The 206,016-nt window shown below is 68.9% G+C and carries 197 protein-coding genes, 13 pseudogenes and 1 riboswitch (1 of these 211 cut by a window edge); of the genes and pseudogenes, 109 read left to right on the forward strand and 101 right to left on the reverse strand.

From position 1 onward, the window contains the following. Positions 1 to 303, reverse strand: partial view of a ferredoxin reductase gene (locus tag ACWFRJ_RS33525; protein WP_453539541.1) — the 5' end (the start) only. 753 nt of this gene lie to the left of the window's left edge; the window shows 303 of its 1,056 coding nt (coding positions 1-303); its start codon is at positions 301 to 303; its stop codon lies beyond the left edge, outside the window. A gap of 86 nt (positions 304 to 389) precedes the next feature. Here ACWFRJ_RS33525 and ACWFRJ_RS33530 point away from each other — a divergent pair, with 86 nt between their 5' ends. Further along, the gene (locus tag ACWFRJ_RS33530) at positions 390 to 1,529 is read left to right on the forward strand and encodes a PucR family transcriptional regulator (protein ID WP_453539544.1); all 1,140 of its coding nucleotides are present in this window, start codon (positions 390 to 392) and stop codon (positions 1,527 to 1,529) included. A 484-nt stretch (positions 1,530 to 2,013) separates the two neighbouring features. Next, entirely contained in the window at positions 2,014 to 2,352 is a 339-nt protein-coding gene (locus tag ACWFRJ_RS33535; RefSeq protein WP_453539547.1) for a thioredoxin family protein, read from the forward strand. A gap of 327 nt (positions 2,353 to 2,679) precedes the next feature. On the opposite strand, the gene ACWFRJ_RS33540 is transcribed toward ACWFRJ_RS33535, so the two are convergent. Together ACWFRJ_RS33540 and ACWFRJ_RS33545 are read right to left on the reverse strand one after the other, a co-directional pair. After that, complete coding sequence (locus ACWFRJ_RS33540; protein ID WP_453539550.1) at positions 2,680 to 4,173, reverse strand: HEAT repeat domain-containing protein; 1,494 nt, start codon at positions 4,171 to 4,173, stop codon at positions 2,680 to 2,682. A gap of 123 nt (positions 4,174 to 4,296) precedes the next feature. Then, positions 4,297 to 4,511 (reverse strand): annotated as a pseudogene (locus ACWFRJ_RS33545) (IS701 family transposase); the annotation flags it as partial. Between the two features lie 940 nt (positions 4,512 to 5,451). Here ACWFRJ_RS33545 and ACWFRJ_RS33550 point away from each other — a divergent pair. Then, on the forward strand, positions 5,452 to 6,129 hold the full coding sequence (locus ACWFRJ_RS33550) for a leucine-rich repeat domain-containing protein (protein ID WP_453539553.1): 678 nt from the start codon (positions 5,452 to 5,454) through the stop codon (positions 6,127 to 6,129). A 76-nt stretch (positions 6,130 to 6,205) separates the two neighbouring features. Then, positions 6,206 to 6,790, forward strand: coding sequence for a DinB family protein (locus ACWFRJ_RS33555; RefSeq protein WP_453539556.1), 585 nt, complete (start codon positions 6,206 to 6,208; stop codon positions 6,788 to 6,790). Positions 6,791 to 6,902: 112 nt separating this feature from the next. Here ACWFRJ_RS33555 and ACWFRJ_RS33560 read toward each other — a convergent pair whose 3' ends face one another. Next, a complete protein-coding gene (locus ACWFRJ_RS33560) occupies positions 6,903 to 7,535 on the reverse strand; it encodes a histidine phosphatase family protein (protein ID WP_453539559.1) in 633 nt (210 codons plus the stop codon). Positions 7,536 to 7,604: 69 nt separating this feature from the next. Then, positions 7,605 to 8,003 (reverse strand): transposase, encoded by a 399-nt coding sequence (locus ACWFRJ_RS33565; protein WP_453539562.1) that lies wholly within the window; start codon positions 8,001 to 8,003, stop codon positions 7,605 to 7,607. 53 nt (positions 8,004 to 8,056) lie between these two features. On the opposite strand from ACWFRJ_RS33565, the gene ACWFRJ_RS33570 reads away from it, so the two are divergent. Both ACWFRJ_RS33570 and ACWFRJ_RS33575 read left to right on the forward strand, forming a co-directional pair. Further along, entirely contained in the window at positions 8,057 to 8,689 is a 633-nt protein-coding gene (locus tag ACWFRJ_RS33570; protein ID WP_453539565.1) for a hypothetical protein, read from the forward strand. Between the two features lie 85 nt (positions 8,690 to 8,774). Next, a pseudogene (locus ACWFRJ_RS33575) lies at positions 8,775 to 8,960 on the forward strand (transposase); the annotation flags it as partial. A 309-nt stretch (positions 8,961 to 9,269) separates the two neighbouring features. Here the strand turns inward: ACWFRJ_RS33575 and ACWFRJ_RS33580 are convergent. From ACWFRJ_RS33580 to ACWFRJ_RS33610, 7 genes are all read right to left on the reverse strand, one after another. Beyond that, complete coding sequence (locus ACWFRJ_RS33580) at positions 9,270 to 9,557, reverse strand: STAS domain-containing protein (RefSeq protein WP_453539568.1); 288 nt, start codon at positions 9,555 to 9,557, stop codon at positions 9,270 to 9,272. Between the two features lie 67 nt (positions 9,558 to 9,624). Next, positions 9,625 to 9,783, reverse strand: coding sequence for a hypothetical protein (locus ACWFRJ_RS33585; RefSeq protein WP_453540271.1), 159 nt, complete (start codon positions 9,781 to 9,783; stop codon positions 9,625 to 9,627). 230 nt (positions 9,784 to 10,013) lie between these two features. Further along, positions 10,014 to 10,529, reverse strand: a complete 516-nt coding sequence (locus ACWFRJ_RS33590; protein ID WP_453540243.1) for a competence protein CoiA family protein — start codon at positions 10,527 to 10,529, stop codon at positions 10,014 to 10,016. A gap of 266 nt (positions 10,530 to 10,795) precedes the next feature. Next, positions 10,796 to 11,503 (reverse strand): TMEM175 family protein, encoded by a 708-nt coding sequence (locus tag ACWFRJ_RS33595; protein ID WP_453539571.1) that lies wholly within the window; start codon positions 11,501 to 11,503, stop codon positions 10,796 to 10,798. Positions 11,504 to 12,009: 506 nt separating this feature from the next. Further along, on the reverse strand, positions 12,010 to 12,183 hold the full coding sequence (locus tag ACWFRJ_RS33600; protein WP_453539574.1) for a hypothetical protein: 174 nt from the start codon (positions 12,181 to 12,183) through the stop codon (positions 12,010 to 12,012). Between the two features lie 256 nt (positions 12,184 to 12,439). After that, positions 12,440 to 13,225 carry a hypothetical protein gene (locus ACWFRJ_RS33605; RefSeq protein ID WP_453539577.1) on the reverse strand — a complete coding sequence of 262 codons (786 nt, stop codon included), beginning with the start codon at positions 13,223 to 13,225 and terminating at the stop codon, positions 12,440 to 12,442. A 578-nt stretch (positions 13,226 to 13,803) separates the two neighbouring features. Then, positions 13,804 to 14,712: an alpha/beta hydrolase gene (locus ACWFRJ_RS33610; RefSeq protein WP_453539580.1), complete on the reverse strand. Its 909-nt coding sequence runs from the start codon at positions 14,710 to 14,712 to the stop codon at positions 13,804 to 13,806. Between the two features lie 424 nt (positions 14,713 to 15,136). Between ACWFRJ_RS33610 and ACWFRJ_RS33615 the strand changes: the two genes are divergently transcribed. After that, the gene (locus ACWFRJ_RS33615) at positions 15,137 to 15,742 is read left to right on the forward strand and encodes a SigE family RNA polymerase sigma factor (protein WP_453539582.1); all 606 of its coding nucleotides are present in this window, start codon (positions 15,137 to 15,139) and stop codon (positions 15,740 to 15,742) included. 272 nt (positions 15,743 to 16,014) lie between these two features. On the opposite strand, the gene ACWFRJ_RS33620 is transcribed toward ACWFRJ_RS33615, so the two are convergent. After that, positions 16,015 to 16,203 (reverse strand): DUF6192 family protein, encoded by a 189-nt coding sequence (locus tag ACWFRJ_RS33620; RefSeq protein ID WP_453539585.1) that lies wholly within the window; start codon positions 16,201 to 16,203, stop codon positions 16,015 to 16,017. Positions 16,204 to 16,382: 179 nt separating this feature from the next. Beyond that, positions 16,383 to 17,021: a nucleotidyltransferase domain-containing protein gene (locus ACWFRJ_RS33625; RefSeq protein ID WP_453539588.1), complete on the reverse strand. Its 639-nt coding sequence runs from the start codon at positions 17,019 to 17,021 to the stop codon at positions 16,383 to 16,385. A gap of 725 nt (positions 17,022 to 17,746) precedes the next feature. Between ACWFRJ_RS33625 and ACWFRJ_RS33630 the strand changes: the two genes are divergently transcribed. From ACWFRJ_RS33630 to ACWFRJ_RS33660, 7 genes and pseudogenes are all read left to right on the forward strand, one after another. Next, complete coding sequence (locus tag ACWFRJ_RS33630) at positions 17,747 to 19,855, forward strand: ATP-binding protein (protein WP_453539591.1); 2,109 nt, start codon at positions 17,747 to 17,749, stop codon at positions 19,853 to 19,855. A 39-nt stretch (positions 19,856 to 19,894) separates the two neighbouring features. Further along, positions 19,895 to 20,348, forward strand: a pseudogene (locus ACWFRJ_RS33635) (transposase); the annotation flags it as partial. Between the two features lie 49 nt (positions 20,349 to 20,397). Further along, positions 20,398 to 20,508 (forward strand): annotated as a pseudogene (locus tag ACWFRJ_RS33640) (type 1 glutamine amidotransferase domain-containing protein); the annotation flags it as partial. 362 nt (positions 20,509 to 20,870) lie between these two features. Beyond that, positions 20,871 to 21,290, forward strand: a complete 420-nt coding sequence (locus tag ACWFRJ_RS33645) for an FKBP-type peptidyl-prolyl cis-trans isomerase (RefSeq protein ID WP_453539594.1) — start codon at positions 20,871 to 20,873, stop codon at positions 21,288 to 21,290. A 336-nt stretch (positions 21,291 to 21,626) separates the two neighbouring features. Then, positions 21,627 to 21,930, forward strand: a pseudogene (locus tag ACWFRJ_RS33650) (MmyB family transcriptional regulator); the annotation flags it as partial. A gap of 123 nt (positions 21,931 to 22,053) precedes the next feature. Then, on the forward strand, positions 22,054 to 22,293 hold the full coding sequence (locus tag ACWFRJ_RS33655) for a hypothetical protein (RefSeq protein WP_453539597.1): 240 nt from the start codon (positions 22,054 to 22,056) through the stop codon (positions 22,291 to 22,293). Between the two features lie 249 nt (positions 22,294 to 22,542). Next, positions 22,543 to 22,965: a hypothetical protein gene (locus ACWFRJ_RS33660; protein WP_453539600.1), complete on the forward strand. Its 423-nt coding sequence runs from the start codon at positions 22,543 to 22,545 to the stop codon at positions 22,963 to 22,965. Positions 22,966 to 23,006: 41 nt separating this feature from the next. Here ACWFRJ_RS33660 and ACWFRJ_RS33665 read toward each other — a convergent pair whose 3' ends face one another. Then, entirely contained in the window at positions 23,007 to 23,597 is a 591-nt protein-coding gene (locus ACWFRJ_RS33665; protein WP_453539603.1) for a TetR/AcrR family transcriptional regulator, read from the reverse strand. A gap of 136 nt (positions 23,598 to 23,733) precedes the next feature. On the opposite strand from ACWFRJ_RS33665, the gene ACWFRJ_RS33670 reads away from it, so the two are divergent. Beyond that, positions 23,734 to 24,465 carry an SDR family oxidoreductase gene (locus ACWFRJ_RS33670; protein ID WP_453539606.1) on the forward strand — a complete coding sequence of 244 codons (732 nt, stop codon included), beginning with the start codon at positions 23,734 to 23,736 and terminating at the stop codon, positions 24,463 to 24,465. A gap of 621 nt (positions 24,466 to 25,086) precedes the next feature. On the opposite strand, the gene ACWFRJ_RS33675 is transcribed toward ACWFRJ_RS33670, so the two are convergent. The 4 genes from ACWFRJ_RS33675 to ACWFRJ_RS33690 form a co-directional block, all read right to left on the reverse strand. Beyond that, a complete protein-coding gene (locus ACWFRJ_RS33675) occupies positions 25,087 to 25,725 on the reverse strand; it encodes a hypothetical protein (RefSeq protein WP_453539609.1) in 639 nt (212 codons plus the stop codon). A gap of 518 nt (positions 25,726 to 26,243) precedes the next feature. Continuing rightward, a complete protein-coding gene (locus ACWFRJ_RS33680) occupies positions 26,244 to 27,059 on the reverse strand; it encodes an SAM-dependent methyltransferase (protein WP_453539612.1) in 816 nt (271 codons plus the stop codon). Between the two features lie 81 nt (positions 27,060 to 27,140). Further along, positions 27,141 to 27,359, reverse strand: a complete 219-nt coding sequence (locus ACWFRJ_RS33685) for a DUF397 domain-containing protein (protein WP_453540246.1) — start codon at positions 27,357 to 27,359, stop codon at positions 27,141 to 27,143. Positions 27,360 to 27,388: 29 nt separating this feature from the next. Next, on the reverse strand, positions 27,389 to 28,255 hold the full coding sequence (locus ACWFRJ_RS33690; protein ID WP_453539615.1) for a helix-turn-helix domain-containing protein: 867 nt from the start codon (positions 28,253 to 28,255) through the stop codon (positions 27,389 to 27,391). Between the two features lie 307 nt (positions 28,256 to 28,562). Between ACWFRJ_RS33690 and ACWFRJ_RS33695 the strand changes: the two genes are divergently transcribed. Continuing rightward, positions 28,563 to 29,021 (forward strand): ATP-binding protein, encoded by a 459-nt coding sequence (locus tag ACWFRJ_RS33695; protein ID WP_453539618.1) that lies wholly within the window; start codon positions 28,563 to 28,565, stop codon positions 29,019 to 29,021. Positions 29,022 to 29,256: 235 nt separating this feature from the next. Beyond that, positions 29,257 to 29,598 (forward strand): hypothetical protein, encoded by a 342-nt coding sequence (locus ACWFRJ_RS33700; RefSeq protein ID WP_453539621.1) that lies wholly within the window; start codon positions 29,257 to 29,259, stop codon positions 29,596 to 29,598. A gap of 369 nt (positions 29,599 to 29,967) precedes the next feature. Here the strand turns inward: ACWFRJ_RS33700 and ACWFRJ_RS33705 are convergent, their stop codons facing one another. The 3 genes from ACWFRJ_RS33705 to ACWFRJ_RS33715 form a co-directional block, all read right to left on the reverse strand. Beyond that, positions 29,968 to 31,221, reverse strand: coding sequence for an MFS transporter (locus ACWFRJ_RS33705; protein ID WP_453539624.1), 1,254 nt, complete (start codon positions 31,219 to 31,221; stop codon positions 29,968 to 29,970). A gap of 1,030 nt (positions 31,222 to 32,251) precedes the next feature. Further along, positions 32,252 to 32,947, reverse strand: a complete 696-nt coding sequence (locus ACWFRJ_RS33710; RefSeq protein WP_453539627.1) for a L,D-transpeptidase — start codon at positions 32,945 to 32,947, stop codon at positions 32,252 to 32,254. A 281-nt stretch (positions 32,948 to 33,228) separates the two neighbouring features. Further along, positions 33,229 to 34,407, reverse strand: coding sequence for an acyl-CoA dehydrogenase family protein (locus ACWFRJ_RS33715; RefSeq protein WP_453539630.1), 1,179 nt, complete (start codon positions 34,405 to 34,407; stop codon positions 33,229 to 33,231). Between the two features lie 350 nt (positions 34,408 to 34,757). On the opposite strand from ACWFRJ_RS33715, the gene ACWFRJ_RS33720 reads away from it, so the two are divergent. Continuing rightward, positions 34,758 to 36,227: a NucA/NucB deoxyribonuclease domain-containing protein gene (locus tag ACWFRJ_RS33720; protein WP_453539633.1), complete on the forward strand. Its 1,470-nt coding sequence runs from the start codon at positions 34,758 to 34,760 to the stop codon at positions 36,225 to 36,227. 93 nt (positions 36,228 to 36,320) lie between these two features. On the opposite strand, the gene ACWFRJ_RS33725 is transcribed toward ACWFRJ_RS33720, so the two are convergent. Continuing rightward, positions 36,321 to 36,767, reverse strand: a complete 447-nt coding sequence (locus ACWFRJ_RS33725) for a hypothetical protein (RefSeq protein WP_453539636.1) — start codon at positions 36,765 to 36,767, stop codon at positions 36,321 to 36,323. Positions 36,768 to 37,076: 309 nt separating this feature from the next. On the opposite strand from ACWFRJ_RS33725, the gene ACWFRJ_RS33730 reads away from it, so the two are divergent. Further along, the gene (locus ACWFRJ_RS33730; RefSeq protein WP_453539639.1) at positions 37,077 to 38,192 is read left to right on the forward strand and encodes a hypothetical protein; all 1,116 of its coding nucleotides are present in this window, start codon (positions 37,077 to 37,079) and stop codon (positions 38,190 to 38,192) included. A 376-nt stretch (positions 38,193 to 38,568) separates the two neighbouring features. Beyond that, on the forward strand, positions 38,569 to 39,306 hold the full coding sequence (locus ACWFRJ_RS33735) for a D-Ala-D-Ala carboxypeptidase family metallohydrolase (protein ID WP_453539641.1): 738 nt from the start codon (positions 38,569 to 38,571) through the stop codon (positions 39,304 to 39,306). Between the two features lie 134 nt (positions 39,307 to 39,440). Here the strand turns inward: ACWFRJ_RS33735 and ACWFRJ_RS33740 are convergent, their stop codons facing one another. Continuing rightward, complete coding sequence (locus ACWFRJ_RS33740; RefSeq protein ID WP_453539644.1) at positions 39,441 to 40,379, reverse strand: alpha/beta fold hydrolase; 939 nt, start codon at positions 40,377 to 40,379, stop codon at positions 39,441 to 39,443. After that, positions 40,372 to 41,016 carry a hypothetical protein gene (locus ACWFRJ_RS33745; protein WP_453539647.1) on the reverse strand — a complete coding sequence of 215 codons (645 nt, stop codon included), beginning with the start codon at positions 41,014 to 41,016 and terminating at the stop codon, positions 40,372 to 40,374. Before ACWFRJ_RS33745 ends, ACWFRJ_RS33740 begins: the two co-directional genes overlap by 8 nt. Before the next feature lie 108 nt (positions 41,017 to 41,124). On the opposite strand from ACWFRJ_RS33745, the gene ACWFRJ_RS33750 reads away from it, so the two are divergent. The 6 genes and pseudogenes from ACWFRJ_RS33750 (at position 41,125) to ACWFRJ_RS33775 (ending at position 45,375) form a co-directional block, all read left to right on the forward strand. After that, positions 41,125 to 41,721, forward strand: coding sequence for a TetR/AcrR family transcriptional regulator (locus ACWFRJ_RS33750; protein WP_453539650.1), 597 nt, complete (start codon positions 41,125 to 41,127; stop codon positions 41,719 to 41,721). A 481-nt stretch (positions 41,722 to 42,202) separates the two neighbouring features. Then, positions 42,203 to 43,039 (forward strand): helix-turn-helix domain-containing protein, encoded by an 837-nt coding sequence (locus ACWFRJ_RS33755; RefSeq protein WP_453539653.1) that lies wholly within the window; start codon positions 42,203 to 42,205, stop codon positions 43,037 to 43,039. Positions 43,040 to 43,140: 101 nt separating this feature from the next. Beyond that, entirely contained in the window at positions 43,141 to 43,608 is a 468-nt protein-coding gene (locus tag ACWFRJ_RS33760; protein WP_453539656.1) for a cupin domain-containing protein, read from the forward strand. Beyond that, on the forward strand, positions 43,605 to 44,324 hold the full coding sequence (locus tag ACWFRJ_RS33765) for an SGNH/GDSL hydrolase family protein (protein ID WP_453539659.1): 720 nt from the start codon (positions 43,605 to 43,607) through the stop codon (positions 44,322 to 44,324). Before ACWFRJ_RS33760 ends, ACWFRJ_RS33765 begins: the two co-directional genes overlap by 4 nt. An 89-nt stretch (positions 44,325 to 44,413) precedes the next feature. After that, positions 44,414 to 44,611: pseudogene (locus ACWFRJ_RS33770) on the forward strand (ATP-binding protein); the annotation flags it as partial. Between the two features lie 278 nt (positions 44,612 to 44,889). Next, positions 44,890 to 45,375, forward strand: a complete 486-nt coding sequence (locus ACWFRJ_RS33775) for a phospholipase (RefSeq protein WP_453539661.1) — start codon at positions 44,890 to 44,892, stop codon at positions 45,373 to 45,375. A gap of 296 nt (positions 45,376 to 45,671) precedes the next feature. On the opposite strand, the pseudogene ACWFRJ_RS33780 reads toward ACWFRJ_RS33775, so the two are convergent. Beyond that, positions 45,672 to 46,149 (reverse strand): annotated as a pseudogene (locus ACWFRJ_RS33780) (nitroreductase family deazaflavin-dependent oxidoreductase). A gap of 564 nt (positions 46,150 to 46,713) precedes the next feature. On the opposite strand from ACWFRJ_RS33780, the gene ACWFRJ_RS33785 reads away from it, so the two are divergent. Further along, entirely contained in the window at positions 46,714 to 47,511 is a 798-nt protein-coding gene (locus tag ACWFRJ_RS33785; protein WP_453539664.1) for an SAM-dependent methyltransferase, read from the forward strand. 764 nt (positions 47,512 to 48,275) lie between these two features. Here the strand turns inward: ACWFRJ_RS33785 and ACWFRJ_RS33790 are convergent. Beyond that, positions 48,276 to 48,662 (reverse strand): annotated as a pseudogene (locus ACWFRJ_RS33790) (fasciclin domain-containing protein); the annotation flags it as partial. A 173-nt stretch (positions 48,663 to 48,835) separates the two neighbouring features. Between ACWFRJ_RS33790 and ACWFRJ_RS33795 the strand changes: the two are divergent. Further along, on the forward strand, positions 48,836 to 49,297 hold the full coding sequence (locus ACWFRJ_RS33795) for a helix-turn-helix domain-containing protein (protein WP_453539667.1): 462 nt from the start codon (positions 48,836 to 48,838) through the stop codon (positions 49,295 to 49,297). A 276-nt stretch (positions 49,298 to 49,573) separates the two neighbouring features. Further along, the gene (locus tag ACWFRJ_RS33800) at positions 49,574 to 49,768 is read left to right on the forward strand and encodes a hypothetical protein (RefSeq protein WP_453539670.1); all 195 of its coding nucleotides are present in this window, start codon (positions 49,574 to 49,576) and stop codon (positions 49,766 to 49,768) included. 861 nt (positions 49,769 to 50,629) lie between these two features. Here the strand turns inward: ACWFRJ_RS33800 and ACWFRJ_RS33805 are convergent. Beyond that, the gene (locus ACWFRJ_RS33805; RefSeq protein ID WP_453539673.1) at positions 50,630 to 52,123 is read right to left on the reverse strand and encodes a glycosyltransferase; all 1,494 of its coding nucleotides are present in this window, start codon (positions 52,121 to 52,123) and stop codon (positions 50,630 to 50,632) included. A 440-nt stretch (positions 52,124 to 52,563) separates the two neighbouring features. Here ACWFRJ_RS33805 and ACWFRJ_RS33810 point away from each other — a divergent pair, with 440 nt between their 5' ends. Together ACWFRJ_RS33810 and nadE are read left to right on the forward strand one after the other, a co-directional pair. After that, positions 52,564 to 53,889, forward strand: coding sequence for a DUF6056 family protein (locus ACWFRJ_RS33810; protein ID WP_453539676.1), 1,326 nt, complete (start codon positions 52,564 to 52,566; stop codon positions 53,887 to 53,889). 689 nt (positions 53,890 to 54,578) lie between these two features. Further along, positions 54,579 to 55,409 carry an ammonia-dependent NAD(+) synthetase gene (nadE, locus tag ACWFRJ_RS33815; RefSeq protein ID WP_453539679.1) on the forward strand — a complete coding sequence of 277 codons (831 nt, stop codon included), beginning with the start codon at positions 54,579 to 54,581 and terminating at the stop codon, positions 55,407 to 55,409. Here the strand turns inward: nadE and ACWFRJ_RS33820 are convergent. Continuing rightward, positions 55,406 to 55,944, reverse strand: a pseudogene (locus ACWFRJ_RS33820) (transposase); the annotation flags it as partial. The gene nadE and the pseudogene ACWFRJ_RS33820 overlap by 4 nt on opposite strands. Before the next feature lie 344 nt (positions 55,945 to 56,288). Further along, positions 56,289 to 56,930, reverse strand: a complete 642-nt coding sequence (locus ACWFRJ_RS33825) for a hypothetical protein (protein ID WP_453539682.1) — start codon at positions 56,928 to 56,930, stop codon at positions 56,289 to 56,291. A gap of 243 nt (positions 56,931 to 57,173) precedes the next feature. On the opposite strand from ACWFRJ_RS33825, the gene ACWFRJ_RS33830 reads away from it, so the two are divergent. Further along, positions 57,174 to 57,578 (forward strand): hypothetical protein, encoded by a 405-nt coding sequence (locus ACWFRJ_RS33830; RefSeq protein WP_453539685.1) that lies wholly within the window; start codon positions 57,174 to 57,176, stop codon positions 57,576 to 57,578. Between the two features lie 17 nt (positions 57,579 to 57,595). Here ACWFRJ_RS33830 and ACWFRJ_RS33835 read toward each other — a convergent pair. The 3 genes and pseudogenes from ACWFRJ_RS33835 to ACWFRJ_RS33845 all read right to left on the reverse strand — a co-directional run. Next, positions 57,596 to 57,889, reverse strand: a pseudogene (locus tag ACWFRJ_RS33835) (ISKra4 family transposase); the annotation flags it as partial. Between the two features lie 46 nt (positions 57,890 to 57,935). After that, positions 57,936 to 58,253, reverse strand: coding sequence for an SHOCT domain-containing protein (locus ACWFRJ_RS33840; RefSeq protein WP_453539688.1), 318 nt, complete (start codon positions 58,251 to 58,253; stop codon positions 57,936 to 57,938). Continuing rightward, on the reverse strand, positions 58,253 to 58,399 hold the full coding sequence (locus ACWFRJ_RS33845) for a hypothetical protein (RefSeq protein WP_453539691.1): 147 nt from the start codon (positions 58,397 to 58,399) through the stop codon (positions 58,253 to 58,255). Before ACWFRJ_RS33845 ends, ACWFRJ_RS33840 begins: the two co-directional genes overlap by 1 nt. Positions 58,400 to 58,943: 544 nt before the next feature. Between ACWFRJ_RS33845 and ACWFRJ_RS33850 the strand changes: the two genes are divergently transcribed. The 7 genes from ACWFRJ_RS33850 (at position 58,944) to ACWFRJ_RS33880 (ending at position 66,776) form a co-directional block, all read left to right on the forward strand. Beyond that, positions 58,944 to 60,440, forward strand: coding sequence for an MFS transporter (locus ACWFRJ_RS33850; protein WP_453539694.1), 1,497 nt, complete (start codon positions 58,944 to 58,946; stop codon positions 60,438 to 60,440). Between the two features lie 92 nt (positions 60,441 to 60,532). Then, complete coding sequence (locus ACWFRJ_RS33855) at positions 60,533 to 61,747, forward strand: FAD-dependent monooxygenase (protein ID WP_453539697.1); 1,215 nt, start codon at positions 60,533 to 60,535, stop codon at positions 61,745 to 61,747. 57 nt (positions 61,748 to 61,804) lie between these two features. Continuing rightward, entirely contained in the window at positions 61,805 to 62,275 is a 471-nt protein-coding gene (locus ACWFRJ_RS33860; RefSeq protein WP_453539700.1) for a MarR family winged helix-turn-helix transcriptional regulator, read from the forward strand. Positions 62,276 to 62,826: 551 nt separating this feature from the next. Continuing rightward, positions 62,827 to 63,351, forward strand: a complete 525-nt coding sequence (locus ACWFRJ_RS33865) for an ATP-binding protein (RefSeq protein ID WP_453539703.1) — start codon at positions 62,827 to 62,829, stop codon at positions 63,349 to 63,351. 255 nt (positions 63,352 to 63,606) lie between these two features. Further along, on the forward strand, positions 63,607 to 64,173 hold the full coding sequence (locus ACWFRJ_RS33870) for a hypothetical protein (protein WP_453539706.1): 567 nt from the start codon (positions 63,607 to 63,609) through the stop codon (positions 64,171 to 64,173). Beyond that, complete coding sequence (locus ACWFRJ_RS33875; protein WP_453539709.1) at positions 64,170 to 65,084, forward strand: hypothetical protein; 915 nt, start codon at positions 64,170 to 64,172, stop codon at positions 65,082 to 65,084. Before ACWFRJ_RS33870 ends, ACWFRJ_RS33875 begins: the two co-directional genes overlap by 4 nt. 447 nt (positions 65,085 to 65,531) lie before the next feature. Then, positions 65,532 to 66,776 carry an ROK family protein gene (locus ACWFRJ_RS33880; RefSeq protein ID WP_453539712.1) on the forward strand — a complete coding sequence of 415 codons (1,245 nt, stop codon included), beginning with the start codon at positions 65,532 to 65,534 and terminating at the stop codon, positions 66,774 to 66,776. Positions 66,777 to 66,834: 58 nt separating this feature from the next. On the opposite strand, the gene ACWFRJ_RS33885 is transcribed toward ACWFRJ_RS33880, so the two are convergent. From ACWFRJ_RS33885 to ACWFRJ_RS33910, 6 genes and pseudogenes are all read right to left on the reverse strand, one after another. After that, a complete protein-coding gene (locus ACWFRJ_RS33885; RefSeq protein WP_453539715.1) occupies positions 66,835 to 68,214 on the reverse strand; it encodes a GH1 family beta-glucosidase in 1,380 nt (459 codons plus the stop codon). Positions 68,215 to 68,241: 27 nt separating this feature from the next. Further along, positions 68,242 to 69,114, reverse strand: a complete 873-nt coding sequence (locus ACWFRJ_RS33890) for a carbohydrate ABC transporter permease (protein WP_453539718.1) — start codon at positions 69,112 to 69,114, stop codon at positions 68,242 to 68,244. Positions 69,115 to 69,119: 5 nt separating this feature from the next. After that, a complete protein-coding gene (locus ACWFRJ_RS33895) occupies positions 69,120 to 70,079 on the reverse strand; it encodes a carbohydrate ABC transporter permease (protein WP_453539721.1) in 960 nt (319 codons plus the stop codon). 10 nt (positions 70,080 to 70,089) lie between these two features. Next, positions 70,090 to 71,355: an ABC transporter substrate-binding protein gene (locus ACWFRJ_RS33900; RefSeq protein WP_453539724.1), complete on the reverse strand. Its 1,266-nt coding sequence runs from the start codon at positions 71,353 to 71,355 to the stop codon at positions 70,090 to 70,092. A gap of 125 nt (positions 71,356 to 71,480) precedes the next feature. After that, a complete protein-coding gene (locus ACWFRJ_RS33905; RefSeq protein WP_453539727.1) occupies positions 71,481 to 71,747 on the reverse strand; it encodes a hypothetical protein in 267 nt (88 codons plus the stop codon). A 26-nt stretch (positions 71,748 to 71,773) separates the two neighbouring features. Beyond that, a pseudogene (locus ACWFRJ_RS33910) lies at positions 71,774 to 71,905 on the reverse strand (xylose isomerase); the annotation flags it as partial. Positions 71,906 to 72,314: 409 nt separating this feature from the next. Between ACWFRJ_RS33910 and yicI the strand changes: the two are divergent. Next, positions 72,315 to 74,561 (forward strand): alpha-xylosidase, encoded by a 2,247-nt coding sequence (gene yicI / locus ACWFRJ_RS33915; RefSeq protein WP_453539730.1) that lies wholly within the window; start codon positions 72,315 to 72,317, stop codon positions 74,559 to 74,561. Between the two features lie 99 nt (positions 74,562 to 74,660). Here the strand turns inward: yicI and ACWFRJ_RS33920 are convergent, their stop codons facing one another. Further along, complete coding sequence (locus ACWFRJ_RS33920) at positions 74,661 to 75,239, reverse strand: TetR/AcrR family transcriptional regulator (RefSeq protein WP_453539733.1); 579 nt, start codon at positions 75,237 to 75,239, stop codon at positions 74,661 to 74,663. Between the two features lie 165 nt (positions 75,240 to 75,404). Between ACWFRJ_RS33920 and ACWFRJ_RS33925 the strand changes: the two genes are divergently transcribed. After that, complete coding sequence (locus ACWFRJ_RS33925; protein ID WP_453539736.1) at positions 75,405 to 76,145, forward strand: SDR family oxidoreductase; 741 nt, start codon at positions 75,405 to 75,407, stop codon at positions 76,143 to 76,145. A gap of 29 nt (positions 76,146 to 76,174) precedes the next feature. Further along, the gene (locus ACWFRJ_RS33930; protein ID WP_453539739.1) at positions 76,175 to 77,365 is read left to right on the forward strand and encodes a low temperature requirement protein A; all 1,191 of its coding nucleotides are present in this window, start codon (positions 76,175 to 76,177) and stop codon (positions 77,363 to 77,365) included. A gap of 343 nt (positions 77,366 to 77,708) precedes the next feature. Here the strand turns inward: ACWFRJ_RS33930 and ACWFRJ_RS33935 are convergent, their stop codons facing one another. Beyond that, complete coding sequence (locus tag ACWFRJ_RS33935) at positions 77,709 to 78,017, reverse strand: ArsR/SmtB family transcription factor (RefSeq protein ID WP_453539742.1); 309 nt, start codon at positions 78,015 to 78,017, stop codon at positions 77,709 to 77,711. A gap of 61 nt (positions 78,018 to 78,078) precedes the next feature. On the opposite strand from ACWFRJ_RS33935, the gene ACWFRJ_RS33940 reads away from it, so the two are divergent. Together ACWFRJ_RS33940 and ACWFRJ_RS33945 are read left to right on the forward strand one after the other, a co-directional pair. Further along, positions 78,079 to 79,098: a zinc-binding dehydrogenase gene (locus tag ACWFRJ_RS33940; RefSeq protein WP_453539745.1), complete on the forward strand. Its 1,020-nt coding sequence runs from the start codon at positions 78,079 to 78,081 to the stop codon at positions 79,096 to 79,098. Between the two features lie 201 nt (positions 79,099 to 79,299). Further along, positions 79,300 to 79,659, forward strand: coding sequence for a DUF4190 domain-containing protein (locus ACWFRJ_RS33945; RefSeq protein WP_453539748.1), 360 nt, complete (start codon positions 79,300 to 79,302; stop codon positions 79,657 to 79,659). Positions 79,660 to 79,935: 276 nt separating this feature from the next. Here ACWFRJ_RS33945 and ACWFRJ_RS33950 read toward each other — a convergent pair whose 3' ends face one another. Continuing rightward, on the reverse strand, positions 79,936 to 80,475 hold the full coding sequence (locus ACWFRJ_RS33950) for a GNAT family N-acetyltransferase (protein WP_453539751.1): 540 nt from the start codon (positions 80,473 to 80,475) through the stop codon (positions 79,936 to 79,938). 141 nt (positions 80,476 to 80,616) lie between these two features. On the opposite strand from ACWFRJ_RS33950, the gene ACWFRJ_RS33955 reads away from it, so the two are divergent. Then, the gene (locus tag ACWFRJ_RS33955; RefSeq protein ID WP_453539754.1) at positions 80,617 to 80,988 is read left to right on the forward strand and encodes a VOC family protein; all 372 of its coding nucleotides are present in this window, start codon (positions 80,617 to 80,619) and stop codon (positions 80,986 to 80,988) included. 311 nt (positions 80,989 to 81,299) lie between these two features. Here the strand turns inward: ACWFRJ_RS33955 and ACWFRJ_RS33960 are convergent, their stop codons facing one another. Next, complete coding sequence (locus tag ACWFRJ_RS33960; RefSeq protein WP_453539757.1) at positions 81,300 to 83,018, reverse strand: adenine deaminase C-terminal domain-containing protein; 1,719 nt, start codon at positions 83,016 to 83,018, stop codon at positions 81,300 to 81,302. Between the two features lie 88 nt (positions 83,019 to 83,106). After that, positions 83,107 to 84,471 carry an NCS2 family permease gene (locus ACWFRJ_RS33965; RefSeq protein WP_453539760.1) on the reverse strand — a complete coding sequence of 455 codons (1,365 nt, stop codon included), beginning with the start codon at positions 84,469 to 84,471 and terminating at the stop codon, positions 83,107 to 83,109. 201 nt (positions 84,472 to 84,672) lie between these two features. Here ACWFRJ_RS33965 and ACWFRJ_RS33970 point away from each other — a divergent pair, with 201 nt between their 5' ends. After that, on the forward strand, positions 84,673 to 85,674 hold the full coding sequence (locus tag ACWFRJ_RS33970) for a LacI family DNA-binding transcriptional regulator (RefSeq protein ID WP_453539763.1): 1,002 nt from the start codon (positions 84,673 to 84,675) through the stop codon (positions 85,672 to 85,674). Positions 85,675 to 85,701: 27 nt separating this feature from the next. Here the strand turns inward: ACWFRJ_RS33970 and ACWFRJ_RS33975 are convergent, their stop codons facing one another. Beyond that, positions 85,702 to 86,655: a threonine/serine dehydratase gene (locus ACWFRJ_RS33975; protein WP_453539766.1), complete on the reverse strand. Its 954-nt coding sequence runs from the start codon at positions 86,653 to 86,655 to the stop codon at positions 85,702 to 85,704. A gap of 610 nt (positions 86,656 to 87,265) precedes the next feature. Here ACWFRJ_RS33975 and ACWFRJ_RS33980 point away from each other — a divergent pair. Continuing rightward, on the forward strand, positions 87,266 to 87,631 hold the full coding sequence (locus tag ACWFRJ_RS33980) for a hypothetical protein (protein ID WP_453539769.1): 366 nt from the start codon (positions 87,266 to 87,268) through the stop codon (positions 87,629 to 87,631). Positions 87,632 to 87,762: 131 nt separating this feature from the next. Here the strand turns inward: ACWFRJ_RS33980 and ACWFRJ_RS33985 are convergent, their stop codons facing one another. Further along, positions 87,763 to 88,272: a hypothetical protein gene (locus ACWFRJ_RS33985; RefSeq protein WP_453539772.1), complete on the reverse strand. Its 510-nt coding sequence runs from the start codon at positions 88,270 to 88,272 to the stop codon at positions 87,763 to 87,765. Positions 88,273 to 89,096: 824 nt separating this feature from the next. Beyond that, a riboswitch (cyclic di-AMP (ydaO/yuaA leader) is annotated at positions 89,097 to 89,254 on the forward strand. Positions 89,255 to 89,256: 2 nt separating this feature from the next. Here ACWFRJ_RS33985 and ACWFRJ_RS33990 point away from each other — a divergent pair. After that, positions 89,257 to 89,982 (forward strand): LysM peptidoglycan-binding domain-containing protein, encoded by a 726-nt coding sequence (locus ACWFRJ_RS33990; RefSeq protein ID WP_453539775.1) that lies wholly within the window; start codon positions 89,257 to 89,259, stop codon positions 89,980 to 89,982. 26 nt (positions 89,983 to 90,008) lie between these two features. Here the strand turns inward: ACWFRJ_RS33990 and ACWFRJ_RS33995 are convergent, their stop codons facing one another. After that, positions 90,009 to 91,418, reverse strand: coding sequence for an NAD-dependent epimerase/dehydratase family protein (locus tag ACWFRJ_RS33995; RefSeq protein ID WP_453539778.1), 1,410 nt, complete (start codon positions 91,416 to 91,418; stop codon positions 90,009 to 90,011). Positions 91,419 to 91,991: 573 nt separating this feature from the next. On the opposite strand from ACWFRJ_RS33995, the gene ACWFRJ_RS34000 reads away from it, so the two are divergent. Together ACWFRJ_RS34000 and ACWFRJ_RS34005 are read left to right on the forward strand one after the other, a co-directional pair. Next, positions 91,992 to 92,678, forward strand: coding sequence for a DUF4232 domain-containing protein (locus tag ACWFRJ_RS34000; RefSeq protein WP_453539781.1), 687 nt, complete (start codon positions 91,992 to 91,994; stop codon positions 92,676 to 92,678). Positions 92,679 to 92,902: 224 nt separating this feature from the next. Further along, the gene (locus tag ACWFRJ_RS34005; protein ID WP_453539783.1) at positions 92,903 to 93,037 is read left to right on the forward strand and encodes a hypothetical protein; all 135 of its coding nucleotides are present in this window, start codon (positions 92,903 to 92,905) and stop codon (positions 93,035 to 93,037) included. Between the two features lie 174 nt (positions 93,038 to 93,211). Here ACWFRJ_RS34005 and ACWFRJ_RS34010 read toward each other — a convergent pair whose 3' ends face one another. Then, entirely contained in the window at positions 93,212 to 94,735 is a 1,524-nt protein-coding gene (locus tag ACWFRJ_RS34010; protein WP_453539786.1) for a hypothetical protein, read from the reverse strand. Between the two features lie 276 nt (positions 94,736 to 95,011). Between ACWFRJ_RS34010 and thpR the strand changes: the two genes are divergently transcribed. Further along, a complete protein-coding gene (gene thpR / locus ACWFRJ_RS34015) occupies positions 95,012 to 95,617 on the forward strand; it encodes an RNA 2',3'-cyclic phosphodiesterase (protein WP_453539789.1) in 606 nt (201 codons plus the stop codon). 40 nt (positions 95,618 to 95,657) lie between these two features. On the opposite strand, the gene ACWFRJ_RS34020 is transcribed toward thpR, so the two are convergent. The 7 genes from ACWFRJ_RS34020 to ACWFRJ_RS34050 form a co-directional block, all read right to left on the reverse strand. Then, positions 95,658 to 96,125: an NUDIX hydrolase gene (locus ACWFRJ_RS34020; protein WP_453539792.1), complete on the reverse strand. Its 468-nt coding sequence runs from the start codon at positions 96,123 to 96,125 to the stop codon at positions 95,658 to 95,660. A 42-nt stretch (positions 96,126 to 96,167) separates the two neighbouring features. Further along, entirely contained in the window at positions 96,168 to 97,097 is a 930-nt protein-coding gene (locus ACWFRJ_RS34025) for an ADP-ribosylglycohydrolase family protein (RefSeq protein WP_453539795.1), read from the reverse strand. A gap of 38 nt (positions 97,098 to 97,135) precedes the next feature. After that, positions 97,136 to 98,347, reverse strand: a complete 1,212-nt coding sequence (locus tag ACWFRJ_RS34030; protein WP_453539798.1) for an SMI1/KNR4 family protein — start codon at positions 98,345 to 98,347, stop codon at positions 97,136 to 97,138. A gap of 97 nt (positions 98,348 to 98,444) precedes the next feature. Next, positions 98,445 to 99,419 carry a PDR/VanB family oxidoreductase gene (locus tag ACWFRJ_RS34035; protein ID WP_453539801.1) on the reverse strand — a complete coding sequence of 325 codons (975 nt, stop codon included), beginning with the start codon at positions 99,417 to 99,419 and terminating at the stop codon, positions 98,445 to 98,447. Continuing rightward, the gene (locus ACWFRJ_RS34040; RefSeq protein WP_453539804.1) at positions 99,416 to 99,655 is read right to left on the reverse strand and encodes a hypothetical protein; all 240 of its coding nucleotides are present in this window, start codon (positions 99,653 to 99,655) and stop codon (positions 99,416 to 99,418) included. Before ACWFRJ_RS34040 ends, ACWFRJ_RS34035 begins: the two co-directional genes overlap by 4 nt. After that, positions 99,652 to 100,728, reverse strand: coding sequence for a Rieske 2Fe-2S domain-containing protein (locus tag ACWFRJ_RS34045; RefSeq protein WP_453539807.1), 1,077 nt, complete (start codon positions 100,726 to 100,728; stop codon positions 99,652 to 99,654). Before ACWFRJ_RS34045 ends, ACWFRJ_RS34040 begins: the two co-directional genes overlap by 4 nt. 240 nt (positions 100,729 to 100,968) lie before the next feature. Beyond that, positions 100,969 to 101,733 (reverse strand): IclR family transcriptional regulator, encoded by a 765-nt coding sequence (locus tag ACWFRJ_RS34050; RefSeq protein WP_453539810.1) that lies wholly within the window; start codon positions 101,731 to 101,733, stop codon positions 100,969 to 100,971. A gap of 398 nt (positions 101,734 to 102,131) precedes the next feature. Here ACWFRJ_RS34050 and ACWFRJ_RS34055 point away from each other — a divergent pair, with 398 nt between their 5' ends. Beyond that, complete coding sequence (locus ACWFRJ_RS34055) at positions 102,132 to 102,821, forward strand: DUF899 domain-containing protein (RefSeq protein ID WP_453539813.1); 690 nt, start codon at positions 102,132 to 102,134, stop codon at positions 102,819 to 102,821. Between the two features lie 9 nt (positions 102,822 to 102,830). Here the strand turns inward: ACWFRJ_RS34055 and ACWFRJ_RS34060 are convergent, their stop codons facing one another. Continuing rightward, positions 102,831 to 104,087: a glycosyltransferase gene (locus ACWFRJ_RS34060; RefSeq protein ID WP_453539816.1), complete on the reverse strand. Its 1,257-nt coding sequence runs from the start codon at positions 104,085 to 104,087 to the stop codon at positions 102,831 to 102,833. Positions 104,088 to 104,409: 322 nt separating this feature from the next. Between ACWFRJ_RS34060 and ACWFRJ_RS34065 the strand changes: the two genes are divergently transcribed. Next, the gene (locus tag ACWFRJ_RS34065) at positions 104,410 to 105,654 is read left to right on the forward strand and encodes an acyltransferase family protein (RefSeq protein ID WP_453539820.1); all 1,245 of its coding nucleotides are present in this window, start codon (positions 104,410 to 104,412) and stop codon (positions 105,652 to 105,654) included. Between the two features lie 21 nt (positions 105,655 to 105,675). On the opposite strand, the gene ACWFRJ_RS34070 is transcribed toward ACWFRJ_RS34065, so the two are convergent. Continuing rightward, on the reverse strand, positions 105,676 to 106,908 hold the full coding sequence (locus ACWFRJ_RS34070; RefSeq protein WP_453539823.1) for a glutathione synthetase: 1,233 nt from the start codon (positions 106,906 to 106,908) through the stop codon (positions 105,676 to 105,678). A gap of 300 nt (positions 106,909 to 107,208) precedes the next feature. Then, complete coding sequence (locus ACWFRJ_RS34075) at positions 107,209 to 107,937, reverse strand: hypothetical protein (protein ID WP_453539826.1); 729 nt, start codon at positions 107,935 to 107,937, stop codon at positions 107,209 to 107,211. 410 nt (positions 107,938 to 108,347) lie between these two features. Between ACWFRJ_RS34075 and ACWFRJ_RS34080 the strand changes: the two genes are divergently transcribed. Further along, positions 108,348 to 109,571, forward strand: a complete 1,224-nt coding sequence (locus ACWFRJ_RS34080; protein ID WP_453539829.1) for a cytochrome P450 family protein — start codon at positions 108,348 to 108,350, stop codon at positions 109,569 to 109,571. Between the two features lie 574 nt (positions 109,572 to 110,145). Here the strand turns inward: ACWFRJ_RS34080 and ACWFRJ_RS34085 are convergent. After that, complete coding sequence (locus ACWFRJ_RS34085; protein ID WP_453539832.1) at positions 110,146 to 110,286, reverse strand: hypothetical protein; 141 nt, start codon at positions 110,284 to 110,286, stop codon at positions 110,146 to 110,148. 159 nt (positions 110,287 to 110,445) lie between these two features. Here ACWFRJ_RS34085 and ACWFRJ_RS34090 point away from each other — a divergent pair, with 159 nt between their 5' ends. From ACWFRJ_RS34090 to ACWFRJ_RS34100, 3 genes are all read left to right on the forward strand, one after another. Then, positions 110,446 to 111,387, forward strand: a complete 942-nt coding sequence (locus ACWFRJ_RS34090; protein ID WP_453539835.1) for an endonuclease/exonuclease/phosphatase family protein — start codon at positions 110,446 to 110,448, stop codon at positions 111,385 to 111,387. Between the two features lie 357 nt (positions 111,388 to 111,744). Next, positions 111,745 to 112,248 carry a hypothetical protein gene (locus ACWFRJ_RS34095; protein WP_453539838.1) on the forward strand — a complete coding sequence of 168 codons (504 nt, stop codon included), beginning with the start codon at positions 111,745 to 111,747 and terminating at the stop codon, positions 112,246 to 112,248. Beyond that, positions 112,248 to 113,483 (forward strand): DUF6545 domain-containing protein, encoded by a 1,236-nt coding sequence (locus tag ACWFRJ_RS34100; RefSeq protein ID WP_453539841.1) that lies wholly within the window; start codon positions 112,248 to 112,250, stop codon positions 113,481 to 113,483. Before ACWFRJ_RS34095 ends, ACWFRJ_RS34100 begins: the two co-directional genes overlap by 1 nt. Positions 113,484 to 113,493: 10 nt before the next feature. Here the strand turns inward: ACWFRJ_RS34100 and ACWFRJ_RS34105 are convergent, their stop codons facing one another. Beyond that, positions 113,494 to 114,705 (reverse strand): helix-turn-helix domain-containing protein, encoded by a 1,212-nt coding sequence (locus tag ACWFRJ_RS34105; RefSeq protein WP_453539844.1) that lies wholly within the window; start codon positions 114,703 to 114,705, stop codon positions 113,494 to 113,496. A gap of 408 nt (positions 114,706 to 115,113) precedes the next feature. On the opposite strand from ACWFRJ_RS34105, the gene ACWFRJ_RS34110 reads away from it, so the two are divergent. Both ACWFRJ_RS34110 and ACWFRJ_RS34115 read left to right on the forward strand, forming a co-directional pair. Next, on the forward strand, positions 115,114 to 118,125 hold the full coding sequence (locus ACWFRJ_RS34110) for a family 16 glycoside hydrolase (RefSeq protein ID WP_453540248.1): 3,012 nt from the start codon (positions 115,114 to 115,116) through the stop codon (positions 118,123 to 118,125). 184 nt (positions 118,126 to 118,309) lie between these two features. After that, entirely contained in the window at positions 118,310 to 118,738 is a 429-nt protein-coding gene (locus ACWFRJ_RS34115; RefSeq protein ID WP_453539847.1) for a peptidase inhibitor family I36 protein, read from the forward strand. Positions 118,739 to 118,761: 23 nt separating this feature from the next. Here ACWFRJ_RS34115 and ACWFRJ_RS34120 read toward each other — a convergent pair whose 3' ends face one another. Then, positions 118,762 to 119,346 carry an MSMEG_1061 family FMN-dependent PPOX-type flavoprotein gene (locus ACWFRJ_RS34120; RefSeq protein WP_453539850.1) on the reverse strand — a complete coding sequence of 195 codons (585 nt, stop codon included), beginning with the start codon at positions 119,344 to 119,346 and terminating at the stop codon, positions 118,762 to 118,764. A 196-nt stretch (positions 119,347 to 119,542) separates the two neighbouring features. Between ACWFRJ_RS34120 and ACWFRJ_RS34125 the strand changes: the two genes are divergently transcribed. The 7 genes from ACWFRJ_RS34125 (at position 119,543) to ACWFRJ_RS34155 (ending at position 126,660) form a co-directional block, all read left to right on the forward strand. After that, positions 119,543 to 120,625, forward strand: coding sequence for a FecCD family ABC transporter permease (locus ACWFRJ_RS34125; protein ID WP_453539853.1), 1,083 nt, complete (start codon positions 119,543 to 119,545; stop codon positions 120,623 to 120,625). A 28-nt stretch (positions 120,626 to 120,653) separates the two neighbouring features. After that, positions 120,654 to 121,736, forward strand: a complete 1,083-nt coding sequence (locus ACWFRJ_RS34130; protein ID WP_453540251.1) for a FecCD family ABC transporter permease — start codon at positions 120,654 to 120,656, stop codon at positions 121,734 to 121,736. Positions 121,737 to 121,765: 29 nt separating this feature from the next. After that, a complete protein-coding gene (locus tag ACWFRJ_RS34135; RefSeq protein WP_453540254.1) occupies positions 121,766 to 122,569 on the forward strand; it encodes an ABC transporter ATP-binding protein in 804 nt (267 codons plus the stop codon). Positions 122,570 to 122,636: 67 nt separating this feature from the next. Next, positions 122,637 to 123,689, forward strand: a complete 1,053-nt coding sequence (locus tag ACWFRJ_RS34140; RefSeq protein WP_453539856.1) for an iron-siderophore ABC transporter substrate-binding protein — start codon at positions 122,637 to 122,639, stop codon at positions 123,687 to 123,689. 97 nt (positions 123,690 to 123,786) lie between these two features. Then, entirely contained in the window at positions 123,787 to 125,013 is a 1,227-nt protein-coding gene (locus ACWFRJ_RS34145; protein ID WP_453539859.1) for a MalY/PatB family protein, read from the forward strand. 201 nt (positions 125,014 to 125,214) lie between these two features. After that, the gene (locus ACWFRJ_RS34150; RefSeq protein ID WP_453539862.1) at positions 125,215 to 125,925 is read left to right on the forward strand and encodes a hypothetical protein; all 711 of its coding nucleotides are present in this window, start codon (positions 125,215 to 125,217) and stop codon (positions 125,923 to 125,925) included. 126 nt (positions 125,926 to 126,051) lie between these two features. After that, positions 126,052 to 126,660 carry a chemotaxis protein CheB gene (locus ACWFRJ_RS34155; RefSeq protein WP_453539865.1) on the forward strand — a complete coding sequence of 203 codons (609 nt, stop codon included), beginning with the start codon at positions 126,052 to 126,054 and terminating at the stop codon, positions 126,658 to 126,660. 141 nt (positions 126,661 to 126,801) lie between these two features. On the opposite strand, the gene ACWFRJ_RS34160 is transcribed toward ACWFRJ_RS34155, so the two are convergent. Together ACWFRJ_RS34160 and ACWFRJ_RS34165 are read right to left on the reverse strand one after the other, a co-directional pair. Next, positions 126,802 to 127,950, reverse strand: coding sequence for an RNA polymerase sigma factor (locus ACWFRJ_RS34160; RefSeq protein ID WP_453539867.1), 1,149 nt, complete (start codon positions 127,948 to 127,950; stop codon positions 126,802 to 126,804). Between the two features lie 13 nt (positions 127,951 to 127,963). Then, positions 127,964 to 128,368 (reverse strand): annotated as a pseudogene (locus tag ACWFRJ_RS34165) (YciI family protein); the annotation flags it as partial. A gap of 166 nt (positions 128,369 to 128,534) precedes the next feature. Here ACWFRJ_RS34165 and ACWFRJ_RS34170 point away from each other — a divergent pair. Continuing rightward, complete coding sequence (locus ACWFRJ_RS34170) at positions 128,535 to 129,161, forward strand: maleylpyruvate isomerase family mycothiol-dependent enzyme (RefSeq protein WP_453539870.1); 627 nt, start codon at positions 128,535 to 128,537, stop codon at positions 129,159 to 129,161. Between the two features lie 23 nt (positions 129,162 to 129,184). On the opposite strand, the gene ACWFRJ_RS34175 is transcribed toward ACWFRJ_RS34170, so the two are convergent. The 8 genes and pseudogenes from ACWFRJ_RS34175 to ACWFRJ_RS34210 all read right to left on the reverse strand — a co-directional run bounded on the left by ACWFRJ_RS34175 (position 129,185) and on the right by ACWFRJ_RS34210 (position 138,736). After that, positions 129,185 to 130,051, reverse strand: coding sequence for an LLM class flavin-dependent oxidoreductase (locus ACWFRJ_RS34175; RefSeq protein WP_453539873.1), 867 nt, complete (start codon positions 130,049 to 130,051; stop codon positions 129,185 to 129,187). Between the two features lie 60 nt (positions 130,052 to 130,111). Then, positions 130,112 to 130,571 (reverse strand): annotated as a pseudogene (locus ACWFRJ_RS34180) (UbiD family decarboxylase domain-containing protein); the annotation flags it as partial. 101 nt (positions 130,572 to 130,672) lie between these two features. After that, entirely contained in the window at positions 130,673 to 131,479 is an 807-nt protein-coding gene (locus ACWFRJ_RS34185; RefSeq protein WP_453539875.1) for a trypsin-like peptidase domain-containing protein, read from the reverse strand. 47 nt (positions 131,480 to 131,526) lie between these two features. After that, positions 131,527 to 133,326: an Hsp70 family protein gene (locus ACWFRJ_RS34190; protein ID WP_453539878.1), complete on the reverse strand. Its 1,800-nt coding sequence runs from the start codon at positions 133,324 to 133,326 to the stop codon at positions 131,527 to 131,529. Continuing rightward, a complete protein-coding gene (locus ACWFRJ_RS34195) occupies positions 133,316 to 134,608 on the reverse strand; it encodes a KAP family P-loop NTPase fold protein (protein ID WP_453539881.1) in 1,293 nt (430 codons plus the stop codon). Before ACWFRJ_RS34195 ends, ACWFRJ_RS34190 begins: the two co-directional genes overlap by 11 nt. A 188-nt stretch (positions 134,609 to 134,796) precedes the next feature. After that, positions 134,797 to 135,642 carry an LLM class flavin-dependent oxidoreductase gene (locus ACWFRJ_RS34200; protein ID WP_453539884.1) on the reverse strand — a complete coding sequence of 282 codons (846 nt, stop codon included), beginning with the start codon at positions 135,640 to 135,642 and terminating at the stop codon, positions 134,797 to 134,799. Positions 135,643 to 135,818: 176 nt separating this feature from the next. Beyond that, entirely contained in the window at positions 135,819 to 137,441 is a 1,623-nt protein-coding gene (locus ACWFRJ_RS34205) for an AbgT family transporter (RefSeq protein WP_453539887.1), read from the reverse strand. Continuing rightward, positions 137,438 to 138,736, reverse strand: a complete 1,299-nt coding sequence (locus tag ACWFRJ_RS34210) for an amidohydrolase family protein (protein ID WP_453539890.1) — start codon at positions 138,734 to 138,736, stop codon at positions 137,438 to 137,440. Before ACWFRJ_RS34210 ends, ACWFRJ_RS34205 begins: the two co-directional genes overlap by 4 nt. 92 nt (positions 138,737 to 138,828) lie before the next feature. Here ACWFRJ_RS34210 and ACWFRJ_RS34215 point away from each other — a divergent pair, with 92 nt between their 5' ends. Beyond that, on the forward strand, positions 138,829 to 139,851 hold the full coding sequence (locus ACWFRJ_RS34215; RefSeq protein WP_453539893.1) for an Lrp/AsnC family transcriptional regulator: 1,023 nt from the start codon (positions 138,829 to 138,831) through the stop codon (positions 139,849 to 139,851). 217 nt (positions 139,852 to 140,068) lie between these two features. Beyond that, on the forward strand, positions 140,069 to 141,997 hold the full coding sequence (locus ACWFRJ_RS34220) for an SMI1/KNR4 family protein (RefSeq protein WP_453539896.1): 1,929 nt from the start codon (positions 140,069 to 140,071) through the stop codon (positions 141,995 to 141,997). Positions 141,998 to 142,052: 55 nt separating this feature from the next. On the opposite strand, the gene ACWFRJ_RS34225 is transcribed toward ACWFRJ_RS34220, so the two are convergent. Next, complete coding sequence (locus ACWFRJ_RS34225; RefSeq protein WP_453539899.1) at positions 142,053 to 142,904, reverse strand: SDR family oxidoreductase; 852 nt, start codon at positions 142,902 to 142,904, stop codon at positions 142,053 to 142,055. A 102-nt stretch (positions 142,905 to 143,006) separates the two neighbouring features. Here ACWFRJ_RS34225 and ACWFRJ_RS34230 point away from each other — a divergent pair, with 102 nt between their 5' ends. Continuing rightward, positions 143,007 to 143,591, forward strand: a complete 585-nt coding sequence (locus tag ACWFRJ_RS34230) for a TetR/AcrR family transcriptional regulator (protein WP_453539902.1) — start codon at positions 143,007 to 143,009, stop codon at positions 143,589 to 143,591. On the opposite strand, the gene ACWFRJ_RS34235 is transcribed toward ACWFRJ_RS34230, so the two are convergent. Continuing rightward, on the reverse strand, positions 143,578 to 144,246 hold the full coding sequence (locus tag ACWFRJ_RS34235) for a DNA-binding response regulator (protein ID WP_453539905.1): 669 nt from the start codon (positions 144,244 to 144,246) through the stop codon (positions 143,578 to 143,580). The two genes, ACWFRJ_RS34230 and ACWFRJ_RS34235, sit on opposite strands and share 14 nt — an antisense overlap. Before the next feature lie 79 nt (positions 144,247 to 144,325). Between ACWFRJ_RS34235 and ACWFRJ_RS34240 the strand changes: the two genes are divergently transcribed. Continuing rightward, positions 144,326 to 145,201, forward strand: a complete 876-nt coding sequence (locus ACWFRJ_RS34240; protein WP_453539908.1) for an oxidoreductase — start codon at positions 144,326 to 144,328, stop codon at positions 145,199 to 145,201. 182 nt (positions 145,202 to 145,383) lie between these two features. Here ACWFRJ_RS34240 and ACWFRJ_RS34245 read toward each other — a convergent pair whose 3' ends face one another. Then, positions 145,384 to 145,743, reverse strand: coding sequence for an ANTAR domain-containing protein (locus ACWFRJ_RS34245; RefSeq protein ID WP_453539911.1), 360 nt, complete (start codon positions 145,741 to 145,743; stop codon positions 145,384 to 145,386). 438 nt (positions 145,744 to 146,181) lie between these two features. Here ACWFRJ_RS34245 and ACWFRJ_RS34250 point away from each other — a divergent pair, with 438 nt between their 5' ends. From ACWFRJ_RS34250 to ACWFRJ_RS34260, 3 genes are all read left to right on the forward strand, one after another. Then, entirely contained in the window at positions 146,182 to 146,691 is a 510-nt protein-coding gene (locus tag ACWFRJ_RS34250) for a DUF6417 family protein (RefSeq protein ID WP_453539914.1), read from the forward strand. A gap of 68 nt (positions 146,692 to 146,759) precedes the next feature. Further along, positions 146,760 to 147,269: a MarR family winged helix-turn-helix transcriptional regulator gene (locus ACWFRJ_RS34255; protein ID WP_453539917.1), complete on the forward strand. Its 510-nt coding sequence runs from the start codon at positions 146,760 to 146,762 to the stop codon at positions 147,267 to 147,269. Positions 147,270 to 147,385: 116 nt separating this feature from the next. Next, the gene (locus ACWFRJ_RS34260) at positions 147,386 to 149,497 is read left to right on the forward strand and encodes an MMPL family transporter (RefSeq protein ID WP_453539920.1); all 2,112 of its coding nucleotides are present in this window, start codon (positions 147,386 to 147,388) and stop codon (positions 149,495 to 149,497) included. A gap of 3 nt (positions 149,498 to 149,500) precedes the next feature. Here ACWFRJ_RS34260 and ACWFRJ_RS34265 read toward each other — a convergent pair whose 3' ends face one another. The 3 genes from ACWFRJ_RS34265 to ACWFRJ_RS34275 all read right to left on the reverse strand — a co-directional run bounded on the left by ACWFRJ_RS34265 (position 149,501) and on the right by ACWFRJ_RS34275 (position 152,451). Beyond that, a complete protein-coding gene (locus ACWFRJ_RS34265) occupies positions 149,501 to 150,655 on the reverse strand; it encodes an LCP family protein (RefSeq protein ID WP_453539923.1) in 1,155 nt (384 codons plus the stop codon). Between the two features lie 52 nt (positions 150,656 to 150,707). Continuing rightward, the gene (locus ACWFRJ_RS34270) at positions 150,708 to 151,226 is read right to left on the reverse strand and encodes a transglycosylase SLT domain-containing protein (protein ID WP_453539926.1); all 519 of its coding nucleotides are present in this window, start codon (positions 151,224 to 151,226) and stop codon (positions 150,708 to 150,710) included. 442 nt (positions 151,227 to 151,668) lie between these two features. After that, entirely contained in the window at positions 151,669 to 152,451 is a 783-nt protein-coding gene (locus ACWFRJ_RS34275; protein WP_453539929.1) for a helix-turn-helix domain-containing protein, read from the reverse strand. 95 nt (positions 152,452 to 152,546) lie between these two features. Between ACWFRJ_RS34275 and ACWFRJ_RS34280 the strand changes: the two genes are divergently transcribed. Further along, complete coding sequence (locus ACWFRJ_RS34280; protein WP_453539932.1) at positions 152,547 to 153,350, forward strand: sulfite exporter TauE/SafE family protein; 804 nt, start codon at positions 152,547 to 152,549, stop codon at positions 153,348 to 153,350. A gap of 70 nt (positions 153,351 to 153,420) precedes the next feature. Here the strand turns inward: ACWFRJ_RS34280 and ACWFRJ_RS34285 are convergent, their stop codons facing one another. Then, positions 153,421 to 154,161: an SDR family oxidoreductase gene (locus ACWFRJ_RS34285; RefSeq protein WP_453539935.1), complete on the reverse strand. Its 741-nt coding sequence runs from the start codon at positions 154,159 to 154,161 to the stop codon at positions 153,421 to 153,423. 106 nt (positions 154,162 to 154,267) lie between these two features. Here ACWFRJ_RS34285 and ACWFRJ_RS34290 point away from each other — a divergent pair, with 106 nt between their 5' ends. From ACWFRJ_RS34290 to map, 4 genes are all read left to right on the forward strand, one after another. Next, positions 154,268 to 154,759 carry an RrF2 family transcriptional regulator gene (locus tag ACWFRJ_RS34290; RefSeq protein ID WP_453539938.1) on the forward strand — a complete coding sequence of 164 codons (492 nt, stop codon included), beginning with the start codon at positions 154,268 to 154,270 and terminating at the stop codon, positions 154,757 to 154,759. 200 nt (positions 154,760 to 154,959) lie between these two features. Beyond that, positions 154,960 to 155,589: a hypothetical protein gene (locus ACWFRJ_RS34295; protein WP_453539941.1), complete on the forward strand. Its 630-nt coding sequence runs from the start codon at positions 154,960 to 154,962 to the stop codon at positions 155,587 to 155,589. Between the two features lie 68 nt (positions 155,590 to 155,657). Beyond that, the gene (locus ACWFRJ_RS34300) at positions 155,658 to 156,218 is read left to right on the forward strand and encodes a S1 RNA-binding domain-containing protein (RefSeq protein ID WP_453539944.1); all 561 of its coding nucleotides are present in this window, start codon (positions 155,658 to 155,660) and stop codon (positions 156,216 to 156,218) included. Positions 156,219 to 156,282: 64 nt separating this feature from the next. After that, positions 156,283 to 157,065 (forward strand): type I methionyl aminopeptidase, encoded by a 783-nt coding sequence (gene map / locus ACWFRJ_RS34305; RefSeq protein WP_453539947.1) that lies wholly within the window; start codon positions 156,283 to 156,285, stop codon positions 157,063 to 157,065. A 91-nt stretch (positions 157,066 to 157,156) separates the two neighbouring features. Here map and ACWFRJ_RS34310 read toward each other — a convergent pair whose 3' ends face one another. Further along, a complete protein-coding gene (locus tag ACWFRJ_RS34310; RefSeq protein WP_453540257.1) occupies positions 157,157 to 157,552 on the reverse strand; it encodes a RidA family protein in 396 nt (131 codons plus the stop codon). Positions 157,553 to 157,688: 136 nt separating this feature from the next. On the opposite strand from ACWFRJ_RS34310, the gene ACWFRJ_RS34315 reads away from it, so the two are divergent. Then, positions 157,689 to 158,663: a helix-turn-helix transcriptional regulator gene (locus ACWFRJ_RS34315; protein WP_453539950.1), complete on the forward strand. Its 975-nt coding sequence runs from the start codon at positions 157,689 to 157,691 to the stop codon at positions 158,661 to 158,663. A gap of 46 nt (positions 158,664 to 158,709) precedes the next feature. Here ACWFRJ_RS34315 and ACWFRJ_RS34320 read toward each other — a convergent pair whose 3' ends face one another. Continuing rightward, on the reverse strand, positions 158,710 to 159,537 hold the full coding sequence (locus tag ACWFRJ_RS34320; RefSeq protein WP_453539953.1) for a phosphotransferase family protein: 828 nt from the start codon (positions 159,535 to 159,537) through the stop codon (positions 158,710 to 158,712). 108 nt (positions 159,538 to 159,645) lie between these two features. On the opposite strand from ACWFRJ_RS34320, the gene ACWFRJ_RS34325 reads away from it, so the two are divergent. Continuing rightward, positions 159,646 to 160,074, forward strand: coding sequence for a TetR/AcrR family transcriptional regulator (locus ACWFRJ_RS34325; RefSeq protein WP_453539956.1), 429 nt, complete (start codon positions 159,646 to 159,648; stop codon positions 160,072 to 160,074). Between the two features lie 153 nt (positions 160,075 to 160,227). On the opposite strand, the gene ACWFRJ_RS34330 is transcribed toward ACWFRJ_RS34325, so the two are convergent. Continuing rightward, entirely contained in the window at positions 160,228 to 161,559 is a 1,332-nt protein-coding gene (locus ACWFRJ_RS34330; protein WP_453539959.1) for an MFS transporter, read from the reverse strand. 251 nt (positions 161,560 to 161,810) lie between these two features. Here ACWFRJ_RS34330 and ACWFRJ_RS34335 point away from each other — a divergent pair, with 251 nt between their 5' ends. Together ACWFRJ_RS34335 and ACWFRJ_RS34340 are read left to right on the forward strand one after the other, a co-directional pair. After that, positions 161,811 to 161,969 (forward strand): hypothetical protein, encoded by a 159-nt coding sequence (locus tag ACWFRJ_RS34335; RefSeq protein ID WP_453539962.1) that lies wholly within the window; start codon positions 161,811 to 161,813, stop codon positions 161,967 to 161,969. Between the two features lie 126 nt (positions 161,970 to 162,095). Continuing rightward, positions 162,096 to 162,743 carry a GntR family transcriptional regulator gene (locus ACWFRJ_RS34340; protein WP_453539964.1) on the forward strand — a complete coding sequence of 216 codons (648 nt, stop codon included), beginning with the start codon at positions 162,096 to 162,098 and terminating at the stop codon, positions 162,741 to 162,743. A 46-nt stretch (positions 162,744 to 162,789) separates the two neighbouring features. Here the strand turns inward: ACWFRJ_RS34340 and ACWFRJ_RS34345 are convergent, their stop codons facing one another. Both ACWFRJ_RS34345 and ACWFRJ_RS34350 read right to left on the reverse strand, forming a co-directional pair. After that, positions 162,790 to 163,593: a carbon-nitrogen hydrolase family protein gene (locus tag ACWFRJ_RS34345; protein WP_453539967.1), complete on the reverse strand. Its 804-nt coding sequence runs from the start codon at positions 163,591 to 163,593 to the stop codon at positions 162,790 to 162,792. A gap of 46 nt (positions 163,594 to 163,639) precedes the next feature. Beyond that, positions 163,640 to 165,001: an MFS transporter gene (locus ACWFRJ_RS34350; RefSeq protein WP_453539970.1), complete on the reverse strand. Its 1,362-nt coding sequence runs from the start codon at positions 164,999 to 165,001 to the stop codon at positions 163,640 to 163,642. A gap of 134 nt (positions 165,002 to 165,135) precedes the next feature. On the opposite strand from ACWFRJ_RS34350, the gene ACWFRJ_RS34355 reads away from it, so the two are divergent. Beyond that, complete coding sequence (locus tag ACWFRJ_RS34355) at positions 165,136 to 165,825, forward strand: DUF2848 domain-containing protein (protein WP_453539973.1); 690 nt, start codon at positions 165,136 to 165,138, stop codon at positions 165,823 to 165,825. A 234-nt stretch (positions 165,826 to 166,059) separates the two neighbouring features. Here the strand turns inward: ACWFRJ_RS34355 and ACWFRJ_RS34360 are convergent, their stop codons facing one another. Beyond that, positions 166,060 to 166,419 (reverse strand): VOC family protein, encoded by a 360-nt coding sequence (locus ACWFRJ_RS34360; RefSeq protein ID WP_453539976.1) that lies wholly within the window; start codon positions 166,417 to 166,419, stop codon positions 166,060 to 166,062. Between the two features lie 185 nt (positions 166,420 to 166,604). Here ACWFRJ_RS34360 and ACWFRJ_RS34365 point away from each other — a divergent pair, with 185 nt between their 5' ends. Then, a complete protein-coding gene (locus ACWFRJ_RS34365; protein ID WP_453539979.1) occupies positions 166,605 to 167,459 on the forward strand; it encodes an alpha/beta fold hydrolase in 855 nt (284 codons plus the stop codon). An 85-nt stretch (positions 167,460 to 167,544) separates the two neighbouring features. Here ACWFRJ_RS34365 and ppk2 read toward each other — a convergent pair whose 3' ends face one another. The 4 genes from ppk2 to ACWFRJ_RS34385 form a co-directional block, all read right to left on the reverse strand. Further along, entirely contained in the window at positions 167,545 to 168,498 is a 954-nt protein-coding gene (ppk2, locus tag ACWFRJ_RS34370) for a polyphosphate kinase 2 (RefSeq protein ID WP_453539982.1), read from the reverse strand. 119 nt (positions 168,499 to 168,617) lie between these two features. Then, positions 168,618 to 169,085, reverse strand: a complete 468-nt coding sequence (locus ACWFRJ_RS34375) for a hypothetical protein (protein ID WP_453539985.1) — start codon at positions 169,083 to 169,085, stop codon at positions 168,618 to 168,620. After that, positions 169,082 to 169,522 (reverse strand): RNA polymerase sigma factor, encoded by a 441-nt coding sequence (locus ACWFRJ_RS34380; RefSeq protein ID WP_453540259.1) that lies wholly within the window; start codon positions 169,520 to 169,522, stop codon positions 169,082 to 169,084. Before ACWFRJ_RS34380 ends, ACWFRJ_RS34375 begins: the two co-directional genes overlap by 4 nt. Positions 169,523 to 169,571: 49 nt before the next feature. Next, on the reverse strand, positions 169,572 to 170,063 hold the full coding sequence (locus ACWFRJ_RS34385) for a DUF3995 domain-containing protein (RefSeq protein WP_453539988.1): 492 nt from the start codon (positions 170,061 to 170,063) through the stop codon (positions 169,572 to 169,574). 266 nt (positions 170,064 to 170,329) lie between these two features. Here ACWFRJ_RS34385 and ACWFRJ_RS34390 point away from each other — a divergent pair, with 266 nt between their 5' ends. The 3 genes from ACWFRJ_RS34390 to ACWFRJ_RS34400 are packed head-to-tail and all read left to right on the forward strand — an operon-like array spanning position 170,330 to position 172,297. Then, positions 170,330 to 170,473, forward strand: a complete 144-nt coding sequence (locus ACWFRJ_RS34390) for a hypothetical protein (protein WP_453539991.1) — start codon at positions 170,330 to 170,332, stop codon at positions 170,471 to 170,473. Between the two features lie 37 nt (positions 170,474 to 170,510). Beyond that, positions 170,511 to 171,509: an ATP-binding cassette domain-containing protein gene (locus ACWFRJ_RS34395; protein WP_453539994.1), complete on the forward strand. Its 999-nt coding sequence runs from the start codon at positions 170,511 to 170,513 to the stop codon at positions 171,507 to 171,509. Continuing rightward, positions 171,506 to 172,297: an ABC transporter permease gene (locus ACWFRJ_RS34400; RefSeq protein WP_453539997.1), complete on the forward strand. Its 792-nt coding sequence runs from the start codon at positions 171,506 to 171,508 to the stop codon at positions 172,295 to 172,297. The genes ACWFRJ_RS34395 and ACWFRJ_RS34400 overlap by 4 nt, the downstream gene beginning before the upstream one ends. On the opposite strand, the gene ACWFRJ_RS34405 is transcribed toward ACWFRJ_RS34400, so the two are convergent. The 3 genes from ACWFRJ_RS34405 to ACWFRJ_RS34415 form a co-directional block, all read right to left on the reverse strand. Continuing rightward, entirely contained in the window at positions 172,278 to 175,406 is a 3,129-nt protein-coding gene (locus ACWFRJ_RS34405) for an ATP-binding protein (RefSeq protein WP_453539999.1), read from the reverse strand. The two genes, ACWFRJ_RS34400 and ACWFRJ_RS34405, sit on opposite strands and share 20 nt — an antisense overlap. Positions 175,407 to 175,486: 80 nt before the next feature. After that, positions 175,487 to 175,762: a hypothetical protein gene (locus tag ACWFRJ_RS34410; protein ID WP_453540001.1), complete on the reverse strand. Its 276-nt coding sequence runs from the start codon at positions 175,760 to 175,762 to the stop codon at positions 175,487 to 175,489. 63 nt (positions 175,763 to 175,825) lie between these two features. Continuing rightward, the gene (locus ACWFRJ_RS34415; protein WP_453540004.1) at positions 175,826 to 176,737 is read right to left on the reverse strand and encodes a LysR family transcriptional regulator; all 912 of its coding nucleotides are present in this window, start codon (positions 176,735 to 176,737) and stop codon (positions 175,826 to 175,828) included. A gap of 90 nt (positions 176,738 to 176,827) precedes the next feature. On the opposite strand from ACWFRJ_RS34415, the gene ACWFRJ_RS34420 reads away from it, so the two are divergent. Next, positions 176,828 to 178,156, forward strand: a complete 1,329-nt coding sequence (locus ACWFRJ_RS34420; protein ID WP_453540007.1) for an aspartate aminotransferase family protein — start codon at positions 176,828 to 176,830, stop codon at positions 178,154 to 178,156. A 48-nt stretch (positions 178,157 to 178,204) separates the two neighbouring features. Here the strand turns inward: ACWFRJ_RS34420 and ACWFRJ_RS34425 are convergent, their stop codons facing one another. Further along, positions 178,205 to 178,867, reverse strand: coding sequence for an SGNH/GDSL hydrolase family protein (locus ACWFRJ_RS34425; protein WP_453540010.1), 663 nt, complete (start codon positions 178,865 to 178,867; stop codon positions 178,205 to 178,207). 158 nt (positions 178,868 to 179,025) lie between these two features. Here ACWFRJ_RS34425 and ACWFRJ_RS34430 point away from each other — a divergent pair, with 158 nt between their 5' ends. The 12 genes from ACWFRJ_RS34430 (at position 179,026) to ACWFRJ_RS34485 (ending at position 188,890) form a co-directional block, all read left to right on the forward strand. Beyond that, positions 179,026 to 179,265, forward strand: coding sequence for a hypothetical protein (locus ACWFRJ_RS34430; RefSeq protein WP_453540013.1), 240 nt, complete (start codon positions 179,026 to 179,028; stop codon positions 179,263 to 179,265). Next, positions 179,265 to 179,642 (forward strand): toxin Doc, encoded by a 378-nt coding sequence (locus ACWFRJ_RS34435; protein WP_453540016.1) that lies wholly within the window; start codon positions 179,265 to 179,267, stop codon positions 179,640 to 179,642. Before ACWFRJ_RS34430 ends, ACWFRJ_RS34435 begins: the two co-directional genes overlap by 1 nt. 196 nt (positions 179,643 to 179,838) lie before the next feature. After that, the gene (locus tag ACWFRJ_RS34440; protein WP_453540019.1) at positions 179,839 to 180,261 is read left to right on the forward strand and encodes a DUF2243 domain-containing protein; all 423 of its coding nucleotides are present in this window, start codon (positions 179,839 to 179,841) and stop codon (positions 180,259 to 180,261) included. Then, a complete protein-coding gene (locus ACWFRJ_RS34445; protein ID WP_453540021.1) occupies positions 180,258 to 181,040 on the forward strand; it encodes a cytochrome c oxidase assembly protein in 783 nt (260 codons plus the stop codon). The genes ACWFRJ_RS34440 and ACWFRJ_RS34445 overlap by 4 nt, the downstream gene beginning before the upstream one ends. A gap of 53 nt (positions 181,041 to 181,093) precedes the next feature. Next, positions 181,094 to 181,744, forward strand: a complete 651-nt coding sequence (locus tag ACWFRJ_RS34450; RefSeq protein WP_453540024.1) for a dienelactone hydrolase family protein — start codon at positions 181,094 to 181,096, stop codon at positions 181,742 to 181,744. A gap of 128 nt (positions 181,745 to 181,872) precedes the next feature. After that, the gene (gene ltnD / locus ACWFRJ_RS34455) at positions 181,873 to 182,892 is read left to right on the forward strand and encodes an L-threonate dehydrogenase (protein WP_453540027.1); all 1,020 of its coding nucleotides are present in this window, start codon (positions 181,873 to 181,875) and stop codon (positions 182,890 to 182,892) included. Between the two features lies 1 nt (position 182,893). Continuing rightward, positions 182,894 to 184,174 carry a 3-oxo-tetronate kinase gene (otnK, locus tag ACWFRJ_RS34460; protein WP_453540030.1) on the forward strand — a complete coding sequence of 427 codons (1,281 nt, stop codon included), beginning with the start codon at positions 182,894 to 182,896 and terminating at the stop codon, positions 184,172 to 184,174. After that, positions 184,171 to 184,854 (forward strand): class II aldolase/adducin family protein, encoded by a 684-nt coding sequence (locus ACWFRJ_RS34465; RefSeq protein ID WP_453540033.1) that lies wholly within the window; start codon positions 184,171 to 184,173, stop codon positions 184,852 to 184,854. The genes otnK and ACWFRJ_RS34465 overlap by 4 nt, the downstream gene beginning before the upstream one ends. 61 nt (positions 184,855 to 184,915) lie before the next feature. Next, entirely contained in the window at positions 184,916 to 186,220 is a 1,305-nt protein-coding gene (locus ACWFRJ_RS34470; RefSeq protein WP_453540036.1) for an MFS transporter, read from the forward strand. Positions 186,221 to 186,258: 38 nt separating this feature from the next. Continuing rightward, positions 186,259 to 187,080 (forward strand): 2-oxo-tetronate isomerase, encoded by an 822-nt coding sequence (gene otnI / locus ACWFRJ_RS34475; RefSeq protein ID WP_453540039.1) that lies wholly within the window; start codon positions 186,259 to 186,261, stop codon positions 187,078 to 187,080. Further along, complete coding sequence (denD, locus tag ACWFRJ_RS34480) at positions 187,077 to 188,120, forward strand: D-erythronate dehydrogenase (protein WP_453540042.1); 1,044 nt, start codon at positions 187,077 to 187,079, stop codon at positions 188,118 to 188,120. Before otnI ends, denD begins: the two co-directional genes overlap by 4 nt. A 17-nt stretch (positions 188,121 to 188,137) precedes the next feature. Beyond that, complete coding sequence (locus ACWFRJ_RS34485; protein WP_453540045.1) at positions 188,138 to 188,890, forward strand: FadR/GntR family transcriptional regulator; 753 nt, start codon at positions 188,138 to 188,140, stop codon at positions 188,888 to 188,890. A gap of 29 nt (positions 188,891 to 188,919) precedes the next feature. Here ACWFRJ_RS34485 and ACWFRJ_RS34490 read toward each other — a convergent pair whose 3' ends face one another. The 4 genes from ACWFRJ_RS34490 to ACWFRJ_RS34505 all read right to left on the reverse strand — a co-directional run bounded on the left by ACWFRJ_RS34490 (position 188,920) and on the right by ACWFRJ_RS34505 (position 191,973). After that, on the reverse strand, positions 188,920 to 189,207 hold the full coding sequence (locus tag ACWFRJ_RS34490) for a hypothetical protein (RefSeq protein WP_453540048.1): 288 nt from the start codon (positions 189,205 to 189,207) through the stop codon (positions 188,920 to 188,922). Continuing rightward, positions 189,179 to 189,844 (reverse strand): FG-GAP repeat domain-containing protein, encoded by a 666-nt coding sequence (locus ACWFRJ_RS34495; RefSeq protein ID WP_453540051.1) that lies wholly within the window; start codon positions 189,842 to 189,844, stop codon positions 189,179 to 189,181. Before ACWFRJ_RS34495 ends, ACWFRJ_RS34490 begins: the two co-directional genes overlap by 29 nt. Positions 189,845 to 189,923: 79 nt before the next feature. Further along, positions 189,924 to 190,331 (reverse strand): RidA family protein, encoded by a 408-nt coding sequence (locus tag ACWFRJ_RS34500; protein ID WP_453540054.1) that lies wholly within the window; start codon positions 190,329 to 190,331, stop codon positions 189,924 to 189,926. A gap of 184 nt (positions 190,332 to 190,515) precedes the next feature. Further along, entirely contained in the window at positions 190,516 to 191,973 is a 1,458-nt protein-coding gene (locus ACWFRJ_RS34505) for an amidase (protein ID WP_453540057.1), read from the reverse strand. Between the two features lie 127 nt (positions 191,974 to 192,100). On the opposite strand from ACWFRJ_RS34505, the gene ACWFRJ_RS34510 reads away from it, so the two are divergent. Further along, positions 192,101 to 192,730: a TetR/AcrR family transcriptional regulator gene (locus ACWFRJ_RS34510; protein WP_453540060.1), complete on the forward strand. Its 630-nt coding sequence runs from the start codon at positions 192,101 to 192,103 to the stop codon at positions 192,728 to 192,730. 130 nt (positions 192,731 to 192,860) lie between these two features. Here the strand turns inward: ACWFRJ_RS34510 and ACWFRJ_RS34515 are convergent, their stop codons facing one another. After that, on the reverse strand, positions 192,861 to 194,012 hold the full coding sequence (locus tag ACWFRJ_RS34515) for a hypothetical protein (RefSeq protein WP_453540063.1): 1,152 nt from the start codon (positions 194,010 to 194,012) through the stop codon (positions 192,861 to 192,863). Positions 194,013 to 194,179: 167 nt separating this feature from the next. Here ACWFRJ_RS34515 and ACWFRJ_RS34520 point away from each other — a divergent pair, with 167 nt between their 5' ends. Then, positions 194,180 to 194,791 (forward strand): dihydrofolate reductase family protein, encoded by a 612-nt coding sequence (locus ACWFRJ_RS34520; protein ID WP_453540066.1) that lies wholly within the window; start codon positions 194,180 to 194,182, stop codon positions 194,789 to 194,791. A 24-nt stretch (positions 194,792 to 194,815) separates the two neighbouring features. Here ACWFRJ_RS34520 and ACWFRJ_RS34525 read toward each other — a convergent pair whose 3' ends face one another. Continuing rightward, positions 194,816 to 195,583 carry a hypothetical protein gene (locus ACWFRJ_RS34525; RefSeq protein WP_453540069.1) on the reverse strand — a complete coding sequence of 256 codons (768 nt, stop codon included), beginning with the start codon at positions 195,581 to 195,583 and terminating at the stop codon, positions 194,816 to 194,818. A gap of 578 nt (positions 195,584 to 196,161) precedes the next feature. Between ACWFRJ_RS34525 and ACWFRJ_RS34530 the strand changes: the two genes are divergently transcribed. Both ACWFRJ_RS34530 and ACWFRJ_RS34535 read left to right on the forward strand, forming a co-directional pair. After that, on the forward strand, positions 196,162 to 196,419 hold the full coding sequence (locus ACWFRJ_RS34530; protein ID WP_453540072.1) for a hypothetical protein: 258 nt from the start codon (positions 196,162 to 196,164) through the stop codon (positions 196,417 to 196,419). Positions 196,420 to 196,546: 127 nt separating this feature from the next. Next, positions 196,547 to 197,311: an NAD(P)-binding domain-containing protein gene (locus tag ACWFRJ_RS34535; protein WP_453540075.1), complete on the forward strand. Its 765-nt coding sequence runs from the start codon at positions 196,547 to 196,549 to the stop codon at positions 197,309 to 197,311. Positions 197,312 to 197,332: 21 nt separating this feature from the next. On the opposite strand, the gene ACWFRJ_RS34540 is transcribed toward ACWFRJ_RS34535, so the two are convergent. Continuing rightward, a complete protein-coding gene (locus tag ACWFRJ_RS34540) occupies positions 197,333 to 197,749 on the reverse strand; it encodes a TOBE domain-containing protein (RefSeq protein WP_453540078.1) in 417 nt (138 codons plus the stop codon). 389 nt (positions 197,750 to 198,138) lie between these two features. On the opposite strand from ACWFRJ_RS34540, the gene ACWFRJ_RS34545 reads away from it, so the two are divergent. The 3 genes from ACWFRJ_RS34545 (at position 198,139) to ACWFRJ_RS34555 (ending at position 203,440) form a co-directional block, all read left to right on the forward strand. After that, entirely contained in the window at positions 198,139 to 198,531 is a 393-nt protein-coding gene (locus ACWFRJ_RS34545) for a TOBE domain-containing protein (RefSeq protein WP_453540081.1), read from the forward strand. Positions 198,532 to 198,742: 211 nt separating this feature from the next. Beyond that, positions 198,743 to 202,849 carry a molybdopterin-dependent oxidoreductase gene (locus tag ACWFRJ_RS34550; protein WP_453540084.1) on the forward strand — a complete coding sequence of 1,369 codons (4,107 nt, stop codon included), beginning with the start codon at positions 198,743 to 198,745 and terminating at the stop codon, positions 202,847 to 202,849. Between the two features lie 138 nt (positions 202,850 to 202,987). Next, a complete protein-coding gene (locus tag ACWFRJ_RS34555; RefSeq protein ID WP_453540087.1) occupies positions 202,988 to 203,440 on the forward strand; it encodes a hemerythrin domain-containing protein in 453 nt (150 codons plus the stop codon). A 100-nt stretch (positions 203,441 to 203,540) separates the two neighbouring features. On the opposite strand, the gene ACWFRJ_RS34560 is transcribed toward ACWFRJ_RS34555, so the two are convergent. Further along, positions 203,541 to 203,705 (reverse strand): hypothetical protein, encoded by a 165-nt coding sequence (locus ACWFRJ_RS34560; protein WP_389907530.1) that lies wholly within the window; start codon positions 203,703 to 203,705, stop codon positions 203,541 to 203,543. 121 nt (positions 203,706 to 203,826) lie between these two features. Further along, positions 203,827 to 204,813 carry a GlxA family transcriptional regulator gene (locus tag ACWFRJ_RS34565; RefSeq protein ID WP_453540090.1) on the reverse strand — a complete coding sequence of 329 codons (987 nt, stop codon included), beginning with the start codon at positions 204,811 to 204,813 and terminating at the stop codon, positions 203,827 to 203,829. Positions 204,814 to 204,882: 69 nt separating this feature from the next. Here ACWFRJ_RS34565 and ACWFRJ_RS34570 point away from each other — a divergent pair, with 69 nt between their 5' ends. Beyond that, a complete protein-coding gene (locus ACWFRJ_RS34570; protein ID WP_453540093.1) occupies positions 204,883 to 205,866 on the forward strand; it encodes an NADP-dependent oxidoreductase in 984 nt (327 codons plus the stop codon). Positions 205,867 to 206,016: the final 150 nt, after the last annotated feature.

The following is a 206,016-nucleotide window of genomic DNA, read 5'->3' on the forward strand; positions in this document are numbered from 1 at the left end:
GACGCGGCCGTCCGGGCGGTTGGTCGGCGAGGTGATGGAATAGGCACGCCACAGACGCACCCCGTCGACGTCGACCCCGATCCGCACGTACTGACCGGCCGTGTGGCCGCGCCAGCCCCGTCCCGGCCTGATCACGATGGTCGCGGCGTCACCCGTCTCGGGGTGCACGGCCTCGATGCGCCCACGCAGGTCAGCGCCCGCACGCAGCGGGCTGACCAGGTCGAGGTAGTCCGACGGCAGCAGCGGCGTCGTGACCGTCTCCAGCAGTTTCCATGCCCTGCTGCGGAGGGCTGCACTCGTCATGGCTTCAGCTTGATGCGCCACAGGGCGTAAAGTCCTGACCGCAGGACGTGAATCTGGTCGGCTGAATTGTTCGCAGGGAACAAAAAATGAGCTATGCAATCCGGAAGGCCAGCGAACTGGCCCTGGATGAGACGACGGTCACCGCACTTCGGGCCGCGCTGAAGAGCACCGCCGACGAGGTCGTCCAGGCGATCATCGACGAGGTCCCTCCCTACGCCAACGCTCTTTCGGGCCGCATGGGCGCCACCATCCGCCGAGCCGTCCGCACCGCCCTGGGGCACTACCTGGACCTCGCGAGCGGGAACGCCACAGGCGGCGACGCCGGTGACGCGGCCTACGAGCTGGGCCGCGGCGAGGTGCGCGACGGCCGTTCGATGGACGCCCTGCTCAGCGCCTACCGCGTCGGCGCCCGCGTGGCCTGGCGATGCCTGGCAGCGGGTGCCGTACCCGCAGGTCTGCCCGCCGCCGAGGTAGCCAAGTTCGCCGAACTGACCTTCGCCTACATCGACGAGCTCTCCGCCGCGAGCGCGGCGGGCCACGCCGACGAACTGGCCGCCCGGGGCCGGGCCCACGAGCGCGACCTGGAACACCTGGCCCGCGACCTCCTCGCCGACGCGAGCCCGGACGTGCTGCTGGCCTCTGCTCAACGGGCCGGGTGGCAGCCTCCGGTTTCGCTGACCGCGGTCCTGCTGCCCGCCGACCAGGCCCGGCCTGCCTACCGCACGCTCGACCCGAACACCCTGGTCCTCGACGATCTGCCGGACGCCACCGGTGTGCTGCTCGTCCCCGATGCCGACCGATCACATCTCCTCAGGCAGCTAATCGACCGCGCCACCGTGGTCGGCCCGGCCCGGCCATGGACTCGTGCGTCCGCCTCGTACGCACGAGCCGTACGCGCGCGCTCCCTCTCCGCTGATATTCGCGACACCGAGGACCACCTGCCCGAGCTGGTGCTGAGCGCCGACGTGGACGCGTTCGCAGACCTGCGTGCCCGAGCCCTCGCACCGTTGCGGACCTTGCCTGCCGCGACCGCACGGCGGCTGGAGGAGACGTTGCGGGAGTGGCTGCTGCATCAGGGCAGGCGGGAGGAGGTGGCGGCGGCGCTGTTCGTCCATCCCCAGACAGTCCGGTACCGGATGTCGCAGCTGCGGGAGCTGTTTCCGGATCTCGCATCGCCACACCGGGTCCTTGAACTGACGCTTGCGGTCGGTCTTCGGGTCAGCTGACGCGTACGTCGACCGTCCACGACCGCGTCCACGAGCGGTCCACGAGCGGTCCAGGAATCGTGCCTCGTTCTCGGTGCCACCCACTGGCGCTTGTCGGGGGCGCTGTCTCTGAGAAGCGCGGTGGCGGAAACGGCTCGACCGGATCCGGTGGACGACGCGCACCGGCCCGCTCATCGAGCATCTGGTCGGCGATTTGGGCAGCTATGCCCTTAAAAAGGTCTTTCATGCCGTCGTGGAGGTTGCTTTCCTGGCACGAGCTGACCCACGGGCGCGCGGCGGGCTGCGGCCGGGTGACCGGCCGGGCTGCCGGGCCGGGTCACCAGAGGCGGGGGGCGGGGCCGCTCGCGCCGGGAACCAGCGTGGTTCTGCGACGGCCCCGCGCCTCCCCTCCGACAGGTCAACCGGATGACCGACCGGGCCGGCCTGGCACACCGCGCGAGGGATGATGGGGATGGAATGACGGAATGTGAGGTCAGGAGCTTGTATGGCTAATCGGGTCCACCGCCCCCGTGAGGACGCGGAGTTCAATTTCATCCTCGGGATGAGCGGAGTTCCGGTCCTCGCATACTTCACCGGGACATGGCCTAAGGCAATCGAGCCCTGCCGGGTGATGGACCTCGTCGTGGGTGACATCGCCGACGACTACACAGGCCGCCTGACGGCCGTCCGCGCCGACATCACGCGTTGTCCGGCCGCAACCGAGCGATACGGGATCACCGGAGCCCCGTCCTACGTCCTGCTGAAGGAGGGAGAGGCGGTGGCGCACGGCACGGGGCCTATGACCATCGCAGAGGTACGCAAGTTCCTGGACGGCCACCTCTGAGCGGCCGCTGCGGCGCGTGGCCGCAACGCACGCGCTGCCGGCCTCGGAGCTCGGCCGGCAGCGTCAGCGTGTCGAAGTCCGCTGCCAGGCCGCCGGGGTTGACCTGCGGGGCGATCGCAATGCCCGGCAAGAGCCGTGGCCTCGAGCAGGCACAACAGCCGCTTCCCGCACAACGCCGCTGCCTCCACTCAGAACCGGGCGATCCAATCGTCCACCGACCGGCCCCGAGACTCCAGCAGGTCCTCGTTCATCGTGGAGAACGCACAAACCTCACAACAGGCGCGCTTGCCGGCGCCCGGCACCCCGATGCACACGCTGACATCCGCCTCACCCAAGGCCCTTGTCCAGGGCCCGCAGCGTTTCGGCCGCCGCCTCGCGTACGGAATCGGATGGGTCAGATTCCAGGGCGGTGAGCCGGTCGCGCAGCCGCTTCTCACCTGTGGGGAGCGTGCCCGTCTGTGCCACCCAGTGGGCGATCCCCTCCGCGGCGGCCTGACGCACCCACATATGCACGTCGTCCAAGTGCCGCACGAAGAGCGGCAGATCGTGCGGGGTGCCGGCGTCCGTCGCTTTGTGCGGGTCCAGGAGCGACAGCGCGGCGGCCCGGACAAGGGGGGAGGTGGTCCGGTCCACTAGTTCCCGCAGACCAGGCAGGGCTTCCGCCAGGCCCGTGAGGACCCTTTCTGCCACCCCGACCAGGGTGGTCGCGACGCCGAGACGGGCCACCAGCGCCCGGGCGACCGCCGCGCGTTCCCACGGCCGGAACCCAGTGTCCGCCATGGCGTCCAGGCCGCGCAGCGCACCCTCGTGCACCTCGGGTGCGGCATGGTCCAGTAGGGGGAGCAGCAGCCACACGGCGTCCCATCTGCCCATATCGCCGTAGGTCCTTGCTGCCGCCCCGAGCGTGGGGGCGGCCGTTGTCGGGTCGGTGAGCAGAGCCCGCAGGAGCCGCGTGGCGGTCTTGCCGCCCGCGGACCCCAGGGCAACGGCAGCCGGCGGCCCCGCCCGCTCGTCGCTCAGCCAGCGAGAGGCCGGACCCAGCAGCCTTTCGTCACCCGATCGCCCGAGCAGGAACAGGAGTTGTGTCGCCACCGCCGGGTCCCCTTCCGCCTCCAGGGCAGCGAACAGCGCGTCCTGCGTCTCTGGGCGGTCCACCCGCTTCAGCCGGAAAGCCACGGCGCAGCGCACCTCGGTGGAAGGGCCGTCCGTCAGTTCTTTCAGCAGCGACAGCAGCAGTCGGTCAACGTGCTGGTCCGGCAGCATCCACAGGGCGTGCACGCGGGCGGCGTCCGCACCCCATCGGGCCGTACGGACCAGCTCCGCCTCGACGTCCGGGTCGTTCTCGCAAACGACGACCAGGGCCCGCGCCCGGCCCCAGACGCCATATGCCGGATCACCCAGCAGCCGGAGGAGCGCGGGAACATCACCGGGCACGCCCAGCTCCAGCAATGCATCCAAGGCGTTGATCCGCAGGTGATAGTCCGGGTCGCCGAGCAGTCGCCCATAGGCGTTCACGACCTCGCGATCGCGCAGCCCGAGCCGGACAGAGGCCAAAGAGGCCTGCCTGCGCACCGACGGATCGTCGTCGTCCATCAGCGCGGACAGGGTCTGCGCCCCGGCCTCAACGGCTCCCAGCCTGCCCAGGCCCACCGCCGCGCCTTCCCGCACCTCGGGCGCGGGGTCGGCGGCTGCCCGCAGGAGCACCGCGGCGTGCTCGGTGTCGCCGAGTTTACCGAGCCCCTTCGCCGCTGCTGCCCGTCGCCAGGTGTCGCCCCTCTCCAACTCCCTCAGGAAGAAGGCAATCTGATGCTCTGCCGTCATACGCACCCCGGGAAGTAAGACTCCCGAAACGACGGGAAGTTGCACCGACGGACGCCTATGCCATTCGTATAGCAGGGCTCGGTCAGGTCTGTATTGGCGCTGGTATGTCGCGGTGGCAGGTCGGGCAGGCGCCGCGTCTTGGGGTGCCCGGGCGGGGCCTTGCCGGGTGCAGAAGGCGTGGGCGACGTGAACGAGGGTGACGTGGTGGTTCCGTCCATTGAAGGTGCGGCCCTCGAAGTGGGCCAGCCCGAGGGCCTGTTCATCTCCCGGTAGTCGTACTCGATGCGCCAGCGGAGTTCGGCGAGCCGAACCAGCGCGGCCAGGGGCCGGAAGTGCGGGCGCCTTTACCAAAACGTACGTGGAGCTGTCCGAACGAGCCCCGCGAGAAGTGGGCATCGGGACGTTCAAGCAGGGAGACCTCTTCCGAACGCAGGCCGACGTGATTCAGGGTCCGGAACATTGCGTAGTCCCGGGCCGCGGGCCCGTACTTGCGGGCGGTGGCGATCCGGGCCTTGAGGAAGTCGAAGAACTCCGCCACCCGTTCCGGGGTCAGCGCCGGCAGTCGAGCCGGGGAATCTTCCCCGACATGCCGCGCGGCGTTGAACTCGTCCACCGGGCAGACCAGAGGGACACCGAACCCCGCTTTAATCTCAACAGCCTTGCGGACCTGCACGAACCGGTGGAAGCCCTTGAAGATCTGCACATACTCGCGCCGGGTCGATGCCGCCCACCCGGCGAGGGCCGGATCGCCGACGACGCGGTCGATGTCCTCCGGCGTGCCGTCCCACGCGGGCCGGCCCAGCGCTATCAGCGTCCGTTCCAGCAGGCCTATGTCATTCTCGACCGTCATCGAGCTGAACCCGCAGGCCCGCCATGAGGCGACAAACGCCTCGACGCGCTCGGCCTGAACGTCACACCTTCTTCGCACCTGACCGATCAAGGCAGCACCCGGAGAATTCGAGTGCCACCGCGAAGACCACCGAGGACCGCAGGAGATGGATACGGGCCGGTGGCAGCAGCGATCCTCGAAACGGCCCGACGGCGAGTCGAAAGCCTTCCCCGGGCAGCCACGGACAGAGATCTCCACTCAGGCCGCCTGACGCGTTACCAGGGTGGGATGCCTACCGCCTCGCCAACACCCGCGCACGCACGCACTAAACATGCCGAGGCTGGCTGATCCCGTTCCGGACTGGATGAGAATCGAGGCCCAAGACCGCTGACGAAGGCGAGAAGGCCGTGAGGCACACACTGAACCTATGGCGCCAAGAACTCGGAGAGGTGCCCGACTCAGTCTGGCAACAGACTGAACTCCGCGTGCTGATCCTTGCGAACAACGGGCTCACGGCCCTCCCGCCACGAATCGGGCGACTGCACCGGCTGACGACCTTGGACCTTGGCCACAACGCGCTCAAGTCGCTACCCGACGAACTGAGTAATCTCAACGAGCTCAGCGACTGCCTCTACTTGCACGACAACCAGCTCTCACGCATTCCGGAGAGTCTGGGAAAGCTGACCCGGCTGCGTTACCTCAACATCGGTGAGAACTCCCTCACTACCCTCCCCGAGGCCATCGGGAGGATGACCAGCCTCATCGAGTTGAGGACACAGCACAACCGGCTCACCACGTTGCCCGGATCCATCGGCCAACTCCGCAACCTGCGTGAGCTCTGGCTTCGAGGAAACACGATCGAGCACTTGCCGCCGTCGACTGCTGAACTGCACGAACTTCGTCATCTGGACCTGCGCGAGAATTCAGTGGCCGAGCTGCCGCGGTCACTGGCCCACCTCCCGCGGCTACGTCAGATCGACCTGCGGAGCAACCGTCTCAGCCAGCTGCCTGATTGGCTCACCCTGCTTCCCTCGCTCGAGAAGCTGGATCTGCGATGGAACGAGATCGACCCCTCCCTACCGCTACTGACCGAACTCGAGCGGCAGGGATGCGTCGTCTTGACATGAGCGAGACTCCGCCAGTCGTTGCCGACCATCTACGGGATCTTGAGACCATGAGCAGCCCGTGGCAGGCTCGTGCCGCATGATCGATGAGTTCGCGAAGGACAACCTGCACAAGAGACTGCGGCGGGACCGTGAGGCGCTGCTCTGGAAGCTCGACGGCTTGTCCGAATACGACGCGCGCCGACCCCTGACGGCGACCGGGACCAACCTCCTCGGCCTGGTCAAACATGTGGCCACGGTCGAGGCGAGGTACTTCGGTGACGTCTTCGACCGCCCTTCTCCGGAAGCGCTGTGCCGGTGGCAGGACTCCGACGGCAGCGATCAGTGGGCGGCCGAGGACGAGACGCGCGATCAGATCATTGGGTTCTACCGGCGCACGTGGGAACACTCAGACGCAACGATCAACGAGCTTGCCCTCGATGCCCCCGGCCACGTGCCCTGGTGGTCGGAGTCTTATCCGAACACGAACCTGTTCGCCATTCTGGTCCATGTCCTCGGCGAGACCGTCCGGCACGCCGGGCACGCCGACATCCTGCGCGAGGGCGTCGACGGCCGGACCGGGGTGCGCGCCGAAAACGAGCAGCCGATCGACGAGGAAGCCCGTACAGCCTACTTCGCGAAGATCGAGCAGGTCGCCAGGACGGCCGCACCAATCAAGGCTTAATAGCTCAGAGAATCGGAATCGCTCATCACCTGGGCCGCAGTCACCCTTAGAGCCCGTAACGGGATCTTGCTAAGGCGCCCTGGTCGAGTGCGGTCGAGGCGATGGTTCACCGTTACACGGAGTCGAGATGGTGCGTGTCGCCTAGGCTGACGACTTGGCGGTTGTGGAAGAAGTCGTCCTCGTGCAGCGTGGTAATGCTTCCGGAAGAGGCCCGGAAACTGGCGTAACCGGCCGACTCGATCGGCATCTTGATCCAGGACGCCACGACGAAGGTCAGTGAGCCGCCGTGCGTCACGATGATCTGGTGTTCGCGCGGACGCCGCAGAATCTCGTCCATGGCCGTATAGATGCGCTGCGCCCACTCCGCCTTTGTCTCGGCGCCCTCCACGCCCTCGTCGTGGTCCATCCGTTCCCCGGCAGCCGGCGGCGGGACGAATCGTCGGTCCAGCCACTTCTGCGGCCTTCCCCCAGCCTCACCGTAGGACTTCTCCCGCAGCCTGCGGTCAAGGATCGACTTCACGCCGAACCGTTCGGCTACCTCCTCGGCGGTTTGCCGGGTGCGCTGCAGATCCGAGGAGAACAGGTCAACCTCGCCACCGTCCGGGATCTGGGCCCGAAGCGCCTGGGCGATGGAGGTCGCTGCGCGGAGGCCGGTGGGCGTCAGAGAGGAGTCGTGCCATCCGCCAACGACTCCCTCGACGTGGTGCGTCGCCTCTGGGTGGGTGACGACGTAAAGAGTGCGCACGAGAGCCTGCCCTTCGGGAAACTGGCGTCCTGTCCTGCAGGTCGCGGCCAGCTACCTTAGCCAACGCGATCACGATCTATTCCTTCTGAGTCGTCGCCCGCAGATCAGGCTGCCGGCCAACGAGAGCAAGGCGTCGTGGAGTTCGAGGCGTCGTTCCCACCGGACGGCGAGGCGTTTGAACTGGTGGAGCAGAGCGAAGGTCTGCTCCACGACGTAGCGGAGCTTGCCCAGGCCCTTGATGTTCGGGGCGCCCTTGCGGGAGATCACTGGCAGGATCCGGCGGTTGCGCAGTTCCCGGGGGACGGCCTTCGAGTCGTACGCCTTGTCGCCCAGCAGGGCGTCGGGGCGTCGGGGCGTCGGGGCGTCGGCGGGGATGGCCTGTTTGCTGCCCTTCTTGCGCCGGTCGACCGGCGACGGGCCGGTCGCGGCTCCCCCTCTTTTGCGCGGACGTGGGAGCCGTCCACACACACGCGGGACCAGTCGAGTTCGCCGACCGCATTCAGTTTCGCGAGCAGAATCCGGTGCAACTGGTCGAAGACCCCTGCCTGTTGCCAGCGATCCAGACGTCGCCAACACGTCTGTCCGGAGCCGAACCCTGGCTCCAGGGGCAGAAGTTTGCATTCAACCTCGGTCGCCCCCACAGCGGAATGATCACGTTGGTTGTGCCGGTCGGGGAAACCTATATCGACTCAGGCAGCAGCCCCTCTAGCCTGAAGGCCATGCATCAGGATCGAAGGCGCGATCGACGAACAGCCCGCCACGTGGGGCCGCTACCGGCCCGGCATCAGGCTCCGGCCATGGTCGAGGGAGCTGATGTTGTACTCGTGGGCTACTTCTCCGGCAAGCAGAAGGACTTCGCCGTGTTGATGGACACGGCGGCCCAGCAGGCGACGGAACACGGCGTGCGCGTCGTGGGCCGTATCGTTCAACGCCGTGGTGTCTCGGACGGCGGGGCCAGGAAGATGCCCCTCCCCTATTCCTCTCGGACTCTCCTGAGCTATGGAAAGGTCCGTGAAGTAGCCGCGCTCTGCGAGCAGACCAACGCCGACGCGGCGCTCTTCCTGTCCACCCTGACCGAGCGCCAGCGTCGCGTGCTGACGGAGATGCTCGGCTGCCCCGCTGTGAGCCTGGCCGATGTACTGACAGTCGGCTGAACCTCCTTCGCCACGGGGCTCGAACAGTGCCCGGTACGCGGCGTTCGACTTCACGTCACACTTTCGGGAGGACCTCTACACGCGTCTGACTCGGCGCGGTGACACGCTGTTCGAGCTGTGCGACGCGATGCACTGTGAGGACGCCCCGGTAACCTCGCCGGTCGATCTGACGTTGCTGGCCGAGCACCGGCATGGGCACGGGGCGTTGTACGACGCGCTCAACCGGGGGCACATCGACGTGGGCGGGCTGAGAAAGGCGCTGGCGATACTGAGCTGCGCACCGGGATGTCCGTCTGAGCCCGCCCTATCGCCCGCTGGGCCGTCGAAGCCTCGCCTGGATCAATGAACGCCCCCCGTCACACGGGGGACTACGAACGGCGCGTCCAACACTCCGAAACCCTCATCACCTGGGCCGGCATCACCTTCATGGCACGCCGCATCCCCGACCGACCGACCGCCCTCCGTCACCGCACCAGGCACCCGTCGCACGGACCTCGGAGCGGAGGCATGTCCTCTTCACGGGCTGCCCGTGTTGCCTCGGCCAGCGTCGAGAAGAAACGGAAACGGCCATCCGTCCCCGTCACCGACAACAGGCACTCCACGGACGACTCAGCGGACCGGCCAGCCACGGCAGCATGCTGCCGTGGCGCAGCGGCATCAGCAATTCGTTCAGGGCCATGGCACTCAAGTACGTCACACCGGACAGGTCGACGATCACACGCTTGCCAGCGCCTTCGGCCGACTCCAGGGCGAGTCCCAAGAGTTCTGCATCGCCTTCCTCGTCCGGGCTGCCTTCGAGCAGGACCAGGACGAGACACGTCCACTCTGAGATGACACGGACGGGCCTCCTCAGCGGATCACTCGGCACACGTCACACGTCACATTCTTCACCCTCCACAGACCACGAGTGACATCAAGAGCCACTGACATGAGTCTCAGAAGTAGTGCTTACGTCCGCCGACTGCGCGTCCCGTCGCTCCGAGGACCCAAAGGATCGCGCCGACCAGGATGAGCACTCCGCCAACCGTCGTCAGCAGGGACATACCCACCAGCAGGCCGATGATCAGTAGAATCAGTCCAAGAACAATCATCACGAATCCGATCTTCCGAGTTTCTCCTTCGGCACGCGCAAACTTGTCTCTGCCAAGCCCACAGCGTGCCCTTCCCTCAGCTCCGTGCCGCGCGCCGTGCAGTTGTTGCCCACTACGCTCAGCGGCTGTCGGGCACGTGCGGTGCTCCACCCGAGTGCCCCGCTCTCGACTGCATATGCGCATCCGGGCCCCATCGCCAGGTGGATGATCAGATCTGGTTGGGATCTTTAGACCTAACGGGCCCAACCCGGCGGCTCCCTGTCCTTGCGCCGCTTCGCCTCCTCCCCCGACTCCCGCTGGGATTCGAGCAACCGCTTCTGCAGGTCCTGGGACAGCACCGCGCCGCCCGCCCCCAGCCTCAGGGAGCCGAGCGGCAGCGTCACCCGCTCCAACTCATCCAGCGCGCACGGCGGGTGGTGCAGCCCGAACACCGACAGGTACGGCGCCTGCCACCACTGGTGCACCTGCGGGTGCGGCCGCCCCAGTGACGTCGCCGCCTCCCGCTTCGCGACGGAGTAGAACCACACCGGAAGTCCCGCCTCGAGCACGACGTGCGGGAAGTGCACCCGCAGGCGCCAGAACCAGACGTCGACCACGCCCTGGCGCGCATAGTCCCGATGGCGGGCCCGCCACCCGTCGTCGGTCATGAGCTTGCGCTGCGCCTCCAGCGCGAGCTTCGTGCTGTCGCAAAGCAGCACCTCGACATCGGCCCGCCGGTCGCAATCCTGCGTCCACTGCTCCAGGCGCAGAACTCCTCCGCGTACGGAGACTTGCGTCCCACCTGGACATCCCTCTCTGGACCATCAAGTTCCGTTGTCAGGGTGTCCACTCCAAAGGATCAGCCTCGCTCCCGCACCTCCCAGGGACCACTTCACACGAACGTCCCACACACCCCAACGACGGTTGGCGAAGCGGACGACGAGCATGTCCCAGGGCGGCATGCGGAAGTACCGGGAGGAACGCCGCAGGGCCAGTTCCGGAGACCTCCGGAACCGGCCTTCCCAGGATCAGGGGGTTATCCCTTTTGGCCAGCGCGCCGGCCTCGGAAGCGCATCAGCCTTGGCGGGACGACGAGCAGTACCAGGGTGTAGTACTGCAGCGCGGGTACAGCAAACGCGACGGCGAAGGCGATGGCCAGGGCGATGACGTTGAGGTAGCCCTCGGTGTACAAGCCCGCGGTCCACCGGCGGGCCATTGAGCCGTCCCCCTCGATCAGCCCCGGGGTGGTTTTCAGGATCCTCAGCATCCCCAACCGGCACACCAAGTTGGCCAGGAGGACCGAGTGGTAGAACACCATCGTGAACCGGTCGCCAGCGCCGAAGGAGCCGATCATCTCCGTTGGGAGGGGGAGCACGACGACGGTGAGCAGCCACCCCATGTTCCAGACCATCAGGGAGCGGGTGACCTTCGTGGCTGAGAAGGCCCGGTGGTGCTCCAGCCAGATGTTCGCGACGACCGCAAAGCTGAGCAGGAAGCTCCAGATCCGGGCAAGGTTATCGGTGATCACCCTGCTGGGAGCCTCGTGGGCGGACGCGACTTCCGGGACGAGGTCCACCAGCGGCAAGATCAACAGGGTGATGGAGATCGCGGCTACCGCGTCGGTGAACAGCACCAGTCGCTCAGCTGAGGCACCCCCCTCGATGCCGTCCGGAGCGGGAACCGACGGCTCTGCCGGGTCGGGCCCTCCCGTGCCGGTCTCATTGGCAGCACCACTGACACTCATGCGTTCGCACCTTTCCTCGCTCGGCCGCCAGGGCTTGCCGCACCTGCCGGAATTGCTGGTCGCGGACGTCGCGACGACCCGTGTGGACTCTAAGTGAGTGCGTCGTCGACACCTGTGTCTCACTCGAGATAGAGAGGTGTGCGGGCGGTGTTCATGGGTGTCCTTAGATGTTCATGGAGACGGGCGGAGCGTCGCGGGTCGGGCGGAGCACGAGCGGGGTGACGGAGGGTGGGTCCGAGGGCCGGCGGCGGGTGGTCGGGGACTGCGTGTGCGCAGCATGCCCAACGACGGGCTGCCGGACGAGGACTGTGAGGACGGCGTCGGCGAGCTTCGTCCCCTGCCGTTATCCGTGACGTGGCACTGGAAGTGTCGGCCACCAGCACTTCCAGTACTCACGAGCCTTCCCACGCTAGAGACGTCTGCCGACCAGGACGGTCGCCCCCAAACAATGTCTGCGCTTGGGCACCTGGGCAGGGCCGAGTCCCCCATGGAGCCGGACGGCAGGCTCAGCCGCGTTGGAGGTACCGCTCCGGCATGGTGTCCCCGGGGTTCAGCGGCGGGCCCAGAACGACCTGACCCACGGCCTCGCCGACCTTCCCCAGTGACTTCAGGTCGACGGCCCAGTCCTCGGGCATCGGATTCGTCAGGTCCCATCCCGCCGCCCGGAAGAACTCCTCCATACCGGCGAAACTCCGTTCTCGACGTGATCGCCGGGCTGTTCCGAGCGGCGCCCCGACCTGCATACTCCCCAAAGGGCCGGCCGTCGGAATCGGCCGACGACCGGTGTGTGGTGGACAAGCCGATTCCCGTCGCACGCATACGGGGTGCACCGGAGTTGGGACACCTACGTGGTTGCTGCCCCGTACACGAGGCGAGGAAATGTCCTGTGGACCGGCGGCGCGCGAACGGAGAACCCTTTACGCAGACGGCTGCCGTTCAGGGAGCAGCGGTGGTGACGTCCACGTCGGTGATGGCCGCGTCGGGATGCCACACCCCCGTCAGTACCTGGTCCTGCCCGGTGTCGCCGAGGAGGTAGCGGCGGAAGAAGGCGCCGAGGTACGTGGCGCCGACATGGCGCTGCTGCGGCTCGGTCAGCTGCCTGGCCGGCGCCGCACCCTCACGGTCAGTGCACTGCCCTGGGTGTCCTTCCACCGGCGTGGCGTCGTCGGAGGCCGCGACCTGACGGCTCTGCGGCGACCACTGCGTGTTGAAGTAGTTGTGGTTCGCCCCGTGGATCGCGAACCGGTAGAAGCCGCTCCGGTTCCCCTTGGCCGCGTCGGCCGCGAACGAGAGTGCCTCACCGCCAACCTGTCCGTCGCATGTCCCCCGGAAGGTGGCGAAGGGGGTCTTGGTGATCGTGTAGTTGGACATGTCCTCCGTCATCACGTTGTAGGCGGGCGCCACAGCCGCCACCGCCTTGACGTCGACGCCCTCGGGCCACTGCCTCCGATGGCTGTCAGCCGCCTGCCAGGTGACCCCGGCCCCTGCCCTGGAATGCCCCATGATCCCCACGTTGCCCATGTCCACGTGGTGGGCGAAGCCGACGCGTCGCGCCGCTCCGGTCGCCGGGTCGGCGAACTTCCCGACGAGCTCACCCTTGCCCTTGGAGCTGAGCTCCTGCCACATACGCAGATGCCGGTTGATCAGATCCGCCCGCGTGGCAGCGTTGTCATCCCCCCACACGGAGGAGGCGTTGATGCCGTTGGCACCGACCGAGACCACGACAAACCCCTGAGCGGCCAACCTGCGCCCCAGGTAGTCGTATCCGCGCTCACTGGGCAGGACGGGTGTTCCCGACGCACACGGCCAGGCGGACAGCTTGGCATTGGCAGCTTCATACGCAGCGTCGTCACCATCGTGCTCGGCAGCTGTGCGAGCTGCGTCTGCCTTCCGATCGGCGCAGGTATCGTGCAAGCCGTGCAGCATCACAATCAGTGGATGCCGCCCCGTGCCCAGGTCGGCGGGGTAGTGCACCACCCCTGTCAGCTCGACCGGTTGACCGGTCTGTGGCAGGTGCCAGGCCTCATTGCCCAGGTCGTAGCGGACCGTCCTGGTGGATCCGGACGAAGGCGTCGCGCTCCGTCCCGTCGCCTCGTTCGGTGCCGCGGCACCGGTTGCGGCCGTATACGTGAAGGCTGCCGCTGCGGCGGACAGCACCGCCGCCGACAGGCCCAGCAGCCGAGCCGAAGTCCTCGTGCGCTTGTGTCGCTTCATCATGTCTCTCTCGGTGAGTACAGGGCCGGTCCGGAGCGTCCGGTCCCGCTCGTGGCCGTTGCCCGGGGTGAAGGTGAAGGCCGTCCTCAGCGGGCGGCGGCGTAGGAGTCCACCACGAACTGGATGACCCGGTCCTGCAACGTGGCCCCGGAAGCACCTGCCCGCCTGATCATGTCCGTTCCGTGGAAACCGCTCTTGTCGATGACCAGTTCCTTCTTGCGGGCGACGGAGGCCGCATAGACCTCACGGACCTGCTTCTCCACCGCGCCCTCCATGTCGCCGGGCGACACCACAAGAAGCGTCGGAACGCTCAGCTTCCTCACCGCCGCCACGGCGTCCGCCCCGATGCACCGGGCAGGCGAGGACATCATCAACAGGCCCGTCACCCGCAAGGGCGTGTCAACCCCGGCGACCGCTGCCGTCGTCCCCCCGCACGACGCCCCCGCCAGGAACACCCTCTTCGCGCCGACACGTCGCAGTTCCGCCAGTCCGGCACGGGCATCCCGGTCAATGTGCTCGTTGACGGCCGTTTTCTGGGACGCACCGTGGTTGCGGTACTCGGGGATCACCACGTGGTAGCCACGCTTCGCCAGCTGCCGCCCGATGTCGACGAACGAGCAGATGCTGTAGCCCTGCTCGTGATCCAGAAGAACGCCGTCGGGCCCATCCCCCAGGACCAGCGCCGACAGATGCACCCCGTCGCTGGTCGTCAGCGTGGTGGCTTTGCTCCTCAGATCCTTGGGCACGCACGTGTTGACGAGATACCCGCGTGCCGTGCGCACCGTGCGGTCGGGAGAACCCGGCTCGTACGAGGCCGGCTCATGATCCGGCGGTGCTGCGGGAGCACTGCTCCGTGCCCCGGAGGGCACCGGCGCGGTGGACGTCGCAGCTCCCGCTTTCGGGTCATGTCCGGACCCGTCGGCCGGGCTCGCACAGCCCGACACCAGGCCCAGGCACACCAGCGCGGCGGCGGCAGCAGCTCTGACTTTCAGCACAGTCTTCCTCAGGTCTCACATCCGACGGCGACGTGTCCTGCGCATGCCGGACACGCACGTCCGCACCGGATCGGAACATCCCTTACGCCTTGACAGACGTGCGGACCTGCCCGAGGTTGCAGGCCGCGACGATCAATGTTCCGGAAGCGGGAAACGGACAGGCCACGCCACAGCCACACGCCCGCACCGCGCGGTGAACTGCAACCTGTCGGCGCCCCACACGTCCTTCCCAGTAGAGAGCACCTCTTGAAAGCCCTGAACCGCTCGATTCACGCACTAGGTTGACGCATATGCCAGAAATAATCCGCTGGGAAACCATCCGTGGCAGCATCCGCCCGACGTCCCCACGGCGCCCCAGACCGGATGACGGCCGACACACACAGCGTCAGGACGTCACCACCCCGCCCGCGAGGAACAGGCGTTGATGGCTGCCGTTTCCGCCTGTGAAGGTTCTTTCCCGCGCAGCCGGTGGCGATGGCTTCTGGCCCGCCTCTCCCCCGACCGAAACAGATCGGACCTCGAGGGCCGTCTGTCCGGCACGGTGTCGGAAGAAATCGACAGACTGTACCGCCACCGCAGGCTCGACCTCGTGCGCCTGGCCGTCCTCCTGGTCGACGACATCCCCACAGCCGAAGATGTCGTCCAGGAAGCCTTCGCAGCCCTCTACCGACGACAGGGCAACACGCTCGACAACATCGCCGATCCCGAGGCGTACATACGGCGCAGCGTGGTCAATACCTCCAGGGACGTGCTGCGCAGGAGGCGCACCGTGCGCGCCTACATCCCCCCGCGCATCCTCCCCGCACCACCACCGGAAGAAGAGATCCTCCTCAAGGAAGAACACCAGGAAGTGCTGCGAGCACTGAGACTGCTCACCGTGCGCCAGCGGGAGGTCCTCGTCCTCAGGTACTGGTCGAACATGTCCGAAGCGGACATCGCAGCAACCCTGGGCCTGTCTAGGGGTGCGGTGAAGTCCACAGCGAGCCGGGCACTCACGGCTCTGGCCAGAAGACTCAAGGAGACGCCATGACAGCCGTCGAGGACCGCCTTCGCGCCACGCTGCGCGCCCGGGCCGACCAAGTCACCGGCCTCCGCCCCGCCTTCCCACCATCGACCCGCGCACGGATGGTCATCCACCCCGGACTGCGCAAGGCTGCGATAGTCCTTCTGACCGCAGCTTTGGCAGCAGTCCTCCTCGTGCTGCCAAGGCTCCTCTCTCGGGACGACCCATCAGCCCCCGCCGACACTCCCCCACCCGCCAGCCCGAGCAACAGCACGTCACCTTCACCCGCCTCCTCCCCATCAGACGAGACACCTAGACCTATCGCACCGTAGAGCAGCCGCAACCGCAGCCGGGGCTGCGGCTGTCTGTCTCACGCCCTCCAGAGTATGGATCGCATTGATCTTCTCCTGGGGCGAGACGCGTTGGGCGACCTGGTGGCCGACTCGTCGGTTGGCCTGGCAGGGAGTCCACATCCGCGGACGGTCCACCGGGACACGCAACAGATGGAGCCCTCGACCGCGGGCCCGACCTCCTCCACCTGGCCGCTGTCTTCGGCATCAGCGCCGCCACCGCCATCCGCTACGCGAACTCCGCCCGCTCAATCCTCGAAGGGGCGGCTCTTCGAGAGTGACCACGATGATCAAGCGATGAGGTTGAACTGCACCACTCACCCTGCCAGCTCGGCCAGCCATGGATGCCCTGGGTGGACGAGCTCCAGCCAGCCACGAAGGAGATTCCGCCGCGGTTGATCCAGCAGCGGCAACACCCCCTCGAAATCCGCCTGATCCTTCGGCCGGGTCGCCTTAGCTTTGAACAGCAGCACCAACTCCGCTGCCAGGTACGGGATCCCGTCCGCAGTTCGCTCAATGATCGCGTCGTACGGCAGCCGCAGCCTCTCGTCCCGTCGGCAGATCCAGGTCCCGCCCTCGTGCGGCTCACGGAAGACGTCAAACAGGAACTGGTCGCTCACCGGATCCCGCAGCCAAGTCTGATGCGTGGCCGCCAGCGTCTCAGCTTCCGCCTCCGGCCAGACCCGCCCCGAACCCACAGCGTCAAACACGTACTCGGGGAAGTGGTGCCGAATCTCCGGGAACCCCGCCGCAGGCACCGCGATCTCCAGATCGCCGTGCGGCCGCGATTGTCCTCCGCGGAACAGATCCAGCGCCCACCCCGCCGCGACGCACCAGGGCGCATCGATGTCGCCCAACCGCTCCGCGACTTGCTCCGGACGCCAGGCATCCGCCCAGCGGGCCTCCAGTTCGTCCACATCGAGCACAGCGCCGCCGGGCGGCAGGGATTCGGTCATCGTTACAACTTACTGCTGCAACCCGACCCCGGTACGGCTCTTTTGCCGCCACCGGAGTCAGGCCCACTACCAGGACGGATACGGCTTCACCGCCCAGCCGCCTCGGTCGGCAGGAGACGCACCCACCCTCGAAGGCATGCCCCACCCAACATCTCCCTCGCCCCACCAACAGCCCTACAGAAAGCCACGTTGCACAACCCCACACCCACGAAACGAATACCCGGCACCGCGTGTCGAACAACGAACCCGACTCCGCCCCCACCGGGCTCCCAAGAACTCCCACCCCCGTCACGAAAAGAGCCCCTCAATCGTCCGGAGTTCCCTGCGAAGAAGTCTCAGTTCTGCTGAACTCCAGGCCGTCCATCGAGTGCGGACGGTGCGGTGCGTTTCTCCTTGACCACGGCTGTGGTCAAGGAGAAACGCGGTAGTGCACACCGGGGCTTCCCTGGAAGGCCGCCTTCAGATGCTGGAGCGCATCCTGAGCAGCCTGCCCCAACGCTGAGGTCGAGCCTTCAGCGTTGGGGCACGAGACTTCGCCCCACCGTGCACAGAGCTCGCTGGCCGGTGACATACAGAAGATGATCGAACGGGGCACGGTGTTGTGACCATGTGAGCGCTCCGTGCGAAAAGTCGGGCATTACATGGCATCCGCAGCGCGGGCAGTACCCAGGGACCAGACTCGGCTCGGGCAGTGGATCATGGCCGGGGTTCGGGAGGCGACCACTATGGAAGAGGTCCGGCTGGGGTGGGCTGTGGGAAATCTGCCCGCCGAGGTGACAAGTTTCGTCGGACGAAGGACCGAACTGGCCGCCGTCGCAGACGGGTTGGCCGGGGCCCGGCTGGTGACGCTGACTGGGGTGGGCGGGGCGGGCAAGACCCGTCTGGCCCGTCGCGCCGGAGCCGAGGCACGGGCTGCCCTCCCCGACGGCGTATGGCTGACCGAGCTCTCCCCGCTGCACGAACCGACCCCGAACCTGATCGCACTCGCCGTCTACGAAGCCCTTCAGCTGGCCGATCAGACGACCAGACCAGCGATCGAGGTGGTGGCCGAATGGCTGGCCGACAAACAGCTACTGCTGATCCTGGACTGCTGCGAGCACCTGGTCACCGAGTGCGCCCAGGTGGTGAAGGCGCTGCTGGTGACTGCTCCCGGGGTGCGCATTCTGGCCACCAGCCGCCGCCCCCTGGGCCTTGGCGGCGAGCGTCTGCTGCGGGTCCCCCCGCTGCCGGTCACCTCACCCTGCGGTCCCCCCACCGGCGCGGGCAGTGAGGCGGCATTGCTCTTCCTGGAACGAGCCCGCGCTGTCGCACCCGGGACTGTCCTCGCGAAGGAGGACGGTCCGGTGATCGGCGGGATCTGCGCCCGCCTGGAAGGCATCCCCCTGGCTATCGAACTTGCCGCCACCCGGCTCCTGGAGATGTCCCTGGACCAGCTAAGCGATCGCCTGCACCACCGTTTCGAGACGCTCACCGCGCAGCGCGCGCCGGGGGGCGGGGGCGAGCCCCGGCACCGGGCGCTGCACACCACCATCGGCTGGAGCCACGAGTTGTGCGCCCCGCTGGAGCGACTGGCCTGGGCCCGGCTCTCGGTGTTCGCCGGCGGCTTCGACGAAGAGGCGGCCCTAGCTGTCTGCACCGGTGGGCCGATCAGCGACGCGCGGGGGCCGGAGCTGCTGTCCGGGCTGGTTGACAAGTCCATCGTGCAGCGGACGGACGCTTCTTGCGGTCCTCGGTACGCGATGCTCGACACCCTTCGCGAGTACGGCGAGCAGTGGCTGCACGGGCTCGGCGAGGAGCAGCAGGCACGTCGGCGGCACCAGGAGCACTACCTGCGGCTGGCCCGACGAGGCTGTGACGAGTGGGCAGGGCCGGACCAGGTCCTGTGGTGCGAGCGCGGCCTCGTCGAGCACGCCAACATGCGGGCCGCGATGGACTTCTGCCTCAAGGCTCAGGGACAGGACACCTGCATGGAGATGGCCGGGTGTCTGGGGTTCCTTTGGCGGCACTGCGGGTTCAGCCGGGACGGGGAGCGCTATCTGGACCTGGTACTGGGCCGGGATCCCGAGCCGGGTCCTGCCCGTACCTGGGCGCTGTTCGCCCGCAGCTCCCTCGCGTTCGCGCGGGGGGACCTGGAGGCCGCGGTCCACTGGGGAGTTTCCTGTACGGACGCAGCGTCGGAGCCGGGGCAGGAAAACAGCGGCGCTGCCGCAGCGGCTGCTGCGGTCCTGGGCATGGGCCTGGCGATGCGGGGAGAGCTGGCCCGTGCGTCCGAGGTCCTGGATGGCGCCCCGTACCAGCGTGTGGGCGAAGCCCGCTACGAGATCGCCCCGCTTCAAATTCGCCTGTCCCGCTTGTACGCCCACCTTCACCTGCGGGAGTTCGCCCGTGCCCGGGTTGTGGCCGATGCCCTGCGGGCGGACTGCCGACGCTACGGCGAGCGCTGGGTGTGTTCCTACGCCGACTACCTACGGGCGATGGTGGATCTCGGCCAGGGGAACCCGGGCTCCGCCACCAGGCACGCCCGGGCGGCGATCGAAGGACACCACGCACTCCACAACACCACGGGCATCGCCGTGGTCCTGGACGCGCTGGCCTCGGCGGTCCTGGCCGACGGTGACGCGGAGCAGGCGGCCTGGCTGCTCGGCCTCGGCGGGCATGTCTGGCAGATCATCGGCAGCGCTCAGATGGACTCACCCGGCCTCGTCGCCATCCGCCAGGCCTGCGAGCGCCGTGCCCAGCAGACCATCGGTGACACGGCCTACGAGGCGGCCTTCCGCAAGGGCCTGGAGATCAATGTCGACGACGGCCTCGCCACCGTCCTGCACACGACCTAAGACGTTGTCGTATCTGGCGAGGCGGAGTAGTACCTCAACATGGGCCAGGGGAAGTGGAGTTGGATTGTTCCAGACGGTTTGTGGGAAATCGCGAAGCCGCTGCTCCCGCCGTCGAGAGTACGGCCAAAGGGTGGCGGGACGCCGGATACGCCTGATGAGACGCTGATCGCCGCGATCATCTATGTGCTGGTCAGCGGATGCGCCTGGCGACAGCTGCCGCCCTGTTTTGGGATCTCGAAGTCGACTGCTCATCGACGGTTCCCGATCTGGTCCAGAGCAGCCGGTGTCTGGGGCGGGCTGCACAAGGCCGTGCTCCACCAACTCGACGACGACGGCCTCATTGACGTCACCCCCGTCGTACTCGACACCGCCCACGTCCGCGGTAAAGGGGGGCGAACACACAGGTCCGAGTACGGTGGACAGGCGCAAGCCGGGTACCAAGATGCACGTCCTGTCGGATGCGAACGGACTGCCCCTGGTCGTCAACATAGCCACTCGCGATCAGCTTGCGCCGTAGCGACCGAGGACCCCGACCCAGCTGGCCCTGCGCCGGCTACCGCATGACCGCGTTCACCAACGCGGAGGAATCCGCAGTCGGCCTCGCCGCCGCCGCCAAGTGGCTGCTCCAGGACCACCTGGTCGAACTGGCCGCCGCCGTCCGCTCGGCCTGCGGCGACGACCCGGCCGGCAACCCCGAGTACGGGCGGATCGTCAACGAGCCCCTCCTCATGCGGTGTTGCACAGCCGGCGAAGTCAGGTCGCGAGGCTGCCAGCCCTGGCGATGACCGACTGGTCACACCGCTCGGATCGATGAGTCCTGGCCCCTCCCCGGCGCCCGCAGGGTATGGCCGACTCTGGCTCCGGTAAGTCCCCCGGGCCCGAGAGCCGAATTCCACGGCACCGGGAGCGCATCAGAGCACCAGCATTGCCGGTAGCGTGATCTTCTGACCCATGGAATGTCCATGCGGCCGGCCGACCCGTGAGAGAGACTCCGGTGGCGAACGATGGGACCGTGATGAGCGAACTGACGAAGCCCACCATCAAGGTTCCCGAAGGTGACGCGCCCGCCGAGCTGACGACCCGGGACCTCGTGGTGGGGGATGGACCCGAGGCTCAGCCGGGCAGGGTCATCCGGGTTCACTATGTAGGAGTCACCTTCGCGTCCGGAAAGGAGTTCGACTCCTCCTGGGAGCAAGACCGCCCGTTCAAGTTCGCCGTGGGCGGCGGCAGGGCCATCAAGGGATGGGACCGCGGGGTCAGAGGAATGAAGGTCGGCGGCCGGCGCGAGATCATCGTTCCCCCGCGTCTTGGTTACGGCAGGCAGTCACCCTCTGCGCTGATCCCGGCGAACTCGACGCTGATCTTCGTCGTGGACCTGCTCTCGGTCGTGGACGGGACCGCCGCAACGCGGCCCGGTTTGACCGGCTCGGCCTGAACCCGGCGTTGCGGCGTGATCGAGGAGGCAGTAGGAGCAACGCCGGCACGCGTCGTGTTCGCGGTCATGTTCCTGGCCATGGCGGCGAGCGTGAACGCCGCGGCGGGCACCGCTGAGATCGCGCGCCGACCGGGCCGATCAGGCGCGGCCAGGAGGTCCGTCCATCATGCGGCGACGTTTACGATCGCCGAGCATGCAGCTGGAGATCACGCGGGCCGCGACCTCCTTGACGACCCGCCGCGTGACTCATCTGCTCCTTTCCACTCTGCGAGCCCCCACCGCACCAACCGAGCGCCGAGCAGACGGCCGCACTCCCCCACTGGACACCCGTGCGGGCTCGCCGCCCGCGCGGCCCGCTACGTCCCCGCCCCATCCCGAGCCCAGCCGCACCGTGCGCCCCCGCCTCAAGCTGCTCCTGAAGTCACTGCGTCCGAACCCGGCCTACGTCATCAGCCGCAGCGTAGACGTGCCTGCCTGGGACCCCGGCGGCCTGGCCCTGTACGCGGGCCTGGACGACTGGCCCGTCAAACAGCGCAACCTAGCCCGCTAGGCCCGCGACCTCTTCACCGACTGGGACCGGCAGATCACCGCATGCGTCGCCCGCCTGCGCGCCATCGCCGGCACCGCTCCCGACACCCCCGCTGCCGACCCACTCCGCTTGGCGGAGTCGAACCGCGGGGTCCTCTGATCCGTCGCGGTGAACATTGATCGTCTTCTTCAGAAGCTGCGCACAGCACTCGCTTCTTCGTGCGTACATGCAGCCATGAGGAAACTTCTGCTCGGGGTGCTCCCGGCTCTCGTCCTGTCCCTCGCGGCTCCTGCGGCACACGCCGATGACGACTCCAACTTCGGGGGCGGCGTGAACGCGGCGAACAACTGGAACTTCACGGCCGCCGCCGTCTGCCTTCAGGAAGTCGCTGTCGTACCGGTCCTCGGCGACTACGTCTCCGACCACGTCAACAACTGCTCGAACGGCAACGTCATCGACCACTCCGGGAAATGACAGGCCACCTGGCCTACCTGACCATCATCTGACTCACCACGTAGGAGGTCCGGCACCCTCACAGGCCCGGACCTCCGTCCTTCCCCCCGCGGAAACCGATCAGCCTCCCGCACGGTCGCCGATGAACCCGCCACAGCACCTCCCAGTTTGTCCGGGGCCAACCCCTACCCGTCTCGTTCCCCGCGCGGGCCATGCGTGAGCTAGCCTGCCCGCACGCGCGGACAGTTCACTGGCTGGCCGGAGCAGGCCATGGACGTGTTGTGGCAGCTCCAGGGCGAACCGACCCACGCGACCCGCGAGCGCTACAGCGCGGATCGCGAACGCCTGGTCCGGCAGCCGATGATCGCCCTGCTCAACGAGGTCGCGGACGCCGACCCCCGTTACCAGGTCTTCTCCGTCTGGCACTACCGCACCAACTCCTGGTGGTACCCCGATCCCAGCCAGATGGACATGTTCCGCAAAGCCGTGGCCTCCGAGGCGAGCGGCCGCGAACTGTCCGCCATCCTCGAGGACGTACAAAAGAAGGGCGACGCTGGAGCGGGTCCGCGTCGACCGGCAACTCGAAGAGGCCCTGACCAAAGGGGGCCCGACCCGCTTCACCGCGCCGAGATGTTCGGGCTCGATGAGAAGACAGCGATGCGCAACTCGGGCTCTGCACGAGCACTGAAGTAGGACGCCGAACAGCAGTTTCGGTGACGTCCGGGCTTCTGCCGTCAGTTTTCGGGGAGCCGCGGCGGCGCGGGTTTCAGTCCGTCCAGGGTGAGGTCGAGGAGGCGTTCGGCCTGCTCTCGCTGCTCGGGCTTGGCCGAGGTGAGGGCGATACCGGCGAGGGCGGCGAACATGTCGGTCGGGCTGATGTCGGACCGGATCGTTCCGGCAGCGGTATTGGCGTCCATGAGGGAGGACAGGGCGGCCTGGATCATCTCGTGGCTGTCGGCGTAGGGGTTGGTTCCCGAGTGGACGACGGCTCGAAGGGCGTCGGCCATGCCGAGTTTGGCGGTGGCGTAGTCGATGAAGCGGCGAGTCCAGGCTCGCAGGGCCTCAGGCGGCGACATCGCGGCAAGGAGACTGGGGACGGCGTCGCACAGCCGGGCCACTTCGTTGCGGTACGCCGCCTCGATCAGAGCCTCCCTGGTCGGGAAGTTGCGGTAGAGGGTGCCGGTTCCCACGCCCGCTTCTTTGGCGATGCGCTCGAAGTGCGCATCCAGTCCCTCCTCGGTGAACACCCGCACCGCGGCGGCCAGGATCTTGTCCCGGTTCCGTTGCGCGTCAGCCCTCAGCGGGCGCCCTGCGTCTCGAGCCATCGATGGTTCTCCCCTGTCTCCACTTGCTAAGTGGAGGTGCCGCCACTTAGTGTCGATGAAGTGGCGGCGCCTCCACTTTCACTTTAGGGCATGGGCCTGGCCTGCCCTCACTCCTCTTCTGGAAGGACTGTCAGTCGTGTCGGGAATCGAAGGAAAAGTCGTAGCAATCACGGGCGCCAGCAGCGGCATCGGCGAAGCGACCGCGCTTCTGCTCGCCGAGCGCGGCGCGAAGATCGTCCTCGGGGCACGCCGTCCGGAGCGTCTTGAGGCATTGGCCGCCCGTATCGAAAAGGCCGGCGGTGATGCCGTCTGGGCCCGCACGGACGTGACGCGACGCGAGGACCTCTCCGGCCTCGTCAAGCTGGCACGCGATCGGTACGGCAAGCTCGACGTCCTCGTCAGCAATGCCGGTGTCGGCTTGATCTCCCGTCTGGATGACCTGCGCGTCGAGGACTGGGAGGAGATGATCGACGTCAATCTCAAAGGGGTCCTGTACGGGATCGCCGCAGCCCTTCCCGTCTTCCGGGAGCAGGGCTTCGGGCACTTCGTCAACACCGTGTCCACGGCCGGACTGCGCATCGTGCCGCTCCAGTCGGTGTACGCCGGCACGAAGAACGCCGTGCGCACGATCTCCGAGGGCCTGCGCCAGGAGGCCGGCGAAGACCTGCGCGTGACCGTCGTCTCCCCCGGCGCCGTCCGCACGGACTTCGCGGAACGCATGGATCCGGCCGTGAAGACCCAGATCGACAAGTTGATGGAAATCGGCCTTTCGCCGGACGCGGTGGCCCGCGCCATCGCCTTCGCCATCGAACAGCCGGACGGTGTCGATGTAGGTGACATCGTCGTTCGCCCCACCGCCCAGGGATAGGTCTGCACAGCCACACAGCCCACCCCCGCCCTCGCCCTCATCGCCCACGATGTGTACGGGCCCCGGGTCTGCAGCGCGCCCTGCGCGGGCCAGCGGGCCACCCGGTTCACTGGCCAGCGTCGGCGTTCGGGCTGCCACTGAACTTTGACGAAGCCCTGGCTCGGCCGCCCTTTCGCCTCACTGGGGTCCGAACTGCCTTCCGTCGTCAGTGACACCGCCATGGTGCCGACCCGGGGCACGGGGAGTCGTGAGCATCCCCGACGGGCACACCAGCGAGGCCATCCACGCCTTCGTCGTACCGCTGCCCGGAGCCGTCGCCCCCCCAAGGAGGAAACCCTGTGGAAGCTGGTCGCCCGCGAACTCGGTGCCGCGAGCGTCCCGGCCCGCACCGTCTTCCTCACAGAAGTCCCCGTGGCCCCCAGCGGCAAACCGTTAGCGGGGGCAGGGGTTGAGGGTTGAGATGGTCCTGCCGGTTGGGGGTGCGATCGGCAGTAGACAGGACGCGGGAGAAGAAGCGCCGCGGCTGTTGCCCCGGAAGCACGACGAGCTCGCAGACCGCAGACCGCAGACCGCAGAACGATCGTCAAGCACATCCCGTGGGCGGCCAGTTGACTGAGCCGGTCAAACAGCGGCGGACGGTGGTGGCGGCGCTGAATCCGCGGGCGCTGCGAGTTGCTCCTCGATACGGGGCAATCGTCTGATGTTGCGTCGCTGTTCGATGAGTGCGGGTATCTGCATCACTACGCCCACCAGCATCACACCGGCGAGCACGACGTTCCCATCCACCAGGAAGACGACGCCCCCAACGGCACAAAGCGCCATCCCGACCGGCATCACCCAACGTCCACCCTGCCGCGCCGCGCGCTGCTGTCCCCGTACGAGAGCGGCCATCGCCCGCCGCGCCTTCGGGTCACCGGGAACGTGCCCCTTGCGCAGCCACCGACCGACAATCGACACCTGCCACGGGCTCAGCCCCGACTCTTCGGCCACTTCCCGCCGAGCACGCCGGGCCGTCCACTGTCCGCCGAGCACTACACCGATGCCACCACCGACTCCGCCCATGCTCAGATGCCCCCATGCGGCGTACAGCAGCAAGTTCATCCCGATCGCGACGCCGGCAGCGATCAGCAGAATGAGCGCCACCTGCACCCATGTCCGGTCGTTCCAGCGTTGCTCGGCATGCCAGTCGATCGGCCCGAACTCATCGGGGGCATGGTGCGTCGCGCCGTGCACCCGGCCCTCACCTCTGTCCTCGGTCATCGTCCCCCCTCGGTGCGATCCGTGACGGACCGTCGCATCCCGTTCCGTACTGCGGCCGTCTGCCCGACGAATCCCTTCACATGTATGAATGGATTCCTCCGCATGTGAACGTGGAGGTGTTCCGGAGGTAATCGCCCACCTGGTTCGGTTACGAGCGTGCCCAGAGCAGACCCGGCCGTCCTCCAGCAGTACGTGCTGCAGGCGGACCCACCCCTCGCCCTTGACTGCGTCGACCCGGTCCGCGCCGATTGCCTCTATTTACCGTCGGTTCTGGGGCGCCAGTCTGGTCGCGGTGGGCGGCGTCAGCCTGCGGTTTGCTCCGAGGGCAAGCACCGCAGCCAAGCCCTCCTCTGTCCCTGGGTCTCGCAGCGCCGACTTCCCCTACCGACCACCAACCCCGACTGCCTCTTGACCAAAGTCATAGAGGCCCCCCCTTTCCGTCGGCCTCGAACGCCCAGCGCTTCGTCCCGGTGGCCGCTCGATGCCCTCGGTGTCGCGGTCTCCCCGCACTCCCCAGGTCAGCGTTTGATGCCGACGCCCGCCAACAGGCTGATCTGAGCGTCCGTGGGCTCCGTCCCGTCCGTGCGTTCGACGGGACGCCAGCGGTGGCAGCAGCAGATGCCGGGGTCGATCAGGTCGAGCCCGTCGAAGAACCGGCGGACGTCGCTGAGTGAACGGAACTGCACCGGAGTCCCGGAGCTGGTGTAGATCTCCGCGACCTTGTTCCAGGTGACGGGGTCGAAGTCGGGCGTGCAGTGGTTCATGGCGAGGGCACTGCCCACTGGGAGCGGGGCGAGCAGCCGGCGGACGATGGCGAAGGGGTCGTGCGGGTCGGTGATGAAGTGCATGAGCGCGTTGAGGGAGAGGGCGATCGGCTGGTCGAAGTCCAGGACCTCCGAGGCCTCCACGGCGCTCATCAGTGCGTCGGGGTCGGTGACATCGGCCTCGATGTAGGCCGTGCGTCCCTGCGTCGTGCTCCGCATGAGGCGTTCGGCATATTTGAGGACAAGGGGGTCATTGTCCGCGTACACGACACGGGCGTCGGGCACGACGGACTGGGCGATCTGGTGCAGGTTGGGCTCGGTGGGGATGCCCGTGCCGATGTCCAGCCACTGGCGGATGCCGTGTTCTTCTGCGAGGACACGAGTTGCCCGGTGCATGAACGCCCGGTTCTCGCGGGCGGTCACGGGGAGGCCGGGGTGGGCCTTGGCCGCAACCTGGGCTGCATCCTCGTCGATCTCGAAGTGGTCCTTGCCACCGAGGAAGTAGTCGTACATGCGGGCCGAGTGCGGCCTGCTCGTGTCGAGATCCCGGCCAGGCTGCCTGGTGGTCATGTTCTCCCCTTCACGCGTGTGTCTGTCGGCCCGCAGGCCAGGTACGGGCCGGTGTCTCCGGCCCTTCTCCCCGCCGCCGGTTCACCCGGCGGCCAAGTGATCGGCCAGGCCCTCTTTGACGCCGCGGACGAACGCGGCGATCTCCTGCGGCGTGTAGATCAGCGCCGGACCGGCCGGGTCGGTGGACTGCCGCACGGCAACGCGGCCGTCGGTGAGTAGTTTCGTTTCGACACACTGGCCGCCGTTCGGCCCGCTCCAGGGGCGCTCCCAGCCCTGTTCCCCGAGGTCACGGGCCGGCATCCCGTTGTAGACGCCCTGGTCGGTGATCGTCACGAGTACTCCTTGCGCATGTGGTTCAAGAGCGCCCGACTTTCCTCGGAGGACGTCGCCAGCGCCATTCGGGAATGCGCCTCGAGATGAGCGACGACGTCCGCGCGCTGGTCCAGGTAGACGGAGGCGAAAAGGAGTTCGCTGTAGACGATGTCAGGCAGCTCAGGTTCCTCGAACCGGAAATACGTGAATGGGGCACACGCGCCGACGTGCGCGCCTGCGGCGAAGGGCACGATGTCGAGGCTGACGTGTGGGAGCTCGGACACGTCCAGGAGCCGTTCGATCTGATCCCGCATCACGTCAGGGCTGCCCGCTTCCCGATGCAGGACTGCTTCATCCATGACCACCCACAGCGTGGGAGCGTCCTCCCGCTCCAGCAGGCTCTGGCGGCGCATCCGCACCTCCACGCGACGCTCGAGCTCCTCCTCGCTTCCGTTCGGCAACCCGCCGCGCAGCACAGCGCGGGCGTAGTCGGGAGTCTGCAAAAGGCCGGTGACGTACTGGGGTTCATAGGTGCGCAGGGTCTTGGCGCTGGTCTCCAGGCTGACGTAGGCGGTGAACCAGCTGGGGACGACGTCGCGGTAGGAGTGCCACCACCCGGGCTCGTTGGCCTGCTCGGCCAGGTCGACGAACTCGTCGATCAGCCGGCGGTCCGCGCCGTAGGTCTCCAGGAGCTTCTCCACATAGAGAGGCTTCAGCGCGACCTCGGCCTTTTCCAGCCGGCGGATGGTCAGGGTCTTCACACGGAGTGCTCTTGCCGCGTCCTCCAGCGAGGCACCGGCGCCGAGCCGCATGTCCTGCAGCCGACGGCCGAGGATCATGCGCAGGACTGTCGGTGCGCTGGCGCTGGAACGGGCCTCCGCCACACCCAACCTCCTGATAGTTCATCAACGGCGCCATCCTGTCACCGACTTGATGTTGATGCCAAGGTGATACAAGTGCCGCTGAAATTATCAGGGAGTCGGTTGCAGGGTGCACTCGATCACCCGCATAGTTGATGCGTGAGCGGTCACGTCGCAGCTCTGACGCAGCATCCGTCCCGGACGGGACACGTGATGCTGATGCCGTCCTGGGCACCCCACCGCAGCGCTACTGCCTCCGCATACGCCTCACGACCCTCGGCATCCCGACACCGCGCCCACCCCCCACAAGAGGCGCTGGAAGGCGACATCCGTGACACTCCCCACGCCCTCAGCCCCGCCCACGGCCCCCGCCTTAGCCTCGACCGCGCCTCACCGCGAGTACTGGTTCAACCTCCCCGCCCTGCGCACCAGCGCGCGAGCCGCCCGCGACGCCGTACACGACCAGCTCCTGGCCTGGCAAGTGCCCGGCGGCACCAGTTGCGACGCGGTGCTGCTGGTCTCCGAACTGACCACGAACGCTGTACTCCACACCGACAGCGTCCACGTCCTGTGTGGTCTCACGCTGACCGACGACGAGCGGCGCCTGCGCATCGAACTCCACGACGAGGGCCACGCCCCGGCTCGCCCGACCGCTCGCGTCGCCGGGCCGGGCGAGGAGTGCGGGAGGGGTCTGTTTCTCGTCCAGCAGCTCGCGGACCGTTGGGGCTCCGCACGCTCGACGCGGGCCAAAGGCAAGTTCGTCTGGGCAGAGTTGACGGCCTACCCCTGACGCCGTGGGCGCCGGCCAGCGCCGACGGCGGTCCTGCCTCCGCGAGGAACAACACGGGCCCATCACGGCCAGGCCTGGCTGTTGAGGCGTACCAGACCAGTTCCCCGTCCATCGGCGGAAAGCGCCGTTGGTACTGCGCGGCCCGCTCCGTGCCCCTCGCGCAGCAGAGGATCCCTTCTTCTCGATTCACCGACAGAAGGCGCCCATGACTCCCCACGGCCCAATCGCTTCGCCTGTGGTGCTGTACGTATGCGCCGACCGAGCCCGACCGGGCCCCGGGGCTGCCACGCAGCGCGCGCAGACAGAGGGCCACGCCTTTGCTCAGGAGCGCGGGCTGACGATCGCCGAGGTCGTCACCGACACGTACGGTGAGCCCGACCCGGCCCAGCGCGGAGGCTGGCGGCGCGTGAAGCAACTGGTCCAGACAGGCCACATCACCGCGGTACTCGTCCGCTGGCCCAGCGCCATCGCCCCGGAGTCCGTGGACGAACTCCGGCACCGCGAAATCGCCTGGCTCAACGACCGCGGTGTGCCTGTCCGTTACACCTGGGCGCCCTTGTCATCCAGGAGCGCCTAGGCACGGTGAGCCCCAGTGGACACGCCCTCGGCCCTGCCATGTTGCCGCAGCAAGGGAAACGCAAGGGACGTCCGTCTCGGAGGATCGCGTCGCCGGGGCGTCAGGGCGCTGAACAGCGCCGGGATGGCGAAGTGGGCTTGCGACACATTTGGGGCGCTTTTGCCCAGCGGCGCTTCCAGCGTCCGGGCAAGGCTCACTTCGGCGTTGAGCGCCTGCCACACTCCGGCTTCGTCGTCACCGCATGTCGCAATGGTCGCGCCATAGACTGACCTCGATCTTCATGAGGCCGACGAGAAGGTAGTACGTCGGTTCGGGGACCGGTCGACCTGCGGAGAGTCGGGCCGCCGGGACGAGGAACGCCGGCAGTTGCTACGGGCGGATGCGCGAACGACGCTTGCTGCTGTGCGTAGACGGGTGGCTATCCGCTGGCCCCTCGGCAGTTGGCCGTCTGCCGGCGAGGAGAACCGCGGGAATCGCCGCTGCCATCACCACCGACATGGTGGCGAAGCCGGCGGAGAACGTGGCCGCTTGAGCTGCCAGGCCCAGGGCGAGGGAACCCAGGCCCGTGCCCGCGTCGTAGCCGATGTTCCACGCGACCGAGGTCGTGTGCCGGTTCTCCACGCCCGCATGGTCGAACGCCTGCACCAGCGTGAGGCTCTGGAGCCCTCCGTACGCCGCTCCCAGGAGAATCAGGCCGCACAGCAGAATGAGGACGGAGTCACTGTCCGAGTCGACGGCCAGGGCGATCAGCGCCAGGCCCACGCACGCGGCCGAGACGAGGCCGGCGCTGATCGGCCGCAGAGCGATCCGGTCGGCGAGTGCTCCACAGCCCCAGCGGGCCAGCGCGGCGGTGACGGTGAGGGCGAGCAGGCCCGTGGCAGCCAGCGTCGGAGTGGCGGTGAACTGCGGGGCGAAGGTGAGTACAGCGCCGCCCGCTGCCGTGACCAGGAGCAGCACGGTGATCGGGAGCAGGATGCGTCGGAGCACTGTGGTCGTGGCGGCGGGGTGCCGGGGGTGGCCGGTCCGGGGCGAGGAGCTATGGGTGCGGGCTTCGACGGCGTGGCCGAGGGCTCGTGTCCAAGGCAGTGCGAGTACGGGGAGAATGCCGCACGCGATGATCGCGGGGAGGGCGAATGTGCCCATCAGCCAGGGTGCCGCCGGGGTGAGGACAACTTGAGGGAGGGCGATGGCAAGGCCGTAGATGCCGATGGCCGCTCCTTGGCGTCCGCGCGGAGCCAGTGCGGCTGCGGCGGTGGATCCGCAGACGGTGACGATCCCGAAGCCCGCTCCGCGCAGTGCTGTCGTGAGCAGGATCGGCAACAGGTGGTCGCTGAGGGCTTGCAGGAGGGCGGGCAGGCCCAGCAGGAGGGCGCCGAGCGTGAGAGTGCGGGTCCATCCCAGCTTGCGCAGTGCCGTGTTGACGCACAGTTGGGTCAGGACCGTGGCAGTCATCAGAATGGCGGTGACGAGCCCGGCGCCTAGTTCGTCCGCGCCTCCGTTGACGGCCCATGCAGGAGAGACGGGGAGCAGGAGGGCGAATCCGGAGAAGCAGCAGAGCACCACTATCAGCAGGTGCGGGATGCCGGGGACTCGTATGACGGATTCTTTCGCACGTTCAGACATGGGTATGGGGTTGTCCTTGATCTTCAGTGCCGGTGTCGGTGCCGGTGCCGGTGCCGGAACGGAAAGGGATGATGGCGGTCGGGCGGGGCCGGGCGGTAGATGGACGCTCGCGATCAGGTGGCAGGTCCCGAAATCATCCGCCAGTACCTGTGCGAGTGCCGCATCCGGACGGTCGTCCCGGTTCCTGCCGACCAACTCGCTCACCGCCTACGTCGAGCGAGCCGGGGAGGCGGCCACCCGCCTTCGACCACGATGCCTACGCTCGACACGCGCTGCCCTTGCCGGCGCGCGCTCCTCCTGATCCACGAACGTATCAGTGGCGACGGCACGGCATAGCAGCATGACCCTCCATCTCTCGCCCGGACCCGAGTAGGCCGGATCTCAGGGCGCGAGCTCGAGCGAGTACACGGTGCGACCCCATTTCATCAGCATGAAGACGTTCGCGGCCTTTGCCCATGTCGCTGAGCAGCTGGGCTACCGCTATGTGGGGCACGCGCCCGGGGCCGGCGCCACGAACAATCCGTACTTCTCTTTCCAGCGCACCCCTGACGCCCGCGAGCGGGCCATGGCCACCGTCACCGACCACCCCGGCATGCGGCCGGGCAGGGGTCTTCGGCCGCTGCCCGAGGTCCAGCCCGACGTCGATCTGCTGCGCTCACAGATGACCCTTGACGCCTGCAGCCGCTATAGCCAAGGCGTCCTGCCATGCTGCACCAGCCAGCGCAGCCACAGGCCGAGCAGGGCGCACAGCTGGACGACAGTGATCGAGACGATGGTGACCCGTCATGTAAGTAAGAGCCCCTACAGACCCGCACGCCGTGAACTCCGACTCAGAGATCCTCCAATCGAAACGCCCGGGGACCACGGTGGAATCTCCGCTGCCCTCGCTCATCGGCCAGAGGGGACACATGCCAGATCATCGCTTCCCGCCTACTCACCCAGTTCCTAGTGCTGATCCCACGAGCATGGCGGTGCGCCCGTGCGCGTCAGAACCGGACGGTTTCGCCGCGCACTTCTCTGCTCTGGCCGATCAGGTGCCCGGCTTGCGGCCGTAGACGAAGACGTCGTCGCCCTTGCGCAGCGTGTTCCAGTACTTCACGGCGTCCTTCTTCGTCATGTTGACGCAGCCGTGGGAGCCCGGCGGAGACCAGACGCTGATGCCGACCGAATGGAACGCCTGGCCGCCGTCGAAGAACTGGCTGTACGGCATCGGGACGTGGTAGATGCTCGACACGTGGTCGATGTGGCGCCAGTAGACCTTCTTCAGACCTGTGCGGGTCTCGTGGCCGTTGCGGCCGGTACGCACCGGGACCGGGCCGTACTTGAGGTTCTCGCCGTCCTGGATCCAACTGAGCTGGAGAGTCAGGTCGACACAGGCGATGCGCCCCTTGTTGGTCGGGCACTTGCCCGCCTTGTTGGGGGTGTTGCCCACCGCTTTCTGCTTGTTCATGAGGTTCATGACGCCCCAGGTGACGCTGCCCGCGTACCCGGCGTTCGGGGTGATGCCGTGCTTGGTCTGGAAGGCCTTGATGACCTTGCAGTCGGCTGCCGACTGCCTGCCGTCCACCGGGCGGCCGAGGAACTTCTCGACCTGCTTCTGGTACGGCCCGGTCTGCGTCGAGCACGACGCGGCCTGAGCGCTGCCCGTGCCGAGCGCCACCGTAAGCGGCGCCACCAGCACGGTGATCCCCAGAGCCACGGCTCCTCGTCTGCGTATGTCCCCCATTGTTGCCACTCCTCGTTCGTCATTCGTCCGCGGGTCGGATCCCACCTGCTAGACGACGCGGCCCCAGGGTTCGTTGTAGGGCGAATCGACACAGATGTGTAACAGGGGACGACACGGCGCCGGGGCGGCTGGGTGCGAGCCGGTCAGGGAGTCTGTCCATCAGGAGGCGGAGCTGATGAAGGCGCTGCAGCCCTCCTTGTACATGCCGGGCCCGTCTGAACGGCACGGCGGCGGGGTCGGCCCCCTTCCTCCCCGGTCACGGGCCACCCACCCCCGGACGGTCAGGTCAGGTCGAGGAAGCTCCACCGGGCGTCCGGCCGGGCGCCGCTCAGGTACTTGCCGCAGTTCTGGAGCACGACCGGACTCGACGTGATGTGCTGCGCGCCCGTTGCCAGGTCGCGCAGGAAGCGGTCGACCGGGCCACGGCGGATCGCCGCCGAGCCGGCCCAGCGGTGGACGATGCGGCCCACCTCACACACGGTCGAGGTCGTGTGGTTCAGGACCAGACGGATCAACGTTTCCTGCTCCGTACTCGGCACCTCTCCCCGGTCCAGGGTCTGCTCGACGTCCTGCCAGACGTCGTTCACCCAGGCCCGGGCGGCCCGGAGCCCGGCTTCCGCCGTCGCGTACTCGGCGTGGAACTGGGAGGTGTCGACCGCCGCGCCCCGCGAGCCGGTCCGCGCCGCGGCGACCCGCTTCAGCTCGTCCAGGAGCCGACGGCCAACGCCCAGGGCCCAGCCCGTGTGCCCGATCGCCGACATGTTGACCAAGCCGAGGCGGTAGACGGCGCCGCCGCTGACCGGCGTGGTGGTGGTCGCGGCGTAGGTGTACTCATACGGCACGTACACATCGGTGCAGTGGTAATCGATGCTGTGGGTCGCGCGCAGCCCGAGCACGTCCCAGTTGCCGTCCAGGCTCACCTGCGACTTAGGCATCGCCAGGACCCGCAGTTCATCGGTGCCCTCGACCTGGATCGCGCTGTGGATGTGGGTGGCGTGCGCCACCCCCGAGGCGAACTGCCACCGGCCGCTGACCCGGTAACCGCCCTCCACAGGCACAGCCCGCCCGGGGCGTGTGCCGTGCCCGGAAAGTAGCGCGTGCTTCCCGTTCGGCACGTCGGGGAACAGTGCGACCGCGGCGTCCCCGGCGAGGTACGCCGCAGTGGTCCCGGTCATCAGCTGCAGCGCGAACACAGTCCACCCGGCCGCAGCGTCGTGGTAGCTCGCCCGCTCCACCGTCTCGATCAGCTGCCGCGGCGCGAACTCGTAACCCCCAAGGCCCAGCGGGAGCTCCGCCCGTACGATCCCGGTGTCCAGCAGCGCCCGCGCCGTGTCCTCCGGCAGTCTCCCCAACTCATCGGCAGCCGCGGCCCGTTCATCGAGCATCCCGCCGAGCGCGTCGATCCGCTCCAGCACCCCCGCCAGTTCCGCACTGACATGCAGCCGGCCCCTGTCCCCCATGGAGCTCCTCTCCTTGCGGCCTGGTTTCCGATCGTCTCACGCACCCGCCTCGCGATCCCGGTCCCGGCCGAGGAGTCCTGACCACACTCTCCACCCGGCTTCGTGGGCGCGATCGTCACGCCGCCGACCACTCATCGACAACTCGGCGGTGCCCGAGGGCGGCAGCTCTGTGAATCTTCAACAGGCGCTCCCTTTCGGCCACTTGAGTACGCAGCACGTAAGACGTTGAGCTGGGTTCCAGGATGGCCCGGCATGCCGGAAGATTGACGTTTCTTGACCTGTACACGACCACTCCATGGGTTTGCAATGACGTAACGCACGTCTACTGCACGCACAGGGGGAACAGCACAGTGAGATCGATACGCATCAAGGCGGCCGTCACAGGTCTGGCCGCCGCGGCTCTGCTGCTGGTCGGCGCCTTACCGGCCCAGGCGCAGAGCCAGCAGGAAGACAGAAAGACCACCTACAAGGTCACCCCGTACGTCATCTCCGACCCGTCACTCGTCGCCGAACCGGAGAAGCTCGTCGAGGAAGTGAAGAAGCACGGCGATCTGGATCGGCTGGGCATCAAGCCGTCGACATCCAACGGCCCCTCGAAGATGACGAAGAAGTCGGCCCTCGCGGCAGACCCGGCGAGCTACGTGGTGGACTCCTCACGGTTCCCGAGCGGCCGCATCCCGGACGACATCTACGACTACACCAACTGGGCCGAGTGCGGCACCAACTCCGGGGCCGCGTCACAGGACGCCGGGTGGATCAAGAACCGCTACTCGTACTGCCAGAAGCACCTGTTGTTCATGCCGGCCTTCGAATGCGGACTCTTCCCTCCGCAGTGCAAGCTCGTCGGCACCTACTCCTCGTCGAACACACTGATCGGCTACGGCAAGGCCGGCGGTCACGAGGATCACCCCAACTTCCGCTGGGCCGACTTCCGGCTCAAGGTGGAGAACATCGTCGCCACCGGCCCGTTCGCCCGCTCCGGAGCGGACATGAGCGCCGCCATGGAGTGTGAGGGCGACTACAAGGACGAAGAGCCCAACCACAACGACGAGCAAGCCTGTTACGCACACGAGAACGAGGAGACCGAGAAGTCCATCAACGAGTGGCGCGTGAACAACGAGGCGTACTTCGACATCGCTTCCCAGGCGGTCAGCTCGAACCCGTTGTGGGGCGAGCAGATCGCCACCGGCGTGTTCCACATCGAGTATGAGTTTGATCTGCCGTGGTTCTTCCAGTTCATCGACACCGAGGGCCCCGAAGGGGGCATGCGGTTCGACTCGGCGTGGTATCTGCAGTCACACAAGCTCGGGTCCGTGTTCGACCGGGCGGTGCCCGGCATGTCGTACACGAAGTCCGAAGCGGCCGTCGGCGGCGTCGCCACACACCTGGAAGAGGCCCGGGCCAACCCGGGCGCCACGATGCCCACCCAGGCCGACAAGCACCTGGCCGGCGGCACACCCGGCGACCCGATTCACCGGCTCGCACAGGCCAAGGGGGACAAGCAGAGCTTCCGGTACGACGAGAACCGGCGCATCGTCCGCAACTTCTGCGCCACCAAGGCGATGCAGGATCTCAAGGCGACCCTGCCCGTGGACCAGGGGCCATACGACTGCGACGAGTACCCCATGGCCTCGACCTACGAAGGCGCGGGACGGCACCTGTTCCCCGACGACCCCTATGGCGGCGCCCAGTACGAGCGCCACTACTCGGCACGATGGGTCAACAGTGAGGTCAACCAGGAGGCCGGGCGGCGCCTCGGTCGCTGGTACGACGTCGACCGGCTGCTCGATCAGGACGCGTTCTACATGCCCATCCGCTGAGCGGCCGAGCTCCCCGTTGAGGGAATCGAAGCGGCTCTGATCACCCATCGTGCAGGGCCCGGCCGAGGGGCCGGGCCCTGCACCCGTATCTGCTCAGTCCGCGTCCGGCCAGAACTGGACCAAGGCCCAGCCTCCCGGCTCGGCGAACCCACCGTCCGGGGCAGGGCCGTTCTCCCGCCACGCCACCCGTGCCCGCCACTTGCCGGCATGCGGGAGCCGGAAGACGTCCGGCTTGCCCCCGGCCGCGATCTCGTCCACCAGGAACCGCCCCGAGGGGAGGTCCAGCGAGAGGAGTTCCGTCGACGGCCACGCCTCCGCGAGGGCTGCCGCCGGACCGTCCCAGGCCTCCAGCCGCACCCTCGCGTTCAGAATGTCCTCGTCCGACCCGATGTAGAGCATGGTGGCGTTGGAGCTGACGAAACTGCCCACCGACCGTGGTGAAGCCGGGCGCTCACCGTCCTGTCCCTCCTCGTCGACCAGACCGAACAACCGGTGGTCCACGACCACTTTCAGCTCGCGAGACGCCACGAGTCGGGGCATACGACACCTCCTGCGACTGCTGTCAAAGGTGACACTCTGCCGCAGGACCCGCCCGCGCGCCACGGTCGGCCAGGTCAAGTTGTGCGTGCGGTTCAACTACGCCTCCGGTAATGAAGGTGACCGGCTGCATCGTGCGGCCGCGCAGTCTGTGGAAGCAGCCCGCCAAGCCAAGGCCTTCGAAGGCAACGTGCGTGACGTGTGGTGGTTGGACCAGGCGTGACGAGTCGCCGCGTTAAGAGCTTGTTGCTGCCACGGCTGTCGTGGCATGCTCCGGGTCATGATCAAGAGAATCGAGTCCTCCGTCCGCCGATGAGCGAGACGACCGGGACAGGACTGCCCGGATCACCGACCACACTGTTCGACCACGCACTCCGGCTACATCAACTGACGCCAGGGGAACCGCTTCCGCGGGACGGGTACCCCTTTCCCGACGACGGCTTGCACGATCGTCGAGGCCCGAAGGCGCCCAAAGACCGGCACGCGGTCGGCCAGGACGTTGCGCTCATCCTGGACGCGTATTTCGCGAGGGCCTCTGCCCTGCCTGGCGAATTGGCCGATGTCTTCCACGACGTCTACATCCCGATTCACCACAACGAGCACATTGCCGCCGCAGCTGAGCGGGCGGACACCGAACGTGCTCGTCAAACGGGCAGTTGGCTGGTCCGCCACGGGGCTGATCGATGCGCCGTCACCGTCGGGCTTGCCCTGCTCGCGGCGGTGGGAACTGCCGACGATGTCCCGCTGATTCAAACGATCGGGCTGCTCTCCGAACGCTTCGGGCCGCTGGCGGCGCGCGCCTTCGAGAGGCAGCCAGGAGGAGTCGAAGCGCTGCTTTGGCTCGCCGATCGGGTCACTGGCTGGGGGCGCGTCTATGTCATCGAAGCTCTTTGCAGACTCGACGACCCAACTGCGCGTCCATGGCTTCTTCGCAGAGCCTGCGACGGCGACTTCCTCAACGGATACTTCGCCGGCCAGGTCGCCACCGTCACTAGACTCCATGAGGCGCTTGAACACCTCGACACCGACAGCGAGATGGTCGACCATATCGGGCGCCTGCTCCATCAGATGAGTGACTGCGCGGGGATGGGCCTCACCCTCGCCCACTACCCCCATTCGGCAGCGGTACTGGAAGCTCATGCCCGCCACGTGGGTCTGCTCCGCCCGACGCTCGAGCGCTACTTCACGATCGCGGTGCTCACCCAGCACCTGGCTACAGAGCCTCCCGAGAAAGCGGGATGCACCGCGTCCCGGCAAGAAGCCCTCCGGGGGACATACCTGGAGGTCCTCGATCGAGAAGAGTGGACCCGGGCCGCACAGGAAGGGCTCGCGGCCGACGACAACAGGATGCGGTGGCTCGCTGCCTACCGGGCGCCGCAGTTGAGGCTGCGCGCGTTCCCCGATCGAGAGCTGGATGCCGAGGAATAGCGCAGGCCAGGAATGAGTGGTCTCCGCCGGCACGCAAAAACCCGGTCGGTCGGGGGACTCTGCGTCGACGAGCGCACATGCGTCGGCGGCCAGGAGGGCCCCGACCGTCCGGGGCCGGTGCCCGCCGGACGGCCGCCGGTGCCATGGACACGGCCGCCTGCAGGGCCGGCCGTATGTCGTCGACACGGTTCGGCTGCCGGCACGTCTGGCAGGCCCGCTTACCCTCCGCACGCACCCGTGCCTCACCAGAACCATCGACCGCCAATGGTTCGACAAATGACGGCCGTTGACGTCCCGTTGACGTGCGCCGCCTATCCCGCCAGGCTCGGAATGCACGTGCGAATCTCCCATCCCCCGCCCCCCATGGAGTGCTCTGATGTCCAGACGCACCGCACGACTCGTCCTATCGATTGTCATGCTCATTGCCGCGACCCTGGGCGGTGTCGTGGCAACCACCGGAACTGCTCAGGCCGACGGCTGCTACACGTGGTCGCGCACCCTGTCCCAAGGGGCCTCGGGTGCCGACGTGACCAACTTGCAGATACGGGTGGCAGGCCATGCCGGCAGCGGCGGCGCGCTCGCCATCGACGGTGCCTACGGGCCGGCGACCACTGCCGCGGTCAAACGGTTCCAGACGGCTTACGGACTGGCCGCCGACGGCGTTGCAGGCCCGGCGACCTTCAGCAAGATCTACGCCCTCCAGGACAACGACTGCACACCGATCCACTTCACCTACGCCGAACTCAACACCTGCAACTCCACCTGGGCGGGAGGCGCAGTGAGCGCAAGCACCGCGAAAGCAAACGCGTTGCGCACCATGTGGAAACTCGAGGCACTGCGACACGCACTGGGCGACCAGCCCCTTCGCGTGACCAGTGGCTTCCGCTCGCATGCCTGCAACGACGCGGTCGGCGGAGCAGCAGGCAGCCGCCACCTGTACGGCGACGCGGCCGACCTCGGCGCGGGCCCGCACTCGCTGTGCCGCCTCGCCCAGCAGGCCCGCAATCACGGCTTCAACGGCATCCTCGGCCCCGGCTACCCGGGCCACAGCGACCACACCCACCTCGATCACCGCGCAAGCCGCTTCTGGTCGGCGTCGGCCTGCGGCATCTGAACGCACCGGCGGGACGAGGCAGCCGGTGGCCCGCCCGCGCCGGGACGACTGTTTCTGCCCGGAGGACCGCCAGGACGATTGTGTCCTGGCGGCTGCGCCTGGGCGGGTGCGCGCCGGGCAGGTCTGATTGGGCGTCAGCCGCCGTCGGCGATGAAGTCGGCTATAGCGGCAGCGACGGCTTCGGGCTGCTCATCGGGGATGAAGTGCCCGGCGTCGGGCACGACGACTCCGGTGGTGTTGTCGGCCCATGGGCTGATGGAGGCTGCCATGTCCGGGATGGAGCCGTGGCTGCTGGAGATTCCGAGGATGGGCACGGTCAGGTGCTGCCGGTTGAGCGCCTGGTGGTTCTTGCGCGCCGATTCGGCGGCGTCTCGGTAGTAGGCGAGGGAGGCGCGGAGGCCGCCGTCGGCGGCGAGGGCCGCTGCGTAGTGGTCGAGGTCGGCGTCGTCGAACGCGTCGGGAGAGAGGGCCTTCGTTTTCAGGAACCAGCCGACATAGTCCCGTTCGCGGCCGGCGAGCAGGGTCTCGGGCAGGTCGGGCACGAGGTGGAACGCGAAATGCCAGGTCTTCCACGCCCGGGCCGGGTCGATGGGAATCGATTCCGGGAGGGTGATACCGGGGATCCCGGCGTCGAGCAGGGCGACCCCACGCAACTGGCTCTCGTAGTTGAGGGCGAGGGAGAAGGCGACCCAGGCGCCGATGTCGTGGGCGGCAAGCCAGTAAGCCGACACTCCGAGTGCCTTTACGGCGGTGTGGACGTGGGCGGCGACCGTGTGGGTGTCGTAGCTGCGCTCCGGGCGCTCGGAGTGGCCCTGGCCCGGCAGGTCGATCGCGATGATGCGGAACCGGTCGGCGAGACTGGGCATGACCTTTCGCCAGGCCTGCCAGGTTTGCGGGAACCCGGCGAGCAGGACGACAGCCGGGCCGGCAGGCTGGCCGCCTTCGACGGCATGAAGGCGGATGCCGTCTGCGTCGACCCAGCGGTGGGTGAACCCGTCCAGGTCGTGCAGGGGCAGGTCGCGGACAGGGTTGGCTTCGGGGACATGCTGAGTGGTGGTCGCAGGGTCAGTCACGGGAATCCTCCATGGGTGTGGGGTTTGCTGGTTCGGTGCTACGCCCCAGGGCCAGGCCCGCGAGCACGATGGCTATGGCTATGGCTATGGCTATGGCTATGGCGAGAACAGTCAGGGGGATGCTGGAGATCCGGGTCCCGGCTGTCTGGTCGAGGACGCCCAGCAGCAGGACGGGGCCCGTGAGGCCGGAATAGCGGACGCGGGGCCGCCAGCTCGTCCTCAGCCCTGCGGTCTCGGGACTGCCAGCCAGGCAAAGCCTGCCGCCGCGCAGGCGCCGAGGTAGCACCAGAACACGGTGCGGGTCGGCGCCGGGACGAATTCCGTCAGCAGGCGCGCCGATAACACCGAGACTCAAGCCGCCGACAGTGGCGGCGGCGGCCAGCGCCGGTGCCAGGACGGGGCGACGTCCGGTCGTGTCGGACAGTGAACCAAGCACGAGCAGCATGCCAACGGCGCCGATGACGTAGGCGATGAAGACGAGGGTTGTGGTGACGGGCCCGAAGCCGGACTTCGACGCCCACCGGCCGTAGAGCGCAACGGTCAGATTCCCGCCAGCCATGACGATGGTGCAGATGAGGACGGCGGCGGCCGGGACCAGGCGGCGCGCCCGTGGCGCGTTCTCGGATCGCCGGAACACACGGTCATGATCATGTCTGCAACGTAACACATCTTGAACCATTCAGTTCAAGATAGAATGTGCGCAGCACAGCTCATAGACATCGACACACCGGCAAGGAAGTGCCACGTGGCAGGCAAGAAGCAGTTCGACATGGACGCGGCACTCGACGCCGCGATGGTCCAGTTCTGGCGCGTCGGCTACACCGACACCTCAGTGGACGATCTGTCACGGGCAACCAGCCTGAACCGCAGCTCCATCTACTCCTCGCTCGGCGACAAGGACACGCTCTTCCTGCGCTGCCTGGATCGCTACGCCGCGCGCTACGGCGACAAGTACGACGCCGCCCTCTCGTGTGCAGCCTCGGAACCCCTTGCAGCTGTTCGTGCGTTCTTCGATGTCACCCTCGAGCGCATCGCCGATCCCGAACTGCCCGATGGATGCCTGATTGCCCAGTCGGCCATGGCGATTCCGGTACTGAGCCCGGCCGTCGCGGCGCACGCTAAGAAGGCTCTCGGCTTCCAGCGTTCGCGCCTGCGCGCCGCGCTGAAGGCCGGACGATTGACCGACCAGGACGCCGATGCCTTCGCTGAACACACGGCGGCCGTGAACCAGTCTCTCGCCGTCATGAGCAGAGCCGGGGCGAGCCCTGCGCAGCTCCTGGCCATCGTGGGCGTGACCGTTGACGCGCTCTCGCAAGCGTTGCGCGCAACTAGGCGTGTTTAAGGAGACCACGGCCAGGAGCCACTCGCCGATGAAGGCGACGTGGAGGGTGGCCTCGTAGCGGACGGCAAGCTTGTCATAGCGGCTCGCCCCGTACGCCTTGTCGCCCAGGACCCGCTCCGGCCGGGTACGGGGCCGACCGCCGTGCAGCCTGTTGACGCGGATCCTGCCCGGCACGGGGATGAACTGCGGGCTGTCGCTCCGCCGGTCGGCGGTGACAATGGCCGTCGGAGGCTTCTGGCCCTGGTCGACGGCCAGGTGGAACTTGCTGGTCAGTCCGAGAGCGACCCAGGCCGTGGTCCGCCGGCTCGGTCTCCGCCATCGCGGCGAAGAACGCGAACAGCAGGCGGCCCGGTCCGCTGGGGTCGTACATGCCGGTCAGTGGTCCGGCGAACATCTCCAGGACCAGGCCGTGGTCGGCGAGCGCGGTGAGTTCGATCGGGTGGTGATTTTGCCGGGCTCGCCGGTTCGTACACTGACGAGGATGGAGGACCATACGGCTACGTGGATCGATGCACGTCCGGCGCCCGCCTTGCGGCAGTACGTCGGCTCGTATGTCGGTTTCGACCTGCGCGGGTTCCCGGTAGGGGTGCACTGCGGTCCGCCGGGCCGCGGGCTCACTGCGGTGATCAGCCTGTCCCACCCTTTGGGGGTGGCGGCAGGCGTCGACGACGGGTCACCGGTCACCCGATTCGACAGCGTGGCAGGCGGTCTGATGCGCCGGTCCGTCGCGATCCACCACGACGGACGCCAGCAAGGCGTGCAGGTGTCGCTGACACCGCTCGGGGCTCGGGCCGTCTACGGCATGCCCGCCGCCGCGCTCGCCCACCAACTGGTCCCACTCGACGAGCTTCTCGGAGCGCTTGGCGTCGAGCTGGTCGACCGGCTCCGAGCGGCGACGACATGGGGCGCGCGGTTCGCCGCGCTGGACGAGTTGCTCCTGCGAGCCGTCGGCCGCGCCGACGGCGGCGACCGCGTGCCCCGGGTGGGCCCCGAAGTGGCCGAGACATGGCGCCGGCTGATCGCCGCGCGGGGCCGCGTCCAGGTCGGGGCGGTCGCCACCGAACTGGGCTGGAGCCGTCGGTACCTCACCGAGCGGTTTCGCGGTGAGGTGGGCCTGTCGCCGAAGACCTTCGCCCGAGTTCTGCGCTTCGAGCACGCGCACGAACTGGCGACAGCGCACGCCCCGCTCCCGTGGGCCGATGTGGCGGCCGTCTCCGGCTACGCCGACCAGGCCCATCTCGTTCGGGACTGGCGCGAGTTCACGGGCCGATCGCCGACGGCCTGGCGTCGCGGTGAAGTACTCCTCGGGACCGGATAGACGCCGACCGGCTGCCCGTCGCGTCGGCTTCCGTTCCCTTTTCTTCTTCCGTTCCCTTTTCTTCAAGACCACCCGATCGCCGTCCTGTGACGATCGTCGGCATGAGACTCGTCAACCACGAACGCAATGCCATCGACCTGCGGACAACCCCCGTGCACCTCGGGCTGGGATCGAGAGCGAAACCCGTCGAGGGCTTCGCCTGGGACCCGGAGGTGCTCCAGGCCTACAGCGCCGCGGTCGCAGCGGACGGTGCCGAGGGCCGGATGGTGACGATCTTCGACGGCGACGGCCTCGGCGATCATTGGGAGCGCCACCCCGCCGGCGACGAACTGGTCGTCTGCCTCAGCGGGTCGGTGACGGTCACCCGCGACGTGGACGGAGTGCCCGACCGCGTGGTGCTCGGGCCGGGCGAGGCCACCGTCAACCCGGCCGGGGCATGGCACGCGGTCGACATGGCGGGGGCGGCGTCCATCCTGACCATCACCGCCGGCCTGGGCACCGACCACCGTCCCCGGACCGACGCCCTCCCGACCGAGCACGTCGGCACGCCCGGCCCGCAAGCGCCGTGACGACACGCGTCGCGTGCCTCGGTGACAGCCTCACCCGCGCGCAGCTCAGCGTCGACTACCTGGACCTCCTCGAACGACGCCACTCTCCCGGCGACGTGCGGCTCGCGCGCTTCGGCGCCAACGGCGACTTCGCCTACAACCTCTCGCGGCGCCTCGATGCCGTCGTCGCGGACCCGCCCGACGTGATCACCGTGTTGATCGGGACCAACGACGCCCGAGCAAGCCTCGCCGGCTACCCCGTCGAGCGGGCCATGAAGCGCAAACAACTCCCCCAGCGCCCGTCGGCCGGCTGGTTCCAGCAGTGCCTGGGAGCCGTTGTCGAACGGCTGCGAACGGAGACCGACGCGACGATCGGCCTGCTGTCGCTCCCGGTCCTCGGCCAACAACTCGAGGGAGCGGCGGCGCAGGCATCGGAGGCGTACAGCCGGATGATCGCCGAGGTGGCCCTCACCAACAAGGCGACCTATCTTCCACTCCACGAACGCCAGATCAAGGAACTACACCAAGCGGACCCGCCCCCGATCCCCTACCGGGAGCTGACGCCCGCAGCGGGCGTCGGCGTCCTCGTCCGGCACGCCGTGCTGCGCCGCAGCCTCGACGCGATCTCGCGGCGCCGACGCCTCGTGCTCACGACCGACCACATCCACCAGAACAGCCGCGGCGCCGCCCTTGTCGCCGAGGTCATCGACACCTGGCTGCCCACCTGGAGCGAGTAGCCGGTTCGCGCGCTTGAGCTTGTCCTACTGTTTTGGCGTGGGCCCGCGCCAAAACAGTAGGCGAAGCTTTGGAGCGAACGCGATCTGAACTCACCGGCCTGGGCACCGCGGCCGCCATGTCCGGCTATCGCATCCGCTCCACCACTGCCGCCGCTCTGGTGAACGAGCTGGTCGAGGCGGCCCACGAAAAGCAGCTCGGCAAACCCATCGCCCGCTACGGACTCGTCGACCTGCTCGGAATCGATGAACTCCGCTGCCTCGAACTCGACCGCCGCGGCGCCGAGATGCCCCCCCCTCGGTACCCCAGAACCCCCGCGCCGGTCACCTCCTTCCCCCTCCCCCCCCGGCCACAGACACCAGGGACCCACCCGGCCAGGGCCGGGACGACGGTCCAAGACACGCACGACCGTCTGATCGACGCAGTGGTGCAGCACGCGGTGACAATGGCGCCGTAAACCCCGTCGGTCACACGGAGTTCACGCGAACCTCTCGTTTGTTGAAGTGCCAACTGTGGGAATGAATCGGCTTGTTGAGACGGAAGTGTCATCCCCCCACAGGAGGCCCCATGCGCCGTCGACTGACCGCTCTCGCCGTGAGCGCCGCTTCCCTCACCCTGGGACTAGGCGTAACCATCACCCCCGCAGTGGCCGTGCCCGCCGACAAGGCGCAGGTGCTCAGCAGCTGGACCCAGACCGACGCGGGCAGTTACAACGCCTGGGTGTCGGCGAACGGAAACCAGGGAGCCTGGAGCGCCTACCAGTTCAACTGGTCCACCGACTACTGCTCCAGCTCGCCCGACAACCCCCTGGGCTTCCCCTTCAAGACGGCCTGCGCCCGCCACGACTTCGGCTACCGCAACTACAAAGAAGCCGGCACCTTCAACGCAAACAAAGCCCGCGTCGACAGCGCCTTCTACGAAGACCTGAAGAGAGTGTGCGCGCAATACAGCGGCGCAACGAAAACCACCTGCAACGGGACAGCCTGGACCTATTACCAGGCCGTCGACAAACTCGGCTACGCCCGCACGGCAAACGACACAACCACCCCTTGACCGGCCCCCACCCGCTCGTCCAGGTCCGCCGTTTCTCCGGCGTGCTCGAACCGTACCCGTAGGGCACTTCCCAGGTTGAACAATGTGCCGGCTCCGGTCAGAAGTCCGTCAGGGGTGGCGATCACCGCGTCTCGCCCCATCCGCACCGCCTCTCAGCACTGTCCGCAGCCCCTGGCGTGTGTGCTGTTGTGCAATGTCCGCTTGCTGATCCCGGACGCAGTTCAGCCGTGTCCCGTCTAACGAGACTTCGCCTCCCCCTCACCTGACCTTGTTCGGTTCGCATTCCGGGGACAAGGTCAGGTGAGAGTGTCCGGCCCTGCCGCGTACACGGGCTCCAGCACGAAGACGGGGATCACGCGGTCAGGCTTCTCCTGGTACTCGACGCACGGCGGTTGCGCGGCGACCGCGCACTCCCACCACTCGGCCTTTTCGTCTCCAGTGACCTTACGGGCCGTCATGCTCCGACGTACGGAACCGTCCTGGATCTCCACCAACGGATCAGATCTGACGTTGGAGTACCAGTTGGAGTACCAGAGGGGGTGACGTGGGAAGCCGCCCTTCGAGGCCACAGCCACGTACCGCCCCTCGTGCGTCACTCGCATCAGCGGGATCTTGCGGATCCTGCCGCTCTTTACGCCGCGCGTCGTGAGAATGATGACGGGCAGGCCCGTGTCGCAAAGCGTCGCCCCCTGCGTGCCGCCTGAGCTCTCATACAGCTCGACCTGTTCACGCACACTGCGCCAAACTCGGCTCGTGGTCGCCCTCAAGAGGCACCGCGTCACCTCGTCATCGCCCGGGGACCATTGCTGCCCATTTGGGCATGGAGTCCCGCGCGGATGCGAGCCCGACGCTGCCGCCATGCTGCCGCTACTTTGCACCGCGGGACACGGACAGAGACCCGCCGTCGTCGCACCAAGCTGTGGGACCTCAGGTTCCGTGGCCAAGTCCCATGCCCCATAACCTCTCAGCGACCGGTGATCCGGATCTGAGACCATGCGGCCCACACCTCCGTGTGATCCTCAGCATGAAACGATGTCTGGATGGACCAGGGGGCGTAGCTGCCGTGCACGCGGCGCTCATCGCAGCGCCAGGCGCTGCGCCGTAGTGGAACGCCCGCAGAACCCGGTGACCTCCTGCCCCGCGCATCAGCCGACACCGGCACCAGTGCGCGGAGGGCGAACTCGCGGCGGTGGCAAAGTCGTTGACGTGGCGCCGTGCACAGGCCTGTCCGCCAGCGCCAACGTTGCACCCGGGCACACGCGGTGACAGCCTGCCTCGAGAAGCCTGGACCGTTCCGCTGTCCTAGCCCCGCCCTGACCAATTGAGAGAGGCACCGCAATGAGCAGTGAGCCGGCAGACATCCACCAGATAGACACCTCCCTTCCGCACAGCGCACGCGTATGGAACTACTGGCTGGGCGGCAAGGACCATTACGAATCCGACCAACGGGCCGGTGACGCCTACAAGGAGAAGTTTCCCCTGATCCTCCCGATGGCCCAGGAGTCACGCGATGTACTGCGTCGCTCGGTGAGCTGGATGGCGCGGCAAGGTATCAGACAGTTCCTCGACGTGGGTGCCGGGCTGCCCACGGCCAACAACACCCACGAAATCGCCCAGCGCATAGCGCGGGACAGCCGGGTGGTCTACGTAGACCACGACCCGATCGTCCTGATGCACGTCGACACGCTTTTGCGCAGCACGCCCGAAGGCGCCACCGATTACGTGCTGGCGGACATGCGCGACACCGACAAAATTCTTCAAAGCGCGGCGAAAACACTCGACATGTCTCAACCCATCGGTCTTGTGATCAATGATGTGCTGGGCCACATAGACCCCTGGGAAGACGTACTGGGTTTGGTACGCGGCCTGGTGGCGGGCCTTCCTTCCGGTAGCTATGCCTCGCTGAGTCATTCCGATGCCGACGATGAGCTCCACCGCAGTGTGCAGGAGGAGTACAACAATTCCGGAGCAATTCCCTACATTCTACGCAGCCCGGAGCAGACGGTCTCACTCTTTGGCGGCCTTGAACTGGTCGACCCCGGCTTCGTTCCCTGGCCGGAGTGGAAGCCGGACGCGACCATGCCCGGCGCGTTGACCATCAGGGCCGGATGGGTCGGCGTGGCACGAGTGCCATAACGTCCCCGCCGCCAACTCGCCTGCCAGCAGCTCTCGGTGGAATCCAGACGGATCACACTCGGATTCGACACCTGAGCGGGCGCACCATCACCTCGCTCAACGGGTTCCGGCCCACGCAGGCCGCCCGGCCCGTGCAGCCAGTACGTGCTGTCCACCAGGTCTTGAGATGCCCGGCATGCCACGTGACGCGCGGGCGCGTTCAGGGCGTTCAGGGGTGGTCTCGTGGGGCGTCTTCAACGTCCTTGCGGGTCGGGCCGGTTGGCCTGTCTCAGGAGCGGCTCGCGGGCGAGGAGCCTGGCACTGCTCCCTGTGACGCCATCAGGCCCGCCCGGGAACCAGATCCTCCCTGCCTGCGGCCAAGGGCGCCTGGCAGCGAGGCGTGCAGGGAAGGGCCGCATGCGCGTACTTGTCACCGACAGATCCGCCCCACAGGAGGTGGGCAACACCGCACTGTGCACGGAGAGTTGGGGTGAATCGTCTCGGGACAGTCCGACGTCTCCTCGCGGCCCGGCGACGGGCGACCGCCTCAGCTCACCGCTGTCCCGCTGTCGCGCTGCCCTGTGCCCGGTGCCCACCTTCATGGCCGTCTTGTTGATCTCAAAGCCGCTCGGCCCACTCCCCCGGACGGCCGCCGTGCGGCGCGAACGGGGCGGTACGACGCAAGGGGCCCCATCCACGGCCTTCCCCGCCGTCGTCACGAGCAGCAGGGCAGAGCCGACACCGACCATCCCCAGCACGCCCTTCGCCGTCGCCGCATGCCACATCTTGGACATGAGGACGGTGCCGATGATGTGGACGTTGGCGTTGGCTCTTGACGTTGCCGCAGACCACATTGGCGGAGTCGTTGACCTTCTAGGACTCGCCCGAACCGGCCGTGGTCAGCTCGGACTTCTCCAGCGTCTCGTAGAGGCCGTCCGCCAAGCCAAGTCCTTAGGGATCTTCACGAAGGCGTCGTTGGTCGGCGCGAACACCGCGATGTTCTTGGCGTTGTTGAGGGTGTCCACCAGGCCTGCCTTCTTGACCGCGGTGAACAGCGTGGCGAGCTCCGGGTTGTTCGAGGCGGCGGTAGCAACCGGGGCCTTTGCCCTGCCGTCGAAGCTGCCCTTGCCGTCCTTGGGGGCCGACACACACGCCGAGCCGATCGGCTCGTCATAGTGCCTGTGTCCTTGGAGGGGCTGTCGCTGGCCTTGTCCGAAAAGGCAGTCCGGACGCGTGGGTCTGCCCGGCTGTAGCCCCGACAGCCCGCGCCCCCGGCCAAGCGTCCATATGGGGGAATCTGCGCGCTCCCCCGCACGAATTCCTCTTGCCCGATTGTCGTACGGCCATGAACGCCACATTCACGGAAAAGGGTCTGCGCCCAGCTGCGCCTCCCCACCAGGCCGCCTTGCCATCGGCCGACGAACGCCGTCGCCTGCGCGAGCAGTGGGGGCTGACACCACATCAGGTTGCCGCAGCCTTCGGCGTGACGGTGATGACCGTGCAGTCCTGGGAGGCAGGTCGAACCTCACCTCGCGGTGAACGACGCCGGGCCTACGCCCAGTTCCTCAAGGGCCTGGGGCAGGGAATGGGTGCGGACCGCACACCACGCTGCGGCATCCAGAAGCCTCGTACGACGATGGTGGTCGCGATGCGACCAGGTGCCGCACCCATGGCGAGCGGCCGGCCCGTGCTGAGTGCGCTCGACCCCGTGTCGCCGCAGCGCGTGCGCAGGCTGCGCCTCGCCGCCGCAGGCATCGGTCTGTGGAGCGTGTTCGTGCACTTGATGGTGACTGTCCCGATTCCCTGAACCTCCGGTCCCATGCCGCCGGGCTCACCCTGTTGCAGCAGGGTGAGCCCGGCTGGAGTGTGCGGTCGTCAGATCGCCCGGAGGTAGCAGTCCGCCGTGGGCCGCCTCATGTCCGGCGAGCGAGGATGGATCCGTAAACGTCTATCTGACCCTTGTCAGGATGACGCACTGGGCGGCTCGGCCTCGCCGACGAGCGTCGTCCACCGTTAGGCGGTCTGCCGCGTGATCCGGACGTGCCGGAACCCGGCGGGCCGGATCACGGTGAGGCCGACGTCGATGGCAAGCGCGGTAGCGGTCTGCCGCGAGCACACCGGCGAACGCCCCTCACGCGGTTTCTCCGACGCTTTTGTCGACGGCCGGAAGACGCGGGTGCAGCTGCGCCGTCTTCCGGCCGAGATGCCCGGCCGGCCGATCGTCGCCAGCGTGGTCGAGATATACCCGGAGGGTCTGGACCAGCCCACGGCGTCCTGAGTCTGACAGCAGGGCGCGCAGCCCCTGGATGCCCTCAGCGAGCTCTTCGGGGGCGAGCTTGCCCAGTAGGGGGTACACGCTGAGCTGTGCATGGGCCGCCACCGGACCCCGGGTGCCGGTGATGCGGGCGACCTCGGCGGCGCGGATCCCAGCGTGTGCGGTCCAGGCCCAGCCTCTCGGAGTAGGCCTGCCGCATGCCTTGCTGCCCTGCGCCGGAGTACCCCCGCTTGCCGGGGGCCATCGGCGGGAGTTCGTGGGGTACGCGGTTACGACCCGATGACTCCCCCGCCGTGACTACCACGGTGAGCACCGGCACGCCCCAGGACAGCATCTGGCGACACTCGGGGTTCATGAAGAACAGGTCGTCGGGGTGGGCGATGATCTGCCGCAGCAGACTCTTGCCGGCAGTGGCAAAGGAGCCGGTCGCCTACGGGTTCACGGCACGAACCGGCGTCACCTCAACTCCGGAGCTCTCGCTGGAGTCGCACCCGGCGACCGTGGCGGCAACGATAGCCCCAAGGCCGTCCGCGAGTACCTGCCGCCGCGTCGCCGAACAGGACAACCCTCGCCTCGTCATTCAACCCGCCCCTCACTCTCCCCCGCCGCCGCTCGGCGCCCGTTGGATACGCAGGTCGATTCCGTATAGCAAAGGGATGCTGCTGTACAAGAACACGTAATGCGCAAATTTGCCGAGGAAAAATTCTCCTGATTCTCGTTCGGGCACCGACCGGGCATGCTCATTATTTTCGAAGTGAATGGAATCCCCCTCTACCGGAAACTACTTCCGCCCGCAGCATCCTGCGCAGCGGTTCCTCCCGGGCCTGCGGCGGGCGCCCTTCGGCGCAGCGCGCCGTCACGCTGTCACGAGCTCTGGCGGTTGTGCTCCATGAGGCGGTCGGAGCTGCCGGAGCTGCCGGGCACGGATGCCCAGTCCGTGTCCTGCTGGTGGGTGCGCGTGGTGCCGGAGTTGATGGCCCAGCGCGCGACCAGGAAAGAGAGGGGCGTGGCAAGGATGCCTGCGCCCAGGGCCGTGACGTTCTCCCCCATGCCCAAGGAGTGCACGCCGAGGAAGAGGAGGGCGCCGCTGAACACCATGTTGACGAGGCTCGAGAGCGGGAAGCGGAAGAAGGCCCGCCAGGTCGGCTTTGTTCGACAGGTGATGTACGTGTTCAGGAAGAATGAACCGACCGTACTGACCGCGAAGCCTATGACGTGAGCGACCAGGTATGAGATCCACCAGTTGAGCGAGGCGTACACGGCCATGTATACGGCGGTATTGACGATCCCGATCGAGGCGAAGGTCAGGAACTGTCGCAGGGTGCGAAGTTTGGCGGGTTTGGGAGTCGGGGCCTCCGGCTGCACGCTCACCCGAGCCGGGGGCGGATGGCTGATTCCGGTGGTCACGGGAACGATGCCGACCCGGTGTGGTTCCTCATCGGTTTCACACACCACATAGAGCGGACGGCGTTTCGTCTCGCCGTAGATGCGGCCGACGTATTCGCCGATGACGCCGAGCGTGGCCAGCTGTATTCCTCCCAGGGCCACGACGGCGATCAACAGGGTGGCGAATCCGGGCACTTCCACCCCGTGCAGCACGATATTCGCGGCGATCCACAGGGCGTACGCGAAAGCTGCACACGAGAGGGCGATTCCAGCGTAGATAACCAGGCGCAGCGGGCGGCTGTTGAAGGAGATGAGGCCGTCGATGCCGTAGTTGACAAGGTGGCGGCCGCCCCATTTGGAGCGCCCCGCAACACGGGTGACGTTGTGGTAGGTGAAGCCGGTGGTGTCGAAGCCTATCCAGGAGAAGATTCCCTTGGAGAACCGGTTGGCTTCCGGCAGCGTGAGGATCGCGTCGACGGCTCGGCGCGACAGCAGCCTGAAGTCTCCTTCCCCGTCGGCGACATCGACGTCCATGCATCGGCCCACGGCCTGGTAGTACGCGGCACTGAGGGTCCTTCGCAGCAGTCCCTCGCCGGAGCGGTCCCGGCGGGCGACGACCTGGTCGTATCCGTGTTTGCGCAGTTCCAGCATGCGGTGCAGGAGACCCGGCGGGTGCTGAAGGTCGGCGTCCATGAGGGCCACGGCATCGCCGCGCGACATGCGCAGCCCCGCGAGCATGGCTGCTTCTTTGCCGAAGTTCCGGCTGAACGACGTGTAGCGAACACGCGGGTCCGCGGCGGCGAAGGCCCGCAGTTGGGTGCGGGTCGTGTCGCGACTGCCGTCGTCGACGTAACAGACCTCGAAGGTCTGTTGCGTATCACCAAGGACCGACATCAGCGCGCAGTGAAAGGTATTGATCACCTCCTCTTCGTTGAAACACGGCACGACAACGGAGATCTGGCACTCTTCCATTCGTCACCTCAGCCGGTGTGAGTGCAGTCTTTCCTGCTGTGTCCGTCATCATGGCGCTTCTCTTCAAGACGACGGTGAGAAAACAGCCCGGGTGGACGGGATCTCTGTACCCTCGTTGGAACAACGGTCCGGTGTGATGGAACGTGATGGAACCAGATAGGCGGAGCATCGTCGCGTTCTTTTCAGGTCACCCTGAGGAGGCGGGCGCCGATCGCCAGCAAACTGCAAACTTGATCTTCGCGTCGAGAACTCTTGTCTCTTGGATCCGGTGGGGAGGGGGGCGGCCTGTGGTGCATACGCCGAAGAAGCCTATTCGGGGCCAGCGCATCGGGAGCGAATCGAATACGGGGAAGACGGGGCGTCGAGCATCCACAGGGGCGGGGCTTCTCTCGCTCCTGCCGCTCGCCGTGTTTGTCTTTGCGGCAGGGAATGCCCGGTGGGTGCGCCCCGGTGGCGACGACTGGTGTTTCCTGCCGGTGGTCCGCGACGGCGGGTTGTCCGCGATGGTCGAGAAGTTCTACCTCCACGACAACGGGCGCCTCGTCAACGCCGTGCTGGTCTGGGCCTACGCGCGGTTCGGTGAAGCGGGTCAGCAATGGTTCGCCCCGGTCAGCGGCGCACTCGTCCTCGTCCTTCTGTGGGCCTTCACCGTCAACGTCGTGCGCGCCGCCCGGCTCACGGTCCCGCGAGGCGTCCCGCTCCTTGTGGCGTCCATGGTGGCGGCCTTGTTCCTCTTCGGCTCACCCAACACCTACAAGACGTTCTACTGGCCGGCCGCCTCCGTCTCCCACACCCTGCCCCCGGTGTTCGCCTGCGCCGCAGCCATCCCCGTACTGCGGGCGGTATCGCGGCGGACAAAGGTCCTCGCGCTGCTCACCGTCGTCCTCGCAGGGGTATCCCTTGGCCTCCTCTCGGAGGAGACCAGCGCCGTCGCTTCGACCGTCCTGGCGTTCGCCCTGCTGACGAGCGGCCACCTCTTTCCCGCAAGCCGCCGCAGGTTTCTCCGGGTCTGCTGCGCCGCCGGAATCGCGAGCATCGTGATCGGCATCCTGATCCTCTACACGTCACCTGGCTCACGGAACCGGCAAGAGCGGAAGAACTCCTCGACAATGCTCGATCCCGACTCGCTCCTTGGGTCGTTGCGCGGATTCGGCGAGATCGCCCGCACGCTGCTGACGACTTGGCCGTACCTGGGGGCGCTCGCGGCGGGCGTCATCCTTGGCCTGCTGGCCCGCGACCCCATGGGACGGCCCGCCGCCCCCGGAAAGAACGATGCCATTGTGGCCGCGGCGGGCGTGTGCGCCCTGCTCGTCTCCGGCTACGCGTGCACGGTCATCACCTACCCCGTCTTCGGCAAGGCCGTGGTGTCCTCGACGCGCCTGTGGAACGACTATCTGCTGCTCTACATCCTGCTCCTCGTCTACGTCGGCACTCTCGCCGGCCGCGCTGTACGAAGCCGTGTCCGGCAGGCCGGACTGGTCCTGACCGTCGGGGCCGCGGCGTACGCCGTCGCCTGCCTCGCACTCGCGCCGTCGCTTGCGGAGCTCGAATCCCACATGATCACTCGTGCGCACGACTGGGACCGCCAGAATCGCTGGATGCACAGCCAGGCCGCCACTGGCGTCCATGTCCTGCCGTACAAACGGCTTCCCCTCAGCCACATGACAGAGCCGTTCCGCCACGGCGGGCGCGCGAAGTGGCCCGCCTCCTGCATCGCCGACTACTACCAGGTGCAACACATCACTCAGGCCTACAAGTTGCCCTGACCGGCTGCGGAATGACCCTACTCACAAGCCGGCGATGAGCCGGATCAAGGTGGTCCAGTCGGTACGGAAACCCGGCAACTCCGTACGCCTCACGCCCTCCGGCGCACCGCGGTTCGGACATCCCCGGAGAGCTCTTCGCCACAGGTGCCGGCGCACGCCCCCGCCTGCGTGGAGCGATAGAGCAACATCTCCTACGAAGGCTGGGATGACACCGCGTGTTCCGGGCAGCCGCCTCCCGTGGCGGTGGACGCGCGATGGAGCGCTCTGCGGGAGCGGTTGGACCACGCCCGTGACCTCTCCCGCGAACTGCGGTGAACAGCGCGCGAGTTGGTCCAGGCGAATCATCGACTACTCGATGAGAGCTGGCGGCTCAGGCGGCTTGGGACATCACAGAGCAGTGAGGAACGTGTGGGCGCTTGACAGGATGTGTCCGGCGGCGGATGAGGCGGCTGAGACACGTCTTCGGCGTCTCCCCCATCGCAGCGTTCGCTCCCGGCTCGGGGGCGCGGCTTTGCTCCGTCGACGTCCAGGCGCCTTTCCAGTTCCTCGAAGCAGGCGCGCAGCCGGGGCTCCCCGGGGGCCCGGGGGCGGGAAGAAGCGGCAGGCGCTCCAGGCGGTGGAGCGCACCCCGGGCGGCCTTGAAGCTAGGGTTTCGCAAAGCACATCGTGAACCGGAACAAGGAGCAGACGTGAGTGAGCCGACGTCCATCGCCCTGCAGCAGGAGATCGCCCGGGACCTGGAGGTCGCCGAGACCTTCGAGGCCGAGCAGGAGATCGAACGCCGGGTAGCCTTCCTCGCCGAGCGGCTGGCCTCTACTGGTCTGCGCTGCCTCGTGCTCGGCATCAGCGGCGGCGTCGACTCCACCCTCGCCGGCCGACTGTGCCAGCTCGCCGTCGAGCGGGCCCGGGGCGCCGGGCACGAGGCACGGTTCTACGCGATGCGTCTGCCCTACGGAATCCAGGCCGACGAGCATGACGCTCAGCTCGCGCTCTCCTTCATCCAAGCGGACCACGTCCTGACGGTGGACATTAAGCCCGCGAGCGACGCCGCGCTCAAGGCCTCGCTGGACGCCGGAATCAGCTTCCGCGACGCCCACCACCAGGATTTCGTACACGGCAACATCAAGGCCCGCCAGCGCATGATCGCCCAGTATGCGGTGGCCGGTGCGCATGGCGGACTGGTCGTCGGCACCGACCACGCGGCCGAGGCGGTCTCCGGCTTCTTCACGAAGTTCGGCGACGGCGCCGCCGACCTGGTCCCGCTGACCGGCCTGACCAAGCGCCGGGTGCGCGCCGTCGCGGACACGCTGGGCGCGCCCGCCGAGCTGGTGTGGAAGTCCCCCACCGCCGACCTGGAGACCCTCGCCCCGGGCAAGGCCGATGAGGATGCTCTCGGGGTCACCTACGACGACATCGACGACTTCCTGGAGGGCAAGCCAGTGGACGAGCAGGCCTTCGAAACCATCACCAACCGCTACCGCCTCACCAGCCACAAGCGCCAGCTCCCCATCGCCCCTTAAAGGCCCTGCCAAAGCCGTTGGACGTGGCGGTGGGCGATGAGGCAGATGGCCAGTCCGAGGAAGGCTTCGTGGATGTCATCGCGTCGTTCCCAGCGGATACGCAGACGGCGGGATCCGTGCGGCCAGGAGCTCGTACGCTCGACGACGTAACGGAAAATGCCCAGGCCACTGCCGTGCGGCTGTCCCCGCTCCGCAATCACCGGGTGGATCCCGCGCTGCCAGGGCAGACGACGGTACTTGTCGTGGTCGTAGCCGCGGTCGGCCGGCAGGGCATCCGGTCACCGACGCGGTCTGCCGACCCGGCCTGCGACTGCCGAGATCTTGTCCAGGAGCGGCAGGAGTTGAGTGACGTCGTTGAGGTTGCCGCCGGTCAGCGACACCGCGAGCGGGATGCCCTGCCCGTCGACGCCCGCGACCAGTCCAGCTTGCCCTTCGACCGCAGCTCTTTGAGAAGCACAGCGTGCAGGCGGTCCCACACGCCGGCTTCGTTCCAGGCGGCCAGGCGTCTCCAGCAGGTCATGCCCGATCCCGCGCCAGATGACCGGAACGAGGACGCGCAGCCATTGACGACATCCAGCCTCGATGCACGCACGGCAAACCGGCACGGGGCAACACAGCAGCACTGGGCCACACAACGACCTACGACACCGCCGGTGCGCACCAGCCGCAGCATCATCCGGATCACGGTGAACGTCATCCGGACTCCGGCCACGCGGACACCGCCGACACCCTGCAGGCGATGCGCGATGCGCCTGGCCAGTCCCCCCTCCCGGGGTTCCGGCGGCCGTCGGTGGCCAGAAACCCGCCGGGACCAAACAGTGGCGGCGAGTGCATCCAGACCGTAGCGGCCAAGACCGACGGCGGCACCCGGCGGCACGGTCAGTGCACCGGCCGCCAGTGGGCGGACGCCTCGTCCAGAGTGCGCCACGGCGGCTGCTGTGTCGGGTCGTCCCAGATCAGGCAGCCCCACACCAGCCCGGGTACGTCGGATCCCATCCGGTCTGCCGGCCCCTCAGTGAGGGTGCAAAACACCTCGTCGAAGTAGTCGGCGATCGACGGATACACGGCACTGCCGTCCGGCGGCTCGGGAAGGCTCCAGCGGCCGACACCGTCGCCGGACACCCAGTGACCGGATTCAGGGCCGGCCTCGTCACCGGTCAGCCACGGAACCGCTGCCAGACCGCGCCAGCCATCCCTGTGCCCGACGCCGGGAAGCCGGGGCCCCAGCGCCTGGTCCGGGGACAGGATGATCCCGCCGGGCAGGAACACCCCGGAGCCGACCTCGCCCTCCTCGTCCTCCTCAATGACCTGGTGCTCCACTCCCCCGCACAGCCGCCACAGAGCGACAAGCTCCCCAGGAAGCCCGAATCCCAACTGCCGGCGAAGCCTCGCATCCGCCTCGCTGATCTCCTCCTCGGGCACCGGCGGAAGCAAGCTCCGACGCGACAGCGGCGCGTGCTCGGCCAACCACTGCTCGATCCGAGCCCAGGCCGCCTGCACCCGCTGCATGTCTTCGCTCATGCAGCGCACCGTACAGATAACGGATGCCCGGCAAACCCCGATTGTGATCACAACCCGGCCGGCCAGGCGCTGTACGCACCCCCAAGCAAACCGGCCCAGCGCAGCACGCCACTAACCTCAACAGCCCTATTTGCACCTTTGATTGGACAGTCCCGCGGACAGCGACCTGAGGTGGGTGCGGCTCTTCTGAAGGCAAGAGGATCGAGTCGGGGAGCCTTGCCATGTGCGGATACTGTGGGCGCCATGACGACCCCTGACAGTGGCAGCGAGTCGACCTTCATGCGTGGCATGGCGATCTTCTCCGTCGTCGTCACCGCCGCGGTCTACCTGCTTGGCCTCCTGAACGTCGGACTGGCCGTCAGCGAGGTCGGGGGCGGAGCGGATTCCACGCCTATGCGTGAGTGCCGCGGCGTGCCCCATCGGCCGCCAGGGGAGAGCGTGTTGAAGCATGAGGTTCGGTTCATTCCGCTGCAGGTCATGTGCCGAACGACCGACGGGCACGTGTTTGCCGACCAGGTCGTTCCGTCTTGGCTCAACCCCGTCCTTGCGGCATCGTTCGCGAGCACGGTCGTGTTCACGGCAGGCGCTTCTGTGCAGGCGAACCGGCGAGCCTCGGCAAGTGTGGCTCGCGGAGTGAGTAGTCGCTGAGCGAACAGGACCCGGGATCAGGCGGTGAGATCGTAGTCCTGATGGTCGGGCGCCGGATAGAGACGTTGGCGCTCACGCGCGGTGTGGTGGCGTCAGTAGGAGTCGAAGTCACCGTTGCCGATCAACGCACGGAGTTTAAGGATGGCTTCAGCGCCGTGCAGTCCCCAGCGGGCGCCGGTGATGTCGAAACGGTTGCCCATCAGGTGACGGCAGGCGCCCTCAATGGCGCCGGTGGCGATCGGCCAGCCTGCGGCCAGGGCGACGTCGTAGCGGAGTTGGTCGAGGTGACCAGTCAGATAGCGGCGGCAGGTTCGGCATGGACGTACTCCCACCGTCCTGCGGATGACCCCCGACCCGCTAAGAGGCCGAAGGTCCCTCACGCCGACCGGTCGGCCCTCCGTCGGTCCGGGCCGTCGGCTGCATGAGGGCGGTGGCGCCGCGCCGGTATTCGGCCTCGTCGATCTCGCCCCGCGCGAACCGCTCGGCCAGCAGGTCCAGGGGTGACGGGCGAGGGGACGGCTTGCCCGCCTGGCCCGCCATGCGCATGAATGTGATCACGACGGCGGTCAGCGCGGCTATCACGAGCAGGCCGGTCAAGGTGGTGACGAGGGCGTAGCCCCAACCGCCCATGTTGTAGCCGTACATCTCTGTTCCCCTCCAGTGCGTCATGGTCATCACGTCCTCCTCGGCCGGTGGTGAACGAGGTTGTAGAACGCCAGAGCCGCAGCGGTGGCCAGGAGGACGATCACTGTCGTAACGGTCAGGAGCGTGAAGAACAGCTCCCAGAAGTGCACGGTCAGTGCCGTTTGGACGGCTCTCACTCACTCTCTTCAGTTGTCGTTCGCCCTGCCTCTCGTTCCGTCCTCGGCGAGAACGACTGGTCCAGGGCGACCGTGGATCGCTTCAGCGTTCTGGCTCTCATTCTGCTGCGCGATGCACTCGCGCGATCCGGGCCGCATGGTCCACACAGGGGGCCATCTGGCTCCTCGTAGTAGGGCACCTGGCCCCGGCTGCGCTGGCGTAGCTTGCCGATGCCGCCCTCGGTCCTCGCCTTGATCGCGGTCGTCAGCAGCGCCATCGTCGGCTCGCTCCGCCCGCGGGGGGCCATCGCGTTCAGGAAGTCCTGGCCGCCGAGGTCGGTGGTGACGCCCAGGGGCCCGAGATCCCGTTGGATCGTGGCGGCTTCGGCCGAGCGCGGGGCTGTCCCCCCTGTCCTGGGGGGGGCAGGCGAGCGGAGCGCCAGTGCGCTCCACCCCCACTCCGTGTCGGCTGTGAGGTGCGGTTTCGGCATCCAGTTGACATCTGAGGGGCGCTAGTTACTCTCTATATTGCTAAGAATATTGGCAATCAATGAACTGAGGTAAGATGAGTGCCGACCTGACCCCCGAGCCGTACCGATGGCGATGGCTGATCCTGGTGGTGATGATCGTTGCGGAGGTCATGGATCTCCTGGACGCGTCGATCGTCAACGTCGCAGGTCCCGCGCTGGAGGAGTCGCTCGGTGCCAGTTCCGTCGGTCTGCAGTGGGTGATCGGCGGCTATGCCCTCACGCTGGGGGCCGGCCTGGTCCTGGGCGGTCGGCTCGGTGATCGCTATGGGCGGCGCCGGATGTTCCTGACCGGTCTGGCGGCCTTCATTCTGAGCTCGCTGCTGTGCGCGCTGTCGCCGAACATCGAGTCGCTGATCGCCTTCCGGCTGCTCCAGGGAATCGCGGGGGCGATACTGCTCCCCCAGGGCCTGGGCCTGCTGCGCGAGAACTTCTCAGGGCCCGAGCTCACCAAGGTCTTCGCGATCTTCGGTCCTGTGCTCGGCCTGGGCGGCATCATCGGCCCGGTTCTGGGCGGCTTCCTCATCGAGGGCGACTTCTTCGGTCTCGGGTGGCGCTCGGTGTTCCTGGTCAACTTGCCCATCGGGCTTGCGGCCCTGGCCATCGCGGCGAAGTTCGTCCCTAAGAAGGAGGGCGACCGCACGGTGCGGGTCGACATGGTCGGCGCGGGCCTGGTCGTAGCATCCTGCGCGCTGCTGGTGCTCCCGCTGAACCAGGGGCAAGAGAACGGCTGGCCGCTGTGGACCTGGCTGTCCATGGCCGTCTCAGTCGTCGGATTCAGCTTGTTCGCGCTGCAGCAGCGCCGCACCGCCGCGGCGGGCCGTGAGCCCCTGGTGACCCCGGGTCTGCTGCGCAAGCCCGCCTTCACCGTCGGGCTCGGCGGTATCGCCCTGTTCTTCGGCGGGCTGATCGGCACGCAGCTCGTGCTCACGCTGTTCCTGCAGATCGGCCAGCACTTCAGCGCCGGGGACGCGGGCCTGGGGAACCTGCCGCTCGCGGTGGGTACAGCAATCGGCGGCGCGGTCAGCGGCGCGGTCCTCGCCGACAAGATCGGCCGAAAGGTTCTCCAGATCGGGCCACTGATTCAGCTCGCCGGTGCGGCGCTGCTCTGGTTCGAGCTCGACGGTCTCAGCGCCGGTTCGTTCTCGATCTGGGACATCGCCCCGGGTGTGACGGTGGCCGGTATCGGAGCGGGCATGGTGATCGCCGCCCTGTTCAGCTTCATCCTCGCCGCGGTCGATGACGACGAGATCGGCTCCGCCTCCGGCGTGCTGTCCGCGGTGCAGGCCATCGGTGGCTCCATCGGTGTGGCGATCTTCGGCTCGGTGTTCTTCGCGCAGGCCAAGACCGGCGAATTCGCCGCCGGCTTTCACCATGCGCTGATCGTCCAGGCGTGTCTGCTGGCGGCGTTCTTGGCCATCACCTTCCTGCTGCCGAAGAAGGGCCGGCCCGAGGAGGAGCAGCACGGCATCACCCCCTCTGCCTCCGACAGCAGTTCTGCCGACTCCGGTGCGAAGCGGGACGTCACTGTGTGATCCCCGGTCCGGTGCCGCCCGAACGGCGGCCCCGGACCGGCGCGCGTGGAGCACACGTGGGGCGCGCGTGAGGAAGGAAGAGAGGGAGCTCTATGACCCATCGGAATGTCCTCATCGCGGGAGCGGGCATCGCCGGCCCTACCCTGGCCTACTGGCTGCACCGCCACGGTCTCTCGGCCACAGTGGTCGAGCGTGCCCCCGCCGTGCGGGAGGGCGGGCAGACTGTGGACCTGCGGGGCGCCGGACGCACCGTGGCCCGCAAGATGGGACTGGAACGGACGCTGCAGGCCCACGCCACCCGCGAGGAAGGCATCCGGTTCGTCGACCGGATGGGCCGCGTGAAGGCCGCCTTCTCCTCCGGATCCTTCGGCGGCCAGGGTCCGGTCGCCGAGCTGGAGATCCTCCGCGCCGACCTGTCCCGCCTCTTGTACGAGGAGACGCAGCCCTACACCGAGTACCTCTTCGCCGATGAGATCACCGAGTTGTCGCAGAGCGACGAGAGGGTGCGGGTCACGTTCCGCAGCCGTGCCGAGCGGGTCTTCGACCTTGTAGTCGCCGCCGACGGTGCCCGCTCCCGCACCCGTGACCTTGTTCTGGGCGGCCTCGGCGGCGCGGCGGACACGGACACCCGGCTCATGGGCCTGACGACCGCCTACTTCACCATCCCCAGTGAGCCCCGCGACGGGCGCTGGGCGCGCTGGTACAACGCTCCGGAGGGACGCATCGTGACGCTGCGCCCCGACAACCGCGGCACCACCCGCGCCTCGCTGTCCTTCCTCTCCCCGCCCCACGGGGACGAGCAACACGAGAAGCTGGTGCCGGAAGCCCAGAAGCAGCTCCTGCACCGCGTTTTCCGCGAGGCCGGCTGGGAGACGGCCCGCGTCCTGGCGGCCATGGACACCGCGCCGGACTTCTACCTCGACCGCGTCAGCCAGGTCCGCATGCCCCGCTGGTCCCACGGCCGCGTCGCCGTACTCGGGGACGCCGGGTACTGCCCCTCGCCCCTGAGCGGCATGGGCACCAGCCTCGCCTTCACCGGCGCGTACGTCCTGGCCGGTGAACTCGCCCACCATGCCCATCATGAGCAGGCGTTCACCCGCTACGAGGAGGTCCTGCGCCCCTACGCCGAGCGGGCCCAGGACCTGCCGCCCGGCGTGCCGCGCGTTGCCCTACCGCGTACCCGGGCGGGTATCGGCACTCTCCACCTGGTCCTGCGGGCCTCTGCCCGCCGCCGCGTGGCCGGGCACTTGAACCGCTTCCTCGTCCCGCCCGCCGACACTTTCACCCTGCCCTCCTACACCCTGTAGATCTCGCGCATCATTGGTTGCCAACGCCTTCAGCAATCCAGGAGCAGCTTCCACGCCATGACTGCCAACCAGCCCACCGACCCTCAGCCCGCGGCCCTGTCAGAGGGCCCCATCCGCGACCAACTGCGGAACCTGACCCGCCGCCAGCAGCGGTTCGAGCGGTACCTGGGCCGGCAGATGCACGTCGATCCCGCCGGGCTTGCGGTGATGGACCATCTCGTCAGCGCCGGACCGGCGACGCCGAGCGAACTGGCCCGCGAACTCAAGTCGTCGACGGCGGCGATGACGCTGGTCATCGACCGCTTGGCGGACGGCGGACACGTGAGCCGTCAGCCGCATCCCAGCGACCGGCGCAAGGTGCTCGTGACACCGGCGGAGCGCTGGGAGGAGGCTGCGTTCGAGCACGTCGAGCCCCTTGTCGTGGGCATCGGCGAAATCACCGAGTCCATGACAGCCCAGGAGCAGGCCACGGTGGCGGCGTTTCTCGAGCGGGCGGTGGCCGCCTACGACCGGGCAACCAAGGTGTAGGACTTGCCCCCATCACGGCTTCCATGCCCACTGTGAATCCGGCGGTGCTGTCGCCGTCACCTGCGCGCGAGCCGGGAGCGGCGTCGGCGGTGCCCTGAACGAGCCCGTCGGCCCGCGTTCCGGATATATCCGGGATCAGCCGGCGCCGGAGCCGAGCCAGGCGATTCAGGTCGGTTACCACTTCATGGCGGTTCGCCTTGTTGAACAGGGCGTGCCGCGTGCGGCGAGCGGTGGACGGCAAGTGCCCGTAGCCGCGTAAAGGCGCGGGACAGGTAAGGGCGCGCTCCGTCATACGAGCACCCCACCGGGGTGGACCTGCGGACAGAGGCCGCCGACGTCGGGCCACTTCTGCGGCTGATCTCCATTGTGACAAAGCATCACAGCTGGCAACTCGGCATGCTTGTTGGCAAACATCGCTAATGACGCTCTGCGCTACGGGCACGCGATGACAGTCGCTGGTGAGACGCCAAAGCCGTGTCGGTCTTCGCCGTACCCTTTTTGTGACGTGCTCGGCACCAGCTTGCCGTCCGCACAGCGCTAGCGTCGGACCCATGATCGTATGGCTCAACGGCACCCATGGCGCGGGCAAGACGACGACCAGTGCACTCGTGCAGCAGCTGATCCCGGATTCACGGGTGTTCGACGCCGAGAAAGTCGGCGAGACACTCATGGACATCACGCCAGGGCTGCCTTGGACGGGCAACTTCCAGCACTGGCCGCCGTGGCGGCCGCTCGTCGTCGAGACCGCCCGACGCGTACTCGACTACACCGGTGGCACTCTGGTGATGCCCATGACTGTTCTGGTCGAGGAGTACTGGCGCGAGATCAGCGCGGGCCTTGCCCAACATGGCATTCCGGTCCGGCACTTCGTCCTCCATGCCGACCAGGACACCCTCCGCGGGCGGATCGCGGGCGACACCGTTCTTGGCCCCGACTCTCCGTTTCGCCTCTCATACCTTGAGCCCTACGCTGAGGCGGCCCGGACATGGCTCCACGGTGAGGCCGAGGTCGTTGACACCACGCACCTCACCCCCGACCAGGCCGCTCGGCAGATCGCGGAGGCCGTCAAGGGCTGAGGCTTGCTTCCGCCCAGCACCCTCTACCCGGCCTGCAGGGAGGTGCGTGACGAGGCACGACGACTCGTTCCCCTGGACATTTTGGTTGAGGGGGAAAGAGGGAAGGAGCAAGGGATGCGCGAGCGGACCGACGCGGGAGGAGGCTGCGTGGGCGGTTGAGCGGATGGGCTCCGACGGCCATCAGCTCGCGCTGCTGCATGCGCTGAAGTCGTATAAGCGAATTGGCCGGTTCCGAAGCCGGATGAATATCCGGAGATGGTGCTCGACTTCGTCCGTCGTGCGGTTGAGCTGGCCGCCACGCCCCTGCAGAAGTTCAGCCTCGTCATCTCCGGTGAGTACGCGCTGCAGACCGCCATCGCGGCGGGCGCCGAGCACGTGTCGGCCTGTCTCCTGCGCATGGCGGACGGTGACCTGTCACAGGGCACGCTCTCCGTACTCATCGAAAGACCGGACGGCGGCCCCCGGGACCAGGACAGGCAGGGCTCGGCCAAGCGCACGGCCCTCCAATGGCGCCAGCAGCATCCGGACGCCGAGGTCGCCCTGATCATGTTGCCGTACGGCCCGTCCGCCCTATGCATTCGAGACCAGGAACTGGAACTGCCCGGCGTGCTCTTCGGCCTCGACGACCCCATCCCCACGACGATCCGGCAGGTCCAGTTCTGCGTGCCCCTGAGCACCGGCCCCGGCTCGGCCCTGTTCCTCTTCATGACCGAGGACAGGGAGCACTGGAGTGAGTACCTCGATCTGCTCGGCGGCATCATGAAGTCGGTCTCGACACAGGACTCGACACAGGAGCCGACCGAGGAGGGCTTCGCGGCATGAGCGAAGGCGGGAAGCGTACGAAGCACACGGAGGGGGCGCCCGATACGCGCCACCGCACTGCACTGGCAATCGCCGTCGGCTGCTACGCGCTCGCCGCGATCGTCGGGATGTACCTCGTCGCCGGTGACTTCGGCCTCGGGCTCCAGGTGCCGCTGTGGATCGCGCACGCGGTGCTGCTCACCGTGCTGATCCGGCGGCTGGGTACCGCGGGTGAGGCAAGTATGTACGCGGCGCTGTTCATCGTGGGCGCCTCCGTGATGTCCGTGGGCGTCGCGGGTATGGCCCGTGAGGACCTCACCCTGCAGCAGCGGGGCGATGAGGTCTCGGCGACGGTCACCAAGGAGCGACGGGATCCGGGCCAGGGTCGCAAGAACCGCGACTACCACTACACGTTGCAGCGCCAGGACGGCACGCCGGTACCCGGGCCCGAGATGAAGACGGCATCCAACCTCTACGACGTCGGCCAGACGGTCACGGTCGTCGAGGACCCGGAGGGCGAGTTCGCGCCTCGCACGCCGGGCCAGGCCGACGCCACCGGCGAAATTTTGGGGTCATGCGCGTTCGCCCTCGCCGCGCTCGGCTCCGTCGGCTGGATGACCTGGCGGGGCTCGGCGGCGGCCAAGCGCAGGAGTTCCGGTGGGCCGTCCACCGGCACGCGCAAGGCCCGCAAGGCCCTCACCCGCGACCCCGCTACACAGCACGCACAGGAACAGCGGCTCCGAGAAGCCCTGAACACTTACCCCGCCGACCGCCGCGGCTACATCAAGGTGCACCCCGAGGACTACCCCGACCTCTCCCATCACCGGGCCGCCCGCATCGCCTGGGAAACCGGCCTGCGCGCGGAAGCCTCAGGAAACCGGGGCTCATGGCGCTTCGGGGAGACGGTGGTCAAGGAAGTACCGCACGATTGAACTTCCGCCGAGACCGGGCCGGGTCACGGGACGATCAGGCGCCTCTCCCGGTGAGCACCGGGCGCAGGATGCGCGGACAGGCGCAACTGACCCAGCCTCGCCGGGCCTCCCGCCGGTACCAGGCACGTGTGTTGCCGCCCCGCCGACTCGCCAGCCCGCTTGGCGGCGCCTGACGGCGACGAAGTGCCCCGCAGCCGGCCCACGCGGCCTGCACCGGTAACCACCTGCACACCACGGCCATGCCTGTGCCGAGGCCCACTAGAACCGGCGCGACCATCACCGCATGGGCCGCGGCCCGTTCCCTCCGCGTCGTCATCGGGCCTCCCTCTGCTTCCTGCCAGAGCGGGCTGGCACGTTTCGTGGCCCGGCGGCGGTCGGCGCTTCGGCCCGAAGCGCAGCTACAGCTGTGCGGGCCGTCGCAGCCCTTCGCATAGGGTCGGACCCACGATGAACAGCAACGATCCGTCCGCCGCGCCGTCCAAGGCCGACAAGGCGACCGTGCGGCGGCACAACCTGAGTCTGGTGCTGCGCACGGTCCATGACGCGGGTGAGACGACGCGCGCCGGAGTTGCCGCTCGCGTGGGACTGACCCGGGCCGCGGTGTCCTCGCTCGTGGACCAGCTCCTGACCGAGGGGTTCCTCACCGAGTGGGGCAAGACGTTCAGCGGGCAAGCGGGGCGCCCTGGCACAGCGCTGCAGGTGGCGCGGACCGGGTCCGCCGGGCTCGGGGTCGAGATCAACGTCGACTACGTGACGGTGTGCGTCATCGACCTCGGCGGCACCGACCGCGTACGCCTGGTGGAGCGCACCGACAACCGGGGCGTCCCGCCCGCCACGGTCCTCGCCCGGGCGGCGCTGCTCGCGTCCCGGGCCATCGAGTCCGCCGCGGAGCAGAAGCTTCGTCCCGTCGGTGCCGTACTGGCCCTGCCCGCCCTGGTCTCCGGTGGTTCGGTGCGGCAGGCGCCGAACCTGGGCTGGAACCGGGTGGCTGTGGAGGGTCTTTTCGCGCAGGCGTTGACGGCGCTGCGTCCCACGCACCGCGCGCTGCCGGTCAGTGCCGACAACGAGGCGAACCTGGCGGCCATGGCCGAGCTGTGGTTCGGCGACGGCGACGACCGCGTGTCCAGTTTCATCTACCTGACCGGCGAGATCGGTATCGGCGGCGCCCTGGTGCTGGGCGGCCAGCTCCTGCGGGGCGCGCACGGGTTCGCCGGTGAGATCGGGCATGTGGTGGTGGAGCCGGACGGTCCCGAGTGCCGCTGCGGTGCGCGGGGCTGTCTGGAGCAGTACGCGGGGCAGGCGGCGCTGTTGCGGGCGGCGGGTCTCGAGGAGAGCGCGGGCCTGACCGGGCTCGCGGAGCTGGAGCGCCGGGCGCGCGAGGGCGAGCCGCAGGCCCGGCATGCGATCGAGGAGGCCGGGCGCCGCCTTGGCCGGGTTCTCTCGGGCGCGGTGAATCTGATCGACCCGGACGCGGTGATTCTGGGCGGTGTCTTCCGCGACCTCATGCCGTGGCTCGCCCCCGCCGCCGATGCGGAGCTGACCGCCCGGGTGGTGTCGGGCCTGTGGACGCCGGGCAGCAAGCGGCTGCGGGCCTCGTCCTCGTCCGGTGATGCGGCGCGGGGTGCGGCCGCGCGCGGGGTGCGCGAAGTTCTGGCGGACCCGGCGGCGTACGTGGAGCGCGTGGCGGACTGACATCGCGGCCCGGGCAGGGGCATTGCGGTGTCGGTCCGCCACGCGATCCGGGACGGTGTCAGCCCCGGTGTGCCGCTATCAGGTGCCGGTACCAGTGGTAGCTGTCCTTGGGGATGCGCTGCTGGGTGTCGTAGTCGACGCGTACGATCCCGAACCGTTTGGCATAGCCGAGGGCCCACTCGAAGTTGTCGAGCAGCGACCAGACGTAGTAGCCGCGTACGTCGACCCCCGCGTCCATGGCGGTGCGCAGAGCCGTCAAGTGGCTGTGCAGATACGCGACGCGGTCCGTGTCGTGGACTCCGCCGTCCTGATCCACGACATCGTGCTCGGCCGAGCCGTTCTCGGTGATGTGGATCGGCGGCAGAGCCTGGCCGTAGGTGTCCTTCAGCGCGGTCAGCAGGTCGGTGAAGGACTCGGGCACCACGGGCCAGTTCATGGCCGTGCGCCGCACGCCCGGGTAGCTCATCTCCTGGTAGCGGTTGTCCGTGGCGACACGGTGGGAGGGGTCGGGCTCGCGGTAGGGGGCGTCGGCGACCACGATCGGCCGGTAGTAGTTGATGCCGAGGAAGTCCAGCGGCTGGGCGATCAGATCGAGGTCCCCGTCGCGGCGGAAGTCCTGGCGGGTGATCAGCTCGCCCCAGGTGTCCTGTTCGGTCGCCGGATAGCGGCCCGCGAGGATCGGCTCCGTCCACACCAGGTTGTGCTGGGTATCGGCGCGCAGGGCGGCCGCGTGGTCGGCGGGCGTATCACTCGCGGGCACGTTGCGGTCGAGGTTGAGGGTGATGCCGGCCTCCCTGACACCGGCCGCGCGCAGTGCTTTCATCGCCAGGCCGTGGCCGACGAGCAGGTGGTGCGCGGCGGCCAGTGCGCCGGTGCCCTCCTGGGCGCCGGGGGCATGGCGGCCGACGGAGTAGCCGAGGAACGCGCTGCACCACGGCTCGTTGAGGGTGATCCAGCGGGGTACGCGGTCGGCAAGGTGCTCGGCGACGATCTGCGCGTACTCGCCGAAGCGTTCGGCGGTCTCGCGTACGCGCCAGCCGCCTCGGTCCTCCAGGGCCTGCGGCAGGTCCCAGTGGTAGAGGGTGGCGGCCGGCTCGATGTCGGCTTCCAGGAGTTCGTCGACGAGACGGGAGTAGAAGTCGAGCCCCTTGGCGTTGGCGGGACCGGTCCCGGTGGGCTGGATGCGGGACCAGGCGATGGAGAAGCGGTAGGAGTCGACTCCCAGGTCGCGCAGCAGGGCCACGTCTTCGGGGTAGCGGTGGTAGTGGTCGCAGGCCACATCCCCGGTGTCGCCGCCGTCGACGCGGCCCGGGGTGTGGCAGTAGGTGTCCCAGATGGAGGGGCCGCGGCCGTCCTCGTGCACGGCTCCCTCGATCTGGTACGAGGCGGTGGCCGCGCCGAAGACGAAGCCGGAGGGGAAGAGGGGCAAGTCGCTCATAAATGGCCTTACTTGATGGAAATGGCCCTACTTGACGGATCCGCCGGTGATACCGGCGGCGATGTACTTCTGGGCGAGGACGAGCAGCACCGCTGCCGGGATCGCGGACAGGACGGATGCGGCCATGACGGAGCCCCAGTCGCCGACGTGCGCGCCGATGTACTGGTAGATGCCGAGGGTGACCGGCTTGACGTCGTCGGTGGTGTTGAGCGTGAGCGCGAACATGAAGTCGCTCCACGCGTACAGGAAGGAGAACAGGCCCGCGGTGATCAGGGAGTTGCGGCTCATCGGGAGCACGACCTGCACGAAGGTACGCAGTCGCCCCGCGCCGTCGACCTCGGCGGCCTCGATGACCTCTCGAGGGATGGCCACCATGAAGGAGCGCATCAGGACGATGGCGAAGGGGATGCCGAGCGAGGCGTCGGCGAGCATGAGGCCGAAGTAGGAGTTGACCAGGCCGAGATCGACGTACGCGCTGTAGAGCGCGTTGGCGATGACGATGCCCGGCACCATCTGGGTGATGAGCGTGCCGAAGACGATGGTGCGGGCGCCGCGGACCCGGAACTGGGCGAGCCCGTAGGCGGCGGGGGCGGCGATCGCGAGGCAGATGGTGACGGCGCCGAAGGCGACGGCGAGCGAGGTCAGCAGGTGGCCGCCCTGTTCGCGGATCGCGGAGGTGAACCCTGACAGGTCAACGCCCTGCGGGACGGGCGAGACCTCCAGGAGGCCGGATGCGGGCTGCAGGGCCGTGTTGAGCATCCAGTAGAGCGGGAAGAGCATCACGCACAGGATGAGTACGCCGACGACGGTGGCACCCCAGCGGCGCTTGGCCCTGGTGGCGGGTCCCTGGGCGGCAGGTCCCTGGGCGGCGGGCGTCTCGGTGACGGTGGTGGTCGCCATGCCGGTCACTTCCCCTCGGAGCGGTTGGCGCGCAGGTAGAACACCGCGAAGACGGCGGAGATCAGGATCAGGACGTTGCCGACGACGGCGCCCGCGCCGAAGTCCAGCTGCACGAAGGAGTTCTGGTAGGTGAGGGTGCCCAGGGTCTGGGTGGAGTCGGCGGGGCCGCCGTCGGTCAGGGCGAGGATCAGGTCGAGGATCTTGACCGTCGACATGAAGCCGAGGACCAGTACGACGGTGATGACCGGCTTCAGCAGCGGCAGCGTGATCGAGCGGAACGTGCGCCAGGCGGAAGCGCCGTCCAGGGACGCGGCCTCGTACAGCTCCTTGGGGACCTCCTGGAGGCCTCCGTACAGGATCACCATGTTGAAGGGAATGCCGATCCAGATGTTCACCAGGATCACGGAGAACAGGGCCATGCCGGGGCTGGTCAGCCAGGGGGTGGCGCCGCCCAGGCCGAAGGTGTCGAGGAAGGAGTTGAGGACGCCGGTGTCCTGGTCCAGAATGCGGCGCCACACGATGCCGGAGACGACCATCGGGACGAGCCAGGGCAGCAGGATCAGGGAGCGCAGCACGCCGTTCAGCGGGAATCTCTTGGTGAAGAAGACGGCGAGCGCGAGGCCGATGCCGAACTGGCCGATCAGGGAACCGAGGGTGAAGACGACGGTGTGCCACAGCGCCTTGCCGAACAGGTCGTCCTTGAAGACCTTGCTCCAGTTGTCGGTGCCGTTGAAGGGGGCCTTGCCGTCGAAGAAGGTGGAGGGCGAGTAGTCCTGGAAGCTCATCAGGACGTTGCGCACGAGCGGGTAGCCGAAGAAGAGCAGCATGAAGATGACCGCGGGCGCGATGAAGCCCCACTGGGAGAGCCTGCGGCGGCGCCGGGCGCGTGCCGGGTCGGGCTTCGTGGCGGTGGTCGTCGGGTCATCGGCGGCGGGCGCGGTCGCGGAAGCTGTGGTGGTCGACATGTTCGTCACGTCACTTCCCGCTCGTGGCGCGCTGCTGGGCGCGCTGGAGCGCGGCCTCGCTGGACTGCCCGGTGAGGGCGGACTGGAAGGCGCTCTGCAGGGCGAGCGACACGGACGACCAGCGCGCGCCGACCTTGGCCGTGCGCGAGCGCGCGGTGGCCACCTGGTCGGCGAGGGCGTCGAGTTCGGGCACTTCCTTGCGCCAGACGGCGGCGGCCTTCTCGTTGGCCGGGACCATCCAGCTGTTGCGCGCGTAGGTGATCTGTTCCTTCTCGCCCGCCATGCAGTCGATGATCTTCGCGGCGGTCTTCTCGCGCGCGGTGTCGCCGGTCTTGGGCACGGTGAGGACGGCGCCGCCGAGCGGGCCCACAGAGTCGCCACCCGCCTTGGGCACGGGAATCTGGGCGATGCCCCAGTCAAGGTTCTTCTTGGTGTTGAGGGTCTCGACCTGCCACGGACCGTTGATCATCATTGCGGCGTTGCCCGCCATGAACTGGTCGTTGACGTCGGCCTGGGTCCAGTTGACGGTCGACTTGGACAGCGAGCCGTCCTTGATGAGGCCCTTCCAGTAGTCGAGCGCCTGGGCGACCTGCTTGCTCGCGAGGTGTGACTCGTCACCGCCGTTGGACCACATGAACGGTGTGAACTGGAAGACGCCGTCCTCCGCGCCGCCCGCGCTCAGGGCGATGCCGTACTGCTTGTTCCGGGTGAGCTTCTTGGCGGTCTGCCGCATCTCGTCCCAGGTGGTGGGCACTTCGAGACCCGCCTTCTTCAAGGTGTCCTTGTTGTAGAACAGGGCGAGGGTGTTCACCGTGCGCGCGGCCCCGTAGTAGGTGCCCTTGTAGGAGCCGAAGTCGACGATGCCCCGCGGTATGTCCTGAGTGGACAGGCCCAGCGTGCGCAGGTCGATCAGGCCACCGGCCTCGGCGAACGTCGGCATTTCGGAGGCGTCGAACTGGATGACGTCCGGCAGTGACTTCGAGGACGCCATGCGCAGCGACTTCGTCATGACCTGGGCGGCCGGCACGCTCTGCTGCTCGACGGTGATGCCGAGCCGCTTGCTGCACCGGGACAGGGTGGCGGCGTCCCAGCCGTGATACGAGTCGTCGGTCGACGAGTTGAGGACGGTGTAGACGTCGTCGTCGCGTTGCTGGCCGCAGCCGGTGAGTGCCGCGGTGGCCACGAGCGCGGAGACGACGGTGAGCGGGACCGTCGCCCGCCGACCGGCACGGCGGCGCCTGACACGCGCGCGCTGCGGTATGTGTGCTGCTGTCACGGTGATTGCCCTTGCCTGGGAGGGGTGGCAGGACCGGCGGGACGCCCGTGTCCCGCCGGGGGTGTTCACAGGTCCCGGTACGGCTCCGGCCAGGGCCGTACGGGCTCGATCGCGGGGTGCGTGGATCAGCGCACGCCGCGCAGGTGCTCCATGGCGAACTGGTCGAGGCGCTCGACGCCCATGGAGCGCTGGGCGGCGGCGTTCACGTCGTGAATCTCGTACGCGCCCTGGTCGGCCAGGAGTTCGGCCAGGCCCTCAGCAGCGGTGGGTTGTACAAGCTGGTCGAGGCGGGAGTCGTACAGCGCCTGCCGCACTTGAGGGGCGGACCGGAACGCGGCCGAGCACCCCTTGCGGATAAGGGAGTTGCGCGTGGGGTTCTTCGCGGACTCCATCACGCCGTCGACACCGTCGGTGCGCGCCGGCGTACGGAGTCGACGGGATCCAGCGCGCGCCGGGTGGCGTCGCCGGAGGGGTCGTTGCCCCGCCAACCGACGGTCCACAGGCCGAACGTGAACGTGTCTTCGGGGGCGGGGGTGAAGCGGTCGGACATGGTGCGGCCCTTTGCTGCGGGTTTGTTTTCTGACATGACTAATACGCCACCAAGCGCTTCGACGCTAGACCCCGGAGCCAACTTCACGTCCCGTAAAAGCTTCACTGCCTGGCGCTATCAGGAATCGAAGCGCTTCCGCGATCGCGCCGAAGAAGAGTCCTTGCTGTTTTGTTTTCTGTACGATCAAATGGCGAGGGCAGCTACTTCACCTTCAAGATCACAAGCCAGTTGAGGGGCTCCACGCCACCGACCAGCGTCGTCATCGGCAGGGGGAGTTCGCCGCGGCCCGCTCCACGACCACACCTCGCCGACCCCGCCCCTCTCGGCCAGGGACCTGGTACCGGCCACCCCCTGCCTCCGACGGCTCCTGCGACCCGAACTGCCACCCCGCACCACCCTGAGGAAGATCATGAAGTTCACCGACGGCTTCTGGCTCATGCGCGACGGGGTCGAGGCCTCGTACGCGACCGAGGTCCGCAGTGTCCGGGCCGACGCCGACCGCTTCACCGCCCACGCCGCGATCAAGCGCGTCGAGCGCCGCGGCGACACCCTCAACTCCCCCCTGCTGACCGTCGACTGCTTCTCCCCCGCCGATGGCGTCATCGGCGTGCGCACCACACACCTGGCGGGCAAACGCCGCCTCGGCCCGGACTTCGGCCTGCCGGGCGCCGACACCGGGGTCGGCCAAGTGAGCCGCGACGGCGACATCATCGAGCTGACCAGCGGCCCCCTCACCGCACGCCTGGACCAGGCCGCACCCTGGGCGTTGTCGTTCCATGACGCGGACGGCCGGGAAGTGACATCGGCAGGCCGCAAGGGCACAGCCTTCTTCACCACGGGCGACGGCGCGCACCACATGGCCGGGCGACTGGAGCTCGGCGTCGGCGAACAGGTCTACGGTCTGGGTGAACGCTTCACGCCGTTCGTCAAGAACGGCCAGGTCGTGGACATGTGGCAGGCCGACGGCGGCACGAACAGCGAACAGGCCTACAAGAACGTCCCGTTCAGCCTGCACCTCTCCCCCTCCGGCGCCTACGGCGTGTTCGTCAACCACCCCGGCAAGGTGAGCTACGAGATCGGCTCGGAGTCGGTCGGCCAGATGCAGTTCAGCGTCGAGGACCAGACACTGGAGTACTTCGTCGTCGCGGGCCCGACGCCGAAAGACGTCCTGCGCCGCTACACCGCGCTCACCGGCCGCCCCGCACTGCCACCCGCCTGGTCGTTCGGACTGTGGCTCACCACCTCCTTCACCACGCAGTACGACGAGGAGACGGTGACGTCCTTCGTCGACGGCATGGCCGAGCGCGACATACCGCTGAGCGTCTTCCACTTCGACTGCTTCTGGATGCGCGAGTACCAGTGGTCGGACTTCGCGTGGGATCCGGACGTCTTCCCCGACCCCGAGGGCATGCTGGCCCGGCTGAAGGGACGGGGACTGAAGATCTCCGTGTGGATCAACCCGTACATCGCGCAGAAGTCCGCCCTGTTCGACGAGGCCGCCGCCGCGGGCTATCTGGTGAAGCGGACTAACGGCGACATCTGGCAGTGGGACCTGTGGCAGGCGGGCATGGCGCTCGTCGACTTCACCAACCCCGAGGCCTGCGCCTGGTTCCAGGCGAAGCTGAAAGTACTGCTCGACCAGGGCGTCGACTGCTTCAAGACCGACTTCGGCGAGCGCATCCCCACCGACGTCCTCTGGCACGACGGCTCCGACCCGGAGCGTATGCACAACTACTACACACACCTGTACAACCGCACCGTCTTCGAGCTCCTGGAGAAGGAACGCGGCACGGGCGAGGCCATCCTGTTCGCGCGTTCGGCGACGGCGGGCGGGCAGCAGTACCCGGTGCACTGGGGCGGCGACTGCTTCTCGTCGTTCGGTGCGATGGCGGAGTCGCTGCGCGGTGGTCTGTCACTGTCGTTGTCGGGCTTCGGCTTCTGGTCGCACGACATCGGCGGCTTCGAGGGCACTCCGGACCCGGCGGTCTTCAAGCGCTGGCTCGCCTTCGGCCTGCTCTCCTCCCACAGCCGCCTGCACGGCTCGAGCTCCTACCGGGTGCCGTGGGAGTTCGGCGCCGAAGCCGTCGAGGTGACACGGCAGTTCACACGGCTCAAGCACCGACTCATGCCCTACCTGTACGGTGCCGCGGCCGAGGCGCACCACACCGGCGTGCCGCTGATGCGGCCCATGCTCCTCGAGTTCCCCGAGGACCCCACCGCCCGCGGCCTGGACAGGCAGTACATGCTCGGCCCCGACCTGCTCGTCGCCCCGGTCTTCTCGGCCGACGGCGACGTCGAGTACTACCTGCCCCAGGGCACCTGGGCCCACCTCCTGACCGGCGAGCACGTCCAGGGCCCGGTCTGGCGCCGGGAGCGGCACGGCTTCAACAGCCTGCCCCTGTACGTCCGCCCGGGAGCGGTCATCCCGCTCGGCTCCGACGCACAACGACCCGACGGCGACTGGCTCGACGACCTCACTCTGCTCGTCACCCCCGACGCGCACCAGGTGACGGTCACTGTCCCCGACCACACCGGCCGCCCTGCCGCCACCTTCCAGGTGACGCGCGAGGCGACGGACGCGACGGACGCGACGGTGACCGTGACCCCGCCGGAAGGACTCAGCGCTCCACGCATGGTGGTGTCGGCCGACCTGTGAAGTCCGGAGCCCAGGGTGATGCCCCGTCAGTGACGGGGCATCACGGGGCGAGTGAGCTCCGGTCGCGCTTGTGGAGTGCGCCTACGTTCGCTGGCGGCCCTAGCCCTGCCGCACGAGGGAGTCAGCAAGGCTGACGGCCTCTCGCTCGCCCAGCGGGGCGTGTCCGAGGAGGAAGCGGTACCAGAAGACGCCGTACACCTGATCCACCATCAGGTCGAGGTCGCTGTCGGCCGTCAACTCGCCGCGCTCCTGCCCGCGGGAGAGGACCTCGCGCAGTGCCGTGCGGCGGGCCTGCGTGAACTCCCGCATCAGGTCGGCGAGACGGGGGTCGCGGGCGGCCTCCTGCGCCAAGGTGCGCAGGGCGGGGCCGACCGGTGCCGCCTGCGCCTCCTCGAACGTCGAGGTGACCACGGCCCGTAGATCCTCGCGCAGCGAGCCGGAGTCCGGCACGGGTACCGCTCGCTCCGCTCGACCGGACAGAGCGTCCAGCAGCACCGCGCCCTTCGAAGGCCACCACCGGTAGAGCGTCTGTTTGCCGACCCCCGCCTCCCGCGCGATGGCGTCCACGCCGACGGGCGCGCCGTCCGCGTCCGCGATCAACCGCAAGGCCGCCTCAAGGACCGCCCTGCGCGCTTCCTCGTTGCGGCGGCGTCCCGTGTGGGCCCGTTCGGCGCTCATCGCCGTCACCTTCTCTCCGTACGTTCCTGGACGCGTTCCCGGGGAATCTCTCGAACTCCCTTGACGAGACTACCGGTCTCGGCAACACTCATCTTACCGAGACAGCCGGTCTCGGCAAGGGTGGAGGGTCGTAAGGCCCTCCGGGACCACGAGGACAGGGTCACCATGGCTTCTGCAACACCTTCCAGCACCGCCCACGCCGTCGTCATGGGCGGCAGCTCCGGCATCGGCGAGGCCACCGCCGCGCTCTTCGCCCGCAACGACGCCGAGGTCACCATCACCGGCCGGGACCGGACGAAGCTCGACGAGGCTGCCGCCCGGATCGGCGGCAAGACCTCCACGTACCAAATGGACGCCACCGACCAGACGGACATCGACGCCTTCTTCGCCGCAACCGCCCCCATCGACCATCTGGTCATCGCGGTCAGTGGCGCGGCGGGCAGCGGCCCGTTCGCCGGTCTGGACCTGGCCGAGCTCGCGCACGGCTTCGATGCCAAGTTCTGGCCCCAACTGCGCATCTTGCAGGCCGCTTTGGGGCACCTGACCGAGCGCGCCTCGGTCACCTTCATCACGGCTGCCTCGGCCCGCGCCGCCTTCCCCGGCACCTCGGGCCTTGCCGCGATCAACGGAGCCCTGGAGTCGATGGTCCCGCCCCTCGCTGTCGAACTGGCCCCGCGCCGGATCAACGCCGTCTCTCCCGGCGTCATCGACACCCCCTGGTGGGACCGGGTCCCGGCCGCGCAGCGCGAGGAGCTGTTCGCGGGGCTCGCGGCGACGACCCCGGTGGGCCGCGTCGGCACCGCTGACGAGGTGGCGCAGGCCATCAACTCCCTTGCCACGAACGGCTTCATCACCGGCGTGGTGCTGGACTGCACCGGCGGGGCGAACCTGGCGACAGGCCGCTGAGCGGCACGCACCCGGCTACCCTCGCGGCCATGACACCATCCCACCACCTCGCGGCGAAGACGGTTCAACAGCGCCCGTCGGTAGGCGAGTTGCCGCGTCGCGCCACCTGGTTCGAGCTCTTCGGCGACCTGGTGTTCGTGGCGGCGGTCGGTCAGGTCACGCATCGCGTGGGCGGCCATCCGGGGGCCGCGTCCATCGCCGCGGCGGCGGCGTTGTTCATCCCCCTGTGGTGGACCTGGGTCCTGTACGCGGTATGCGCCAACCGGGCGGACCGCGACCTGACGGCCCAGCGCCTGCTCACCACGGCCGGGCTCGCGGCGGTGACCGGCATGGCGGTGTACGTCGGCGGCGTCGGCCACGGCCGCGGCGCCGACGCCGGGTTCGCCGTCTCCTACGTGTGCGCCCGCGCGGGCGTGGCCGCGCTCTACCTCCGGGACCTGCGCCACGAGCCCCGGTTGCGGCGCATCACGACGGCGTACCTGACGGGCTCGGCGCTCACGGCGGCGATATGGCTGGCGGCGGCCTTCGCCCTCGACGGGCCGACCCGCTACGCCGCCTGGGGCGTAGCGATGGCTGCCGAACTGGCCCTGCCGCTGCTCGCCGGGCGACGGCTGAGCGAGAGTCCCGGCGACGCGGAACATCTGCGCGAGCGGTTCGGTCTGTTCACCATCATCGTCCTCGGCGAGAGCGTGCTTGGCTTCACCAACGGGCTCGTCACGGCGCACACCGCCCCGACGGCGGCGCTCAACGCCGCTGCCGCGTTCGCCCTCACCGCCGGGCTGTGGTGGTCGTACTTCAGCGCGTCGAGCACCCGCCCCGGCGCCCACGAGCAACTCGCCGAGGGTGGTCGCCACCTGCATGCCTACGTCTTCGGGCACTTGCCCATCCAGCTGGCCCTGGCCGTCACGGGCGGCGCCGTCGGCACCGCGGTCTCCACCACGGCGCCCCACCTGAGTACCCCGCTGGCCGCCTGCATCTTCGGCGGCACCGCCGCGTTCGTCGCGGCGACGGCCCTCGTACGGGCGTCCTTCACGGGGCTGCGGGAACCGGTGGTTCTGGTCCGTCTCGCGACGGCCGCCGTCATCCTCGCTCCGCTGCCCCTCGCGGGCCGGCTGCCGGTGGCGGCGACCCTGGCAATTCCGGCGGCACTCCTCGCGGCCTCGGTCGTGGCGGAAGCACCGGGGCATCGAAGGCGCCTCGCCCCGTTCCAGGGGGCGTGAGGCCTGGATTCGTCCTGTGGCCGACCTCAGCTTGACTCTGTCGGGGGTCTTGGGGTTTCCCGGTACGTCGGCATGATCAGCGGGGATGCTCGCGCAGTAAAGAGGCCGGCCTCGTCACCGAGCGCACCACGCAGCGCACCGACTCCACCCATCTCCTGGCCGCGGTGCGCGACCTGGCCCGGCTGGAATCTCCCGATCGGCCTGATCGACCAGGAGTGGGCACGCCGCGACGGCTGTCCGGACCATCTGAGTAAGAACCCCACCCGGCCCAAGACCAGGATCCACGCCGCCGGCGACAATGCCTGCCGGGGTCAAGGACGGCCGGAACTGAACAGCATTGGATCTAGAACACGTCGCGCAGAGTCTCCACGAGGCGGGCGATGTTCGCCTCGTCGCGGCGGTAGTAGGTCCACTTGCCCCGCCGGGTGGCGACCACAAGCCCTGCTTGCCGCAGTATCGCGAGGTACTGCGAGGTGGTCGACTGCCCCAGACCCGCACGCTGCTGGATGTCGGTCACGCAGACACCGATCTCGACGTGGTCGGGCTCCTGGCCGGGAAAACTCATCGGCTCCTTGAGCCACACCAGCATCTGACGGCGGGCCGGGTTGGACAGGGCCCGGAACACAGCCAGCAACTCTTCCTCCGAGAACACACGGTGATCGTAACGCATGAACATATTGACAATTCGCGATATCACGATCAAAGATGATCGCATGTCGACTTCGATGCGCGTGATGGAACTCGTCCGCTTCGGTGACGCGGACACCGCGTTCGCCACCCGAGAGCTGCCAAGACCCGCTCCCGGCCCCGGCCAGGTGCTGGTGCGCGCGCTGGCCACGTCCGTGAACCCTCTCGACCTGCAGACCCGGCGCGGCGACTACCGCGACCAGGTGGCGCTGCCCGCGGTGATCGGCAACGACGTGTCCGGCGTGGTGGTCGAGACCGGCCCTGGGGCAGGCGACTTCCAGCCGGGCGACGAGGTCTGGTACCTGGCGCCGATGTTCGCCGGGCAGGGAACCTACGCCGAGTTCCACGTGGTCGACCAGGCTCTGGTCGCCCGCAAGCCCGCACGGTTGTCGCACGTCGAGGCCGCCGGTCTCGCACTCGTGGGCGTGACGGTGTGGGAGGCGCTGGTCGAACGCGCCGGGGTGCGGCCCGGGGAACGGGTCTTGGTGCACGGCGGAGCGGGCGGGGTCGGCTCGGCCGCCGTCCAGCTCGCCAGCGCGCTGGGAGCCCAGGTGGTGACCACCGCGCGGGCAAGGGATCACGAGTTCGTCACCGGACTGGGGGCCGACATCGCGATCGACTTCTCGACCGGTGACTACGTGCCGCAGGTCCGCGCGCTGGGTGGGGTGGACGTCGTGCTGGACACGGTGGGTGGGGACACCCTCGCCCGCAGCCCGGAAGTCCTCGCCGACCGAGGGCGCGTGGTGTCCATCGTGGACATCCCCGAACCTCAGAACCTGCTCGCCGCGTGGGGTGTGAACGCGACCTACCACTTCCTCTTCGTCAGCCCCGGCCGGGCGAAGCTCGCGGCCCTCGGCCGGCTGGTCGACCAGGGCAGACTCCGGCCGGTGATCGGCGCCGTGCTACCTCTGGCCGACATCGCACAGGCGCACGCGCTGTTGGAAGGTGGCTCTGCCGGCGAGGGCCGGGGACGCCCACGCGGCAAGATCGCCATCGCCGTGCACCCCCTGGACGAGCCACCGCTCCGGACAGCGTCTTTGCCTTAGATCGACTCTTTCGGGGATCTTGGACGGCCAGGTTCAGGTGCCGAGGGTTCTCCAGGAGCTTGGTCGGGGGATCTCGTGCTGGTCCAGGAAGGTCCAGGCATGCCAGCATCCGTGAGGGGGCGAGTCGTCTCAGTGCCCATCGGGCGTCAGCCCTAGGTCCAGGTCTCTGGACGGGCGGTCCCGGTTGCTAGGGTTCCCGCCATGGTCGACACGGGGGAAGCGGTACGGGCGCAGCCGGACAATCGGGCCGCCGTGGTCAGTATCGGCGCCGCCCTGACGGCGGTCATTGTGGCGAGCGGCAGCATGTGGGCGTCGGCGGCGAGTTTCTACGTTCCGGCGACGGTCGGCTGGTTCGTGTTCGTGGAGCTGGCGGCGCTGACCGCGATCGTCGCGGGTCACTTGGCCCGTCGGCAGGCCAAGCGCCATGGACTGCCGGGTCGCTGGTGGGCACTCGCCTCGATCATTACGGGGTGGGTGTGCGCGCTGTATGCGGTGCTGGTGATGTTGGTGGTCATCGGACTCATCGCCGGATTGGCCTTGCTCGTCGACGCCGTGCGGTGAATACCCTGTTGGTACGGGGATCAGGTGAAAACGCGGTGTTCGTGTCCGAGAGACAGCGGCGAGCACGCATTCCATGCCTGCCCGCGTCAGGCGGTCAGATCGAGGTTCGCCTCGACCGCGTTGATCTGGGCGGCCACATAGCGCACCCACTGCGACCACTGGGCGACGAGCCCGCGTTCGTCCTCTCCTGACTACTTGCTTCTGATGCCGACATGTCATGAGCTGGGGAGGGCGGGCGGTGGCTGGTCCGGTTCGGCTCTCTGTATCGAGGTCGGATCAGGTCGTCAGATTCGCTACGAAGATCCAGTCGAGGCCGTCGTATCCAGAGGTGTCGAGGTGTGGCGCGCGGGTCAGGCCTGCGCGTATGGCCACGCGTTGGGATGCGATGTTGGCCGGTCGGATGCGGGCGATCAGCGGAAGGTGGGGAGCGTTCTGGGACGCCCAGGCAACGACCGCGGTTGCTGCCTCGGCGGCGAAGCCGTGGCCCCATGCTGATGGGGCGAAGCGGTAGAAGAGGTTGAGGGTCTTCGTGCCGTGCAGCTCCATCGGTTTGATTCCACAAAACCCCAGCTGCTGGGGAAAGTTGCGGCGGCGCACGACCCAGTAGCCGTAGCCGTATTGCTGCCACTGGGCGTCCCAGCGTTGATAGAGCAGTTTCGCCTCGTCTAACCCGGCGAGTGCGTCGGAGGGGTTGTGGCGACAGGTTTCGCGGTCGCTGTGGATCGAGAAGATCGTGTCGATGTCTGCTTCGGCCGGTCGTTGCAGTGAAAGGCGGTCCGTCTGCATCTGTTCGCCTGCCAGGCCCTGATCACTCATGTGAGGAGCGTAGAACCTTGCGCGTGTCGGGCGTCCCGAAATGGTGTTGGCCCGCCATCTGGGGCCGGTGGCTTCAGCGGAGGCGCCGGCCGTCTCTGGCTAAGGTGTGTCGCGAATGCCAGTGATCGGCCCGGAGGTGCCATGCCCTCGCAGATGAAGTTGAGCGCGATAACGCTCGACTGCCCTGATCCGCTTGCCTTGGCGGCCTTCTATCAGGAGGCCACCGGCCTCGAACTCCACCCGAAATCCGATACCGAGTTCGCCGGTCTCAACGGCGAGAACGGACTCCTCCTCGGCTTCCAACGGGTCGACGACTACCGTGTTCCGACCTGGCCCGAGCAGATCGTTCCCCAACAGCTTCACATCTGTTTCAAGATCGAGGACGACCTGGACGAGGCTGAGGCCCGGCTGCTGGAGCTGGGTGCGGGCAAGCCGGATCACCAGCCTCATGACAAGGCGCGGGTTCTCACCGATCCGGCAGGCCATCCCTTCTGCGTAGTACGAGGCGGATAGTTTTCGACGCGCCCGCCCAGGCCAAGACGGACTGATACCGCAAACCCGCACCACGGTCCATCGATGCTTCCAAGTCCGTGTCCTATTGCCCGCTCGTCGCGTTCATGCGGCTTGGAGTGCTGTTGCCAGGCGAGGCTTCGTTGGGCTGGAGTGCGCACCGGACGAGGCGGCGGGTCACGGAGCCGGTTGCGTGCATGGGGCGGCTGACGGTCTTGATGGTGAGGTCCACGGAGGGCTTCGCCCAGGTGACGAGGGTTCCGGCGTTCACGTCCGACCACGCCGGCAGGCTGTGTGGCCGTCACCGTCGCTGGTCAGTCCGTAACCGTCGCTGCCACCGGTTCGCGGCGTGCCACGTCCACCAGCGAGCAGTCGGTGATTTTGAGGGCGGGTGAGACGGCGAGGGTCAGGGTCGACACGCTCATGAACGGGTTGAGGTGGTTCCAGCCCCAGGTTTCCAGAGCCGTTCGCACCGCGGCCGCCTGGTCGGCGACGACGTGGGCCGGGCGGGCGGACAGCACGCCGCCCACGGGGAGCGGCATGCGTGCCGCCACAGTTGCGCCCTCGGCGCCCCGGACGACGGCCACCCCTCCCCCGTCGGCGACGACTGTCGCGGCGGCCGAGGCCATCGCCGCACGTGAGGTGCCGATCGTCAGGAGGTTGTGGCTGTCGTGGGCGTACGTCGACGCCACGGCGCCCTCACCCAGATCCCGGCCCACCAGCGGGGCGAAGACCATGCCGGGGCGTCCGTAGCGGTTGCGTACGCGGACCAGTGTGGTCCGTCCCTCCCAGTGCACCTCACCGCCGGAGACCGGGAGTTCGACCTCGGTCGCTTCGGTGTAGGTGTCGCGCGGGTTAACGCTCATCGCCCGGAAGCGGTGCGTGCCGTCCGGCAGGTCAACGCGCCAGCGGAAGCCGTCCTCGTCCTGGGGCTCTACGTCCACGCGGCTGTCCAGGGGCGGTACGGCGAGGGTCTCCGAGGCGGGTGTCGTCTGTACGGGTGCGCCGTCGCGGCCCACGATGTGGCCGCCCGCCAGTACCAGTGCCGGCTCGAACGAGGCGAGTTCGCCCCGCAGCAGGACCAGGTCGGCCCGCTTGCCCGGTGAGACGACGCCGCGGTCGTGGAGCCGCAGACGCTGGGCCGGCGTCCAGGTCAGGGCCTTGAGGACGGCGTGGGGCGGGAACCCGGCGGCCACGGCGACGCGCGCGATGTGGTCCAGGTGGCCTCGCTCGACGATGTGGTCGGCCGCGAGGTCGTCCGTGACCAGGCACAGTGGCGGGAGTTGGGGCAAGGACAGCAGGGCTGTGGCCACGTCCGGGGTGAGGCACTTCTCCTGGAGCATCATCGTCATGCCCAGGCGTGCCTTCTCCAGGACCACCTCGGTGCGGTTCTTGGTGTGGTCGGAGTCCACACCGGTGGCCAGGTAGGCGCTCAGTTCCGCGCCGGTCAGGTTCGGGCAGTGACCGTCGAGGATCGCATCGTGCGCGCGGGCAACGGCGGTGATCTCGTGCATGCGGCGGTCGCCGGCGACGACGGCACGGTAGTCCATGACCTCGCCCAGTGCGATGACGCCCGGCCACCCCAGCATGTCCGCGATGTCGTCGGCGGAGAGGGCTGCTCCGGCGTGCTCCAGGCCCTCGAGGGCGGGTACGCACGAGGGAACGCCCCACAGTTGAGTCTGGGCGGTCTGGCGGCCCGCGTCGATCATCCAGCGCATGGCGTCCCGGCCTGCGACGTTGACGATCTCGTGCGGGTCGGCGAGGACGGTCGTCGTGCCGCGGGCCAGCGTCACGGCGGCGAACTCCTGAGGCGTCAGGAACGCGCTCTCGATGTGCATGTGGGCGTCCACGAAGCCGGGGACGATCAGCATGCCCGTCGCGTCGATCTCTTCCGCGGCCGTGGCCGGGGTGCCGGGCGGGAGCACCGCGGTGATCCGGTCGCCCCGTACCAGTACGTCCGCGGCGAACTCCTCACCGGTGAAGGTGGACATCACGCGCCCGCCGCTGATCCGGAGGTCGTGCTGCTCACTCATGTGCTCGTGCTCCTTGGAAGGGTGTCGTCGCGCGCGGGCGGGTGCGGCCCGCCCCGGAGGGGGTTGTCGTCCCGGGCCGGAGGGCTGGTCAGGGGACGAGCGTGTAGAAGTAGTAGCCCAGCGGGATCATGACGATCCACAGCGGCCAGGGCACCTCGCGGATCCGGCCGCTGACGGTCTTCACCAGGACGTGGGCCGCGAGGCCGGTCGCGATGCCGGTGCCGAAGTTGCCGAAGAACAGCGTGGTCGCGACGGTCAGGGCGGCCGGGACGGCGTTCGTGGGGTCCTTGAAATCGACGTTCTTGAGCGCGCCGAGCATGTTCAGGCCGATGAACATCAGCACGGGTGCGGTGGCGGCCGAGGGGATCAGGGTGGCGAACGGGGTGACGAGCAGCAGCAGCGCGAAGCCGCACGCGGCCCATACCGATGCCAGGCCGGTCTTGCCGCCCGCGTCGGCGGCGGCCGACGACTCCAGGTAGGCGGTCATGGAGGGTGCGCCCACGGCCGAACCGCCCATCACGGAGACCGAGTCGACGAGGAAGGGGCGGCGGGAGCCGGGGATGTTGCCGTCCTTGTCCAGGAGGCCGGCGCGTCCGGAGACGGCAAGGAGGGTGCCGGTCATGGAGAAGAACTCGGACACGAAGAACGCGAAGATGTACGGGAAGTATTCGGGCTTGAGGGCGCCGAGGATGTCGATGTTGAAGAGGAGCGGGCCGGGTGAGTCGGGGGCCGCGAAGAGGCTGTCGGGGACGTCGGTCACGCCCAGCGGCACGCCGACGAGGGTGACGGCTGCGATGGTGATGAGGAAGGCTCCCGGCACCTTGCGTGCGGCGAGGGCGGTGAGCAGCAGCAGGCCGGCCAGGGCGAGCAGCGCGGTGGGCTTGGACAGGTCGCCGACCGCGAGCGCGGCCTTGTCGGCGTTGCCGACGACGAGGTCGGCGTCGCGGAATCCGATGAGGGCGATGTAGAGGCCCAGGCCGCCGCTGATGGCGTACTTGAGGTTGATCGGCATGAGCCGCGTGACGAGGTCGCGGATGCCGAAGAGGGTGAGCAGCAGGAAGGCGACGCCGGACCAGAACACCATGCCGAGCGCCGTATCCCAGGGGACATGGTCCTGGCCGACGATGGTGAACGCGATCAGGGCCACGCCGCCGAGTCCCGGGGCGACGACGAACGGCAGGTTGGCGACCAGGCCCATGGCCAGCGTCGCGAGGGCGATGGCGATGATGACGGCGGTCGTCGCGGCGCCGTGCGGCACACCGGCGGAGGCCAGCTGGCCGGGGACCACGACGACGGCGTAGGCGGCGGCCATGAACATCGAGGCGCCTGCCACGAGTTCCGTGCGGTGACTGCTGCCGCGATCGCGGACGCCGAAGTGCCGCTCGACGCGCGAGACGGGCGGCGGGGTGGCGGCGTCGGTCTGCTCGCCGGGCGGCGGAGCGGTGGTGGGCATGGGGACCTCGGCGGGGTGAGGGGCGGGCACGCGGTTGCCGGCGCGGTCGGAGTGCGGGCGCGGAGGAGGGAACCCGGCTTGGCCCGGTCTCTGCAACCGGTCTCTGAAACCGGTTGCAGAGACCGGTTGCGGGTATCATGGCACGGCATCAGGCGAAAGTGAACACGGGCCTCGGACGGATCTTCGATCCTTGCCGGGCACATGAGCATGAGGCAGGGGACGGCATTGGCGACGCTCTTGGACGTGGCGCGTGCGGCGGGGGTGTCCAAGGCCACCGCATCGCGGGCACTGCAGCGCCCCGAACTGGTCGCCGAGAGCACGCGGCTTCGCGTCCGGGAGGCGGCCGACCGGCTCGGCTTCCATCCCAATGCCGCCGCTCGCGCGCTGACCACGGGCCGTACAGGCCTGATCGGCCTGATCGTGCCGACGCTCTCCAACCCGTTCTTCGCGCCTCTGGTGATGGGCGCACAGCAGGCGGCGGAGGAGACCGAGAGCCATCTGCTGATCGCGGTATCGGAGTATCACGCGCAGCGTGAGGCCGCGCTCGCCGACCGGCTCTCCGAGCAGGCCGACGGCCTGATCATGGTGACGCCGGTCGGCACGGACGCCGCGCTGCGGGAGCGGTTCCGCCGGCGCCCGCTGGTGCTCGTCGACCGCCAGGTGGGCCGATTGCCCGCCGTGGTGGCCGACACCGCCACGGGCCTGACCGAACTCCTCGACCACCTGCTGGCACAGGGCCACCGCGACATCGCCTACGTCTCCGGCCCCGCGGATTCCTGGGCAGACCAACAGCGACGTACCGCTCTCACGGCACAAGCGTCGGCGGCAGGCGCCCGTGTCCACGTCCTGGGGCCCCTGCCGCCCACGTTCGACGCCGGGATCGAGGCCTCACGAGCGCTGCCCGCCGACGCCACGGCCGTCCTCGCCTACAACAGCTATCTGGCGCTCGGGCTGCTGCACGGCCTGGGCGTGGCCGGACGACACGTACCCCAGGACGTGAGTCTGGCCGCAGCCGACGACCTCAGTACGCTCAGCGCCACCACGCCCCCGGTGACCGCGCTCGACGTACCGCTCCGAGAAGTCGGGGCGCTTGCCGTCACCCGCCTCCACGAGCTGCTCGAAGGCCACCGGCGCACGGTCGTCTCGCGCCTGCCGGCCGCTCCCGTACTGCGCGCGTCGACGGCTCCGCCGCGCGGCCTGTAGAGCCGCCCTGGAGGGATCCGGACCGGCTCAGGGGTTCGCTCCGGCGTACGCGGTCACGTCCTCCACCGATGCGTTGCCGCCGCAGATCACCAGGCCGAGCCTGGTCGCCTCGCCGGTCTTGGCAAGGACACGGCGGGCGGCCGGGAGGAGACAGCCCGCCGCCGGTTCCGCCCATACCCTGGCGTGCTCGGCCAGCTCGAGGACGCCCGCGTAGGCCTCCGCCTCGGGCACGACCAGTACCTCATCGACCAGGTCACGCACCATGGTGTAGGTCAGCGGGGACACGGTGGGCGCGCTCAGCGTGCTGATGCGTGAATCCACATCCACGTGAACCGGTCCACCGCAGGCCAGCGCCCGGGACATCGCGTCGGCCCCGGTGGTCTCCACACCCCACACGCGCACGTCCGGCCGACGTGCCCGCAGCGCCGCAGCCACACCGGCGATCAGACCACCGCCACCGATGGAGACCAGGACATCCGTCAATTCACCGGCGTCGGCGGCGAGTTCGAGTCCCACTGTGCCCTGCCCCGCGATGACCACCGGGTCCGCGAACGGGTGCAGCAGGGTGAGCCCGTCCGCCTCAAGGCGGTCCATCGTCGCGAAGGCCTCGGCCATGGTGGCGGTCAGCCGTACGTCGGCTCCGGCGGCCCGGGCAGCCTGCACCGAGCGTGCCGGTGCGGTGCGCGGCATCACCACGGTGGCGTGCACACCCAGCGCGGCCGACATCTCCGCCACGGCGACACCATGGTTGCCGCCGGACACCGCGACCACGCCGGCCGCGCGTTGCTCACCGGTCATCGCAAGGAGCTTCGCGACGGCTCCCCGCGCCTTGAACGAACCAGTGCGCTGCAGCAGCTCGAGCTTGACCGTGACCGGTGCCCCCAGCAGCGCCGTCAACCCCGGGCTGTGCAGCGTGGGAGTGCGCACCACGTGCCCGGCGATCCGCTCCGCCGCGCTCTCCACGTCCTCAACACCGACCATGGCGCCCCTCCAAGATGTCTCGCACGCCGTATCCGTCTGCACAACACGCCGTATCCGTCTGCACAATACGTGGCTGATCCCGGGCACAGGCAGTCGTTCGGATCACCTCAGCCCAGAGGCAACTGGCCCAACACGCGGCCGCTGAGTCACGTCGCGCGGAAGTACACGTCGCCGGAGAAGGCGATGCGACTGGCGCCGTGCGGGAGCCGGGCCGACCGGTGATTCTCGGGCAACTGTTGCGCACGTCGTGCAAGGTGTCGTTCTCGGTGCGGCACTCCTTGCTCTCCGGCAGGCAGTACAGGCTGATGACGGTGAGGCCGGTGGGGTGCAGTGTCGCTCCGCGCGCCGCATCCAGACGTACGCCGTTGCAGTAGCCGCCGCGGCCATCGCCGGATTCGTCGACGTCGTCTGGGGCGGCCGGATTCCCTGCCGCCCCGCCGCCTGCCGACGAAGAATCGAACGCCCAGAGTTTCACCGACTCCTGTGTGGCAACACGGACCACATGGCTCAAGAGAGAAGACCCTCTGATGACAGCGCCGGGAACACCCGGCACAGCGCAAAGGCAACAGCCGCCAAGGGGCGGTCCGCTGCGAGGACAGGAGCGCGCGAAGTGGACACCACTGCACAGAAGGCAAAGCAGGAATCGACTGAGGCCGCAGGAAAGGCGAAGGATTCGGCCGCAGAGGCCGCCGACGCCGCCGGTTCCGGCGCGCACTCGTTCGGTCTCGCGACCCAGCGCGCGAAGCAAGCGGCAGCCGCGGGCATCGAAAGCGGCAGCAAGACCGTGGTGTCGGCCACCGGCAAGGTCGCTTCAACGGCAGTCACCGGCTGGACCTTGGTGAAGAACCGCAAGGCCATAGCCACGGGCGCTGCCGCCGGCCTGGTAAGTGTGGCCGGTGTTGCCTTCACCGCCGGACGCCGCACAGCTAAGACCCGGGGCGGACCCCTGACCCGGCTGACCCATGGCCGCATCTGACATCCGCCGCACAAACCCGACCCCAGGCGGCAGGGCGGGGAGAAGACTTCACCTCTTCTCCCCGCCCTGCCGCCTGCAGGCGCATGAGCACACAGACCAGTCACGGCTGTCGTGCGCCGCCCGCACTTCGTTCACCACATGTCTGATTCGAACTCTTCCAGCATCACGCTCCACTCGGACTCCCCGTGGTCGAGGGGGAGTTGATCGAAGGCGTTCACGGCGTCCCGGAAACGAGTGGCAACGGCGTCTCGGTCGTCGCCGTTCTTCCAGGCGTCTTGCAATGTGCGCAGTTCAGTGAGGCAGAAGGCGAACGATTCCACGTCGCGGTGCAACAGGACACTGTCGTCGTCCTCATCGAGACCGACGTCGGCACGAGCCTTGAAGAGACGGTTGCCGGGCAGGCCGACACCGCTCAGGAAATTGGCCGTGTCCGTTTCAAAAGGTGTGTAGGGCGGCTGAGGACAGTAGACGACGCCGTCCAGTCCGTGCAGGCGCACGAGTCGCTCTGTGGTTTCCGGCAGTACTTGGGGAACGAATACCCGGATCTGCACAGCCACCCCTGTAGTCCGAACCTGCACCGTCCCCTTCTGGCGGCGCCGCACGAGATCCTGCAGCACCGCGATCGCGTCTATGTCCTTCACCTCGGTTCGCTCCTGCAGCCGGGCGGCTCCCTGGTTTCCCCTCCCCCGGGCGGGAGTTGCGGGAATTGCCCCCAGGGTGCTCTCTCGGCTCGTCTGAAATTCATGATGCGCAGCACTCGAGAGGGAATTGACATGCCGTCATACCCGAGGCTGCGGAACGAGATCGGGGTTTTACACCCTTCGGACACAGAACGGAAAGCCGCCGAGGGCTGGTCCTGCGGGCGCCGATAGGACCGAGTCCGCCGACACATTTCCTACGCACGGATGCAGAGAAAAAGAAGCCCCTCCCTCCGAAGGGGCGCAGCGCGCGGCCCGGGAACGGAGAAACCCGTTGGCGCGAACCCCTGCCGACCCTCGGGCCGCCGGGGGTGATCTGCCGAGTACAGGCAAGGCGCACGACCGCGTCGACAGCTGTGCTATTTGCCTGTTTTGATGCGAATCAGAGCTTACTTTATGCCCGATTTTGCGGATTAATATAACATTTAGCGCCACCAAGGCCATGCGCCAATCAGTGTCTGTTTTGCGTGCCGTTCATCCCGAATGGAGCGATCTCGTGCGCCCTCAGGCCGTGTTTCAAGTGCATCCCCCTCAGTGAATTGAGTCACGCTTCTGGCCGCAACGTCTCTGGGTACCGCTGGGCGTACTTCCGTTGCGCGCTAGGAAATTTGGGCTTTTTGATCAATGAGTTCGAGGTGTTCTGTTCACCGAGGGGCAGGCCCTCGCGCATTGCCTATGCGAATTCGTGTCTTGTTCCTTCCGGTATTCCTCGCCTAACGTCACCCTCAATCCGGACGGAACGCCGAATCCTGCCGCTGTCCGGAAACCCATCCCACTCACTTACGCACGGCAGGAGCGGGGGACCCAGGTAAGCCGCCGATCCGGATTCCGGAACGGCTCAGGGGTGAAGTCGCATTCACAGTGCGGCCGGACATCTCCCGTCCGAACCCGACAGCTCACCTCGCAGGCGCCGGAGAGGAAATCGTCATGCCTGCAAAGGGAAAGCACCGCCGCCCCAAGTCCAGCGCGCTCACCCGGAACATCGCCGCCGCAGGCACGGGCGGCGCCGTGCTCATCCTCCCGGTGCTCGGCGCGACCACCGCAGCCGCAGCGCCGGCCGGCGCCCCCGCCAAGCCCGCCGCGGCCCCCAAGGCGTACGTCGTCACCGCTGGCGACTCCCTCGCCAAGATCGCCCGCGAGCACTCCCTGAGCGGCGGCTGGAAGAAGCTGTACGAGGACAACCGCAGCACTCTCGGCGACAACCCCAAGATGATCCACCCCGGTCTCAAGCTCAGCCTCGGCGAAGATGCCCCCGCTCAGCGGGCAGACCGCTCCGAGCGCACGGACACCCTCACCGCCGAGCCCGCCGCGGCCCCGGCGAAGAAGACGTACACCGACGACCTCGACGGCTGGATCAGGGAGTCGCTCGACGTACTGGCCCAGCACGGCATCCCCGGCACGTACGAGGGCATCCACCGCAACATCATGCGCGAGTCCTCCGGCAACCCTCAGATCACCAACGACTGGGACTCGAACGCCGCCGCCGGGACGCCCTCCAAGGGGCTCCTACAGGTCATCGACCCCACATTCGCCGCGTACCACGTACCCGGCACCTCCACGGACAGCTTCGACCCCGTCGCCAACATCACCGCCGCCTGCAACTACGCGGCCGACCGCTACGGCTCGATCGACAACGTGAACGGCCCCTACTAGACCGTCCCTGGACCGTCCGGTGGCTGTCACAGCCCCGCCTTCAGGAACCCCAGGTCCCGCAGGCACTCGGCCGACTCGACGATCGTCGTCGCGGCGGGACGCGGCTGCCAGCCGAGTTCCTCGCGGGCCCGGTCGTTGTGGATGACCGGCCGCGGGAGAGCCTCACCTGGAGCCTCCCGTTCGGGAGCCCGCGCGGCGAGCGGGCCGAGCCGGTCGCGCAGGACGTCGGCCAGCTCGACGAAGCTCAGCGTCGGGCCGTCGGCGACGGCCAAGAACCGCCGACCCGCTGCCTGGGGCGCGGCCATCGCGCGCAGATGCAGGTCCGCCACATCGCGTACGTCAACGATGCCGAAGCGGGCTCGGGGAGCGACGCTCATCGTTCCGTCGAGCATCGCCTTGACCAGTTGCATGGAGGAGCCGAGCGCGGCCGTCAGGGTCGGACCGAAGATGCCCGTCGGGTTGACCACGACAAGTTCGGTGTCGCCGCCGTCGCGCTCCATCAGGTCCCACGCGGCGCGCTCGGCGATCGCCTTCGAACGGGGATAGGGGGCCAGGCCCGGCGTGTCGGGGTCGGTCCAATCGGCCTCGGTGAACTCGGCTCCGGGCTTGGGCGTGTAGCCGATCGCCGCGAACGACGAGGTGAGCACGGTGCGCCGGACACCCGCTGCGCGTGCCGCGCGCAGCACACGCAGCGTGCCCTCGCGGGCCGGTACGATCAGCTCGTCGGGGTCGTCGGGCTGAGCGATCGGGATCGGCGAGGCCACATGGTGGACCTCTTCGCAGCCGGCCAGCGCGGCGGCCCACCCGTCGTCGGCCATCAGGTGCGCCGCGACGATCTCCAGGCCCGCGTCGTCGGCGCCGCCCCGGCGCACCGCCGCCCGCAGCTCCTGCGCACGGGCGAGCGAGCGCACCGTCGTCCGTACCTCCTTCCCGGACCGCAGCAACGCGGCGACGAGCTGGCTTCCGAGATATCCGGAACCGCCGGTGACCAGGACCGTGCTCATCGCGCCACCTCCAGTCGCTGTGCCGCCACGAGGCAACGTCGTGTCGCCTCGGCCTCCGCTTCGGCGTCGCCGCGTTCGCGGGCGTCCCACAGAGCGGCCTTCTCCCGCAGATAGGCGAGCCGGGCGTGCTGGGCGGCGATCTGCCTCGACGCGGTCGGCGTGGCGCAGCAGCAGATCGCGCTGCTCGGTCGCAGCGGACCGGCCGCGGGTCCTGTTGCTCTGGTAAGTGCGCATGTCCTCGATGCTCATGCCGACCGCGCGCAGGCAGGCAAGCGCCTGGAGCTCATCGAGGTCCCGCTCGTGGTAGCGCCGGTGGCCGCTGCTCTCGTCGCGGTCGACCGGGCCGATCAGTCCGATGTCCTCGTAGTAGCGCAGTGTCGGCTCGCTCAGCCCGCTGCGCCGGGCGACGTCCTGGATGGCGAAAGCTGTCATGCGGGGAGCAGACCATACTTCAAGCGCTTGAGGGCAAATGCGCGGAATGCGTCTTCTGCGGATCACTCCGGTGGGACGTGCCGCGGTTCGGCGGCGGATACCTCGTCGGCCTCGGAGCGAACATGTACCTCGCCGAGAGGGCTCCGCGTCCGGCGAAGGTGTGTCGTTGCCTGCGGCGATCGGGACGCCGATCCGGCTGGGGTCAAGGTCCGCCGGGTTACGAGTCTGTCCCAGCCGGGCGGCGGCCGCGAGCAGGCGCGCAACGGTGGCGGGAACCGCCTCTACGGCCGGCCGGTGACGTGCACCGGCGCTGTGCGGCGTGCTGTGCCAGGGCCCCTGAATCCCCTGCCGTACAGCGCCTGCGGCGGGGCACGGCAGGGGCGTGGGAGTGGGCGGTTGTGGGGCGGGGTTGACCGATCGTGATGCATGTAGTGCCTGGAGGTGCTTGTAACAGGGGCGTATTAGGCGGTGATTGATCGGAACGGGATGCCCGGCGGGGCGGGTCCTGGTGGTCAGAACTGCTTGCTCGTAGCGAGCACCGTCAGCACCCCATCCGATTCTGAGGAAGAAACGATGCGCGTTCACAAGCTCACCTTCGCCGCCCTCGCTGTTGCCGCGAGTCTCTCGCTCACGGCCTGCAACGACGATGACGTCACGGGACAGGGCGACCCGTCGCCCGCATCCAGTACGTCTTCGTCGAGCGGCGGTTCGGAGCAGAACGGCGGTTCGGGCTCGGGCGATTCGGAGCAGGACGGCGGCAACGACTCCGCCGGGAAGAACTCGGGCGGGCAGGGCACGGACGCCGGGACCGGCTCGGACGAGAACGGCACAGCAGCCGGCAAGTGCCGTACCGACGATCTGGACATCACCGCATCGGACAGCACCATCGACGGCGACGCCGAGGGCTCCGTCGCGGTGGAGATGAAGAACGGCAGCGGCCGGGGCTGCGTGCTGTCCGGGTTCGCGGGCCTCGATCTGAAGACCAGCGAGGGGGATCTGTCCGCCGAGCGCACCGGCGAGCCGGCCGACCGGATGACCCTTCAGGACGGGAAGTCGACGTACTTCAACGTCAGCTACCCGATGAACGATTCGGGCGGCTCCGGCGTGAAGGTCACGAGTCTTGTGGTGACCCCGCCCGGCGAGACGAAGTCGTTCACCCTGGAGTGGCCCGGCGCCGCCACGCTGCCCGTCACCGACGGCGCCGGGTCCCCGGTGAAGGTCGGCCCGATCGGCAGCGCCGGTCAGGGCGGCTCCTCCTGATCAACAGCCGGGTGGATCCGCGCTGCCGGAGCCGACGACGGAACGTGTCGAGGTCGGTGCCGCGGTCGGCGAGAAGGCGGCCGGTATCCGCTGCGGCCTGGTGGTGCAACCCGCCGGTGCGATCGCGTCCCCGCGCCGGCCTGCCCGGCCGACCGGCGGTCTGATCACTCAGCGGGCCACTGCACAACTCGCTGCGCTACGAGGCACCCGTCGCGCACCTGCCGATGCGCTACGCCGTCCAGGACATCGCCCTGGCACAAGGACCGGTGATCCGCCAGGGCGAGGCCATCCTCGCCTCCTACGCGGCAGCAGGCCGCCACCCGGCCTCCACGGCCCGAGCGCCGGTTCCTTCGACCTGACCGGGCCGACAAAAGCCATCTCGCCTTCGGCCGAGGCGTCCACGCCTGCCTCGGCGTCCTCGCTGCGCCCCGCGGAGTCATTCATCTCCAACGGACACCGGGAACTGCCGGTCGTCCTTGGTCCAGAACACTGAGAACTGCCCTGCCCCAGCACTAGACGAACTTGATGCTCCATCAGAGGGTGGAGAACACCCGCCGGAACAGGTCCAGGGCCTCATCCGCCCAGCCCAAGATACCCAGGGCCGAGCCCAGATTTCCCGGCGGATGGTTGACCAGTGTGTCGTGGCGGATGAGCCGGCCGAAGTCCACGAGCACCGGGTCCTGCCGAGGGGTGCTCGCGTCGGGGCGGAAGAACTGGACGCCCGCCAGCCGCATCACGTTGATCACCTCCTGGGCGAGAATCCCGTATCCGACCGTCGTGGGGTGCACACCGTCGAGCGAGAACAGGCCGCCGTCCGCGCGCCGTCCGCCCTTGCTGGCGAGGAAGTGCGAGTTCGGCGTCGGCGACAGCGCCTGCAGTGCCGGCGGCAACGGATAGGGCCGCCACCAGTCCGGACGCGCCAGGGGGTCCTCGATGTAGCGGCGCGATGCGAGACGGTCCATCAGGCCGCAGGTCTCAAGGAGGTACCAGTCCTTCCCTTCGGTCCTGGCAGCGCGGACCGTTTCGGTGATCGCGTAGTTGTACGCGTCGATCGCGTCATCCACCTGCCGCGCCTGCTCCGCGGTGATGCTCGGGTCCCTGCCCACGTCGAAGTCCTGGTCGCTGATCCACGGACGGGTGTAGTAGGGGAAGTACCGCGAACCGGGCTGGACCTTGACCGCCACACCGCGTGCGATCGGCGCGATGGTCACGTGCGGAACCGTGCACCAGATGACGTGGCGTGCCTTGATGTCGGCGACTTCCGCGGCCACTTTGCGCAGTTCGGACGTGAAGTGCCTGGGCCGCCAGACCGTGAAGCGGCGCTTGGCGTCCAGGTCGTCGAAGCCGGGGTCCTCACTCCACACCACACGCAGGTCGGTCACCGCCCGCAGGGCATTGTTCGCCCCCAGGAAGACGACCAGCGTCTCGATACCGTGCTCCGCGTCGGTGCCCTCGATGTCCTTGCCCAGCTCGGCCGCCGCACCCAGCTGGGTCAGGGCCCCCGCTGTCCGGGGCTGAGTGGGCAGCACCCTCAGGGCGGCGCGCTCACCGGCGTTCTGCACGATCTGATTCACGAGGTCGTCCCTCGGCACGTCGATCCGCTTACGGCACTCGTCCGCCGACTTCGACAGCGCGTCGCGCAGGTCCCACCCGAACACGGCAAGGTTGTGCATGATCGCCGTGGTCGACGGCACGTTCAGGCCGGCCCCTCGCTCCCAGTAGTCCTCCACCCGGTCCATCACATGGCGAGCCCGGAACAAGGCCAGCGGCACCTCCCACCAGTCCACACTCCGCCCGAAGCGGGCCTCCAGATCGCGCAGGAACCACTCGAGGTTGAAGGGCAGCCCGCCGAAGCCCCCGTAGAGGGGATACCGGAACTGCGGGAAACACCCCAGCTCATACGCGATGATCGCCGGATAGGACAACGGCGTGTTGAAGATCGCCGCGCTCTGGAATCCCTGCGTCAGCGAATCCCCCACCGCGACAAGGCGGTGGCGAGGATTCCCCGCCCATCCCGCAGGGACGTCGATCCCCAGCCTGGGATCGGTTACGGGCACCCGCGGTCCCTCCCGACCTACGGAATCGGCCATGATCTCTTCCCCCCTGACAGCCTGCGGCATACGGGCCGCGGCCTCCGGTCTCGCCCGTCGGTCCTCGCCTCTCGACCCTTGTGCGAGGCCTTCTCCTGCGTAGCAGAGGCCGATCCAGGACGGCACTCCCCCGACAAGAGATACGCACAACCCGGTGCACGATCGGCGGCGTCCGGTCGGGAACGGAGGTGCAGGGCAGGGTCGGTCGCAGTCCGCCCGCCCGGATACGGTACGAAGACTTCCGTGAACGAACAGACTCAGCCCGCGACCGTTCGTGTGTTCATCGCTCTCGCCCCGCCCGACGACGCGAAGCAGGAACTGGAACGGGCACTTGGACCCGCCTACCACGCACACCCCCGCATGCGGTGGAATCGCATCGAGGACTGGCACGTCACCCTGGCGTTCCTCGGCGAGGTGCCCGCCCCGGTGGTCCCACTCCTGCATCCACCGCTCGCCCACCTCGCAGCCGCCCGCAGCCCCCTCACCCTGGCCCTGCACGGCGGCGGACATTTCGACGAGCGAGTCCTGTGGAGCGGAATCGACGGCGATCTCGAAGAGCTGCACCAGCTCGCCACCCAGGTGCGTGCCGTCGCCGACAGCTGCGGTATCGCCCATGCGCACAGGCCGTTCCGCCCGCACCTGACGCTGGCCCGCGCCCGCCGCGACACCCCGTCATGTGCGGCGCAAGCCGCTGCCGGGCTCACCGGGTTCACAGGCCGCCCATGGAAGGCAGAGCGTCTGCACCTGGTCGCCAGCAACACCGGTCGCGGCCCAGGTCCCATCCACTACCGCGACATCGGCGCCTGGCGCTTCCACGAGCCGACCCAGACCAACCCCCACGCCCGCTGACGGCAAGGCGGGTGAGCGGCAGGTGGTTCCGTCGCCAGGGTCAATGCTGGATCAGACCGCCGACCGGGACGGGAGTGACGTGGCCGGTTGCCGGAACGGTCTGCGCCAGCGCGAGGCCGACGTCCACCAGCGATGACCGGTGCAAGCGAGCGACGCCGGGGACCGGAGTCCAGACCGACTCGGCAGTTTCGCCGTTCGCCTCAGGTCGGAGGTGGCCGCCGGTGATACGGACCCGGTAGAAGATGCCGACGTTCTGGTGCTCGGTGCCGGCACGGGCTTCGGCGGCGGGAATCACCCTGGAATCCACGCCCAGCAGACGTTCGACAACCACTTCGCAGCCGGTCTCCTCAGCGAACTCCCGGATCACCGCGTCGAGCGGATCCTCCGCGTGCTCGACCCGTCCACCCGGAAGCGTCCAGTTGGACTTGCTCTCCGGAGCCACATGCCGAGCGAGCAGTACCCGCCCGCCCTCGATACACACGGCGTATGCCGCCAGCCGGAAACTCATCCCCCTCACCTACCCTCGCGTTCGGCTTTCTTGCCGGACAGTTCAGCCTCCGAGGCGGTGCGCGAGGTGGAGCAGATCTGGCAGGCGCAGCACTCGTCCGTCGAATCCTGGGAGGGGGACGTGGAGCGGCTGGGTCCAATGCGCGGGGATCGTGTCCGGCCCGTAGTAAGCCCCCGCGAGGCCTCCGGTGACTGCGGCGACGGTGTCCGTGTCACCGCCGAGGTCGATCGCCGCGCGTATCGCGTCTTCGAAGCTGGTGGTGGTGCGCAGGGCCCAGACGGCGGAGCCCAGGCAGGGCCAGACGGCACCGTTGAACTCGGTCGCCTGGTCGGGGTGCCAGTCGGGCGCGAGGACTGTGGCATAGCGCGCGCGGTGGTCGGGATGGACAAGAGCCAAGATGTCCGGGAGCGCGGTGAGGGGGTCCGCGTCTTCGAACGTGACACGGATGAGTTCGTGGAAGATCGCGGTGCCTTCCCAGGCCGCGCGGTCTCCGTGGGTGAGGGCAGCGATGCGGCGGGCCGCGTCCATGGTGGCTTCCTGGCCGGCGGGCGCGAAGTGGACCGCGGAGGTCGATGCCCGCATCAAGGAGCCGTTGCCCGCTGCTCGCTGGTTGACCTGGAAGTGGATCGCGGCGGCGCGGTCCCAGGGCATGCCGTTGGTCAGGACGTCTTCGGTCTGCAAGCCGATGTCTTTGGGTTCTGATGCCGCCCACCGCTGGAAGCGGGCGAAGATGTCCGGCAGATCCAGTCCGCCCCGCTCCAGGAGGGACTCCGCGACCAGGACGGCCATCTGTGTGTCGTCAGTGGCCTCGCCGGGATCCCAGCCACCGCCTCCGCTCATCTCGCCACCGGCGCCAGGGGCGGGAAACCGCGCGGAGAACGCTCCCTGGGAACCGAACTCGAAGGGGCCGCCCAGGGCGTCACCCACCGCTGATCCGAAGATCGCACCAACGGCCCGCTGCATACGCTTCATTCGCGCAGAATATCCGTGCCCCGCCGACGGCAACGGGCTCACCAATACGTGTGGTCGTCCCAGGCAGTGAACCCGGCGTATTCCACGGGGTCGTCGTCCTGATCGAGGCCGGGGAGTCCCTCGGTTTCCAGGGTGCCGCGCTGCCAGGCGAGCAGAGTGTCGGTCAGGCGGCTCTCCAGCGGCGGGCCCTGATCGGCGTGGCGGGGCCAGATCACCAGCGGCCAGGCGTCGGGGCTGTCGCTTTCGGTGAGCCAGCCGAGGTTGTCCCCGTCGATGGAGTTGGCAAAGGGGAGGAAGCCGCCCGGCTCGGGCCACACCGGCAGCGGGTGCATGTCCGGATGCCCGGCCTTGAGCTGCCGGTAGCCGTCGAGGACCTCTTCGACATTGGTGAGGAAACGCCGCTCGTGGTCGGACGAGCGCAGCGGAGTGAGGAAGCGCAGCCACTCACTCCAACAGCCCGCCCCGTAACGCTCCATGAGCGTGACGTATTCGCGCGGCAAGTCGGTTCCGAGCTCCGCGAAGAGCGTCTGCCAACTGCCGCCGCCCAAATAGGGCTCGGCGGGCGGAGGAGACAGCAGCGCCAGGGCCTCCAGGCCAGTGCCCGTGTCCAAGGCGATCCGCCGCTGGGCTTCGGTCAGGCGCGGGACAGCGGGCGCCGGGGGTGTCCAGGGCTGAGCGTCGGGCAGGAAGGCGGTGCGGGCGAGCGATCCGGGCATCGGCCCCATCAACGGGCCAGGCGGCGAGGGAAGTTCCCAGCACTCGCGGACGGTGTGCCGCAGATACTCGGTCAGGGAGAGGTCGTAGGCGTGCCAGGCGCGCAGCCCGCTGCCCGGGACGGCGCCCCTGTGGCGTACCACCACACACCAGGCATCGGGATCGGCGGAGCGGGAGGTATCCCAGAACAACACATCCCCACCGCGGCTCTCACCCCAGGCAAGCAGTCCTCCGGGCTCGGGATGAACGGCGTACCGCTCGTGTTCGGGCAGGCTGCGCAGCTCGATGCGCGCGGTGCGCTGGGTGTCGCGGAGCCAGGTGCCGTAGTCGAACCTGCCGGCCTTGAAGCACGGCGTGTGGATCCAGAGATAGTCGCCGAAGTCCACGGGACCGCACGCGTCCGCGAGCCGCTTGAAATCCGATGGCAGACCCGCGTCCAGACCGAGCCACTCCTCCACCGCCGCCCAGTCGGTGTTGATGGGCGAGGGCGGACGCTCGGAGTCGAACGTGGTGAAGTCGACTATGTCCAGGCTCATGAACCCCGATGCTATCCATGGGTCGGAGGCGGATGATCGCCTGGGATTCATACGCGGAGGCGGCTCCGCCGCTGGGCTCGCTCCCGTCAATGGTGGGTCACAGATCCAGGACGAGACGCGGGCAGGCGGCGCGCGAGACGCAGATGAACATCGTGTCGTCGCAGTCCTGTTCAGCGGGGGTGAGGAGGGAGTCTCGGTGGTCCACCGCGCCGTCGAGGACCGCGGTCTCGCAGGTGCCGCAGGTGCCCTCCTGGCATGAGGACAGCACTTGCACACCGGCCTCCTCGACGCTCTCCAGGACACTCTTGTCCGGCGGGACCGTCACCGTGATGCCGGTGCGGGAGAGTTCCACCTCGAAAGAGGCCGAAAGGGCGTCGTCCTCCTCCCGTGCCCTCGGTGTGAATCGCTCGATGTGCAGCGTGTCCTCCGGCCAGACGGCACACCGCTGTTCCACCGCGTCGAGCAGGGGATCGGGGCCGCAGCAGTAGACGAGGGTGTCGGCGGAGGGGCTGTTGAGCAGCCCCTCCAGGTCGAGCAGGCCGGTCTCGTCCTGGGGGCACAGGTCCACCCGGTGGGGGTGGTCCTTGGTGAGCTGCTCGGCGAAGGCCATGGTGGCGCGGTTGCGCCCGCCGTACACCAGCCGCCAGTCGGCTCCCCGCCGGTCCGCTGCGGCGATCATCGGCAGGATCGGGGTGATGCCGATGCCGCCCGCGATGAACAAGTAGCGCTGGGAGCCGACCAGTTGGAAGCGGTTGCGGGGGACGCTCACCCTGACCGTGTCGCCCTCGGCCAGCATGTCGTGCACGTACTGGGAGCCGCCCCTGCTCTCCGGCGCGTGCAGCACGGCCACTTGGAGAAGGGAAGCGTCCCCTGGGTCGCCGCACAGCGAGTACTGCCGTACCAGGTCGGGGCCCAGCACCAGGTCGATGTGGGCACCCGGGCTCCACTCCGGCAGCCGCTCGCCGGTGGGGTGGGTCAGGCTGAGGCGGACAACGCCCTCGGCGAGGTGCTCCTTGTGCACCAGGGTCAGGTCGAGTTCGCCCACGGTGCGTGGAAGGCTCGTGCTGTTCATGGTGAAGGCTCTCTTTCCGAGGCGGGCTCCGAGGCTGACTCCGGGGCGAACTCCGGGGCAGGGCCGGGGCGGTGGTCCTCGGGGTGGCCGAGCAGCCAGGCCCACAGCGCCACCGGATCCTCGAACTCCCGCTGCGCACCGCAGTGACAGACGGCCAGGAGCCGGTCGTTGCCGAGCACCCAGTGGATGCGGTGGACCTCCTCGCCAGAGAGGGCTGGTGGGTGCGGCGGGGTCATCGGGCCACCGACGCGGCCTGCGTCGCGGCCTGCGTCGCGGTCCCCTCCTTGGCCAGGCGGGCGAGGATGCGGCGGGCCGCGAGTCCGCCCGTGTCGATGTTGATGCTCAGCTCCTGGTAGCCGGCCTGCTCGGTGTCCAGGGACTTCTGCAGCACATTGAGGGCGACGACGTCCTGCATGACCACGGTGTGGTTGTTGTCGTGCAGGAATTCGGTGACGTTCTGGTCGTCGAGGGCGAAGTCGCGGGCCACGGCCCAGAAGTCGTACGTCGTTTTCTCCGTCGACGGGGTGATGCCGTAGACGACCTCCACGTGGAAGGCCTGCGGGTCGCTGCCGTCCGGGTTCGGGCCGGGCGCGCCGACCGGCGCGATGCGCGAGTGGAGCAAGTAGAGACATGGTGCGTGGTACTCGATGTCCTGCCAGCGGCTGATGCGTCCCTCGATGCCCGTGGACTTGGCGTAGAACGGAGGGCATTCCGCGTCGTCCATGTGACGGCTGACGCGAACGATGCCGGTCTTGTCGTCGACCTCGGTGGTGATGGGCGTCTCGGCCACCTCCGGTGTGCCGATGTAACCGCCGTGCAGATACGTCTCGTGCGACAGGTCCATGAGGTTGTCGACCAGCAGCCCGTAGTCGCCGTCGATCGGCTCCATGCCGGACACCACCGTGTACTCGGGCGAGTCCATCCACGGGGCGCGGGGCGGCAGACTGTCCTCGGGCTCGCTGTCGCCGATCCACACCCACACGAAGGCGTCCTGCTCGATCACCGGGTACGTTTTCAGGCGCGCCGTACGTGGGATGCGTTGCTGGCCGGGTACGAAGACGCAGCCGCCGTCCGTGCCGTAGGTGAAACCGTGGTAGCCGCACACCACCCGGTCCCCGTCAAGACGACTCGGCGCCTGCGACAGCGGGAAACGCCTGTGCACACAGCGCTCGGACATCGCCACCGCGCGTCCGTCCTCCGTGCGGTACAGGAGGATCGGCTCGCCCAGCACGGTACGTCCGAGCAGCTCGCGCCCGACCTCGCGGCCATAGGCAGCGACGTACCAGCGATTGCGTACGAAGGCAGTCATGATCGTTCCCTTCGGAGTGGAGCGTCGCAGCGCTTCAGTGCGCGTGGCGGCGACGGCATGAGCGCGCGTTCCTGGTCTGCGGCCGGCAGCGGCTCATCGGCCGCTCGGCGCGGGAGTGCGTCGGCCGGTGCGGACCATCGTGGGCTCGGCGCCCCCGGGTCACCAGGGGGCTTTCCGCATGCCGGGAAACAACTGCGTAATCTCGGTCGCCCTGACGTGACGGAACGGCGCAGTTCGGATCTACGGCGTGGTCAAGGCGCGAGAGATCGCCCGGGCGCTCGTACAGACGAGGCGGGCCAAACCGTGTGCGGAGGCGCTGCCATGACGGACCACCAGCGACACCGAGGCGATCACCGTGCCGCCGCGGTGCACCGGCGCGGCGACCGAAAGGGCGTCCATCGTGACCTGGCGGTCGCTGACCGCGTAGCCGTTGGTCCGCACGTCGGCCAGCATGCGCCGCAACGTACGCGGGTCGGTGACGGTGCCCGGCGTGAATCGCTCGAGGGGGCCCGCGAGCGCCTCTCCCTGTACCTCGGCAGGGGCGTGCGCGAGCAGCACGAGGCCCACGCCGGTGGCCGTGAGGGCGAACCGCCCGCCCACGCGTGTCAGCACGGGCACCGCGCCTGACCCCGCGATGCGCTCGACGAAGACGACCTCCGTGCCCTCGCGCACCGCGAGCTGAACGTTCTCGCGGGTGACCTGGGAGAGGTCCTCCAGGAACGGCAGGGCCCGCTCGCGCAGGCCCTGTCCGCGCGGCGCGAGGGAGGCGACCTCCCACAGGCGCAGGCCGACGCGGTAACACCCTTTGTCGCCGCGCTCCAGCGCTCCCCAGGCGATGAGCTCGCCGAGCATCCGGTGCACGGTCGACACCGGAAGCCCCGACCGCCGGGACAGCTCGCTCAACGTCATCTCCGGGTGTTTCGCGCTGAACGCACCGAGGATCTGCAGGGCGCGGCCCAGCACGGGTCCCGTGCCCGACTCGGAGCCACGGCGGGTCCGGGGCATCTGGGCGCCTCCTCCCCCGTCAGCCACCGGTGACGCCGACCCACCGGCCTGCTGCGGCTCACCTGCGAGCGAGTCTTCCAAAGTTCCCTCACCGACTCCCGACTGGCTGTGGCGGTCAGTGTGCAAGACGGTCGCCGCCGCGTCGAGACGTCGCACTCCCCCATCGGACCTTGGGGCCTTGAGGCCGTGAGGCCGTGAGCGGGGGACGGGAGGCGGGAGGCGGGAGGCGGGAAGCGGGAAGCGGGAAGCGGGAAGCTTACTTCAACCCCTGGGTTCCCTCCGGAGCTCACGGAGGCGTTCCGCGGTGCCGAATGGTTGGCCACGGATAGTTGGCCACGGACCGATGAGTTTGCCGAACGGGCACGGTCTACACGTACAACCGCGATCCGGAGGTACTCATGACCGTCAAGGCACTGCCCCCTGTCGTCGATGCCGAGACCTGGGAGCGCCAGCTCGACGACCTGCGCGTCCGGGAGAAGGCCGCGACCAGGGAACTCGATGCGATCGCCGCCCAACGCCGCCGGATGCCGATGGTCGAGATGCCCGGCTACACCCTTGAGGGCGAGGACGGACCGGCCCGGCTCGCCGACATCTTCGACGGCACGTCTCAGCTGATCGTCTACAACCACATGTGGTTTCCCGGAAAGAAGTGGCAGTGCCCTGGCTGCACGGGGTTCACGTCGCAGTTCACCCGGCCGGAGTTCTTGGAGGCCTACGACGCCAGGTTCGTCATCGTCACCCAGGGGCCCATCGACGAGGCTCTCGCCTACAAGCGGCGGGTCGGGAACATGATGACCTGGTACTCCACCGCGAACAGCCCGTTCGGCACCGACGTGGGCGCGCCGCCCGGCGGTGGATTCGCGGTCAACGTCTTCCTGCGCGACGGCGACACCGTCTACCGCACCTGGCACACCACCGGCCGGGGCACCGAGCAGCTCAGTCACACCTTCCCGCTGATCGACCTGTTGCCGTACGGGCGGCAGGAGGAGTGGCAGGACTCGCCCAAGGGCTGGCCGCAGTCACCCACCTACAGCCTGTGGGCAGGATCCGAGGACATCGCCGCACGTTACGGCCCGGCAACTCCATAACCTCGTACCTCAGTTGAGTCTCTGCTTGACGGCGTCCTTGATGCCGTAGGCCGCGTTGATCACTGAGCCTCGGGTTTGGTGGAGGACGGCTCTCAGAGCCCCGCTCGGGCCATGCCGCCCCGTCAGTTGCGCGCAGGTATCGGCGAAGCGGTCCGCGACGAGTGCCGGCTCGTAGCGCGCCGAGGCGGCTCGTGCCGCCTCAGCCATCCGCTGACGGAGCTCATCACTGTTGATGAGCTCCAGTAGGTTCTGGGCCAGGGAGTCCTCATCGCCCATGGGAACGAGACGCCCGTCGACGCCATCCGAGATGATCTCCCTCGGTCCCAGTGGGCAGTCGGTGGAGACGACGGGCACGCCACACCGCATCGCTTCAACGATCGTCATGCCGAACGACTCGTGGTCGGAAGCACTCGCCGCCAACCCCGCTTTGAGCCACTCGGGCTCCAAGGGCGAAACCGCGCCCATGAGGAACGCATGCTCTTGCATCCCCAATTGCTCGATGAGCCGATGGAGTTGCGTTCCGTGAGCTCCCGCTACCCCCGGACCGAAGATGCGAAGACTCCAGTCGGGTCGTACGGCGCGCACTCTGTCGAAGGCCCGGATGAGGAGGTCGTACCGCTTCGACGGGACGAGCCGCCCTGCGGCGACCACTACTTTCTCCCTGTCGCCCGACGGGGCGCTTCGTGGCGAGGGGACGGGGTTGGGGAATGCTTCGATGCGTACTCCAGGAAGCATCATGTGCTTCCGGTAGGTGTTCGCATCAGCCAAGGTGGTGGTCGTCAGCATGTCCAGCTGCGGATACAGGCGGCGCAGTGAAAGTCGTAGCGCTCGCGCGTGATTGCGGAAAGTCAGGTGCTCCTGCCCCACGCGCAGCGGCCCTCGCTTGGCCTGCAAGCAGATATGTGCGTTGAGGCCTGGTCGAGTACCCACGATGACGTCGCTCACCAAAGTGCTCAAGTACTGAGCAATTCGCTGATCGGTCAATCTGCTGTAGTACGGGTACTGCGTCTCATTTCGAGGAATGACAACAGAGCGTCTCTGAGATTCGGGCAGGTCCCCCTCGTACCCCGAGGTCCCCTTCCGCAAGTCCACGAGATGTCGAAGCCGGATCCGCGGATGAACGGGAAACACAGGTGCATCCCTGTGCCGGTAGACCGACACGATCTCCACATCATGCTGCTCGACGAGCGCGTTGGCGAGGTTGGCAGTGGCACGGATCGTGCCACCGAAACCAAATGAATTATGGATCAGGAACGAGATGTGCAAGGTGCCGACGCTCCAGTAACCGCAGTCCACGCGGATAGCCGCCGAGGCCCACCACCACGCGAATTGCGGAAACGGGGCCACTCACCGCCCCCAACGACAAGATCAACTGAAGGTTGCGAGCTTGTACGTGACCGGTCGAGCGGTTGACGGGCTCGGTAGATACGATAAATGCCGCCCCTCGAACGAGTGAAATCTTCTGACAAACAGACGAGAACCCACGCATATGCGCTGTCTCGACTGCCGCGCATGGTGCTGTCGTCCCTAATCCGTTCGCCGTCGCGAGGCCGTCGCGGCGTTGGCGATGAGAGGCCGGGGACAATTCATGCGCAGCAGCAATCGCCAGTACCTCGTGTCCGTGGATCATTTGCGTGCCTACGCTGCCGTGCTGGTGCTCCTCTGTCACGGCACGCAGATGATCTCTCCGTACCTCAGAGAGATCCCGAACAGTGACCCGCACGGCTGGCTGTATACGGATAACCCCCTGGCCACCATGGTGCTGGAAGGCCATACCGGGGTGGCCCTGTTCATGGTCCTTTCCGGATTCATCTTCACCATCGGCACCCTGGACAAGGACGTTCACTACGGCCGGTTCCTGGGCAACCGGGTTCTGCGGATCTTCCCGCTCTACATCGCGCTGATTATTCTGGGGGTCGGCGCGCACAAGCAGGGTGCGGACCTGCCGGCCGTGTTCCAGTCCCTGGTCGGCCTCGGAAACCTGCCCGGGTCCCTCAATCTGGGGGCCGTGTCGAGCATGTGGTGGGCCATCGCGGTCGAGTTGCAGTTCTACCTGATGTTCCCGCTGTTCAGCAGGCTCCTCACCAAGCACGGCCCTACGGCTCTGCTCAAGGTTCTGGCCGGTATTGCCGTGATCCGGACGCTGGTGTGGGCCTCGGCCGACGGCAGTATCAACGTGAACTCGATGCTCTACTACAGCCTCGCCGGCAGAATCGATCAATTCCTGCTGGGCATGGTGGCCGCCTGGTTCTTCGTGCACCATCGGGAGCGGTTCCAGGGACTGCTGAAGGTCTGCATCGCGACAACCTTGGTCACAGGTGCGGTCTGGGCCTTCAACCAGACGCACTCCTTCCACGAGGGGCACGCCACACGTCTGCTCTGGGTCGACGTGGAAGGAACCCTTTGGTCCCTGGTGGTGCTGACGTACGTGGCCACCTTCACCTCGACGGGGCTCGTGTCGAGGGCTGTCGCCAAAGTCGGCGAAATGAGCTTCTCCGTCTATCTGCTCCACTACATGGTCGTTACGGCGCTCATCTCCCACCGCTGGTGGATCGAGCTGACGGGGCGACCGGTGGTGGATGCCTTCATCACAGCGGCGGCGGCAGTTCTGCCCATCACATTGGCTGCGGCCGTCGTCACGTTCCATGGCATCGAACGCCCGTTCCTCGGATGGCGTCGCGCCTACCTCCTCACAGAGCAACGGCAACAGCAACACGAGCAGGGGCAGCGGCAGAAGCCAGAGCAGGAGCAGGCGCAGGCGCAGGAGCAGGAGCAACCCAAGGTCACGGCGCACTCCCCTGCGCCCAAGGCCGCGCTCGTATCGCCCAGGTAGCCGGGAGTGCTCTGCTTTCGCTCACCGGTGGCGCCGGTAGAGGCCCCGGCGCTCGGCTGCCCTGACGGCCCGGTGATCTCTGTCGACGTCCGCACGGCTGTCGGCGGCCAGTACCAGCTCTCCCGGGGAGCTGGAGCGGGCCACGGTGCGCCGCACCCGGGCGCCGGGACGCAGGTCGCCCACCGTCTGCCGGACGGTGGGCAGCGTGCTGATCGTGCGCAGTAACTCCTGGTCGAGCACTCCGTCCTGCGGAGCGATCAGGGAGACGCGCGCGACGTGCGGCCGGGACGAGTCACTGGTCGGGGCGTGCGGGCGATCGGGTAGCGCGGCCCGCACCACGTCCTGCACGAAGTTGTTGCCGGTCAGCTCGCGCAGGACGAGGTCGGCGGCATCCATCGGCGGCCCCGGCTCGGCGCGCACCAGGACCGGGCCCTGCCCGTCCACGAGTACGAGTCGGCTGCGCAGTGCGCCCGTGGTCACTTGGAGGATGTCCAGGACCCGCAGCATGTAGAGGGTCAGCAGCCGGGGGACAAGGCCGCGCGGGTCGACCAGATCCGACCGGTCGTGCAGTCCGGCGGGGGTCTGTGTCTCGGCCCAGATGCGGGTGACGCGGTGCTCGACCGTGTCGTACGGGCCGCGCCCGGTGACGGTGTCCAGGTGATAGACGGTGCCGGACAGGTGTTCCTGGAGGACCAAGTCCGGGCCCGGACCCTGCTGGTGGGTGGTCCGGCGCAGCGCGCGCCAGGCCAGGGCGAGGTCGTAGCCGGACCGGCACCGCCGGACGGGAGCCTCGAGCGCCGTGTCGGCCGCAGCGACGACATACTCCGGCAGGTCGTGGAACGCGGCCCAGTCGAGTGCGGCGGCCAGGCTCTTCGTACGGATGCCACGCGGGGCCGCCACGCCCGCCGCCTCCAGCATCTCGGCCTGGAGGCCGATGTCGTGGCGCAGCAGCGAACTGGAGGGATCGTTGCCCGTGCGCCGCAGCCGCTTCGCCAGCTGGTCGGCGAGGTCGACGCCGAGTGAGCTACCGGCGACCACCGCACCGACCCGGTGAGGCGCCAGCAGCTCTGCGGTCTCGCGCAGGGAACCGTTATGCACGATCCGGTGGCGGTACTCCCCGCTGACGGGGGAGGCTGCGAGCTCCGGCGGGAGGGCCTCGGGGGCCAGCTCGACCGCCACACTGGGCCAGCCGCGGGCGGTGAACTCGCTTGCGTACGCGCCGTCGTCGCCGTAGGGCGCCACGACGACGGCCACGTGATCGGGGTGGTCAGGGGCGGGCTCGTCAGTGCCGGAGGGTAAAGCGGTCTTCAGGGCAGCAGACGTGGCTGGCAGGCGAGTCAGTTCCGGCCGTCCTCTCGGAGCAGGCGATCGCAGGCGCCATGGACTACCTGAGCAAGGTCATCGAGCCTGACGCCGGCGGGTCAACCGACAAAAGAACGGCGTCGAGCAGATCTTTGTGCACGCCGAGCGCGCTGTCAACAATCGGGGAACTTGCCGATGATCGTCAAGGTGTACCCGGCGTGGTGCGACACGTAAGCGAGTGGTGCCGCCGACTCATTCGCCGCCGGACGGCCGCGCGGGCGCCCGGCGTTGCGCGGCCAGCATGTCGAGGGCCGGGAGGATGTCCCGCAGAACGTCGATGTCTCCTGCGCTGCGCAGCGCGAGGCCCTCGGCACCGAGCCGCTTGAGGGCCAACTCCGTCGCCAGCTTGGGCAGGTCGACCTGGACCATGCGTCGCAGGAGTTCGGCGAGCGCCTCGCCCTCGCTGCGGTAGCAGAAACCGAGGGGGGCCCGGAAGAAGGTCTCCAGGGTGCCGACCATGTCGTGCCGCGGCTTGCGCTTGCCGTTAAACACGTTCCAGACGGTCTGCCGCGTAAGGCCGGTGTGAGCGGCGATGGCGACGTCCGTGTACGTCTTCTGCGTGGCCGGGTTGGGGCGTGTCTCCCTGAGGAAGGTCAGGCGCGGCAGGAGCAGGTCGAGGCGGAACCCTTCCCGCGCTTCAATAGCCTGGGGCTCTTCCTCGGTGAGAGGTGCGCCGTCGAGCAGTGCCTGTGCGCGCTCAGGGGCGATCCCCGTCATGTAGGAGACGTGCCGGGGAGGCAGAAGGCTCTCGCGGCTCACCTCCAGGCGCCGTGCGTAGCCATCGACATCGTCCAGCAGGCAGTTGATGACATATCTCAGGAGCTGCTCCCTGTGCATCCCTTCCTGGTGGGCGTTCGCGTAGGCATCAGCCAGCAGTCGGTCGATGTCGCCCCCTCTGGGTCCGGCGGCGTCTGCGTTCACCTGTAGGTCTCCAAGGGCCACGGAAGGATGGGCGATCCGAGGATAGCCATGGGCGTGGCGCGCCCTCAGCGCACCCCCATACCCATACTTCCCCGATTGTTGACACCCTGTCGCCGAGTGCAGGAAGATCGCAGCCCCTACGAGGGGCCTATCAGGGCCGCATCCAGGTTGCGCCTGCAGCCACATGCTGCGGCTTTCCCGACGGAACGGGTGCCATGACTTCATATCCCGATTTCCCGGCCGGTGTCACCACCTCCTTAGCCCCTGCCTTGTCATCGGCTGCCAGGGAGCGAAGACGGTGATGCGCCAGGACGTGCTCCACAGCCGCAGTTCGCAGCACAGGCGGCCGCGCGGCCCGGTATCTGCCCGTCAGTTCACCCCGACCGCCCGCTCAGCTTCGGAGGATCCCCGTGTCGCTTGATCTGACGCCGCCTCAAGCCTTTCTGCTCGACCCACGCGATCTCGTCGTACCGGAAGGTCACCGTCTCCGGACTCAGGGCCCCCTGGTGCGGGTCGTACTCGACGGCGGAGTGGAGGTGTGGGGCACCGGGGACTACGCCACCGCGCGCACCGTCCTCACCCACCCCGATTTCCGCAAGAGCCCGTCGCACTGGAAGGCCTACGCCGACGGTGAGGTCCCCGCCGACTGGGGCCTGCTGAAACTGATCACGCTCGCGGGCATGCTGAACGCCGACGGCGCGGACCACACCCGACTGCGGAGCCTAGTGGGCAAGGCGTTCACGCCGCGCCGGATCGAGGGGCTGCGGCCCAGCGTAGAGAAGGCCGTCAAGCGTCTGATCAGCGGCCTGGCAGCCGAGCGCGGCCCCATCGACCTGCGGGAGTCGTTCGCCCTGCCGCTCCCCATGGCTCTCATCTGCCATATGTTCGGGCTCGATCCGAACAGGAGCGAGCAACTGGCCGAAGACTTCGCAGCGCTGCACGACAGCCGTTGTACGCCCTCGCAGGTGGAGGCGGCCGGGGCGGGGCTCTTGTCGGTGATCAGTGAGCTGATCGCGTCGAAGACGGCTGCGCCCGATGACGATCTGACCTCGGCGCTCATCGCCGCCCACAGCGACGGGCAGGGCAGTCTCAGCGAGAAGGAGCTGGTGGAGACCCTGCTCCTGTTCCTCTTCGCGGGCCATGAGACCACCGCCAACCTCATCGGGAACGCGGTCGTGAACCTGGTCGGCCATCCCGAACAGCTCGCCCGCGCACGCGAGTCGGGCGCGTGGCCCGCCGTCGTGAACGAGACGCTGCGCCGCGACAGCCCGGTCCGCACCGTGATGTTCTACTACGCCGCGAAGGACGTGAGCCTGTCGGGCGTAGAGATCAGAGCCGGGGAGGCCGTGGTGATCCATGTGGCCGCAACCGGGCGCGACACCCGGCAATTCGGCCCGGATGCCGACGAGTTCGATATTCTGCGAGAGGCCGCGGCACAGCATCTCGGCTTCTCGCACGGCGTCCATTACTGCATCGGAGCACCGCTGGCACGGATGATGGCCACGACCGCGCTTCGAGCGCTCTTCGACCAATTCGACGTGGAACTGGCCGGAGATCTCGAGCCGGTCCCGTCGTACTCGTCCAACGCGGCCCAAGCACTTCCTGTCGTGTTGCGGAGCCGAACAGACGTGTAGCTGACGCTGTCGGCGGCAAGGTTGCCGCCATTACGGGCCAAGGCTCAATCTCCGAAGCGCCGCCCGGCCCCGTACCTGCGTAGTGACAGCTCCAGCAGCATGTGCGATCGTCAACCCTCTTGCACGGCAAGAGAGTTGGAGTTCTCCGGTGGCCCTCACAGCTACGCTGATGCTGTTAGTCGTCTGGATCGTTGTGGCCCTCATACCCATGCGGGCACCGTCTGCACGACGGATCTGGGCTGTGTTGGTTCTGTGCGCCTCCGTCCTGGTGATTGCAGGCGCCGTTGTCTACGGAACGCAGCATGCAGATGAGCCGGCAGCACGAGGGGCTTCGTATGAGGGGGTCGTGACCGGAAACAGCCAAAGCGGTTTGGAGGACGACGGACGCCTCGTCTCCTTCGTCTCGCGGCAGTGGGAACCGGCATTCTTCGCGGCAATCGGTGTAGGCCCAGGCGCCCTGGCAGCCTTTCTTCGTCTGGCCCTCTCCAGGCCGGAACCCAGGCCTTCGTACCCGCCGCCCCCCTCGTTTCCCCCCATCGTCTGAGTGAAGCAGCGACGTGCACCGGGTCCCGCCCTAGTGGGTGCGCGCGGCTGAGGCCGGGATCGTGTCCGTGTGGGGCACCGCAAGGATCACCAGCGGGCCGGACGCTTCGCCCGCTCCCTCGTCGATCAGGGGTGCCCAGATCACGCTTGCACCGAGATCGTTAGCGATCATGGTGCCGAGCAGATGATGGACCGGCTGGGTGCATCGTGCGTGGATCTAGCGAGGGGAGGCGGGGGGATGACGGACACTGCTGTGTGCACGCGTCGCTCGGCCAACGGGAACTGTGGGACCTACCGCCGCGGACGCAGGTGGGGAGTACTCGGCTGTGGCGTGCTACTCGCCCTACTGTTTTTCCTGCTTGTCGTACGGCTGACAGGACTCGACGCGGGAACCCCGCTCGCCGTGCCCATGGTCTTGTTCCCCTACGCCGCTGCTCTCGGCGCACTCACATTGACCACCCTGATCGCCCTCCCCGCACTGCGCAGTCTCTGGCTGATCGTCGTCGCAGCACTGCTCACGGCTGCCTACGTCGTGCTGCTCGCGCCGCGGTTCGTGCCGCACCACCAGCAGCACGTCCCGGCGCAGGCACCCGAGTTGCGTGTGGCCACCCTCAACACCCACGTCGGCCAGGCTGATGCGAACGCGCTTGTGCAACTGGTGAAGTCCGAACGGATCGACGTCCTGGCCGTGCAGGAACTGCCGTCCGCGGGGATCGCCGCGCTCGCCGAAGCCGGCTTGGACAAGGTTCTGCCCCATCAGGAGCTCCGTCCCGAGAACGACTCCTCGCTCTACTCACGGATCCCGCTGACGCACGGCGGCCCGCTGAAGGCAGACACCGCCTGGCCCCAGACCACGGCACACGTGACGGTCGGTGGACGCGCCGTACGACTGGTGGCCGTTCACACGTATTACCCGCTGGGTGATGCCGGGCGCTGGACCCGCGACCTCACCGCTCTCACCTCCGTCGCCCACGACGGCGGCCCCGACACGGTGTTCCTGGGCGATTTCAACGCCTCTCTCGACCATGCTCCGATGCGCGAACTGCTCACATCAGGCGGGCTCACGGACACTCATGCCGAACTCGGCAACGGCTGGGCTCGCACCTGGCCCGCCGACAAGAGTCCGTTGCCACCTCTGGTGCAGCTCGACCACGTTGTACACGGCTCCGGTCTGGCAGGCGTCTCCGTCAGCGAGCGGACCGTACCGGGCACGGACCACCGGGCAATCATCGCCACGCTCGCACTGCTGCCCACCAAAGAACGTGCTGGATGAGGGCCCGCCACCCCGTGCCTCAGACACAGGCTTCAGCGCCGCCGGAGGCGCCGGACCGTGCTGCATGAACTACGGGCCTCAGGAGCGTAGTTGACCGGCTGGTAGTGTCCCCGCGCAGGCTGTTGGACACGGCCTGTAACGAACGGGGAGCGTGAAGCAGGGGGCCACCTGCACCTTCAGCGCCCATGTCTCTCCAGAACACCGTCGCACGCCGGGCAGCCGACGCCCGGCGCGCGACACGTTGGGAGGGCTGACCCCATGCATGCCACCGGCACCCCCGGGTCCGAGCGTCGAAGCGACAGACGCCTGATTCCCGGGCAGGTATCGACGGTCCTTCGCAAACGCCTCGCCTGGAGCATGGAAGAACGGCGCGCCGCTCGCATCATCCACAAGGAACTCGGACTGCCCGCAGGCGCCGGCCTGATGGACCTGGTCGACGCCGTAGGAGAGAAGCGGGGCCGCCCCATCGAGATAGTCCCGCTCCCCCTCAGCCCGCAGGCGACGGGCATGTGCCTGCCGGGCGAGCAGGGCGACCGTCTCATCATCACCACCAACACCTCACCGCATCACGCGCGTTTCATCCTCGGCCATGAGCTCTTCCACCTGTACGAGGGCGGCGACGACTGCGTCAGCGGGCACCACTTCCTCGGCCCTGACGCCCTGGAGAGTGAGGTCTCCTCGCTGCCACAGGGGCTTGTGGACGAAGTGATGAGCCGCCCCGCCTTCTTCCGTACGACATTCGAGCGCAAGGTGGAGTGGCGCGCGGAGGCGTTCGGGACCGTCGCCGCGTTACAGCTGACGGGGCGAGGCGATGATGCGGGGTCGCTCACTTCCGCCTTCGCCAACCGGCGGTTCCGCTGATGTGGCACCTGCTCCTCACCACGGTCAACCTCTCGATCGCGGCATTCGCCCTGACCTTGGGGTTCGTCAAAGCGCACGCCGCCCGGGGCAATCCGGACCTCACTCTCAAACTGACGGCCTCGGTACTGATCCACTGCGGCGTGATCTTCCTGCTCTGCACTCCCGCCGTCTACCGGACCGTGGGCGCGGCCGCAGGCTCATCGAACGTTCCGGCGCTCATCGTCAACTCCGCCACTTTGCTGTGCATCGGCCATGCCCACCTGATGACCCAGCTCTGGCATCCGGCACGCAAGGAGCCGGCGGTTCTGCGACGCACGATCGCTACCTGGGCCCCGGTGTACGGCATCGCCGTGCTCCTGATGACCGTCTTCTATGTCTGGGCCGACGTGCAGGGTCCCGCCCGCCCCCTTCGCTACGCTGCGGCCTACGCGAACACCTGGCAGGTCGTCGCCTTCCAGGTCGTCTACTCGATCGGCATCGTCGCCACCGCGTTGGTCACCATGCGGCAGTGCCGTGGCGTCGTCATGCCGGGGCGCCTCGACCTCGATCAGGCCCTTCAGCAGAGCCTGCGGGCGTTCGCGACCGCCGTGGCCCTGGACATCGCCAACATCGCCCTCAACCTCACCGCGGTGATCTCAGCCGTCAGCACGGGAACGCATCGCTGGGATTTCCTCGCCGAAGGAGCATGGCTTGCCACCATCGCCAGCGGCGTGGCCGCCAGTTTCGCCCTTGCCCGGCTGGTGTTCAGCTCCCGCCGCGCGGAGCGCCGGGACTTCCGGGCGATGGAACAGCTGTGGAAGGTGGCGACGCAGTTGGGCGACGACAACGGGCAGCTCGTCCTCGCCCCGCAACCCCTGTTCTGGTGGCGGAACACCCAGGTGGATCTGCTCCGTCGGCTCGCTGAGATCCGCGAAGGTGAGCGAGTACTGAGCCCGTGGTGGAGCAGTGCACCGGCTGAGGCAGTGGCCGGCCTGGCCGAACAGGAGGCCGACCTGCCCGCCTACTTCGACCTTGTCGCAGCCCAGGCGGCCGCCGTAGTCCTGCACGCGGCCCATGCGCACCGCCAAAGGGGGGCGCGTCTGCCGGACCGTACGCGCCTGAAGGCGATGCCCGGTGGCAGGGTCCCGGAGGGTCAGGAACGGGCCCACCTCGTCCTGGTGGCACGTCACTTGAACCTCTCGCTCGTCCTGGAAGCCGCCGCCCCCTCCGGTCGCCGTGCGGAAGCGACACCGTGATCCGGGAAGCTCAGCCGTCCTGCGGTTCCCTCTCCCACTTGCCCCACCAGCCGTACGAGGGGCGTCCCTCCCGGCCGCTGGTGCGGAACGGCTTGCCCTGGTCGTCGATGCGCAGCACGTCGTGCCGCTTGCCGCTCGACCACTCCAGTTCCAGGTACCAGCGCACGTCGTGCAGGTCGGCGTCGGCCGCGATGTGGAAGACCTCGGGGTCGTTCTCGCTGACCTTGTACGGGAAGTCGAGCCGCTCGTCCTTCTGTGTGACACGGGGCATCGCGTCGTCGAGGTCGACGGTGAAGGCCTTGCTGTCCACCTTGCCGCCGCAGCCTGCTCCCATCTGGAAGTTGTTCCAGGCCAGCGGTGCGCCTGTGCTCTGCACCCGGACGTTCATGCGCTGCAGGACGACGGTGTCCTTGCCCACGCCCTGCACGGTGACCTCGATGTACTGGTTGCGGGCCGAGACGGCACCGAGGTCGCTGACCCAGCCGGGGGCGTCCCGCGCCGTGGGCCGTTCCGGCACCTCGTCGGGCTTGCGGTTCACGAGGAACTCCTGCATGCAGTCGTCTTCGTAGGCGTACGGCCTGGTGCGCGCCGTCAGCGGCATGCCGGAGCCCTCGCCGTGCGCGCCGTCGGGCCCGGCCTTGCCGGGCCGGTCGGACGGCGAGGCTCCCGGGTCCGACGCGGCGGTGGGCCCGCGGCTCTGCTCGTGCTTGTCACCGTCACCGCTGCCGTTCATGGCGAGAGCGAGGGAGCCGATTCCGACGACCGCGGCGACGGCGGCGGCGAGGACGAGGGTCCGCCGCCTGCGCGCAGGGGACAGCGAAGCGGACAGCGGCGTCGAGGCGGTCACGCGGGCCGGGCCCGACTGCGTCGCAGGCTCGGACTCAGGATCAGGATCGGGATCAGGATCGGGATCAGGCTCGGGCTCGGGCTCGGGCTCGGGCTGTGACTCGGGCTCCGGGGTGCTGGAAGCCGCGAGCTCCGCCTTCCGCCCTCGATCCGCGTCCGCCAGGATCCATCGCCGGTGGACCTCCACCAGCTCCTCCGGACTCGCCTTGCAGAGCCGGGCGAGCCTCTCCACCGGCGCGAACTCGGCGGGCACCGCATTCCCGTTGCAGTACCGGTGCAACGTGGACGTACTCATGTGAAGCCTCTTGGCCAGCACTCCATAACTGAGCCCGGACCGCTCCTTGAGCTCCCGTAGAAGCTCCGCGAGCGACGCCATTCCCCACCTGCCCCATTCGCACTCTATGTTCCGGGGCCCCCGCACCCGTGGGGATCAGCCATATCCCGTGACCGAGACGCCGAGCGGCTCACGCGCGGTTCCGGTCCATCACACATCCCCCGCGCCACCACACTGCCGCCACGCAGCCGCCACGCAGCCGCCGAGCCAACTCCGGCCAGTTTTTCCTTATTGAGGACAAAGTATGGACGATGTGCGGCGCGCTTCGTACGCTGGGCGTCGCTCTCGTACGGAAGTCTGCGTCAGGCGCGGCCAAAAGCCGCAGCCCGCACCACCGGTATGTGCATGAACTCCACTCCGCGGACGCGGGCCGAGGCGGCCCGGGCCGCTTCACAGCGCCCAGCAGGAGACAGAGTGAAGCCACACGAGCACACCACGACCCCACGCCGCATCCGCCGACGCACGCGCCTGAGACCGCGCAGAGGCGGCAGAACCACCGGGATACTCCTCGGGCTGCTGCTCGCCGCCGGGCTCACCTCGCCGGCCGCCGGAGCCGACGCGAAGCCTTTCGCCGACCTGCCGCCGCAGGAGCCCGGCGTCACGCTGCGGGTGTTCGACATCCAGTCCCCGCTCAGCAAGCTCTGCGACCTCAAGCCCGCCCAGACCCCCAACGTCGACAAGCTGATCCCCACCGTCGACTGGTCCTCCACCGAAGGCTTCGGGTTCACCGACAACTTCGTGTCGCAGATCATCGGCAACATCAAAGTGCCCGACGACGGGGCGTACACCTTCCGTCTGATCAGCGACGACGGCTCCCGCCTCTTCATCGGCGACAAGAAGGTCATCGACCACGACGGACTGCACGGCGCCGAGCCCAAGGACGGCGAGATCACGCTCGCCCCCGGCTACCATCCGCTGCGCATCGACCACTTCGACCGCGGCAACGACCAGCAGGTCACCCTCCAGTGGAAGCCGCCGGGCGCCGACGCCTTCGCCCTCGTGCCCAACTCCGTGCTCAGCACCGACGCCGACGTGGTGCGGGTCACCGCGCCGGGCCGCAAGGAGTGCGAGGGCAGCCTCGACACCCCCGGCGACGGCCTCCCCCTGACCTCGGTCAACCCCGGCTACAAGCTGACCGACCTGCGGCCCAAGGGATTCGAACCGCAGGTCTCCGCGATGGACTGGCTGCCCGACGGCCGGCTCGCGGTGACCACCTGGGGCGGCAGCCAGGAGACCAAGGGCGAGGTGTACGTCCTTGACAACGTCACCGGAGACACCAGCCCCGGCAAGGTCACGTACAAGAAGATCGCCGACGGGCTCAAGGAGCCGATGGGCATCAAGTACGTCGACGGGAAGCTGTACGTCTCTCAGAAGCACCAGCTGACCGAGCTCGCCGACATCGACGGCGACAACGACGCGAGCGAGATCCGGAAGATCGCCGAGTGGCCGTACGGCGGCAACTTCCACGAGTTCGCCTTCGGGCTGCTCTACGAGAAGGGGAACTTCTATCTGAACCTGTCCGTCGCCATCAACTACGGCGGCGCGACGACCGATCCGCAGCCCGCCGCGAACCGCGGCACGACGATCAAGGTGAACAGGGCGAGCGGGAAGGTCAGTTACCTGGCCGGCGGTCTGCGCACCCCCAACGGCATCGGCCGCGGCCCGGACAACGAGCTGTTCGTCACCGACAACCAGGGCGGCTGGCTGCCCGCGTCCAAGCTCGTGCACGTCAAGCAGGACCGCTTCTTCAACCACTACACGAACCCCGAAGGCCCGTTCGACGACAACAGCGTCACCAAGCCGGTGCTGTGGCTGCCGCAGAACGAGATAGCCAACTCCCCCAGCACCCCCATGACCGTGAAGAAGGGGACCTTCGCCGGACAGTTGATGTTCGGCGACGTGACCTACGGCGGTCTGCAGCGTGCCGATCTGGAGAAGGTCAACGGCGAGTTCCAGGGCGCGGTCTTCCGGCACACCCAGGGCCTCGAGTCCGGCATCACCCGCATCTCCACCGGCCCTGACGGGGCGATCTACACCGGCGGGCTCGGCGCGGACGGCAACTGGGGCCAGGAGGGCAAGCTCCGCTTCGGTCTGCAGAAGCTCACCCCGAACGGCAAGACCGCCTTCGACATCAAGACCATGCGCGCCACCCGCGACGGCTTCAAGCTCACCTACACCAAGCCGCTGTCGGACAAGACCATCGAGAAGCTGACCAGCGGCGCCTACTCCGTCGAGCAGTGGCGCTACGCCCCCACCCCCGCGTACGGCGGCCCCAAGGTCGACGAAGAGACATTGCCGGTCACTGGCGCCAGCATCTCCGGCGACCGCCGCACCGTCCAGCTGACCATCCCCGGGCTCAAGAGCGACCGGGTGGTCCACGTGCGCTCGCCGCGTCCGTTCTCCTCGGCAGACGACGAGCAACTGTGGTCCACCGAGGCCTGGTACACGCTCAACGCGCGCCCGGGCCAGGACGAGCCGGTCACGTCGTACGACGCCGAGTCGGCGCGGCTCTCCGGCGGCGCGGACATCGACACCGAGCACGCCGGGTACACCGGTGGCGGCTTCGTCGACAGCTTCAAGGACCCGGGGGCCACCGCCACCTTCGACGTCCAGGCTCCGGCCAAGGGCACCTACGCCGTGGGCCTGCGCTACTCCAACGGCCCCAACCCGTCCGCGGGCACCAAGACGCTCGGCGTCAGCGTGAACGGCGAGCAGGCGCGCCAGACGAAGCTCCCGTCTACCGAGACGTGGAAGCGCTGGTCGACCAAGACCGAGAAACTCGCCCTGCGCAAGGGCCGCAACACCATCTCCTACTCCTACCGGCCCGAGGACACCGGGCACGTCAATCTCGACATGATCGAGGTGCGCAAGCCGGGCGGCCGCATCGACCTGTTCTCCGGCGGCAGCACTTCCACCGCCTGGCAGCACACCGACGGGCGCAGCGTCGAATGGCCGCACACGGCCGACAAGTCGATCGAGGTGTGCTGCGGGGACATCCGCACGAAGCAGGCCTTCGGCGACTTCAAGATGCACGCCGAATTCCGCGTACCGAAGCTGCCGGACGATGTCACCGGGCAGGATCGCGGGAACAGCGGGATCTATCTCCAGGAACGGTACGAGGTACAGATCCTGGACTCGTACGGAGTGGAGAAACTCGCCGCGAACGAGGCGGGTGCCATCTACACCAAGAAGGCCGCCGATCTGAACGCCTCGACCGCGCCGGAGACGTGGCAGACGTACGACATCGTCTTCCGCGCCGCCCGGTTCGACGCGGACGGGAAGAAGACCGCGGACGCGAGGATCACCGTGGTGTGGAACGGCAAGAAGGTCCACGACAACGTGGCCGTCGACGGCCAGACCGGAGCGGGCGATCCCGAATCCGCGGCGGCGGGCGCCATCAAGCTCCAGGACCACGGCAACAAGGTCCGCTTCCGCAACGTATGGATCGAGCCCGTCGACTGAACGGCCCAGGTGTCACTCCCGCATGCGTCTGTCACTCCTGCGGGTGACGCGAGGGATAGCCGATCACCGAACAGGGCAACGAGCCTGACGTGACAACAGCCCGCGCACCGCTGTGGCGGTGCGCGGGCCTCACGCGCTTACGGCCCCAAGGACTTACGGGCCCTGAAAACTAAGGCGGACAATCATGCGCAGGGCAATCGCGATGAGAAAGCAGCTCTCCGTACTACTTGTGACGGTGGCAGCCGCTGCCGCCACCATGGTGCCGCTCTCCACGGCGGCGCACGCGGCCGACGGATACGACCGTTGCCCCGCTGGCTCCTACTGCATGTTCTCGGGCCTCGACGGGACCGGTGACATGATCACGCTCAAGGGAAGCACCCCGGATCTCGCGGCCCTCGGCATGGGCGACCGGGCCAAGTCGGACTGGAACAGGACGCCCTCGACCATCTACCTCTGGTCCGACGCGAACTACAGCGGCTGTACGGTCGTGACCTCCTCGGGCCCGACCGGCAAGGGGAACTTCTTCCCCACCTACCGGGACTTCCTGAGCTCGGTGCAATTCGACGGTCCCGGCGGTCCCAGCTGCGGCACACCGCCCGACGGGGACGGCTGAGCGAGGCTCGACACCGGTCGTGCTCAGGGCCTGGGCGTGTCCTGCGCCCAGGTCTCCGGCTGCCAGATCCCGGCGCGACGCAGCGACTGTGAGCAGTGCAGATAGATCTCGTCTATCTCGACGACTATCGCGAGGCGGGGCCGCTTGCCCTTGGCGGTCATCAAGTCGAAGAACGGAGCGTCCGTCAGGATCCGCGCCCGGCCGTTGATGCGCAGGATGTCGGCGCTGCCCGGCACCAGGTGGAGCAGCCCCACGTGCGGGTTCTCCAGGATGTTGCGGAAGCTGTCGCCGCGCCGGTTGCCGGGGCGGTCGGGGAGGGCGACGGTGCGCGCGTCGAGGACGTGGAGGAAACCCGGCGCGTCACCTCGCGGGGAGGTGTCGCAGTTGCCTGCCGCGTCCGCTGTGGAGAGGAGGCAGAACGGGGAGCGGGCCAGGATCCCCAGGTCCTGCTCCGTCAGCTCGCCGTGGACCTTGTCGATGACGATCGGGTGCGGTGCGCCGAGCAACTCCGTCAGCTCTTCGCCCGAGCGGAGCTCTTGCCAGGTGTGCGGCTCCGTGGCGCTGCCGCCTGGGGACGGGACGGTTGCGGGTATCGCGGCGTCGGGCACGGGGAGGAACCTCACAGGTCGACTAACAGGCAAGAAGGCGAGCAGGCAGCAGGGCGAACAGACTGGCGATTATGTAATGTTAGGCTCACCTTACTGGAGCATAAATGGCAGGTGAGCGCGCCCCTGCCTGAACAAGGAGCAATTGATTCATGGCTGGGAGCAGCCGCACAAGGTGTGTGTCCCGAAGGCGACGGCCATGAAGGCAGCAGCCACTGCCGAACCCTCGGGCAGCGGTAGGAGCACGGGGACGACGGCTTCCGCAGCACCTGGCGGTGCTCGTAGCGGTCCCGCCCTCGGCGCCGGTCTCGTCCTGCTGGTCGCGGTCCTCCTGCTCATCATGTGGGCGAGCCTGCTGGTCGGTTCCGGTGATGTCGGCGCCGGTGATCTGCTGCCCGGCATCTTCGACCCGGATCTGTCCGACAAGGGTCAGTTGATCTTGCAGGAAGTACGGATCCCGCGTACGGCGGCCGGTCTCCTCGCCGGTGTCGCGCTCGGCCTTGCCGGCACGGTGATGCAGGGCGTGGCCCGCAATCCCCTCGCCGATCCGGGCGTCCTCGGCGTCAACTCCGGTGCCTCCGCCGCCGTCGTCTTCGCGATCAGCATCCTCGGCATCTCCGATCCCGGCCACTACATCTGGTTCGGCTTCCTCGGCGCCCTCGTCGCCTCCGTCGTCGTGTTCGGCATCGGTTCCATGGGCCGGGAGGGCGCCACGCCCATCAAGCTGGCGCTCGCCGGAGCGGCGACCGGTGCGGCGCTGCTCTCCCTCACCACGTCGATGCTGCTCACCGACTCGAAGTCGTACGACCAGTACCGCTTCTGGCAGGTCGGCTCGCTCACCGGCCGCGATGCCCCCGTGCTGTGGCAGGCCCTGCCGTTCATCGCCGTCGGCGTCGTCGTGGCACTGCTCCTCGGACCGCGCCTGAACGCCCTGTCCCTGGGTGACGACCTCGCGCGAGGCCTTGGCCAGCGGATCGGTCTGGCTCGCGCCGCCTGCGCGGTGGCCGTGGTGCTGCTCTGCGGTGCCGCGACGGTGGTCGCAGGACCGATCGCGTTCCTCGGGCTCGTCGTCCCGCACGCCGCCCGGCTGTTCACCGGACCCGACTACCGGTGGGTCCTGCCGTACAGCGCGTTGATCGCCCCGGCGCTGCTGCTCACCGCGGACATCGTGGGACGGGTGATCGCTCCGCCCTCAGAAGTACAGGCGGGCATCGTGACCGCCGCGATCGGCGCGATTCCGTTCGTGCTCCTTGTGCGCCGCCGGAAGCTGTCCGAACTGTGAGCGGGGCGTGGGAGTAGTGGGCGAGCGCATGGACAAGTCCGGTGTGGTCGTCGCCGGTGACGGGGGCGATGTGTCGCGGGCCGAGGCGGTGAGCCGCATCCATGCCGTGCGACGGGCCCGCCGCGCGCGCGTGGTGCTGGTCCAGTTGATTCTTCTGGCGGCGACCGCGGCTGTGTTCGGTGCCGCGCTGAGCTTCGGCGACATGTCCGTGCCGCTCGGCGACGTGGTCGGTGCGCTCACCGGCGCCGCCGATCCGGGCACGCACTTCATCGTCGTGGAGCTGAGGCTGCCGCGTGTACTGCTCGGCCTGCTGGTCGGCGTCGCCTTCGGTCTCAGCGGGGCACTCTTCCAAGCGCTGCTGCGCAATCCGCTGGCCAGCCCTGACGTGATCGGCATCAGCCAGGGTGCGAGCGCGGCGGCCGTCCTCGCCTCGCTCGGCTTCGCGGTGAGCGGTATCGCCCTGTCCGCCGCAGCGCTCGGCGGCGCGCTCCTGAGTGCCGCCGTCATCTACGCCTTCGCCTGGCGTCGCAATGTGTCCGGTCAGCGCTTCGTGCTTGTCGGCATCGGCATCGGCGCGGGGCTCTCAAGCGTCACTTCGTACCTGCTGACCAACTCCGAGGTGACCGAGGCGCAGAACGCGCTCGTGTGGCTCACCGGCAGCCTCAACGGCAGCACCCTGGAGCAGGTGTGGCCGCTGCTCGGCGCACTCGTGGTTCTGCTGCCCCTGACCGCCGTCGCCGCGCGTGACCTCGGTCCGCTGCAACTCGGCGACGAGACGGCGGCCGGGCTCGGTACCCGTGTGGGCCGCGGCCGACTCGCGCTGCTCGGCTGTGCGGTCGCGCTGGCAGGGGTCGCCACGGCGGCGGCGGGCCCTGTCGCGTTCGTCGCGTTCGTGTCGGCGCCGGTGGCCCGGCGTCTCGTACCGGGCTCGGGCGCCGCCCTTGTGCCCGCCGCGCTGACCGGCGCGCTGCTGGTGACGGCTGCCGACTTCGCCGCTCAACACCTGCTGTGGTCAAGCCAGTTCCCGGTCGGCGTGGTCACCAGCTTGATCGGGGCCCCGTACCTGCTGTGGTTGCTGGCCCGCGCCAATCGCACGGGAAGGGCCGGATGACGGTGGCAGACGAACAGAGGGACGAAGACATGGGCGTCGGCGGACACACCCTGGGCACACAGGACATCCACCTCGGCTACGACGGCCGCGAAGTGGTCCATGGCCTGAGCCTGGACATCCCGCCCGGCAGCATCACCATGATCGTCGGCCCCAACGCCTGCGGGAAGTCGACGCTGCTGCGCGCCATGGCCCGGCTGCTCACCCCCACCTCCGGCAGCGCGTTGCTGGACGGACGCAGCATTCACACGATGCCGACCCGCGAGGTCGCCGCACGCCTCGGCATCCTGCCCCAGACACCCGTGGCGCCCGACGGCATCACCGTGAGCGACCTCGTGGGCCGCGGCAGGTACCCGCACCAGGGCTGGTTCCGGCGCTGGACCGCCGAGGACGACGCGGCCGTCGCCGACGCGCTGCTCGCCACGGATGTCCTGGACCTGGCGGGGCGTCCGGTGGACGAGCTGTCGGGCGGCCAGCGCCAGCGCGTGTGGATCGCCATGGCGCTGGCCCAGCGCACGGGCATCCTCCTGCTCGACGAACCGACCACCTATCTGGACGTGAGCCATCAGCTGGACGTGCTCGACCTCCTGGTCGATCTCAATCAGGAGCACGGCACCACGATCGTGGTGGTCCTGCACGATCTGAACCTGGCCTGCCGCTACGCCGATCACCTTGTCGCGATGCGGGACGGCCACGTCATCGCCGAGGGGAAACCGCGGGACGTCGTCACCGAGGAACTGGTCAACGAGGCTTTCGGAATGCGCTCTTCCTTGATCGCGGACCCGGTGTCGGGCACGCCGCTCATCGTCCCCATCGGCCGCCACCGCGTGGGCTGACCGGACATGACCGGTAGACCGGAACATTCCATTCCATTCAACGATCAACTTAGGGTACCCTAAGTACATGTCCCTACGTCTCAAGTCGCTGTTCACGCGGGCCTCGCGCGGCCCCCTCTCCGTTCGCTCCTCCGGCCGCCGTCGGAACTCCGTCGCCGCGGCCGTGGCGGCCCTCGCCCTCACCGGCGGTCTGACCGCGTGCTCGTCATCCGACGACGACGGGGGCGGTTCCGCCGCCTCGACGGAGGGCTTCCCCGTGAAGGTCGCCACGAAGTTCGGCGAGATCACCGTGAAGAAGAAGCCGCAGCGCGTGGTGGCGGTCGGCTGGGGAGACGCGGAGACCGCACTCGCCCTCGGCGTCCAGCCCGTGGGCGCGAGCGACTGGCTCGCCTTCGGCGGTGACGGTGTCGGACCGTGGGCGAAGGGCCTGTACAAGAAGAGCCCGACCAAGATCGGCACGCTGGAGCCGGAGTACGAGAAGATCGCCTCGCTCAAGCCCGATCTGATCCTGGACACCAAGTCCAGCGGCGACCAGAAGCGTTACGACACCCTGAGCAAGCTCGCGCCCACCATCGGCGTGCCCAAGGGCGGCGACCAGTACCTGACCAACTGGGAGAAGCAGACCACGATGGTCGCGGACTCGCTCGGCCTGCACGACAAGGGCCAAGCACTGATCGCCAAGACGGAGAAGAAGTTCAAGGCCGCCACCGCGCAGCACCCCGAGTTCAAGGGCAAGACCGCCACCTCCGGCGCGCGCACCAGCATCGGTTACGGCGCCTACGTGACGGGCGGCGGACGCGTCGACTTCCTGGAGCGGCTCGGCTTCAAGAACAACCCCGAGGTCGACGCCAAGGCGGGCAAGTCCTTCTCCGTCACGGTCTCCCGCGAGAGCCTGGACATGCTCGACGCCGACCTGCTTGTCATGTCGCCGATCGGCATCCCCAAGTCGAAGATCGAGAACGACGCGCTCTACAAGGAGATCCCTGCCGTCAAGGCCGGACATGACGTCGTCTTCGACCCGAACTCGACGCTCAGCTCCGCCTTCGCCGCCGACTCTGTCCTCTCCGTCTCCTACGCCCTGGACAAGGTCGTCCCCGAGTTCGCGAAGGCGCTGCGCTGATCACGTCATACGTCCCGGGCTGACATTTGATTGCTCTGATCGCTCCGATCGCGTCGAAGTAGGCAGGAATCCCCATGGGCCTGCCTACTTTTGACGTATGGAGAATGTGTCGCGCGATCCCGTCGTGCCGGACGGCACGAACCCGCTGAGCCGGCTCTCGCTGGAACAACTGCGATGTCGTACGAGCATGAAGTGGCGAACCTACCCGCACGACGTACTGCCGCTGTGGGTGGCCGAGATGGATGTCCCGCTCGCGGAGCCTGTCGCCGAGGCGATAACCGATGCTGTCGCGCTCGGCGACACCGGCTATCCCGCCGGAACGGCCTATGCCGAGGCACTGGCCGAGTTCGCCCACAAGCGGTGGGACTGGGACGGACTTGCCGTCGAGCGGACGGCGATCGTGCCCGACGTGATGCTCGGCGTCGTCGAGATGCTCAAGCTGGTCTCCGCGCCGGGTGACCCCGTCATCGTCAACTGCCCTGTGTACCCGCCCTTCTATCAGTTCGTCGGGAACCTGGACAGGACCGTCGTCGAGTCACCCCTGAGGGCGGACCTGCGGCTCGATTTCGCCGCGCTGGAGGACGGGTTCAGGCGCGCGGCGCGGAGCGCGGCACACGGTACGAACCGCCCGGTGTATCTGCTGTGCAGCCCGCACAATCCGACCGGGACCGTGCACACCGCCGTCGAGTTGACGCGGGTCGCGCACCTGGCGCGCGAGCATGGTGTGCGTGTCGTGGTGGACGAGATTCACGCCCCGATCGTGGCGGCGGGCGCGTCTTTCGTGCCATTCCTGAGCGTGCCGGGAGCGGAGAACGGGCTCTCCCTGATGTCGGCGTCGAAGGCCTGGAACCTGGCCGGGCTCAAGGCCGCCCTCGCCATCGCGGGCCCCGAAGCAGCCGAGGACCTCACACGCATGCCCGAAGAGGTCAGTCATGGCCCCAGTCACCTGGGCGTCATCGCCCACACTGCGGCCTTGCGGGACGGAGGTGACTGGCTCGACGCGCTGCTCCGTGGCCTGGACGACAACCGTCGGCTGTTGGCCGCTCTCCTGTGCGAACATCTGCCCGCCATCGGCTGCATTCCGGCGCAGGGCACCTTCCTGGCCTGGCTCGACTGCCGGGAACTGGGCCTGGGCGACGACCCGGCCGAAGCTTTCCTGCATCGCGGCCGCGTCGCTCTGAGCTCCGGGAAAGCCTTTGGAACCGGCGGCGAGGGCTTCGTCCGACTCAACCTGGCCGCCTCGCCCGAGGTGCTCACCGAGGCGGTCCGGAGGATGGCGTCGACCGTCGCCGGAGAGCCGACAAGAGACACTCACTGTTCCTGACGAAGCCAAAATCTTCACCCAATGCATCCGCCCGTGGACGCCAGCACGTAACCTTCGCTAACCGCACATGAGTTACTGCTGTTGCAGGTTGGGCAGTCAGCATTCAGGGGTGCAAACAGATGTGCCCTCACCAGAAGTGCTCAGTCGTGAGCACGCCCCGCCATCCGCACGACTGCGTGCGCCCACGAAAAGGTCACCACGATGTCAGACATCAAGTCGGAAACTGCCGGAGTGCAGGCCCAGTACGCCGCCCAAGTGGCCGCGGATCTGGAAACCAACCGTAAGGAACAAGAACGCGTCGGGGTCGATGTGGCCGCGCTGCAGGAGCAGTTGCAGGCGCTGGAGAGCGACCACGCGGTGCTGCTGAGCATGCAGCAGGCACTGGGCTCCCCCAGCGCTCCGGCGGCCACGGCCAAGAAGGCGTCACCTCGCAAGGGAGCTGTGCCCGCTCCGCGGACCAGCGCGAACAACTCCAGTGCCGCCCGGGCGAAGAAGCCCACGGCCACCAAGGCCAAGAGCAAGGTCAAGGTGCAGGAGAAGGTGCAGGAGAAGGTCCAGGAGAAGGCCCCTGCCAAGGCTCAGAGCAAGGCCCAGGACAAGCCGGCCAAGAGCGCGCCCAAGGCCGCCGCGAAGAAGGCGACCGCGCCGACGGCCGGTCCGTCACTGGTCGAACTGATCCACGACCACCTCGGCCAGCAGGGCGAACCTCGCTCCGCCGCCGAGATCACCACCGCGCTCACCAAGGCCCGCCCCGAGCGCACCATCAAGACCACCGTCGTACGCACCACGGTGGAAGGCCTGGTCGCCAAGGGCCGCGCCCACCGCACCAAGCAGGGCTCCTCCGTCTTCTACACGACGGCCGCCCCGGCAGAGCAGGCAGCCGCACCGCAGCCGGAGCCCTCCACCAGCTGAACCACCCCACCGCATCGGCGAGCACCTCGAACAGGTGCTTGCCGGTGCGGCGTCGGTCGCCGACACTCAAGTCCGCCCCGGCCGCGATGACTCACAAAGGAGTGGCGGCCGGGCTAGGGTCCTCGCGTGAACAGCAGGCATCCGCACGAGCCCCATGACCCCAGCGCGATCGTGATGGTGGCCTCCTCCGCCGGGGGTGTCCAGGGCCTGCGGACGTTGCTGAGTGGTCTGGACGCGGGGCTCCCGGCGTCCGTGCTGGTGGCCCAGCATCTGCGCCGCTCCCGCGAGACGCGCATCGTCGCCGTCCTGGCGCCCCACACCGGCCTTCACGTCAAACTGGCCGAAGGCGGCGAGCGCCCGAGAGCGGGAGGGGTTTACATCGCGCCGCCCGACCACCATCTGTGTGTGGAGGCGGACGGCAAGTTGTCCCTGTCCAAGGAGGACCCGGTCAACTTCGCACGCCCGGCCGCCGACCCGCTCTTCGAGTCGGCCTCGCAGGTCTACGGACCGCAGATCATCGCTTGCGTACTCACCGGATCCGACGGCGACGGCGCCCGGGGAGTGGAAGCGGTCAAGAGCCGCGGGGGCATCGTCATTGTGGAGGACCCCGCGACAGCCGCGTTCCAAGGGATGCCGAAGTCCGCCATCGAGACCGGCCAGGTCGATTTCGTACGCCCGGCCGAGGACATCGCACCCCTCATCCATCAGCTCCTGCACCCGGCCCGCGGCTCCTGACCTCTCCGTCGAGTACCGGTGGGTGACCGCCCGTCAGGGGCGGGCGTGAACTCCGACGCGGCCGAGCGGGACGCCATCGGCCCAGGAGTCGACCATTTCCTGGGAGACGCCCATCTTGCTGTACGCGGGGATGTCGATCAGTCAGCGAGACCGGGTGCGGGCGTTGAGCCGTGCGGCCTGGCGTGTCAGGTGGTCGCGTTCGGCGAGGTTGGGTGCCTTGGGGGCCGCCTCGGCGTACAGCCGTGCCGCCGTCGCCAGGTCGCCGTCCCGCTCGTGGAGATACGCCGCCACAGCGGTGTAGCGAGGCAGTGAGTCATCGAGGGCGGCGAGTGCCGTGAGACCGGCGCGCGGTCCGTCGGCCTCGCCCACGGCGACCGCACGGTTGAGCCGGACGATCGGGCTGTCGGTGAGGCCCGCGAGTTCGTCGTACCACTCGACGATCTGCACCCAGTCGGTCTCCTCGGCGGTGGGCGCGTCGGCATGGAGCGCCGCGACGGCGGCCTGGGCCTGGAACTCGCCGAGGCGGTCGCGGACGAGAGCCGCCTGGAGGATCACGACACCCTCGGCGATCATCTCCGTGTCCCACCGGCCGCGGTCCTGCTCGGCGAGCGGCACCAGGCTGCCGTCGGGGGCGGTCCGGGCGGCGCGCCGGGCGTGGTGGAGCAGCATGAGGGCGAGCAGCCCCGTCACCTCGGGGTGGTCGGTCGCTGCCGCGAGCTGTCGGGTCAGCCGGATGGCCTCGGCGGCGAGGTCGACGTCGCCGGAGTAGCCCTCGTTGAAGACCAGGTAGAGGACGCGCAGCACGGTGGCGACATCGCCGGGCTTGTCGAAACGCACACCGGAGACGGTGCGCTTGGCCCGGCTGATGCGCTGCGCCATGGTCGCCTCGGGGACCAGGTAGGCCTGAGCGATCTGACGGGTGGTGAGACCACCGACGGCGCGCAGCGTCAGTGCGACCGCCGACGACGGCGTCAGCGAAGGGTGGGTGCACAGGAAGTAGAGCTGGAGCGTGTCGTCCGCCGATGGCGCGGGCCCGGGCGACGGCTCCTCGTCGACGCGGTCCTCACGCCGGCGACGGGCGGTGTCCGCGCGGGTCGCGTCGAGGAACTTGCGCCAGGCCACGGTGACCAGCCAGCCCTTCGGGTCCCCCGGCTGCTCGGTCGGCCAGACGCGGACCGCCTCGATCAGTGCGTCCTGTACGGCGTCCTCGGCCGCCGTGAAGTCAGCTCCGCGGCGGACGAGGATCCCGAGCACTCCCGGAGTGAGGCTTCGGAGCAGGGCTTCGTTCATGGATGAGGTCACACTCCGTGATGATGGGCGTCGCCGCGAGGAACGGGCGCAGTTCGAGCCACTCGTGGATCGGCTTGCCGCCCGCTCCAGGGGCGGCCGAGAGTTCCCCGGCCAGCTCGACGGCTCGCTCGTAGGTGTCGACGTCGATCACCATCCAGCCGGCGATGAGGTCCTTGGTCTCGGCGAACGGGCCGTCCGTCACCGGCGGGCGCCCCTCACCGTCGTACTGGACGAATATCCCTTCGGGGGCGAGTCCCTGACTGTCGATGAACTCGCCGGTCTCCACGAGCCGGCCCGCGAAGTCGCTCATGTACTGCACGTGGGCCGAGATCTCCTCCGGCGTCCACTGGTCCATGGGAACGTCGTTCACCGAGGCCGGGGCGCCGCGGTAGTGCTTCAGGAGCAGGTACTTGGCCATCGTGTTTCTCCTCGGTGCCGGTGCGGCCCATTGTGGTCGTACTCGCTGCGGAGGCGAAGCCGGTCACGGGTTCTCGGCATCGCCGTCCGCCCGGCGATGAGTTTCTGCCGTGTCTCGGGTCTCCCCTGTCAGATGTAAGACACTGGGGTCGAGCAGAGGAACAGCCGTGAACGATGATGTCTGGTCGCTGGTGCATGCGGAGCGCGCGGCGCTGATCGAGGACCTCGCGCGTCTGGACGACGAGCAGTGGGATCACGCGTCGCTGTGCGGCGCGTGGACGGTGCACGACGTGGTGGCCCATCTGGTCGACACCGCTCGCACGACACGTCTTGGTTTCGTGGGTGCCATGGTCCGGGCGCGTTTCGACTTCGACCGTCAGAACGCGCGCGGGGTGGAGCGCGAGCGCGGTGGTTCACCGCGGGAGACCTTGGAGCGACTGCGTCAGGCGGCGTCGCGCAGGTCGGGTCCTCCTGCGCCCCTCGACACCCGGCTCGTCGAGGAGGTCGTCCACGGTGAGGACATCCGCCGGCCCTTGGGGCTCACCCACACCTACGGGCCGGAGGCTGTTGTCAGATCGCTGCGTCTGCAGGTTCGTACGTCGGCGTCCTTCGGCGGGGCCAAGGAGCGGGTGGCCGGTCTCCGGCTTGTCCCGTCGGACGTCGACTTGTCGATCGGGGAAGGCCCGGAGGTGCGCGGGACGGCGCTTTCCCTGCTCCTTGCCGTGTCCGGGCGGCGGGAAGCGCTGGGTGAGCTCGACGGGCCGGGAGTTGCCGCGTTGAGGACGGCGGCCTGACCGGTTGAGGACGGCCGCCCTGCCTACAAGACCGGCGGTCCCTGCTCGACGCGGCGCAGCACCGGTGTGAGTCGGTCGAGGCCCTCGCTCGTCTGAATCTGCCGCTCGTCCCACCAAGTGGCTCCCGCTTCGGCCGCCGGGCCGATCAGGTCACGGGTCCTTGCGGCGTCGTCGCCCGGTGTGGCACCGCCGAGGACGATGTCGAAGGGGGCGTCGGACCGGTCCTCGCGGTGCTCGTGCACGTATGCCACCAGGTCGCGGACCTGCTCGATGGGTGGCAGGTGGCCGTGCTTGGCGTCGGCGAACAGGGGGACCGCGCCGTCCCAGCGGGCCGCCCGGCGCATCGGCGGGCGGTTCGGCCAGAAGCCGGCGACCCAGATCGGGGGCCGAGGACGCTGCACCGTGGGCGGCAGCAATGTCACGTCCCGCGCCTGGTAGTGCCGTCCCTCGTGGTTCACCGGCTCGCCCGACCAGTACCGCTGCAACAGGTCCAGGCCCTCGTCGAGACGCTCGGCAAGCACCTTCGGGTCGGAGGTGTCGCCGAAGCTCGCGTACTCGTCCTCGACGGGTCCGCCGAGGCCCGCGCCGAAGGTGACACGGCCGCCGCTGAGGACGTCCAGCGTGGCCACCTGGCGGGCCAGCTGTTGCGGACGCCGCCGGGCCACCGGGGTGACCAGTGTGCCGAGCCTGATCCGGGAGGTCGCGAGGGCGGCGGCGGTCAGCAGCATCCAGGGATCCCCGAAGGGCCTGCCCGCGTGCCTGCGATGCAGCACGTGATCCCAGACGAACAGCCCGTCCCATCCGGCCTGTTCCGCCGCCACGGCCAACTTCGCCACGGTCCTTGGATCGGCGAAGTCGCCGAAGTTCGGGATGTTGACCGAGAAGCGCATTCCCGCATCCTGCTGCACCGGGCCGGGACCGGCAAGCGGTTACCGGAGGACGGACAGGTTGTTGAAGGGGTCGACGTCCTCGTCGACGAGGATCACCTGGGCCACGTACCCCAGGCCGTGGGGCGTGGTCATCGCACGGATGCCGACGGCCTTGGCGAAGCCGCCGTAGCGCTTGGCCGTCGAGATGATGACCATCAGGCCGTGCGTTCGGCGCGCAGTTGCTTGAGCAGCGGGACGCAGGTGTTGGGGCCCACCAGGTAGTCAACCTCGGTCCACGGCATGCCGAGGTAGAGCGACTCGAAGACCGGGTTCGTACGGTAGGAGACGCGGTCGACGCGGATGACGGGCATGCGGCGGCCGCCGGAGTAATGGCCGGTGAACTCGCCGAAGGGGCCCTCGATCTGGCGCTTGCGGGACCCGATGACACCCTCGACGACGACCTCGCTCCCCCACGGCACGCCGAAGCCGGTCAGCGGCGCGGTGGCAATGGGGCGGGCGCGCCGCGCAGGGCGCCTGCCATTAATGGGCGATGTCATGCATGGGGACGGGCTGGAAGGCGAGGCGGTCCCCTTCGGCCCCGCCTGAACGGAGACTGGCTACTCCTCCATGGCTTCACGCGGGTCAGCCGGGCGGTGGCTCCGAAGCCGCTGCCCGCGAACGGAACCGGACCGGAAGAGCCGCGAGCAGAACACCTATGACAATGCCGGTGTCTCCTGCTGTAGGGACGTTCTGGCGCCGGTCGAGTGCCCCGACACCGGTGAGGATGCCGATCACGCGTCCGGTGCCGACGGCGATGAGGGCCGAACCCGACGAGCCCGCCGGAGGCGCCGGGCCGATCATGATGACCATCCCGCTCGTCTGGCTCTCCTGAGCGGTGAGGTCGGTGGCCGCGCGTACGGTCGCCACGCTGCTGCCGACCAGCCATCCCACCATCGTCATCCGCTCGCCCGGCTCAGGCGGACCCCACTGTGGTTTCGCCGTCCACGGCCAGTCGGTGCCCGAACCGAATACGGCGATGTCGTGGTCGTCATGGTGATGGAGTGGGCGCAGCACGACGGTGGCGCCGTCGGGCAGTACGACTTGGTAGTGGCCCCCCGGATACAGCACGTGGCGAGGAGCCGCCCAGACGCCCGCGGCGATCTGCAGGGCGTTCGCAGCCGGACGGTATGCGCTTCCCTCCTCGTCCACACCGACGTAGAGGGGCCGTACGGCCCGCGCGACGGCCCGGGAACGCGCGGGCGCGAGGACGTCACTGCGGATCACGTTGATGCCGGACAGCATGGCTACCACCGCGGCGGCCGGCGATACCCAGGTGTCCAGCCGCAGCAGGGGCGCCAGTCCCGCGATGACGCCGGCGGCGACCAACGCGAGGGGCCCGGCACCCGCCTTCAAGTCGCTCGCCTTCTGCCTCGCCGTGCTCAGTCGCATGAGCCCCTCCGGAACAGGTGCAAGGGCACTGCCGTGTCTCAGACGCCTCAGAACCCGGTCGGCTCGGAGACGAAGCGCTCCACCTCCTGGACGCGCCGGTCCATCTGCGCGGTGATCTGCTCGGCCACGTCCGTGACCACGTCGGTCACCTCGGCAGGGTCGAGCCGCGCGTTCTGCAGCGTCGTACGGATGAGCTGGCGAGCGCCCGCTTCGGTTGCTTTCGGGAGACCCAGCGCGACGGCGACGATGGCTCCCGCGACACCCAGTTTCGCGAAGAACCTCGAGCCCCGCGTCACGAACTTCACCCCGTAGATGCTGAGCGCTCCCATGTTCTGGAACCCCTTGAGCACGGTCTGGGCGGCGCGCAGCGTGCGCCACATGGGCCGAATACGCGCGCTGATGGCGGTGCCGATGATGCCGGGCAGAACGATGTCCAGAGTGAATTGGTCGTCCCGGATGTCGTACGAGCGGCAGATGTCCAGTGCCATGGGGGTGAGTTCGGCGTTGAGCCGTGCGCGCAGGGTGGCGAGCACCTGATCCATCCCGGTGAACCTGCGGATGAGTGCGTCGATGTCCTGCTCGTCCTGTTCGTCGCCGCCCACGTCGTCGGCTCTCTCCAGCAGGCGGGTCAGGAGAGTGGCCCTGGCCTGGTCGAACGCGTCGAGCAGACCGCCTCGGATCTTCTCCTCGAACTCCGGCCGGTCCTTGAGCGCAAGAATGTCGTGCCGGAACTGTGCCACGTTGACGCGATGCCGTCCGACACTGGCGAGCCCCCGCGTCACGGACAGGGAAGGTTCCGCGTCGTTCTCGACAGCAGCTTCCGGGAATGCTTCGAGACACAGTTGGCGTGCCACCGGCATGCGTGAACCGCCACCCGTGATCACGAGCAGCTCGGGCTGCACATCGCCGAGCAGGTCGTGCACCTCCGTCAGAACGTCCGCGAAGCGCTCGGCCCAGCCACCGCGGCCGCGCACCACACGCCGGGGGATGTCCACTGCCCTGAGCCAGCCCAAGGAGAGGCTCGTGAACGGGGCGAACCGGCTGTCACAGCCGGCCTGGAGCTCTTGGACGCGCACATCGGTACCCGTGAACTGCGCCTCCTTCACCCGCCGGCACAGGAGCCGCAACATTTCGTCCGAGCCGTCCTGAGCAAGGGCCTTGGTGAATTTCTCGTTTCCCGCGAACGCCTGTCGCACCATGGCGGCGAGATCCCGGTCGATGGCCGCGCAGCCCAGGTCGGCGCCCACCTGAAGGTTCCGTGGGATCAAATCGTCGACGAACGTGAAGTCGGTCGTGGAGGAGCCGATATCTACGACCAGGACCCGGTTGAGCCCGCGTGTTTCACGCCGTCCGCTCCTTCGGTCCCTGACGTGAACGAGCGCGGACTGAGATTCCGCCACGAGCCGTACGGGCAGATCGATGGATGAGAAATGCCTGAGGTACGCCGCCACCGATTCGGTGTCCCAGCCCGTGGGGTGGCCGACGTACACCACGCAGTCCCGCCTGACTTCGGGGTGCCGGGAGAAGTACTCGGTGAGAAGGATCTGGGCGAACTGCACGGCTCTCGGGATGGCCAGGCCCTCCGGAGCGGGCGGGGTCTTGAAGTTGACGCTGAAGTGCACGCTGTTCTGCGCCAGCACGGCCGCTTCGCCGATGACATCGCGGTATCCGCCCTGCCTCAGGCGTTCGCGTCCCAGGGCCGTGACGATGGCAGTGCCGTCCGTCCCCCTGCTGTAGACACGTGCGTCGCTCCGGCCGCGGGTAGGCAGCCAGCACAGAGAGCTCTCTCCGTCCCCGAGGTCCAGGCCGACCGCGTACCGAACGCCGGGGACCGCGTCACGCGCCACGGGCCACCCCCTCGTCGCCGGCCGGTCCACCGGCCACCGTCAGTACCTCGGTCAGCAGCCTGATCGCGGTGGGCGAGGGCGGAGGAGGGAAGTCGAAGCTCGTACGCCTCGACGACACAGCCGCGATAAGACGCCGTACCCCAGGGTTGTTCCTGGCGAGTTCCGCATCCCCACCGCCGAGTTCGGACTTGGTGAACTCGGCCTCGTCGAATCGCGCCCAAACGCCGGGATCGCCCTGGAGGGCGGAGAAGAAGTCCGGGTGCTTGATCTGGAACGCGAGCAGAGTTCCAGCGTGCAACAGCCGTTCGCGCTCCGGAGGCTCGTCGTGTTGATGCAGCGTCAGAGCCGTGTGGTTCAGACCGTTGACGAAGCGACGCACGCGTCGCGGATTGGCCGAGAAGGCGACCTCGATGAGCTCCCAGAGCTCACGCGAGCCCGTCAGCGATGGGTCGGTGACTTTGTCGTAGAGGTGTTGGTGCAGGGCCTCGAACGGGATCCCTGGCAGATGGAACGGAAAGTGAATCAGCTTTTCCAGGTACTGCCGCCCGCGTGCGCCGTCCGTACGTTCGCTGTCGAACCGTCTGGCCGCCGCCTCCGCAACGACCTGATAATCCATGGCGAGGACGAAGACGCAGGGCCCCTCTCCCAGAAAGAGCTTCAGCGAGTCGAGCACCGTGATCGCCGCGTCCTCGGTACAGCGGTCCAAGTCGTCGATGAACAGGACGAGCCGACCGCCGTCCGTGTACGTGCTCACGACGTCCCTGAAGTCATGTTCAAAGCGGTTGACGTGCAAATACGTGTCCGCGCCCGGTGCGGTGAGAGCCGCCTGAACGGCGTCCACGTCCTCGGAGGCCAGAAGTCCCGCAGTCAGGGGGCCGGCTACCCGGCGAGCGAGTAGCCAGGCCGCCGCCTCACTCAGCCGTTTGACGGTGTCCAGGGCTTTCACGAGCCGCTCCTGCAGGGTTTCCTCGCCTGACTCCCTTCGCTTGTCGAGGTCGTGGGCGATCTCGGAGAGCACGGTCTGGATGAGGGCGTGCCAGATCTCGTCCTTCTGGTCGTACTTCCAGGGGTTGAACCAGACTGTCCGGGTGCCGCGAGCCTTCAACAGGCCTTCGCAGACCTTCATGAAACTCGACTTGCCCATCCCCCAGGGTCCGAAGATCCCGATGGTCAGCGGCAGGTCCTCGGCAGTCGCGATCGCGTCGCAGAGCACCTTGGCGTGGGTGCTGAACCCGAAGCGGTCTCCGTCCGGACCTGAAATCGGGTTGTCGGGCAGCAGCATGGTCCCCCCTCCAAGCCGCCATACGGCCTCGGGCCAGTGCGACCAAGTGCCATCGGCAGGTCACTCATAGTCCTCCGGCGGGCCATACAGCGAGAGGGATTTGCCGGAATTGCAGCACAGCAGCCTCCCGGCGAAGGCGATCGCCGGGAGGCTGAGGTTCGCGGACGGTGGTGCCCGTCAGCTCACCGTCACAGGAGCTCGGCGATGCGGTCCACCTGGTCCGGGTCGAGGCCGTAGCAGTAGAGCATCACCTCGTCGGCGCCGAGGTCGGTGAAACCGGCGATCGCATCGCGGATCTCGGCCCGTGTGGTGCACAGTCCGGCAACCATGCGGTCGGCCATGCCGGAGAAGGCGTAATAGGCGTGCATGTTCGTCCGAGCGTCATGGACCACGTCTTCGGGGCCGAGCGCGACGTTGATCTGCGCGACGATGCGTGGTTCGCCGTCTCGGTCGTACTCCTTCCAGAACGCGCGGGCGGTGTCGAACAGTTCGCCTGCCCAGGAGGGTGGCGCGGCGGCGAGGAAGCCGTCCCCCCAGCGTGCGACGCGTTCGATCGCGGCGGGTTTGAAGCCGCCGAAGAGCACCTCGGGGCCGCCGGGCCGGGCGGGCACGGGGCCGATCGGGCCGACGCCGTCCCCGTACGGCTCGCCGGACCACAGGCGGCGCATGAGCGCCATCTGCTCGTCGAGGCGCCGCCCTCGGGTGCGCATGTCGATGCCCGTGGCCTGGTGGTCGTCGTCCCGGCCGCCGACGCCGAGGCCGAGGACCAGGCGGCCACCGGACATCTGGTCCAGGGTGGCGGCCTGTTTGGCGAGGAGGGCGGTGTCGCGCAGCGGGGCGAGCAGCACCTCGGTCTGGACGCGGATCCGCGAGGTGGCGCCCGCCAGGAGGGCGAGCGCCACCAGGGGCTCGGGGTTGTCGTAGACGAGGCGGTCGAGCAGACCGAGTGTGCTGAAGGGGCCCGCGTCGGCGCGCTGGGCCCAGGTGAGCAGGGTGGCAGGGTCGCCGATGGGCAGACCGATACCGACGTTCATGACGGAGACCTCCGAAGGAAGGGTCGACAAAGTAGGCTGCCGCCCCTTCGGCACCTCAGTGAGGTGGGACGCTCTCGCTCTGCGGCTTGCTTCTGGGGAGCGTCTCGTCGAAGTGCTTCCACTTTAGAGTTGGCCGGTTCGGTGGGGCAAGCAGATTCACGCCGTCCCCGGATGGATCAGCGGTGGATGTCCGCGCCGGGGCCGAGCGGCAGGTCCAGTCCGTAGAAGAGGCCGAGGACCGCGAGCCAGGCGATCAGGAACGGGACCACGAACACCGAGAGACGGGACAGGACCGTGCCGAGCTGCGCCCCGGGTTCGTAGCGGCGCAGGATCGTCAGCATCAGGAAGACGTACGGATTGAGCGGCGTGATCATCTGGGTCGCGGAGTCGCCGATCCGGAACGCGGCCTGGGTGACGGCGGGTTCCATGCCGAGGAGCAGGAACGCCGGGACGAAGACCGGTGCGACCAGGGACCACAGGGCCGAGCCCGAGGTGACGAACAGGTTCAGGACGCAGACCAGGAGGACGAACAGGACAAGGCCCGTGAAGCCGGTGAGGCCCGCGGACTCCAGGAGGTTCGCGCCGTTCACCGCGAGCAGCGTGCCGACGTTGGACCAGTCGAAGACGCCGATGACCTGGGAGATCACCAGGATCAGCACGATGTAGCCGGACATTCCGGTGATCGACTCGGCCATCATGCGGGGAGCGTCCTCGGCGCGCTTGAGCGTGCCGACGGTGCGGCCGTAGACGACACCGGCGAGGACGAACGCGACGAACAGCAGCGGCACGATGCCGTCGAGGACGGGCGACGGGACCAGCGCGCCGCCCTCGCCGCGCAACGGGGAGCCCGGCAGCAGCCAACAGGTGACCACGACGGCCGCGTAGAGCAGGACGGCGAGACCTGAGCGCAGCAGGCCCGTGCGCTGCCGGGCGGTGACGATGACGGAGGGGCGTGCGGTCCCCGCCATGTCCGAGCCTGCCTCTCCCTCGGTCGCGGCCCGGCTCTCCTCCTCGGCCGCGGCCTCGGCATCCGCGTCCGGCTGGGGCAGCCGGGGCTCCAGGACGCGGGAGATCAGGAACCCGCCGATCAGGGCGAGCACGCAGCTGGCGGCAGCCGTGTAGAAGTAGTTGATGAGGATGTGCGTGGGGGCGCTCTCGCCGCTGGGCACGACCGCGGCGGCCTGATGCGTGATGCCGGTGTAGAGCGCGTCGAGCGCGCCGATCGAGAAGCCCGCCGCGTAGCCCGCGCAGGTGCAGGCGAAGCCGCCGATGAGGCCGGCGATCGGGTTGCGGCCCGCGTTCTTGAAGGCGAGTGCGGCCAGTGGCGGGATCACCAGGATCGCTACGTCGCTCATCAGGTGCGCCTGGCAGGCCACGAAGGCGACCAGGTAGGGAAGCAGCCGCCTGGGGGCGCGTGCGATGGAGGCGCGTACGGCCGTCTCGAGGAGGCCCGTCTTCTCGGCCACGCCGACCGCGGCCATCATCAGCAGGACGGTGCCGAGCGAGGGGAAGCCGGTGAAGTTGGGGATGAAGTTCTCGAGCAGCCAGCGCACGCCTTCGCCGCTGAACAGACCCTTGACCGCGAGTGTCTCGTCCTCGCCCGGCACCCTGACGGTGGCGTCGGTGGCGGCGAGGACCGTCGAGACCGTGCCGATGATCAGGAAAAGGCCGAGGAAGAGCAGCACCGGGTGGGGCAGTTTGTTGCCCGCGCGCTCGATGCCGTTCATGACCTTGTCGAGCACGGACTTCTTGGGCGGCCCGCCGGGCGGTGTCTTCGCGGAGGTGACCGATGTGCTCATCCGGTGGCTCCTTCCGATGGCGCGCCGCTCACCGCGGGGGCGGGGGCGGCCTGTGCCAGGCCGAGCGTGTCCTTGCGTACGGCGCCGCGCTGGGCGACGAGCACGACGCGTGCCGGATCGGACAGCAGCGAGATGTCCGCGAGCGGGTCGCCGTCGCACATCACCAGGTCGCCGTGCTTGCCGGCCTCGAGCGTGCCGATCTCCGCGGAGAGGCCGAGGAGTTCGGCGGCGCTGCGGGTGCCCGTCTCGATGGCCCGGGCCGGGCTCATGCCGAGTGACACGAGGTGGGAGAGCTCGCGCAGGTTGCGGCCGTGCGGCACCATCGCCGCGTCGGTGCCCATCGCGATGCGTACGCCGTCGGAGATGGCCGCCGCGATGTTCTCCCGGGTGATGCCGGACCAGCGGATCTTCTTCTCGTAGTGGAAGGGCTGCATGGTCGAGCGGTCGATGCCGTCGAACACCGTCGACAGGGTCGGCACCACGAACGTGCCGTGCTCACCGGCCAGTTCACGCGCCTGCGCGGTGAGTCCGTAGCCGTGCTCGACGCTGCTCACGCCGCCGCGAATCGCGTTGAGGATGCCCGCGGTGCCCTGTGCGTGGGCCGCGACGGGGCGGCCGCCGTGCCGGGCCACCTCGTCGACGACCGTACGGATCTCCTCGACGGTCAGGCCCTCGTCGTCGGGCTGGTCGTAGGGGCTGCTCATGCCGCCGGTCGCGCAGAGCTTGATCACGTCGGCGCCGGAGCGGAGCAGGCGGCGCACCGCGACGCGCACCTCGTCGGGGGTGTCGGCGATCTCGCCCACCCCAGCGGAGGGGTCGAAGCCGCACTCCGAGTGGAAGTCGGCGTGGCCGCCGGTGTGGCTGAGGATGCGCACCGCCGTGTGCAGCCGGGGTCCTGTGGTGAGGCCCGCGGCGACCGCGTCCCGGAAGCCGGCCGGCAGGCCGCCCAGGTCGCGGGCGGTGGTGATGCCCGCGTCCAGGGTGATGCGCAGCCGCTCGGCGGTGTGGAACGTCTCCAGGGTCTGGTCGCTCTCGTGCCGGCGGACCATCTGCCGGGGCGATTCGATGGCGAGGTGGACATGGGTGTCGATGAATCCCGGCAGGACCGTGCGTCCTGCCGCGTCCACGGTCCGGGCCCTGGCGGGGGCCTCCGGCGCCGTGGCCGCCGGTCCCGCGTGGACGATCGTGCCGTTCTCGTCGATGTCGATGACGGCGTCCGTCACGGGGTCCGCGCCGGTGCCGTCGACAAGACGGGCCCGGACGATGCGCAGGGAGGAAAACTGTGCGTGGCTCATGGCCGACGATCCTCGGTATCAGGGATGACGACTGTGTAAAATCGCCGGAATCCTTCACAGCAATGCCTTCGACGCAGGATTCGGCGCCTCTCATGGATACGCAGCAGTCGGCACACACTCTGGACGAGCTGGATCTGGCCATCGTCCACGCCCTCCAGATCCAGCCCCGGGTGCCCTGGGTACGCATGGGCGAGGTCCTGGAGGTCGACGCGGTGACGGTCGCCCGCCGCTGGGACCGCATGGTCCGCGCGGGCATCGCCTGGGTCGACGGCTATCTCTCCCCCGGTCACGACGAGGGTGTCTACGCCCAGGTCGAGATCGACATGGGCGGACGGCTGAGCGAGGACACCATCGGGCAGCTCGCCCGTGACCCGCATGTGCTGAGCCTCAAGCAGACCTCGGGCCAGCGTGATCTGCTCGCGATCGTCGCCGCCGTCGACCTCGACGGCCTCGCCCGGCTCTCCGGCGAGCGGGTGTCGCAGCTGCCCGGGGTGCGCGCCGTACGCAGCCATGTCATCACCGCGGCGCCCTTCGAGGGGGCCTCGTGGCGGCTGCGCAGCCTCACCCGGCAACAGCGGACCGCGCTCGCCGTGGAGCGGCCCGCACTGCCCGACGAACCGCTGCGGCCCCTCGACCGCCGGATCGCCCTCGCGCTCGGCGCCGACGGCCGGATGCCCCTGACGGACCTGGCCGAGACCGTCGGCGCATCGGCCGCGACCGTCCGGCGCCGGTTGCGCGTCCTGACCGGCACCGAGCGGCTCTCGCTGCGCTGCGCGTTGGCCCGGCCGCTGACCGGCTTCCCTGTCTCGGTCGTCTACTTCGGCTCGGTGCCCGCCCAGCATCTCGATGAGACGGTGAGCGCGCTGCGTACCCTGCCCGGCTTGCGCATGTGCAGCATCACTGCGGGCGCGCACAATCTGATGCTCGACATCTGGCTGCCGGACCTGTCCGAGGTCCACACCACCGAAGCACTGCTCAACAGCCGCCTCGCGCACCTGGATCTGCGGATCACGGAGCGCGCCGTGGTGCTGCGCACGGTCAAGCACGCGGGTCGTGTGCTTGACCGCCGGGGGCACAGCGTGGGGTCGGCACCGCTCAACTACTGGGACGCGTAGGGGCGTTGTGGGCGTTGTGGGCGTTGTGGGCGCTGCCGCGTGCTGGCCGGTGACTACGCGGGAACTCTTCCCGAGGTGGAACTCCTGGCCCGAAAGCTGCGGGCGTCCGGCATTGCTGCCGTGGCCTCTCGGTCCTGAAGGGCTGAAGGGCTGAAGGAGGCAAGCGCGTTCCTGCTGGTCAGGGCGAATGTCAGTGGCGGGTGCCAGGATCAACAACATGGACGCGACGACATTCGACTGGCGCCCCTTCCTTGCTCGTTGGAGCGAGGAGTGGGCCGACGCCCAGGGCGACTTGAAGGCCTTGAGCCCGGACGACGACGAGGACCGGCGGCGCAGGTGGCTTGGCAACGAACCTGCCGCCGAGACGGACATCGTCGCCATGGAGAAGCGGCTCGGGCGCGAAATGCCGCCGTCCTTCGCAGAGTTCCTGCGGGTCAGCGACGGTTGGCGGCACGCGGGCGGTTTCGTCTGGACACTGGCCGGCACACGCGAGGCCCACTGGCACGAGAACGCGAGTGGCCTCGGTGGGGACTACAACGAGTTCTGGGACGAAGAGGACAACCCTGAGGAGACGCGGGCGCAGGTCGGCCTCTGGTCCCGCGCACTCCAGTTGGACGTCGAGTCCGACGCCACCTACGTACTGCTCGACCCGGAGGACATAGGGCCAGACGGCGAGTGGGCGGTGCGGGTATGGGCGTCCTGGCGGGCCGAGGACCCCGAGCGATATCGGTCGTTCGCGGCGTTCATGGTCGCCATGCATCAAGAGTTCCACAACCTCGAGGCCGGCCGGGACGAGCAGGAGAGTGCCCCTGCCTTCGCCAACGAGACCACCCGCGCCCAGGACGCCGCCGTGACCCGGGCCCGGACCGCGGCACTGCGCGGTCGCCACGAAGAGGCGGCACCACTGCTGGCGGAAGCCCAGCGGTACGGTCGCCCGCACGCGGAGGACCTCCTGCACCAGATCGGACAGCTGGGCGAGCCGCGCGGGCACAGTCGGCAGCCACCGCACCCCAGCGATCCCCGCTTCCTCACCGAATTGCTCCCCCTGCACGCCGCCGAACTCCTCAGCAGAGGCCCCCTCACGGAGGACTGGCACTTCGCCGACCCCGACCACTTCCCCGACACCTGGCAGACCGCCGCGGACATCCGGCGCGAGATGAGCGAGGGGACCTACCGCTACCGGCCAGGCGGCAGGTTCGGCGAGGCCGTCGACCAGGCCCGTGAGCTGGCCCGTTGGGGCGACACCGACGCCGCCTGGCGGATCCTGCGCGCCGCGATCCCGTTGTGGGAGCCGCTGGGCCCCCACCACATCGCCCCGGTGGGCCTGCTCGTCGACCCTGTGATCGCCCCTGTACTCACCGCCGCGCGGCGCCTTGAGCTGCTGGCAACACCGCGCGGCGGCGAGAGGGGCCCAGCCCCGGCCCCCGCCTGCGAACAGGACCCGGACGGTCTGTCCTGGCTCGCGCGCCCCGAAGGACTGCGACCGGGTCAGTCGTCGCCGTGCGACTACCGGATGGTCCTGGTCGAAGGAGTCGCCCCGGACGACCTGCCCGGCCTGCTCGGCTCGTCGCCCGATACAGCCCTCTCCCCGCCACTGGAACGCTGGGATGTCAGCCGTCATCACCGCCCCGATCAGCGGGCCTTCTCCAGCTACGACGACAAGGTGCTGCTGAGGGTCGGTCGGGCCGCGGCGGGGTGGAGCTTCGGATTCGACGAGGACCCGTCCAGCTCGTTCTCCACGGAGCGCTTCGTCTCCCCCACGACGGCCGCCTCAGCCGGCGGCGGCCGGGCGATCGTGGTGTGGAGCGAGTCGCGCCGACAGACCCCGGTCTTCCATGTCTCGGTCGCCAAGGACGGGACGCCGCTGTACGCGTTGACGGTGCGGGACGGGGTCATCGAGGACAGTTCCGGCGCCGTTCCTGCCGAACTGGCCCCGGCCTCCCTTGGCTTCGACACCCCGAGCACGACCGCCCAGACGGCTGCGACGGCCCGCGCCCTGGATGCCATCGCCGATCGGTACGGCGTCGCTCTGCCGCGCCTCGCTCTCACCGAGGGCCGACTGCACTCCTTCGAGTCGATGTCCTGGATACGCCCGCCCGGCCCCGGGGAGGCCTACATGACGATCACCCTGGGCAGCCGGGAGTAGGCGCGAGGCTGTGGTCGCGGCAAGGCCCATCGACGTGTCGTGCCGGTGGGCCGGATCAGTCGGCGAAGGCCACCGACTCGGCGAGGTCCTTCTGTGCCTCGAGTGCGGTGAGGCGTTCGGTGAGTGCCGCGTGGATCGCGTCATAGGTGTCGGAGCCGAGTGCCAGGCGCAGGGGCGGGCTCGGATTGCGGGTGGTGGCGTGGATGGCGGCGGCGAGCTTGGCCGGGTCACCGGTGAACGCGCTCTCGTCGGCGGTTTCCAGGTAGCGCCTGGTCCGGCCGACGGCGTTGTCTCGGTAGGCGGTCGTTTCGGTGGTGTAGTGCAGGGCCGAGGCGAAACCGGTGCGGGTGGCGCCGGGCTCGACCAGGGTGAGGTGGATGCCGAAGTCGCAGACCTCGCGGCTGACGCTCTCGGTGAAGCCCTCAAGGCCCCACTTGCCCGCGTGATAGGAGCTGTGGGTGGGGATGCCGATCTGGCCGCCCACGCTGGAGATCTGGATGATCCGGCCTCCGCCCTGCTCCCGCATCGGCTGCAGGAAGGCCTGGGTGATCATCATCGGGGCAAGCAGGAGGACCTCGATCTGGTCGCGGATCTGCTCGGCGGTCATCTCCTCGGCGGCGCCCACGACCGCGTATCCGGCGTTGTTGACCACGATGTCCACCGGCCCTGACCGAAGTGTGCTGACGACCGCCCGGTCGACGTCGGCCGGGCGGGTCAGGTCGAGGACCTCGACGGTCAGCCGGCCGCCGTACGTCTCGCGCAGGTCCATCAGAGCTTCAGGTCGGCGGACCGTCGCCGTGACGCGGTCGCCGTTTCGGAGGGCGAGTTCGGTGAGGTGGCGGCCCAGACCGCCGGAGGCTCCGGTGATGAACCAGTGACGTACGGCCTTGTCGGAGAGAGCGGGCACAGGATGCTCCTGGAGTAGAGTGCTACCGGAACGTATTCCGGTTAGAGGTTAAGCGGAACACATTCCGGAAAGCAACCGGCGACCCACAGCGAAGGAACCCGTATGCCCGCCGCACCTCGCCGCACCAGGAGTGACGCGCTGCAGAACCGGGAGCGCCTGCTCGAGGTCGCCGCACAGGCCTTCGCCGAACAAGGCCTTGACACCGCGCCTGCCGCCATCGCCAAGCAAGCGGGGGTCGGCGTGGGCACCCTCTATCGGCATTTCCCGACTCGGGAAGTGCTCATCGACGCCGCCTACCGGCGCCAGCTCACCCAGGTGTGCGAGAAGGTGGACGACCTCCTCGCCCGCCATCCGGCCGCCGAGGCCACCCGGATGTGGATGGAGCACTTCATCCGCTACGCCACGGCCAAGAGCGGAATGTCCGAAGCCCTCAACGCGGTCATCGCCTCCGGGATCGACCCGTACTCCGACAGCCGCACGCTCCTCACCGACGCCGTCGCCACGCTCCTCGCGGCCGGCGCCCTGGACGGCAGTCTGCGGACCGACGTCGCCCCCGAGAATGTTCTGCTCCTCATGGGCGGGATCGCCTACTCGGCGCAGCACGGCACCGAAGAGCAGGCCCGCCCGCTCGTCGGTCTCTTCATGGACGCGCTGACGAAGGACGCGACCGGGATCAGCGGCCGGTGAGGCCGAGTCGGCTCGCGTTGACGCCGGCCTGGAACCGTGAGTCGGCCTCCAGCGCGGTCATCAGATCGGCTACCCGCCTGCGGTAGGTCCGTACGGACATGCCGACGCGGCGCGCGCCCGCGGCGTCGGTGAGCCCGGCCGCGAGCGCCTGCAGCACGGTGAACGAGTCGGCGTCCAGGCCCTCGGTCTCGCTCCGCAGGTAGTCCGCGAGAGGCGTACCGGCATCCCACGTGGCACACATCAGGGCGTGGACACCCCCGACGAGCGCCGGTGCGGTCGTGATCGTGAACTCGCGGCCGCGTGCGCCGTTGCGGCCCGCCAGGATCATCACCCGCCGGTCGATGATGATCGTCTCGTGCGGCAGACTCGCGGCACGCACACGCACCTGCCCACCGGCGTCCGCGACATCGAACAGGTGCAGACGCTGTTCCTCGTCGGCCAGTACGGCCGGTGTATAGAGCTTGCGCACGGCCACACCTTCAGCGGCCCGGGGGCGCAGGCGGCGCACCATCGCCTTCCTCGCCTCAGGCCGCGCCCAGGTGTGCAGGTCGTTCGCGGCGCAGAAGAACTCCCGCGTCGTCTCGCCGAACAGCGCGGCGGTCCGCGCGGCCAGCTCCCGCTCGCCGTGCACCGTCAGCGTGGTGTGGTCGGTCACGCTCCCAGTCTCGCTCATGATGGTGGCAACACGTTGCCATATGGCCCGCAGAAGGTCCTCGCAGGTCGAGAGTGGGGACATGACTACAGAGATCACGGCCGCAGCGAGCGGCCAGTTCCTGCTCGGTGGCGACTGTTCCGTCAACCGTCTCGGCTTCGGTGCGATGCGGCTGCCCACCGGCACTTTCACCGGTCCCGCACGCGACCCGGAGACCGGCGTCGCGGTACTGCGGCAGGCAGTCGACGCGGGTGTCGATCACATCGACACGGCCGGCTTCTACGTTCGGGGTGAGGTACGCGCCAACGAACTGATCCGCAAGGCGCTCGCGCCCTACCCGGCCGAGCTGTTGATCGCCACCAAGGTCGGCCCGCTGCTCGCGGCGGACGGCGTGCCCAGCGGCCAGGCAGGACCCGAGCAACTGCGCGACCTGGTGACCGAGGACCTGCGCGCCCTCGGCCTCGACCGGCTCGACCTCGTGTATCTGCGGGTCGGAGGAATGAACAAGCCGGGTGGTGAGAGCGTGGCCGCCCGGTTCGCGGCGCTGGCCGAGCTGCGCGCGGAGGGTCTGATCCGCCACCTCGGGGTCAGCAACGTCGACGTGGCGCAACTCGACGAGGCGCGGGGCATCGCGCCGGTCGTCGCGGTGCAGAACCAGTACCACGTGCATCGTCACGACGACGCCGCCGTGCTCGAGCGCTGTGTCGAACACGGCATCGCCTACGTGCCGTTCTTCCCGCTCGGTGGCGGCTTCGATCCGATCGAGCACGACCGCCTCGCGCAGGTCGCCAAGAGGCACGACGCGACGACCTCGCAGGTCGCCCTCGCCTGGCTGCTCGCGAGTTCACCGAACATGCTGGCCATCCCCGGCACCGGTTCGCCCGCGCACCTCGCCGAGAACCTCGCGGCGGCCGGGCTGCGTCTCGACGCCGCCGACCTGGCGGAGCTGAAAGCCTGACGGTCCTCGTAGCGCTCGCTTCTCCGACCGGTGGCCTGGCTGCGAGCGGCCAGGCCACCGGTCGGCATTCCGGCACGTCACGCCGCGCCGCGCGACTTCCAGGCCGCGGCGAAGTCCACTTCGGCAGCGGGCAGCACCCGACGGCCACCACCAGGTCGTATCCGCTGCTCAGCGTCTGCTGTCTACCGTTTGGCCAGGGCCTTGTTGAGAGCCGTGCGGACCGGGGCGGGCAGCGGCTCGCCCTCCGTCGTGGCGATCAGCTCTTCCGCCACTGCGCGCAGTTTGGTGTTGGAGAGTTGCGACACCTCGACCAGAATCTCCCACGCCTCTTCCGCGGTACACGGCCCCAGCGACATCAGCATGCCCCGCGCCTGGTCTATGGACGGGTGGGACTCCATGGCGCGATGCAGTTCGTTGACCTCGGTGCGCAGCGCCTTGATCTCGGCGGCCTCTTCCGCACAGTCGTCGCCGGAGGCCTGCTGATCACTGTTCTGATGAGGATTCAGTGCCGGCGTGTTGAGAGATTCCGACGAGGAAGCCACCTGCTCTACCTCTCATTTACATACGCAGAACCTGTCGGGCCGACAGTCCGGCCGATGAGGTGAGCATCGCAGATCCCCCACATCCATGGCCATAGTTTGCTGACTCCGTGCATGGGGCGGCGCCGGCGGCTGTCTGTCCCAACCGACCGGCGCCTACGTTGCACAGCGCTGTGCTATCGCATTGCTCGGGTAGCCAACTGCGTCGCTCTGAAACCAGCATCGCACCTCGATATCGACCGCGTTTTCGGGACGTAGACCATCTCAAACAGCGCCCCTTCGGGCGGGGTGCACGCTAGCGTCGCGGCAACGCACTGTTCGGCGGGAGGGGCAAGGATGCGGCGCTCGGCTGAGCAATACACGCTGCTGCAACGCGTGGCTGACGTGCAGCGCACAACTGATGGGTGGGCCACGGCAGGACCCGGACTCGATGAACGCACCATGAGCCCCCTGGTGAAACTCGGGTTGGCCCGGGTGGCGCCCCGCGAGGAGCAGGCGGCGCTCCCGGCGAAAGCCGGCCGGGCGCTCTCGTGGGCGGTGCAGCTGACGGACGACGGGTGGGACGCACTCCTGTACGCACAGACTCGGGCGGCTCCGCCGAATGTCGAGGCTCCCCCGCCCGGGCTGCAGCAGGTAGGCCTGCGCCGCTCGGATCTGGACACACTGAGGCGGTTTCTCGCTTTGCACGGGCGACTGCGTCGTGGGCCCGCGTCCGGTCTGGAGTCGGCGGTGGAAGCGGCGCGGTTCAACGCCGCGTCCAACAGATGGGTCGTGTATGTGAGCGGTGAGCAGATGGAGTCGATGGCAAGGGCGTTCTTTCTCGAGCGGCTCGCTGGTTCGGCGGCACCCGCCAACCGTTTCGCCCGCGTGTACGGGGTGAGCTATACGCCCCCTCCTCCCCTGCTCACCCCGGAACTCACCCCTGAGCCGCAGCGCGGCGAGGCCGGCTAGCCGCTCGGCGCCCCAGCCTGCCCGCCGCCGACGGGACTGCCCTGGTGAGGGATCTATAGGCTGCGCATGTGGCCAGTACAGAGGATTCAGCGTTCAGCGGCACCGCGGCATCAGACCCGGCGCCGACAGATCCGCCGACGGATCTGCAGTCGTTCGCGGTGCAGTTGCGGCGCATGAACGGCGAGCTCAACCGGCTGATCCATGGTTTCGCCGCCGGCCACGATCTGCACGCGACCGACGTCCAGGCCCTGGCCGCCATTCTGGACACGGATGATCCGCTCACTCCAGGACGGCTGCGCGACCATCTCGGGCTGACCTCGGGCGCCGTCACCGCATGCCTTGACCGTCTTGAACGGGCCGGGCACATCCGCCGGACACGGGACAGCGAGGACCGCCGAGTGGTGCATCTGCACTACGCTCCCGGCGCCAAAGCGGCGGCACGCACCTTCTTCCAGCCGCTGGCCGCAGCGACGGAGAGCGCCCGCGTGCGGTTCAGCGAGGACGAACTCGCCGTGGTGCTGCGCTTCCTGGCCGCGATGAACGAGGAACTCTCCGGGCTGCGGGGGCGTCAGCGCTAGGGTCGCCCGCCAGGTCGGGCAGCTATGCGGTGTACCCGCCGGGCACCCGTGGCGATCGAGATGATTCAATCATTGAGATTCTTAATCGTTGACGTATTAAGCCCGCAAGGAGCTCCATGTCCAGAGGTACGCGCCTGGCACGCTGGCTGGTCCCCGTCGTCCTGCTCGTCGCCTGGTTCGGCATCGGCGGAACGCTCGGGCCGTACGCCGGAAAGCTCGGCGAGGTCGCCACGAACGATCAGGCCGCCTTCCTGCCGCAGAACGCCGAGTCGACGCAGGTCATCGACGCTCAGCGCAAGTTCCGTCAGGAGGAGACCCTCCCCGCGATCGTCCTCTGGACCGCGGACGGCGATACACGGTCCCAAGCGATCGATCAGGCCCAGAAGGACACGGCCACCCGGGCGCTGGCCTCCCTGAGCGACGTGCCGGGGGTCACGGGACAGGCGTCCCCCGCGGTGCTGTCGAAGGACGGCCAAGCGCTGCAAGGTGTCGTCCAACTGCGGCCCGACCTCGGTGACGAGCTGGAGGGAACCCTGGAGCAGGTCAGGCAGGCAGCGGCGAAGGTGCCGGGAACCGACGCCCAGGTGGCCGGTCCCGCGGCCAGTCAGGCCGACCTGTCCGACGCCTTCGGGGGCATCGACGGCCTCCTGCTCGGGGTAGCCCTGATCACCGTCCTGGTGATCCTGCTGCTCGTCTACCGCAGCGTGCTGCTCCCGCTGGTCATCATCCTCGGGGCCGTCTTCGCCCTGGGGCTCGCCTGCGGAATCGTCTACGTGCTCGCCGACCACGACATCGTCCGGGTCGACGGCCAGGTCCAGGGCATCCTCTCCATCCTGGTCATCGGCGCCGCGACCGACTACGCACTGCTGCTCACCGCGCGCTTCCGTGAGGAACTGGCCGTCAGCCGCGACAGGGTCGCCGCCATGCGGGCGGCACTGCGCCGTTCGCTCGGGCCCGTCGTCGCCAGTGGCGCCACGGTCGCCCTTGGACTGCTCGCACTCCTGCTCAGCGACCTCACCAACAACCGTGCGCTCGGGCCCGTCGGGGCCATCGGCATCGCCTGCGCCGTACTGAGCACGCTCACCTTCCTGCCCCCGGTCCTGATCCTCCTCGGGCGCGCGGCGTACTGGCCCGCCAAGCCCAGGTCGGCGACGGAGAAGTCCGCGGGGCAGGGCGTGTGGACGCGGATCGCCTCGCTCGTCGACCGGGCGCCGCGCAAGGTCTGGGCCGGCACCCTGATCGGCCTGCTCGTCTGCACCGCCTTCGCCCCGACGCTCCAGTCCAAGGGCGTGCCCCTGAACGAGATCTTCGTCAACGACGCGCCCTCCGTGGCCGCGCAGAAGACGCTCGGCAAGCACTTCCCCGGAGGATCGGGCAATCCGGCCGTGGTGGTCGCGGATGCCGACAGGCTCCAGCAGGTCACGGCGGCGGTCGAACGCACCGACGGAGTGTCATCGGCTTCGGCCGTGAGCGCCTCCGGCCGACCGGGCGCGGGAAAGCCGGGCGCGGAAGAGCCGCTGGTCGTCGAAGGCCGCGTACGTATCGACGCCACTTTGGAGGACGCCGCCGACAGCGACGCGGCGAAGGACACCGTGGCCCGGCTGCGCGGCGCCGTCCACGCGGTGAACGGCGCCGACGGCCTTGTCGGCGGCTACACCGCGCAGCAGTACGACACGCAGCGGACCGCCGAGCACGACCGCAAGCTCATCGTTCCGGTGGTCCTCGCGATCATTCTCGTCATCCTGATCGGGCTGCTCAGGTCGCTGCTCATGCCGGTCCTGCTCGTCGCGACGGTCGCGCTCAACTTCGTGGCCACTCTGGGAGTCTCCGCTCTCGTCTTCCAGCACGTACTGGGATTCAGCGGGACCGACTCCTCCGTACCGCTCTACGGCTTCGTCTTCCTGGTGGCCCTCGGCGTGGACTACAACATCTTCCTGATGTCACGGGTCCGCGAGGAATCACTGCGCCACGGGACGCGCGAGGGGGTGCTGCGCGGCCTGACCGCGACGGGTGGCGTCATCACCTCGGCCGGGGTCGTGCTCGCGGCGACCTTCGCGGCGCTGGGCATCATCCCGCTGGCCTTCCTCGTCCAGATCGCGTTCATCGTCGCCTTCGGAGTCCTGCTGGACACCCTGGTCGTACGGTCGCTCCTGGTACCGGCTCTCGTCCGCGACATCGGTCCGAAAGCGTGGTGGCCGGGAGCCCTCAGCCGTAGGGGGCGCGCCTAGGGTTCAGGCGCCCGCCGAGACCGGCGAACGGGTCTTGTCGCCCACGGAGTCCCGCGTCGCGGACTTCGGTATGGGCTGGTCCTGGCGCAGCGCGGTCCACACCCGCTGCGACGCCTTGTCCAGCGGCAGGACCCGTCCCGAGTCCTGGGAGTCGTAGGTGACCGGCATCGTGACCATGTGGGTGCGGTCGGGGCTGATGCCCTTGAGCTCCTTGGCCAGACCGAGGAGCTTGTCCGCGGAGGCCAGGCCGGAGTCCGCGCTGATGGTCTTGGTCGCGGTGTCCGCCAGGTCGTAGGACTTGGCGGGGCTGCCCAGCGGGTCGACGGTGTCGGCGCGGTGGATCAGCGCCTTGATGAACGCCTGCTGGAGCTGGATGCGGCCCAGGTCGCTGCCGTCACCCACGCCGTGCCGGGTGCGGACGAGCTCCAGCGCCTGCTTGCCCTTGAGCGTGTGCTTGCCCGCGTTCAGGGCGAGGCCGCTGTTGGGGTCCTTGATTGCCTTGTGCGTGGTGATGTCGACGCCGCCGAGCTCGTCGATGAGCTTCTGGAATCCCTTGAAGTCGACTTCGAGGTAGTGGTCCATGCGGAGGTTCGACATCTTCTCGACCGTCTTCACGGTGCACGCCGGACCGCCCACTTGGTAGGACGAGTTGAACATGGCCTGCTGCGCGCCGGCCGCCTTGCCGCCCTGCGGCTTCGCGCACTGGGGCCGCTCGACCATCGTGTCGCGCGGAATGCTGACGACCGAGGCCTTCTTGTGGGTCTTGTCGACGTGCAGGACCATCGCCGTGTCGGCGCGGGCTCCGCTGACGCCACTGCCGTACTGGCCGTGGGTTCCCGCCCGGGAGTCGGACCCGAGCAGGAGGATGTTCATCGAGCCGTCCTTCTGCTGACTGGGCCGGTCGTGCCCGAGGGCGGCGTTCATGTCGGTGCCATGGATGTTGCCGTTGAGGTGCTGCCAGACGTAGGCGGCGCCTCCTCCGCCGATCAGGACTGCTCCCAGGGCGCCCCATGCGACGTAGCGCAGGGTCTTCTTCCGCGGCTTGCGCCGGGACCCTCGTACTCGCGCGGGCCCGTAGTCGGGCACTGCGGGTCCTGCGGATCCTGCGGATCCTGCGGCCATGTGCGCCTGCTGCTCGTTGTCGCTCTCGTGCGGCATGCGCTGCCCCTTTTCGTTGACCGGTGGCTCAGTTGGTGCGTCGGCCGGTGGCTCAGTAGGCGGAGTCGACGTTGTCGATCGAGCCGTACTTGTCGGCGGCGTAGTTCGCGGCCGCGGTGATGTTGGCGACCGGGTCGGTCAGGTTATGGGGGGTGCCCGAGACGTGGTACGCGTCGAAGGTGGGCTGGATGACCTGGAGCAGTCCCTTGGAAGGGGTGCCGGCCTGTGCGTTGACGTCCCAGCCGTTCTGGGCGTTCGGGTCGCCGGCGGACTCGCGCATGATGTTGCGGTGCAGCCCCTCGTAGGAGCCGGGGATGCCCTTGGACTTCATGATGTCCAGGGACTCCTTGATCCAGCCGTCGAGGTTGTCGGCGTGGGGCTTCTTGGCCGCGGCAGCCTGGGTGGCCTTCGTGCTCGCCGCGGTCGGCTCGGCGGCCTGGGCGGGCGAGGGGACCAGCGTGAGGGCTGCGGCCGCGGCACCGGCGGTGGCGATGCCCGCGACGGAGATCTTGCGCAGTCGGGCGGTGCGGGTGGTGCGGCCGGTGCTGGTCTGCGTCTGGGTCGTGGCCATGCGGGGGAACTCTCCAATGCGAAGTGCGTGTGGGGGGCTCGGTCGAATCGAGCTGATTCGCTCGGTTCGATCCCGATTCCCCGCCGGACTTCAGCAAGGGTTAGCGGTGGCCGGAGCGGGACGCAACGATGTGACGTACTACCCCGGTACGCAGGACGCCCTGGCCAGCGGCCTCACAGGAGACTCACGGCCGTCCGCAGGGGCCTTGAGGTGTCTACTACCGTCGTTAGCATGTGACGTGGCTCCTATGGGTGGGCTCACAGCCTCGGCGGTGTTTGGCGTGTCCTCGGAGATTGAAAACGGGGTCCGGGGGGTAGTCATCCCGGCTCGACGCCGCCGCACAGGTGGCGCCCGGGGGATTCTCCGCGAAGATGCAGGTCAGGGCGCCGTCCGCGCCCTCACAGTGCCGCCCGCGTCCTTACAGTGCCGCCCGCGTACAACGTCAGAGCTGGCTGCCGCCTCGACGGCTCGCGGTGAAGCGGGACGGTGGCATGCCGAAGGCGCGGGTGAAGGCGGCGGTGAACGCCGCGGGAGAGGCGTAGCCGATGCGGGTACCGACTTCGCTGACCGACGCGGTGCGCAGCAGCGGTACGGCCGCGAGCAGGCGGGCGCGACCCCGCCAGACGGCCGGGCTCTCACCGGTCTCGGAGCGGAAGCGCCGCGTGAAGGCCCGTTCGCTCATGGCCGTCCTTGCGGCCCATACGGCGTTGGTGACGTCGGCGTCCGGTGCGGCCAGATATTGGCGGCAGAGGCGCGCGAGGTCGGCGGAGGCGGGCATCCCGACGTGGAAAGGGAGCGGGGCGCGCTCGGCGATCTCGTACAGAAGGAGGGTGGCGATGCTTCCCTCGCGCCCGGAGAGGCTGTATTCGGCCTCGAACTCGGCAGCGGCCAGGAGCAGCTCGCGCAGCAGCGGCGGTACGTCCACGACCGTGCAGGTGGCGGGCCACCAGGGGACGGCGTGCGGCTCGATGTACAGGCTGCGGGTGCTGACCTCCAGCATGCGGACCCGGTGCCGTGTGGCGGGCGGGATCAGCACGGCCCGCTCCGGCGGAACCGTCCAGGTCCCCTCGGCGGTGTCGACGACCATGACGCCGGTGGCGCCGTGGAGGAACTGCGCGCGCCGGTGTTCGTGCCAGTCGAGTACGTGTCCGGGCGGGTAGTCGGTGCCGATCGGCAGGACGGCCCGGTCGACGTGGTCGACATCGGCCAGCGGGACGTTCTTCACCCGCCCACCCTATGCACCCCTACTGGCTGACACGCAAAAGAACTGTGCCGACCATCGCATGCGAGTAGATCGTCGCGGTTGGTGGGATGGAACCCATGGACTTCGTGACGTTGGTCGGGGTCGGGCTCCTCACCGGGGTGACGACCGTGTTGTTCGGCTTCGGTGGAGGGTTCGTCGCGGTACCGGTCGTGGTCTGGGCGGACGCCGCACTCGGCGCGGACGCGATGCGGGTGGCGACGGCCACCTCGGCCCTGGTGATGGTGGTGAACGCGGGGTTCGCGACGGTCGTCACACCGCGGCGGGTGCTTTTCGCGCTGCGCGGCAGCGGCAGGCTGCTGCTCCTCCTCGCGGTCGGCGCGTCGGCCGGTGCGCTCGCCGCGCGCCTGGCCTCGGACTCTCTCGCCCACTGGGCCTTCATCGCGTACGTCGCGCTCACCATCGCCGACTTGCTCCTGCGCCCCGGTTTCCTGCGCCCGCACACCCGGGTAGAGACGGAGTCCGTGGCTCCGCGTCCGCTGCCGTCCTTCCTCGGCGTACCGATCGGGGCGGTGGCCGCCTTCCTCGGCGTGGGCGGCAGCGTCATGACCGTTCCCGCGATGCGGCGGGCCGGGCACACGATGCGGGTGGCGACCGCGCTGGCCAACCCGCTCACCCTCGCGATCGCGCTCCCCGCCACCGCGGTGTCCCTGGGGGCGGCAGCGGTGCCAGCCGCCACGGACGCGCAGGTGCATCTGGTGGGCCTGATCGACCTGCGCGCCGCGTCGGCGCTGCTCATCGGGGCTCTGCCGGTCATCGCCGTGCTGCGGCGCCGCCCGCCGCGAATCCCCGACCGCGCCCACGCCTGGGCCTACGTCGGGCTGCTCGGCATGGTGACGGTCGCGATGCTGCTCGTGGCCTGACGGGTCGCTTCACGGGTTCGGCCGAGGCCGGAGCGCGACAGGGCACCTCGTCTGTGGCAGAGCACCTCATCTAGCGAGCGGTACCGAGCCAGTCCTCATAGCGGGTGGAGGCCACGCGCGCGTCAGGTCCCGCGACAAGAACATCGCCTTCGACGGCGCCGAACATGCCCGCCTTCTCGTCGGTGACGAGGGTGCGGGGGTCCTTACGGACCGTCAGCGTGAGGGTGCCGAGCTCGTCGAGCCGGAAGACGTCGGGCCCGGCGACATCGAGCGTGCCGCCCAGCGGCGCGGCGGTGGCGACGTCGGCGAGGGCTTTGACCACCTCGGCCGTCGAGATGGGCTGGATGCGCGTGGCGGGAAGACGGACGGTCCGCTCGTCGGCCTCCCAGGACATGACCGCGTCCATGAACTCGAAGAACTGCGTGGCGCGCACGATCGAGTACGGGGTGGGCCCCTGCCGCAGCAGGTCCTCCTGGAGGGTCTTCGCGCGGTAGTAGTCGAGCTGCGGCACCTGGTCGACTCCGACGATGGAGAGGATGACCTGATGGCGGACGCCCGCGCGCTCCCCCGCGGCGAGCAGATTCCCCGTGGTGGTGCGGAAGAAGTCCAGCGATGCTTCGTCGAACGTGGGCGAGTTCGACACGTTGACGACCGTGTCAGCGCCCTTGAGCGCCTGGTCGAGGCCCGCGCCGGTGAGCAGGTCGACTCCGGTCGACAGGGATGAGGCGACCACCTCGTGGCCTGCCTCGCGAAGCCGTGAGACGAGTTGGGAACCGATCAATCCCGTACCGCCGATGACCGTGATGTTCATGATCGTGCCCTTCTGTGAACCGAGTGCCACTCTCGTCGCAAACTCGGATATCTGTTGTCCGAGACAATACTCGGATAGCCTGTGTCCGAGTCAACTGGGAGGACGCATGAAAATATCCGGCGGCGTGGAGTGGGCACTGCACTGCTGTGTGGTGCTGACCGCCGCGACCGAGCCGGTCCCGGCTGCCCGCCTTGCGCAGCTGCACGACGTCTCGCCCAGTTACCTGGCCAAGCAGATGCAGGCTCTGTCCCGGGCCGACCTGGTGAAGTCCGTCCAGGGCAAGACGGGCGGATACGTACTGACCAGGGAGCCCGCCGACATCGCGGTCCTGGACGTGGTGCATGCCGTCGACGGTGCGAGCCCGGCGTTCGTGTGCACGGAGATCCGCCAGCGGGGCCCCTTCGGGACACCCCCCGAGGACTGCACCGAGCCGTGCCCCATCGCCCGCGCGATGAGCGCGGCCGATGCCGCTTGGCGGGCGTCGTTGCAGGCCGTCTCCATCGCCGATCTGGTCGGCACGGTGGAGCGTGACAGCGGGCCGGACGCTCTGCCGACCATCGGTACGTGGCTCAACGCGGTGAACGGCTCCGACGGCTGAGGGGCGCTCTACGCCGCTCGATGACGGAGGCGGCCACGCGGGAATCGGGCTGCCAGAAGGTTCGGAAGTACGTTGCGCTCGCCGGGAGTTCGGGGATCTCCAGCAGAGGGACCCGCGTCGGCCCGGCAGGCGCTGCAGTTTGTCGAACGGAAGCCTGGGAGTGATCAATTTCTGTCGGTGGCCGTGGGTAGGGTGATCGGATGACAACTCGGGGGCGCACACTCAAGATCACAGCGGCGCTGGTGCTTTCGGCACTCGCGCTGACCGGCTTCACGACGGGGCGGGGTCACGGCGGTGGCAGTCGCCACAGCAGCGGTAGCGGCGGCGGAGGCGGTTGCAGCAGTTCGAAGCAGGATCACGACAGTTCGTCATCGAGCAGCTCCGGATCATCTGGATCGACTGGATCGACTGGATCGACGACATCCGGTTCGAGCTACGACGACGATGACGACTCGTACGGCAGCGGCGGCGACGGAAGCAGCACCGGCGGTGGCACCTACAACCGGCGGCCGACCCACCACTCCACCTCCTCCAGCTCCCCCGGCGGCGAGCAATTGGATTACGCGAAGGCCAAGTTGGTGAGCTGCGCGACCAAGAAGGCGCCGTACGCGACGGTCAGGGTGACGAACGACAACAAGAAGACAGGCCGCTTCTGGGTGTCGGTCACTTTCGTGGACGCAGACGGCGTCACCGTCATCGAGGAGAGCGAGAAGGTCAAGGTGTCCGGGAAGGGCAAAGCGACCGCACGGGTGAACATCGGCGGCGAGGGCCTGGTCGACTCGGTCGATCACTGCGAGGTCGACCCGCAAGCCGTCCCCGTGTCCAGCTGAGCCAGTCCGGCTGACTGGTCCTGACTCTCCTTCCGACGCGATCTCGCCCCCGTGACAAGCTGAACAGCATGGGCCCGTCCGAAAACCCAGAACTCTGGGCGTTCCTCGCATCGTTGCACCGCGGCGAGACCCTTACCGGGACGGTCACGGCGACGGAACCGTTCGGGGTGTTCGTCGCTCTGGACGACGGGCCCGTCCACCCCGTCTTTCCCGGGGTCGGGTTCATCACGATCCCCGAACTGTCCTGGCACCGGATCGAAGCGGTGTCGGACGTCGTCGCGGTCGGGCAGCGCGTCTCCTGCGCGTTCCTCGGGTCCGACGCCTGGAATCTGGAGGCCCGGCTGTCGTTGCGGGCGATGCGGCCGGACCCGTTCGAGGAATTCGCCGACCGCACACCGGTGGGCCGGCGCCTGGACGGGCGGGTCACGACACTGCTCCCGTTCGGCGCCCTCGTGCGGGTCGCCGACGGGGTCAACGGCCTTGTCCACCTTCGAGAACTCGCATGGACGCCCGTGGAAAACCCCGCGGAGGTCGTCGAGGTCGGTGACGAGATCTCCGTCGCCGTCACCGAAATCGACCGGGCGCGACGCAGGCTGACCCTGTCCCGACGACACCAGGGCCGACCATGAGCCCATTCTAATACCGGTACAGTTAGACCGGTATAGTTATTGGAAGCACCCGAGAGGCCCCCGCATGATTGAGATCCTGAGCCGCCCCCTGCTCGACCGGGCGAAAGTTACCGGTGCGCTGGTCGGCGACATCCTGCAGACACTGAAGCGCCGCAGCACGGTCGGCGTGAACCTCCTGGACATCGACCAGTGGGCCAAGGAAATGATCACAGAGGCGGAGGCGCAGTCCTGCTACGTCGACTACGCCCCCTCCTTCGGGCGTGGCCCCTTCGGTCATTACATCTGCACAGCCGTCAACGACGCCGTGCTCCACGGACGACCCCACAACTACACGCTGGCCGACGGCGATCTGCTCACACTCGACCTGGCCATCTCCAAGGGCGGAGTGGCCGCGGACGCCGCCATCAGCTTCCTGGTGGGGAAGGCCAGGCCCGCGGAGAGCGTCGCGATGATCGAGACAACCGAACGCGCGCTCGCCGCGGGGATCGCCGCTGCCAAGCCGGGGGCGCGCATCGGCGATCTCTCCCACGCGATCGGCACGGTCCTCGGCGAAGCGGGCTACCCGATCAACACCGAGTTCGGCGGTCACGGCATCGGCTCGACCATGCACCAGGACCCGCACGTCGCGAACACCGGACGGCCCGGACGTGGATACAAACTGCGCCCTGGACTCCTTCTGGCCCTGGAGCCCTGGGTCATGGCCGACACCGCCACGCTCGTCACCGATGCCGACGGCTGGACGCTGCGCAGTGCGACAGGCTGCCGGACCGCACACAGCGAGCACACCATCGCCATCACCGACGACGGAGCCGAAATCCTCACCCTGTCCGAGCAGGCACGGTCGTAACAGTCACGGTCTCGCCCCCGGGCACGACGACACGTCCGTATTCGCTGGAGTCCTGAGTGCCCTGCTCAGCGGAAGGGGCACCGCCGTCGCGTCACGCGACGGCGGTGCCCTCGAGCTCGACCAGCTGGCCGGGGACGGCCAGTCGCGTCACCCCGAGCATCGTGGTGGTCGGCGCGACCCCGGCCGCGCCCAACCGCGCCGCAAGGACGCCGTAGTGCGGGAAGAGCTGATCGACGTCGGTCGTGTAGACGTTGAGCCGGACGAGGTTCGCGAGAGACATGCCGGCCTCACCGAGCACGGCCTGCAAGTTGTCGACGCTCAGCGTCAACTGCGCCGCCATGTCACCGTCATGCTGGGGCTTGCCGTCGCCGTCCATCGCGGTCTGCCCGGAGATGTACAGGGTCCGGGTGTGCCCGGAGACGACCTCGCCCTGGTTGAAGCCCATCTCCGCCGACCACGTCACCGGGTTGACCGCAGTTCGTTCCACTGCCACTTCAGCTCCATTCGGTCCATCGCGAGTACGCACGTCCATCGGCTCGGTAGCCGCCAGCTCTGACGTCGCGTCAACGAGCCTGCCAACAAATCACGACACCCTCCGTCATGTATTCCGCTAACGTTCTCGGATGCGTGCCGACCGGCTGGTCTCCCTGGTGCTACTGCTGCGCCGGCACGGCCGACTGACAGCGGACGCGCTGGCCCGCGAGCTTGAGGTGTCCACCCGCACCGTGCTGCGCGACATCGAGGCGCTGTCCACGGCGGGCGTCCCGGTCTACGCCGAACGCGGCAGGCACGGCGGTTTCGCCCTTCTTCCCGGTTTCCAGACCGAGCTCACCGGACTGAACCACGACGAGGCCCTCGCCTTGCTGACCGCCGGATCGGGGCGCGGCGAGCAGGTGTTCGGCCTCGGCTCGGCGCTCGCTTCGGCCATGCGGAAGGTGGTCGACGCGCTGCCCGAAAACCACCGGGCCACCGCGAGCGACGCGACCCAGCGTTTTCTCGTCGACCCGGAGACCGACCTGCTCTCACGCCGCCTGGTCACCGAGGAGGTACGCGGCACCGCAATGATCGAGGTCAGGCGCGCGGTGCTCGCCGGACACAAGCTGCGCATCCACTACGCGGCCACGGACCAGGCGGCTCAGTGGCGCACGGTGGACCCGATCGGCCTGGTCACCGTACGCGACCGCGGCTACTTGCTGGCCACGAGGTCGGGCGCGGACCGCACCTACCGGCTGTCGCGGGTGCTGGCCGCCGAGGAACTCCCCGAAACGGCACAGCGTCCCAACCGGGTTGATCTGGACCGGATCTGGCGGGAACGCTCGGCGCAGTTCCTCTCCGGCGGCGACCACATCACCGTGCTGGTACGGGTAAACCCGGCGCGGCGGGAGGACCTGCTGGACACCGCGCTGGCCGTCCGTGCGGAAGAACCCGACACCGACGGCTGGCTGCGGCTGGGGGTGACCTTCCAAGATTTCCGGCACGCCGAATGGGCGCTGTGGCAGCTCAGCACGGACGCGGAAGCCCTGGCCCCGCAGTCGTTGCGCACCTCCCTGCGCGACCGCGCCGCCGCGCTTGCCGCCCGCTACGGAGACTCACACTGAAACGAACGGTCGGGTTGGTGGCAGGAGTGTCCGTTCAGTCCAGCACTTACAGCAATTCCAGCAGGCGGTCGGCTTGCCGTTCCGCGGTGCCGGGTGGGTTCCTTGGATGGTCCGGATCGTCGAATGAGAGCAGGAACAGCCAGACCAGGGCGAGGAGCCTTCGGCACTCCCGGAGCCGGGCAGCTTCCGCGGGGGTCAGGTCGAAGTGCCCCAGGAACGCCGGGACATCAAGAGAGTGGTCCACCCAGCTCGACACATGTTCAGTGATCTCCGCCAGCTCGAAGGCGCGATCGCTGCGGCCGGAGTCCTCGAAGTCGACGACCCGGACTTTCGAGCCGTCCCAGAGGTAGTTGGCGAGATTTCCGTCGCCGGGGCCGAAGACCCGGGGCACCGATGGCTCGCCCAAAGAGCCGAGGCCCGACCCGGCCAGCCACGCCAGACCGGCGGCCATGGCCCGGGTCACAGGGCTGCCGGGGCGAGCGTGGGGGCGAGCGTGGATGTGCGCGGCCCAGGCGTCGATGTGGGCGATGAGTTCGCCTTGACGTCCAGGTCTGAGGGGGATTTCGTCAAGTGCTGACGGCGGCACGGCACTGTGCAGCGCGGTGACGGCTTCCGCCAGAGCCTTGATCTGCCGCTCGTCGATGGGGCGCCCGCGCAGAGGTGTGCCGCTCAGCCGGGACATCACCACGGTGGGCGTTGTGGCTGCGGGATCGGCGGACTCGGGCCGTGGTGCGAGCCCGGGAACGTATGTGTCGAGCAGTCGCAGGGCACGCCACTCGCGCTCGCAGCGCTCTCGATCCTCGTCGCGGAAGCGCTTGGTCACGCTGTCGGGACCCATCTCGATCGTGTGGGTGCTCCACCGGTCGGAACTCATGGGAGGCGATCCTGCCAGGTGCCAGACCTGGTCGTAGAGGGCCAGCATGTCGCGTGCTGTGCGCAGGAGTTGGGACGTAATGCCGACTGAGCACGGGGCGGCAGAGACATGGGCGCTCGCGGGTCCACCGCCCCCTCGAAGTCGGCATCCCCGCGCCCCAACTCGCTCCGGGAGCACAAGAAGCAGCGCACTCAGGACGCTCTCATCGACGCAGCCCTGCAGCTCTTCCAGGAGAACGGCTTCGCCGAGACGACGCTGGAAGAGGTCTGCGCCAAGGTCGAGGTCTCCAAACGGACGTTCTTCCGCTACTTCGACAGCAAGGAGGACGTCGCCCTGGCCCCCGGCCACGAGCTGTGGCTGACGTTCCTGAGCGAAGTCGAATCCCTCACGCCTGGCCGCAGCACCGTGTTCGTGACACTTCAGGAGGCGCTGCTCACAGCGCTGGAGAAGATGACAGAGCCACGCTGGGCGGAACGAGCTGCTGCGACCGCATCAGCAACGAAACCTGGCGGACGCTCTGCGCCAGGCTCAATCTGACCGATCCGGAAGACCTACGCCCGCGCCTGGCACAGGACCTCCTCGTCGCCGCGTTCCACTCCGCCATGGAGCAGTGGGCGAAGCAGCCGGGCCCGAAGACCATCCCCGGCCTGCGCTCCCGCCTGAAGGAGACGCTCACCTCGGCATCACAGGTCACCACCTACACCGGCGCCCCCGCCTCGTGACCTCAGTGATGAGCAACGTGATAGTGACCATCGCGCTGATGCCGAGGGCAAGCCAGTAGAGGTGTCCGTGGCCGTTGCGGTGCAGCCGCAAGAACAGGGCACCGCCGCACAGCGCGCCCAGTGCTTCGCCGACGCTCCAGCAGACTTGGCGAAGGTTGAACACCTCCAGGCGGGATCCGATCGAGAGCCCGGCGAAGGCTGTACTGACCGTGGAGTGGAAGAACGGTTCGGCGAGAGTGAACAGAGCGATGGCGATGATGATGGCGGGTGCGGACGGCAGACCGGAACCGAGCACCAGCATCGCGCCGCCGAAGCCCAGGGACGCCGCGCCTACGAAGACGAACGAGGGCACACCGCGGCCCATCAGCCGAGCCATCACCGCGGTGGCGGGGGCCTGCAGCACCACAATGCCGACCGCGGGAGCGGCGAACAGCGCCGCACGCATCGACGCGGAGGCTATTTCGTCGGCAAGCAGAAGCACCAGCGCGGACGAGAGCTGGGCATACAAGAAGGTGCCGACAAACGTTGCGACCACGGTTGCTCTCGCAGTGGTCTCCCGCAGGCTCTTGTGCAGCGTCGTCCTGCTGACCGGCCATCGGGTCGCGCTGACCGGCGTACGAAGGACAGGACTTGCCCCGCAGAGCAGCGAGGCGCCGGCCAGCAGGTAGCAGCCTGCGACGACAGCGAACAGCAGCCGCGCGTCGCCGTCACGGTAGGCGGCCATGGCCAGGAACGGCCCGATCGAGGCAGCGATGTTGATCGCGATCATCAGGGTGGAGTAGACACGCTGCCTGCCGACGTCGCCGGAGACGATCTCAGCGACCAGGACGCGGGACAACAGCGAGTGCACACTCATCCCCAGCCCGGCCGCCGACAGCAGCGCCAGTGTGGCTACCGCGCCGTGCATGTAGGGCAGGAGACCGAACCCCGTCGCGGTCAGAGCGGTGCCTGCGATCATCGTCGGCCGATACCGCCGCCGCGACAGCCAGCGGCTGACGAGTAGCGCCCCTGATCCAGCCGAGGCCGTGTAGCAGAACAATCCTGAGCCGGCCATGCCGGTCGCCTGCCGACTGAGCACCAGCACCAGCACTGGCATCGCCGTGTACAGGCCCAACGAGACAAGCAGATGGTGCGCGGACAGCACCAGCGTGAGCCGTCCGCGGGATGGCGGCCCCGCGACACCGGGGCGGTGCAGGCGCTGACCTTGGAAGAGGTCGGCTGGTGCTGTGGCGCGATGAGTTCCGGAGTCACTCGCACCGGAATGAGCGCAGGCATGGTTGATAGAGGCGTCTTCGGACACTGCGGCGGTCTCCCATGAGGGGAAGCGCCCACCACGAACGAAGTAAGTCAGCCGGTGGGCGAAGCGAAGTGGTCAGCGTCTGGCGCGCAGAGCAAGGCGCACCGCAGACATGCGGCGTGCACGAGCAACGCCTCCAACACTTCGCCGGGATGACCACCCGGCACCTTCAGGCATTCTCACCTCTGGCCCAAGCCCGCCGCAACAGTGCAATGCAATGGGGCTCGCACAGACAGGTGTTCAGCCCTGCGCCGGTGCGGTCGACGAGTTCTCGACGGTATCGGCGAGCCGGGCGAACGGCCATCGACGTCATCAAGGGGCACCCGGAGTTCGTCTTCCTGGACGACTCGAGCGGGACGCCCGAGCTGTACGTCCTGGGCGGCGAGGCCGACGCCGAGTACACGGAGGGCTGACCGCGCGGAGGGCTGACTGCTCGGAGAGCTGACTGCGAGAGCACCGGACACCCGCCGCGTTGCGCACTTCATGTCCGGACAAGGCCGCGACCCGGAACCACGTGGTAACTTCCGTATACAAGGTGTATGCGATCTCTGGGGGTAGTGGTGGCGTCGGGTCGGGAGAAGGCGTACGCATACCTCAAGGACACGGTGCTGACGGACCCGGCGATGCAGGGAGAGTTCCTCTCGGAGCAGGAGATCGCCGATCGGATCGGTGTCTCGCGCACCCCGATCCGCGAGGCGCTGCTTCTGCTGGCCGCCGAGGATCTGGTCGAGTTGGTGCCCAAGCGCGGCGCGCGCGTGGCGCCGTTGTCGGGGCGTGAGATCACCGAGCTGATGCAGCTGCGCGGGATCGTCGAGCGGTACGCGGCGCAGCACGTCATCGGCATAGGCCAGGCGCCGGTGCGGGAGTTGGGCGAGTTCCTCGAGCGGCAGCGCACGCTGAGCGGCCCCGACCAGGCCAAGGAATTCATCGACGTGGACCACCTCTTCCACTCGTCGCTCGTGGCGGCCGTGGGCAACGCACTCCTCGACCGGCATTACGAGGGGCTGCGCAGCCGTCAGGTGCGGGCCGGTGTCGTGGCCCTCTACAACCAGCAGGGCCGTCAGGACGCGGTGCTCGACGAGCACCGGGCGATCGTGGAGGCCCTCGCGGCCGGTGACGCGCAGGCCGCGTGCGCCGCGATCGACAGCCATCTGGAGTCGACGCTCAAGGTTCTGCTGGCCGGATAGACGGCGCGCGGCCCGACAGGGAGAGGGAGTTGCGACTCCGGTCGGCTCAGCGCGCCTCGCCCAGGCGACGATTGGCAAGGACCGGGATCTTCTCGCGGACCGTCGCGACCTCGTCGGTGTCCACCTCCGTCACCCTCAGCTCAGGACCGGCCTCCAGACGGTGGCGTACGGTCCCGTCGGGGCCGACGAGCATGCTGTGCCCCACTCCGGTGGGCGCCGTGCCCCGGGCCTCGACTCCCCCGGTGGCCGGGTCGGCCTGGCCGACGGCCGCGACCCACAGCGTGGCGTCCAGGGCGCGGGCGCGCACGAGCAGCTCCCACTGATCGACCTTGCCGGGTCCCGCGCCCCAGGAGGCCGCGAGGAGGGTCGCGGTGGCCCCGGCGTCGGCATGCGCCCGGAACAGCTCCGGGAAGCGCACGTCGTAGCAGGTGGCCAGGCCGAGTCGTACGCCGTCCACGTCGATGGTGACGACCCGCGATCCGGCGGCGACGCTGTCCGACTCGGCGTAGCCGAACGCGTCGTAGAGATGGATCTTGTCGTACGACGCTTCGACGCCGCGTCCCGTGGCCAGCAGCGTGTTGGCCACCCGGCCGCCGGGAGCAGGCGTGAACATGCCCGCCACGACGGTGATGCCCGCCGCATCGGCGATGGCGCGGATTGCGGTGGCCCAGGGGCCGTCCAGGGGTTCGGCGAGCGGCGCCAGAGGCGTGCCGAAGCAGGCCATCGACGCTTCGGGGAACACGGCGATGTCCGCGCCCGCGTCGGCCGCACGCGCGGTCCATTCCTCGATGAGGGCGAGGTTCTTGCCGGGCTCGGGTCCGGTGGTGAGCTGGCTCAGTGCGATACGCACGGTGGTCCGCCTTTCGTCGTCGGCAGGGTGTGGATGGGGGCAGTGGTCACGGGACACGGGTGACGGGCGCGGTCTCCGGCACCGTACCGGCGAGCAGTTCGTCCTCCTTCTCGGCATGCGAGGAATCCCGGCCCAGGCAGAGCCCGATGAGGGTCACGGCCGCCGCCGCGGCGAGGTAGAGCGCCAGCGGGACCCAGCTGTCGTAGGAGCTGAGCAGGGCGGTGAAGAGCAGCGGGGCGATCGCTCCGCCGATGAGGCCCGCGAGGGTGTAGGCGAGCGACGAGCCGGTGTAGCGCAGGCGGGGTGAGAACTGCTCGGCGACGAAAGCCGCTTGCGGACCGTACATGAAGGAGTGGATGGCCAGGGCCACCACGACGCCGCACACGAGCAGGACCCAGCTGTCGCCGTCGACCACGAGGAAGAACACGAACGGCCACGCCCCCGCGGCGAGGGCCGAACAGCCGTACAGGAGGCGCCGGTTGACCCGGTCGGACAAGGCGCCGGCCAGGGGGATGAGGAAGATCTGCAGGGAGGAGCCGAGCAGGACGGCCGTCAGGGCGGAGCCGCGGCTCATGCCCAGTTCGTCGGTGGCGTAGGTGAGGACGAACACGGTGAACATGGCGTACAGGACGTCGGGGGCGACCCGGCTGAGGATCGCGGCGCACAGGGCGCGGGGCTGGGTGGTGAAGACCTCGCGGATCGGCGCCTCGGGCCGGGATTCCTCGGCCTCCATGGCCTTGAAGACCGGGGTCTCCTCCAGCTTCGCCCTGATCCACAGGCCGAAGGCGACCAGGACGCCGGAGAGCAGGAAAGCCACGCGCCAGCCCCAGGACAGGAACTGCTCCTCGGTCAGGAGCACGCCCAGAGCCGCGAGGACGCCGTTGGCCAGGAGGTTGCCCGCGGGCGGTCCGATCTGCGCGGCGGAGGCGTAGAAGCCGCGGCGGCGCGGGTCGCCGAACTCGCTGGACAGCAGGACCGCGCCGCCCCATTCGCCGCCGACGCCGACGCCCTGCGCGAACCGGAGGAGGACCAGGGCGATGGGCGCGGCGACGCCCGCGGTGCCGTATGTGGGCAGGACCCCGATGAGGAACGTGGCCACACCGATGAGGACGAGGGTGGCGATGAGGACTTTCTTGCGGCCGATCACGTCGCCGAGCCGGCCGAAGACGAAGCCGCCCAGCGGGCGTGAGACGTAGCCGACGGCATAGGTGGAGAACGCCAGGAGGGTGCCGGTGAGGGGATCCTCCGAGGGGAAGAAGAGATCGCCGAAGACGAGTGCCGCGGCGGCGGAGTAGACCGCGAAGTCGTACCACTCCAGAGCGGTCCCTGTGAGGCTGGCGAAGAAGGCCCGGCGGATGCCGGAGCGGCCCGGCGAAACCGCCGGCGGGCCCTGAGGGGTGTGCTGCATGCTTCCCGATCCTTGCGTCGAGGGGACATCGACCTGGACATCGACCTTCCGGCATACTTCTTGTATACAGGTCGTATGCGCAACCCCCGCGCCGGAAGTTAACCGTGTCGAAACCCGCCCCCTTTGGAGTGCCCATGACCGTGCTGACCTTCGAACTCCCCGACGGCTCCACCCGTGATGTAGACGTCGTGCAGTTGCTCAACGCCGGATACGCGGGGCGTCAGCAGGCGGACGTCGCCGCGCACGTCGCCGAGCTCGCCCTGCTCGGGGTGCCCGCGCCGTCGGTGACCCCGGCGCTCTACCCCGTCTCCCCCTACCTGGCCCAGCAGACCGACCGGGTCGCCGCCCCGCACGCCCGTACATCGGGCGAGGCGGAATGGGCCCTGGTCGTCGCGGACGACGGCGAGCTGCTGCTTACCGCCGCCTGCGACCACACCGACCGCGACCTCGAGGTCCACGGCGTGGCCTGGAGCAAGAACGCGGCCCCCGACGTCCTGGCCCGCCAGGCCTGGCTCCTGACCGACGTCGAGGCGCGCATCGACGAACTGACCCTGCGCGCCTGGGTCACCTACGACGACGGCAGGGAGACCCGGATCCAGGACGGCACGCTCGGCGAACTCCTCACCCCCGGCTACTGGACGGACGTACTGCGCGAACGCGGCGGCCTGACACCGGGCACCGTCCTGATCTCGGGCACCATCCCCATGGCCGACGGCGTGGACCAGTTCGCCGACGGCTGGCGCGTGGAGCTGGGCGACCCCACCACCGGCAACACGATCCGCCTCGCCTACGAGGTGGTACCTCTCCCCCGGCCCATCGGCTGACCACACGCTCGGTTCATTCCGCCGCGTGCCGCGCGAACGGCGCGGCGGCCATCGCCCTACAGCGGCGGGGCCGGGCGCGTCGAAGTCCTCGAGCGCACCCCGGAGTTCACCGAGATCGGCGTCGGTATTTCCCTGTGGCCGAACGCGCCGCGCGCACTGGAGGCGCTCGGTCTCGCCGATGCCGTCCGGTCGCTCGGCGGCGGCGGGTCCGAAGACCTGACGCCGTTCACGCGGTCAGTCCGCCGGGCCGCCGCCGAGTCCGATCTCGTTGCCGTCCGGGTCACGGAAGGTGGCCTTGCGGACGCCGTTGGCGTAGGTCTCGCGCACGTCCGGTTTCAGGCCCCGCTCGGCGATCCGGGAGATGCGGGCATCGAAGTCCTCGACGAAGACGGTGTGCAGGGCGTGCCCGGCGTGCTCGGGCCGCACCTCGATGAACACGTACCGGTGCTCGGCGAGCTCCCACACCGCCTCGGTGTCGTTGGGCAGGAAGGTCGGCGGCGAGCCGAGCAGTCGCTCGTACCAGGCCACCGCCACGGTGTAGTCGCGGACGGGAATGCCCGCGAACAGGTCTACGGTCATGACGTCTACGGTCATGGCGCCATGCTAAGCACGCCGACGCCCGCGCGCGGGTCGGCGCAGCCATCCGCCTCATCTCGTCCGTGACGTACGCGAACGCCTGAGAGCCAAGGGCAGGCCGTGGGCGGCACGTTGACGGCCCTTGGCACGCGAGTATCCGATTTTCACTTGTCCCGAAGATCGTTCCATTGGAGGCTACGGGCATGCCAAATCAGCCGACATTCGTATTCGTCCATGGCGCCTTCGCGAACTCGTTCTCGTTCGCGCCGCTGCAGGCCGAGCTCGCCCTGCTCGGACACCGTTCGGTTGCGCTCGACCTTCCGGGGCACGGGTTCGGGGCGACCTTCGCCGCGGCCTACCAGGCGCCTCAGGATCTCGACGCGCTCGCCGCCGAGCCGGGCGGCATCAAGGGGGTCACCCTTGCCGACAACGCGGCCCACGTGGTCGAGGTCCTGGAGCGGGCGAAGCAGAACGGGCCGGTCATCCTCGTCGGACACAGCAGGGGCGGCGCCACGATCACGGCGGTCGGAAACGCCCGGCCCGACCTGATCGACCGGATCGTCTACGTCTCCGCCTGGTGTCCCGTCGACCTGGACGTGGGCGACTACTACGCCGAGCCGGAGATGGCAGACGTCGACGCGGGTGCCTTCGCCGCCGCACTGGTCGGGAACCCGGCCGAGCTCGGTCTGCTCCGGGTCAACTTCCGGACCGCCGCACCCGAGACGCTCGCCGCGATGAAGCAAGCCCTCTCCGCCGACCTCACCGATGACGAGTTCCGTACGTTCCTGAACACCTTCCAGCCCGATGAGAACCTCGATGTCGGCACGTCGGCCGACCGGGCCCAGGCGTCGACGTGGGGTCGCATTCCCAGGACCTATGTGCGCCTGGCCGACGACACCAGCGTGCCGCCCGCCGTGCAGGACCGCATGATCCGCGAGGCCGACGCGCTCACGCCCGACAACCCCTTCGACGTCGGGACCCTCGAGTCGAGCCACCTGAGCTGGCTCGTCCACCCGAAGCCCGCAGCCAAGTTGCTCGGGGCACTCGCGGAGCGCTGACGGTCCACTTCTCGTCGCCGCGGTACGTGATGAGGTTCGGCGAGGTGTCCGCGCCGAACCCCGTCACTGCCTTCCATAACTGCCTTCACGGATGCTGACCGGGTCCTCGATCGTTCCCGGCGAGTCTGCTGGGTGACAGGTCCGTCGGATCCTCGTCCGCTTCGAGGAGCGTGTCGGCCGGGCCGATGATGAGCGGGTCCGCCTCTCCCACCGCGTCTTTGTCCATCGCCGCGTAGTCGACGCGCAGCAGCAGATGCCGGATGGCCTCGAGCCGCCCGCGGCGCTTGTCGTTGAACTTGATCACCGACCAGGGCGCGTGGACGGTGTCCGTGGCACGGAACATCTCCACCTTGGCGTGGGTGTAGGCGTCCCACAGATCGAGCGAGGCCAGGTCCGTGGGCGAGAGCTTCCACTGGCGTACGGGATCGACCTGGCGGATCGCGAAGCGTGTGCGCTGTTCCGCGCGGGAGACGGAGAACCAGAACTTGACGAGGATCATGCCGTCATCGGTGATCATCTTCTCGAACAGCGGGGCCTGCCGGAGGAAGTCCTCGTACTGTCGTGGGGTGCAGAAGCCCATGACGGGCTCGACGCCGGCCCGGTTGTACCAGGAGCGGTCGAAGAAGACGATCTCCCCCGCGGCAGGCAGTTGTGCGACATAGCGCTGGAAGTACCACTGGCCCGCTTCCCTTTCCGTGGGCTTGTCGAGGGCCACGATGCGGGCCCCTCGGGGGTTGAGGCGCTCGGTGAAGCGTTTGATCGTGCCGCCCTTGCCCGCGGCATCGCGTCCCTCGCACACGATCACGATGCGCCGGCCATCCTCGCGCACCGACCTCTGCAGCTTCAGGAGCTCGATCTGCAGGATCCGCTTCTGCCGCTCGTAGGCCTTCCGCCTGAGCTTCTCCGTGTAGGGATAGTTCTCCTGCCAGGTCCGCAGCGGCCCTCCCTGCCCGTCGCGCAGCACCGGGCGCTCCGGCCGGGCCTCGTCCACCGACAACCCGTCCAGCAAGCCCTCCCCGTCCTTGTCGTCCGATGCCACGCCGTCTCCTCCCGTCGACACGTGCCACCATCTTTCTACTTCGCCCGCCATTGAGCACTACTCCGTGGAGATCGGGCCTGTGTGCCCATGTGCCTGCGCCCCACCCGTCGCCGCCCCGTTCACAGCAGCTCTTTCAGCCGCCGCAGGCTCCGCTCCCCCTCCCGTCGTACGCCGAGCGGCACCAGCGCGGCACGCCCCGGCACCCGTACCCCGCCGGTGAACGCCACCCGAGTGCCTTCGCCGTCCGGGGCCGCGGCGACGCCGAGCAGCAGGAACCGGCTCTGCAGCCAGCACCAGCCGGGCCGCTGTTCCCCGCGCAGCCGGGCCCGCATCCCGTACTTGCTGCGAGCCAGCGCCTCCACCCTCGCGCCGTCCCTCCGTACGACCCTGAGACCGCGCATGTCGGGCACGATCTGCCCGAAGGCGCCCTCCAGATCGACCAGCAGGGCCCTTACGTCATCGCACGGAGCCGCCACGTATCCCTTGGTGACATGGGCGCCGGGGATCGCGGCGGCGAGCACGTGCAGTCGCCGCACCGGGTCCAGGTCCGCGGTGGGCCATCCGCTGGTCGTGTCATGTCCGTTCATGAGGTCCACGCCTTCCGGAAGGTGTCGCGTGCTCGGTGCAGCCGGGACTTGACGGTGCCGACGCGGATGTCGAGCAGTTCGGCCGCGGTCCGCTCGTCCAGGCCCTCCACGTCACGCAGGACGAGTACCGCCCGGTGCTCCGGGGACAGCCGCTCCAGTACGTCACTGATGTCGGCGGCGAGTTGGGGGTCACCCCGTGAGGGCAGGGTGCTCAGGTCGGCGGGCACCGCACGGGCGGAGCGCCGGGCGAGCCGGACGGCTTCGCGCACCGCGATGGCACGGACCCAGCCGTACAGAGCCGCCGGTTCCTTGAGGGAACGCAGCGAACGGAACACCGCCACGAGGGCCTCCTGCGCGGCGTCCGGCCCTTGGTCCAGAGCGATGGGCCCGCAGATGCGACCTACGTAAGGGGCGAGTTGGTCCAGCAGCTCGGCCATGGCCAGCGTGTCGCCGCGCTGCGCCGCCCGTACCCGGCGCGCCGTTTCCTCATCGGACACGTACGGCGTCTTCCTCACGCATGGTGTTCTCCGGCAGGGCGGCGCCCCGCCGGAGGGCCGGTGCCTCGCGACGGGCGACCCGGAGCGCGGCACCGCACAGCAGCGCGCAGAGCGGGGTGTAGAGACCGAGGTTGAGCCAGTAGAAGACGGACCCGGTGTCCTGCGCGAAGAGCCAGTAGATGCCAGCCAGCGTGCGCAGGCACAGCCCGCCCGCCACGGCGACTGTTACCAGCCGGAGCAGGCGGTGCGGGCGCCGGGACTGGGCGACGACGAGGCCCGCGGCCGTCAAGAGGAGCGCGGCGAGCGGCAGGACGACCGGCGGGGTGAACGGCGCCTCGCTGCCCAGGACCGCGTACGACAGACTCTCCTGGTCGTCGGCGGGCCAGGTGGAGCCGGTCGCCCAGTAGAGGTGGAACAACGCGTCCACGGTGAGCACCGAGGCGAGCACTGCGGCGGCTCGCTGTGCCGTGCGGTCGGGCATGAGGCCTCCTGTGTCGGGAATCGATACCCACCAGAGGAGGCCTCCGCGGCAAACGTTCCCGCGGATGTGCCGGATTCTGTCGGCGGAAGAGCCTCGACCGGCTCATCGAAGGGGGTTCATCGATCAAGCACGAGCAGCAGTGTTCGCGGTCCCCGGTCCCCGGTCCCCAAATTATCTTGCTCGGGCGAAGGCAGGGGAGTCGAAGATGGGCGCATAAGACCCACAAGGCGCGCAGGACACGGCCGAGCGGCTGCGGGCGGTCAGTGGTGAGTTGTCGGACCCACCTGCTGGGGTTCCGTGTCTTCGGCGTGGCCATCGGCACCCCGCGCGCCGCCGACCTGTTCCGCGTGATCTGCCCCGGCCCGCTCCTCCTTCCGCACCCCGGTTCCAGTGCGCTGAAACCGTCGTGAAACCCCGCTGAATGCGCCATGCCGCAACCTCTGCGGCATGACCACCACCACATCTCACTCGCTCGCCATCGCGGCGCACGGGCTGCGCAAGGCTTACGGCGACAAGACCGTCCTGGACGGCATCGACCTGGCCGTCCCGGAAGGCACGATCTTCTCCCTGCTCGGCCCGAACGGCGCGGGCAAGACCACCGCCGTCAAAATCCTCTCCACCCTCATCACGGCCGATACGGGCGACCTGCACGTCGGCGGCCACGATCTGGCCACCGCCCCGCAAGCCGTGCGGGCCGAGATCGGCGTCACCGGGCAGTTCTCCGCCGTCGACGGCCTGATCACCGGCGAGGAGAACATGCTCCTCATGGCCGACCTGCACCATCTCCCCCGCCGTGAAGGGCGCAGGGTGGCCGCCGAGTTGCTCGAGCGCTTCGACCTGACCGAGGCCGCCCAGAAGCCCGCTTCCACCTACTCCGGCGGCATGAAACGCCGCCTGGACATCGCCATGACCCTGGTCGGCGACCCCCGGATCATCTTCCTCGACGAGCCCACCACCGGCCTCGACCCCCGCAGCCGCCACAACATGTGGGCCATCATCCGCGAGCTCGTCTCCGGCGGGGTGACCGTCTTCCTCACCACCCAGTACCTGGAAGAGGCCGACCAACTCGCCGACCGCATCGCGGTGTTGAGCGACGGCAAGATCGTGGCCGAGGGAAGCTCCGACGAGTTGAAGCGGCTCATCCCGGGCGGGCACGTACGGCTGCGCTTCACCGACCCGGACGCGTACCGGTCCGCCGCCTCCCTCCTGCGCGAAGTCACCCGGGACGACGAAGCTCTGTCGCTGCAGATCCCCAGCGACGGCAGCCAGCGTGAGCTGCGCTCCGTCCTCGACCGGCTCGACTCCGCCGACATCGAGGCGGACGAGCTGACCGTGCACACCCCCGACCTCGACGACGTCTTCTTCGCCCTGACCAGCGGCACCGACCGGCCCACCGACCAGACCGTCAACCAGACCACCAACGAGCGCAAGGAGGTTGTCCGTTGAGCTCCCTGCCCCTCGCCGTACGCGACTCGTCCACGATGCTGCGCCGCAACCTCCTGCACACACGGCGCTACCCCTCCCTCACCCTGAACATCCTGCTGACGCCGATCGTCCTGCTGCTGCTCTTCGTCTACGTCTTCGGCGACGTGATGAGCGCGGGCATCGGTGGTGGCGGTGCGGACCGCTCCGACTACGTCGCCTACCTCGTCCCCGGCATCCTGCTGATGACCATCGGCGCAACGCCGGCCGGGACCGCGGTGTCCGTCTCCATGGACATGACCGAGGGCATCATCGCCCGCTTCCGTACGATGGCCATCCACCGCGGCTCCGTACTCATCGGCCATGTCGTCGGAAGCGTGCTGCAGGCGGTCATGAGCGTGACCCTTGTCGGCGCCGTCGCCGTGGCCGTCGGGTTCAGGTCCACCGACGCCACGGCTCTGGAGTGGCTGGCGGCGTTCGGTCTGCTTGTGCTGGTCGCCACGGCGTTCACCTGGATCGCGGTCGGGATGGGCATGGCAAGCCCGAATCCGGAGGCGGCCAGCAACAACGCGCTGCCGCTGATGATCCTTCCGCTCATCTCCAGCGCCTTCGTCCCCGTCGATGCCATGCCGGGCTGGTTCCAGCCCCTCGCCGAGCACCAGCCGTTCACCCCGGCCATCGAGACCCTGCGCGGTCTGCTCCTCGGCAGCGAGATCGGCGACAACGGCTGGATCGCCGTCGCCTGGTGCATCGGTCTCGCGGTGCTCGGCTACTTCTGGTCGACGTCGTTGTTCAACCGCGCCCCGGAGTAAGCGCGCGGGCCGCCTCCCACAGCTCGTCCCGCTCCAGGGCGGCGTACCGCGCCACCGCGTCGACGTACGCCGCCCGGTCGGCGTCCTCGGCGGCCTGCCGGGCGCGGGCCTGCGACATCGTCGGCTGGAACTCGCGCGGCACCCGAAGCCGTTCGGCCAGCGCGATCATGCGCACGCCGGAGGTCTCCCCGGACGCGAGAGCCGCCATGCCGAGCGCGTGCAGCACCGTCCCGAACACGGGGAGCTCCACGGGCGAACGGGGCGGGCCGCCGAGCAGCGTGCCCAGCCGTCGGCGCAGCCGGTCGAGCGGCTGCGCCACGAGTGCGAGGCGACCGGCGTGCGCGTGCGCCGTCACCGCCGCCGACTGGATCTGCAGCGCCCATGGGTCGAGCCAGGGGTCGCCGCCGTGCAGCGAACCGGCCTCGGGCATCCGCTCCAGGGCGCTGCGCCACAGGGCCAGTCCGACATCCGCAAGACCCCGGGCGAGTGCGATCTCGGCGCGGGCGCCGAGGTCGGGGCTGTAGAAGGCATCCTCCTGCGGGGTGTTGTCGCCCGCCGCCCGCCTCAGCCAGTACTCGGCCTCGTCCGGGTCTCCGCGCTGCAGACAGGCGAGGACGAGGGCCGAGCGGATGCCGATGTAGTCGTGCTCGTCGCCGAGCCGCGGCAGTTCTGCCAGCGCCGCCTTGAGGTGCTCGTACGCGTCAGAGCCCTGCCCCGTCCGCAGGCTCAGCTCGCTCAGCCGGGAGTGGCCCATGAGCTGCATCGACGGATTGTCGACCGGAGTCAGCGCGGCGATCGTCCGGCGGGCCGATGCGAGCGCGCGGTCGATGTCGTGCTCGTACTCCCAGACGTAGGTGGCCACGCACTCGGCGATACCCGCGACCAGCGGCTGGGTGCTCGCGCAGAGCGTGTGCAGCACGTCGTAGTCGGGGGGCCGCATCTCGGGGACCGCGCTCAGCACTGCCGCGACGGCACGTGGCAGCGTGTCCGGCGGGGCGGCGGGTAGCCGCCGGAGGGTGACGAGCTGGCGTACGGCACGCGGGCCGTGGTTCATGAACAGGCCCGCCGTGCACAACACCGCGGCGGCGCGGGCGACTTCGACGTACTCGGGTCCCGGGTCGTAGTGCGACAGCGGCGGGCCGGTGTCCGCCGCGAGGGTCGCCAGGCGCGGGTAGTTGGAGTCGGTGGCCCACAGAGCGGCGAGGACGGCGGTGAGGGCGGCGGTGGCGGGGCCGTCCGCGCGCGCCAGGGCGTGCCGCAGGGCCGGTACGAGGTTGTCCTGCTCGGCCCTGATCCGTTCCCGGGCGGCCAGTGGCCGTGAGCCGAAGAGCGCGTCGTGGTAAGCGACTCCGAAGTCCCGCGCCCAGGTGAGGAACCTGCCGATGGCCTCGCAGTCCTCCCCGGCTTCCGCGCGGCGGGCCGCACTGAACTCGCGTACGGTCTCCAGCATCCGGAACCGCACGCCGACCGGGGTGTCGGCGACGGTGAGCAGCGACTGACCGGCCAGCTGTTCGAGCAGGAACAGCGCGTCCTCGCCGAGGACCTGCTCCGCCGCTTGACCGCAGAACCCTCCGGGGAAGACGGACAGCGTGCGCAGCGCCGCTCTGGCGTCCTGCCCGAGCAGGTTCCAGCTCCACTCCACGACCGCGTGCAGCGTGCGGTGGCGCTCGGGCACGTCCCGCGCCCCGCCGCGCAGGAGTGCGAACCGGTCGCCGAGGCGGCGTGCGATGTCCGGTACCGAAAGGACCCGCACCCGCGCCGCCGCCAACTCCACGGCGAGCGGAAGACCGTCGAGGTGACGGCACAGCTCGGCCACCGCGTCCGGCGGCAGCCGCACGCCGCTCCTGGCGGCACGGGCCCGCTGCGTGAACAGCTCGACCGAGGTGTCGGGAGCTAGCTCCGGCAGCGCGTACACCGCCTCCGACGTGAGGTCCAGCGGGGCCCGGCTCGTGGCGAGCACCCGCAGCTCCTTCGAGGACGAGACCAGGGCCTGTACGAGGTCGGCGGCGCCCCGGATGATCTGCTCGCAGTTGTCGAGGACCAGCAGAGCGGGCCCGGGGCCGAGCACGCCGAGGATGCCGGACACCGGGTCGGCGGTGGTGTGGCCGCTCACGACGCCGTGTCGCCCCTCGCCCGCGCCGAGCGCGGCGGCCACCTCTGTGGCCACGTCCTCGTCCGCGGTGACTCCGGCGAGCGGCACGAAGTGCACCACGCGCTGCTCGGCCCGGCGGCTGACGGCGTGTGCGAGCCGGGTCTTGCCGAGGCCTCCGGGCCCGATGACGGTGACGGCGCGGGAGGCGCCCAACAGCCGCTGCACCGCCGTGATGTCCTCGTCACGGCCGATGAGCGGGTTCGGCTCGTGCGGCACGCCGTGCCTGACCACGGGTGCCTCGCCGCGCAGCAGCTCCTGCTGTACGGCCTTGAGTCCGGCGCCGGGCTCCGTGCCGAGCGCCTCGCGCAGCTCGCGGCGGTACACCTCGTACCGCGTGAGCGCGGAGGACGGGCCCGCCGTGGCCGCCTCGCCGCGCAGCGACTCGGCGAGGACTTCCTCGTCGCGCGGATGCTCCGAGGCGGCCATGGCCAGCGGCCCTGCCGCCTCCGCGTGCCGTCCGAGGCGGGCAAGGGCGAGCGCCTGCGCGCGGACGAGCGCGCCGCGGACGGGGGCGCGTTCGGCGCGCAACGCGGCTACGGGGTCGTCGGGATCGGCTGCCCCGGCAGGGGTGCCTCCCCACAGCGCGAGCCCGGCATCGGCCGCGGCCAGCGCCCCCGCGTGGTCCCCGGCCCTGGCCCGCTCCGCGCTCACGGCGGCGTGCCGCAGCAGGGCGGAGCTGTCGATCCGGTGCTCGGCGAGAGTGAGCCGGTAGCCGGTCGGCGTGCTCGCGATGACGTCGGCGCCCAGCTGCGCCCGCGCCCTGGACACGAGGACCTGCAACGCCTTCCCCGGCCGCTCCGGCAACGCGTCCGGCCACAGCCCCGCCACCAGCCGCTCCGAGCTGCGCCCCGTGCCCAAGTCGCCCGCGAGCAGCGCAAGGAGGCCGCGAAGAAGAGGTGCTGTGACCTCCTGCCCGCGATAGGCGACACGCGGCAGCAGGGTCAGGTCGGTGGTCACCCGTGCAGATTAGCCAAGGCGTCGACCGCCACCGTCGGCACGTCTTCCCGAGGCAGGGGCGGCAGAAAGCCGGAAGGCGGTCAGGGAGTGTCCCCGGACCAGTCCAAGCGACGCCGGTCGCCGGGGCGCGGGTCGTACATCGCCCGGCCGCCGGCGCCGAAATGGCCGAGCTCCGTGGGCAGGGCGACGCCCGTGTCCATCTCGCCCTTCGTCCAGCCTGTGACGTCGAGCAACAGCCCGTCCAGTGGCCCGCCGACCAGCTCGGCATAGTCCCGTCCCGGCTGTGGGCCCTGCCGGGGGTCGTCATGGTCCTGGCCGTAGACCCGGCCGCGCAGCAACTCCTCATCCCTGTCCATGCGTCCCACACTCCCAGCCACCACTGACAATCCCGGCCCGCTCAGGCTCGCGGCGGGAGCAGGTCACTCACCACCCGGCAGCGGCAACGGCAGCTCCGGATGGTGACGCAGGGCCTCAAGAACGGCGCGCACCGCCGCGCGAGGCGGTGAGCCGCGGCGGATCGCTGCCGTGATCGTGCGCGTCACCGGAGTGGCGAGTTCCCTGGTGACGACGTCGTAGCGGCGGTCGACCGCGAGGCCGGGAAGGAGCGCGATCGACAGTCCGGCCTCGACGTGTTGCAGGGTCATCATGTAATTGCTGAACCGGCACACCACCCGCGGCTCGAAGCTCGATTGACGGCAGAGTCGTAGCGCGAGATTGGCCATGTACGACTGCGGTATGTCGAACGCCCACGGCTCGTCCGCGTAGGCCGCGAGGTTCACGGCACCGCGACCGACCGCGGGATGCCCGGGCGGGACCACAAGGAGGACCGGGTCCATGGCCAGCGGCACGAGGTCGAGGTCCGGCCCCAGCGGCAGCTCGTCGAAGTCCGTGGTCGTGATGATGATGTCCGCGTCACCGCCCCGCAGCGCGGGCATGCTGGCGTGCGGTTCCAGCTCGAGGAGTTCGACGTCGAGGTGCGGATGCTCGCGTGCGAGGCGGCTCACCGCGGGCACGGCCATCGAGTGGATCGCGCTCTGGAACGCCCCCAGGCGCACAAGACCGGCCGGTTCCTCGCCGAACCCGCGCAGCTCCGCCTCCACGCTGTTCATGTGGTCGAGGATCGCCCGCGCCCGCCGCGCCAGGATCAGCCCGGCCGGGGTCAGCCGCACGCGGCGCCCCGTTCGTTCGAGCAGTTGTGTGCGCGTCTCCGTCTCGAGGACGGCGAGCTGCTGAGACACGCTCGACGGGCTCAGATTTGCGGCTTGGGCGACCGCCCGCACGGTGCCAAGGGTGTCGAGCTGGCTCAGGAGCCGCAGCCTCCAGGGGTTCATCACGCCCTCATTGTTGTGCGGTTTTCCCGAACAGGAAAGCCGGATCAGTGAGATGGACGTGTCGCTCGACCGCCGCCTACCGTCGGCGGCATGACCACTTCGACCAGTGCCCTTCCGTCCGCCGAGGCCTTCTGGGCCGACAGCGACAAGCATCTCGTGCGCTACGGCGGCGAGTTCACCCGCGAGATCATCGACCGTGCCGCCGGGAGTTTCCTGTTCACCGCGGACGGCCGCAAGATCCTCGACTTCACCTCGGGCCAGATGAGCGCGATCCTCGGCCACTCGCACCCGGAGATCGTCGCGACCGTCCAGCGGCAGGTGTCGACCCTCGACCATCTCTTCAGCGGCATGCTCAGCCGCCCCGTGGTCGACCTCGCCCGGCGACTCTCCGACACACTGCCCGCGCCGCTGGAGAAGGCGTTGCTCCTGACGACCGGCGCCGAGTCCAACGAAGCCGCGATCCGCATGGCCAAGCTCGTCACCGGCAAGCACGAGATCGTCTCGTTCGCGCGGTCCTGGCACGGCATGACGCAGGCCGCCGCGTCCGCCACGTACAGCGCGGGACGCAAGGGCTACGGTCCTGGGGCGCCGGGCAACTTCGCCATCCCCGTACCGAACACGTACCGGCCCGACTTCACGACTGACGACGGTTCGCTGGACTGGCGCCGCCAGCTGGACTTCGCCTTCGACCTGATCGACGCCCAGTCGACCGGCAGCCTGGCCGCGTGCCTCGTCGAACCGATTCTCAGCTCCGGCGGAATCATCGAGCCTCCCCTCGGGTATTTCGCGGCCCTGCAGGCCAAATGCAGGGAGCGCGGCATGCTGTTGATCCTCGACGAGGCCCAGACCGGCCTGTGCCGCACCGGGACCTGGTACGCGTTCGAGCGCGACGGCGTCGTCCCCGACATCCTCACGCTGTCCAAGACGCTGGGCGCGGGCCTGCCCCTTGCGGCCGTGGTGACCAGCGCCGAGATCGAGCAGGAGGCGTACGAGCGCGGGTATCTGTTCTTCACCACGCACGTCGCCGACCCGCTGGTGGCCGCGGTCGGCAACACCGTCCTCGACGTCCTGATCGGCGACAAGCTCGACGAGCGCGCGCGATCGCTCGGCACGTTCCTCCACCACGGCCTGACGGACATCGCCACGCGGCACGCGGTCGTCGGCGACATCCGCGGCCGGGGCCTGCTGGCCGGGCTCGAACTCGTCGTCGACCGCGAGACGAAGCAGAGCTCGGCCGAGCTCGGGGCGCGGGTCACCCGGCGCTGCCTCGAACTCGGCCTGCACCTGAACATCGTCCAGCTCGCCGGCATGGGCGGGGTCCTGCGGATGGCGCCGCCACTGACCGCCACCGAGGACGAGCTCTCGCTCGGCCTGACGATCCTGGACCAGGCGATCGGCGACGCCTGCGCCGCGCTCTGAGACGGCGGCTCACCGGGCCTCCGCCGGGTCACCGGTCAGGACATCCGGTCACGCGACCACGCGCAGCCAGGCCTCCGCGAGTGCGGCGTGACCGGCCGGTGTCGGGTGTACGCCGTCCGCGGACCAGTACTCCGGCCCGGTCCTCGCTGCGAGTTCGGCGAACATGTCGTCTGCGGCGATCAAATGCGCGCCGTACTCGCGGGCGAGCTCGCGCACGGCCTGGATCTTCGGGTCAAGGTCGGTGCGCCATTCCTTTCGCTCCTTCTCTCCGATGAGTGCGGCACCGGCCTCGATGACGCCGTGGACCGGCAGGAGGAACGGCTCTATGAGGATCAGCTCCGTGCCCGCATCGGCGAGGGGCGCGAGCAGTCGGCCGTAGCCCGCTGCGAACTCCTCCACGGGGATCACGTACCCCTGTGGGTCCAGCGTGTGCCATCCCATGTCGTTGACCCCGACGAGGATCGTCACCACGTCGGGGTGCGCGTCGAGCACGTCCGCCTGCCAGCGGGCTTCGAGGTCCATCACCTTGTTGCCACCGATCCCGGTGTTCAGCCAGGTGACGGGGCGGTCCGGGTGGCGGAGTCCCCATTCGCCCGCGACGCGCAGCGGGAAGCCGAAGCCGAGACCGTCCTCGCTCGCCAGCCGCCCGCAGTCGGTGATCGAATCGCCGGTGAACATCGCGGTGCTTCCCGGTCGGACAGTGATCGTCATGTGCGCTCCTTGTGCTCGGGTGAGGACTTGAACTCGGACCTCTCGAAAGGTGCCGGACCTCACCGACACCGGACCGACAGCCACCGATACGCCACCGACACCGGGACGGCACTCGGAAGGCACTCCCGCATCAGGTACCTAGTTGGTACCGTTGAGGCATGCCGTCTCTGAACGTGACTTTCACCGACGAGGAGCTCAAGGGTGTCCGCGCGGCCGCGGCAGCCGAGGGCAAGAGCCTCAAGCAGTACCTCCACGACCTCGGGGTCCGTGAAATGGAGCGCCAGAAGTTCGTCGCGGGCGCCTCCGTGTGGGCCGACCGGCTGCGGGCCGAGTTCGACACGGCCAACCCCGAGGAGATGCCGCCCTCCGCGCGTCACGAGGGGTCCGCGGCCGCCTGATGGTTCTGTACGTAGACGTCTCCTGGCTCCTGGACGTCCAGGAGTTCGCCGTCGCCCCCGAGGACATGACGGTTTCGGACTACTCCGCGCTGGTCGCCGCCGTCGCACGTCACAAGACGAAGCTGCCGACCCTGGAGTCCGCCGACCCTGACGCCGCCTGGCGCGCGGCCGCCCTGCTGCACACCATCGTGCGCCTGGAGCCCCTGCCCTACCGCAACAGCCTGTACGCGGCGTTCGTGGCCGCCCAGTACATGGACCAGTCCGGCGAGGGCATCGATCCGCCCTACGGAGCGCTCTCCGACCTCATCCGGAAGATCCGCGACAGCCGCGTCAATGTCTACGCCGTCGCCGACCAGCTCAGGTCCTGGAAGGTCTGACCCGGCCTTCACCCGCGTGCCGCGTGCCGTGCGGCGTGCGGCGTGCGGCGCAATGGCGCGATCCGGCGGCCTGACGTTCCGCTTCGCGGGTACCCGGCGCCTCGCTCTCCCGCTTTCCGCTGGACGCCGAGGAGGCCCGGATGACGTTCCACCCCTGTGAACAGCAGCGTTTCCCTCTGGAGCGGGGACAGGGCCGGTGAGGGGGCCGTCCCTGCTCTCCGGTGCGCTGGTCGGCGTAGGGCTTGCGGCGTTCGTCGACGAGATGGTGTTCCACCAGCTGCTGCACTGGCACCACTTCTACGACAAGGCGTCGAGCGACGCCGGCCTGGTCTCCGACGGGATCTTCCACGCTTTCGGCTGGCTGGCGATGGTGGCGGGCCTGTTCCTGTACGCGGATCTGTGGCGCCGGGGTGCCCGGCAGCTCACCGCCTGGTGGTCGGGCCTGTGTCTGGGGCTCGGCGGCTTCCAGCTGTACGACGGCACGTTCCAGCACAAGGCGCTGGAGCTGCACCAGATCCGCTACGGCGTGGATCTCGCACCGTACGACTGGACCTGGAACGTGATCGCCGTACTGTTCCTGCTCGCAGGCTCGCTCCTCCTCGTGCGGGACCGCCGATGACCGCTGTGGTGCTGATCCTGGCCACAGGCTGCCTCGGCTATGTGACGGCGGCCCGGCGGCTGCGCCGGCGCGGCGATCGGTGGCCGCACCGGCGTGACGCGGCGTTCTGCGCGGGCGGCGCGGTGCTCGTCGCCTCGCTCACCGCTCCGTGGGGCGGGTGGCCACCGTTCACCGGACACATGGCCGCCCATCTGGGCACGGGGATGATCGCCCCTCTGCTGTTCGTGCTCGGCCGACCCGTGACGCTGACCCTTCGCGCGCTGCCGGTGGGTCCACGGCGGCGGCTTCTCTCCTGTGTACGTTCCCGACCGGCGGCCCTGCTCGTATGGCCACCGCTGGCCGCGCTCGTGCACATCGCGGGCCTGTGGGCGGTGTACCGCACGCCGCTCCTTGCCGCCGGACACCACAGGCCGTGGCTGCACACGCTGATCAGCGTGCATCTTCTGGCCTCCGGCGTGCTGTTCGCCTTCGCCGTTCTCGCCCTGGACCCGCTGCGCCACCGTGCCGGATACGCGCTGCGGGGCGGCGCCCTCCTTGCCGCGTCGGCCGCGCACGGCATCCTGGCCAAGTCGCTGTACGCCACGGGGCCGCCCGGCACCTCCTACGCCACGGCCGACCTGCACCTCGCGTCGTACGTCATGTACTACGGCGGGGACGTGACCGGCATCGCCATGGCCGTGCTGCTCGGACACCAGTGGTACGCGGCCGGGGGCCGGGCCCTCGTACGGCGGGCCCGGCGCACCCCTGACACGGACACCGGAACACCAAGCACCGCGTAGTGCCGGCCGCACGGGGTACCCGGCGCGCACCCGTCACCAGATCCGGAGGTCCCATGCTGTTCGAAACCATCACCGTGCCCGATGGCGAGGGGGCACTCACCGGTGAACTGACCGTGCCGGACGCGGCGTTCGGGGTCGCGGTCCTCGCCCACGGCAGCGACAGTTCACGGCACAGCCCCCGCAGCCATGCCGTGGCCGATGTCCTGCACGACGCCGAACTCGGGACGCTGCTCATCGATCTGCTCACCGCCGACGAAGCCGCGGCGGACAGGGACAACCGCCGAGAGCACTGCGACATCGATCTGCTGACGCACCGGCTGATCGCGTCCGTGGACTGGCTCGCCGCACGCGCCGCCGATCTGCCGCTCGGCCTGTTCGGCGCCAGCACGGGAGCGGCGGCCGCGCTCGGCGCCGCCGCAGCCAGGCCCGGCCTCGTGGACACGGTCGTCTGCCCCGACGGCCGCCTCGACCTGGCCGGTGACGAGGTGCTCGACCAGGTGTGCGCGCCGGTCCTGCTGCTCGCGGGAGGGCGCGACACCGAGGCACTGCGGCTCAACCGGGAAGCGGCCAACCGGCTGCGTACCTTGAGTCGACTGCGCGTCATCCCCGACGCCACGCATCTCTTCGAGGACCCGGGAGCGCTGGACGAGGTCGCCGCCGTGTCGGCCCGGTGGTTCACCGGCATGGGCCACGTGCAGCACTGAGCGCCCCTGGTCGGCGCTCCCGCGCGGCGGGGGCGGCGGCCGGCACTCACCCTCTCTCGATATGTGACTGGCATCACAGTGCGCTATGCCACATCCTCAGGTCATCATATGACCCGATCGCCGCATGGATGGAGAGCCGTCCGGGCCGCACCCCGGACGCACAGCACAGCGAGACGAGGATGGGCATGAACGACCAGGACAGGCCGGGAAAGACGCGCGTGGGCGTGGTGGGTCTCGGAGCCATGGGCCTTGGCATGGCGCGGAGTCTGCGGGAAGCGGGCTTCGATGTGGGTGTGCATGACCTGCGCCCGGATGTGGCCTCCGCCTTCGCCGAGGACGGTGGCACCGCCTTCGCCTCCGCCGGTGAACTGGCGGCCTCCGTCGACGTCCTGGTCGGTGTCGTGGTCAACGCGGCGCAGGTCGAGTCGGTCCTGTTCGGCGCCGGCGGCGCGGCCGAGCGTCTTCACCCGGGCTCCGTCTACGTCATGTGCTCCACGGCCGACCCCACCTGGTCCGCCGAGCTCGAGCGGCGTCTGGCCGAGCGCGGCGTGCTCTATCTGGACGCTCCCGTCTCCGGGGGTTCCGCGCGGGCCGCGAGCGGTGAGCTCACGATGATGACCTCGGGCGCCCCCACCGCGTACGCGATCGCGGATCCGGTGCTCGAGGCCATGAGCAGCACGGTCTACCGGCTGGGTCACGAGGCCGGTATCGGCTCCAAGGTCAAGGTCGTCAATCAGCTCCTCGCGGGCGTGCACATCGCCGCTGCGGCCGAGGCGATGGCGCTCGGCATCAAGGCGGGTGTGCCCGCAGAGGCGCTCTACGAGGTCATCACGCACAGCGCGGGCAACTCGTGGATGTTCGAGAACCGCATGGCGCACGTGCTCGCCGGGGACTACACGCCGCTGTCCGCGGTCGACATCTTCGTCAAGGACCTGGGGCTCGTGCTCGACACGGCCCGGCCGGAGAAGTTTCCCCTCCCTCTGGCGGCCACCGCCCATCAGATGTTCCTTCAGGCGTCCGCCTCCGGTCTGGGCGGCGAGGACGACAGCGCGGTGATCAAGATCTTCCCGGGGATCGAACTGCCCGAACGGGCCGAGCAGGTCGAGCCGACCTCGCAGACCGCGCAGACCGAGAAGTCGGAGGGCTGACATGGGGATCCGACTCGGTTGCATCGCCGACGACTTCACCGGCGCCACGGACCTGGCCAACAACCTGGTGCGCGCGGGCATGCGCGTGGTCCAGCTGATCGACGTACCGCCGACCGGCGCCGAGGAGCCGCTCGACGCGGACGCCGTCGTCATCGCGCTCAAGTCGCGGACCACACCGGCGTCCGACGCCGTCGAGGCCTCGCTGCGGGCGCTGGAGTGGCTGCGCTCCGCGGGCGCGGAGCAGATCTACTTCAAGTACTGCTCGACCTTCGACTCGACGCGGACCGGCAACATCGGGCCCGTCACCGAGGCCCTGATGGACGCGCTCGGCATCGACTTCACGGTGGCCACCCCGGCGTTCCCCGACAACGGGCGCACCGTCTTCAAGGGGCATCTCTTCGTCGGCGACGTCCTGCTCAGCGAGAGCGGCATGCGCCATCATCCGCTGACGCCGATGACCGACTCCAACCTAGTGTCCGTGCTCGGCGCGCAGACCGCGCGCCCGGTCGGCCTCATCGACCACACCGTGGTCGCCGCAGGTGCCGACGCGATCGAGGAGCGCATCGACGCGCTGCGCAAGGAAGGTGTCGGAGCCGCGATCGTCGACGCCGTGTCGAACGACGATCTCGTACGGCTCGGCGCCGCCGTCAAGGAGCTGCCGCTGGTGACCGCCGGTTCGGGTCTGGCGATCGGTCTTCCCGCCAACTGGGGCTTCGAGCCGTCCCCCGCCGCGGCCCAACTGCCCCCGCCCGGCGGCCATCAGGCCGTCGTCTCCGGGTCGGTGTCCAGCGCCACCAACGGTCAGGTCCGAGAGTTCCTGCGCACCGGCCGCCCCGCGTTCAGCGTGGATCCGCTGCGGATCGCGGCCGGTGAGGACGTGGCCGCACAGGCCCTGGACTTCGCCGCGGCGCATCTGGCCGACGGTCCTGTGCTCGTCTACTCCACCGAGGCGCCCGACGCGGTGAAGGACGTACAGGGCCGTCTGGGCGTCGCCGAGGCCGGTGAGCTCGTCGAGCAGACCCTGGCCCGCGTCGCCCAGGGGCTCGTGGAGGTGGGTGTCCGTCAGCTCGTCGTCGCCGGTGGCGAGACCTCCGGCGCCGTCGTCCAGGCGCTCGGCCTCACAGGCCTGCGCATCGGACCGCAGATCGACCCCGGAGTCCCCTGGTGCGCGGCGGCCCTGCCCGGCGGGGACACGCTCCACATCACGCTGAAGTCCGGCAACTTCGGCGGCCCCGACTTCTTCACCGCGTCCTTCGATCACCTCGACGGGGAGACCGTATGAGCAAGCTCCCCAGCCCTGCCGACGGCGACGTCGACGCGGCGCGCGCCGAGATCGTCCGTGTGGGCACCAGCCTGTTCGCCCGTGGCTACGTCCACGCCAGCGCGGGCAACATCAGCGCGCGGGTCGGCGATTCCCACCTGATCACGCCCACCGACGCCGCCCTTGGCTTCCTGACCCCCGAGCGCCTCGCCCTGGTCGACGCAGGGGGCGAGCAGATCGCGGGCGACCGCGCCAGCAAGACCCTCACCCTGCACCGCCGCATCTGTGCCGCCGACCCCACGGCACGGTTCATCATCCACACCCACTCCACGCACCTCGTCGCGCTCACCCTGGCCGGCGTGTGGAGTCAGGACGACGTGCTTCCGCCCCTCACGCCGTACTACGTCATGAAGGTCGGGCACGTCCCGCTCATCCCCTACCACCGGCCCGGCGATCCCCTGGTGGCCGACCTGGTGACCGGCCATATCGCTGATCGTGCGGCAGGACGCACGCCGATCAGGGCCGTACTGCTCGACCGTCTGGGCCCGGTTGTCTGGGGCCCGGACGCCGCATCCGCTCTCGCCGTCCTCGAAGAACTCGAGGAAACGGCACGCCTCTGGCTCCTGACCGACCGTCGCCCCGAGCCGCTCCCCTCCCCCGCTCTCGACGAACTGAAGGCCGTGTTCGGCGCCTCTTGGTGACCGCACACCGAGCCGCGTACCGCCCGTCGGAGAATCCCCTGAGCCGCAGTAAGGATTCCGCATGTCCACGTCCACCGCGACGGCCGAGACCCCCGAACTCGCCCGTGAGAACGCCGTGTTCCGCAAGGTCGTTCTCCGTATCGTCCCCTTCCTGATCCTCTGTTACGTCTTCTCCTACCTGGACCGCGTCAACGTCGGCTTCGCGAAGCTGCAGATGTCCGACGACCTGGGCCTGAGCGAGGCGGCGTACGGCCTCGGCGCCGGGCTGTTCTTCATCGGCTACTTCATCTTCGAGGTCCCCTCGAATCTCATGCTGCAGCGCGTCGGAGCGCGCACCTGGATCGCCCGGATCATGATCACGTGGGGTCTGGTCTCGGGGGCGTTCTCCTTCGTCACGAGCGAGACGACGTTCTACGTGCTCCGCTTCCTCCTCGGCGCCGCGGAGGCCGGTTTCTACCCGGGTGTGATCCTCTACTGCACCTACTGGTTCCCCTCCCACCGCCGGGCCCGCGTGATCGCGATGTTCATGTCGGCGATCCCCGTGGCAGGCATCTTCGGCAACCCGCTCTCCGGCTGGATCATGGACAGTTTCGACGGGGTCCGCGGATGGCAGGGCTGGCAGTGGATGTTCCTGCTCGAGGCGATTCCGGCGCTCCTCATCGGTGTCGCCACGCTGTTCTACCTCGACAATGGTGTGCGCAGCGCCAAGTGGCTCTCCGACGAGGAGAAGGACATTGTCGAGGCGGCGATCGCCAAGGACACCGCGCACCAGAAGCACGGACGGGTCTGGGACGGTTTCCGCGACCCCAAGGTGTGGCTGATGTGCCTCATCTACTTCTGCTTCGTGATGGGTCAGTACGCCCTGACCTTCTGGATGCCCACCTTCGTCAAGTCGACCGGCATCGACGACACCTTCACGATCGGCGTGCTCAGCGCCGTGCCCTTCGTGGCCGCACTGATAGCGATGAACCTCTTCGGACGCTCCGCGGACAAGCACCGCGAGCGCCGCTGGCACCTGGTCGTCCCCAGCATCATGGGCGCCGTCGGCTTCTCCCTGGCCGCCAGTTGGAGCGGGTCGACCGTCCTGTCCCTGATCGCCCTGTCCTTCGCCGCGGCCGGTGTCCTGACCTGCGCCCCGCTGTTCTGGTCGCTGCCCACCGCGTTCCTCGGCGGCACTGCGGCGGCGGCCGGGCTCGCCCTGATCAACTCGGTCGGCAACCTGGCCGGCTTCGTCAGCCCGTACATGATCGGCGGACTCAAGGACGCCACGGGCTCGACCGCCGTCCCGATGTACGTCCTGGCCCTCAGCCTCGTCGTCGGTGCGGCGGCCGTGCTGACCACCAAGAAGGATGTCGTCAACCGATGACCGGGTCCGGTCCCGGCCCCACCACAGCAGGAGCAAGCATGCCGAGGTTCGCCGCGAACCTGTCCATGATGTACACCGAGCACGACTTCCCCGACCGTTTCGCCGCGGCGTCGGCGGACGGCTTCGAGGCCGTCGAGTACCTCTTCCCCTACGCCTACGAAGCCGAAGAGCTGCGCCGCCGGCTCGACGACCACGGTCTGCGACAGGTGCTGTTCAACGCGCCTCCCGGCTCCTGGGACTCCGGGGAGCGGGGCATCGCCTCGCTCCCCGGCCGGGAGGCCGAGGTCCGTTCCGGGATCGAGCGGGCGCTGGAGTACGCGGCGGTGCTCGGCTGCGGCCAGGTGCACGTGATGGCCGGCATCGTGCCGCCGGACGCAACGCCCACCCAGCGGGCCGCGCACCGCGAAACCTACCTGGCCAACCTGGCCTGGGCCGCCGAACGGGCCGCGGCAGTGAACGTCGACCTCCTGATCGAGCCGATCAACGGCCGTGACATGCCGGGCTACTTCCTGAACCGACAGGCCGACGCGCACGCGATCGTACGGGGGGTGGGGGCCCGGAATCTCAAGGTGCAACTCGATCTGTACCACTGCCAGATCGTGGAGGGCGACCTCACCACGACTCTGCGCCGCGACCTGCCCACCGGCCACGTCGGCCATCTGCAGATCGCGGGCGTGCCCGACCGCCACGAGCCCGACCTGGGCGAACTCGACGTCCGCCACCTGTTCGACGTCGTCGACGAGCTTGGCTTCGACGGGTGGATCGGCTGCGAGTACATCCCCCGGGCCGGTACGAGCGAGGGGCTCGGCTGGCTCAAGAACTACCCCGGGCCGGGAAACTTCCGAGGAGAGCGCGCATGAGGATCGTCATCACCGGTGGCTTCGGATTTCTGGGACGGCAGGTCGCCGACGCCCTGCTGAAGCGGCGGACCCTGTGCGGGGCGCCCATCGACAGGCTGGTGCTCGCCGACCGGTTCGTGCCCGCCGGGACGCCGCTGGCGGACGACCTGATGGTGGACGTCGTCCAGGGCGACCTGAGCGAGCGCCTCGACGAGATCTTCGCGCGGCCGGTGGACGTTCTGATCCACCTGGCCGCCGCGGTCTCGTCCGAGTGCGAGGCCGACTTCGACCTCGGCATGAGCGCCAACCTGGACACCACACGCGCGCTGCTCGACGCGGCCCGCGCGCAAGCGGCGACCGGAGGGCCGGTAGCCCGGGTGGTGTTCTCCAGCAGCGTCGCGGTCTACGGCTCCGACCCCGCACTGCCGCTGCCGCCCGTGGTCAGCGAGTCGACGCTGCCCGCACCGCAGTCCAGCTACGGCACGCAGAAGCGCGTCTGTGAACAGCTGGTCGCCGAGTACACGCGCCGAGGTTTCATCGACGGACGTGTGGCGCGCCTGATGACCGTCTCGGTGCGGCCGGGCAAGCCCAACGCGGCCGCCTCCGGCTTCCTGTCCGGCATCGTCCGCGAACCCCTCGCAGGGCTGCCCGCCATCTGCCCGGTCAGCCCGGACCTGCGGGTCGCCCTTGCCTCGCCGCGGCGCACCGTCGAGGGCATCCTGCGCATCGCCGAGGCCGAGCGCGGCAGCGGCCCCGGCGATCTCCAGGGCGGGCTTCCGGTCAATCTGCCCGCGCTGACGACCACGGTCGCCGAGATGCTCGCCACGCTGCGCCGGGTGGCCGGTGACGCCGTCGCCGATCTGGTGAAGGTCGCGCCCGATCCCGCCGTCGAGGCCATCGTCGGCTCGTGGCCCGCCGCTTTCGACAACGCACGTGCCACGGCGCTCGGTCTCCGGCCCGACGAGAGCTTCGAGTCGGTCGTCCGCGCGTACGCCGAGGACCATCCCGAAGCGGTCACGGCGGCCGGAGCCCTGCCCTCGCCCGGGGCGATCAGGCCCTGACGGATAGACTGACGAGCATGTTCTCCAAGGTGAGTGGCCCCATTCGGCTCGCGGACCGGGTCGCCGCGATCCTCTCGGAGGAGATCGAGTCCGGGCGTCTCGGCGAGGGCGACAAGCTGCCGACCGAGGTCGAGTTGGTCAAGCAACTGGGTGTCAGCCGCACCGTGATCCGCGAGGCCGTCTCCCGGCTGCGCAACGCGGGCCTGGTCGAACCGCGCCAGGGCCGGGGCGTGTTCGTCATGCCCCGGCGCACCCGGCCGCTCGACCTGGAGGCCGAGTCCTCAGGCACCAAGTCCAAGGTGCTGCAGATCGTGGAGGTCCGCCGCGCCATGGAGGGCGAGGCGGCCTCCCTCGCGGCCACCCGGGCCACACCGGACGACGTCACCCGGATGCGGCAGTCCCTGGCCGCGATCGACGAGGCGGTCACGGCCGGCGGTGACGGCGTGGACGAGGACCTGGCGTTCCATCAGTCGATCGCCGAGTCGACCGGCAACGCGGTGATGGTCTCGACCGTGCGCTACCTGGGCGAGGTGATGCGCGGCGGCATCCGCGTCACACGCGCCAACGAGGCACGGCGCAACGATTTCATCGAGGCGGTACGGGTGGAGCACCACGCCATCCTGACGGCCATCGAGTCGGGCGACACGGAGGCGGCCCGCAGCGCCGTACGCCGCCACATGAAGCACGCCGCGTCCCGCCTTCAGGACGCGGACGAGGGCTTCTGGACGGAGACGGACGATCTCAAGGTGGACTTGGACACGGCGCCGTGAAACCGCCTCGACGGGCGTGAGCGCACGCTTCAGGCCTGCGTCCGCTCCCCCTCCGGATCCTCGCTCAGGAACTCCGTGACCAGTTCGGGCGGGTTGGCGGCGCGGGTAAGGGCGAACATCTCGTCGGGGTCGAACATGTCGTAGAGGATCACCGGCAGAGGCCGTCCGAAGGCGCTGACGAGCCGGCCGTCCGTGTGGAGTTGGCGCGCCAGGTCGACGCAGAGCTCGTGGAACTGTTCCGCCAGCTGTTCGCCGCGCTCGTCCTGCTCCTCTTCGGAGAGGTCGCCTTCATCCTCGTACCAGAGGTCTTGGGCCACCGCTTCCCAGATCGGCGTGCCCGTCGCCGTCGAAGTCCCCGGCCACCGGCGGGTCCGTATAGGAGCCATCGCCCTTGCCGCCGAGCGCGGACCGGCCTTTGCCGATGTGCGGCAGCTTGACGCGGGCGGGCCGGTTGTCGGGGGCCGGTCCTTCGGGGCCGCCCCACTGCACGTGGGCGCTGGCGCCCGCGATGAGGTCGGGGTGGCCGTCGTCGTCCAGATCGGCGACGCTCGGAACGTACAGGCTGCCGGTCATGCTGTCGTGTTCGGGCAGCTGGAAGTCCTTGGGTGCGAACACCTTGCGCTTCTCGGGCCGCAGGCCGTGCGCCGAGCCCCGCACCAGGGCGATTTTGCCGGTCTCGTAGACGTCGCCGTTGCCGGCCGGCACGTCGAGTGCCGCATCAGGGTGGCCGTCGCCGTCGAAGTCGGGAGCAGGTGTACCCAGGCGGCTCGTGGGGCCGGACGTGCCCGCCGACGCCACCTTCGTCGGCTGACAGGCGCTGTCCGGGACCGGCGGGCGGACCTCATGGTTCCGTGCGCCCGTGGCGGTGCCCATCACCACCACGGCGGCGAGGAGGCCGAATCCCCCTCGCCGCCGGAATCCCTTACTACGTTCGCCTGCCGACGCGTACTTCATGGTGCAACTAGATCTGATGTGCCCGCCCGGTTCCAAGTCACGAGATCACTCCGTTATGCCCAGGCGGACGAGGGCGTGTTCAGTCGATGACCGCGGTGGCCTCGACCTCCACCAGATGGTCGGGCACGTCCAATGCCGCCACGCCCACCAGCGTGCCCGGCGGTACCGGAGTGACGCCCAGCTTCGCGGCCGCCCGGGCGACTCCCTCTCCGAAGAGGGCCATCTTGTCGGGGGTCCAGTCGACGACGTACACGGTCAGCTTCGCCACGTCGTCGAAGGAACCCCCTGCCCCCGCAAGGGCGGTGGCGACGTTGAGGTAGCACTGCTCGACCTGGGCGGCGAGGTCGCCTTCGCCGACCGTGACCCCCTCGGCGTCCCAGGCGACCTGCCCGGCGATGAACACCAGCTTCGACCCCGTCGCGATGGACACCTGCCGGTAGGCATCGATTTTCGGCAACCCGTCGGGATTCACCAGGGTGATGGCCATGCTGCCTGTCTCCTTGTCATGAGAGCCCGCGTCGTCCTGAGAGCCCGCGGGCTCGCGTCCACCCGGCCAAGACACTCGTGGTCTCCGGGAGTTACTGGGAAACCTTAGGAGAGTGGCCGCTGACGTGGAAGAACGCACTTTGCGGTGACTGGGGAACCGTATGGTGACCAAGGAGCTCAGGGACTCACTCCCGGTGGCCCGCGTGATTCCCTGCCCACACTGCGGGAGTTCGGCCCGACCACGGGCTTGCTTGTTCGAGTTGTCCGGCGAGGCGGAAGAGCCGGTCTTCGAGCCCGTAGCCGGTGGCGAACTGCATACCGATCGGAAGCCCGGTCTCGGCGTCGGCCGTCACCGGCACGGACATGGCGGGCGTGCCCGACACGTTGAACGCCGCGGTGAACGGCGAGATGTCGAAGAGGCGGTGGAGCCAGCCGAGGCCGTCCAGTGCCTCCGCACCCTCGGCATGTGTGCCCAGGGGCACGGGCAGCTCCGGCAAGGTCGGGGTGAGCAGCATGTCGTGAGCGTCGAAGTACCGTGCCAGACTTCGAGCCACCCGGTTCCGGATCGCGAGCGCGTCGACGAACTGGGCGCCGCTGACCCGCTGTCCAAAGTGGTAGCTGGCAAGGACGGGCGGCTCGAGGGTCGAGAGGTCGACGGGCCGGCCGAAGGCGGCTGCCAGCTCGTCGACCGAGGCCGTGAGATTCGCCGTCCACTGGCGGGCGTTGGCCAGCACGAACTCCTCCCAGCCGACCCCGAGATCGACCGTGACCTCCTCCACCTGATGGCCGAGGGATTCGAGCAGCCGCACGGTGCGGGAGAGCGCGTCGGCAACCGGTGCGGTGGTGCGGTGTCCGCCCCACGCGTGGGTGAGGACACCGATCCGCAGCGAGCCAGGGTGGCGGGTGACTTCCTCCGCGTACGGCCGGGACGGCTCCTGGGCGAAGTAGGGGTCACCCGGTTCCGGGCCGCGGATCTGGTCGAGCAGCGCCGCACTGTCGCGGACCGTGCGGCTGACGCTGCCGTGCACGGCCAGGCCGTTGAAGACCTCGTCGAAATAGGGGCCCACGGAGACCCGGCCGCGGGTGGGCTTCAACCCGAACAGGCCGTTGTAGGCGGCGGGTATGCGGATCGAGCCTGCCGCGTCGGTGGCGTGTGCGATCGGGACCACCCCGGCAGCGACGGCCGCGCCCGCGCCTCCGCTGGATCCGCCCGCGCTGCGTGTCAGGTCCCACGGGTTGCGGGTCGCGCCGTACAGCTCTGGTTCCGTCGTGGTGCTGTAGGCCATCTCCGGTGTCGTCGTACGCCCGAACGTCACGAGTCCGGCGCGACGGAAGCGCACCATGAGCGAAGAGTCGGCGCCGGAGACGTTGCCGACCGCGAGGCGGCTGCCCAGCTCCATCCGCTTCCCGGCCATGGCGACCGCGATGTCCTTGATCAGGAAGGGAACCCCGGCCAGCGGCGCGCTGCCGGGGCGAGGCTCATCATCGGCCGGCCATGTCTCCACGATGGCGTTGATCTGCGGATTGACCACCTGCGCGGCCTCGCGTGCGGCTGTTTCCAGTTCGGCGGAGGTCACTTCGCCTTTGGCCACAAGGTCCGCGAGCCCGACCGCGTCGAAGCTCACGTATTCGACAATTCTCACTGTCACTCCCGGAGGAAGGAAAGGTACCGTTGAGTCCCGCGCGATACCGATCGGTATCGCATAGAACGGACTGGTACCGTAGCAGGCGGTGAGAGCCCCACAATCGACCGCACGCCACGGAGCAGACATGGCATCGACCGCAAGCAGGCCGAGCAGGGTGGCGAAGCTGCCGCCTCGTGAGCGCATCCTCGACGCGGCGGAAGAGCTCTTTCAGAGCGAGGGGATCCAGCGGGTGGGCGTCCAGGCGATCGCCGAGAAGGCCGAGACCACCAAAATGGCGATCTACCGGCACTTCGAGACCAAGGACGCGCTCGTCGCGGAGTGGCTGCGCATCGTCGCCGCCGACTATCAGGCGGCGTTCGACCGGGTCGAGGCCGAGCACCCCGGCCGCCCCAGGGAGCAGATCCTGGGCCTGGCCCGCTTCATCGCCGAGGGACTGCCCGCGATCTCGCACCGGGGCTGCCCGTTCATCAACTCCATCGCCGAGCTGCCCGACCGTTCCCACCCGGCACGGCAGGTGATCGAGGCGCACAAGGCGCTCCAGACCCGCAGGCTGGTAGCCATGTGCGCCGAGGCCGGTCTCACGGACCCCGAGCAGGCCGCGGCCGAGATCACCTTCGTACTCGAAGGAGCTCAGGTCAGCACGCACAACGGAAGCATCGATCAGGCAGGGGATCGGCTGCTGCGGATCGTCGAGGGGATCGTGGATCGAGCAGCACCATCACCGCGGCCGGACAGCGGTTCCGTACCCCTTTGACGATGTCGCCGATCGTCCAACCGGCCGCGGTGGACCCGGCCGCCCCCTCCCCCCCCCCGACGGCAAGCACCGCCAGGTCGTGGAGTCCGGCGGGCGACGTCTTGCCAAGGGAGGCAAGACGTCGGCCGCCCTACTTGTTCGGGTCCCGGAAGCGGCCGAACGCCTTCGTGAAGGCGCTCAGCGGCGAACCGTCCGCCTTGGTCGCCCCCGCCGCGCCCGGCCTGGGCACACCGTCACCGCCGGTCACCTCGGCCAGCGCGGCCTGTGCCGCATCGGCCGCCTGCTGGTACAGATCACGGGAGTTCGTCATGGCCTCGAGCGCCTCGGCGTACCTGGTGACCATGGACTGGGCGTGGGCCAGCTCCTCGTCCGGGGTCATCAGATGCCAGCCCTGGCGCAGCTGCGTCAGGGCACGCTCGGCGTCCGCCGGCAGCGGCCGTGGCAGAGCGGCGAACTCCTTGATCCTGTCGAGGAGTTCGGTCGGTTCGGAGCCGTCAAGGAAGACGCTTCGTACCGTGAAACGCTCCACGTCGTAATCCGGACCCTGCGGCGCCGTGGGCAGGATGACGCCGCCGCCGCGCGGCATCCGCACGCTCAGCTCCCGCTTCATCGCGAAGTCGGCGATCTGCGCCTGCTCCGGCGTGCCCCGGTGCTCGACCACCCGGTGCCGCAGGCTCGGCGGCAGGAAGCCCGAGATCGGCTTCTGCCCTATCGCGTCCGGCGTCATCGCCTCGTGCACCACGACATGGATGAACCAGCTCTGCCGGGTGACGTCCCGCAGCCGGTGGCGCAGCTCGTCGTCGGCCTTCGGCAGGTAGTTCGTCGCCCGCAGGCGCACGCCCGGCACCGTGCCGTGGTCCCAGGGGACCCGGTCGCTGTCGGGCCAGAACATGAGGGCGGGAGAAGGCCAGTGCGCGGCCCACGCCCGCTCAGCCTCGGCGGCGAGGACCCAGGTGACGCCTTCGCTCTCCTTGCGCCGTGCCTCGGGGTCGTACAGCGTCAGCTGTGCGCGCACCGTGACGTCGTCGGCCACGCGCCAGCGGGCCTCGAAGAGACGGCGGGCCGACGGACCGGGGTCGGCGGACTCGTCCCGCGGGTGCAGGACGGTGGAGCGGGCCGCCTCGACGGGGTCGAGGTCCAGGAAGTCGTCGAGCACCCCGGCCGCCTTGAGGGCGATCAGGTTGCGTCGGACGTCCTGCTCGGGCTCGGGCCCGAGGTGGCGCCCGCGCCCCAGCCACGCGGTGTCGGGGACGGTGGTCGGTGAGGTGCTTTTCTTGGCCATAAAGTCGTTCTGTGAGTGGTCAGGGCCCGACCAGTATGGACCGTGAACCTGGCAATGGAAGTAGTACCCCGCCCACAGTTCACTACGGACCGATGAGTTTCCGTCCGACACGATGTCTGAAGAGAGGGCGGGACGAACACGTCCCCTGGCCAGGAGAGTGGTGCACGATGAGGTTGGTACTGCAGGAGTTCCTGTCTCTGGACGGCGTCTACCAGGGACCGGGGGCGCCGGACGAGGACACCAGTGACGGATTCACCCGGGGTGGCTGGTTCGTGCCTCACCTTGACGAGGAGTTCGAACGGCTGGCCGGTACCTGGCTCGGCCGGGCCGACGCGTTCCTGTTCGGACGCCGTACGTATCTGAACTTCGCGCGGGACTGGCCGAAGATGACCGAGCACCCGTTCGCCGAGATCCTGAACGGCCTGCCCAAGTACGTGGCGTCCCACAGCCTGGCCACGGCCGAGTGGGACCCGACCACGATCCTGTCCGGCGACATCCCCGCGCAGGTCGCCGAGCTGAAGCGCCGACCCGGCCGTGAGGTGCAGATCCACGGCAGCGGCCGACTGGCCCAGTCCCTGCTGGCCGCCGGCCTGATCGACGAACTGCGCCTCGCGATCGCCCCCGTGGTCGTCGGCGAGGGCCGTCGGCTGTTCCCGGACGGCGGGGCGCCCGTCGGCCTGCGGCTCCTGAGCAACGGGACGACGCCGGGCGGCCTCGCGATCCAGGTCTACGAGTCGACGGGGCGTCCGGAGTACGGAACGTACGGGGGCGGCGCGTAGGCGAGAGGCCGCCCGGCCCGGGGGTCAGCCGCCGCGCTTCAGGCGTACGACGACGGGGGCGTCGAAGGGGTCACCTGACTGGTTGACCTGAACATGCCCGGCACCGAGCCACTCGTCGGTGCCGGGCACCCGGTGGATCTCCTTCAGCCAGAGCGACTGGTTCGACGTCTTGCCCGCACCGGTCGACAGGGGCAGGCGGTGGCGCTTGATCTTCACGCACCGGCCGTCGTCGGTCAGGTACCAGTTGCCGTCGAGGAAGAGGCCCTCGTCGTCCTGCCCCACCGGGGTCCGCAGGGCGCATCTGCCGGGCGCGCCCTCCTGCTCGACCCACTTCGAGCCGTTCCAACGCAGCCGGATGAACTCGTCCGCGGGTTCCTCCTCGACCTCGCCGTGGTTGAAGGAGTTGGTGCCGTACGCGCGCACCTCACCGCTTTCGAGCGCGAAGACCTGGCCGAGGCCGGCGCTCGGCTCCGGCGGGATCGGCTCCTCGAACCGGGCCTGCGGAGTGTCCACCGCCTGCCAGGACGTGCCGTCCCAGTGCATCGAGGCGGGCTGGCTGTACTCCTCGCCCTGGCCCTTCATCTCGGTGCCCGGCCCGGTCGAGCGGCTGCCGACCGCCCAGACGTCGTCGGGGCCCACCACGGCGAGGTCGGAGGCGCCGTACGGCAGCCGGGTCGCGGTCCAGCGGGCGCCGTCCCAGTGCTGAGCGGTCTGTTCGCCGTCGAGGGCCCAGACGTCGTCAGGGCCTGCGGCCTCGAAGTCCCCGACCTTGCCCGGCGGCGGGCTCGGCATCGCGGACCAGCGGGCGCCGTCCCACTGCGCCCAGCGGTTCGCGGCGGCGCCGCCCCCAGAGTTCTGTGGCCGCAGCCACAGGTTCGTGTCACCGACCTCTTCGAGCGACGGCGGGTAGACGGTGTCGCCGAGAGCGTCAGGCAGGGGCTCGCGCTTCCACTTCGTACCGTCGTAGTGCAGCAGGTGGGCGCCGGAATCGCCGTTGCTCTCGGTGGCGACGGCCCAGATGTCGTCCTTGGCCAGGACGGCGACGTCGGCGAGCTCTCCGCTGAAGTCCCCGATGTGCTCGAACTCCCAGGAGAGGGACCCCGCGGAGCCCTTCGGCCGTCCGTCCTCACTGGCGGAGCCCGTGCCCCGGGAGCCGGTGGCCCCGGAGTCCTTGCCTCACCCCGCAGCCGCGAACACGGCGGCCAGCACTGCGACGGCCGCCACTCCCCTGTGCCTGATTTTCGTGACCCTGCGAATGACCGTTCCCCTTTGACGCTCCTTCAGCGAGCGGGCAGCCTACATGGCCGGTGCCGCCCGTCGTAGCCGTGCAAGGGGGGCTAATCTCGGTGGTTCAGCGTGGGGGTGGGCACATGCAATTCATCTTTATCCCGATCGCCTGGCTCGTCTTGTTCCTCATATGGACGGTGCTGCCCATCCTGCTGCCCAGGGACCGGCTCGGTACGTGGCTCACGGCGGCGCATCTGGCTGCCTCGGTGACCGCCCTGCTCCTGGCCTGGCTGACTGACGTCGACTGGGCCGAACTTGCCGTGAGCGTTGTCTTCCTGGGTGGCTTCATTGCTGCCATGCGGCTGCTTCTGCAGCGGGCGTTCGCGGACAGTCGGGGCTGAGGCTCGGCGATCGTCGCCGCGACCCAGCGGAGCCTCCCTCGCCGCGTGACTCATGCCTGGTGGCCCCGGTGGCGGTCACACTCCTGTGGCAACGACCGCGACCGGCACGGATCATGGAGGAAACGCAGTGAAGCGCATAGGCGTCATCGGAGTGGGTGAGATCGGCCGGGCCATCGTGACAGGGCTGTGCGACGGGGGCGGCGGCGAGTCGCCAGAGGTGTTTCTCTCTCCCCGGGGAGCCCGCACCGCCGCCGAACTGGCCTCGCGCCACGAGGGCGTACAGGTGTGCGCCGACAATCAGGAGGTGGTGGACCGCTCCGAGGTGGTGATCATCGCCGTACGCGCACCGGACCGGCACGAAGCACTGGCCGGCCTGAGGGTGGCCGCCGACAAGACGGTGGTCAACGTGATGGCCGGCGTCGCCAACGACGACCTGCGCCAACTGCTCGCCACCGAAGCGGCGTTGGTACGGGCCATCCCGCTTCCCTCCGTACGCGAACGCCGCTCCGTCACGGTGACGTACCCCTCTCACCCGGTGGTGGACGCGATCTTCGAGCGTCTCGGCGGGGCCCAACCAGTGGCGGACGAGGCGGCCTTCAACGTCTTTTCCGCGCTGACGGGGACGCTGACCACCCACTACTCGTACCTCGCCACGCTCACGTCGTGGGCCGTCGGCCGCGGCGTGGCCGCCGCCGACGCGGACAGCTACGTTCGCAGCCTCTTCCAGGGCGTCGGCCGCGCCTTGAGCGACGAGACCCGCTCCCTGCACCAGCTCGCCGCCGACCACGAGACCCCGAACGGAAACAACGAACGCATCCGCACCACATGGTTCGGACCGGCCAACTCCGAAGCCCTCAACAAGGCTCTCGACGGACTCCTCGCCGACCTGTAGACAACGGGCCGGAATTCAGAATCAGACGGCGAGGGAGATCTCGGTCGACTTGATCAGGGCGACGACGGAGGAGCCGGAGGCCAGCTTCAGGTCGGCGACGGCGTCCTTGGTGATGGCAGCGGTCAGTTCGCCGCCCTGAACGGAGACCTTCACGGCAGCCATGGCGCCGCCGGTGGCGACGTCGGTGATGGTGCCGGGGATCTGGTTACGGATGGACAGGCCCGCGACCGGGCCTGTCGCCAGCGAGACCTCGGTGGACTTCACGAGGGCCTTGACCGCGGAGCCCTCAGCGAGGCCGAGCTCCTTGACGGCCTCCAGGGTGATCGCGGCGGTGACGTCCTGGCCGCCGTCGAGACGGACCTTGACGGTCGCCATCACCTCGCCCGGGGTGACGGCGGTGACGGTTCCAGCGATCTGATTGCGGATGCTCAGGCTCATGAAGAAATGCCTCACAGGGAAATTTAGTGCTGATTTGTCAGGCTGTGCGCCTGCGTTGATTCACACGTTAATGCCCCGAAACGGACCCGCGGCGGAGGGCGTCGCATCCGCAAGGCCATCGACCCGTAACACCTGGCAGATCGGATGGACCCGAAAGTCACGAGTTGTGCGGGACCTTCGCCTCGGCGCCACCGGGGCCGCCCTTGCCCGACGACCGCACCGGCCGCACGCCCCAGCAGCCAGGCAGTTGAGCAGTCGTTCGATAGGCTCCGACAGCGATGCCACGCGCCGCCGCGAGGGGCCCCCGCCATCGCCAAACATGGCATTTGCGAAGCAAAGTGGCCGAATAGCCTTGCATATGCGAGGAGAGCGCCTCTATCCTTGCGCGTATGCAGCGTTACACAATCGGGCAGGCCGCCCGCCTCCTCGGCGTGAGTCCGGACACCGCGCGTCGGTGGGCCGACGCCGGGCGCGTGATCACCCATCGCGATGAGGGCGGACGTCGGCTTATCGACGGGCGGGATCTGGCCGCCTTCTCGGTCGAGCTCGCCAAGAACGACGGCGAGGACGACAGTTCCCACACCTCGGTCCGCAACGCCTTCCCCGGCATCGTGACCGCCGTCAAGCTCGGCGACATCGCGGCCCAGGTCGAGATCCAGGCGGGGCCGCACCGGCTCGTCTCGCTCCTGACCCGGGAGGCCGTGGAGGAGCTGGGCCTTGAAGTCGGCATGGAGGCCACCGCCCGCGTGAAGTCGACCAACGTACATATCGACCGGACCTGACTCCACTCGCATCAGCGGCGTCAGCACGCCGGGCACCCGCGCGATCGTCCCCGCCGGTGCCCGGCCTCGACCTGTGCCTCACACCCCCGGGCACACGGCTGTGTGGAGGGCGTAACCCAAGCTGATCCGGCCGTGTGACAACCGCGCAATGATCACTTCGTAGCGTCGGCGGAGGAAGACCCGGTCAGATCGACAGAAGGGGCCGCCGCCCGTGACTACGCCCCCCACGCAGGTGCGGACGGTCTGCTCGTACTGCGGTGTGGGCTGCGGGATGCTGCTCGACATCGGGAGAGGCCCCGACGGTCGGCGGACGGTCCTCAAGGCGTCCGGCGACAAGGCGCACCCCGCCAACTTCGGCCGCCTGTGCACCAAGGGCGCGACCACGGCCGACATGCTGGCAGCCCCGGGACGGCTGACCACCGCCCTCGTACGCATCGACCGTGGCGCGGAGGCCGAACCCGCCCCGGTGGACGACGCGATCGCCGAGACGGCGCGGCGGCTGCGGGCGGTGATCGACGAGCACGGGCCCGACGCCTTCGCCTTCTACGTTTCCGGGCAGATGAGCCTGGAGGCCCAGTACTTGGCGAACAAGCTCGCCAAGGGCTTCATCCGCACGAATCAGATCGAGTCGAACTCGCGGCTGTGCATGGCAAGCGCCGGCACCGGTTACAAACTCTCGCTCGGCGCGGACGGCCCGCCCGGCTCCTACCAGGACTTCGAGCGGGCGGACGTCTTCTTCGTCATCGGCTCCAACATGGCCGACTGCCATCCCGTCCTCTTCCTGCGGATGATGGACCGGATCAAGTCGGGCGGCGCCAAGCTGATCGTCGTCGACCCGCGCCGCACCGCGACCGCCGACAAGGCGGACCTGTTCCTGCCGGTCCGGCCCGGCACGGACCTGGCGCTGCTCAACGGCCTGCTGCACCTGCTGTACGAGAACGGGCACACCGACCCCGCCTTCATCGCAGCACACACCGAGGGCTGGGAGGCGATGCCGGAGTTCCTGGCCGACTATCCCCCGGCCACCGTCGCCGGGATCACCGGAGTCCCGGAGGACGACATCCGTGCGGCGGCCCGCCTCATCGGCGAGGCGAGCGAGGCCGGTGAGTGGATGAGCTGCTGGACCATGGGCCTCAACCAGTCCACGCACGGCACCTGGAACACCAACGCGCTGATCAATCTGCATCTGGCCACGGGCGCGATCTGCCGCCCCGGCTCCGGGCCGTTCTCGCTGACCGGGCAACCCAACGCCATGGGCGGCCGGGAGATGGGCTACATGGGTCCGGGGCTTCCCGGCCAGCGGTCGGTGCTTGTCGACGAGGAGCGCGCCTTCGTAGAGGAGCTGTGGCAACTGCCGACGGGCACGGTCCGCAAGGACGGGGTCGGGCAGGGCACGATCGAGATGTTCCAGAAGATGGCCGACGGGGACATCAAGGCGTGCTGGATCATCTGCACCAACCCTGTCGCCTCGGTGGCCAACCGCAAGACCGTCATCGAGGGCTTGGAGAGGGCGGAGTTCGTCGTCGCCCAGGACGTGTTCGCCGAGACCGAAACGAACGCGTACGCGGATGTCGTGCTGCCCGGCGCGCTGTGGACGGAGACCGAGGGTGTCCTCGTGAACAGCGAGCGCAACCTCACTCTCGCGCGGCCCGCGGTGGACCCGCCCGGCGATGCGATGGCGGACTGGCGGATCATCGCCGCCGTCGCCCGGGCGATGGGCTATGCGGAGGGCTTCTCCTACGACAGTGCGGAGGAGGTCTTCGAGGAGATCAAGCGGGCCCGGAATCCGAAGACCGGCTGGGATCTGCGGGGTGTGTCCTACGAGCGGCTGCGCTCCACCCCGGTGCAGTGGCCGGCCGGGAGCGAGGACGGCCCCGACCGCAATCCGATCCGCTATGTCGACGTGGACGGGGAAGGCGGCGGTCCGGTGTTCCCCACGGCGAGCGGCCGGGCGGTCTTCTACGCCCGCCCGCACATCGCTGCCGCCGAAATGCCCGACGACGACTACCCGTACGTCCTGAACACCGGGCGGCTGCAGCACCAGTGGCACACCCTCACCAAGACGGGCCGGGTCGCGAAACTCAACAAGCTGAACCCCGGGCCGTTCGTGGAACTGCACCCGAGCGACGCCACCGCGCTCGGCATAACCGACGGCGACTCGGTGGAGGTCGCCTCGCGGCGCGGACGGGCGGTGCTACCCGCCGTACTGACCGACCGGGTGATGCCGGGCTGCTGTTTCGCGCCGTTCCACTGGAACGACCTGTTCGGCGAGTACCTGAGTGTCAACGCCGTCACCAGTGACGCCGTCGACCCGCTCTCCTTCCAGCCGGAGTTCAAGGTCTGCGCGGTGTCGCTGACGAAGGTGGCGACTCCCGTGTCGGTGGCGCCCGCGTCACCGGCAGCGGTCGCCGCCGCTCCCGAAAGCGCCTTCATGCCGGACAGCGCCTTCGTGCCCGCCGACGTCTTCGGGCTCGCTCCCGCGCCGCCGCCGGTTCTGGCCGAGCACGAGCGCCAGTACCTGGTCGGCTTCCTCGCCGGTATCGCATCAGGTGCTCCCGGTGTGCCGGTGCTGCCGCCGGACGCTCCGTTCAGCCCCGAGCACGCGCGGTGGGTCAACGGCGTGCTGGCCGGCATGTACTCCCGGGCGGCCCCGGTAACACCCGCGGCGCCCACGCCAGTTGCCGGGCCCGTACGGGAGGTCGTCGTCCTGTGGGCCTCGCAGACCGGCAACGCCGAGGAGTTCGCGGAGGCTGCCATGGACCGGCTCACCACCACGGGCCACAAGGCGACTCTCGTCGGCATGGACGACGCCCGCCCCGGGCAACTGTCCACCGGCGCAGACGTTCTGCTGATCACCAGCACCTTCGGCGACGGCGACGCCCCCGACAACGGCTCCGGCTTCTGGGACGCCCTTGCCGCGCCCGACACGCCTCGCCTGGACGGCGTACGGTACGCGGTCCTCGCCTTCGGAGACTCCTCCTACGACGACTTCTGCGGCCACGGCCGGCGTCTCGACCAGCGCCTCGACACACTGGGCGCGGTGCGTCTTGCCCCGCGCACGGACTGCGAACCCGACTACGATTCCTCCGCCACGGCCTGGCTCGACCAGGTGCTCACGTCCCTGGCCGACGACGGTGCGGAGACGGCCCCGGCACCCGTCCATGCCTCCCCCGCTCCCCCTTCTCCCCTGCCGAAGAAGCCCGCCTCTCCGGTCATCGCCCGCCTCACCGGCAACCAGCTCCTCAGCCTGCCCGGCGCGGGCAAGGAGGTCCGGCGCTTCACTTTCGACACCCGCGACAGCGAGACCCCGCTCGTCTACGAGGCCGGGGACGCCCTGGGTGTCCGCCCCGTCAACGCCCCCTCCCTCGTCACCGAATGGCTGGCCGTCACGGGCCTGGACCCGGCGGCCACCGTGGAGCTGAACGCCACCGGAGAAGTCCCCTTCCACGAAGCCCTGCACCGGCATCTGGACATCACCCGCGTCACCGGCGACCTGCTGCGCTTCGTCGCCGAACGCACCCACGACCGCGTACTGAAGAAACTGCTGCGCCCCGACAACAAGGACGAGCTGGCCAAGTGGTCCTGGGGCCGTCAGGCCCTCGACGTGATCGCCGAGCATCCCGTCCGCGCCGTCGCCCAGGAGTGGGCCCAGGTGCTCAAGCCCCTCCAGCCGCGCCTGTACTCCATATCGTCAAGCCCCCGCATCGACCCCCACCTCGTCTCGCTGACGGTCTCCGTCGTCCGGTACGAGAACCCCGACGGACGGCCGCGCCAGGGCGTCTGCTCGCCCTTCCTCGCCGACGCCGACGCCGACATGCCCGTACCGGTCTTCGTCCAGCGCTCCCCGAAGTTCCGGCCGCCGGCCGACCCCGCCACTCCCATGGTCATGGTGGGCCCCGGCACCGGAGTCGCCCCCTTCATCGGCTTCCTGCACGAGCGCCGCGCCCTCGGCCACCGCGCTCCCAATTGGCTGCTGTTCGGCGAACAGCACCGGGCCACCGACTTCTACTACGAGGACGAGCTGACCGGCCTGCTCGCCGACGGCACGCTCACCCGCCTGGACACCGCCTTCTCCCGCGACCAACGCGCCAAGGTCTACGTCCAGGACCGGATGCGGGAGCACGGCCCCCAACTGTGGTCCTGGCTCCAGGACGGAGCGCACTTCTACGTGTGCGGCGACGCCTCCCGCATGGCCAAGGACGTCGACCGGGCCCTGCGCGACATCGCCGCCGCCCACGGCGGACTCGGTGAGGAGGGGGCTGCCGCGTACGTCAAGCAGCTCGTCGCCGACAAGCGCTACGTCCGCGACGTGTACTGATCTGCTGCGGGGTCGGCCACTCATGCCCGCACGAGCCGGTCAGCCGCGTCTGCTCGCACGCGCCCGCAGGGTGACACCGACCGCCCTGCGCGCGTGGCGTCCGGCGCGAAGCGCGGGGCCTCGCCTAGAAACACCTCCATGTGCCACTACTGCGGTTGCCGGGAGATCCCTCTCATCAGGGAGTTCATCGCCGAACACGAGCGCGTCACCAATGCCGCCGGAGACGCGGTCCGGGCCCTGGAACAGGGCGACACCGCTCGCGCACGCGTCCTCGTGGACGTCATGGCCTGCGAGCTGGACGCGCACTGGCGGGGCGAGGAGAACGGTCTGTTCTCGGTGATGCGCGGGGATCCCGAGTACGCGGACTACATCGCGGATCTGGAGCGCGAACACCGCGAACTCGCCGCCCTGTTGCCCGCTCTCGACCTGTCGGACCCCGGCGACGTACGCACCCTGGTCGAAGCCGTCGACGAGTTGCATCGGCACATCGCCAAGGAGGAGGACGGCCTCTTCCCGGCCTCGCTCACCGCGCTCGACGGCGACGAGTGGAACCTGTCGATGGCGGCCTGGCGCGCGGCGCACCCGGCATGACCGGCACGGCCACGGGCCGCGACTACATCGCGCTGGGACGACTGCGGCGCCCCACCGCCCCGTCAGAGGTGGTGGGGCGCCGCTGTCAGGCCCGTCAGGCCTAGAAGTCCATGTCACCGGCCGGCTTGGCACCGGGCTCGGGGCGCTGGTTCCGCTCGCCCCTCTCGACGTCCGCCTGCTCGTCCGGCCGCTGGGGCTTCTGCTTGTTGCGCTCCTGCTCGCGGCGGGCGCGGCTCTTGTCCTGGGGGGACTGACGGTTACCCATGATCGATCCTCACTCTTTGCGCACGCACCTTTGCGTGCAGTAACCACTCCAGTGCACCCCCACCCGGGAAAGCTGGCCGATACATGCACTGCCGGACCCCTCCGCACCCCGGCGGCAACGCCTAGGCGCCACCGGCCGCCGCCCCCGCCTGGAACGTCTTCCGATACATCTGCGGCGACACCCCGATAGCCGCCTGCAAGTGCTGCCGCAGCGACGTCCCGGTGGCGAATCCGACCTCCGCCGCGACCCGGTCGACCGGCAGATCGCTTGACTCCAGCAGATGACGGGCCCGGTGCACCCGCTGCTGGATCAGCCACCGGCCGGGACTCACGCCCGTCTCCTCCTGGAAGCGGCGCGCGAAGGTGCGTGGGCTCATCCGGGCGTGCGCGGCCAACTCCCGCAGGGCGAGCGGCCGGTCGAGGCGCTCCAGGGCCCAGGCACGGGTGGCGGCGGTGCCGGTGACACCCTCGTCCGGGATCGGCTGCTCGATGTACTGGGCCTGGCCGCCCTCCCGCCACGGCGGCACGACACAGTGCCGGGCGACCCGGTTGGCGACCGCGCTGCCGTGGTCGGAGCGCACCACGTGCAGGCACACGTCGACCCCGGAGGCGGCGCCCGCGGAGGTCAGCACGTCACCGTCGTCGACGAACAGCACGTCGGGGTCCAGAGGGACGTGCGGAAACATACGCCGGAAGTGGTCCGCGAGCGCCCAGTGCGTCGTCGCGGGCCGCCCGTCGAGCAGACCGGCGGCGGCGAGCGTGAAGGCCCCCGTGCAGATGGAGACGAGCCGCGTACCGGGCCTGATCCGGGCGAGCGCGGCGCGTACCGGCTCCGAAAGCTCGGCGGTGACGCGACGCAGGTCGTAAGGCGGCAGGACCACCGTGTCCGCGCTCTCCAGCGCCTCGGGGCCGTGCCCGACGGTGACGGTGAAGTCGGCGTCGGTGGCCACCGTGCGGTCGTCGGTCGCCGAGCAGGTCACCACCTCGTACGCCCCTGGGACCAACGGGAAGACCCGGTTCGGGATGCCGAGCTCGAAGGGGTACACGCCGTCGAGCGCGAGAACGACCACGCGGTGCGGGCGATCGGGCAGGAATTCCATCGAGGCCATGGCACGATCCTATCGCTTAATGGCAATCTTGCCATTGCCCAGGTCAGGCCCTTGCCGCACGCTGGGTCCATGACCACCGACACCGCTTCTCAGCCCGCAGAACCGACCGAGCCGACCATGAAGGCGATCAGGCAGGACACCCTGGGCGACCCCGACGTACTGGAGGAGGTCGAGGTCGCGCGCCCGAAGCCCGGCGTCGGCCAGATCCTCGTCGCCGTGCACGCGGCGGGCGTGAACCCGACCGACTGGAAGCACCGCAGGTTCGGCGCCTTCCTCGGCAAGCCGCCGTTCACGCTCGGGTGGGACGTGTCGGGCGTCGTCGAGGCGGTCGGCATCGGCGTCTCACTGTTCAAGCCGGGCGACGAGGTGTTCGGCATGCTGCCCTACCCCTACGGGGCCGGTTCGCACGCCGAGTACGTGACCGGGCCGACCCGCGCCTTCGTACGCAGGCCCGCCGGTCTTGACCACGTCGAGGCGGGCGCGCTTCCGCTGGTGGCGCTGACCGCCTGGCAGGCCCTCGTCGACAACGCCGAGGTCGAGGCCGGACAGCGAGTGCTGGTGCACGCGGCGGCCGGTGGCGTGGGCCATGTCGCGGTGCAGATCGCCAAGGCGCGCGGCGCGTACGTCATCGGCACGGCCTCCGCCGCCAAGCACGACTTCGTACGCGGACTCGGCGCCGACGAGGTCATCGACTACCGCACCGCCGACTTCGTGCAGGAGGCCCGCGACATCGACGTGGTCCTCGATCCGCTGGGCGGCGATGACCGGCTGCGCTCCCTGGAGGTGCTGCGTCCTGGCGGCATCCTGGTGTCGATCCTGCCGGGCAACTTCGGTGAAGTGGCCGCGCGCGCGGCCGAGTTGAACGTGCGGGCCACCGACATGCTGGTGGAGCACGACCAGGCGGGCATGGCCGCGATCGCGCAGCTCGTGGAGTCCGGACAGCTCCGGGCCCATGTCTCGGGCACGTACGCGCTTGCCGAGGCGGCCAAGGCGCACGCGGAGGGCGAGACGGGACGCGTCACGGGGAAGCTGGTGCTCACGGTCCGCCCATAGGGGCGGCATAGCGCACGGGTGGGGAGGGGGAAGCGGGTGCCACCCGCTTCCCCCCCCCCCCCTCAACCCCCCCCAGCCCGCAAAGCAAAAAAACCCGGCCCCGCCACCCCCACGAACCCGTAGAATAAAAAAAAAAACAAACCCCCCAGA

It is taken from the genome of Streptomyces sp. NPDC055239 (genome assembly GCF_053606205.1).

What these genes read in the sequence shown, in the direction of transcription:
- ACWFRJ_RS33530 (WP_453539544.1), top strand. Translation starts at nt 390, where the DNA reads ATGAGCTATGCAATCCGGAAGGCCAGCGAACTGGCCCTGGATGAGACG.
- ACWFRJ_RS33535 (WP_453539547.1), top strand. Translation starts at nt 2,014, where the DNA reads ATGGCTAATCGGGTCCACCGCCCCCGTGAGGACGCGGAGTTCAATTTC.
- ACWFRJ_RS33540 (WP_453539550.1), bottom strand. Translation starts at nt 4,173, where the DNA reads ATGACGGCAGAGCATCAGATTGCCTTCTTCCTGAGGGAGTTGGAGAGG.
- ACWFRJ_RS33555 (WP_453539556.1), top strand. Translation starts at nt 6,206, where the DNA reads ATGATCGATGAGTTCGCGAAGGACAACCTGCACAAGAGACTGCGGCGG.
- ACWFRJ_RS33595 (WP_453539571.1), bottom strand. Translation starts at nt 11,503, where the DNA reads ATGAGTGTCAGTGGTGCTGCCAATGAGACCGGCACGGGAGGGCCCGAC.
- ACWFRJ_RS33600 (WP_453539574.1), bottom strand. Translation starts at nt 12,183, where the DNA reads ATGGAGGAGTTCTTCCGGGCGGCGGGATGGGACCTGACGAATCCGATG.
- ACWFRJ_RS33615 (WP_453539582.1), top strand. Translation starts at nt 15,137, where the DNA reads ATGGCTGCCGTTTCCGCCTGTGAAGGTTCTTTCCCGCGCAGCCGGTGG.
- ACWFRJ_RS33625 (WP_453539588.1), bottom strand. Translation starts at nt 17,021, where the DNA reads ATGACCGAATCCCTGCCGCCCGGCGGCGCTGTGCTCGATGTGGACGAA.
- ACWFRJ_RS33630 (WP_453539591.1), top strand. Translation starts at nt 17,747, where the DNA reads ATGGAAGAGGTCCGGCTGGGGTGGGCTGTGGGAAATCTGCCCGCCGAG.
- ACWFRJ_RS33645 (WP_453539594.1), top strand. Translation starts at nt 20,871, where the DNA reads ATGAGCGAACTGACGAAGCCCACCATCAAGGTTCCCGAAGGTGACGCG.
- ACWFRJ_RS33655 (WP_453539597.1), top strand. Translation starts at nt 22,054, where the DNA reads ATGAGGAAACTTCTGCTCGGGGTGCTCCCGGCTCTCGTCCTGTCCCTC.
- ACWFRJ_RS33660 (WP_453539600.1), top strand. Translation starts at nt 22,543, where the DNA reads ATGGACGTGTTGTGGCAGCTCCAGGGCGAACCGACCCACGCGACCCGC.
- ACWFRJ_RS33665 (WP_453539603.1), bottom strand. Translation starts at nt 23,597, where the DNA reads ATGGCTCGAGACGCAGGGCGCCCGCTGAGGGCTGACGCGCAACGGAAC.
- ACWFRJ_RS33675 (WP_453539609.1), bottom strand. Translation starts at nt 25,725, where the DNA reads ATGACCGAGGACAGAGGTGAGGGCCGGGTGCACGGCGCGACGCACCAT.
- ACWFRJ_RS33680 (WP_453539612.1), bottom strand. Translation starts at nt 27,059, where the DNA reads ATGACCACCAGGCAGCCTGGCCGGGATCTCGACACGAGCAGGCCGCAC.
- ACWFRJ_RS33685 (WP_453540246.1), bottom strand. Translation starts at nt 27,359, where the DNA reads ATGCCGGCCCGTGACCTCGGGGAACAGGGCTGGGAGCGCCCCTGGAGC.
- ACWFRJ_RS33705 (WP_453539624.1), bottom strand. Translation starts at nt 31,221, where the DNA reads ATGTCTGAACGTGCGAAAGAATCCGTCATACGAGTCCCCGGCATCCCG.
- ACWFRJ_RS33710 (WP_453539627.1), bottom strand. Translation starts at nt 32,947, where the DNA reads ATGGGGGACATACGCAGACGAGGAGCCGTGGCTCTGGGGATCACCGTG.
- ACWFRJ_RS33715 (WP_453539630.1), bottom strand. Translation starts at nt 34,407, where the DNA reads ATGGGGGACAGGGGCCGGCTGCATGTCAGTGCGGAACTGGCGGGGGTG.
- ACWFRJ_RS33725 (WP_453539636.1), bottom strand. Translation starts at nt 36,767, where the DNA reads ATGCCCCGACTCGTGGCGTCTCGCGAGCTGAAAGTGGTCGTGGACCAC.
- ACWFRJ_RS33730 (WP_453539639.1), top strand. Translation starts at nt 37,077, where the DNA reads ATGAGCGAGACGACCGGGACAGGACTGCCCGGATCACCGACCACACTG.
- ACWFRJ_RS33735 (WP_453539641.1), top strand. Translation starts at nt 38,569, where the DNA reads ATGTCCAGACGCACCGCACGACTCGTCCTATCGATTGTCATGCTCATT.
- ACWFRJ_RS33755 (WP_453539653.1), top strand. Translation starts at nt 42,203, where the DNA reads ATGGAGGACCATACGGCTACGTGGATCGATGCACGTCCGGCGCCCGCC.
- ACWFRJ_RS33760 (WP_453539656.1), top strand. Translation starts at nt 43,141, where the DNA reads ATGAGACTCGTCAACCACGAACGCAATGCCATCGACCTGCGGACAACC.
- ACWFRJ_RS33775 (WP_453539661.1), top strand. Translation starts at nt 44,890, where the DNA reads ATGCGCCGTCGACTGACCGCTCTCGCCGTGAGCGCCGCTTCCCTCACC.
- ACWFRJ_RS33785 (WP_453539664.1), top strand. Translation starts at nt 46,714, where the DNA reads ATGAGCAGTGAGCCGGCAGACATCCACCAGATAGACACCTCCCTTCCG.
- ACWFRJ_RS33795 (WP_453539667.1), top strand. Translation starts at nt 48,836, where the DNA reads ATGAACGCCACATTCACGGAAAAGGGTCTGCGCCCAGCTGCGCCTCCC.
- ACWFRJ_RS33800 (WP_453539670.1), top strand. Translation starts at nt 49,574, where the DNA reads ATGGCAAGCGCGGTAGCGGTCTGCCGCGAGCACACCGGCGAACGCCCC.
- ACWFRJ_RS33805 (WP_453539673.1), bottom strand. Translation starts at nt 52,123, where the DNA reads ATGGAAGAGTGCCAGATCTCCGTTGTCGTGCCGTGTTTCAACGAAGAG.
- ACWFRJ_RS33825 (WP_453539682.1), bottom strand. Translation starts at nt 56,930, where the DNA reads ATGAGCGAAGACATGCAGCGGGTGCAGGCGGCCTGGGCTCGGATCGAG.
- ACWFRJ_RS33830 (WP_453539685.1), top strand. Translation starts at nt 57,174, where the DNA reads ATGACGACCCCTGACAGTGGCAGCGAGTCGACCTTCATGCGTGGCATG.
- ACWFRJ_RS33840 (WP_453539688.1), bottom strand. Translation starts at nt 58,253, where the DNA reads ATGACCATGACGCACTGGAGGGGAACAGAGATGTACGGCTACAACATG.
- ACWFRJ_RS33850 (WP_453539694.1), top strand. Translation starts at nt 58,944, where the DNA reads ATGAGTGCCGACCTGACCCCCGAGCCGTACCGATGGCGATGGCTGATC.
- ACWFRJ_RS33855 (WP_453539697.1), top strand. Translation starts at nt 60,533, where the DNA reads ATGACCCATCGGAATGTCCTCATCGCGGGAGCGGGCATCGCCGGCCCT.
- ACWFRJ_RS33860 (WP_453539700.1), top strand. Translation starts at nt 61,805, where the DNA reads ATGACTGCCAACCAGCCCACCGACCCTCAGCCCGCGGCCCTGTCAGAG.
- ACWFRJ_RS33865 (WP_453539703.1), top strand. Translation starts at nt 62,827, where the DNA reads ATGATCGTATGGCTCAACGGCACCCATGGCGCGGGCAAGACGACGACC.
- ACWFRJ_RS33870 (WP_453539706.1), top strand. Translation starts at nt 63,607, where the DNA reads ATGGTGCTCGACTTCGTCCGTCGTGCGGTTGAGCTGGCCGCCACGCCC.
- ACWFRJ_RS33875 (WP_453539709.1), top strand. Translation starts at nt 64,170, where the DNA reads ATGAGCGAAGGCGGGAAGCGTACGAAGCACACGGAGGGGGCGCCCGAT.
- ACWFRJ_RS33880 (WP_453539712.1), top strand. Translation starts at nt 65,532, where the DNA reads ATGAACAGCAACGATCCGTCCGCCGCGCCGTCCAAGGCCGACAAGGCG.
- ACWFRJ_RS33885 (WP_453539715.1), bottom strand. Translation starts at nt 68,214, where the DNA reads ATGAGCGACTTGCCCCTCTTCCCCTCCGGCTTCGTCTTCGGCGCGGCC.
- ACWFRJ_RS33890 (WP_453539718.1), bottom strand. Translation starts at nt 69,114, where the DNA reads ATGGCGACCACCACCGTCACCGAGACGCCCGCCGCCCAGGGACCTGCC.
- ACWFRJ_RS33895 (WP_453539721.1), bottom strand. Translation starts at nt 70,079, where the DNA reads ATGTCGACCACCACAGCTTCCGCGACCGCGCCCGCCGCCGATGACCCG.
- ACWFRJ_RS33905 (WP_453539727.1), bottom strand. Translation starts at nt 71,747, where the DNA reads ATGGAGTCCGCGAAGAACCCCACGCGCAACTCCCTTATCCGCAAGGGG.
- yicI (WP_453539730.1), top strand. Translation starts at nt 72,315, where the DNA reads ATGAAGTTCACCGACGGCTTCTGGCTCATGCGCGACGGGGTCGAGGCC.
- ACWFRJ_RS33920 (WP_453539733.1), bottom strand. Translation starts at nt 75,239, where the DNA reads ATGAGCGCCGAACGGGCCCACACGGGACGCCGCCGCAACGAGGAAGCG.
- ACWFRJ_RS33925 (WP_453539736.1), top strand. Translation starts at nt 75,405, where the DNA reads ATGGCTTCTGCAACACCTTCCAGCACCGCCCACGCCGTCGTCATGGGC.
- ACWFRJ_RS33930 (WP_453539739.1), top strand. Translation starts at nt 76,175, where the DNA reads ATGACACCATCCCACCACCTCGCGGCGAAGACGGTTCAACAGCGCCCG.
- ACWFRJ_RS33940 (WP_453539745.1), top strand. Translation starts at nt 78,079, where the DNA reads ATGTCGACTTCGATGCGCGTGATGGAACTCGTCCGCTTCGGTGACGCG.
- ACWFRJ_RS33945 (WP_453539748.1), top strand. Translation starts at nt 79,300, where the DNA reads ATGGTCGACACGGGGGAAGCGGTACGGGCGCAGCCGGACAATCGGGCC.
- ACWFRJ_RS33950 (WP_453539751.1), bottom strand. Translation starts at nt 80,475, where the DNA reads ATGAGTGATCAGGGCCTGGCAGGCGAACAGATGCAGACGGACCGCCTT.
- ACWFRJ_RS33955 (WP_453539754.1), top strand. Translation starts at nt 80,617, where the DNA reads ATGCCCTCGCAGATGAAGTTGAGCGCGATAACGCTCGACTGCCCTGAT.
- ACWFRJ_RS33960 (WP_453539757.1), bottom strand. Translation starts at nt 83,018, where the DNA reads ATGAGTGAGCAGCACGACCTCCGGATCAGCGGCGGGCGCGTGATGTCC.
- ACWFRJ_RS33965 (WP_453539760.1), bottom strand. Translation starts at nt 84,471, where the DNA reads ATGCCCACCACCGCTCCGCCGCCCGGCGAGCAGACCGACGCCGCCACC.
- ACWFRJ_RS33970 (WP_453539763.1), top strand. Translation starts at nt 84,673, where the DNA reads ATGAGCATGAGGCAGGGGACGGCATTGGCGACGCTCTTGGACGTGGCG.
- ACWFRJ_RS33975 (WP_453539766.1), bottom strand. Translation starts at nt 86,655, where the DNA reads ATGGTCGGTGTTGAGGACGTGGAGAGCGCGGCGGAGCGGATCGCCGGG.
- ACWFRJ_RS33990 (WP_453539775.1), top strand. Translation starts at nt 89,257, where the DNA reads ATGCCTGCAAAGGGAAAGCACCGCCGCCCCAAGTCCAGCGCGCTCACC.
- ACWFRJ_RS33995 (WP_453539778.1), bottom strand. Translation starts at nt 91,418, where the DNA reads ATGACAGCTTTCGCCATCCAGGACGTCGCCCGGCGCAGCGGGCTGAGC.
- ACWFRJ_RS34000 (WP_453539781.1), top strand. Translation starts at nt 91,992, where the DNA reads ATGCGCGTTCACAAGCTCACCTTCGCCGCCCTCGCTGTTGCCGCGAGT.
- ACWFRJ_RS34005 (WP_453539783.1), top strand. Translation starts at nt 92,903, where the DNA reads ATGCGCTACGCCGTCCAGGACATCGCCCTGGCACAAGGACCGGTGATC.
- ACWFRJ_RS34020 (WP_453539792.1), bottom strand. Translation starts at nt 96,125, where the DNA reads ATGAGTTTCCGGCTGGCGGCATACGCCGTGTGTATCGAGGGCGGGCGG.
- ACWFRJ_RS34025 (WP_453539795.1), bottom strand. Translation starts at nt 97,097, where the DNA reads ATGAAGCGTATGCAGCGGGCCGTTGGTGCGATCTTCGGATCAGCGGTG.
- ACWFRJ_RS34030 (WP_453539798.1), bottom strand. Translation starts at nt 98,347, where the DNA reads ATGAGCCTGGACATAGTCGACTTCACCACGTTCGACTCCGAGCGTCCG.
- ACWFRJ_RS34035 (WP_453539801.1), bottom strand. Translation starts at nt 99,419, where the DNA reads ATGAACAGCACGAGCCTTCCACGCACCGTGGGCGAACTCGACCTGACC.
- ACWFRJ_RS34040 (WP_453539804.1), bottom strand. Translation starts at nt 99,655, where the DNA reads ATGACCCCGCCGCACCCACCAGCCCTCTCTGGCGAGGAGGTCCACCGC.
- ACWFRJ_RS34045 (WP_453539807.1), bottom strand. Translation starts at nt 100,728, where the DNA reads ATGACTGCCTTCGTACGCAATCGCTGGTACGTCGCTGCCTATGGCCGC.
- ACWFRJ_RS34050 (WP_453539810.1), bottom strand. Translation starts at nt 101,733, where the DNA reads ATGCCCCGGACCCGCCGTGGCTCCGAGTCGGGCACGGGACCCGTGCTG.
- ACWFRJ_RS34055 (WP_453539813.1), top strand. Translation starts at nt 102,132, where the DNA reads ATGACCGTCAAGGCACTGCCCCCTGTCGTCGATGCCGAGACCTGGGAG.
- ACWFRJ_RS34065 (WP_453539820.1), top strand. Translation starts at nt 104,410, where the DNA reads ATGCGCAGCAGCAATCGCCAGTACCTCGTGTCCGTGGATCATTTGCGT.
- ACWFRJ_RS34085 (WP_453539832.1), bottom strand. Translation starts at nt 110,286, where the DNA reads ATGATCGCTAACGATCTCGGTGCAAGCGTGATCTGGGCACCCCTGATC.
- ACWFRJ_RS34095 (WP_453539838.1), top strand. Translation starts at nt 111,745, where the DNA reads ATGGAAGAACGGCGCGCCGCTCGCATCATCCACAAGGAACTCGGACTG.
- ACWFRJ_RS34100 (WP_453539841.1), top strand. Translation starts at nt 112,248, where the DNA reads ATGTGGCACCTGCTCCTCACCACGGTCAACCTCTCGATCGCGGCATTC.
- ACWFRJ_RS34105 (WP_453539844.1), bottom strand. Translation starts at nt 114,705, where the DNA reads ATGGCGTCGCTCGCGGAGCTTCTACGGGAGCTCAAGGAGCGGTCCGGG.
- ACWFRJ_RS34115 (WP_453539847.1), top strand. Translation starts at nt 118,310, where the DNA reads ATGCGCAGGGCAATCGCGATGAGAAAGCAGCTCTCCGTACTACTTGTG.
- ACWFRJ_RS34125 (WP_453539853.1), top strand. Translation starts at nt 119,543, where the DNA reads ATGAAGGCAGCAGCCACTGCCGAACCCTCGGGCAGCGGTAGGAGCACG.
- ACWFRJ_RS34130 (WP_453540251.1), top strand. Translation starts at nt 120,654, where the DNA reads ATGGACAAGTCCGGTGTGGTCGTCGCCGGTGACGGGGGCGATGTGTCG.
- ACWFRJ_RS34135 (WP_453540254.1), top strand. Translation starts at nt 121,766, where the DNA reads ATGGGCGTCGGCGGACACACCCTGGGCACACAGGACATCCACCTCGGC.
- ACWFRJ_RS34140 (WP_453539856.1), top strand. Translation starts at nt 122,637, where the DNA reads ATGTCCCTACGTCTCAAGTCGCTGTTCACGCGGGCCTCGCGCGGCCCC.
- ACWFRJ_RS34145 (WP_453539859.1), top strand. Translation starts at nt 123,787, where the DNA reads ATGGAGAATGTGTCGCGCGATCCCGTCGTGCCGGACGGCACGAACCCG.
- ACWFRJ_RS34150 (WP_453539862.1), top strand. Translation starts at nt 125,215, where the DNA reads ATGTCAGACATCAAGTCGGAAACTGCCGGAGTGCAGGCCCAGTACGCC.
- ACWFRJ_RS34160 (WP_453539867.1), bottom strand. Translation starts at nt 127,950, where the DNA reads ATGAACGAAGCCCTGCTCCGAAGCCTCACTCCGGGAGTGCTCGGGATC.
- ACWFRJ_RS34175 (WP_453539873.1), bottom strand. Translation starts at nt 130,051, where the DNA reads ATGCGCTTCTCGGTCAACATCCCGAACTTCGGCGACTTCGCCGATCCA.
- ACWFRJ_RS34185 (WP_453539875.1), bottom strand. Translation starts at nt 131,479, where the DNA reads ATGCGACTGAGCACGGCGAGGCAGAAGGCGAGCGACTTGAAGGCGGGT.
- ACWFRJ_RS34195 (WP_453539881.1), bottom strand. Translation starts at nt 134,608, where the DNA reads ATGCTGCTGCCCGACAACCCGATTTCAGGTCCGGACGGAGACCGCTTC.
- ACWFRJ_RS34200 (WP_453539884.1), bottom strand. Translation starts at nt 135,642, where the DNA reads ATGAACGTCGGTATCGGTCTGCCCATCGGCGACCCTGCCACCCTGCTC.
- ACWFRJ_RS34205 (WP_453539887.1), bottom strand. Translation starts at nt 137,441, where the DNA reads ATGAGCACATCGGTCACCTCCGCGAAGACACCGCCCGGCGGGCCGCCC.
- ACWFRJ_RS34210 (WP_453539890.1), bottom strand. Translation starts at nt 138,736, where the DNA reads ATGAGCCACGCACAGTTTTCCTCCCTGCGCATCGTCCGGGCCCGTCTT.
- ACWFRJ_RS34215 (WP_453539893.1), top strand. Translation starts at nt 138,829, where the DNA reads ATGGATACGCAGCAGTCGGCACACACTCTGGACGAGCTGGATCTGGCC.
- ACWFRJ_RS34220 (WP_453539896.1), top strand. Translation starts at nt 140,069, where the DNA reads ATGGACGCGACGACATTCGACTGGCGCCCCTTCCTTGCTCGTTGGAGC.
- ACWFRJ_RS34230 (WP_453539902.1), top strand. Translation starts at nt 143,007, where the DNA reads ATGCCCGCCGCACCTCGCCGCACCAGGAGTGACGCGCTGCAGAACCGG.
- ACWFRJ_RS34240 (WP_453539908.1), top strand. Translation starts at nt 144,326, where the DNA reads ATGACTACAGAGATCACGGCCGCAGCGAGCGGCCAGTTCCTGCTCGGT.
- ACWFRJ_RS34250 (WP_453539914.1), top strand. Translation starts at nt 146,182, where the DNA reads ATGAGCCCCCTGGTGAAACTCGGGTTGGCCCGGGTGGCGCCCCGCGAG.
- ACWFRJ_RS34260 (WP_453539920.1), top strand. Translation starts at nt 147,386, where the DNA reads ATGTCCAGAGGTACGCGCCTGGCACGCTGGCTGGTCCCCGTCGTCCTG.
- ACWFRJ_RS34265 (WP_453539923.1), bottom strand. Translation starts at nt 150,655, where the DNA reads ATGCCGCACGAGAGCGACAACGAGCAGCAGGCGCACATGGCCGCAGGA.
- ACWFRJ_RS34270 (WP_453539926.1), bottom strand. Translation starts at nt 151,226, where the DNA reads ATGGCCACGACCCAGACGCAGACCAGCACCGGCCGCACCACCCGCACC.
- ACWFRJ_RS34280 (WP_453539932.1), top strand. Translation starts at nt 152,547, where the DNA reads ATGGACTTCGTGACGTTGGTCGGGGTCGGGCTCCTCACCGGGGTGACG.
- ACWFRJ_RS34285 (WP_453539935.1), bottom strand. Translation starts at nt 154,161, where the DNA reads ATGAACATCACGGTCATCGGCGGTACGGGATTGATCGGTTCCCAACTC.
- ACWFRJ_RS34290 (WP_453539938.1), top strand. Translation starts at nt 154,268, where the DNA reads ATGAAAATATCCGGCGGCGTGGAGTGGGCACTGCACTGCTGTGTGGTG.
- ACWFRJ_RS34295 (WP_453539941.1), top strand. Translation starts at nt 154,960, where the DNA reads ATGACAACTCGGGGGCGCACACTCAAGATCACAGCGGCGCTGGTGCTT.
- ACWFRJ_RS34300 (WP_453539944.1), top strand. Translation starts at nt 155,658, where the DNA reads ATGGGCCCGTCCGAAAACCCAGAACTCTGGGCGTTCCTCGCATCGTTG.
- map (WP_453539947.1), top strand. Translation starts at nt 156,283, where the DNA reads ATGATTGAGATCCTGAGCCGCCCCCTGCTCGACCGGGCGAAAGTTACC.
- ACWFRJ_RS34315 (WP_453539950.1), top strand. Translation starts at nt 157,689, where the DNA reads ATGCGTGCCGACCGGCTGGTCTCCCTGGTGCTACTGCTGCGCCGGCAC.
- ACWFRJ_RS34320 (WP_453539953.1), bottom strand. Translation starts at nt 159,537, where the DNA reads ATGAGTTCCGACCGGTGGAGCACCCACACGATCGAGATGGGTCCCGAC.
- ACWFRJ_RS34325 (WP_453539956.1), top strand. Translation starts at nt 159,646, where the DNA reads ATGGGCGCTCGCGGGTCCACCGCCCCCTCGAAGTCGGCATCCCCGCGC.
- ACWFRJ_RS34340 (WP_453539964.1), top strand. Translation starts at nt 162,096, where the DNA reads ATGCGATCTCTGGGGGTAGTGGTGGCGTCGGGTCGGGAGAAGGCGTAC.
- ACWFRJ_RS34350 (WP_453539970.1), bottom strand. Translation starts at nt 165,001, where the DNA reads ATGCAGCACACCCCTCAGGGCCCGCCGGCGGTTTCGCCGGGCCGCTCC.
- ACWFRJ_RS34355 (WP_453539973.1), top strand. Translation starts at nt 165,136, where the DNA reads ATGACCGTGCTGACCTTCGAACTCCCCGACGGCTCCACCCGTGATGTA.
- ACWFRJ_RS34360 (WP_453539976.1), bottom strand. Translation starts at nt 166,419, where the DNA reads ATGACCGTAGACGTCATGACCGTAGACCTGTTCGCGGGCATTCCCGTC.
- ACWFRJ_RS34365 (WP_453539979.1), top strand. Translation starts at nt 166,605, where the DNA reads ATGCCAAATCAGCCGACATTCGTATTCGTCCATGGCGCCTTCGCGAAC.
- ACWFRJ_RS34375 (WP_453539985.1), bottom strand. Translation starts at nt 169,085, where the DNA reads ATGAACGGACATGACACGACCAGCGGATGGCCCACCGCGGACCTGGAC.
- ACWFRJ_RS34380 (WP_453540259.1), bottom strand. Translation starts at nt 169,522, where the DNA reads ATGGCCGAGCTGCTGGACCAACTCGCCCCTTACGTAGGTCGCATCTGC.
- ACWFRJ_RS34385 (WP_453539988.1), bottom strand. Translation starts at nt 170,063, where the DNA reads ATGCCCGACCGCACGGCACAGCGAGCCGCCGCAGTGCTCGCCTCGGTG.
- ACWFRJ_RS34395 (WP_453539994.1), top strand. Translation starts at nt 170,511, where the DNA reads ATGACCACCACCACATCTCACTCGCTCGCCATCGCGGCGCACGGGCTG.
- ACWFRJ_RS34410 (WP_453540001.1), bottom strand. Translation starts at nt 175,762, where the DNA reads ATGGACAGGGATGAGGAGTTGCTGCGCGGCCGGGTCTACGGCCAGGAC.
- ACWFRJ_RS34415 (WP_453540004.1), bottom strand. Translation starts at nt 176,737, where the DNA reads ATGAACCCCTGGAGGCTGCGGCTCCTGAGCCAGCTCGACACCCTTGGC.
- ACWFRJ_RS34420 (WP_453540007.1), top strand. Translation starts at nt 176,828, where the DNA reads ATGACCACTTCGACCAGTGCCCTTCCGTCCGCCGAGGCCTTCTGGGCC.
- ACWFRJ_RS34425 (WP_453540010.1), bottom strand. Translation starts at nt 178,867, where the DNA reads ATGACGATCACTGTCCGACCGGGAAGCACCGCGATGTTCACCGGCGAT.
- ACWFRJ_RS34430 (WP_453540013.1), top strand. Translation starts at nt 179,026, where the DNA reads ATGCCGTCTCTGAACGTGACTTTCACCGACGAGGAGCTCAAGGGTGTC.
- ACWFRJ_RS34435 (WP_453540016.1), top strand. Translation starts at nt 179,265, where the DNA reads ATGGTTCTGTACGTAGACGTCTCCTGGCTCCTGGACGTCCAGGAGTTC.
- ACWFRJ_RS34445 (WP_453540021.1), top strand. Translation starts at nt 180,258, where the DNA reads ATGACCGCTGTGGTGCTGATCCTGGCCACAGGCTGCCTCGGCTATGTG.
- ACWFRJ_RS34450 (WP_453540024.1), top strand. Translation starts at nt 181,094, where the DNA reads ATGCTGTTCGAAACCATCACCGTGCCCGATGGCGAGGGGGCACTCACC.
- ltnD (WP_453540027.1), top strand. Translation starts at nt 181,873, where the DNA reads ATGGAGAGCCGTCCGGGCCGCACCCCGGACGCACAGCACAGCGAGACG.
- otnK (WP_453540030.1), top strand. Translation starts at nt 182,894, where the DNA reads ATGGGGATCCGACTCGGTTGCATCGCCGACGACTTCACCGGCGCCACG.
- ACWFRJ_RS34465 (WP_453540033.1), top strand. Translation starts at nt 184,171, where the DNA reads ATGAGCAAGCTCCCCAGCCCTGCCGACGGCGACGTCGACGCGGCGCGC.
- ACWFRJ_RS34470 (WP_453540036.1), top strand. Translation starts at nt 184,916, where the DNA reads ATGTCCACGTCCACCGCGACGGCCGAGACCCCCGAACTCGCCCGTGAG.
- otnI (WP_453540039.1), top strand. Translation starts at nt 186,259, where the DNA reads ATGCCGAGGTTCGCCGCGAACCTGTCCATGATGTACACCGAGCACGAC.
- denD (WP_453540042.1), top strand. Translation starts at nt 187,077, where the DNA reads ATGAGGATCGTCATCACCGGTGGCTTCGGATTTCTGGGACGGCAGGTC.
- ACWFRJ_RS34485 (WP_453540045.1), top strand. Translation starts at nt 188,138, where the DNA reads ATGTTCTCCAAGGTGAGTGGCCCCATTCGGCTCGCGGACCGGGTCGCC.
- ACWFRJ_RS34495 (WP_453540051.1), bottom strand. Translation starts at nt 189,844, where the DNA reads ATGAAGTACGCGTCGGCAGGCGAACGTAGTAAGGGATTCCGGCGGCGA.
- ACWFRJ_RS34500 (WP_453540054.1), bottom strand. Translation starts at nt 190,331, where the DNA reads ATGGCCATCACCCTGGTGAATCCCGACGGGTTGCCGAAAATCGATGCC.
- ACWFRJ_RS34510 (WP_453540060.1), top strand. Translation starts at nt 192,101, where the DNA reads ATGGCATCGACCGCAAGCAGGCCGAGCAGGGTGGCGAAGCTGCCGCCT.
- ACWFRJ_RS34515 (WP_453540063.1), bottom strand. Translation starts at nt 194,012, where the DNA reads ATGGCCAAGAAAAGCACCTCACCGACCACCGTCCCCGACACCGCGTGG.
- ACWFRJ_RS34520 (WP_453540066.1), top strand. Translation starts at nt 194,180, where the DNA reads ATGAGGTTGGTACTGCAGGAGTTCCTGTCTCTGGACGGCGTCTACCAG.
- ACWFRJ_RS34525 (WP_453540069.1), bottom strand. Translation starts at nt 195,583, where the DNA reads ATGCCGAGCCCGCCGCCGGGCAAGGTCGGGGACTTCGAGGCCGCAGGC.
- ACWFRJ_RS34530 (WP_453540072.1), top strand. Translation starts at nt 196,162, where the DNA reads ATGCAATTCATCTTTATCCCGATCGCCTGGCTCGTCTTGTTCCTCATA.
- ACWFRJ_RS34540 (WP_453540078.1), bottom strand. Translation starts at nt 197,749, where the DNA reads ATGAGCCTGAGCATCCGCAATCAGATCGCTGGAACCGTCACCGCCGTC.
- ACWFRJ_RS34545 (WP_453540081.1), top strand. Translation starts at nt 198,139, where the DNA reads ATGCAGCGTTACACAATCGGGCAGGCCGCCCGCCTCCTCGGCGTGAGT.
- ACWFRJ_RS34555 (WP_453540087.1), top strand. Translation starts at nt 202,988, where the DNA reads ATGTGCCACTACTGCGGTTGCCGGGAGATCCCTCTCATCAGGGAGTTC.
- ACWFRJ_RS34560 (WP_389907530.1), bottom strand. Translation starts at nt 203,705, where the DNA reads ATGGGTAACCGTCAGTCCCCCCAGGACAAGAGCCGCGCCCGCCGCGAG.
- ACWFRJ_RS34565 (WP_453540090.1), bottom strand. Translation starts at nt 204,813, where the DNA reads ATGGCCTCGATGGAATTCCTGCCCGATCGCCCGCACCGCGTGGTCGTT.
- ACWFRJ_RS34570 (WP_453540093.1), top strand. Translation starts at nt 204,883, where the DNA reads ATGACCACCGACACCGCTTCTCAGCCCGCAGAACCGACCGAGCCGACC.